Source organism: Lysinibacillus sp. NPDC048646, assembly GCF_050272295.1.
In the GTDB taxonomy this organism is placed as follows: domain Bacteria; phylum Bacillota; class Bacilli; order Bacillales_A; family Planococcaceae; genus Lysinibacillus.
In genome coordinates this window covers 1-195,791 of record NZ_JBNNLZ010000007.1, presented here as the reverse complement: position 1 = coordinate 195,791, position 195,791 = coordinate 1, and the positions used below count along the sequence as shown (strand labels likewise).

Genomic DNA, 195,791 nt, shown 5'->3' with positions numbered 1-195,791 from the left:
GAAGGCAAAATTAAAAGATCTGAGTCCGGTACAATACCGGACTCAGATCTTAGAAGCTGCTTAAATTATTTGTCTAACTTTTTTGGGTCAGATCAAACTCAATTTTTGTTTGTTTACAGTCTAAGGCATCCAATTATGGATGCCTTGTTGTTGTAATGGTGCTCAATAAAACTATTCGAATTTTAGTGAATCGCCATCAAATGTTTCATCTGCTACTTTGATAGAATCAGTTGGGCAACCTTCGAAAGCGTCTTGCATGTCTTCTAGTAGATCTTCTGGAACTTCAGTAGTTCCCATGTTATCATCTAAAATGACGAAGGCAATACCTTCATCATCGTAATCATAAATATCAGGTGCTGCAGCTCCGCATGCGCCACAAGCGATGCATGTATCTTTATCAACAATTGTGTATTTAGCCATTTCTTTCTCTCCTTTTACAATGTTCCTACAAAGCTTCATACTCATTTTAAAGATGTTTATCTTACATTTCAACATAATACTATTAAATTGGAGGAATTTGCTACAATGTTTCAACAAATTTTATTGCAAATTTTTCAGAAACTCAATAACGAACGAACAGTTTCAGCGGCTTATCATGTATTAAGAGGAAAACGTTCAGGCCAGACGATTCAAGACATTGGACTCTTTCAGCTACATAACTATTTTGGTTTACTCCCAAAGTTACCACGGGCTACATTTGATGAGGTCGTATCCACGTTTTTGCAATATAGTTGGTTAAATATGCAGGAAACCGGTCACTATTCCATGAAAAAGCTAGGTTTACAGCGTGCAGAGCAGACAGCCACTTTTTTGTTTGATGGTTGGCATTATCGAGGAAATGAGCATGCGTTTTTTGCTCGATTATCCCTGATTGTCCAAAGTTTATCGTATCATCGAGCTGAGATTCATTCATTTTCTCCGATTAGCAAAGATCCACAAGTACAAGCGTGGGTGCGTACATTCTTAGTCGATCATAAGTATCGGTCAGGGCATTTGCAGCAACAGCTATTCGAGGAATGTCAACAAGTATTGGCTGCACTGTCTTTATCTGATCGAAATAAACAGCTAGTCCTTTATCGATTGAGTGGTCATGGTTTACCTGGCTGGACGTGGCAGCAACTGGCAAATGATCGCAAGGAAACCGTTTTAGATAGTCAATTAGCATTTATAGAACTGCTACATACACTATTAAATGAAGTGCACAAGACCAATGAATATTTACTACTTGGTCAAATCGCAGATGGGTTACGCATTAAGGCGTTGCTGACCGATTCCACACAACAGACTGCTCATTTATATGAGCAAGGCTATTCAATGGATCAAATCGTCCAAATGCGCAATTTAAAACAAAGTACGATTGAGGATCATTTAGTTGAATTAGCAATGAATGAACCGAACTTTTCCATTGGCCCATTCGTCTCTTATGAAGAAGCGGAAAAAGTTTGGCAGGCATCCAAGCAATATCAAACAAAAAAATTAAAGGCATTGCACGAAGTGGTTGAAGGCATGAGCTACTTCCAACTCAGACTTGTCCTTGCGAAGGGAGAAGTATAAATGGAACTAGAACAAACATTAGCGAAATATTTTGGCTATACAACTTTTCGACCTGGTCAAAAGGAAGTGATTGAAGCAATACTTGCTGGGAAAGATGGGATTGCATTATTACCAACAGGGATGGGTAAATCACTTTGCTATCAATTACCCGGATATATTTTGCAGAAGCCTGTATTAATTGTGTCGCCTTTATTGTCATTAATGCAAGATCAAGTAGAGCAGTTAAAACGTATTGGAGAAAAAAGAGTGGTGGCCTTAAATTCATTTTTATCACTCGACGAAAAACGTTATGCACTACATTTTCTAGAGCAATATCGTTTTATTTTTACATCACCTGAAATGCTACTGCAACAACAGGTCCAGGAAAAATTATCAAAAATGGAGTTAAGTCTAATTGTAATCGATGAAGCGCACTGTATTTCTCAGTGGGGTTTTGATTTTCGGCCAGACTACTTACGGATTGGTGAATGGTTTTTACAAGAAAAACGTCCACCTGTGCTAGCATTGTCGGCGACTGCAACGCAAAAAGTTGTCAATGATATTCGTACAACATTATCGCTACATGAACCGTTTGAATTTATGTATAATGTGGATCGACCTTCTATATCTTTAGGGCGTGTCGTATTCGCAGATCGAATAGATAAGGCAAAATGGATCATGCAACATATAAAAGAAACTGCGGGACCAGGTATTTTATACATGTCTTCCCGAAAGCGTGTGGAGCAATATAGTGAAGCATTTGCGCAAGCGGGTATACGAGTGGCCGCTTATCATGCAGGCTATGGGGCAGAGGATCGTCAGTTTATTCAGCAGCAGTTTATTGACGGAGAGTTAGACTGGATTGTGGCTACCAATGCTTTTGGGATGGGGATTAATAAGTCAGATATTCGACAGGTGATTCATGAAACAATGCCAGCAAATGTCGCCAACTATATGCAAGAGATAGGGCGGGCAGGACGTGATGGTGAGCCTGCACTTGCGATTTTACTTTATTGTGATGGGGACGAAGAGCTTGCTAAATTTGTAGTAACAGGCGACTTACCTTCATCTGGTCATGTAGATCGCTACCAAGAGCTTCTTCTACAACATGTGCAGCCATCGCAAATGTTAAAGAATGGGGAACTGAGTGAGACAGCCTTTCGCGTTCTAGAGTACTGGTTACACAAGGAATCTGCAGAGCAAGTAAAGGCACGTCTAAATCAATTGGTACTAGAAAAATATCAAGCTGTTGATGAGATGCTAAAAATTACTCAGACAAAAGACTGTATTCGCACGCAACTAGTCGGGTATTTTGGGCAAAAATTGCAGGAAAAGCCCGAAAACTGTTGTGAAAATTGTGGAATCCATTATGATGAAATCAATAAAGTACGCTTAAAGCAAGAGAAAAAAGTAGAAATGATCCCATGGGAAAGTCGATTGAAACAGCTCTTAATAGGTTTTTAAACTATAATTGTCGGTCATTTACTTTTTTCGCAAAATTCGTCATAATAGAATGATAGAAAGCGTAGTAAGGTTGGGGGTACAAACGAATGAGTAAAGAAGACTATCGTGATAAAATCGAAGAACATCGTCAATCATTTGAAGAAGAACAACAAGAACAGCAAAATTTGTCAAGAGTTTCGAGAATGAACAAAAATGGAAGCACTAACAACAAGCCAAAAAATACGAAACGTAAAACGCCGTTAATGACCATTCTTTTAGTGATTTTTATACTAATCCCATTAACGATATTAATCTATTTGGTGAAATTCTATGAACCTGGTAAAACGATTGAAGAAGCCGAAAAGGACTCCATGGATGCTGTTGTTGAAATTGACAAGTCGGGCGATGAAGCAAAAGCTTCAGCGGCAACAGATTCAAATGATAAAGATGCTAAAGCAAATGAAGAAGCAAAAGAGCAAGCAAAAAAAGATGCTGAGAAGCTAGCAGAAAAACAGAAGGCTGCTGAAGAAGCGAAAAAAGCCGAAGCAAAAAAGGCTGAAGAGGCTAAACTAGCACAGCAACAGGCTGAGGCTGCAAGAAAAGCGGAAGAAGCGAAGAAGGCCGAGCAGGCACGTAAAGCTGAAGAAGCGAAGCAAGCTGCAGCAAAAGCAAGCACACATACTGTCAAAGAAAATGAAAATTTATATCGAATCGCATTGAATCACTACGGCAATGGTAGTGAAGCAACGCTAGCAAAAATCCGTGCAGCGAACGGTATGACTTCCAACACAGTAATGGTTGGCCAAGTTATTAAACTACCATAAGAAAAACAAGTGTCATTCATTGGCAATGATGTTTTTCTAGTATAAAATAATGGACAAACGTCAACACCAAGTAAGGCTAAGACGTTCGTCTGATTTAGTGAAAAGGCGATTCTTCTTAAAAATGAATCGTCTTTTTGCTTTCGTTAGGAGGAGTGAGGGAATGATTTATATCGGTGTATTTCTATTAGTAGTCATCGCCTTCCTACTCTATATGTGGAAGGTTGCATTTGAAAACAATGTCTTACATCATGAATTAGTACTGAAAGGTAAGCAAGAAAAAATTCGACTATTTTTCATATCTGATACGCATTTGCGAAAAATTAACCACCAAATGATCGAGCAGTTAGATGGCTCTTTTGATGCGGTCATAATCGGTGGAGATTTTGCAGATAGTCGTACACCCATTTCACGTATTCATGAGAACCTCGATTTATTGACACCGCTAGGACCTACCTTTTTTGTATGGGGGAATAATGACAGAGAAGTTGGCGAGGAGCGACTACGTAGTATTTTACAACAACATGGGGTTACCATTTTGGCTAATGATGCGCTATTACTTCCTCAGAAAAATCGTTTTTGGTTAAGTGCTATTGAAGATACATCCACAATGAAATATAGCTTTGATGCGGCTTTTGAAAAAGTTCCGGAGAAGGATTTAGTTGTTTTTATTTCACATAATCCTGGCGTCTTTGCTCGTGTACGTGCAAAATTTAGAGCAGATTTAATGATGGGTGGACATTTACATGGCGGACAAATTCGACTTGGCCCGTATGGTGTACATCCAAATGGCTCTTATCGCGAGCGTGAGGGTGTGATGACTCTTGTAAGCAACGGTTATGGTACAACATTATTGCCGTTACGTTTTGGCGCAAAACCACAATGTCATATAATTGACATTGAAATTTCAGGTAAATAAACAACCAAAAATATCTGAAAGGCGTATAATGGAAAGGATCGTCGATTTTATTTATTATTCGACAAATTTTTCTCACTAGAAGGAAGAATGCGATTGTAACTCTTTTCAGCGTGTGTTTAAACGCTTTGCTGAATGAAGATAGGCTTCCTGCGGATGTTACGCATTTTGCAGGGGAATTAAAGGGAATTAGTCTAATGACGTCGCTTCCAGACAACTTCGACTATTCGACCTGTATCGACAATAGCACCAAGACTTGTACCGAAGTGACCAACAGCAAGTCGGTCCTTGTGCATGTCTAAGCCCAGTTCAATACTCGGATATAACGATGCCGAGGCGTAATTGATAGTTTTAATACGGCAGATGTCTCGCAGGGGAAAAAAGTGCTCTGCACGCAATTGAAGCTTCAGCGATAAAAACGCTGGTGCGAATTTGATAGGAGTGTCAAACAATGCAACAAGTAGATGCAATTATTGTTGGAGGAGGCCCTTGTGGCTTAGCAGCAGCAATATCTTTGCAAAATATTGGTTTACAACCAATTGTGATTGAAAAAGGAAACATCGTAAATGCGATTTACAATTACCCAACGCACCAAACGTTTTTTAGTACGAGTGAACGTTTAGCGATTAGTGACGTGCCGTTCATCATTGAAGGACGGAAGCCAAAACGAAATCAAGCACTTGTGTATTATCGTGAAGTGGTGCGTTTGAAAAATATTCAAGTGAACCGTTTTGAAACAGTCGGCAGTGTTGTGAAAAATGGAGAGGTCTTTACAGTAACGACAGATAAAAATGTCTATGAGACGCCTTATGTTGTAATTGCAACAGGTTACTACGATCATCCGAACTTTTTGGATATACCGGGTGAGGAATTACCGATAGTGTTCCATTACTTTAAAGAAGGACATGAATTTTTCGATACCGATGTCCTTATTATAGGTGGTAAAAACTCAGCAGTAGATGCTGCGTTAGAGTTGAACAAGGCTGGAGCGCGTGTCACGGTCATTTATCGTGGTAGCGAGTATTCACCAAGCATTAAGCCTTGGGTACTACCAGAGTTCGAAGGTGTAGTACGGAACGGAGAAGTCACAATGCACTTCAATACAAATATCAAGGAAATCCGTGAGCATGAGGTTGTAGTAGAAATCGATGGTCGAGAAGAAATCTTAAAAAATGATTTTGTGTTCGCCATGACAGGGTATCACCCAGATCATTCTTTTATTAGTGCGATGGGTGTATCAATTGATGATGAGTCAGGTCGTCCGTTCTGTCAACCAGAAACTATGGAGACGAATGTAGAGGGATTGTTCATTGCTGGAGTCATTGCAGCAGGGAATAATGCCAATGAAATCTTTATAGAAAATGGTCGTTTCCATGGCGATTGTATTGCCAAGGCAATTGCTGAAAGAAAATAATAAAAGGAAGCTGTATAGGCATAAACTGCTTATGCAGCTTTCTTTGTAGATAGATGGATAAAATGAGAAATGTGTCAGATAGAACGATGCACGATGTTTCGAAAGGGGAAAAGTTTGATTGGACTATATTGGCTTTTAAGTTATGGAATGGGAAACTTTATGACAGCCTATTTCGTTGGAAAAGGATATGGAGTTAATTTACAGCAAGAAAGAAGTAAAAACTTAGGGGCTCGTAACGCTGGCAGTGTGATTGGAAAAGCAGCTTTTCTATGGACGTTACTTGGTGATTTATTAAAAGGTGTACTTATCGTGGTAGTAGGACGTTTATGGCATGTTGAAGAATGGGTAGTGGTTGTAGGAGCTGGCCTTGTGATCCTCGGGCATTTATATCCGGTTTGGTTGAGGTTTAATGGTGGGAAAGGCGTAGCTACCTTTATTGGTGTTGGTCTTGCATTATCACCAAATTTATTTTTGATGATGATTGTCGGTACCGCTATTGTGTTTGTTGCAACGAGAAGTCTGACACTTGGCATGGTAGGTGGCCTCATTTTATACGTAGGCGCAATTGTTTTGACAGGTCATTTACTTTTATACATACCGTTGATAATTGCAATAATCTGTATGCTCATAAAGCATATATCGAATATAAAAGAGTCTTTAGAACGAGGGAAGTGAGTATATGTATTGGTGTAAAGTAGCGCAAACCGATGCTGAATTTGACGCCATTGCGCAGTTGAATTATGAAACTTTTGTTGAGGAAATTCCCCAACATGAGCCGAATGCAATGAGAAGAAAGTTGGATCGTTTTCATCATCAAAATACGTATTTAGTTGTTTATAAAGGAATAGAGCTTGTCGGTATGCTGGCCTTCCGAGATCAACGTCCATTTTCTATTGATGAGAAAATAGGTGAGGTAGAGCAATATTTACCGCAAGAGATTTGTGCTAAGCTATGTGAAATTCGCTTGCTTGCTGTAAAGAAGAAATATCGTACAGGACGCGTCCTACTAAAATTAACTCAAGCCTTGAATGCCTTTGCCTATGAAAAAGGCTATTCAGCTGCGGTGATTTCCGGTACGACACGTGAGGAAAAGCTATATCAGCAAATGGGCTTTACACAATTTGCACCAGCAGTGGGTACAGAGGATGCCCTATTCTTACCAATGGTATTAACGAGGCAACAATTTGAAGAATCATTACAGCGGAAGCTCGCAAAGGAGAGTTATACATTTTATCCCGGACCAGTGAAACAGCAAGGAATGATTTTGTATTCCGAGCTATCCCATCGTTCACAGGCCTTTGAAGCGTTGTATAAGCGCATGACAAACCGACTTCTGCAATTATCAGGAGCTTCGCATGTTGCCACGCTTGTAGGTTCAGGTACATTGGCAAATGAAGTCATGCTCGGTCAATTAAAGGAACAACAGCTTGGGCGAGGACTTATTTTAACGAACGGTGAATTTGGAGAGCGCCTTCGACAGCAAGCACAGCGTTGGTCATTGGATTTTGATGTGATTGAATTGGACTGGGGAGAGGTGTTTGACAAGCAACACCTGGAGTCCTTTTTACAAACAAATGCCTATAAATGGTTACTCGCCGTGCATGGAGAAACATCCACCGGGACATGTAATGATTTAGAGGTGCTCATTCAGCTAACAATGCGTTACGGCGTAAAGCTATGCCTTGATTGCATTAGTTCCTTTGGCGCAATGCCGTTTTCATTAAAAGGATGCTATCTAGCAACAGCCGTGAGCGGTAAAGCGATTGGAGCCCTTAGTGGATTAGCCTTTGTTTTTTCGCAGGAACGAGCGAAACTTTCTTCGACTTTACCTGCCTATTTAGATTTGGCCAATTATCAACTAGGTACCGTCCCATTTACGTTGCCGGCAGTTCTTGTTGGGAATGTCGAATCGGCGCTACAACTCTATCCTGCCCGTTATGGGCAGCTACAGCAGCGTTTTGATGGATTGCTGCAGCTTCCGTTTATGCACAATCAGTTACCAACTACACACTATCCAATGATTGTGACTTTACGTTGCCCAGAGGCTCTTGCATCCTTAAGTACTGATTTGAAATTGAATGGCTTGTTTATTCATAGTGATAGTAACTATTTGTGTCAAAGAAATTTAATACAATTTTCGGTTATCCAGCCTGATTTTGAGGAAGCGATAGCACGATTGTATGAAATTTTGCGCTTTTATGAGCAAATAGTAGTTGCATAAGCCAACGTGCCCCTTGAATACACTGAATTTATGGATTCGACGAGAACACTCGTGACTTCAGTCGTGAGAGGTTCAAAGGAAAAAATCCTTGAGGTTCAGTGGAGTCCCTACTTTGTTTAGACCGATTAACAATTTTAACCTTGCCTTTTGGCCGTTGATGCCTGTTGCAAAAAGTGCACCTAAGTCTTCTAACATCTTACCGCCACCGATGTAGCCATATACACCTTCAGCTATACCATTAAAGCAACGTGAGACGAGCACGACCGGTATACCGCGTTCTAATAGACTTTCGATGCCTTTTACAACTGCAGGGGGAACATTACCTTGTCCGAGTCCTTCTAAAATGACACCATCATATTGACAGGCAAGCACGACATCGAGTAAATCAACTTCCATCCCTGCATATACTTTTAGCATGGCCACTCGTTTTGATAACGATTGTACGTCTACATAATGACGACGAATGGGGGCATGATGAAATAAAATGCGCGTTTTAGTAATGAGTCCAATGGGCCCATACTGCGGAGACTGGAAAGTATTTACTGAACTGGTGCTCGTTTTTGTTGTGTTTACTGCAAGGTGCACTTCGTCATTCATGACCACTAACACACCTTTATCACACGCTTCGTCATCCACAGCGACACGTACAGCTTCAACTAAATTGTAGATGCCATCTGCACCTATTTCGTTGGAGGAACGCATGGCGCCTGTTAATACGATAGGAATGTGTAAATTTGTTGTTAACTCTAAAAAGTAGGCCGTTTCTTCTAATGTATCTGTACCGTGGGTAATAACTACGCCATCGATTTGTGCAGCTGAAACTTTCTCAATAATTAGGTTACGTAAACTAAGCATTTCGTTTGGTGTAATATGTGGTGATGGGAGGTTGAAGGCCTCCATTTCTATAATGCTTGCAAGGGAATCGAGCTTATTACTTTCTTTCATAAGTGGATTTTCTTTGTTTGGCATGACGGCTCCTTCAGCACTCATTGCCATGGAAATTGTGCCACCCGTATGAATTAGTAAAATCGTTTTTCTCATAAAATAAAATCTCCTTTTTAAAATCTTTTTTGTCATTACATGGTATAATAATAAAAGTCTATTTTCATTCAGTAGATGTATTTTGTGGCGACAGCAAATGCCACCCCGAAGAAGCTGAATGAAGATCAAGCCTCTGACGAATGTTACGGGTTTTGAAAGGAATCGATTGTCGATGTTAGCCTAAATTCATCGCATCTAGGTGATCACTACTAAGTGACCTGCATCGGTAAAACTGCCACGTCCTTGTGGTATTACCGAAATGACCGCCATCATGTCGGCTATTATGCAGGCCTAAGCACAATCCAAAATCCGGACACAATGACGTTAAGGCGAAATTGATTGTTGAAAGGGGCCGGCATCATGATCATTCTCTTATCAGCTGCCATTGCTCCCGGTCTAGCGCTTTTTAGTTACTTTTATTTGCGCAATCAAATGGCAACGGAGCCAAGAAAAACTTTACTTCAAACGTTTTTATATGGTGCATTTTTAACGTTCCCGATTCTGTTCCTACAGTATGTGCTGACAGAGGAAGGGGTTTTTCGATATGTTTACTTACAAGATGTTCTTTTCTCCAGTGTCATTGAAGAGTTTTTTAAATGGTTCGTTCTATTAATAGCGATTTACAATCATGTGGAATTTGATGATCCTTATGATGGCATTTTATATGGTGCAAGTGTATCTCTTGGTTTTGCAACGATTGAGAATGTTTTATATTTACTATCGTTCGGCCTTGATACAGCATTTATGCGTGCATTATTACCTGTTTCGAGTCATGCACTATTCGGTGTAGTGATGGGTTACTACTATGGACGTGCCAAGTTCTTGAAGTTTGCAAAGACAAAAGAAATGATTGCTATGGCGTTATGTGCACCGGTCGTTTTACACATTTTATACAATACAATATTATCATTTAAAGGACACTGGGTATATTTAATGATACCGTTTATGCTTTTTTTATGGTGGTTTGGCCTACGTAAAGTAAAGCTTGCGCATTATCATCTTGTCCAACATCTTCATATGCATAAAAAAATATAAAAGCGTAGAAATTGAAATAGATTTCTGCGCTTTTATATTTTTTTTAGTATAAAATACGTCGATTGCTTCAAGCTATGAAAAAAGGAGTGATGATTGTGCGTTTATTAAGCATACTTTTTTGTTTGATGTTTGCGGTTAGTATCGTTTCAATTCCGCAAAATGATGCCATTGCGTTTAGCGACCAACAGATTACTCGTGGAGCATATGGTGATGATGTTATTGAATTACAAGCTAGGCTACAATACTTAGGATTTTACACAAGTAAAATTGATGGTAAATTCGGCTATAACACATACTGGGCTTTACGAAATTTCCAAGATAAATATGGAATACCAGTGGATGGCATAGCCGGTACAAAGACGAAAAAAGCTTTAGCAGGCCATTCAGATTATGATGAGAAATGGGTGAAGGCACAGCTAAAAGCAGGCAATCAATTTACCTATTATGGTGGGAAGCCGCTTGATCAGCAAGTGAAAAAAAATAATACCGGCGGAGGTGGCGGTGGTACAGCAAGCGGTAACAATAGCGGTAGTAGCAATAATAATGGTACCGATACGCAGATTCCTCCAAAATATACGGAACGTGAATTACAGCTTTTAGCGAATGCAGTATACGGAGAAGCCAGGGGAGAGCCTTATGAAGGACAAGTCGCGGTAGCTGCTGTTATTTTAAATCGACTCGAGAGTTCGGAATTCCCAAATACAATTTCAGGAATAATTTTCCAACCTTTAGCGTTTACAGCTGTTGCTGATGGACAGATTTGGCTTGAACCGAACCAACGTGCAAAAGAGGCAGTTATTGATGCTATGAATGGCTGGGATCCGTCGGAAAATGCGCTTTATTATTTTAATCCGAAAACAGCAACAAGTAAGTGGATTTGGTCACGACCTCAAATAAAACAAATTGGTGAGCATATTTTCTGTTCATAGATAGGAGGAAAACAGATGAGAACATTGCTCGTAATCTTAACTGCAGCAGTCATCGGTTTAGGAGCGTACAGCATTAATTTGCACGCTGATAAGGAAAGTCTACAACGTACCGTGCATGCGCAGTACACAGAAAAATTAACCGATGCCTCAGAAAAATTATCGTACTTACAAAGAGCTGTTTCGCAGTCACTCTTATTTCAAGACGAACAAGCCATTCATAGTGAGCTGGATTCCGTTTGGCGACTAAGTTCGGAAGTCCGATCATCCATATCGAATATTCCGATTGGACAAGAGCTTTCGAACGAGTGGCTGGGTTATTTGGGGAAACTTGGAGAAGAGGCCAAGAAAACGTCCAAAACAGGAGATTATGAGGCTTGGCGAGAAAAAATGCCGCAAGTCTCTACAAATTTACAAGCACTATCCGATGAATGGACGACTGCAACAGTCGATTATTATAAACAGGATGGCAATATGAATGTTTGGTTGCGGCAAGTAGATGACAAAAATCCGAATACTTCGTTTGATAATGTGAAAAGTACGTTAAAGGATTATGGTGAAAAAGATTTCCCGCTGACATTAAGTGAATCGGATTGGCAGAAAAAAATTGAGCTAAAAGCGTTACAAGATTCTGTCATTACAGAAAAAGAAGCGTTAGAAAAAGTAAAATATTTATTCCCATTGATTAAAGATGCTACGTTTACGGTAACAAAAAGTAGTGATACTGCTCCGTATCCGTTTTATCATATTCAATTCCATCAAGGTATACGTCTAGGGTACGTTGATTTAACAGAAAAAGGTGGACATTTACTGTCCTATTTAGTCGAGCGACCTGTTGATGAGGCAAAACTTTCTCAAGAAGAAATTATTAAAAAGGCAGAAGAACATTTAAAGAGACTTGGGATGAAAGATGTTGCCTTTGTCGAATCGAGAGAAAACCATTTAGCATGGCATGTGACATTTGCCCGTGTTAACCCAAGTGACAAAGCTTTAATTTATGCAGATGGCGTCCAATTAAAAGTCGCAAAAGACACTGGCGAATTACTCGGTGCCAATGCTATGGAATATATTCAAGAAGAAACGATTAAACCGCAAACTGCAAAACCGATTGATTGGAAAACTTTCTTCGATGAAGATGTACGAGTAGAAGAAGTGAAAAATATTTACACGGATAATGGTCAATTCCAACAACGTCTGTGCTATGAAGTGATTGCCGTTCGTAATGGGAAGACACAGGAAACATTCCGCATTGTGATTGATGCTGAAAATCATAATGTTTTAAAAGTGGAATATTTAACGTAAAGCCAAGAAAATGCTTCCAGTGCATATAGCAAAAATTTGCATCTCGTGCGATAATGAATGTATATTTTTTGTTCGGGGAGATGCTCATGGAAATAAAAATTGGTACACAATTACAACTTGAACCTACGTATACAGAGCAAGTAGAAAAATTTCGCTGTAAAGTTGTAGAACAAAAAGACAATATTATTTATATCGATTATCCAACAAATGTAGTGACAAAGAAAACTGCCTTTTTGATAGATGGTTCCGAATTTAGAGCAACCTTCCATACGGAGGACAAACATTCCTTTGCTTTTAATACAGAAGTGATTGGGCGAAAAGCTGGCAATATACCGATGATTATGTTGCACTGCCCGCAAGCAGAGGAGTTCATCAAAATTCAACGTCGTGAATATGTCCGTGTGGAAACGCCTGTAGATGTAGCGGTTCAATTTAAGGATTATAAATATCAATTCATAACAGAGGATATTAGCGCAGGTGGTTTAGCACTTATCTTAAAAGGTGAAGTGGCCTTCAAAGATGGTGATGAAATAAAGTTAACGATCGTTCTTCCATTTGCCAATGGGGATGTTAACTATGTAACAACAGACGCTTTAGTTATTCGTATTTTTGAAAAAGATGAGTTGAAGATTGCAACGATTCAGCTAACAGATACGGATGACGTCGATCAACAGCATATTGTACGTTTTTGCTTTGAACGACAGCTAGTAAATCGTCGTAAAGAAATGAATCCATTTGAAGTCTAAATTTTCATGAAAGCCCTCTTCTCAAAGAGGGCTTTTTTTGGTTATTATGATACAATATGGTGGATAGAAAGTAGGGAAGCACAGATGAAAAAAAATATTCAAATTGCGATTGATGGACCTGCAGGTGCTGGTAAAAGTACAATTGCAAAAATTGTTGCAGAATCACTAGGGTTCACTTATATCGATACAGGTGCAATGTATCGGGCAGTTACGTATAAAGCGATGCAACAAAACATACATTTAGATGATGAAGCAAAATTAGCAGAAATGTTAGCAGCTAGCACAATTGATTTAAAGCCTTCTCCGCAAGGACAACTTGTCTTTTTAGATGGGGAGAATGTGTCAGCTGAAATCCGTTCTAACGAAGTAACATCATCCGTTTCGCAGGTGGCTGCACATGCTAAGATTCGTGAACTCTTAGTGACACAGCAGCAAAAACTTGCAGCAAATGGTGGCGTTGTAATGGATGGACGCGATATTGCTACGCATGTGTTAAAGCATGCAGAACTAAAAATCTTTATGTCTGCAACTGTAGAAGAGCGAGCAAGACGCCGTTTTATTGACAATGAGAAACGGGGGATTGCGTCCTCCATCGAAAAGTTGCAAGAGGAAATCGCTTTGCGCGATAAAATGGACAGTGAGCGTGAAGCTTCACCACTGATTCAAGCTGAGGATGCTATATTTTTAGACACGACAGAGCTATCAATTGATGCTGCAGCGCAAGCCATTTTAAAATTAGTACATGAAAAAATGGCATAAAGCCTAAAATTTCAGACATTTTTTGAATTTAAAGGATTTATTTTTGTCTTTGTCATCAATATCGAATAAAATAGTAAGGGAAGATGCGAAGGAGGGTTACATATGTCTGAAGAAATGAACTATGCAGAACAAACGTTTAACGAAGGTGATATCGTCAAAGGTATTGCAGAGCAGGTTGATGAAAAAGCAGTAACTGTTTCAATTCCGGGTGCACCGTTTGACGGGATCGTACCAATTAGTGAATTATCGAGCTTACACATTGAAAGAGCGTCTGACGCTATCTCTGTTGGGGATGAGTTAGAGTTGATGATTACAAAAGTTGAAGATGAAAACTATGTATTATCAAAACGTAAAGTAGATGCCTTAAAAGCGTGGGACACACTTGAACAACAATTTGCTGCAGAAGAAGTATTTGAAGCTGAAGTTAAAGATATTGTAAAAGGTGGTCTTGTCGTAGATTTAGGAGTACGTGGCTTCGTTCCGGCATCCCTTGTAGAAGATTATTTTGTTGATGATTTTGAAGGCTATAAAGGTAAATCTTTAAGCTTTAAAATTGTTGAGCTAGATAAAGAAAAAAATCGTTTAATTTTATCTCACCGTGCGGTAGTAGAATCTGAAAAAGCTTCTCAAAAGAAACAAGTCATTAATCAAATTAAAGCTGGTGATGTATTAGACGGAAAAGTACAACGCATAGCATCCTTTGGTGCATTCATTGATCTTGGTGGTATCGATGGGCTTGTGCATATTTCACAAGTATCTCATGAGCATGTGAATGATGTGAGCGAGGTTTTATCGGAAGGACAAGGCGTACAGGTTAAAGTTCTTTCTGTAGACCTAGGGAATGAGCGTATTTCTTTATCCATTAAAGATACGATTCCTGGACCTTGGTCGAATATCGAAGAGCGTGCTGCAAAAGGCACAGTGCTTGATGGAAGAGTGAAACGCCTTACTTCATTTGGTGCATTCGTGGAAGTTTTACCAGGTGTAGAGGGCTTAGTGCATATTTCGCAAATTGCACATAAGCATATTAACACACCACATGAAGCATTAAAAGAAGGGCAAGAGGTACAGGTAAAGGTGCTTGATGTCAATGCAGACGAAGGTCGTCTTGCACTAAGCATCAAGGACTTACTAGAAAATCCAGATGCTGAAGAAGTAATCGACTATGAATTACCTGAAGAAAACACAGGGTTCTCTTTCGGTGATGTCATTGGCGATCAACTGAAAAACTTTAAATAAGTAGTAGCAGCGAGGATACGTTATGTATCCTCGTTTTTTTTGATAGAAAAGTTGGAGTGGCGGATAAAATCATAGAATTGACGGATAAGAATCAAAAATCAAAAATATTACAGTGAAAATTGCCTAACTAATGGATCGAACAGTAAAAAGTGATCCCTTTGATGGATATGATATGATATAATGGCATTTTTCGTGTATAATAGCGAAAGACAAGAAGTTGGAAGGATGAAGTACAGATGACGAAACCAGTAGTAGCCATCGTAGGTCGTCCGAACGTAGGTAAGTCGACGATTTTTAATCGTATCGTTGGAGAACGTGTATCGATTGTGGAAGATATTCCAGGCGTAACACGTGATCGTATTTATAGTTCGGCAGAGTGGTTAACACATGACTTTAATATTATTGATACAGGTGGTATTGAGATTGGAGACGAGCCGTTTTTAGAACAAATTCGTCAACAAGCAGAGATTGCCATTGAAGAAGCGGACGTTATTATTTTTATGACTAATGGTCGTGAAGGCGTAACGGCGGCAGATGAACAAGTTGCTAAAATTTTATACAAAACGAAAAAGCCAGTTGTATTAGCCGTAAATAAAATTGATAATCCAGACATGCGCGAAATGATTTATGACTTCTATGCACTTGGCTTTGGCGAGCCTTGGCCAATTTCAGGCTCTCACGGCTTGGGCTTAGGGGATTTATTAGATGAATGTGCGAAACACTTCCCACAAGAAGATGAAGAACAATATGGAGACGATGTCATTAAATTCTCTTTAATTGGCCGACCAAATGTTGGGAAATCTTCATTAGTAAATGCATTCATAGGTCAAGATCGCGTGATTGTAAGTGACATCGCTGGGACAACTCGAGATGCCATTGATACGCCTTACGAATATGACGAACAGGAATATGTCATTATTGATACAGCAGGAATGCGTAAAAAAGGTAAAGTGTATGAAACAACAGAAAAATATTCGGTGTTACGTGCATTGCGTGCAATTGAACGCTCTGATGTTGTCTTAGTTGTTCTGAATGCAGAAGAAGGCATTCAAGAACAAGACAAAAAAATCGCGGGCTATGCGCATGAAGCAGGTAAAGCTGTTATTATCGTTGTCAATAAATGGGATGCCGTTGAAAAAGACGACAAAACGATGAATGTCCATACAAAACTAATTCGTGAACATTTCTTATTCTTGGACTATGCGCCAATTATTTTCGTGTCAGCGAATACGAAACAACGTGTACACCAAATTTTACCGATTATCCAACGTGTAAGTGAAAATCACGCAATGCGTATACAATCATCTATCCTGAATGAGGTGATTGAGGATGCGGTGGCACGTAACCCAGCGCCAACTGATAAAGGCCGTCGTTTACGACTTTATTATACAACGCAAGTGGCGATTAAACCGCCAACATTCGTGGTCTTTGTGAACGAAACGGAACTAATGCATTTCTCTTATGAACGTTTCTTAGAAAACCGTATTCGTGAAACATTTGATTTTGAAGGAACGCCAATCCGTTTAATCACACGAGCGCGTGCTTAACGAATATTCATACACAAAGTACGCCAACCCTACATATGTAGGGTGGCGTCTTTTTACAAAGGGGGAATTTTTAATGGAACGAGTTTGTGTGTTAGGTGCAGGCTCATGGGGGTCAGCACTTGCGATGGTGCTAGCCGAAAATGGACATGATACGCTTGTATGGACGCATAGAGCCGATCAGGCAGAAGAAATTAATGAACAGCATACGAATAGAAGATATTTACCAGAAACGGAGCTGCCAACGAATCTGCATGCTACAAGTGATATTGCACAGGCGGTAGCGCATTCCAACACAATTATTGTTGCTGTGCCAACAAAGGCTATACGTGAAGTATGTGAAAAAATGATAGCAACCCTTGATAAAAAGGTGTTATTTGTTCATGTATCGAAAGGAATTGAGCCTGATTCATTAAAACGTATTTCTGAAATTTTAGCGGAGAGCTTACCAGCTGAGTTTGTGGAAGAAATTGTTGTGCTCTCTGGGCCAAGTCATGCTGAGGAAGTTGTTTTACATCACCCTACAACGATTACAGCTGCTTGTGCCAACATTGAGGCTGCTGAAAAGGTGCAGGATCTATTTATGAATCAATTTTTCCGCGTCTATACAAATGAAGATGTGATTGGCGTGGAGATGGGTGGCGCGTTGAAAAACGTGATAGCGTTAGCTGCTGGTATTACGGATGGCTTAAACTATGGTGACAATGCCAAGGCTGCGCTAATTACACGTGGGCTTGCTGAAATTACGCGATTAGGCGTGAAAATGGGGGGCAATCCATTTACATTCGCAGGACTTACGGGCATGGGTGATTTAATCGTGACATGTACAAGTGTGCATTCTCGGAATTGGCGCGCAGGAAATATGTTAGGTAAAGGCATGAAGCTACAAGAAGTATTAGATCAAATGGGCATGGTGGTTGAAGGTGTTCGTACAACGAAGGCAGCTCATCAATTGGCGGAAAAATATGATGTAGCTATGCCGATTTCTTCTGAGCTTTATGGCGTACTTTTTAATGATGTTGAGCCAAAAGTGGCAGTCGATGCCTTAATGATGCGTGTGAAAAAGCGTGAAATCGATGAATTGATGCAATGATTAGCACGTTATTGTAATTCTGGACGTAAATTTTCAAACTTGATGATTATCGTCTTAAAATGGACACAAATATGGTGTTGTCCAAAAAGTAAAAATAGTATGCTAGGAGTACTCATGGCATACTATTTTTTTGATATAAAGGTAAAAATCCGCTTAGACTCCCGCAGCTCGTACATTGCCCGTGAAAAGCGCAGCGGATTTTTACCATATCGGAAACGATGGGTATTGTTTGAAGGACTTGTGGGACAGGCCATTAATTCTTTACAAATAGCGTATTTATCTGCTTGATGACTACTTAACAACGATAAAAAGGTTGTCAAATTAATGATACTTATGGGACAGCTATTTCATTTTTACGAAAGCACATAGTATAATATACGTTGATTGTCTCGTGACATTGATGAAAGGTGGTTGTCTTGAATGGGTCCGTTAGCACATATGCCTGCACTCGATATAATGTGGGTATCATTTTATTGTATCGCCTTTATGATTATTTCAGTCGGTTTAATTTATTTAGGTCGAAATAAGATTTCAAATGGTTTTTTTCGTATAATCGTAAATTTAATCGCATACATACTGTTTGGACTTGGTACTTTTTTAATGGTACTTATTGTTGCCACATGGCCAGCTTAAAAACAAGGAGGAGTAAATGACATGAAAAAACTAAGTGCCTTTCTTTTGATGGCGGTAGCAGCAATACTACTTGTTGGCTGTGCTTTTCCAGAAGATCAAAAAGTAGCTAATAAAGTGCCGGATGTTGACCAACTCGCAGCTGTGCAACGTGCTGTTAATGAGTATCGTGAAGCAACTGGTGGCCTTGTTCCAATCAAAAACCGTGATATGGACACAGATATTTATATAAAATATCTAATCGATTTTGAAAAGCTTATTCCAAAATATATTGCACAAATTCCAGGGAATGCTTATGAAAAAGGTGGCAACTACCAATATATTATTTGGGATCCCGAGAATACGGCTGAAGTAAAATTAGTAGATTTAAACTCCGCGGAGCGCATGCGAGAGTTGAATATTCGCAAAATTGGCTTGAAATATATGCCGATAAAGGACTCAATTTCTGATAATGTGTATCACATAAACTTTGAAAAATTAGGCTATAAATCTGAAGTAACCGTGAAAAGTCCCTATTCAAATGCAGAATTACCAATTTTTATGACTGGTGATGGCGAAATGCATGTAGACTACTCAATTGATTTAAATCAATTATTAAAAGAAGACAAGCCTGATGTGAAACCAGGTGATGATATTCGTCAGTTACTTGTCGATAAATATCCGGTGGTACCTGCCTATTCTGTGCCATATACAGTAGATGAAAAGGGAGAACCAACGTTTATGATGGAAGCTTATAAAGCTGACAGACAAAAAGCGCTGGACGACACAGAAGCGACACAAGAGAAAGAAACTGAATCAAAGTAATTGACAGCTCCTTACACAAATTGTAGGGAGCTTTTTCATATTTATTTGCCTGCTCGCATATAGTGAAAAAGCGTAGATAAAGGAGGCAGAAACCTTGAGTGAAGCAGTATTTAAAGAAATTGCAGAGCGCACAAATGGCGATGTTTATATTGGTGTTGTCGGTCCAGTACGTGTAGGTAAATCAACATTTGTAAAAAAAGTAATGGAAGCGGTAGTGTTACCGAATATTGTGGATAATACAGAAAGAATGCGAGCACAGGACGAGCTGCCACAAAGCTCGCCAGGCCCAGTCATCATGACTGCTGAGCCGAAGTTTGTGCCTGCCCAAGCAACAAGGATTGCGGTCGGTGAAGATGAAATGTCATTCCAAATTCGTTTAGCAGACTGCGTCGGTTATGTCATTGATGGTACAAAGGGCTATGAGGATGAGAACGGTCCAAAGTTTGTGCATACACCTTGGCACACAGAACCAATTCCTTTCCAGGAAGCAGCGAAAATTGGTACAGATAAGGTCATACGTGATCATGCGAATATCGGTATTGTAGTGACAACAGACGGTACGGTAAATGGTATTGCGCGTCATGCCGCAGAAAAGGCGGAAGAGGAAATAGTAGCGCAGCTAAAGGATATTGGTAAGCCATTTGTCATCGTGTTAAACTGCCAAATGCCAGCACGGGAAGAAACCGTACAGCTACGTAACGAATTATTTGAACGCTATAATGTGCCAGTGATTGCGATATCAATCGATCAAATGCGTGCATCAGATATTCAGTATATTTTACAAGAGGCACTTTTCGAATTTCCGATACGTACAATTGAAGTAGAGAAACCAGATTGGTTAGACGTTTTAGATGCGACGCATCCATTAAATGTGGCTCTTATCGATTCGATGGAAGAAGTGCTGTCATCTGTGATGAAGATTCGAGATGTACAACAGGCTTCCGATGCTTTTAAAGCCATCGATTTTATTGATCAAAGTGAAGTGGTGCATGTGGATTCCGGAATAGGTACAGCCGTTATTCGAGTTTCCTTGCAAGGTGAACTGTATAAAGCAGTTTGCAATGAATGGCTAGATGAGCCGATTGAGACGAAGCGAGATTGGCTGCTATTTATTAAAGAAGCTGCGGAGGCAAAAGAAGCTCAAAAACGCTTTAAAGAAGCCATTAACGAAGCAGATAAGAGTGGTTATGGCGTCACATTGCCGATGATGCAGGAATTTGAGCCTACAGCACCAGAACTGATTAAACAAAATAATTTCTACGGTGTGCGTATGAGGGCAAAAGCACCATCTTATCATATTATTCGGGTTGATATGGAATCTGAATTTGCGCCGCTAATTGGCTCGGAGTTCCATAGTCAACAGTTACTTAAGGATTTAAATCATGCGTATTTACATGATCGTGATGCACTATGGCAAACACAGCTTTTTGGTACACCGCTGCATGAAGTGTTAAAAGAAGGAATTCGCTATAAAATGAATGCTGTGCCACATACAGCTAAAAAACGTATGCGTCAAACAATTGAACGTATGGTAAATGAAGGTGAAAGAGGCTTAGTGACATTTATTTTATAGTAAAAAAAAGGAAAATAAAGCGCAGAAAAATATCTTAGGGCTTTTCGTTTTTATGCGAAAAGTCCTTTTATTTTCGTATTTTGGGTGAAAAATTGCTTTTTTGGCTATAATCATAGATGAATACAGTTGCGTCGCGGTTTTCTATGTGTTACTCTTTTTACAGAATTGATTCATGACCCTTTGAGAGGAGGTGAATGGTGTGAATAAAACAGAATTAGTAAACTCTGTTGCTGAAGCTGCAGGTCTTTCTAAAAAAGACGCTTCTAAAGCAGTTGAAGCTGTATTTGATACAATTCAAGATGCTCTTGCAAAGGGTGACAAAGTACAATTAATCGGTTTTGGTAACTTTGAAGTACGTGAACGTGCGGCTCGTAAAGGTCGTAACCCACAAACAGGTAAAGAAATCGAAATCGCTGCTAGCAAGGTACCTGCTTTCAAACCAGGTAAAGCGCTTAAAGATGCTGTAAAATAATACACGTCTATCAGTTACATAGAGCAGTCTTCATGTAAACGAACATGAAGGCTGCTCTTTTTGATGAGTGGATGTATACATAGAGTGCTACACGTTGATTAAGATATGTTGATTTTGTTGTGAATCAGGTAAGTCATTTTGCGCTTACCTTTTGGATATGCTACGATGCAAAGAGAAATGTGTAATGTTTTGATATGCAGGAGGGTTTTTACGGATGTCGAATGTTGATTTATTGAAAATAGAAGAAGCAGTTAAGATGATTTTAGAAGCGGTTGGTGAGGATGTAAACCGTGAAGGGCTACTTGATACGCCAAAGCGTGTTGCAAAAATGTACGCAGAAATGTTTAGTGGCTTACATGAGGATGCAAAGGATTATTTTAAAACAGTTTTCCATGAGGATCATGAGGAATTAGTACTTGTAAAAGACATTCCGTTTTATTCTATGTGCGAACATCACCTGGTGCCGTTTTACGGAAAAGCACATGTAGCTTACATACCAAACGATGGCATTGTAGCGGGGCTTAGTAAGTTAGGTCGCGCAGTAGAGACGATTGCCCGTCGTCCGCAGCTACAGGAGCGTATTACGTCATCTGTGGCCGATACGATTATGGAAATGCTATCACCAAAGGGCGTTTATGTAGTCATTGAAGCAGAACATATGTGTATGACGATGCGAGGACTTAAAAAGCCAGGTTCGAAAACAGTGACTTCTGTGGCGCGTGGGATTTACCAAGAAGATGAAGTGAAACGAAGAGAAGTCTTGTCATTTATTCAAATGTCTTAAATTGCATGTCTAATTGTGTTATGATGTACTAAGAATTTGTCGGATTTAAGGAGTGTACAGACGATGGCACAAGATTATATAGTTATACAGGCAGAAGAAGATGGCGTGCATGTGATTGGCTTAACACGTGGGACGGATACAAAATTCCATCATTCTGAAAAATTAGATGCGGGTGAAGTAATGATTGCTCAATTTACAGAGCATACATCTGCTATGAAGATTCGCGGCAAAGCACAAATCCATACAGCACATGGTGTCATCCATAGTGAAGGGAAAAAGTAATGTAGCATTGTAAAGATACCTTTCATCCATGGAATCAAACGCACAATGGGCGTGTAATATTGCAGTCGTGCATGGATTTCAATGGCTGATTAGGTGGGACCCGCAGGCGGAGGTCACACATACGATACAACAAAAAGTGAAAACTAGTATGTGTTCTTTCATCCGGATATACGGGCAGTTGGATTTCCTACCATTTTTTCTCAGCATCTCTGTGGTGGGAGTCCTACTGCCCGTTAATGCTGGTAAGCAAAAACTTTTTATTCCGAATCGTTGCTTATGCTATAATGACTCAGTAAGCAAGCGTTATCTCATGAAAATGAATAACGTATTCGAAAGTGAAATGGAGTAAGGTCTATGAATGCAACATACATTCAAAATTCAATTGCACAGTTAAAAACAGAGATTTTCATGGATGTTCGTCATAGAACTTTGCAAAAATACACAGGGGTGCCTGTGCTCGATGAAAATCAATTGTTTTACTTGTTAGTTCCCTTTTTGAATGGTGAAGAGTGGCAACAAGAGCAAAGAGAAGCTGCAACTACTGTTGGAATTGTGTACGCAGCCCTAGCGGCTCACGATCATATAAAAGAATTAGATGCCACTTCAAAAGAACAGCAGTTAACCGTATTGGCTGGGGACTTTTATAGTGGTCGTTATTATGAGATTTTGGCGATGTCGGGAAATGTCGCATTGATACGAAATTTGTCACAAGGTATTGTGTCGCGTTGCGAGCATCAAATTAAAGTGTATGAGGCTGAAAAGCGTACGGTTGAGCAATGGTTTTCTTCAATAAGCAATATTGAATCAGGTTTAATCGCGCAGTTTTTTAAGCTCTACGCATTTAATGAATATGAACCGATTATAGAAAAGAGTTTATTAATTTTACGCTTGGAAAGAGAATGGCTTTCTTACCAACGTGGACAGGTATCCTTAATGAGTAAAGTGCTTGAACAAAGTGCGAAACAGGCAGGCGCGACCTACAACAGCGTTATGCAAGACAAGATTGTGCGCTTAAAAACAGAGTTGTTGCAGTTTTTAGACCAAGCATCATTTTTACATAGTGATGTGAAACAAGCTCTACAAGCGCGCGTAGAGGCATCCATCGCCTCTACTAACGGATAAGAGGGGTTTTAAAAATGGCTAAATCGAAAGAAGAGCACGTACACGAAGTATTTGAAAGCATTTCGGAAAGCTATGACAAAATGAATGGTGTTATCAGCTTCCAGATGCATGTAGGCTGGCGCAATGATACGATGAAGCGTATGGCCGTAAAACCTGGCTCGAAAGCTTTGGATGTTTGTTGTGGTACGGCAGATTGGACAATCGCCTTAGCAGAGGCAGTTGGAGAACAAGGTGAAGTAAAGGGTTTAGATTTCAGTAAAAACATGCTGAAAGTCGGAGAACAAAAAGTAATACCATATCCGCAAATTGAACTTATACAAGGGAATGCAATGGAATTACCGTTCCCGGACGACACATTTGATTATGTGACGATTGGTTTTGGGCTTCGTAATGTACCAGATTATTTACAAGTGTTAAAAGAAATGCATCGTGTCGTAAAACCAGGCGGAGTGGTTGTTTGTTTAGAGACATCGCAATCTGAAATCCCAGGTTATCGACAACTATTCCGATTTTATTTTAAATATATCATGCCGATATTCGGTAAGATGTTTGCGAAAAGTTATAAAGAATATTCTTGGTTACAGGAATCCGCAAATGATTTCCCAGGCATGAAGAAGTTAGCGGCAATGTTTGGACAGGCAGGTTTAGAAAAAGTAACGTACAAAGCATACAGTGGTGGTGCTGCGGCAATGCATATGGGCTTTAAAAAAGTACGTTAATGGGGGAAGGTTTTCACGCGTGGAAAAGATGAAGTTAAAACTACTCTATTCCGATTTGAAATCAGATATAGAAATCATCGAACAAGAATTAGAAACAGCGGTGAACTCGTCTTCACATTTGATTAATGATGCTTCTCTCCATTTATTACAAGCTGGTGGCAAACGGATACGACCAATTTTTGTGTTGCTTGGCGCGAAATTTGGCGATTATAATATCGAAAAGATGAAAGATGTGGCTGTGCCTCTAGAGCTCATTCACATGGCGTCACTAGTGCATGATGATGTGATTGATGATTCCGATATGCGAAGAGGACGTCCAACTGTCAAATCGCAATGGAATAACAGAGTAGCGATGTACACGGGCGATTTTATTTTTGCACGTGCACTTGAATATATTACGAAGCTCGAAGACCCACTTGTGCATCAAATTTTGGCACGTACGATGGTGGAAATTTGTAACGGTGAAGTCATTCAAATTGAAGATAAATTTAGATTGGATCAGGGCTTAAAAGATTATTTCAGACGTATTAAACGAAAAACGGCTTTGCTGATTTCTTCGAGTTGTGAGCTTGGTGCAGTGGCAGCAGGCGTTGATGCAAAAACGGTGAGCCATTTAAAACGCTTTGGCTATTTTGTTGGCATGAGCTTCCAAATTATTGATGATGTTTTAGATATCATGGCAACAGATAAAGAATTAGGGAAGCCTGCAGGTAGTGATTTATTGCAAGGTAACATTACATTGCCGATTTTATTGTTAAAAGATGATCCACAGATGCAACCTTATTTAGCGAAAGTGTTTGCAGGTACGTTAACGGAGCCTGAACGTCAAAAAATGTTGCATTATGTGCGTAAATCTGATGCAATTGCACAAGCTAATAAAATGAGCGATAAATATTTGAAAAAAGCATTGCAAGAAATAGATGCATTACCAAAACATCCTGTAAAGAAAAAGTTACGAGACATCGCTTTATTCATGGGTAAGCGTAAATTCTAGCTTTTTGTTGTACAAATGCTCATTTTTTGTTAATATTTATCGGTAGGTGTAAAACCTGTTAGACGAATTTAAGGAGTGTTTTAAACATGGCAATTGAACAAACTTTTTTAATGGTTAAGCCAGATGGCGTAAACCGTCAAGTAGTAGGTGACATCGTTGATCGTTTTGAACGTCGCGGTTTTGAAATGAAAGGCGCTAAATTAATGGTAATTCCACAAGAATTAGCAGAGAAACACTATGCTGAGCATTCTGAACGCCCATTCTTCGGTGAATTAGTAGAATTCATCACTTCTGGTCCAGTTTTCGCTATGGTATGGGAAGGCGAAAACGTTATCAAACTTGCTCGTACAATGATGGGAGCAACTAAACCAGAAGAATCTAACCCAGGTACAATCCGTGGTGACTATGCAACAACTGTATCTCACAACATTATCCACGGTTCTGACTCTCTTGCTTCTGCAGAGCGTGAAATTGGTTTATTCTTCGGTGAAGATTTAGCTTAATTTTATAACTAAAGTAGAGTAGCGAAAAAACTACGAATAGAACTAAATAAAAAAATCATCGATTTTTCGATGTAACTTTTACCTTCTAACAAAAAAATGTTAGGGGGTTTTTTGTTTGTCAAAATCATTCAATAAAGTTAATTCGAACATTGATTTACGACTTCTTTCAATAAAAACTGAGGAAGAACAAAATGAATCAAATCAAACAAATGACAATCTGTTTAATACTGGTTACTTTGAAATAGCTGATAAAAGAAATATTAAAATTGAACAACTCTAAAAATATTGAATCAACAGTGAAGATAAAACGACTTATAGCGGTATTCGTGATTTACAAGTCGGGAATCCGAATTAAAACGTTAGATGAATTAAGAATGAAAAATATCGACTTTGACAATAAGCTTTTAACTTTGTCAGGGGAAATAATGAAGTCGCATAGATCATTAATACTTTCTTTAGATGATGAGATGTGTACTTTGTTAAAAGAGTTAATTAATATCAATGACCAAATTAAAAAAGAATACAAAGAAAAGAATGATTATATTTTTCTTTCAAATATTGGAGTGCTAATTTCAAACACTGTCTCTCCCTTTAATTTGATAAGTAAAAATTTGTGGGGATATAGTAAGAGATGAAATTTTGCAAATGTGGATCCTCATTCAATTCGTAGATTATACGCCCAGAATTAGTGAAACGTGGATCAGATATAAATTTGGTATCTCACGCATTGGGTCATTCAGATTTATCAACAACCACAAGGTATTTAGAATTAGATGCTGATACAGTAGCAAAGAATTTACGTGATTTTTTATAACCAAATAAAAAGAACCACCATTAACAGTAGGATATGCATTTAAACGTATGTAGAAGGGCGTGTAACGAATGACAATTCGTTTTTGGGGAAAGGGGAGAGGAAATAAATGATTTACTCGAGATAGAGCATTTTGACAAGGCATACATTACTGATACTTTAAATGACGGATTGATGAAACTAAAATGCTTGTCTATGTCTATGTTTTTATTTTTTAGTTGTAGATTTAGGCAAGCAATTTGCACTTAACCGAAGTCCTTAACGCTATATTTAATTTGCAAATTAGTATAATTTTGAATGATATCTTTAAATTTTAATTACTTTTTATTGAATATATGGTACTATTCATCCGTATGTATACTATTGGTGGAGGGATTATTTTGTTGAAGAGAAGTTTATTACTTTTTTTAGTTATGACAGCTGCTTTACTAACTGCTTGCGGTGGAGGAAGAGATATTGCCAGTGTTGAAACTGCAATTTTTGGTCATTGGGTTTCAGAGTCAGATGATCCAGAATTTGAAGATACTCATTATTACATAAGCAAAGAAAAAGTTATTACGGTTGCAGGAGGTACGAAATCTATATCGGATTACAAAATATCTTCAACTAACGAAAAGGAAAAGTGGATCGAAATAATAGTAGATGGACAAGAAGATTCAGGTGGTATAATGAGAAGACTAGAATTTACGAATGATGACATGACCGAATTAGAAAATCCATTTAAGATGAGCGATGTCATTGTATCCTCAGATAGAGCAGATAGCGAAGAAAGACAAGAACTTTTTGATTTTGCTGAAAATTTATTAGGAGATACTGAATTTAAATCGACTTGGAAGTATGTAGATGACTTAACAGAACCGAAATAATATGATAACTAAAACAGATGAAGAGTAGAAGGAGTAATTCCAACTACTCTTTTTTGTCATTCTCATTTGTGAATAGCACTTATCTACAAGCTGTTAAAGCAAGTGGTGTACAACTAGGTAGACCAAAGTTAGATAATGATAAGGTTAAAACTGCATTGAAATTGTATGATAGCGGAGATTAAAGTGTAAAAGAGATTATGGCACAAGTTGGTATCTCACAAGGTAAACTGTACAAAGAAATCAATAAACGTAAAATACAGTCAGCACAATAAATAAAATTATCGAGTGTAGCATTCTATCGTCGCACTTGTTCCATCTAAAAATTAAACTAAAGGAGAATGAACATGCAGACATATCAAATTAATGTACCAGCGCACACTCAATCAATAACTGATCCAACACATTTTTATTTAGTAGTTGATCGTGAGCATGATTTAATTAATAATTAATCTATCAGCAGTCAATTGTAATTTTAGCTACACAATGAGTATTAGTTTATCGAGAGATGCTAAAAATTTTTAACTAATTAACATGTTTAATGCAGAGATGAAAGCACATATTGTACAGCAAATTGTTTCGATAGTTTTATAAGCAAATTAGGGTGTATGCAGATGATGCAGCACTCTTTTTTTATTTTTCTACAGAAGCGGAACGCGTTGATTTAATAGGATTTTAGAATCTACTATTAAAAGAATCATTTTATAGTGTGAATGGATACTAAACATACGTTTTAAGTATCATACAGTTTTTGTAGAATGACTTTAAAGGTATTAATGAATAGTTCCCTTCTATAAGTTAAAGTATTCGTATGAATTGTTGTGATTACTAGAGAGCTATGTATATATCATGTACCGCTTCAAGAAAATAAAGGGGCGGTAGTTTACATTAATTGATGATATGTTGCTTTAACAGATTACCGTACTTGTTCTAATCACACAGGATGAGTAATTTTGAATATTATAGAACTACATAGTATTTATTATTTTACCTCCTTTATTTTCCTTTTAAATGTGCTTGTAGTAATATAATGAGAAATAGAAAGGGGATTTTTGCTTGAAAAAATTATTACCGATCCTTGTGGTGATTTTGTTTGTTATAGCAGGAGGAACAACGTATTTAGCTTTTAGCGCTTATAAGGATTATAAAGAACCAATCCCGCATTCAAAAAATAATACAACTAATGTAGATGAAGCAATTAATGCATCGAACGTAAATGAAAATAACACAGTACAAAGTAGTTCAGAAAAAGTTATGAAAGAAGAGTTTATTGTTTTTAAAGCTGGAATAGAGCGATTCACACATGATTATGATTTATTATGGTCGGAATTTGAAGCCATCAGTGATCAAGTAGATTTATATCCAAATTTGTATTCACAAGAGTTAATTGATATTAGTTCGAAGTATCAATTGTTGTCAAGTAGCGTACTTAAAGAAACTGAGTACATGCAAATGTCTTCATCGTATTGGGAAAGCATTAGAGAAGAAGTTTTATATCCATTGCAAGAAGCGGCTCTTGCTAGAGGAAATGCGATGTATGCAGTAATGAGAACTTCAACTGGTGCAGAAGATGCTACACATATTGTAGTGGAGCAAATGCAAATTAGTAATGAAAAAATGGTAGACGCAATAGCTAATCTACAAGTGTTGGAAGATGAAATAGGATATGAATAACCTGAAATTATACTTACCAAAAATCAACTTTGACAACTTACTCTTTTGGTTAGGATGTTTTATATTGCCCTCCTTGATTATCTGTGGAAGGTAGGTGTTATATGAGTTGAATCATATAAGTGGATTTGAGTGAAAAGAAATCACATTACAAATTGTTTCACAGAGAGACAATGACTATTTAGACGTTTTTTTAAAACGATGTGTTATTAAAAGAACGTAAGAATAAAACTAAAGATGTTGAAAGTTGTGATTATGAAATGTTTAAATTTGAAATTTATTACGATTTAGGTGATGAAGTAGCCCTACACATTATTTAACAGGTAGGGCTTAATAAGATATATATTAATTTAAAAAATATAGGTTCATTCCTCTTCTCCGAAGATATTTAAACTATATTTTTCTGAAAGAGTTTTAATATTATCCCATGATTCATTTATTTCACTTAAAGAATTCTCATACTCTTCTTTAGCGTTTTGAATATAACCTTGACTTGTTGCATCGACTAAACTAGTTGTTGGGGTGTAATGAGAGAGTTTTTTTGTTTCAAAATCATCTATTGCATCTAAGACTTCTTTTTCTTCTGGTGAACTTGTTTTAGGATTGAAATCTATTTTTATATCTGAATAATTTGTTGCATCTTCATAAAATACTAGCTGTTGTGCAAGGGATTCTTTTATTTCATCGCTAGAATTTAGCCATGAATGTGATTGAGATTGATGTAAATTAATCAAACTAATAATATTTTTTTCTTCTATGTTTTTATATTCCCATTCTACTTTAATATATTCTCTTAAATCAGCGACAAATTGATCATCGAAACCTGTCTCGTTTTCTTTACTACAAGCAGATAAAAGTAAGATAGAGAGTAAACTTATTAATAGTAGTATTCCCGTTTTATTACATTTCATATGTATTCCTCCTGAAAATATATATTTCTTTATATCTTTATATGGTAACATAGTAATAAAATAGAAAAAAGCTTGTTGCTAATTCGCTTAAACAGAGAAAGGTGAATGTTAATGGGTGAGAAAATGAAACAGTTTGGGCTGTTTCTCAGATTCACTTGCTTCTGTAGAGCGTGAAATCGGCTTATTCTTCGGTGAAGATTTAGTTTAATTATAACGAAAACTATTAATAAAATTGGAAGCTGTCTAAAATTTGGGCAGCTTCTTTTTTGTGCTGTTAAATGGCTTGTCATACTTCATAAAGTGACATCAATTTTTGTTATTGTTAGAAAATTTAGTTTATTGTACAATAATTACTGGGATAAACTAAATTTTAGAAGGTGGGATATCATGAATTTAACAACACCATTAATGTTACATGCACATCGAACGCCACAAAAAGTTTGTTTAGTTTATCAAGAAAAAGAGTATACGTATCAGTCATTGAATGAGGAAGTCAATTGCTATGCAAATGGATTAATAGCACATGGAATTAAAAAGGGCGATAAAATCGCAGTCTTTATGAAAAACTCCGATGATTTTATCATTGCTGCCTATGCGGTTTGGAAAGTTGGTGCCGTTCTTGTCCCTATCAATTTTCGCTTAACTGCAACGGAGCTAAGTTATATTTTGGGCCAATCAGACAGTGTTTTAGTACTAGCAGATGCAGAGTTGGAGGATGTTTGTAAAGAAGCCTGTGCCTCGTTAGCTTTATCAATAACTATTGCTATTACACCAGAAACCTTTACGGAAGGTCTCCTATCATTCCGAGAATTGCGTACAAACAATATTGATGAACCAGGTGTTACTATTGCACCGCTTGATGATGCAGAGATTTTATATACATCCGGTACAACCGGCAAACCAAAAGGGGCGCTATTTGATCATAATACGATATTAAATGTGAATGTTGCCTACAATCAAATTGCAAGATTAGAAGAGGAAGATTGCTATCTTTTAGTTGCACCAATATTCCATTCTGCAGGAATGAATCTGATTTTCCTTACGACGATGTTAACTGGAGGAACGTTGGTTGTACAACGTGACTTCCATCCTGTGGAAGCTTTAAAGGCAATTGAAAAGCATAAAGTAACAGCGTTCTTTGGTGTCTCAGCTATGTATAATGCTATTTTACAAGTGCCAGAGAAGTCCTTTGATTTATCCTCTATTCGTTTTTGTGCTTATGGTGCTGCACCAATGTCACCGACACTTGTAGAACAATCGATGGCATATTTCGGTACAAATCAGTTTTATAATTATTGTGGTCTTACTGAAGCCGGTCCTGGAGGTATCTTTTTATCACCAGAGCAACATAAAACGAAACTTGGGGCAGGCGGAAAGTCGATGCCACTTACAAATGCACGTGTTGTAAATGAGCAGATGGTGGATGTTGTACCAGGGGAAATTGGTGAATTAACTCTTCGTGGTGCTACTTTAATGAAGGAATACTATAAAAAACCAGAGGATACCAAAAAAACCTTTGTGAATGGTTGGTTGTTAACAGGTGATTTAGCAACAATTGATGAAGAAGGCTTTATTACAGTGGTCGATCGTAAAAAAGATATGATTATTTCGGGAGGAGAAAACGTTTACTCTATCGAAGTAGAACAAGTAATCAATGGTCATCCCCAGGTGCTTGAAGCGGCGACAATCGGTGTGCCTGATGAACAATGGGGTGAGGTTGTAGCTGCAGTAATTGTAGCGAAACCAGGTGAAACAGTAAATGAGGGCGAACTTCAACAATATTGCCGTAAAAGCCTAGCTGGCTATAAAGTGCCACGGAAATTTTTCTATGTGGAGACACTTCCACGAAATGCATCGGGGAAAATATTGAAATATCATTTACGCGAAACGATACAGTAAAGGGGATTTTTTATGAGAGAAGTTGTGATTGTAGCAGCTGTTCGTACAGCGATCGGGAGAAGAAAAGGGGCATTAAAGGGTGTACGTGCAGATGATTTAGCAGCGGACATATTGCAGGAAGCTGTTCGTCGTGCAGGTCTTGATAAGGGGCAGGTGGAAGATGTTATTTTGGGCTGTGTCACGCAAACAGGTGAACAAGGAGCCAATATTGCACGAACGGCATTGCTGATGGCAGGCTTTCCCGAGACGGTACCAGGAGTAACCATTGACCGTCAATGTGGCTCGAGTCAACAGGCGGTGCATTTTGCAGCGCAAGCTATCTTAGCAGGGGATATGGATGTTGTTATTGCTGGCGGTGTAGAGAGTATGACTCGTGTGCCGATGTTTTCCAATATGGACGATGCCCATAAAGGAAATCGCTTACAAGAAAACCATATCATTATTCATCAAGGCCTATCAGCTGAAAAAATGGCAGAGAAATGGGGACTTACGAAGGAGACATTGAATGACTATTCATTCAACAGTCACAGACGAGCGCTAGCTGCGATTGAAGCAGGTCGTTTTGAGGAGGAAATAATGCCTGTTAAAGTGACCCAAGAGGACGGTACGGTAACAGTGTTTGAGGTCGATGAGGGGCCTCGGGTTGAAACAACGGTGGACATATTAAATGGGCTAAAAACGGTCTTCCAGGAGGATGGGGTAATAACAGCGGGTAATGCTAGCCAAATGAGCGATGGTGCATCCGCTGTGGTAGTCATGTCGTTAGAAAAAGCACAAGAGCTTGGTATTCGACCGCTTGCCAAAATTGTCACGCGAGTTGTGGTTGGTTCAGACCCTACACTTATGCTAACTGGACCAATTGAAGCTACTAGACGAGCACTTGAACGGGCAGGACTGACAATTGATGATATTGATACGTATGAGGTGAATGAAGCCTTCGCGCCTGTACCGCTTGCATGGCTCCATGAAATTGGGGCAAATCCAAAAAAGTTAAATCCTGATGGGGGAGCCATTGCACTTGGGCATCCACTAGGTGCAACCGGCACAAAGCTGTTAACAACGATGCTATATCGTATGGAACGGGAAAATCTGCGCTATGGCCTGTTAGCAATTTGTGAAGGTATGGGAATGGCAAATGCCACTATTATAGAAAAACTGTAAAGGAGTTGTGTTTGATGAAACTACATGAGGTAGTAGCTGTTGTTACGGGTGGCGCGTCAGGTTTAGGAGAAGCAGTAGTCCGAAAAATTGTGGAAGATGGCGGAAAGGCAATTATTTTTGATGTGAATGATGAGCGTGCAAATGCACTCGTCCAGGAGCTAGGTGGAAATGTTCAATATGCACGTGTTGATGTCTCAAAAGAGGTGGATGTTTCAGCAGGGCTTGAGCAGGCGATAGCAGCATTCGGCTTCATTAATGTTGCAGTTAACTGTGCAGGGATTGCCAATGCGAGTAAAGTACTCTCCAAGCGTGGTGTGCATGCACTCGATATGTTTGAAAAGGTCATTTCTGTCAATTTAATTGGGACGTTTAATGTTATTCGACTTGCCGCTGAAAAAATGGAGCATAATGAGCCCGATACTGATGGTCAACGAGGAGTCATTATTAATACTGCATCTGTAGCGGCTTTTGACGGGCAAATTGGACAGGCTGCTTATAGTGCTTCTAAAGGTGGTGTAGCGGCGATGACATTACCAATTGCGCGCGAGCTTGCGGATATTGGTGTACGTGTAATGACAATTGCACCAGGATTAATTGATACGCCGATGTTTGCAACATTACCAGAGCAAGCAAGAACAGCGCTTGGAGCGATGACACCATTTCCAAAACGCCTCGGTAAGCCATATGAATATGCATTACTTGTGGAAAGCATCATTCATAACTGTATGTTAAATGGTGAAGTCATTCGCTTAGACGGCGCTATTCGAATGCAGCCAAAATAAGGAAGGGCGCTGATGAGGTATCGTTTTGAAACGGAGGAACATGTACTTTTCCGTGCAACGGTGCGTAAATTTTTACAAAAGCATACAGAGCCCTACATTGATATAAGGAGAAGGATATTGTCACCAGGGGTCTATGGCGAGATATTGGCTTACAGAAAATGCAAGACAGGTGACTGCACAATGTATGCAGCTTCACGGTGGCTATGGCTATATGGAAGAGTATAAGATTGCTAGAAGATATCGAGATAGACTTGTTACATCGATTTACGCAGGTACAAATGAAATCATGAAAACGATTATTGCCAAAAATATCGGTTTGTAGCAGCAATCATCCTGGGACGTTTCAAAACTTATAAATGAAATGGAGCGATCATATGCATATGATGGACACACCTTTATTACTCACGAGTTTTTTGAACCGAGCAGAGCGTTATTTTCATGCAAAGAAGATCTATTCTCGTACAAGCCCTACAACGATCCACGAGTTTACCTACAAAGAATATGTAAAACGTACGCGTAAATTAGCAGATGCCCTCACGAAAATTGGGATGGCACGTGGCACGAAGGTTGGCACCTTTGCATGGAACCATCATCGTCATTTAGAGGCTTATTTTGCCGTACCATGTGCAGGAGCCGTGTTGCACATGATCAATATTCGAATGACACCTGAGCATATCGCCTATGTCATTAATCATGCAGAGGATGAAATTTTACTAATTGATGATAATTTAGTACCACTGCTTGCACCGATTGCTTCACAACTCACAACAGTAAAGCATTTTATTGTGATGGGGGATAATGTAGCGTTAGATAGTGTGCCATTACCGAACGCACTATCCTACGAGGAAATACTTGCCGAAGCAAGTGAAGATTATTCTTTTCCAGAGAATGTAGATGAAAATGCACCTGCTGGCATGTGCTATACAAGTGCAACAACGGGTATGCCAAAAGGTGTGGTCTATACACATCGAAGCATTGTGCTCCATAGTATGGCGGCTGGACTTTCTGATAGCATTGGTGTATGTGAAAATGATGTCGTGCTACCTGTTGTGCCAATGTTTCATGCTAATGCATGGGGCTTGCCATTCGCCAGTGTCCTATTCGGAGCGACGCAAGTATTACCGGGACCTATGTTTACACCGCAGCTTTTACTCGATTTATTTGCACAATATAAAGTGACATTAACAGCAGGAGTGCCGACAATTTGGCTAGGTGTGTTACAGGAGCAACGAAATAATCCACGTGATTTATCATCGTTGCGCTCGATTGTATGTGGTGGCTCTGCATCACCAATGGGACTGATTCGTGGCTTTGAGGAGGAGGGCGGTATTCCGTACTATACAGGCTATGGTATGACGGAGACATCCCCGCTCGTGAGCTTGTCTACTTATTTATCGCATATGCAAGACTATTCATCGGACGAAAAAATGCATGTTCGCGTCACACAGGGGATTACAATGCCACTTATTGAAACACGAGTTCTTAACGAAAATGGTGAGGTTCCTTGGGACGGCAAAACAATGGGCGAAATTACGATAAGAGGTCCATGGATTGCGGCGGAATATTATAAGGATGAGCGCACGAAAGAAGCCTTTAAGGACGGCTGGCTCTACACGGGTGATATCGCGGTTATAACACCAGACGGCTATATAAAAATTACCGATCGCACGAAAGATTTAATAAAGAGTGGCGGCGAATGGATTTCATCAGTTGAGCTTGAAAATGCATTGATGTCACATGAAAAGGTATTTGAAGCGGCGGTCATCGCCATTCCACATGAAAAATGGCTCGAACGACCATTAGCTTGTGTTGTGCCAAAGCCGGAGTTTAAAGATACGATTACAAAAGAGGAGCTAATTGATAGCTTACGCAATCAATTCCATAAAACGTGGATTCCTGATGATGTGGTCTTTTTAGATGAGGTACCGAAAACGTCAGTTGGAAAATTCATGAAGGTCAAGCTTCGTGAGGATTTAAAAGATTTTCGAGTAGAAGTTTAACTTCAGTCAGTAGAAGAATCTCACCAAGACAGTTGGTGAGAGGAAAAGTCCTTTTGTATTGGAAGTTGGACGAGTCGTTTTGCATCCATACGCTAACTTATCTGCATCTTGAGACACCTATGCACAATTCAAAACTCGTTGTGTGTGGTTGCGATGATGAAATCCAAAGGGGCTGTCCAAAAGTGAAAATAGTATGCTAGGAGTACTCCTAGTATGCTATTTTTTGATATAAAGGTAAAAATCCGCGTAGACTCCTGCGGGAAAGCAAGAGCACGAGACCCAGCAGGGAGCGTTAAGTGGAACGAAGTCTAAAGTCGTCACGTCCTGTGACAACGCCTTCGTGACCAACATCCTGTTTGCTGACGCTACGCTTTCGCACATAAAAACACTTGTTGCCCTGATGCGGCGCGAGCCTTGCCCGCGGAAAGCGTAGCGGATTTTTACCATATAGGAAGATAGCCATTATTGTTTGAAGGGCTTCTTAGACAGCCCCTTTTTAATAGTGAAACGAAAAATGAAACTATTTAATCATTTTGTCGTATAATTTAATTGTAGATGGGAGGAAGTGGATTTATGAGTATTGCAATTGTGGCAATTGTTGGCGGGGTGTTGGTCGCTTTAGCAGGGATATTTACCGATGCACGTACAAGAGGACAAAAAATTAAATTAAAGACAATTGAAAAAGAAGTAGAGCTAGAAAAGCTAAGACTGGAATCATATACACAAGAAACTGAAAAAATGAAACTAGAATTAGAACATTCAAAGGTGCTACTATTAGAGGCAAAACAAAATTTAACGAAGGAACCTTGATTCGGTGTGAAAGACACTATTTCGATAATGGCGATTTTCCGCTATAATGGTAGTACGATGCTAGAGGGGAAGATGACCGTATGTCTGATTATGAACAATTTGTAGAAGGTATTAAGCGCAAAACAGGTATTGATTTAGCGTTATACAAAGAAGCACAAATGAAAAGACGTTTAACTTCTCTCTATGAGAAAAAGGGTTACCGTAATTTCATTGATTTTCTGAAGGCACTAGAGCAAGACCGTGATTTAATGAATGAATTTTTAGATCGTATGACGATTAATGTGTCGGAATTTTATCGTAATGGTAAACGCTGGGAAATATTACAGAAAAAAATATTTCCAAAGTTACTGCAATCAAATAAACGATTGAAAATTTGGAGTGCGGCGTGTTCGACTGGAGAGGAACCTTATTCATTGGCAATGGTATTGTCTCAATTAGTCCCATTATCTCAAATACAAATAATTGCGACTGATTTAGACGAGAACGTCATTCAAAAGGCCAAGCTAGGGGTATACCCAGAGCGCTCTTTAGCAGAAGTGCCAAAAGATATTCAAGGAAAGTATTTTGAACAAGAAGGAAACTTCTATAGAGTCAAAGATGAAATTAAACGCTGCGTAACATTTAAAAAACATAATCTACTAAAAGATAATTACGATGCGAATTATGATTTAATCGTTTGTCGCAATGTGATGATTTACTTTACTGAAGAGGCGAAAGATCAAATTTACACGAATTTTAGTAAAGCCTTGCGTCAGGACGGTATCTTATTCGTTGGATCAACGGAGCAAATATTTAATCCATCACGTTATGAATTTGACGTAGAGGATACATTCTTCTATCGAAAAAATAGTAAATAATATGAAAAGCATTCGTACAATCGACAAGATGCACGTCATGTACATAAATTGCCAAGCATTAGACATAGATGATCGTACGCTTTTCGCTTGTCCTAAGCAAAGAGCGTACGATTTTTATTCATCACTACAAAACATTCTTTTTTTACGCAAATCGTTCAGAATATTCGCATTTAATAGGGTAGTATCATATATTTTAAAGGTGTGAATATTGCTGTACAATACAATTTCTGAACGTGATTACGCTGAGGCTAATTGATTGCTCAGACATTTGTAAAAGGACTGTTTTTTTAGAGAATATATGTTATAGTGAAAAATACATACTTTAGCGAGTTGAAGGGAGAAAGCGTTTATGCGTTATTTAACAGCAGGAGAATCACACGGACCCCAATTAACAACCATTATTGAGGGCTTACCGTCACTCTTACCAATTACAGCAGAAAAAATTAATCATGATTTAAAACGTCGCCAAGGAGGACATGGCCGCGGTCGCCGTATGCAAATCGAAACAGATACAGTGGAAATTGTAGGTGGCGTTCGTCATGGACAAACACTTGGTTCTCCTGTCGCACTTGTGGTTACAAATGATGACTGGAAACACTGGACGAAAATTATGGGTGCTGAACCGTTAGCAGAGGATGTAAATCCAGACGATGTTAAACGTCAAATTTCACGACCACGCCCAGGACATGCAGATTTAGTAGGAGGCATGAAATACGGACATCGTGATTTGCGAAATATTTTAGAGCGATCTTCAGCACGAGAAACAACTGTCCGTGTTGCAGTAGGAGCTGTTGCGAAAGCATTACTAAATGAACTAGGTATTTCAATCGTGTCACATGTAACAGAAATTGTTGGCATTAAGGCAGACACATCTTTAGTTGAAGGGAAATCGGCGGATGAAATCCGTGCCATTATTGAAGCAGATCCATGCTACTGTGTGGACCCTGTTGCGTCTGCAAAAATGGTAGAGGCTATCGATGAAGCGAAAAAAGCAGGCGATTCTATCGGCGGTGTTGTAGAAGTCATCGTAGAAGGCATGCCAGCAGGTATCGGTTCTTATGTGCATTACGACCGTAAGCTTGACGCAAAATTAGCAGCGGCGATGCTGTCTATTAATGCGTTTAAAGGTGTTGAGTTTGGGATTGGCTTCGAAATGGCCCGTCGTAAAGGTTCGGAAGTACATGACGAAATCATGTGGTCAGAAGAAGAAGGATATACTCGTGCTACGAATCGTCTAGGGGGCTTAGAGGGCGGTATGTCTACAGGAATGCCGATCGTCGTGCGTGGTGTCATGAAACCAATTCCTACATTATATAAACCACTACAAAGTGTAGATATCGAAACAAAAGAACCATTCAAAGCAAGTGTAGAACGTTCGGATAGCTGTGCCGTACCAGCAGCATCAGTTGTTGCGGAACATGTTATTGCCTGGGAAATAGCGAATGTGATTATGGACCAATTCCATGGCGATCAATTGCCACAACTAAAAGCTCAAATTGACGAGCATCGCCGTTACACAAAGGAGTTTTGATATATGCGTGTACCAGTAGCGACAAAATCGCATCAATATGATGTTGTACTAGGGCATAATTTTTTAGCCGAAGCGGTCAAATCGTTTGATGACAAGCTGCAAAAAGCGGATAAGCTCATTGTTTTTACTGATGCAAATGTGTGGGCAGCACAGGAGGCATATTTCAAGGCGAATTTCCCCTATGACTTTGAAGTTTTTGTGCTACCAGGTGGCGAGGCATGTAAAACTTTTGAACAATACAATGCAGCGCAAACTTTCTTATTGGAACAAAAATGTTCACGGAAATCATTCATTTTTGCTTTAGGTGGAGGAGCAGTTGGCGATTTGACAGGCTTTGTTGCTGCGACATATATGCGTGGTGTGCCATTTATTCAAATCCCAACGACAATTTTAGCCCATGACTCTGCAGTTGGAGGCAAAACGGCGATTAATCATCCGTTGGGCAAAAATATGATTGGTGCCTTTTATCAGCCAGAGGGCGTTATTTACGATACCGTCTTTACGGAAACTTTACCTGAACGTGAGGTACGATCAGGAACGGCAGAGGTCATTAAGCACGCGATGATTTCAAATGCAGCATGGCTACAAGAATTGATGACAGCAGATACAGTAATTCATTTCAACACAGACGAATTGGCAAAGCAGCTAAAGGCTGGTATAGAAGTGAAGGCGAAAATTGTGTCAGAAGATGAAACAGAGCAATCGGTACGCAAATACTTAAATTTAGGCCATACATATGGTCATGCCATTGAAGCTGCTGCGGGTTATGGGAAAGTAGCACATGGTGAAGCAGTGATGATTGGTCTTGTGTACTGCTTATTATTAAGTGAAAGATATGGAGAGTTAGATCGCGACTTCACAACTGCATTTTTACACTTTGCGGTGAAAAATGGTTATCCATTTGAAGCGGTGAACGACTATTCATTTGAACAATTAACAGAGTATTTACTAAAAGATAAAAAAGCGGAGTATGGTGTGTTACAATTTGTGCTACTGACAAAAATTGGGGAGCCGTTTGTGCAACCGATTGACTTAACGGAGTGCAAAGAAGTAGATGCCGAGTTCCGACAGCTATTAGCGGAGGTGCTTGTATGATTCGTGGACTAAGAGGTGCGATTACAATTGAATCGGACAAGCCGGAGCTTGTATGGGATGAGACAGCAAGATTAGTACGAGAAGTTGTAGCAGTAAATAATGTTGAGGTAGATGATATTGCCTCTATCGTCATTTCCACTACGCCTGATATTACATCAGCGTTCCCAGCACGTGCAGTGCGATTAATGGAAGGTTGGCAGTATGTTCCTGTAATGTGCATGCATGAAATGGATGTGCCGGGCGCGCTTCCATTATGTATCCGTGTATTAATACATGCTAATGTGGAAGTGGCGCAAAAAGATGTACAGCACTTGTATTTAAATGATGCAGTGAAATTAAGACCAGATTTAGCCCAAGCTAAATAATTAGAGGAGATGTTAGAGATGAAATGGAAACAGCAATTGGACGGTATGCAAGCGTATAAACCAGGTAAACCAATTGAAGAAGTACAGCGTGAATTCGGCTTACAAGAAGTCGTGAAATTAGCATCAAATGAAAATCCATTTGGTTGCTCACCAAAGGTAACAGCTTATTTACAGGATAATGCAGTAAATCATGCAATCTATCCAGATGGCTATGCACAGAACTTGCGTACAGCTGTAGCAAATTATCTAGGTGTCAAAGAAACACAGCTTCTTTTTGGAAACGGCTCTGATGATATTATTACGATTCTTACTCGTGCTCTGTTGTATCCAGGTGTGAACACAATCATGGCTGATCCATCCTTCTCGCAATACTGGCATAATGCTGACATTGAAGGTGCAGAAGTACGAAAAATACCTTGTATAGAGGGTGCACATGATTTAGATGCTATGGCAGCAGCAATCGATGATAAAACATCAATCGTTTGGGTTTGTAGTCCAAATAACCCTACAGGTGTGGTTATTGCAGACACTGATTTACGTGCCTTTTTAGCGAAAGTACCAAGTGACGTACTAGTTGTTTTAGATGAAGCGTATATCGAATATGTGACGCATCCAGATCACTTGGATACACTACCATTAATCGAAGAGTATCCAAATGTGCTATTAATGCGTACTTTTTCAAAGGCATACGGTCTTGCTTCCTTCCGAGTTGGCTACGCCATTGGGCAACCTGAAATAATTGCCAAGATTGACCCAGTGCGTGCGCCTTTTAACAATACAATTTTAAGCCAAGCGGTAGCGGCCATTGCGCTAAGTGATCAAGACTTTATTGAAGCTTGCTGTGAAGCAAATGAAAAAGGCAAAAAACAATACGTTGAATTTTGTGAAAAGCATAATTTAACCTACTACCCATCTGATACGAACTTTATTTTCTTTAATACGAAGGCTGATAGCGATGTTGTTTTCCAAGAGCTTATGAAACGTGGCTTTATTGTCCGTAGTGGTAATGCACTTGGTACACCAGGGTTTATCCGAGTAACAATTGGTACAGAGGCTCAGAACGAAGCATTACTAGGACATCTTGAAACGGTGTTAAAAGAGCAAGGAGTTTTTGCATGACACGCAAAGTGCTCGTTATTGGTCTAGGCTTAATCGGAGGCTCGATTGCCCTTGCTCTACAAAAAGCACCAGAAACCAAAATTCTAGGCTATGATATGGATGCCAAAACACGTGAGCATGCAAAGACATTAAACATCGTCCATGAGATTGTAACAGATCCTAAAGATGTTGCAGCCGACGTAGATGTCATCATTTTTGGGACACCCGTCAATGCCACGCTGGATTGGATGGAACAACTAAAATCATGGCCGTTAAAAAATAAAGTAATCGTAACAGACACAGGTAGTACAAAAAAAATGATTATGCAAAAAGCGGGAGAATTACGTGCCCAAGGTATTACATTTATCGGTGGACACCCAATGGCAGGTTCTCACAAAAGTGGTATATTAGCTGCGAAGGCGCATCTTTTCGAAAATGCCTATTATATGCTGACGCCACTTGCAGGTGAAGAAATTATTAACATGGCTCAGCTTGAAAGCCTATTAAAATTTACACATGCGAAAGTCGTGAGTGTATCGGCACGAGAGCATGATCATATGACAGCTGTTGTGAGTCATTTTCCACATGTTATCGCAGCATCTCTTGTGCATCAGCTAGGAGAGGAAAACGGAGAGTACCCAATGACACGTTCGCTCGCTGCAGGGGGGTTCCGTGATGTGACGCGTATTGCATCGTCTAATCCGATATTGTGGCGTGATATTACACTTCAAAATCGTGATGAGTTAATCGCACAGCTAGCAGGTTGGCAATCAGAGATGGATCGAGTTAAGGAGCTGCTATTGAACGGCAATTCAGATGATATACAAAACTATTTTGCTGTTGCCAAAGACTTACGAGATGAACTTCCAATTAGTGCGGGTGCCATGTTCACATCCTTTGATTTGTATGTCGACGTTCCTGACTATCCAGGGGTTATTTCTGAGGTGACAGGCTTACTAGCAGATGAAGCAATCAGTATTACGAATCTGCGTATCGTGGAATCTCGTGAGGATGTCTTCGGGATACTTGTCATTAGCTTGCAAAGTGAAAGTGACCGTGAACGTGCTGCGTCTTGTATTCAAAAACGTGCAAACTTTGAAACATATATTTCATAGGTAAAGTGCATGCTCACTCGTGAAATTGCGCCGCGTGCCTAGACAAAAGGGAAAGCGTCGAAGTATCGGCGCTTTCTATCTTCATATGGAGGGAGAAATAACTATGAGTGAAAAAGTATTACAGTATCATAAACCATCCTTAAAAGGGACATTAACAATACCTGGTGATAAGTCAGTGTCACACCGCTCAGTGATGTTTGGCTCGATTGCGACTGGCACAACGACCGTCAAGGGCTTTTTACTGGGTGAGGATTGTTTAAGTACAATTGATTGTTTCCGCAAGCTTGGCGTGAAAATCGATGTAGAAGGAACGAATGTGACGATTGACAGTGCTGGTATGGATGCATGGCAGGAGCCTACTGAAGTATTATATACAGGAAACTCTGGGACAACGACTCGCTTAATGCTTGGAATTCTAGCTGGCTCTAATGTACATACAGTGATGACAGGAGACGCATCGATTGGTAAGCGGCCTATGCGTCGTGTGATTGACCCCCTACGTCAAATGGGTGCGCACATTACTGGTCGTGCAGATGGACAATTTACGCCACTAGCGATTCAAGGTACGAAGTTACAAGCAATTGACTATAAAATGCCTGTTGCAAGTGCGCAAGTGAAATCAGCTATTTTATTAGCAGGTTTACGAGCAGAAGGGACAACTGTAGTTCGTGAAACGGAAGTATCGCGAGATCATACCGAGCGTATGTTACGTCAATTTGGCGCACAGGTTGATGTTGCAGATGGTGTCGTGTCGTTTAAGGGAGGGCAAACACTTACGGGTACTCATGTTTCTGTGCCAGGTGATATATCTTCAGCGGCCTTTTTCTTAGTGGCCGGTGCTATTTGTAGAGATAGTAGAATTGTCTTAGAGAATGTTGGCGTCAATCCAACACGTGACGGTATCGTTGAGGTTCTACAAAATATGGGAGCTTCCATGACGGTAGTGCAAAATGAAGACGGTCAAGCAGAGCCAACAGCAACGATTACGATTGAAACGTCTACGTTGAAGGGGACTACGATTGAGGGCGACATTATTCCACGATTGATCGATGAAATACCTGTACTGGCGTTATTAGCGACACAGGCACATGGAAAAACGATTATAAAGGATGCCGAGGAACTAAAAGTAAAAGAAACAGATCGTATTACAGCTGTCGTAGATGAACTGAAAAAATTAGGGGCTACTATTGAAGCGACAGAGGACGGCATGATTATCGAGGGGCCAACACCATTACACGGTGCAAGCCTAAAAACCTACGGCGACCACCGCATCGGCATGATGGGGGCTGTCGCAGCGTTAATGACCGATGGAGTCGTGACTTTAGATGATGCACAATGTATAGCGGTTTCTTACCCGGCGTTTTTCGAGCATGTTGAGGCTGTGAAGCTGAAGCTATAATCAATACAAAGCTCTCCAATACTTTTGGGGAGTTTTTTCTTGTTTCGGAAGAGAATGTTTTGTAGCATAAAGGTATTAAGGAAAGAATAGGTGAATGACTGTGAACAATGCGATGACTGAAATAATGCAAGCACTTGAGCAAGGGGATTTAGCTTTAATCGATCAGCTGCTTGAATCGTTTTTAACAAAGGAGCTACCAGAAGAAACTTACGCACTTGCGGAAGTATTTATGCAATATGGCTACATGAAAGAAGCAGACCGAGTACTGGAGCATTTACAATTTTTATTCCCAGAAGAAGCACAGTTAAAAATTGACCGTGCCAATGTCTTAATGGAGCTTGGTGATGAGGACGCAGCATTAGATTTACTCTTAGAAGTAGAAGATACGTCCCCAGAATACCCACAGGCATTATTAGTATTAGCGGATTACTATCAAATGCAGGGGTTGTTTGAAGTGGCTGAAAAGCGCATTAATGAAGCGCTAGCCATTTTACCTGATGAGCCACTTTTACAATTTGCTAAAGCAGAGCTATTGTTTGAAACAGGACGTTTTCTAGAGGCTGCACGACTTTACAAGGAATTACATGAGCTACAAGAGGAATTTGCGGGTGTAAGTCTGGTTGAACGACTTGCTGAGGTATATCGGGCAGGGGCTGCCTATGAAACAGCTTTAGACTATTATTTAGCTGCTCTTGAGGATGAAGTGAAGCCAGATATTTTATTTGGCGCTGCCTATTCAGCGTTCCAATCGCAAAAATATGAAATGGCCATTACGCAATTAGAGGAGTTAAAAGAATTAGATCCAGATTATTTCTCAGCCTATTTATTGCTTGCGGAAAGCTATGCCATGTCAGAGGACAATAAAAAAGCGTATGCAGCCATTAAAGAAGGTTTAAAGCGTGATGAGTACGATAAATCACTATTCTTATTTGCTGGTAAAATGGCATTGAAAAATGGTCTTCCAGATGAAGCAGAAAATTATTTGCGCGAGGCGATTGCATTAGATCCTGAATACATGGAGGCGGTGCTAGCGCTGATCTCTGTTTTGACACAGCAAGAACGGTATGAGTATGTTATTGAATTATTTGAAACGTTGCAACAAAATGATTTTGAATGGTCAACATTATACCCATTTGCAGCAGATGCATATGCGAATTTAGAATTGTACGACCGTGCATACGAATTTTATCGTTTGGCATATACTGATTTTAAGGAAGACGCAACATTTTTAGAAAAATATGTTTATTTCTTATTAGAAGAAGGCAAGCGTGTAGAAGCGAAAGAGGTACTTGGTCAATTAATAAGCGTTCAACCTGGTGAACCAGAGTGGCAAGAAAAGTTAGAAAGCTTAGAATTAGAGTAAAGGAGGGAGTGGGTATGACTGCTTCTGTATCAGTTGTCGATAAAAAAGCATTTGTTCGATGGTTTTTAAAAAATTATCAATTGAAACGTCGTGAGTGTGTATGGATTTTAAACTACTTATTGAGTAATGATGAGTTGTTAAAGCGAATACGATTTGTCGAAGAAGCGCACTATTGTCCTAGAGCAATGGTGATGTCTACAGTTGACTCAACTGGTGTGCCATTTCGATTTTACAAAGGCAATGTGATGACAGCGGATGCTGAGAAATCTTTCCATGATTTACGCTTACATGAACATGAAGATATGTATATACAATTGAATTTCCCAAATATACCACCGAGTGCACAATACTTAGCAGTTCTTGAAGAAAACCCTTATATGCCAGAAACACTGATTGTCAGTGAAAAAGATCGTTTACTGGCGGAAGAGCTGCTTTCGAACAGCTTACTCGTATTCCAAGAAGAAAAATTACTCGCACAGATTGATGAAGCCCTGGATCAAGGAGATGAAGAACGCTTTTATGAATTGTCAAATTTGTTACAGGTTTTAAAAGAAACAGATAATCTGCGCTAATCATTTGCTTCATAGGTAAAAATTGAATGTCCTTTATCCACTTCTATATGGTAACATGACTAGTGAATGATTGTTTTCACTTGTTATTGGTTATCCTATTTATGGAGTGGAGAAGGGCATTTTTATTTTTGATGTAGCAGAAGGCATTGATCTCAATAGAATGGTGACCTGAGAGCGGTAGTAGCTTTTTCACAGGGAGCGTGTAAACGTTAACTGAATGAAGATAATGTGACACTTCAATCAGTGTGGGTTTTCTTTATCTCTCACTGACCGTTCATACGTGATAAAGCCTCCGGCGAATTTCACGGATTTTATAGGAGTCAAAACGGAGCTAACCTTTAGCGTCGCATCCGTGCGATTACGGCTCATTGAACTCCAAATGCCACGTTCTGTGGCTTTAATGAAATGACCGACCATGTCGGCCCTCATGCAAGCCTAAGCGTAATTCAAAATTCGGACGCAATTATGTCGAGGCGTAAGTGATTTAGCAATATGAGGAGGGGTATTTGGATGTATTTTAATGCAAACGATGTGACATCGTTTATGGCACAGAAGGAATTTATCGACACCGCGATTATTCCACTCGTAGCCATCGATTTAACGACTGAAAAAATGAAACAGAGTGGTGCAGAAGTAGATTTTTTGTTATCACTCACTGCTTTTATCGAGCAGCAATTTAAAGGCCGCTTGCTTGTCATGCCACCATTTTCTTATAGTACTACGTTGAAAAACGAAGAAATGCCCGTGCATTTAGAGGCACAATTACATAATGCTGGTTTTAAGCATGTGTTCTTCATTACTTGTGACCATTTTTGGACAAATATTGGAGATGTAGTAAATATCATTTGGCTACCAGCCATTCCGCTAGAATCGATGGATAAAGGCGTGAAAAACTCCATTCTCGAAGATCAATTACGACAAGTAATTCCAGTATTTTCGACTAAATGGGCACAGATTTAACAATTTGTTTCAATAAATGTTCACATTCTCCGGCTTTCCACAGAATGCTATATTGACCAAGCTATGGACTTGATATATCATAGATATGTCCTAGTATTACTATTTGTAAAAGTATGTCCGTTGGACTGACCTTTAAAGTTAGAGGGGGGAAAAGGATGAGTAACAATCGAGTTTCACGTCGTCAATTTTTAAGCTATACACTTACTGGTGTAGGCGGATTTATGGCGGCAGGTATGCTGATGCCGATGGTTCGTTTTGCGTTAGACCCTGTGTTACAAAAACACGCTACTGGGGATTTCGTATTAACAGAACAAAAAATCGCTGACATCACTGAAGAGCCTATTAAAGTTGACTTCACATTTGAACAAGTTGACGCATGGTACAAATCTGATGTTACAAACGCTGCGTGGGTTTATAAAAGCGGTGACGAAATAATTGCTTTATCACCAGTTTGTAAGCATTTAGGTTGTACAGTAAACTGGGCGGGCGATACAGCACACCCAGATCAATTCTTCTGTCCTTGTCACGCAGGGCGTTACGAGAAAAACGGAGATAACATTGCAGGTACACCACCTCTAGGTCCGTTGGATGAATTTGAAGTACAAGAAAAAGATGGTTATTTAATGATTGGTCCATCAAGAGCAAATACTCTAGTTTAATTTGTAAGGGGGTACGAATTCAGTGCTAAACAAAATTTATGATTGGGTCGATGAACGATTAGATATCACACCGATTTGGCGTGATATTGCCGACCACGAAGTGCCAGAGCACGTTAACCCTGCACACCATTTCTCAGCATTCGTTTACTGCTTTGGTGGATTAACATTCTTCATCACAGTAATTCAAATTCTTTCTGGTATGTTCTTAACAATGTATTATGTACCAGATATCGAAAATGCTTGGAAATCAGTTTACTATCTACAAAACGAAGTAGCATTCGGTGAAATCGTACGCGGTATGCACCATTGGGGAGCTTCATTAGTTATCGTAATGATGTTCTTACATACACTTCGTGTGTTCTTCACAGGTTCATATAAGAAACCTCGTGAGTTAAACTGGATGGTTGGTGTAGGTATTTTTGGTGTAATGATTGGTCTTGGTTTCACAGGCTATCTATTACCATGGGATATGAAAGCATTATTCGCTACTAAAGTTGGTATCGAAATTGCTGCATCTGTACCGTTTATCGGTCAAATGATTAAAGTATTGTTAGCGGGTGACGCAACGATTATCGGCGCACAAACGTTAACACGATTCTTTGCGATTCATGTATTCTTCTTACCTGCAGTATTGTTTGGGTTACTTGCAGCACACTTTATCATGATTCGTCGTCAAGGAATTTCAGGACCGTTGTGATTTACACTTGACGGTTCGATGACTTTTTAAAGGAGGGGACACTATGCATCGCGGAAAAGGAATGAAATTTGTCGGCGATTCTCGTATTAAAGCGAATCACAGAATGCCGAACGTTCCAAAAGATTATTCCGAATACCCAGGTAAAACAGAAGCTTTCTGGCCAAACTTCTTGCTAAAAGAATGGATGGTTGGTGCTGTTTTCTTAATTGGTTATTTATTGTTAACTGTCGCTCACCCGTCTCCACTTGAGGGACAGGCTGACCCGACAAATACAGCTTATATTCCATTACCGGACTGGTACTTCTTATTCGTGTACCAATTATTAAAATACACTTATGCTTCTGGTCCGTACAATGTAATCGGAGCAATTGTAATGCCGGGTATTGCGTTCATGGCGCTTTTATTAATGCCGTTTTTAGATACGACTCCAGAACGTCGTCCATCTAAACGTCCATTACCAACAGCGTTCATGTTATTAACACTAGCTTCAATGTTCTATTTAACTTGGGAATCAGTTGTGAACCATGACTGGGAAGCTTCTAAAAAACAAGGTGAAATTAAAGAAGAAGTTGAAGTTGTAATTGATGAATCACTGCCAGGTTTTGCAATCTGGAATGGTGATACTGGTGAACAGGCTAAATCTTGTATTGCTTGTCATGCTGCTGACTTAAAAGGTGGTCCAGCTGCCCCAGCGTTAGCTGGTAACCAATTAACTGCTGAAGAAGTAGAAGATATCATGCATAATGGTCGTGGCGCAATGCCAGGTGGCCAATTTGCAGGTACTGATGAAGAAGCTAAACAATTAGCTGAATTTATCGCAAGCTTAAAACCTGTAGAATAACATTAGTTTGAAAGAGTCAGGAAACTGGCTCTTTTTTTCTAGCTTTTTAGCTGTTTTTAACTGTAAAAGTGACTTTAAGTGAAAATATTTTTCGAAAACCGAAGATTTTCAGGGGAAATTGTCAAAGAAAGTATTTACTTACAGCGACAAATAATTATTTTTAATGATACAAAGAGACATAATACAAGCAACTCTTTCATCCATACATAATAATAAGGAAAAAAGACATCTTAGTTAAAGACGACAGTAAAGGAGTTTTATTTATGCAAATTACACGTGCAAACATTTGGTATCTCCTTACGCATAAATCATTTTTACTATTATTACTCATCATTAATCTATTAGGTACGATTTATGGCTATTATTGGTATGGTTGGCAACTTGCTGTAACAGAGCCTATTTTTTATATTTTTGTACCGGATAGTCCGACTGCCAGCTTGTTTTTTTGCTTTGTACTAGCGGCATGGATTATAGGTAAAAGTTGGCCGCTCATGGAAGTATTAGCGCTCGTAACATTGGTGAAATACGGCTTATGGGCAGATGTCATGAACATTTGGACGTTGGTTGAAACAGGTTCTATCGAATGGCAGGGCTGGATGCTTGTCGGTTCGCATTTTGCGATGGCTGTGCAAGCCGTACTGTACATGGGCAAGTATGTATTTGCATATTGGCATATTGCTGTAGCAGCAGTGTGGACTTTGCATAATGATGTGATTGATTATGTCTTTGGGCAAATGCCGATGTATCGAGATTTAGCAAAATATACAAACTATATTGGATATTTTACATTTTGGTTATCGATAGCCTGTATTTTTCTTGCCATTTTTTCAATTAGGTGGCGCAAATATTTGCCGAATTAGGTAAATGTCTATAGAATTATAGTATCGAGTTAGAAAGGGGTAAGAAAATTGTCAATAGGTATGTATATTGTTTATTTTGCGATTATCATGATACTGCCACTTTACGCACAAATGAAAGTAAAGGGCACGTATAAAAAATTCGCAAAGGAACGTACAATGAAGGGACAAACGGGTGCTGAGGTAGCGCGTGCGATTTTAGATGCGAACGGCTTATATGATGTGCGAGTTGTTCCAACGCAAGGTGTGTTATCGGATCACTATAATCCGGCAACTAAAACAGTTGCATTATCAGAAAGTAACTTCAATGAAGCAAGTATTGCTGGTGCTGCGGTAGCTGCCCATGAGGTAGGGCATGCTATCCAACATAAAGAAGCATATTCAATGCTGACATTACGTAGTAAGCTTGTTCCAGTGGCGAATATTTCCTCAAATGCTTCTTGGATTTTCGTGATGATTGGTATTTTTGCAAGTAGCTCAGGTTGGTTACTTCTAGGTATTGTCTTATTAGTAGCTGGTGTAATATTCCAATTAGTGACGTTGCCAGTAGAGTTTGATGCATCCAAGCGGGCGCTTGTGCAAATGAATTCACTAGGAATCATTACAAATGAAGAAGAACGTCCAGCACGTAAAGTGTTAAGTGCCGCAGCATTAACATATGTTGCCGCAGCAGCAGTAGCTGTATTAGAATTATTACGTTTAATTTTAATCTTTACAGGTATGCGAAGCGACGACTAATAAAAAAAACTTGTTATAGTGGTTCATGCCACTATAGCGAGTTTTTTTCTTTCACAAATATGTGAATCTAGTAAAGCCACCATGATCAAATTCTAACGCCAATCAAACAAAAAATACCCGCAGACTGTCAAAGCGGGTAGTGGTGATTGTTATTATTGGATGGGTTGTTTTTGGTCATCGAGTGTGAAGCCTTCGCCAGCAACATCTCGCACTTCCGAAATAGAGACAAAAGCGTGAGGATCAATGTCGTGAATAATCGATTTCAAGCGTACTACTTCATTGCGCCCAACAACACAATATAACACTTCTTTTGGCTGCTTTGTAAAGTGACCGTGACCTTCTAAAATAGTGACGCCACGTTCCATACGAAGTGCAATTAAATCTGCTATAGCACTAGATTTTTCAGAAATAATTAATGCGCCGCGTGCTGTATATGCCCCGTCTTGAACAAAATCGATGACGCGTGCACCAACAAATACTGCCACCAGTGTATACATCATAGACCGTGCATCTAAAAATGTGAGCCATGATAGTAAAATCACGATCGCATCGAACATAAACATAGTTTTGCCCATACTCCAACCAAAATATTTATGAGCGAGTCGTGCTAAAATATCTACACCGCCAGTTGTACCGCCGAAGCGGAATACGATACCGAGACCAAGACCAACAAAGACCCCAGCAAAAAGGGCAACAAGGAATAAATCATCCTCTAAGTGAATTGTGTACTGGTATTTTTGAAAAATTTTCAGGAAAACAGATACAGAAATTGTACCGATGATGGTATAAATAAATGATTTTTTCCCGAGCAGACGCCAGCCAAGAACAAACATAGGAATATTCAACAGTAAATTAAGTACTGCGGGGTCCCAACCTAATGTAAAATAAAGCACAAGGGTAATCCCACTAAAACCACCTTCACCAAGCTGATTTTGCATATTAAAGTGTACAAAGCCAAAGCTAAAAATTGCAGCTCCGAGCATTATTGCGAAGATATTGCGTATTTTAATCTGTTTAAGCATAAAACCTCCTGGAGTTCAAAACAAATGAAGTAGTGGATTCTATTATCTGACATTTTATTGTTTTTGACAACAATGGTGTAAATTTTATACGATGGAGGTAGGAGTGTGATGATCGATGACAGAGCAAGTTACAATGCAAGCTTTGCAAAAACGTGTGGATGATTATATTGGACAATTTAAAGAAGGCTACTTCCCGCCATTTGAATTACTCGCACGTTTAACCGAGGAGCTTGGTGAATTGTCACGTGAAGTACAGGATGTTTATGGACAAAAGAAGAAAAAGAGCACAGAAGAAGTGAATAGCATTGAAGAGGAATTAGGCGACTTTTTCTTTGTTTTAGTATGCTTTGCCAATGCACAGGGCATTAAATTAGATGAAGCTCTACTACATGTCATACATAAATTTGAAACGAGAGATCAGGGTCGCTGGACAAGAAAGGATGAAGAATAATGTCGATTCGTGTAGCAATTGCAGGACCGAGAGGAAAAATGGGAGCTGAAGCTGTACATACAGTCATGAAACATGACAAAATGGAATTAGTAGCTGTACTAGATTATAAAGAAGTAGGCGCAACACTAGCAGATTTACCTATGTTCCCAGCAAGTTATACAGCACCAATATTTACAGATATGCATGAACTTGTAGAAGTAACTGCACCAGACGTATTAGTGGACTTAACGAACCCACATGCGGTATATAAGCATACAAAAGAGGCATTGAATTTAAGTGTACGTCCTGTTATCGGTACAACAGGCTTTACAGATGCGCAACTAGAGGAATTATCAGCACTTGCCAAGGAAAAGGAGTTAGGCTGTATTATTGCACCTAACTTTGCGATTGGTGCCATCCTGATGATGAAATTTGCCAAGGAAGCGGCAAAATACTTACCTGATGTAGAAATTATTGAAATGCACCACGATCAGAAACTAGATGCCCCGTCTGGTACTGGTGTGAAAACAGCACAAATGATTCAAGAGGTGCGAACACAAAAAGCGCAAGGTCATCCAGAGGAAAAGGAAACGATTGATGGCGCTAGAGGCGCTGGTTTTGATGGCATGCGCATTCACTCGGTTCGTTTACCTGGCTTAGTAGCACATCAACAAGTATTATTTGGTGGTGACGGGCAGCTACTAACAATTCGTCATGACTCATTAAATCGTAATTCCTTCATGTCAGGCGTCGCATTTTGTGTAGAAGAGGTCATGAAAATGGATCAGCTTGTTTATGGTTTGGAAAACATCATCTAAAGAACGGATGGAAAATTTATGAAAATCGCACTAATCGCACACGATCGTAAAAAAGATAATTTAGTACAGTTTGCTATTGCTTACAAAGATATTTTACTGGAGCACACGTTATACGCTACAGGTACAACAGGGCAACGTGTTATTGACGCCACAGGTTTAGAGGTCACACGTTTTCGCTCAGGCCCCCTTGGTGGGGACCAACAAATTGGCGCAATGATTGCCAATAATGATATGGACATGGTTATTTTCTTCCGTGATCCATTAACAGCACAACCACATGAGCCAGATGTTTCTGCACTTATTCGTCTTTGTGATGTTTACCAAGTGCCACTGGCAACAAATATGGGAACTGGGGAAATATTGCTAAAAGGCCTACAAGAAGGTTTTGTGGATTGGAGACTGATTCAAGAAAGACGAGACTAAAAGACGTGATTCAGAAAGGATGATAATCGAATGAGAAAGCTTAAAATCGGCATTACCTGTTATCCAACAGTTGGAGGCTCTGGTGTTATCGCAACAGAATTAGGAAAAATGCTAGCAGAAAGAGGACACGAAATTCATTTCATCACCTCGAGCGTACCATTTCGATTGAATAAAATTTATCCAACCGTCTTTTTCCATGAAGTAGAAGTCAATAATTATTCAGTTTTTCAGTATTCGCCATATGATATTGCATTAGCGAGTAAAATGGCGGACGTGATTAAAGATGAAGGGCTAGATGTGCTACATGTGCATTATGCAATACCACATGCAGTTTGTGCGGTGCTAGCGCGTGAAATGAGTGGGCAAAATATTGGCATCGTGACAACTTTGCACGGTACAGATATCTCGGTGCTTGGGCAGGATTCTACGCTTTCTCAGGCCATCAAATATGGTATTGATAAGTCAGATGTAGTAACAGCGGTATCAGAGGCACTAAAAGAGCAGACATACAATCTCATTGATACAGTGAAGCCAATTGAAACGATTTATAACTTCGTTGATGAGCGTGAATATCGTCCACTAGATTCAGGAAACTTAAAAGAACAATTTGGTATTCAAGCTGATGAAAAAGTTATCATTCATGTGTCTAACTTCCGTAAAATTAAAAATCTCCCGCATATTATGGATGCTTTTATGAAAATTCGCGCGAACATGAAGGCAAAGCTATTATTAGTAGGGGATGGGCCAGAGAAGCATCGCATTATGGATCAAGTGAAGGAAAGTCCATATGTCAAGGACGTCTTGTTTTTAGGAAAGCAAGAAAACTTAGCTGAATTGTATTCCATTAGTGATCTTAAACTATTACTCTCTCAGCAAGAGTCGTTTGGACTTGTGCTACTAGAAGCAATGGCTTGTGGTGTGCCATGTATCGGTTCAGCCGTAGGTGGAATTCCAGAAGTCATTGATCATGGTGTGGATGGTTATTTAGTGGAATTAGGCGATACGGATGCAGTCGCAGAATACGCTGTGAATTTATTGAATGATGAAGATAAATTGCAAAGTTTCCGTGAAGCTGCTATGCGTGCTGTTAATGAAAAGTTCCACTCATCCAAAATCGTAGAGCAATATGAGAAATTGTACGAGAAGGTTGCGGAAAAAAATCATGCAAAACAATAAAGAATGGCAAGCAGCCTTCTCAGTCATTGCGCAATTAGAGGAGGCTGGTTTTGAAGCAGTTGTCGTTGGGGGAGCAGTGCGAGATGCATTACTTGGTCGTCCTGTTCATGATGTTGATGTAGCGACAAATGCCTTGCCAGAAGAAGTGAAGACTGTTTTTAAACGAACAGTTGATATTGGTATTCAACATGGCACGGTGCTTGTAATCATGCCAGCTGCCCCCGTTGAAGTAACGACCTATCGAACAGATGGAGAATACACCGATCATCGTAGACCTGAAGCAGTGCACTTCGTACGTTCTCTGAAAGAGGATTTACAGCGCCGTGACTTTACGATGAATGCGATTGCTATGCGTCGTGATGGTTCTTTGGTCGATTATTATGGGGGGCAACCTGATATTGAGACTGGTATCATCCGGGCAGTAGGTGAAGCGCAGGTACGCTTTGCGGAGGATGCTTTACGAATGTTACGGGCTGTGCGTTTTTCTGCACAGCTTGGTTTTTCAATTGAAGAAACCACATTACGGGCAATGCAGCATAAAGCGGCTGATATTGCTTGGATAGCCAAAGAGCGACTAAAGGCAGAACTAGATAAACTTTGGGTTGGAAAAGATGTTTATAATGGCATAAAGAAGCTACAGGAAAGTGATTTGGATGTGTATTTAACTGGAGAATTCCATGCAGAAAATTGGCGTGGCTTTTGTGTGCAAAATAAATTATATGGTTGGGCGTATTTTGCCTTCATGCAAGGTCAAAATTGGCAAGATGTGTTGCGTTGCTATCGTTTATCGAATAAGGAAATGGCATTTGTAAAGTCTGTTTTAGCGGCCTTTAAAGCATTAAGAAGCGGTTGGACCAATATGGACTATTATACGTACATGGAAGAAGAGCTTGAAGCAGCTCTTTACTTTGCAAATTTTACGCAGCTTGACGTTCCTTGGCCACAATACAGTATTCAGGAGGCGCAGGCAAAGCTGCCTATTCGACAGCGACAAGAGATTGTGGTAAATGGCATGGATTTATTAAAATGGTCTGGACAAATGCGCGGGCCATGGGTAAGAGAGGCATTGCAGGCAATGCTGGAAGCAGTCGTCAGCGGGGAGCTTCAAAATGAGCGACAGCAGATAAAAGATTGGATTGAGCATAAATATATGCATAAAGGGTGAAAGACCCTAAAACTATTGATAGCAGGTGACCCAAAAAGATGCTTTAGTAAAGGCATTGAATGGGTCACTTGCTTTTTTATAGCGCTGAGCAATGACCAGTAAAGCTATAAAGTTTAATTTGCAGAGCAAAACATCTATGGGTAGTTTTTGTGCCCGAAAATGATTATCGAAGACGTTAGGTGGTCAATTGTCGCAATTTACAGTATGATAAATACTATTAAATCAAGATATTTAAAGCATTAAAAATAACGAATAGTACATTATATTAAAGGATTGATTTGAGCATGGGTGTGTCTATGAAAGATGAAATTTTAAAAAGATTATTAGCCGCGAATGGTGAGGCAGTTTCGGGGCAAGAGTTAGCGGATTCACTAGGTGTATCGCGTACAGCTATTTGGAAGCATATGCAGACATTACAGGAGGAAGGTTACCTTTTTGAAACGGTGAAGAAAAAGGGCTATGTGTTAACGGGTGTGCCAAATAGCCTTAGTCCTACACAAATCGAACTCTTTCTAAATACAAAGCGCTTTGGACGGGAGATTCACCATTTTGATGTGGTCGATTCTACGCAGACGATTGCCCATAAGCTTGCACAGGAAGGCGCGCCAGATGGCACCATTATTATCGGTGAAGAGCAAACAGCAGGGCGTGGTCGTATGGCAAGACAATGGGAATCTGCAAATGGTACGGGCATTTGGATGACCATCATTGTACGTCCTGATGTATCACCACAGCAGGCATCCTCCTTTACGCTAGTGGTAGCCGTTGCAGTCACAATGGCGATTAAAAAATTGTATAAAAATGTGGAGCCAGCTATTAAATGGCCAAATGATTTACTCATTAATGGTAAAAAATGTACCGGTATTTTAACGGAGATGCAAGCAGAAGCAGATCTTGTGCAAGCATTACTTGTGGGAATCGGTATCAATGCCAACCAAGTAGAAACGGATTTCTCACCAGACATTTCAGATATAGCAACATCCTTACGTTTGGAAGCGGGCGAAGAAATTAACCGCGCTGCACTTGTTGCGACGATTTTACAATACTTAGAGCAATTCACAGAACTATTTGTGAACGAAGGCTTTGCTAGCATTAAAAAGCTATGGGAAGAAATGTCATGCACCATTGGACAACGCATCGAAGTGACGACTATCCGTGAGTGCTTCGAGGGTATGGCAAGTGGCATTACAGATGAGGGTGTGTTACAACTCACACAGGACGATGGATCCGTTCGAACAATTTATTCTGGGGATATTAAAATTTTGTAACAGAAAAAGCTGCGGGGACAATTTACTCCTCGCAGCTTTTATCTTTATCCCCGGTAAAGTCGGGGGGTATCGGTGAAACTGCAGTTACAAGCGGCGATAAAATAGGTTTAACCGGCGATAAAGCAGTTACAACCGGCGATTAATCCCATTCAAGCGGCGATTTTTTATTGTAGTGATAATTCTAAGTCCCCATGTGATAGAGAGATACTTAGCTGGTGATCACCTTCATATAGCTGTGAAACCTTACTGCTTTTTGACTGATGATTGACCGTAATATCTCCAAAGCCTGTGTTTAATTCATAGCCTAGGTCACTTTTTTTGTTTTGTAAGTTTAGTGTTGTATCACCAAAGCTAGATATTATCGTTGTTTGGCCGTTTAAGGTACCGTCAATGTCAATATCACCATGCTCGCTTTCAGCAACGAAGCCGTTACTTGTAAATTGCTCTAGCGTCATATCACCAAAAGACTGGGTAATTTCTGTGTTCATGCCATCCAAATTTTTGAATTGAATATCTCCGTAATTCCCTATTAGGTTTAGCTGCTGATAGTGCAAGTCACGAAGCGTGGTATCTCCGAAATTACTGTCAAGAACTATTTCATTCAACTCTACATCCTTGGGTACATAAATTTTAATGGATGGTGTTTTATTAACACTAAACCCAAAGGATAGTCGATTTTTTTTCTTACTTTCCGTTTCAACAGTCAGCGTACCGTTTTTTACGCTATAGCTAACATCTGCATCCTCAACCGCATTGACCTCTAACGTATAACTATCGCCAGCAAGGATTTCGACATCTCCATAGTCATTGAAAACATCGATGCTGGTGAATGCTTCAAGTGTATAAGAATTATTGACAAGAGACTGTTTAGTTGGCACATGTAAGCCGGTGTCATCTTTAATAATAGACCATTTACCGCCTGAGACATAACCCACAACGGCTAGTAAAAGTCCTAAAGTAATCATGGATACAGCGATGAGTTTATGACGAGAAATCATTTACAAGCCCCCCTTGCGCTTTTTTGCGATTTTATGGAATAAGCCTGCCAATACCTCAACGCAGACAAGTCCAATTTTTTTGATGAAGCGAGTTATGATAGGGAAGAGCAGAACACCCGATCCTGTAACGATTAATCCCATACCGATAAAGAGTAACGCAGTGGGCCAATGATCGGTTAAAACGAAGAAACCGGAGATAAGCGCCATGAGGCCACCAAAAAAGATGCCTACTACCGTTGCTACGATAGCTATCACAAAACTGAAAACAACGGCGCCTAATGAAATAATAAGTGCTAAAGCAGTAGCAAGAATGGGTAATGAAAGTGGCGCTGATAATATTGCGAGAATAATGAGCCAAATCGTTGTCATATTCTTTTTAGTAGAAGCTGGTGTTGCATCAAAATCCTTTAATGCAAAATCAGCCATTATTTGAGAAGCAACGTGAGAAGGGGAGCCAAGTTGTTGAATGACTTGCTGTTCGTTGTGCTCTCCGGCTTCATCAAAATATTCCTCATAATAGGTAAGCGCAGCATCTAGCTCTTGCGTTGGAAGGCGACGTAATTTACCTCGTAGCTTTCTCAAATAGCTTGCTCTATCCATTTAATTCCCCTCCTAAAAGTACACAGTCTACCTTTTGTTTATACATTTGCCATTCCTGTAAAAGCTCCATTAATCGTATACGCCCTTCCTCGGTAATTTGATAATAGCGTCTATTTCTGCCTTGATAGGGCTGGTCGTATGTTTTTAAATAGTCCACTTTTTGCAAACGACGTAATACGGGATACAGTGTTGATTCTGATATATCCATCACAGATTGTACTTGCTGTGTTAATGAGTAACCATAAGCATCCTCTTTGTCTACAATTGCTAAGACACAGGCATCAAGTAAAGCTGAGCCAAGCTGAAATGTCATCTTTCCACCTCCCATTCACTTACCTATACAAGGTTCTATATTATATGTTGTATAGTATGTAGATAGTATATGACGTATAACATGGTTTGTCAATTTATGTGAAAAATATTTAGCTATTAATGTGACTAGGGAGGAAATAGTGAGCTTATCCTCACTATTTCTAAGCTGTGCCAAACTTTTACTAAATAACGATACAGATTCTTGTTCTTTTTATTGATGTACAGCAAAGCTAAAGCCCGCGAATTGAGCATTAATACGTGTCTTTTCACTTTTTTAAGCTCAGGAAATTATGGATGATTTATTGTTAATTACTTTATGTGATTTTCCATATTAGAAAAGGGTATGTGGAGTCGGTCACTAAAATTGGATTAATTAAAAATACAATTATTGACAAGTAAAAGTAAAATGCTATAATTTTATTGACAGACAGTCGGTCGGTAAGGAGGAGTAAACATGAGAAAAGAAGCGGAGGAACGCAGGAACGAAATACTTGACGCGGCGGATGAGCTTTTTGGTCAGAGAGGCTTTGACGGCACAAGTACAAAAGAAATTCTCGAAAAGGTCGGAATTGCGCGTGGCACGCTGTATTATCATTTTAAGTCGAAGGAGGATATTATGGACGCACTAATTGAGCGGTATAGTATCAATCTTTTAGAAACAGCACAGGAAATTGCCGCAGATAAAACTATCGCCATTAATGAGCGCATTATTGGTGTTGTAATGGCTCTAAATTTAAATGGTAGAAGCAGCAAAGAAATTATGGAGCACATTCACAAGCCACAGAACGCACTTATGCATCAGAAAATACAAAAGGTCATAATCAACGGCGTTCCCCCCATACTGACGGGAATAATCCACGAAGGCATTGAGCAAGGACTGTTCAGTACACCGTTCCCATATGAATGCATGGAAATGGTAGTGGTATATATGAATACTGTTTTTGATGATGATATGGTTGAAATGACGAACGAGGAGCAAGCTTCTCGCATGCAGGCGTTTGTTTTCAACGTAGAAAGGCTGCTTGGAGTCGAAAGTGGAAGTCTAATGTCTGTTGTTATGCAGATGTTTGGCAACGGAAATGGATAGCAATGTATCATGCGGGAAGATTTTCTTCTTTTGTAGTCGGAACAGCTTATTTCAGCGTTAGGAAGGGCGAAATTGATAATGTATATTCAGGTAAGAAACTTGAAAATAGGGGTGACTTATGTATAACAGAATAATCTGCAATGACATTTTAAAGAGCAAAGCAATTACACTGACAACCATGATATTTGTCGCTGCCTCTGCTATGCTTGTTTCGCTCGCGGCGATACTCGTCGTTAATCTCTCGGGCTCACTAGATACGCTTATGAAACAGGCGAAAACTCCGCATTTTATGCAGATGCATTCGGGTGAAATTGATAGTGCACGGCTTACATCTTTTTCGGAGCACAATAACAATGTCGATGATTTTCAGGTGATTGAATTTCTCAATATGGACGGTGCACAGATTATTTTTGGTGATCGCTCGCTTGCGAATAGTGTTCAAGATAACGGTTTCAGCATGCAGAGTGAGAAATTCGATTATCTTCTTGATCTGGACGGAAACATCATAAACGTATCTGACGGCGAGCTTTATGTTCCAATAAGCTATATGAGGGACAACACCACAAAGGTTGGTGATGAGGCAGTAATAAGTGGGAAGAAATTTACTGTTGCGGGATTTCTCCGCGATTCGCAGATGAATTCCTCGCTCTCCGCCTCAAAGAGATTTCTTGTCAGTGAAAATGATTACGCGCAAATAAGAAACCTTGGAAGCATGGAGTATCTGATTGAGTTCAGGTTAAAGGATCTGTCGGCTCTCGGCGCATTTGAAACTGCTTATGTCTCTGCTGGACTTGAAGTGAACGGTCCAACGGTAACATATGGTCTTTTCAAAACGATGAACGCACTTTCAGATGGGATGATGATTGCGGTTATACTTCTCGTAAGCGCACTTGTCGTTGCAATCGCATTTATGTGCATACGCTTTACGCTCCTTGCGAAAATCGAAGACGATTACCGTGAAATTGGCGTTATGAAGGCAATAGGGCTACGTGTTTCTGACATAAAAAAGATTTATCTTGCGAAATACGCAGCGATTGCTGTAGTAGGCAGTATTTTCGGTTTTGTACTTTCGATGTTGTTCAAAGGCATGCTTCTTGAAAATATACGGCTTTATATGGGTGAAAGTGAACACTCTTCTTTTGCCTTGCTTTTCGGAATACTTGGCATATTGCTTGTCTTCCTTGCAATTATTGCCTATGTAAGTGGCGTGCTGAAACGCTTTCGGAAAATATCCGTCGCGGAAGCCATACGCTTTGGCACTTCGCAGGAAAAAAACGTGGGTGCAAAGCGTTTTAGACTGAGCAGAAATAAGCTACTTCACACGAATATTTTTCTAGGTATAAAAGATGTCCTCACAAGGAAAAGTCTTTACGCTACAATGCTTACGGTGCTAGTGATTTCAACATTTATCATTATTGTTCCGCAGAACCTATACAACACGATTTCCTCAAAAAGTTTCATCCAATATATGGGTGTTGGAAACTATGATATGCGCATTGATATTCAACAGACCGACCATATCCCTGGAAAAGCCGCAGAAATAATAAAGACGTTGAACAATGACAGCACCATTTCAAAGTTTACCCTCCTCACAACAAAAACATTTAAAGTAAAAACGGAAGACGGATCGAAGGAAAACATAAAGATTGAACTCGGCGACCATTCGATTTTCCCAATAGAATATTCCGAGGGCAGAGTACCCTCCGCAGATAACGAAATGGCACTTTCGACTTTGAACGCCGATGAGCTGAACAAAAAGGTCGGCGATGTCATTACACTAGTGAGTAAGGGGAAAGAGAAAAATCTAACGATAAGCGGCATTTATTCCGACATTACCAACGGAGGTAAAACTGCAAAGGCTGTTTTCATCGATAATTCGGCAGACATTATGGGGAGCATTATCTGCGCAGAGCTTTCCGATAAAACGCTAATCGACGAAAAGGTTTCGGAATATACGGACAGATTCGATTTTGCAAAAGTTTCAGGCATTGATGAATTTGTTACACAGACATTCGGCTCGACAATAAGCTCCGTCGGAAAGGTCTCCAATGCCGCAATTGCCGTCGCGCTCATTATAACGGTACTGGTTACACTGTTGTTTATGAAAATGCTTATTGCAAAGGATAGATACTCCATTGCCGTAGTGAAAGCCTTAGGTTTTACGAATGCAGATGTTAGAGCGCAGTATGCTTCGCGTTCAGTATTTGTACTGATTGTCGGCATTATTTTCGGCACGGTTCTAGCAAACACTCTCGGAGAGATACTTGCGGGGGCGGTTATCTCCAAGTTTGGAGCGTCGACGTTTAAGTTTGCGGTCAATCCGTTTTCGGCGTATCTGTATAGTCCGCTATTGATGATATGCGCGGTACTTATCGCAACAATGATCGGTACAGCGAGCGCGGGACAAATAAAAATTTCCGAAAATATAAAGGAGTAGGTATATGGAGAAAATTATTATTGCTGACCAAATAGTAAAAACTTTCAGCGAGGGCGATGAGCAGCGCAATGTTCTAGACGGAATGTCCGTTGAAATAACCGAGAGCGAGTTCGTTGCAGTTATGGGACCCTCGGGCTCAGGAAAATCGACGCTGATGTTTGCACTAAGCGGAATGGATGGCGTTAATAGCGGAAAGGTCGTTTTTGACGGCATGGATTTATCGACGATCGGGGAGAATGAACTTTCAGATATACGAAGAACAAAAATGGGATTTGTTTTTCAGCAACCTACTATGTTGAAAAATTTGAATATCCTAGATAACATCATTCTTCCGTCAATGCGCGGTAATAGCAAAAACGCCGCAAAAGTTTCGAAGAAGGCAAGAGCGCTTATAAAAAGGGTAGGCATCGCAGAGCTTGAAAAACGCGATATTACACAGGTTTCGGGAGGTCAGCTTCAGCGTGCGGGGATATGCCGAGCGCTTATGAATAGCCCAAAAATTATCTTCGGCGACGAGCCAACAGGTTCGCTCAACTCAAAATCTGCGCAGGACATTATGGACATATTTTCCGAAATTAACGCGGATGGTACTGCGGTTATGCTGGTAACTCACGACGCAAAGGTTGCAGCGAGGACAGAACGTATACTGTTTATGCGCGATGGAAAAATCGTAAGCGAATTGAAGCTTCCGAAGTTTGACGGGACGGCTATGGATGACAGGGTCGAGAAAATTACTGTGAAAATGCTGGAAATAGGAATATGATGTGTTTTTTTCACAGTCACGATTTTTATTTATGCAAAATTCAGTTCTCAAATTCAGAATCCTTCTAGGTGCTTTCCTAAGAGATGGTGGGTCTACTACATGAAGATGTAAAGTTCCGACAATTCTCTGTGGGGTGGAGCATCTATGATGAACCCTTTATATCTCGCATTGATTGAACTGCCAATCATGATTATCGGAGGTGGTTTAGAAGAAATCGGCTGGCGTGGCTTTTTGCAGCCTACATTACAAAAACGATGGTCGTCATTCACAAGTACAATTATTGTGGGGGTTATTTGGGCAATATGGCATTTGCCTTTATGGTTTGTGGTTGGTTCCAATCAAATGAACATGAACTTCCTGTGGTTACCATTAAGTGCATTGGCATTATCTTTTTTACTGACGGTCATTTATTTATCCACTAAAAGTATTTTTCTCTGTATTATTTTCCATGCCTTCATTAATTCATTGTGGGATGTTTTTATTCCGAATACAAATGTTGCGTCTGGAGTATTTACACTGATATTTGCGCTGTTTATTTTTACTATCTTTGAACGCTATCGAAAGAGGAATAATAGAAAAGGGCATCATACACTTACCGTTTAATATTGTTTTATTAGGACATTTAAGCGGAAGAAGGGGATAATTGTTAGAAAATTATATTTGAAGATAACGAGGGTTATCTGTTATAGTATGTCCTGAAGGGCAGTATCCTTTTGTGAACGGCACCTTCAAACACGAAAGACAAATTTTACAACAAATATCTGCCTTGATCTTTTCATAGACAGGGACGGAAGAAAACGATGCGTTCATAGACAGTAATTACGTTTAGGCGTAATTGATTAAGTACGAGCACACTACCCTTCTGCCCATTTTTAGGAACAGAAGGGTTTTTCTGTTTTCTTCTCTTAAAAAGGAGGACTACATGATGAAAACAACATCAGATTTTTTGAAGATGAAAGCAGCAGGTGAAAAAATCGTTATGCTGACGGCGTATGATTATCCAGCTGCAACATTTGCGGAGCAAGCGGACGTCGATATGATTCTAGTAGGCGATTCTCTAGGAATGGTCGTGCTAGGCTATGATTCTACGATGCCAGTTACAGTGGCAGATATGGTACATCATGCAAAAGCTGTACGCCGTGGGGCAAAGGATACGTTTGTGGTCGTTGATATGCCGTTTGGTTCGTATCATGGAGATTGCAATGACGCCTTGAAAACCGCTGTGTCCATGATGCAGGAAACGGGTGCAGATGCACTGAAGGTTGAAGGGGCAGGCGATGTTCTAGCTGTTATTGCGAAACTGACGGCTGCTGGGATTCCAGTGGTAGCTCATTTAGGCTTGCTACCACAATCTGCTGGGGTACTTGGTGGCTATAAGGTGCAAGGGAAAACAGCTGAACAAGCAGCAAAACTCTTGGAGGATGCAAAAAAATGTGAAGCGGCTGGCGCCTGTGCGGTTGTATTAGAATGTATTCCGCATCAGGTGACAGAAATGGTCTCTGCGAGTCTAATTATCCCAACAATCGGGATTGGCGCTGGCGTGGAAGCGGATGGGCAAGTGTTAGTATTCCATGACATGCTAAGCTATGGCTCACATCATGTGCCGAAATTTGTGGAACGGTTTGCTGATATGGGCAGTGAGGCAAGTCGAGGAATTGCTGGTTATGTGGACGCAGTGAAAGCAGGGACATTCCCAGCACCTAAGCATTTCTTTACGATGAAAGAAGAGGCACTGGATCAGCTATATGGAGGCGTTAAGTAAATGAAAGTCGTCACTACTATCCCAGCGCTTACAGCAGAAATCCAAGCTGCCAAACAAGCACAAAAAACAATCGGTCTAGTGCCAACGATGGGCTATTTACATGAAGGTCACTTAACATTAGCAAAAACAGCACGGGCGGAAGATGATTTGGTAGTCATGAGTATTTTCGTGAATCCGACTCAGTTTGGGCCGAACGAAGACTTTGAAAGCTATCCACGTGATTTGCCACGTGACACTGCTTTGGCAGCGTCTGTAGGGGTGGACATTGTATTTGCACCAAGCGTAGAAGAAATGTACCCTCATGACGGCGGTATTCGCTTACATGCAGGCGAACAGGCGACCATTCTTTGTGGGGCTAGCCGACCTGGCCATTTCGACGGTGTTTTACAAGTCGTCGCAAAATTATTCCATTTGGTACAGCCGACTCGTGCATATTTCGGACAAAAGGATGCCCAGCAAGTCGCAATTATCGCCACAATGGTACGTGATTATAACTTTCCATTAGAGATGCGTGTCGTGCCGATTGTGCGCGAAGAGGATGGTCTAGCAAAATCATCTCGCAACGTCTATTTAAGCGAGCAAGATCGTCAAGAAGCTCCGGCGATTAACGAAGCATTACAATTGGCACGTGATAGCTTTTTAGCAAACAGAGATGCGGGTAGTGCCCTAGCAAAAGCAAACTATCACATTGCTGCACGTACGCATGGCAACATCGATTATATTGAATTATTAGCGTATCCCGATTTAATACCAGTGACAGCAGACACCGAACAGGTACTGTTAGCGGCTGCTGTGTACATCGGTAACACCCGTTTAATCGATAACTGTATTTTCAATATGAAAGAAGGATTATAATATGTTACGAATGATGATGAATAGCAAAATCCACCGTGCCACTGTGACGGAAGCGGATTTGAACTATGTAGGTTCCATTACAATCGATGAAGATATTTTAGATGCAGTTGGCATGCTAGCAAATGAAAAGGTGCATATCGTGAATAATAACAATGGTGCACGCTTTGAAACGTATATAATTGCAGGTGAACGTGGGTCTGGAGTGATTTGCGTCAATGGTGCGGCTGCACGACTTGTACAACGGGGCGACATCGTGATTATCATTTCTTATGTTTATGTAGATAATGCAGAGGCGAAGGACCATAAGCCAACCGTGGCTATTATGGGCGAAGGGAATACCATTAAAGAAATGATTGCCTATGAGCCTGAAGCTACGGTGTTGTAATTAAATTCTTTATAAAAATTGATAAATAAAAACGGCTTGTGATTATTGTAGTAATCAACAAGCCGTTTTTTATCTAAATTTCATGAGAAATTATATACTTGATGTTAGTTTGTTAAATCAATTCACTTTCTTTAAGTAAATCATAGATAATTGTTTCCTTCGTTTTGTGAATACCTAATTTACCTATTTGTTTTAAGAAAAATGGAGCATCTATATCTGTTAATTTTTTACCGTCCAGTAAGCGAGAGGTTGAAGCCAATAAAGTACGAATATCAAAAGCAGATGCAAATACTTCTGGAACGCCTCGATCAATATTTAATAATTGATAAACAGCTTCCATCGCTGTTCTTACTGAATATTCAGTTGTGAATACTGTATCTCTTGCTGTTTCACTAAAATTCCCAATGAAGGCTAAGTTAACAGATCCATTAGGGACAACTAAAGGACGATCTCCCAATGCTCTAGGCATGAAGTAAGATGTTATATAAGGCATATAACATGGAATTGTATTACATGAATTCTGCGCTAAATCTGGTATTTCATCTACAGGTACGCCCATATGGTACAACCACTCTTGTGCTATCTCGATACCATTACATTCAGTGATACTTTTTTTAATAAAATTACCTGGTTTATTAGATAGTAAACCATAAATCCAAACTACTAATTGATCTTTTGGTTGATCTTTAAAATGAGGTTGTCGGTTCAACGTATAGCTTAGCATCCAATTAGAATCTTTAGCAGATACAATACCACCGGTAACTACCTTCCCAGCATATGGATCTCTTTTGCTGATTTTTTCAATATAAGGAGCAACGCGAGCATCCAATGTAGTGAGTGTTGCTGAAACAAACCAACTTTCTTTCGGAAGATTATCACAGAATTTTTCTGGTCTACCAAATTCAGCATCTTGTGAAGCTATATTTTTCCAAAGAGACCAACTACCACCTAAATCAGAAGTTTTAGGGGCTGGTGTATTATTATCACCATAAGTTGTACTCTCTGTGATACTTCCATTTGTCACAAAAACCAGTTCATTTTCTGTGAGCTCTATATTTTTTTTCTCGCCATTGTGTCTCAACACCAAAGTCTGAGCTACCTTTTTGTCTCCAACTCTATCAATCAAAACATTCTCTACAACAGTATTGTACTGAAAATCAACATTATTTTTTTCTAAATAGCTAATCATAGGAAGTACTAAAGATTCATATTGGTTATACTTTGTAAATTTCAACGCAGATAAATCGGGTAATCCACCAATATGATGAATAAAACGCACAATGTAACGACGCATTTCCATTGCAGAATGCCATTTTTCAAAAGCAAACATCGTGGACCAATATAGCCAAAAATTCGATTCAAAGAATTCTTCAGAGAAAACATCCGTAATTTTTATATCCTCTAATTTCTCTTCAGGCGTAAAAAATAATTTAATCATTTCTTCAGATGATTTATCAGATAAAGTAAATTTTCCATCATCTTCAAGTCGTTGTCCTCTTTTTTCAATCAATCTACATTTAGAATAATTAGGATCTTCTTTATTTAACCAATAAAATTCATCTAAAACAGAAGCATTTTCTAATTCTAAAGATGGGATTGAACGAAATAAATCCCATAAGCATTCAAAATGATCTTCCATTTCTCGACCACCACGAATAATAAAACCCCTTGTCGGATTTAGAATACCATCAAGACTACCTCCTGAGATATCTAACTCTTCGAGAATATGAATATTCTCTCCTTTCATTTGGCCATCACGAATTAAAAAACATGCAGCTGAAAGTGAGGCTAGCCCCGAACCAATAAGATACGCTGATTTCTCATCAACACCCTCAGGTTTTTTAGGACGTGCGAAAGCTTCATAATTACCATTACTGTAATACATAATACCGCCTCCATAAATTATTATTCTAGTATAGTATAACATTAATTTATAGCAGAATGGTAAAATGAGAGAAAAATTAACAAATTATTCAATTTTAAAGTTTGTCTGTAGATATACATATCCTTTCATTTGACATAACAATTCATTGCATTTTTATAAATTATTTCAATATCTTTTTCATCAAAGGAATTATGTATTATGTGTAGCGATTAACCTGTGACAAGGCTTTTCTAAAAGGTTGAAGTATGCAAATTTTGAAGGCAGGCTTGCATAATTATTATCAATCCGCTTTATTCATATTTTCAATTTAACTATTTTTCTTTTGTTTACAAAATCTATTTTTATAAAAAAACTATAAAAGTTCTAGGTGAATTTAGTATTTTAGAATAATTTAAACATCATACACTCTCTCTTTGAAAATCGCTTGATGTAAGCCTTTTGGGCGAGTTGAAGCATATAAAAAACAACAAAATTAATATATTTTAAAAAATAATGTTGACAACCTTTTAGGGTGGTGTGTAGAATAGGGCAAGTGATTATGATAATCATTATCAATTAAGGTGTGAGCCTTCTTTTTTTTATTGATAATTGAGAATGAATCTCACTTTATTAAAATGTTGTTAGTTAGGATGGTTAACGAATGGAAGCAAGTGCAAGGAGCATGGAACAACAAGAAACGAATATGAAAAAGATTAAGAGCAGACCGCTTATTGCTTCTATTATTTTAATAGCAGGTACGATTTTACTAGCTTTAAGTATGGGAATGTCTATTTCATTTGGGGCAGCGAATATTAGCTTAAAGACTGTCTGGCAAGCTGTTTTTCAATTCGATGATTCACTTACACATCATAGTGTCATTTGGGAACTTCGTATTCCCAGAGCAATTGGAGGAGTAGTCGCTGGTGCGTTTCTAGCAGTATCCGGAGCAATTATGCAAGGTATGACACGAAATCCTCTTGCTTCACCATCTTTAATGGGGATTACAGATGGTGCGGTATTTGGAATTGCTATTACTTATGCTTTTTTCCCTAATTCCCCATACATAATGTTTGTTATTGCTTCATTTTTGGGTGCAGCATTTGGTGCAAGTATTGTATATGGTGTGGGTGCGTCCTCACCAGGGGGGCTAACACCCGTTAAGTTAGCGTTAGCGGGTGCAGCAATCAGTGCCTTACTTGGAGCCATCTCATCTAGTATTGCACTTTATTTCAATCTTGCTCAAGAAGTGAGCATGTGGAATGCAGGAGGCGTTTCAGGTGTGAAATGGGTAAGTATTGAGATGTTGCTACCTATTGGATTAGTTTGTCTAGTGATAGCAATTTTAGTGTCGAGATACATTACCATCTTAAGTTTCGGTGAAGAAATTGCAATTGGACTTGGACAAAATACGACCTTAATCAAATTTATTGGAACCGTACTTGTGCTTGTTTTAACAGGCTCAGCAGTATCTATGGCAGGTTCTGTCGGATTTGTTGGTCTTGTTATCCCACATATGACACGTTTTCTCGTTGGATCTGATTATAGATGGGTCATTCCATGTTCAGCGGTATTAGGTGGGTTGTTAATCGAATGTGCAGATATGTTATCTCGCGTTATCAACCCTCCATTTGAAACGCCCATTGGTGCAATTACAGCTTTAATTGGAGTTCCATTCTTCCTTTACTTAGCTCGTAAAGAGGGGAGAGGGAAAATATGAGGCAAGGTATCTTAACAAAAAAGAATATTTCAGTAATAGCCATTTTAGTTTGCTTAATTGTGTTTATATTCCTAATTAGCTTAAATACAGGAACGTTTAAAATACCGCCAATAGATGTCTTGAAATCGTTAATCGGATTAGGTTCCGAAGAGCAATCTGTCATTTTATTTGAGTTTCGTATGCCTCGAATGGTTATCGCTATTTTAGTTGGTTCAGCGCTAGCGATATCAGGGGCTATCATGCAAGGTTTATCTCGAAATCCACTTGCTGACCCTGGAATTATCGGTATTAATGCTGGTGCTGGATTGACGGTTGTTGTTTTCGTCTACTTCTTCTTCGGAAAAGTTGGGACCGGTACGCTACTATCAGTATTCATTCTTCCGCTCTTTGCTTTAGTTGGTGCTTTATTGGCAGCGGTTATTATTTATACATTAGCTTGGAAAAACGGTGTTTCATCAACTCGTTTAATTCTTGTCGGTATTGCTGTTGCAGCAGGGTTTGGTGCTGTCAGTTTAATTTTCTCTATGAAAATGACTTCTAATGATTTTCGTTTTGCAACCATTTGGTTAGCAGGGAGTTTATGGGGAACAGATTGGAAATTTGTATTAAGTGCACTTCCATGGATGCTCATATTTTTACCAATTGCATTTCGCAAAGCGCATGTATTGAATGTAATGAATTTAGGAGATGCAGCCGCGGTTGGCCTTGGTGTAAACGTGGAGAAGGAAAGACGTAAATTATTATTTATCGCCGTTTGCTTGGCTGGTGCATCGGTAGCTGTTGCTGGTGGAATTGGATTTATCGGTTTAATGGCACCCCATCTGGCAAGACGCCTTGTTGGGGGGAAACATCAAATTATGTTGCCAACAGCAGCATTAATCGGCACTCTTCTATTACTATTTGCAGATTTAATTTCAAGAAGTGTACTAACAACTTCAGAAATACCAGTCGGTTTCGTTATTTCTATTATTGGTGCACCATATTTTATTTATTTACTTATGAGAACAAAATAAAAGGAGTCTTTTTTGATGGTAACTTTAGCAGTTGATTCGGTATCCGTTGGCTATAATGAAGGACTAATTATAGATGGATTATCAGTGGAGATCCCCGAAGGAAAGATTACAACGATTATTGGACCAAATGGTTGTGGGAAATCTACCTTGTTAAAAGCAGCTTCTCGTATTTTAAAGGCAAAACGAGGGACTGTTTATCTGGATGGAAAAGCAATTGAGAAACAGTCAACAAAAGAAATTGCTAAGAAAATGGCAATTTTACCCCAGACTGCAGAATTGCCGACAGGTCTTACTGTCTTTGAGCTTGTTTCATATGGTCGTTTTCCACACCAAAATGGATTTGGCACGCTGAAAGAAGAAGATTATCGCTATATTCATTGGGCACTTGAAGTGACAGGGATGACAGAGTTTGCAAAGCGTCCAGCAGAAGCTTTATCAGGTGGTCAACGTCAACGAGTATGGATAGCGATGGCACTTGCTCAAGGAACGGACTTACTTGTGTTAGACGAGCCGACAACTTACTTAGATATGGCTCACCAGTTAGAAATATTAAAGCTATTGAAGAAGTTAAATCAGGAAGAAGGCCGTACAATCGTTATGGTCATTCATGATTTAAATCATGCCTCTCGTTTTTCTGATCATATGGTTGCTTTAAAAGCTGGTAAACTGATTCACCAAGGAACGCCGGACGAAGTAATGACAAGTCAGACACTTCGGAATGTGTTCGAAATCGAGGCACTAATTGTTTCATGTCCTGTAAACAGTAAGCCGATTTGTTTAACTTACGATTTAATGATGATGCATAATCAATCACAGAAAAAAGCATAAGGGGAGGAGCTTCCTCTCTTAAATAAATAGAGAGGGAGCATTCTAATGGGTGTTGAGCTTCTCATTTTAGCAAGAGATGTTGAACACCCATTAGAATGAAATGGGTCAATAAAATTTATCCGGGAGGAACAAAAATATGAAGAAATTTAAACTATCGTTACTAGCAATGGTATTAGTTGTTACATCTATACTATTTGCAGCTTGTTCTTCAGATAACAAAGAACAAGAAAAAGCAGACGCAAAAGCTGAAGAGCGTACTGTAGAGCATGCTAAAGGGGAAATTAAAATCCCTGCAAATCCAAAGAAAATTGCTGACCTAAGTGGTTCAACAGAAGAATTATTAATCTTTGGCATGAAACCAATCATTACTGCAAATACGTCTCAAGAAGAGATTGATCCACATATTGCAGATAAATTGAAAGATGTTAAACCTGTCGGCTCTGCTTGGGGTGACAATATTAACATCGAAGCAGTGGCTGCTGCAAAACCAGATTTAATTCTTATAAATAATCGTCAAGAAAAAATCTATGATCAATTATCTAAAATTGCACCTACTGTTATGTTAGAAACTCCATTAGATCAATGGCGTCCAAAGTTTGAGGAATTAGGTAAAATCTTCGATAAAGAAAAAGAAACAGAAGAATGGTTCAAAAAGTATGATGACAAAGCAAGCAAGTTACACGATAAAATCGTTGCTAAAACTGGTGATGCGAAATTCATGAAAATGGCTGCATATCCAAATGCATTCCGTGTATACGGTGACTATGGCTACGGTAGCGTAATATTTAAAGATTTAAAATTACCAGCAGTTCCAGGTACACCAATGGATGAACCATTAGTACAAGTACAAAAAGAAGCATTAATTGACTACAATCCAGATTACCTATTCGTATTTACAACAGGTGACGGTTCTGAACGTTTAAAAGAATTCCAAGAAGAAACAATTTGGAAAAACATGAACGCTGTTAAGAACAACCACGTATTTATCATTAACAATGATGCAGTAAATAAAGGATACTTCCCTCTTGGTAAAGAAATGATTTTAGATGAGATTGCTAATTTTGTTTTAGAGAAATAATAAAAGCAAGAATCACCTTCGTATTATCGAAGGTGATTTAGACTGTAGACAAATCCAAAAATGGATTTTGTTTGCAGTCTTTTTTCTTTTAAAGATAGAAGTATCTATATGAAGCCGTTGCTTTGCGCTGCGGCGGACGCTTTTCGCGGGCCTGGCTTCAGTCTCCTCGTCGCTCCACTCCTGCGGGGCCTTCAGCTCATGCGATTCCCGCAGAAAGCTTTGCTCTGTAGCGAAAGGCGAATGCCGTCAGCTACACTCGCCGCTTACGCTCCAATCAACGAGTGTCGTTTATCAATGATTGAGGTGATGGATATGACGAACAATAGTCATAATGAATGACATCAATTAGAAATGCCAATTACCAAATGGTGCCTGAAGACCATTTAGTTGTTCCTTTTGATATCGACAGGTTAAAAATTAAACTTGTTTATCTTAGGGGGATTTTTTTATTCTAGAAAACTGAATATAAGGTTGAGCACAAATTAATCTACAATGGTTTACTGTATAAAAGGATACTCCAAAAAATCTCCAGAAAATCTCCAGAAAATCTTCACAGTAACTACAGATAATGTCTATACAATATAGAGTGTAAGACAAAACACTTTAAAAGGAGATTAATAACTATGAAAAAGAAAAAGAAATTGGCTGCTACTACTTTAGGTGCTGTATTTGCGCTTTCAACTTTTGGGTCTGCATTTGCTGCTGAAGTCCCAACCCAAATTATTGGAAGTAGTGAATTTGTGGTAGAGCAAGTGAGTAAAACGGTTAACTTTGATGAGATTTCTAAAGAAGATGTACTATCCATTTTTAACCAAGCAGAAGCGGGTACACTAACGAAAGAGGAAGCCATAAAACAACTTGATGAAGCTTTTGGGACTAAGGAAGATAAAAAACTAGTCAGCAAACCAGTTAACTTTGAAGAGATCTCTAAAGAAGTGGTACAAGCCATTTTTAATCAAGCAGAAGCAGGTACACTAACGAAAGAGGAAGCCATAAAACAACTTAATGAAGCTCTTGGGATTAAGGAAGACAAAAATAAAGTGAGTGGTCCAGTAAGCAAACCAGCTAACTTTGATGAGATTTCTAAAGAAGATGTAATATCCATTTTTAACCAATCGGAAGCAGGTACACTAAAAAAAGAGGAAGCCATAAAACAGCTTAATGAAGCTCTTGGGATTAAGGAAGATAAAAAACCAGTAAGCAAACCAGCTAACTTTGATGAGATTTCTAAAGAAGAAATACTATCCATTTTTAACCAAGCAGAAGCGGGTACACTAAAAAAAGAGGAAGCCATAAAACAACTTAATGAAGCTCTTGGGATTAAAGAAGACAAAAATAAAGTGAGTGGTCCAGTAAGCAAACCAGCTAACTTTGATGAGATTTCTAAAGAAGATGTACTATCCATTTTTAACCAAGCAGAAGCAGGTACACTAACGAAAGAGAAAGCCATAAAACAACTTAATGAAGCTCTTGGGATTAAGGAAGACAAAAATAAAGTGAGTGGTCCAGTAAGCAAACCAGCTAATTTCGATTGAGATATATAAAGAAAACTAAAAATAACTTGATGAAGTTCAGAATCTGAAGTAAGAAAAACCAACCTTAAATAAAATACGGCAGTATTCACTCCCTTAGATAGACCTATTTATCTAAGGGAGTATTTTTTTAACTCGAAAAAATTATTAAAAAAATTTGAGTACCAACCGTCTCCATACGCTGAAATCATTAGATTGGAAGCAGTATTAAAACCCTTGTGTATCAAGGGTTTTTTTATTGGTAATTTATAAATTAACAAATGAATATTGCTTCCTAACAGGGAATGAAGTCGATGCATTTCGGATACACTTTTGTATCCATAGAAAAACACCTTACGCTGATTTCTTGGTATTCAATACCCGTTTGTTTTCAACGTAAGGTGTTATTATTTTATTTGTCTCATTTTAGGTCAATATAATGCCATATAGCGTGATGATTTTTATGCTAAGGTTTCATTATCTTTAAAGTAATTTTTCATTTTGTCTGCATCGAAACGGCCTTCCCATTTCGCCATTACTAATGACGCAAGTGAGTTACCAATTACGTTAACGACTGTACGTCCCATATCAAGAATACGATCGATACCTGCGATGAATGCTAAACCTTCTAATGGAATGCCAACAGTACCTAAAGTTGCTAAAAGTACAACGAAAGATACGCCTGGAACACCTGCAATCCCTTTAGATGTAACCATTAATACAAGCATTAACGTAATTTGTTCACCAATGCTTAGGTGAATGCCGTACATTTGAGCAATAAATAAGGCAGCAATCGCTTGATAAAGTGTTGAACCATCTAAGTTAAAGGAGTAGCCAGTAGGAATAACAAAGGATACGATATCCTTTGGAGCACCTAATTTCTCCATTTTTAACATAATTCGAGGTAAAACAGCCTCAGAACTTGCTGTTGAGAACGCTAAAATCAGCTCATCTTTTAATACTTTAATTAAGAAGAAGATGCTGACACCTGCGAATTTCGCCACAAGCGCAAGAACGACAAAGATGAAAAATAGCATTGTTCCATAAACCAGTATAGCAAGTTTGGCAAGTGGTACCAGGGAAGTGAATCCATATTTGGAAACGGTTACACCAATTAAACCAAACACCCCAATTGGAGCGAATTTCATCACAAGGTTTGTTACCCAGAACATAGCATCCGCTACACCTTGGAAGAATCCTAAAACTGGCTTTCCTCGTTCACCAACGGCAGCAACACCCAGACCGAAGATGACAGAGAAGAAGATAATAGCAAGCATATCGCCCTCAGCCATAGATTGGATAATATTAGTTGGTACAATACCTACAATAATATCGAAAGGTCCTTCATGTTGTACTTCCTCAGTTGTCGAAACGTATTTCGAAATATCCCCTTGAGAAAGTTCGTTCATATTTATACCAGCACCTGGTTGGAACAGATTTGCCGAAAGTAATCCGACAACAATTGCGACTGTTGTAATAACTTCAAAGTAAATAAGTGACTTCCCGCCTAATCGCCCAAGCTGTTTCATATCGCCTGTCCCAGCAACACCAACGATTAATGTAGAAATAATAATTGGAACAACAATCATCTTAATCAGATGTAGAAAGATATCCCCTAGTGGTTGTAGATATTTTTCAATATTGGGGTTTCCATAAAAAATACCACCAACAATAATACCTAAAATCAAACCGACTAAAATTTGAGTGGCTAAACTAATTTTAAATTTCTTCCTCAAAACCTCGTACCTCCTGATATTAAAATTTATAAGACATGTCTTACTTTAATAATATTACGGAGAACTTACGAAATCCGATAAAATCCGAGAAGAATTATTTCATTTTTTAGAAATATTTGAATATATCACCTTGATACATTTCTTAATAGTAACCCTTGCTTGACGATTTTCGTATAAACAACATCACCTAAATTAGAGATATCTATCATCGTATTAATATTGTACTGCGCAATATAATGTTGGCAATAATCAACTTAGGTCACTAAGAGGCGTCTTATATTTTTTAGCAAAAAAGCCGAAAAATATGTAAGCAGTGAATAAATTCTTACATATTTTCGGCTGATTAATATTATTGTGAATTAGATAATTGCCCGTGTGTTTATCGTTAGAATTTCAACTAAGTCATGCTTGGATGAAACTTTCCGGCAAGACGTTTCACAATAATGGGGTCGGTTCACCTACACTGTAAAGTTGCAAATGATGCATAGATCTGGTACAGGCAATGTAGAATACTCTGCGGTTTTTTCGTTAAGAGGAGGGCCCGAAATTGGACAGACCTAATGGGTTGCCGTCTTTTTTTGCAGGATTTCTTGAAATAGAGGAGTCCCAAAATGCCCAATTCTGTATTTATTCCTTAAGAAATGTTTCAATAAAATGACGTGCTGTAGCAGTCATATATTGATTTTTCATCCAAACAATAGCCGTCTGAGTAAGTAATGACTCTTCAGCAATTTCTTTATATGTAAAGTCATTATTCTCAAATAATTGTAACCAGTCTCTCTGGACAATTGCGGTACCAATACCCAAATTTGCCCAAAGTAAAATGGATCGAGTATCATCGATTTTGCCAATTATATTTGGTTCAAATCCAGCTTTTTGACAGGCCATTGTTATCATTTTCTCATATCTATTGTGTACGAGTAATGGTTGTTCCGATAAATCCGCTATTGCTATCTTCGAAGATTCATTTTCCTTCCAAAATGGTTCTCCAACAGTAACTGCAACCATTGGTTCCTCTGGAAGCAAAATAGAATCCAAATACTCTGAATTAATAGGGGTTCTGACAATACCGATATCTATTAATCCCTTGTTTAACATATCCAAAATTTCGGGTGTGTTACGGTGTATAATTTGAAAGCCAATATTAGGGTATATTTGATTGAATTTATATATTTGTTCAGGCAGTATTGCATCACCCGTAACTGCAAGAGTTCCAATTTTTAAAATACCACGCTTGCCTTCGTCGAAATCCTTTAATTCTTTAACTGTAGTTTCGAGTAAATTAATAATTTGTTTCGCTCTGTAGTGTAATCTTTTCCCTGATTCTGTAATTTTAAGATTTCTAGTATTTCTTTCGAATAACTGTATACCCAATTCTTCTTCTAATAATTTCAATTGTTTACTAAGAGGTGGTTGTGCCATATGCAATTTTTCTGCTGCCTTCGTAATGTTTCCTTCATCAGCAATTGCAAGGAAATATTTAAGTTGTTTGATATCCATAAAAAGCATCTCCGATTTAATTTATTCCTAAAAACTATTAATAATATACCATTTAGATATTTTTATTATATATAAGTGTTTAGTAAAATAAAACTATTCTTTATTTGGGAGAGAGTTTTATGGATATAGTAATTTCACTTTTAATAATATTTATTACATTAATTATTTGCATCCTTAAGAACATTTACATTTTTTATCCTCTTTTATTTGGTTTGAGTATTTTAATAGTACTAGCATTAAAACGAGGATATCAGATAAAAGAAATATTAACGATGTTATTAAAAGGTGCTTTAAAAACAAATCAAATTTATATTCTTTTGCTATTAATTGGCGCATCTACTGCTATTTGGATGAGTAGTGGAACGATTTCTGCTTTTATATTTTATGGTATAAAAATTATTAATCCAAATCTTTTCATTATCTCCGTTTTTTTTATTACTTTAGTGGTTTCATTCATTATAGGATCATCTTTTGGAACGGTAGGTACAATTGGCATTGTATTTATTACTTTGGCTAAAGCAAGTAATATAAATCTGGATTTAACTGCAGGTGCCATAATAACTGCTGCTTATATTGGAGAGAGAATTTCTCCATTATCATCTAGTGCTAATTTGATTGCGATTTTAACTGAAACCAATCTTTATAACAATTTAAAAAGAATGTCCTTATCAACAGTAGTTCCGTTTATGCTGACTGTTGGTATTTATGTAATACTATCAATAAAAAATCCACTTAGTATGAAGTCACTAAATATTAATACAGAACTTCAAAATTCCTTTAATCTAAATTTAATGGTTCTAATACCTGCAGTTATTATTTTGATATTCGTAATTTTTAAAATTGATGTGCGCATAGCCTTGTTAGTGAGTATTGTGATTGCTTGTGTAGAAAGTCTTTTGCTCCAATCTACAACATTTGGTGAAATAGTTCATTTTATCATTTTTGGATATGAAATGAATGCTAACAATAATATTTCAACTATTATACATGGTGGTGGGATACTACCAATGCTTAAAACAATTTTGATCGTGATAATCTCATCATGCTATGCAGGAATCTTTGAAGGGACAAAAATGCTTAAGGATTTCGAGACCATTTTAGAAATGACAAGTCAAAAGTTTGGAACATTTTTTTCTATGATTTTAGCAAGTATTGCTGGTTGTTTTATTGGCTGTAGTCAAACATTTGCCATAATAACCGCTCATCAACTTATGAGTAAAATCTATATAAAAAGAAATATAAAAAAATCTGATATTGCACGCGATATTGGAAATACTGCTTTAATTATTGCTCCTTTAGTACCCTGGAATATTGCGTCAACTTTTCCGGCACTAATCTTATCAGTTGGCGCAGGGTATATACCGTATGCCTTTTTTCTATATTTTGTACCTATATTTGGGTTAATTAAAGCCATCGACTTAAATTATAAAAAATATGTACTCGATACAAAAAGTTAAATTCAAAAGCAAAACGATAAATTGTAACTATGCGGGTAGTCGCTCTTTCTTAAGTAATGGGAATTATTCTAGTTATACAAGTTGTCAATAACGTAAGGATATTTAGTTTCTCAAATCTTCAGTTACGGGGTGCTTTAGTTTACCAAGAAATTTAAGGGAGCCTTGTTAAAAATAATCTTTAAGTAGCCAGAATTGCATAAAAATCGCTTAACCTTCCTGACTAAATGCTAAATCCGCTCAACGGAAGCAAATGAAAACGACAGAAGCATGACCTGATACATGATTTTATGATAAAATTCAACTATCAAAAGTGAACTGTGAGTTGAGATATGATGGAAAGTCAAAAGTATGCAATTGTAGATTTGGAGACAACGGGTCATTCGCCAGCAAATGGTGACCGGATGATTCAAATTGCTATTGTAATTATGAAGGATTGGGAAATTGAGCGTACGTATACGAAGTTTATTCATCCGGGTAAAACCATTCCGTCCTTTATTCAAGATTTAACGCAAATTACGGATGAGGATGTAAAGGAAGCCTTACCGTTTGAAGCGCATGCCGACTACATATATGAGCTAATTACCGGTTGTGTGTTTGTCGCGCATAATACGGATTTTGACTTATCCTTTTTACAAGCAGAGTTTAAACGAGCGGGTTTACCAAAATGGCAAGGCAAGAAAATGGATACGGTTGAGCTAGCAAAAATTTTGTTCCCAACGTCATTAAGCTTTAAGCTTGGCGATTTAGCAGCGGATTTAAATATTGAGCTAACCCATGCACATCGAGCGGATGATGATGCGCGTGCGACAGCCGAACTTTTCAAACAATGTTGGAAAGAGCTACTCGGGCTGCCTCAGCTGACACTCGAACAAATGCATAAACGATCGTTCCGTTTAAAATCAAATTTAGCCCAGCTATTCTTTGAGGCACTTCAAATTAAACGACAACACGTCACAACGCATGACAATATATCGTATTACCGCAATTTTGCTATTTGCGATGGACGAAAAACACATACAAATAAGCTGGAACTAACACCGTACCCACAAACAGCAACTGACAAAGAAAACCTTATGGCAAAGGCCATGCCGAATTACGAGCAACGACCAGCACAATTTGCGATGATGGACACTATTTGGCAAGCACTTCACGATAAAGAAGAATGTGTGCTTGAGGCATCAACAGGCATCGGCAAAACGGTCGCTTACTTACTACCTGCCATTTTATATGCCCGTACACACAATAAAAAAATTGCGATTAGTACGTACACAGCACACTTACAGGAACAGCTTGTGGAAGAGGAATTACCGAAAATCGAAAAAATCCTCGACACAAAGGTCAATATTGCTGTCCTCAAAGGCATGCAACATTATATCGATCTTACACGTTTTGAACAGTATATGGCCTATGCGGACGAATCCTATGACGATACTTTCACCATTTTACAGCTTCTCGTATGGCTTACTAAAACGGAAACAGGTGTGTTAAGCGAGCTTAATGTCTCAGGTGGAGGACAGTTATTCTTAGAAAAGATTCGTAAAATGCCAGATGAAAAACCGTCAAAGGGCTTCGATTTCTATGAACAAGCGTTAAAAAATAGCGAAACAGCTGATTGTATAGTGACCAATCATTCCATGGTACTCAGCGATTTAGTACGTCAAACACCTATTTTCACACAAATTGATGGCTGGATAGTTGATGAGGCCCATCAATTTATTCAATCTGCTATGCAACAAGATGAAACAGTTTTATCTTATACGCAATGGAAATACGTTTTTGGACAAATTGGCACAATGGAGGACACAGCACTCTTTCAGCAATTTAGTCAAGCGGCTAAGAAGAAACAACGTGTGCCCATGCAAAGCTTACAGCAACTCGATAAACAATTTATACGCCTCCAACGTGTCTTTGATGAAACCATTCAGCGTGCCGTACAGAGAATGCAGCAACAATTAAAAGGCAAGCAAGTAGGCAGAAAATGCACCTTATTTTTAGAGGATGTATCATTGGCAAAAGAGCCACTATTGCACGTTAGCAAGCTACTTCAGCAGTGGTTAGACCTAGCAACTGAAGCTGGTCAAGCCTTTGAGAACGACATCGAACAGCTCGACAAAAACGAGGTTTTTATATTATCAGAATGGCATTATTGGATTCGCGAAATGAAGCTGAAAGTCGTCGAATGGGAAGAAATTTTCCTTTCACCACAGCAAGATAATTCAGTATGGCTTGAGTTCGATTTACGTAGTGTACCAGGCAGTCTATGCGTCTATAAAAAGCCAATTAATGTGACACCCATTATTGGAAAAGTACTTGCACCACTTCGTCGACAAGCAAGTATCGTGTGGACCTCAGGTACGTTAACTGTGCCAGGCAATGAACGTTTTGTTACACGTCAACTAGGCATTCCCGATAGTGTGCAAGTAGTACAGCTACAGGCACCACCAGCGTATTATGCGGGTGCGAAGGCCTATATTGTCACAGATATGCCTGATATTCAACATGTTACACAAGATGAATATATTGAAGCGGTTGCGCATGCCATCACACGCACCGTCCGCATGACGGAAGGGCGCTGTTTCGTGCTATTTACAGCGCAGGACATGCTACGAAAAACCGTTGAACTCATCCAAGATAGCGAATTGCTCGACGACTATATGCTTTTTGCTCAAGGCGTTACGGGCGGTAGCCGCATGCGCATCCTAAAATCATTCCAAAAATTTAGTCATGCCGTGCTATTTGGAACAAACAGTTTTTGGGAAGGTGTAGACGTACCAGGCGACGCACTAGCATCGGTTATTGTCGTGCGCCTACCATTCTCATCACCAGAAGAGCCGGTGTTTAAAGCGCGTGCTAAACACCTTGCCGATCAAGGACGTAACTCGTTTAATGAACTATCACTGCCAGAAGCTATTATGCGCTTTAAGCAAGGATTTGGTCGCTTGATTCGTTCATCTCAAGATAAAGGTGCCTTTATTGTCTTGGATCGCCGCATCAGCACAAAATCATATGGTAAGGAATTTATTAATGCTTTGCCACCAATTGATGTTAAAAAATTACAGTTACCAGAGTTACTAAAGGAATTAAGTAATTGGCAAAAATAAATGAAATTCCCCTGGGTTGAAATTTGACACCTAGGGGAATTTTTGATGTAACTTTTTGATGTAACTTTTTGATGGCTGATGAGCGTAATCATTCGATGCAATCCTAGAGTTGAATGATTTCATAAATCTGGGGAGAATAGTTTGACTAAGTGATAAGATGGTTAATTTTTTTAGCAGAAATTCCTAATTTTAAAATCGAAATATCTACTAGCTATTGTCGTTTTTTATTTATAATTTCCTTCAAGTCTAATGCATGATTTTGTGTACAATACTTTGCTTATAGAGATTCGCGCCTTCATCTGCGTATATTTTCTGGCCATTTTACAATACTATGTCTAGTTATTTTAACAAATTGGCAGGAAGGGAAGAGCGTAATTGGCTAAGCACTCAGATATAAGCTGGAAACAGGATCATCCAAGTACTTTGTTTAGCAACTCTGTTCAAAAGGCAGAGCGTTTGCTGAAGCATGCAAAGTCACACCCGGAGGAGATTGCAATTGAACATACTTTCAATCAAATAGAGCGTGCTGAAAATGCACGCTTGAATGCAGAACAGTATGGTGAGCATTTGGATACAGTCGAACAAAATAAAGAATACTTAGAGCGGATTAAGCAGCAATTACACGAAGTGCAAGAAGAAGTGAAAAAGCAGTAAGACAAGATAAATAAAATGCAAAAACGGCTTGAGCCCTGGACTCAAGCCGTTTTAATTTATTTACAATATAAATTAACACCAAACGATTACTTCATATGGTGTGGTTTGTGCAGGAATACTTCTTGTAGTAGGACCATAGATGACAATTAAGTTTCGATTGGCAGGATTTTTTGAAAAGGGCTGCCCATTTTTAAGGAAGATAGGGGTATAGGGAGACAGATTTAATTGTAATTGGCCGTCACTACTCACCAATTGGTTATTAAAAAAGTCTACTTTTACATTTTGATTGTTGCTTTCTTTTACAACGACAAGCGCACGATATTGCGGAGGGTATATCATAGGTACAGGTGCATCTCCATCATAATAGCCAGTAATCCAATCACCGAGCGTTACAATTTCTTGGTTTACAAAGTATGTTGAAGGTGAGACCACAAAATTGACGATGCCACCAGTACCATCTTCTACGCCCATGAGTTTATAACAACCTTCCCCCTCTCCATTTTGCCCAATCGCAAAATCATTTAACTGTGTAACAATCCCACGCAAAGATTTGAAATTTACCATAGCCATTCCTTTCGTTATAAAATTTCAATTCATCATTGTAAAGGGAAAAAATGATTTGTAATCACCAGACAAACAGTATCATTTTAATTTATGTAACATGCCTAATAGGGGTGACAGAGAATGTATGGATTCTAAATTTTTTGATGAAAAGAATTCATATATATATTTTACATCAATCAATATATACTTAATTAGTACGATAACGTTATTTTTTTCAGAGGAGGGGAACCCATGAAGTGGATTTCTAAAAATAAGAAACCCCTTATATTATTCCTCATTATTATTATTTGCATAGCTGGTCTACTCGATATCAAATATGAAGGATTATTCTTCCGTATATTGCCTAGATCTATTCAAACCTATTTAGCTGATATTTTTAATTAACAGCGTACTAAAAGTATGTGATATTTTTTAGGCAATTTTTATGTTGAAAGAGCGAATAAATGATATGACTGACTGACCTAGAAATAGGAAAAAATAAAAACACCTTTCGTTGAAAACAGGTATTGTACCTTATGAAACCAACGTGAAGGTGTTTTTTTATGGATAGTTGGGAGGATTTTACTAACGTTGAGGGAGGAATTGAATATTATTAATTGCGTCACATTATTCATGTTTTTCGGATTTCTTATCGATTATAATAGAAAAAACACTAACCGTGTCGAATGTTCATGACTAATTATTCTTAGGTTAATGTTGAGGTTTTATGAGTTAACAAGGGGGAGCGGCACATGTTTTTTAAAAAAGGGCAGGATACAACAAATAGCAATCTTATCAAATTAAGCGAGTTACAATACCAATTAGCAAAACAGGGTCAGTTTGATTACCAATATAAACTAACGACAGAGAATGAAGAGTTGCAACAGTTCATACATAACTTGAATGAAGTGAGTAGACTACGACAGGCGTATGAGGGTCAATTACAACAAAGAATGAGCCATGTAGTTAACAGTAATCATATAGGCTTTTGGGAGCTACAATTACCGACTGGACGCTTAGAGGATCGTCAGAACGTGTTTGTTGTGTCAGCAGAACTAAAGGAGCTTCTTGGATTCGACGACCATGCTTTTAACGGTGGCTTTCATGATTTCAAGCAACGTATAGCTGTGGCATACCAAACAGATTTTAACGACCTATTAGTAGATTGTCTAAAGAAGCAAACACAGTTCAGTTTTGAACACTTGATGCGCTTTCAGGATGGTCTGGAACGCTGGGTTCGTACTACTGGCACCGTTACACGTCCTTCTTCTGATGAAGAGCTCCACATTGTGGGGACAGTTATGAATATTCACGAGGAAAAAGTAAGTGCAGAAAAAATAAAGGGCTATGTAACACGCTATGATTTAATCAATGAAGCACTTGTTGAAGCACCATGGGATATGATTGTAGATCAAGGTGACCCCTTGAATCCTCAGAATTCTTTTTGGTGGAGTCCACAATTTCGTAGAACATTAGGCTTTAAAGATGAAAAAGATTTTCCTAATATTATGAGTTCATGGAGTGATCGCCTGCATCCAGAAGACCATGAGTTAGCGTTTGGCGCGTTCAGTGCACACTTATTGGATTTTTCGGGTCGTACGCCGTTTGATGTGGATTATCGCCTACAACTAAAATCAGGTGAATATCGTTGGTTCCATGCGAGCGGTACAACGCTTCGTGACAGTAAGGGGGCACCTTTACGTGTGGCAGGGACAATTCGTGATATTACACATGAAAAAATGAAAGAACAAGATGTGCAGGAAACGATGGCACGTATGGAAGAGTTAACAGCATCCATCAATGAAATGGTTGTTGGGATCAATTCCATTACGATACAAGCACAGGAGCTTGCACATACACAGGAAAAAACAACAGTTGCTGCAAACGATGCAAAAGGGTTAGCAGATGAAACACAGATCATTTCGAATTTTATTCGTGCAATTGCCGATCAAACAAATCTACTTGGATTAAATGCGGCAATAGAAGCGGCACGCGCTGGGGAACAAGGAAAAGGATTTGGCGTAGTAGCTGAAGAGGTCCGTAAATTAGCGGTAAATTCAGCTGAGGCAACAGGGAATATTGAATCAAGCTTAATGCAAATCAAAGTTTCCATTGATACAATTATCGATTATATGGATAAAATTAGTGAGCTTGCACAAACGCAGGCTGCTTTGACGGAACAACTGAATGCCTCAGCTGACGAAATTGGTACGATGTCACAGGATTTAGTGAGATTTTCTAAACAACAGTAGAAAAAATTTTTCAATCATATACTTATGTGAATTATCCTTCAGATTGAGAAGAACGGTTAATAATAAGCTCCTCATAAGATAAACAGGTTAAAAATAAAAATCTGTTTATCTAAGGGAGGGCACTGAAAAAGTCCAAAAATGAATTTTAGCCATGGTGGAAACGATTAATCGTTGCTACCATGGCTTTTGCTTGATGCCGTAGATTTCCGTTTCGGTGGCCGCTTTCTTGGGGACGAACCTTGAGCCTCCTCGTCGCTAACGCTCCTGCGGGATCTCAAGCTGTTCGTTAGTCCCTCAAGGAGTCGCCGTCTACACGACAAAAGAAGCGTTGAGACAGTACCTACTGTCGGTTGACGCTTCTTTTTTGCTTACAAAATTGCAGTCATATGTGCTATGGCTAAGGTGATGAAAATTCAACACATCATGATTCTTTTTTAAAGTTTCTCAGACCATAACAGCAAGATTGAGGAGGCAATACATACGGAATCCCTGTTAATATGAGGGCTACAAACAGTAGGGAGGCAGTATCATGACAACCATACAACAATTTAATGAGCTACATGCATCACAAGAACTTTTATTTATCGGCAATGCCTGGGATTTACTATCTGCGTTAACGCTTGAAAACGCGGGCTTCAAGGCAATTGGTACAACGAGCTGGGGAATTGCCAACTCGCTTGGCTACGCTGATGGAGAGTTAATAGAATTTAATAGGCATTTAGCGATTATAAAAACGATTGCCGAAAATTTAAATATTCCAGTGTCCGCAGATATTGAGGCTGGGTATGGCAGTGACACAAAAACGATTGTTGAAAACGTGTTAAGGACAGCAGATGTTGGTGTTGCTGGTATCAATATTGAGGATTCACTCAAAAAACGAAAGGGACTTAGAACAATAAATGAGCATTGTAATCTTTTGACACAATTGAGAACGGCGTTAGATCATCATGGCTATAAAGATTTCTATATTAACGCTAGAACGGATACATATTTTCATGAGGAACAGCCTTTTCTTGAGACCCTAAATAGAGCGAAGGCCTATGTGGAGAGTGGAGCTAGCGGTATATTTGTTCCAGGGCTGACCGATCATCAGGAAATAAGAGAACTTACGTTGACCGTTGATGTACCCATAAATCTAATGTCTTTACCTGGATTAACGAATTGTACTATCCTTAAAGAATTAGGGGTTAAACGTTTTAGCTTTGGCAATGCATTATCAGATAAAATTATTGCTTATTTGACCAAGCATGCGAGACAATTAATGGACGCCCAGGATACTTCATGCTTATATGAGGAATAGCTGGACCCAAGGAGGGAATTTAAGTGAAGTCTACCATCAATCTTACTTTTGATGAAATGTGGGATAAAATCATGGCTTGTGATCACACATATGACGGTCAATTTTATACAGCTGTGAAAACTACTAAAATCTATTGTCGGCCCTCATGTAAATCGAGAAAACCGAAAAAAGTCAACGTGGATTTTTACGATGATATCTACAAGGTTGAACTGGCTGGTTTTCGCGCTTGCAAAAGATGTCAACCTGAGGTAGAGCACTCTCCGCATACCCAACTTATCAAAAATGTAACAACTTTATTATTAAAAGAGTATAAACAAAAGTTAACACTACAGGATATTGCCAACAATGTCGGGATTAGCCCCTATCATCTGGAACGCATCTTTAAACAAGAGACTGCTGAAACACCACGTCGTTATTTGGAAAAAATAAGAATTGACAAGGCCACACATCTTCTCAAAAGCACGGATCGGACAATGCTAGCAATTTGTTATGATGTTGGATTTCACAGTCCCTCCAATTTTTATAAAGTATTTCGACGTATAAATACGTGTTCCCCAACGGAATATCGCAATATGCATAGCTAAGGAGTGATGGATATGAAGTGGTTTGATGGCGAATCATATATAGAGATTGACACGCCTTTAGCATTTAATTTTGCACAATGCCTTGTATTTTTAGGCAGGTCGGAACAAGAGAATCTGCATCGCATAACTGACGGGTATTTATATAAATTGTTAAAGTTCGATGAAGAATTCGTTTTATGTAAAATTGGTTGTAAGCCAAATTCGATGCACATTGATTTTCCACTAACATCCCCCTCTAAAGACACGCGCGAGAATATTGCCGTCTATTTATGGGAATGGTTTGATTTAGAGCGGGGCTTGAGTTCTTTTTATAAGATGGCTCATAAGGATACTATTCTGCAGCCTCTCGCGCAAAAATATGACGGATTACGGATGATTGGCATGCCAGATTTATTCGAAGCACTTGTCTGGGCAATAATAGGACAACAAATAAACTTAACATTCGCATATACATTAAAAAAGAGATTCGTTGAACATTTTGGGGGTGCGAAACGTTTCCCTATAAATGCGTATGCATGAAATGGGAGGACTGTTATAACAGTCACAACTGATTAACCAAAATTCGGAATGAAAGCCGTCATGTTGAGCTGAAACGAATTATCTGATACTCCTACATGCATGGACTGGTAATAGATAGGACGTGTATGAAGCTAGGTAAAGTCGGCTAAAGAGTACCTAAGTTGCTAAGAAAGGATAGGGTTCTTGATAGGTCGGGATGCTACAAAATATCTATGGTGAGAATGCCCGTCAGGGCTGACAAACTTGCGAATGTACGGGTCTAAAAATGTATTATCTCTGAAAAGGATAAACTGCACAAGCAGCGTTCATTATCGAAAAGTACGAATCCTCGATAGGAAATTCGAGATACTTAACAATGAGAGTATAAATGAACAGGCTCATAGTAAGCACCTAAAGATATATGCACAGCCAGGTTATTCGGAACGTTGTAAGCAAGGAACATCCATTCAAAACGACTATTATCGGGATGGTGGATATAAGGTGGATACCAAAATTTCTTTATCCTTGTGAAAGTAGGGGAACAGTACCAATGAAGCGAGTAACGACCGTGGAGGGATAGCCCCAAGTCTTGCTCTTTGAAAACTAAATCAACTAAATGAAACTCACAGGGTCGAGTAAGATGATGGGACTTTTCAGATGAAAGGGGCAACAGACCATCGGTGAGTACAACACTACGACATACAGAATATTATGATATGCAAAGTATATTTGATGACCTTTACGAAAGAAGTAAAAATACCGCAACAAAAGGTGCAAATTTATACGAACTTATCATATCCAAAAATAATATTCTACTAGCTTATCGGAATATTAAGGTTAACACGGGTTCAAAAACTGCTGGTACAGATGGTATCACCATAGAGCAATATAAAATAAAAGATGTTCAAACCTTTGTTGATGAAATAAGAACAACCTTAAAGAATTATAAACCTCAAACAGTCAGAAGAGTGGAGATACCGAAACCAAATGGGAAAACCAGACCATTAGGAATTCCGACCATGAGAGATAGATTAATACAACAAATGTTTAAACAAATACTAGAACCCATCTGCGAAGCTAAATTCTATAACCATTCCTATGGTTTCAGACCAAATAGGTCAACTCATCATGCAATAGCAAGATGTCAATATCTTGTTAATCTTACACATAATCATCACGTAGTAGATATAGATATACAAGGTTTCTTTGATAACGTAAGCCACTCGAAACTGATAAAACAAATGTACAGTATAGGAATTTGTGACAAGAGGGTACTAAGGGTAGTGTCAAAAATGCTTAAAGCACCTGTGAAAGGTATAGGAATACCAACCAAAGGAACTCCGCAAGGAGGGATTCTATCACCTCTCCTATCTAATATTGTACTAAACGATTTGGATTGGTGGATTAGTAACCAATGGGAGAATATGAAAACCGAGTTCAATTATAAAAAGAAGCAAATCAAAGTTTCAAGAATAAAGAAAACAACAGCCTTAAAGGAAATGTATATTGTGAGATACGCAGATGACTTTAAGATATTTACAAACTCCCATAAGAATGCCACCAAAATTTATCATGCCGTTAAAGGTTACCTTAAGAATCGCTTAAATCTTGACATATCTAACGAAAAATCAAAAATTACTAATTTAAGAAAAAGGGCATCCGATTTCCTCGGATTCTCCCTCAAGGTAGTAAGAAAACGAAAGAAATATGTGGGTAACACGCATGTCATGGATGATAAAGTGAAAACAATTCTGCAAAAAGCTAGAAAGTTAATTCATGAAATTCAAAAAAGTCCAACAGCTAAAACGGCTATGAATTATAACGTATATATTCTCGGAATAAAAAACTACTACAAGATAGCAACGCATGTGAACATTGACTTTTCAAAAATAGCCTATCGGCTCTCTCGAACCTTATACAATCGACTCAAATCTATTGGAAAATACGGAATACCTATAAAACCCTCAGAAACATATAAAAGATTTAACAAAAACAATTTCAGGACATTTGAAATAGGGGGTACCCACCTTTTTCCTTTAGCAGATATAAAAACTGTGAACAGTAGAAATTTTAGCCAAGATTTATGCAACTATACGAAAGAAGGAAGATTAAAGCTACATAAACAGCTAAAGAACTATATAGCTATTGAAATAAACAGACTGTTAAAAACAATCTTCTATAACGATAACCTTGAGTACGCTGATAATCGAATTTCAAGATACTCCATGCAGTCAGGGAAATGTGCGATAACAGGAGAATTCTTAGTAGCAGAAGAAGTCCATTGTCATCACAGGATCCCTCGCCTCATGGGAGGTACAGATGAATTCAAGAATCTCGTAATAGTGCATAGAAATGTTCATAAATTAATCCATGCTACAGAAACAGAAACGATTGAACGATATAAGAGCCTTCTCCAATTGGATGGTAAACAATTGAAGAAATTAAACCAATTTCGTAAGAAATGTAATTTAGTTGCTTTAGTCTAAAAGAGTAAGATGGAACGCCTAATGCGGTGAAAGCTGCACGTTGGGTGTGGAGCAGGGGAAAAGATGGAGATAACTTCAAAGTCTTACCTATTGCTATAAAGTTTAATTTTTGAAGGAGAGACGTATTGGCTGTTTCCTACATATGAAAAAATAGCTGCCATTTCGGTCGAGACATTGAGGCAATTACAATTTACCGCTAGGAAGTCTGAATACATCATTGGTATCGCAAAGCTGATGGCAAGTGGTGAATTAACAAAAGAAAGATTGCTACAAAAAGAAGATTATTTGCACACTAAAAAATCTTTAATGGCGATAAGAGGTATTGGTGCATGGACGGCGGATTATGTCATGATGAAATCCTTGCATTGCCCAAGTGCTTTTCCGATTGCGGATGTTGGCCTACATAACGCATTAAAAATTCAATTAGGCCTGGAACGTAAACCATCAATAGAAGAAATAACACAAATCGCAACACATTGGAAGGGCTGGCAGGCATATGCAACTTTTTATCTTTGGAGGTCCTTATATGACTAAAATGTACAAATTAGATTACGAATCCCCAATTGGAATAGTAGAAATAGTTGGTTCAGCTGAAGGTATTCACGCCATTATGTTTTCTGAACAAGATAAAATTGTGCATGTTAAGCAAGCTGATACACCCAAGGTTTTAGTGGATTGTCAGGAACAACTTCATGAATATTTTCAGGGTGAGCGCTATACATTTAATTTTCCTTATATTTTTGAAGGAACCGACTTTCAAAAAGCGGTTTGGCATGCTTTAACCAATATAGCATACGCTGAAACAGGATCTTATAAACAGATTGCAATGTCCATCGGAAATGACAAGGCAGTTAGAGCAGTAGGAAGTGCCAACGGTAAAAATAAATTAAGTATCGTCATTCCTTGTCATCGAATTATCGGTTCAAATGGAACATTAACCGGTTATGAAGGTGGTTTGTGGAGAAAGGAATGGCTGCTTCAACATGAAAAATCTAACTTTAGCCATGAACAGGATAGCTGACCAATATTATTGAGGCATTCAATCTATGACAAGTAACATGAAAGCGAATATAAATAGGAATTCGATATATCTATATAAGCATAAGCGTCAAATCATGCACAAAGAAGGAATAATTGTGTATGATTTGGCGCTTACTTTTTATTATCAGCATGAAGATGAATTCTTCAGGCTTATTTCCTTTCTCTGTCATCATGTTCAGTTCATTTTTTATCACAAGCAAGACTGTATAAAAAAATGGTTACTGCAAAAAATACGAATGCGTCATAACAGGTGTTCTTTTGTAACGCGTGTGAAAAATATAGCTCTTAATCAGCTGTAAGGATTACAAGCGTTGAACATAACTCACTATAAATGGCGAGTTCTATTTTTGGCTTCAATGCTTGTACAGGTATCTCAGCGTTGCTTGAAGACAAGCTACGTATCCAAAAGATGAAGGAGGTGTTACACGATGGGCGTATTATATAGGATTGCCTTAGTTTTAGTAATTATAGGTGCGATAAACTGGGGACTCATAGGATTTTTCAGATTTGATTTAGTCGCTTATTTATTTGGTGGGCAAACGGCGGTACTGTCGAGATGGATTTATGCTCTTGTTGGGCTAGCCGGATTGATATCTATACCAATTCTTATGAAACGGTTAGATGATGATGAGGATGAGGTTATTTCAGAAAGTCATACTCGTAATTACAGTAATTCGAATTACAGCATGGAAGCTGGTGAAGAAGCAGACTTCATGGATGTGCCAAAAACGGAGATAAGAAAGGGCGCTTCTAAGAAGAAATAATTGTTTTAACCTTGAGCTGGATGGCAGTACCCTGATGGTATTTTCAAGGTTCGTCAGTTTTATTTTTTTAAAAGCCGTCTCAAATGATTGATGAGACGGCTTTTTAAATGCTTGTTAGCGTATTATGCGGTTAGTCATTATTACTTGGAAAAGCAAATGTAGTGGATGATGTGCTATCTTCTTCAAACCATTTCTCGGAGATTGTTTTGGCTTTGGTGAAGAAGCGGACTTGGTCAGGACCAAACATATGTCCTTCGCCAAATTTTGAACGCTTCCAGCCGCCAAAGTTATGATAACCGACCGGAATAGGAATAGGCACGTTTACACCGACCATACCAACTTCGATTTCGGTTGTAAATTTACGCGCGACAGCACCGTTATTGGTGAAGATTGTGACACCGTTACCTAGTTCGTGTTCATTGATTAATTGAATGGCTTCTTCTAATGTTTCGACACGCACCACATTACGAGCCGGACCAAATACCTCTTGTTCATAAATTTCCATACCTGGTTTAACGTTATCTAGTAGAGTAGGACCTAAATAGAAACCGTTTGAGTTTTGCGCGATGTCTGGATTTCGGCCATCGCAAACTAATGTAGCACCTTCTTCTAGGCTACGGTCGATATACCGGATAATGGCGTCCTTGGATTGTTGTGTGATAACTGGTCCAAAGTCAACTTCTTTATCTGTAGAGGGTCCGACTTTTAATTTTGCGATTTTATTGGCCAATATTTTCACAAGATGATTAGCTGTTTCTTCGCCAACTGGTATAATCGTTGAAATGGCCATACAGCGTTGAGAAGCTGCCCCGTAAGCTGCGCCTAAAAATGCGTTTGCAGCTTGTTCTAAATCAGCGTCGGGCATGACAATCATATTGTTTTTACCGCCACCTAATGCTGTGACACGTTTTCCATGCTTTGAACCTGTGGCGTAGATATAGTCAGCAACTGGTGTTGAGCCTACAAATGAAATAGCCTCAATTGTAGGGTTTGTTAATAGCTCGTTGACGGTGTCTTTATCGCCATTAATAACTGTCCAAACACCATCTGGTAAACCAGCTTCTTTCCAAAGCTCCGATAAAAATAGAGCTGAGCAAGGAACGCGTTCAGAAGGTTTTAGGATAACCGAATTTCCTACAGCAACCGCCATACTTGTAATAGCAAGTGGCACCATAACAGGAAAGTTGAATGGCGAAATCGCTGCTACAACGCCAAGTGGTACTTTTGCAGAGTATGCATTGATATTGCCACCAACGTTTACCGAATATTCGCCTTTTAATAGATGTGGGGCATTGATGGCCAAGTCTACTGATTCTATACCTCTTGTGATTTCGCCCTTCGCATCTTCTATGGTTTTGCCACTTTCTGTACATATCAGTTCAATCAATTCATCTATTCGTTCGGTTAGTAGTTGACGAAATTTCAAGACAATGTCAGCTCTTTTACCAACCGACAGCGCACGCCAAGCTGGAAATGCTTTTTTTGCCGTTTCGATGGCCAGCTGTACCTCTTGCTTTGTGGCAATGGGTACACGGGCAATGACCGATCCTGAACAAGGATTAAACACATCCGAGAATTGACCACTTTTGCCTGGAACAACCTCACCATTAATAAAATGACCTAACTCTTTTACTTCTGTATTGGTTACCATAAATATATTTCCTCCTTATTTTCCTATTTCCAAGCACGTTATGACTGTTGTTGAAGCGTATTTAAGGCATTTGTGATTCTTTCTACAATGAAATCTTTCTCATCCAAGGTGATGATTAGCGGTGGGGATAGTGTCAAAATATTATTAAAACCTGCAACGGTAACGCCATTTTTTCCAATGATTAATCCTTGGTCTTTACATAAGCTAATGACTTTGTTGACCTCAGCTACGTCGAGTGGTGCTTTCGTGTTTTTGTCGCTTACAAGTTCTACGCCAATAAGTAAGCCTTTTCCACGAATATCACCGACATTTGGGTGATTCTTTAATTGCTCTTGTAATTCAGCAAGTAGGATAGCACCAAATTCCTCAGAGCGAGCAAATAAATTTTCCCGCTCCATAATTTCGATATTTTTCAACGCGACTGCACATGCTGCTGGCGAACCCCCAAATGTGTTAACGTGGCGGAAGAAATCGTATTCTTTGCTACCCGCAAATGCTTCATAAATTTCACGTCGCACGGCTGTGGCAGATAGTGGCATATAGGCACTCGTCAAACCTTTTGCCATTGTGACAATATCGGGCTGAATGCCGTAGTGTTGGAAACCAAATGCTTTGCCTGTACGGCCAAAACCACAAATTACTTCGTCAACGATTAGAAGAGCCCCGTGTTTTTCACACACAGCTTTAACCCCTTGTAAGTAGTGATCGTGTGGCATAATCACACCGCCGCCGGTAATAATTGGCTCCATAATCACCGCAGCAATCGTATCCGACATTTCCCATGTCATTGCTTGATCGATTGCTTGTACGGATGGTAAAGCGGCAGGGTCTTTAATATGATCTTCATTGGCACGATAGGCATCTGGCGGTGTGACATGAATGAAACCAGGTGCTAATGGCTCGTATCTGTATTTGCGCTGGGCTTGTCCCGTGGCGGCTAATGCGCCCATGGTGCTACCATGATAGGCGCGATAACGAGAGATGAATTTTGTGCGATTCACGGCTCCTTGTTGTTGATGATATTGACGGGCAATTTTAAACGCAGCTTCATTCGCTTCAGAACCACTATTAGAGAAAAATACGACATAATCATCACCTAATAGCTCGCTAATTTTTTCGCTTAATTGAATAGCAGGGATGTGACCAACTGATAATGGTGTATAAGTATTTTCAAGTAATTGCTCGTAAGCGACTTTGGCGATTTCCTCGCGTCCATAGCCAACATTGACGCACCATAATCCAGCCATAGCGTCTAGGTATCGCTTGCCCGTTGTGTCCGTAATCCAAGCTCCTTTTGATTGTTGTACGATCATGGTTGCATTGGGATTATAAGGCTTCATCGAGTGCCAAACATACTGTTCATCTTTTACTTGCCAATTTTGACTTGTTAAATTCGTCACTGCCGATCATCTCTCCTTTTAACATAAGCAGTATTTATGCAAGCAATCTATTGCAACTCTTCAATACTAGATTGTCCTGTGTAGTACTGCTTTACTTTTGATATAGATAGAGGTATCTCAAACATCTTTCTTAGACAACTCCATTGCTACTTTATATGAATACAGGAGGAGGTTTAGAAGAGGGATCTATTGACCGAAGATTCTGATATATTAAATTGTGCAAATGCACATATCGACAAGTTTCAATTATTGATGTGCCAAGACATCTTCAATTAAAAAGGCTATATATAGATTTGTTTTTGTAAATGGGTTACTTAAATCCATATCTAACAGCATTTCAATTTTTTTGATTTTATAAAGAACCGTGTTGCGATGAATAAATTGTCGTTCACTAATTTTACTTGTGCTGCCATTTTCCTCGAGAAAAATGCGTAGAAACGGTACGTAATCTGTATTGTGAAGATCGTCATATTGGTAGAGTTGTCCGAGTATATCTTGGCTAAATGATTTGATTAACTTCTGATTTTGAACAGCCATAATAATTTTGTAGGCGCCAATTTCTTTATATTTGTACAGGAATCGATTGTTATGAAGCTGTGCTAATTGAATAACCGTTAGTGATTCTTCATAGCTTTTACGAACATTTTCAAGTTCTTTATGATAGTTTCCTTTGCCGATGATAATATCTAAATCACCATTTTTCTTTGAAATCTTGTCGTAAATTTCTTCAACTATTTTTGAGAAGGGGAGATTGGGTGTATTGATTTGTGTTCGGTCTATTAAAAAAATGAGGTGATTTTTATACTTCAGTTTCAAGAAGCGCTTATATCTATGTTGAAATGCGAACTGTATCATGACCTCGTAACGGTCAATGTTGGTTTGTCCACCAATGGTTGAGCAAGTAATAATAGCTAGCTCTCTACCTTGTGGAAATCCGAGTTGGAGTAAATTTTCTTTCATAGCATTTGTGTGCTGTTTGTAGTGAAAAAGTAAGTTATAAAGGATTTTTTCTTCAACAGAATGCTCTTGCTGATGAGTGGCGATAAATTGAAAGGTTGTTTTTAAAAGATCGGCTACACGACAATTCCAGGGCATTTGAAAAAGTGGGAAATCATGCTCGTTAGCAAAAGTAATAACTGCTTCAGGAATGTCTGGAATGTATGGACCAGCGTTAACAATAAAACCTGCTACTTTTTTTGAGTAGGCTAGTTTGACAAGCTGTTCCAAGGAATCGTCCTGTTGGGCTAGGTTAATGCCTGTCGTTACGACTAATTCATTAGGTCGGCAAAACATGATTAAATCAATGCTCTCTACTACGTTAATACCTGTAACTCTACGATATAAACCGCTAAAACCAGCTACTAATGTAAGCATAGGGAATTGAACTCCCTCCACAATTTTGCGAATTGTTCCCATAAAACCCCCCCTTAATATGAACATAACTTACCATATATAATGTGCAGATGCACATATTTTTTTAGGTTTATATCTATATCTCACAGTTTTTTTCTATCTTAGAATTTATATAAATGAACCTTCAATTACTAATGTGAAAGAGAGGACATGCATATGTATAAATGTAATAGTAGACGATTGCAAGGGTCAATTGAACAATTTAGTCAATTTGGAGCAACGCCAAATGGGGGCGTTACGCGTTTGTCTCTTTCGAATGAGGATCTTTTAGCAAGGGACTATTTTTGCAAGTGCTGTGAAGAATTAGGTATGGACATTAAGGTAGACGATATGGCGAATATCTATGCAATTCTACCGGGGAAAAAAGATGTTCCGCCAATTGTCATGGGATCACATTTAGATTCGGTTGAAAAGGGCGGGAAATTTGATGGTGTCTTAGGTGTTTTAACTGCATTAGAAGCCATTAGAACGTTAAAGGAAAATGAAATTGAACTAGATGTACCATTAATGATTGTCAATTTTACGAATGAAGAAGGTGCTCGTTTCGATCCAGCGATGATGAGTTCTGGTGTGATTGCTTCCAAATTTGAAAAGGACAAAATGTTACAGTCTGTCGATAAAAATGGCATTACGTTTAAAGAGGCGCTTCAAGAAAGTGGTTATGAGAGGGAAAAAGATAACCGTTTAAAAGAAGCACTTGCTTATATTGAACTTCATATTGAGCAAGGGCCGGTACTAGAGGCAAAACAGTTCGAGATTGGTGTTGTAGAAGGCGTTTTAGGTATGGTTTGTTATGAGATTACGATTACTGGAGAATCAAATCATGCTGGGACAACACCTATGTCTATGCGTAAAGATCCTATGATTGTAGCGTCCAAAATGATGATGGTTTTACATGAACAGCTTGGAAAAATCGATGAAACACTTGTCTACACATTTGGTCGAGTGAATGTATCTCCTAATATTCATACCGTTATACCGAATAAAGTAACGTTTACGATTGATTCACGTCATCAGCGTCCAGAGGTGATGCTAAAAGTAGAAGAAGTACTAACCGCTCTACCCGCACAAGAAACAGGTTGCCGCATTCAGTCAGTCAAACTATGGGGGCGAGATACCGTGTTTTTTGATGCACAAATCTGCAATGAATTGGAAAAATCGTGCCAGGGCTTCGGTTATAGTTTTCATCGAATGTTTAGTGGGGCGGGGCATGATGCACAGTATATCGCCGGCATCATTCCTTCAGCAATGATTTTCGTACCGAGTATAAATGGTAAAAGTCATTGTGAAGAAGAAGAAACGACATTTGAAGATTGCGCAAAGGGTGCAGATGTACTACTGGAAACGGTTTTAACACTACAGACAAAGTTCAGCATGGGAGAGACATACACCTTAAATTAGTTTTAATCCATATTCCATCAAGAGCTTTTAGCAAGGTTTGAAGTTCTAGCGGCGGAACATGCCATTCAATCGCCGTAGATAGAAGCTCTATCAGCGCAATTCCGACTACTATCAGGTATCGATTCATATTGAAGTTTCACTTTATATAAGTTGATTGGAGTGGAGGCTGGGCGACTCCTTGGGGATCAGCGTCACAGATGAGACCCTGGAGCGAGCCCATTAGAGGAACGAAGGCTAAAAGTATCACAACCTGTAGCTGACGCTTCGCTTTCGCTACATAAAACATCTGTTGCCCCAAGTGGCTCATCGGACGCCCCAAGGAAAGCGCCAAACGGAAATCAACCACAAGTTTCGGTGATGAGCCTTTTATGTTCTTATTTGGAAAAATTTGTATTTGTTTAGATCTATAAATTTAATGAAACGAAGGGTGTGGGGGAGTATGAAAAAAATTATTAAAGGTGGACTAGTTGCAACAGCTTCAGATGTGTATGAGGCAGATATTTTCATAGAAAACGGAAAAATTGTGCAAATTGGCAAGGCGTTATCAGTTGCAGGAGCAGAGATAATTGATGCTACTGGCAAGTATGTCATGCCAGGTGGAATTGACCCGCATACGCATTTAGATATGCCATTTAACAACACCGTGACGGATGATGATTGGCAGTCTGGTACGATTGCAGCGGCATTCGGTGGCACGACAACCATTTTGGACTTTTGTTTAACTGCTGGTGAAAAGAAACTTGCTACAGCTGTAGAAAAGTGGCATGAAAAAGCAAAGGGGAAATCGGCAATTGACTACGGTTTCCATTTAATGATTGGTGATTTAACACCCGAGACAGAAGCAGAGTTACCGTTATTACTAGCGCAAGAAGGCATTACGTCTGTAAAGGTATTCATGGCTTATGCCAAAGAATTTCAAGCGACAGATCGGACGTTATTTAAAGCATTTAAAATCGCAAAAGATGTAGGTGCTGTCGTGATGGTGCACTGTGAAAATGGCTCCGTTATCGATGAACTTGTTGAAGAAGCGAAACAAGCAGGTCATACAGAGCCAATCTATCATGCACTTACGCGTCCAGCAGAATTAGAAGGCGAAGCGACGAAACGAGCAATTGAATTAGCTCATATCGCAGGTGCAAAGCTTTACGTTGTGCATGTAACTTGCAAAGAGGCAGTAGACGAAATTATTGTAGCACGTGAAAAAGGTTATGACGTGTATGGAGAAACATGTCCGCCTTATTTAACACTGGATCAGTCTGCGTTAGCACAGCCAGGTTTTGAGGGTGCAAAATATGTTTGGTCACCACCACTTCGTCCAAAATATCATCAAGAACATTTATGGAACGCGCTAAAAGCGAAACAACTACAAACAATTGGTTCAGACCAGTGTTCATTTAGTTTCAATGGGAAGAAACAATTAGGCTTAAATGATTTCTCTAAAATTCCAAATGGTGGGCCGTTTATCGAAGATCGTTTCAGCATCTTATATTCAGAAGGCGTGGCAAAAGGGAAAATTTCTATCCATGAATTTGTCGATATGGTTTCGACGAGTGCTGCAAAAATTTTCGGCTTATTTCCACAAAAAGGCACAATCGCAATCGATTCTGACGCCGATATTGTTATTTTCGATCCGGAAGTAAAGCGCGAAATTTCAGCCAAGACGCATCATATGAATGTAGACTACAGCCCATATGAAGGCTGGGAAGTTACAGGTGAGCCAATCAGTGTACTTGTACGCGGGGAGTACGTCATTAAGGATAAAGAATTCGTAGGGGTATTAGGTAGTGGCCAATACTTAAAACGTGGATTACAACCGGCTACTGCAGAAACGATAAAAATGTAACTTCTTTCAGCAAATATCCGGCGGATGGCACGGAATCGGCAAGGAGTGAATTTAGGATGTTAGCCTAAGTTCGTCGCATCCATGCGACAGCGGCTAACTGATCTGCATCGTGCAGGCCTAAGCACAAAGCCGAATCCGAACGCAATTATGCCGAGGCATAATTGATCTTTTTTTCGTGGATGATCGATTGTTTCTGTCTGGAGAGTAAAAACAATCGGGCTAGGAAAAGTGAACACATGAGGGGGATGTGGGAATGGTTTCAATGACTGCGCAACTTGATCGAAATTTTGTTGAATTGACAAGCAGGATGACAAAAAATGAAGCAATAGAAGAGGCGAATCGCTGCTTATATTGTTACGATGCACCATGTATTACAGCTTGCCCAACTAGCATTCAAATCCCAAATTTCATTAAGAAAATTGCTTCAGGTAATATGAAAGGTTCGGCTACAACGATACTAGAGGCAAATCCGATTGGTGCAAGCTGTGCAAGAGTTTGTCCGACCGAAGAGTTGTGTGAAGGGGCATGTGTGTTAAATTCCTCGACAAAACCGATAAAAATAGGCCATTTACAGCGCTATGCAACGGATTGGGCGATGGCATCAAATGTCGAGCTATTTAAAAAAGGACAAAGCAATGGACAAAAGGTAGCGATCATTGGTGCAGGTCCAGCCGGTTTATCTGCTGCGCGCGAGCTTAGTCGTTTTGGTTATCGTGTTACCGTATATGAAGCTGAGTCAAAAGCAGGTGGCTTAGGGAACTATGGCATCGTGTCATTCCGTTTACCGAACGAGGTGGTGGATTGGGAAGTTGAGCAAATTGTAAAACTTGGCGTAGACATTAAAACAAATACAACAGTAGGCATCGATATCTCGGTAGATGAAATTTTACAACAACATGACAGTGTCATTTTGGCTGTTGGTATGGGTGCCGTGCCGAATGTTGGGATTGAAGGGGAAAATCTAGCGGGCGTTCATGATGCAATCGAATTTGTTAAGCAAACAAAGATTGGCCCACTTTCAACAAATTTAATTGGAAAGCGAGTAGCGGTCATCGGCGCTGGAAATACAGCAATCGATGGGGCGACATGTGCTGTTCGTTTAGGTGCTGACAATGTAAAAATTCTTTATAGAAGAACACAAAAAGAAATGACGGCTTACCAATTCGAATTTGAATTTGCCAAACAGGATGGTGTGGAGTTCAAGTGGCTGACAGCTCCGAAAAAAATTATTGGTAATCAGGCTGGTGAAGTAGTAGCGATTGAGTGCATCAAAATGAAATTGGGTGAGGCTGGGGCTGATGGTCGTCAAAGACCAGAAGAAATTAAAGGCTCCAATTTTATGATAGAAGTGGATGCCGTCATTAAAGCGATTGGTCAGACACGCTTTGTGTCATTGATTGAAGCATTTGATTTAAAGCATACGAACGGTGTTGTCGATATTGATGAAGCGACAATGCAAACATCGAATAACAAGGTGTTTGCATGTGGAGATGTCGTATTCGGAAATGGACAAGGTGAGGCGATGGTTGTCACAGCTGTTCAGCAAGGTAAGGACGCAGCATATAGGATACATGAGCGTTTACGAAAACCTAGCGAGATTGCCTAACTGCATTCGGCGGAGTATTACATCGCGATAAGTGATGAGAGAAATATCGTTTAAGGTATTCCACAGCGGATGGTAAATGTCTGCTGAATGTGGGTAACCTCCAGCGGATGGCATAGATTTTGGAAGGCGTCGATTGAGCTTACACAATTCACAATCTGGACGCCGAATTCGCTGGAGCGATTTTAAGAGGGGGGAAGCGACATGGCAGATTTGCGCATTGACTTAGCGGGGATAAAATCACCAAATCCATTTTGGCTGGCTTCAGCACCACCAACGAATTCAGGCTATCAAGTGCAGCGTGCATTTGAAGCTGGATGGGGCGGAGCTGTGTGGAAAACATTAGGTGAACCGATTTTGAATGTTTCTTCACGTTTTGCAGCAGTTAGCTATAACGGACAAAGAGTAGCAGGTTTTAATAATATTGAACTGATTACAGATCGGCCGTTAGAGGTAAATTTAAAAGAAATTTACGAAACGAAAAAAAGGTTTCCTAATCATGCAATTATTGCTTCTTTGATGGTAGAACCGAAGCAAGAAAAGTGGCATGAAATCGTAAAACGAGTAGAAGATGTGGGGGTCGATGGTCTTGAACTTAACTTTGGTTGTCCACATGGGATGGCAGAACGAGGAATGGGTTCTGCCTCTGGTCAAGTCCCTGAATTGGTTGAAAAACAAACGTTTTGGGTGAAAGAAGTTGCACGTACACCAGTCATTGTAAAGCTAACGCCGAATATCACTGATATTACGGTAACGGCGGAAGCGGCAACTAGAGGTGGGGCCGATGCTATCAGTATGATTAATACGATTAATAGCTTAGCCGGCGTTGATTTAGATACGTGGAATACAATCCCTCATGTTGCGGGTAAGGGGGCACATGGTGGTTATTGCGGTCCTGCTGTTAAACCCATTGCGCTCAACATGGTTGCAGAATGTGCACGTAATCCATTCATCAATGTACCTATATCGGGTATCGGGGGTATTTCCAATTGGCAAGATGCTGTGGAATTTATGTTGATGGGTGCAACTGGGGTTCAAGTTTGTACAGCGGCAATGCACCATGGATTTAGTATAGTAGAGGACATGATAGATGGCCTTAATAATTATCTAGATGATAAGGGAATTGCATCAGCAATGGATCTAGTTGGTCGGTCGGTACTTCGTTATTCTGACTGGGGCAATTTAGACTTAAATTATAAAATTGTTGCTGAAATTAATAATGATGTCTGCATTAATTGTAATAAGTGTCATATCGCTTGTGAAGATACATCGCATCAATGTATCGATCTGTATGCAGAGAGTGGTCGTCCGATGCTTAAGGTTCGTGAAGAAGATTGTGTTGGCTGTAATTTATGCTCAATTGTTTGCCCAGTAGATGGAGCGATTACAATGGTTGAAAGAAAATCAGCTATTGCGCCAATGACTTGGAATGAACGCCAATCGCTTATCGGTAGTCTATCTCGATAATTACGAATTGTAGGATGATTTACTGAATTGCCACCTTCATTCTGTAGATGAAATGACATCAGCTCAACGAAGGAAAAACCTCAAGTAGTTGTCACGGAAATTGATAAAAAAGGAGAGAAATGTATGGAGAATGACGGGAATTATTTGAAATCCCCAGATTTACTTCCAGTGACACATCAACAAAGAAATATTGGCGCATTTGGTTTTGCGGTTATTTGGGTAGGAATGGCGATTGTCTTAGCTGCATTTGCGATTGGCGGATCGGCTATTATGAGTCTACCAATGCCAATGGTTATTTTAGCGACATTAATAGGCTCGTGTTTAATCGGCGTATTTATGACGTTAATTGGTGATATCGGCATTGAGCATGGCTTATCATTTCCGGTATATATGCGCGCGCCCTTCGGTACATTTGGTACGCATATCCCCTCACTAGTTCGTGGTGTGACGGCGGCGTGTTGGTTTGGTATCAACACCTATTTTGGTGCAATGGCGATTAATGGGATTTTGAATTTGATGTTTGGCTATAACAATTGGTTTATATGCTTTCTCGTTTTTGCGGCGTTACAGTTATTCAATACATCGCTTGGCATTAAATCCATCGAGCGATTTGCAGATTTAGCAGCACCTATTATTATTTTAATTTCGTGCTGGATGTATATTACGCTGGCAGATAATGCAACTGCCCAAGGAAAAGATGTCTGGACTTGGGTGGAAGCACCAGCAACGGGTATGGCTGCCTTTACAGCATTTATGGTGGTGATTATGGCGAACATGGGATTCTGGGCAACGTTGGCAGCTGACATGCCATCGCTATCCCGTTTCTTTAAAGCACCAAAAAATGAACGTAACTGGTTTAAACGTAATAAAACACAGTTAGTTGGTTCACTGATCGTCATGCCTATTACCAATACTTTTATGATTGTAATTGGAGCAGTCTGTTATATGGCCGTATCATCTGCTGATCCAATAAACGCATTGCAACAAAGTGCAAGTGGCATTGTATTAGGTGTCTTATTGCTAATGATTGTATTAGCACAATGGTCTACGAATACTTCAGCCAATGTCATTCCTGCGGCGACCATTTTCTCGAACATTGGTGGTCCAAAAGTGCCGTTTTGGGTTGGTGTTGTGATAGCTGGGATAATTGGGACTCTAGCACAGCCATGGAGTTTATTTGACGTGTTAGTAAATGCATTATTAATTATTGGTGGTATCTTAACAGCAATTGTTGGTATTTTATTTGCCGATTATTATTTAATTCGTAAACGTCGCGTAAATGTCAAAGAACTTTACGAGTTAGACGGTCAATTTAAGTATTTTAAAGGCTTTAACTTTGCAGGTTTAATCGCTTGGATTATCGGTGGGACCATAGCAAATATGTTTCCGACCTATTCATCATTAATTGGTTTCTTCGTTGGAGCACTTCTTTACTATGTGTTAGCGAAATATTGGTGGTTCAAAAAGTACCCACAAGCTGAACTAGAAGATCCTAGTGATGCCAAGTATTTAGGGATTACAGCTGGTCATAATTTGGATGAGATTTTCGGTCAAGAACCAGTCTCTATACCACCGGTTATACCAGATGCGGGGGACCCTGTAGATTCAGTTGATCCAGTACTCGAAATAAAAGGAGCAGAATAAACTGGCTATAGGTGGGTTTCCATTAAAGCGAAATCCGGTCCGTTAAAGTTGAACAAAGTGAGGTGATTGCATGTCAGATTACTTACAAAGTACAGAGGAAATAAAAAAAGTGGACCATTATTTGGACAGTGGTTATAAAATTCAGTATGTCTATGAAAACTTAAGTGGTATGTTTGTTGAATTTGGACGTCAGGACGAAGTTGTTCTTCTACAGATTCTCACAGCTGATGCACGTAAGTATTTCGCAGCAAAACTTCAAGAACAAACGTTATTGCAATGAGGCACAAATTTTATCCCGCATTAACGGTCAGTAAGACGATTAACTGACCGTAAAAGCCCGATTGGTTCGGGGCAACAGGATGTTTTATGTGCGAAAGCGAAGCGGCAGCGACAGGATGTTGGTCACACAAGCTTTTTCACAGGATGTGAAGGTTTTAGCTTGTGTTCCTCTATTTATTGTGGGGGAGAAGAAAACCCCTGCTGATTGAAGTTTCACTTAATATGTAGTGGGTATCACTCTATTCCATCACTCTCTTGAGATAATGGAATAGAGTTTTTATTTTGTTTAACAGCTATAATGGGCTATTAGAATATAAATACAGTTTTATTGAGCCTATATACACCTAATTGGGATTTGATACCGACAAAAGGTAAGAAATCCCCCCTCAGGAAGAGTTAATAAACCAACTTATAGCAGTAGCTACAAGAACGGCATTAGCTGCAAAATCTGCACGAAGAACTGCTGATGAAAGCACAGCCATTAATATGCAAATTGAAAAATTACTTGCACAATATAATTCACCGGTTTCTCCAGATTGAAAAACACTTCACCAACAGGCTATGAATGCAATAAAAAAACATGAATATGAAAATAGGATGATATCCTTGGGAGACCTATCATTATGGTCTAACACCAGCAGAATCGATGAAAGAGAATGAATTTTATTAAATGTATTGGTCATTTGTGGATGAAGCTATGATTAACGATTCGCCTTCCAAATTTCAAATGTTCTTGGATAAAAAAATGTCCTATAAAAATAGTGTAAAGGTTGAACATACGGTGGAGGGGCTAGGAAATCTGACTTTCACCTTTTGCACCATCTAGACCAACTACTGATTTTTTAATCAAACTTTATTAAAAAGCTACAGTTGGAAGAATTAGAGAGTTGTCGACTATCTAGGTTTTATCCAGTAAATGAAAGTTGAGTCCTTTTTAGAAGACGTAGGTTTGAGTATTCTAAGCTTTTGGGAAATATCATTAATGACATTGATTTATGAAAAAATTTTTTTCGCCTTTTCATTTAATCATGCCATTACTTGTCATGTTTTATGGTTAGTATAGTTTTTGTACCTTAATCAATAAGGGAAGTTTATAAGATAAAAGGAGAGATTAAAGTATGTCACGTGAGGTAGTTCTGTACATTGCTGCGAGCTTAGATGGATTTATTGCTAAGGAAGATAATGACTTACAATGGTTAACTGACACAGAAGGTGAGGGTGACAATGGATATGAAGAAATGTATCAATCTATTGATACAACGATAATGGGAAAAAAGACTTATGATTATGTAATGGAAAACTCAGAATCATTTCCGTATCCTGAAAAAAAATGCTACGTCTTCACCACTTCTGAAAAAGGTTCAAATGAATATGTAGAATTTGTCCATGAAGATGTAGTGGAGTTTACAAAAAAATTAAAAGAACAAGAAGGCTCTAAAATATGGATGGTCGGTGGAGCAGGTATACTGGATGCTTTTATAAAGGGAAATTTAATTGACGAGTATATAATTACTGTTACACCTCATATATTGGGCTCTGGTATTCCGTTGTTTAAAGAAAAAAATCCACAGATAGATTTAAATTTAATGGATACAAGACGGTATGGTCAGTTTGTACATCTACATTATAAGGTGAATCAGGACAAGAAATAGTATAGGGTATGTTCAATTTAAAATCTGATTAAATTTGGACAACTTCACCAATAAGTGAAGTTGTCCTTTTACATATACATTAATGACAAAAACTAGTATAGGACTGCTTGTAGACTTATTTGGAGTCATTCGGTTAGTTGAGCATTCTTTTTCTATGGTATGACTTATAAAGAGCGGTGATTTACTTGTTGTAAGAAGCGTTTTCAACATTGGAGAGGAGAAGGAGGGGTAAAGCTAAGTGTTTTAGTTGTAGAGTTAAAGACTGCTCTGATAGTTCTCAAAGCAGTCCTTGAAAAAAGAGATCAATTCACTTGTTTTTCTTTTTGGTTTTTTCTGAGAAACAGTGACACTACTACGGCAATGATAGAAATTACAAAGCCTAACATGAACGTGTCGCTATAGCCTGCAACAGATGCTGTTAATTGTTGGGTTACATCCTTTTGATCAGCAGACTGCGCCAAATGACTACGGGAGCGTGCAGACATGGTAGCGATAAACAAGGATGTGCATTTTCCCTACCATCTATCATTAATGGTCACATTTTTTTATCATTATATCACAATTAAAGACCTTGACGATTGGTTAGTATTGAGTACAATTTATTTGACCAGTCGGTTAGTTTGAGTATCTTGTTTTACAAATGTGCTGTTGTTGGTGGAGGACCGGCAGGGTATGCTATAGTGGACATTATAAAGAAAGGGGATTAGGATGTTAAACAGTGAAAATATTTATTTAAGAGCATTTATCTTATTAGATGCAGAGAAATTATTACAATTGCAAATTGAAAATAAAGATTTCTTTAAGCAATATTCAATGAATCGTCCTACTAATTTTTATTCTTTAGAACATCAAAAGAATTTAATAAAAAAATGGGAAGATAACTCAAAACAAGATACCGAGTTCAAATTTGGGATTTTTCAAAAAGAGAATGATGAATTAATAGGAACCATTCAATTATTTCAGATCAATCGTGGATCACTTCAAAATGCGATTATTGGCTATTTCTTAGATAAAAAACAAAATGGTAAAGGTTACGCTACTGAGGCTACTAAGCTCATTGTAGACTATGCTTTTAATACACTTACTTTACATAGAATTGAGGCCGGTGTTATGCCACATAACATCGGTTCAATTCGAGTTTTAGAAAAAGCTGGTTTTCATAAAGAAGGTATGGCTAAAAAAAGTGTAAAAATAAACGATTGTTGGGAAGACCATCAGATATTAGCCATCATAAATCCAAATGATTAATTTCATTACCTGAGTCAATTTCATAATTTTGAGACCTTACGAAAATAGAGCACCTCCCCAAATCCTGTATAATGAGAGTTACTACACAGACATTAACAGATTGGAGAAATGCTCTATGTCTATTATACGACAAGAAAGCCTGTTTGATATGCAAATTTTATATGATTTGGAACCTACCCATCGTTTTAACTCTATTTTATCTGATATTGATATCCACCCAATTCTTGATGTTGTCATGAAAAAGTCCCATTTAGGCTCCACAAACGCTTAATTATCCATCAATGATTTATTCATTAATCATTCGGATCACTGAACATATTTTATTTATCAGTTATGATGCTAAACATGAGACGCTAGAGTATACACGTCCTCATGAATGTAACGATTGTCCATTGGCTCACGATAGCTTATGTCAAAAGGTATATAAAATGAAAATAACAAAAGATCTTAGACGATATACGGCTCCAGCAAGAGGCTCGAAAAAATGGAACCAACTCTATAAGGCGCGAAGTGCCGTTGAACGTGTAAATGCCTATCTAAAAGGCTATTTTCTATTGAATCAGATTTACCATTGTACCGGGAAGAAAGCTAAAGTTCATTTCGATTTAGTACACATTGCATACAATGCATCCAGACTAGCGATGGATAGACTTAGATATACTAATCTTCAAGAATCTACAGCATCATAAGGTATTTCATTCGTTTTTTTAAGAAATCATTCAATATTCTGCACGTCTATGATTTTTTAAAAATACGTATTATGAAATTGATTTACCTATATAAGATAATGATTAGAAATAAGTATTAAAGCAAAGAGAATGAACCGCACCCCAATTGTTGGACACAATCTAGCCGAGGGCAAATTTTATTAGAATATTGTATTCATCTTCCTATAAATATCTATTGTGTTTTTACTTATTATTAATCTTCATCCGTCCACGTTAACCTCATTTTTGTAGAATTTTTAAGTATTCATTCGCTCCCAAGTGATTTACCAATCCTTTTAGAACTACAGATCGTCATCTCTATGGTGATGTTTTTTGAAAAATTTATTTATGAAGACGCAATTGTTGAAATCAATAGTAAAATCGAATAGTGTCTAATATATAAAGGAATAAATTAAAAGGAGGAATAGTCATGAATAAAAAGCAAAAGATTACAATTGTTGGTGCAGGGATTGTTGGAGCGTCTATAGCCTATAATCTATCAAAGGAAAATCAGAATGTCACTTTAGTTGAGAGTCATTCAAAAGCAGGATGTGGGGTAACAGAAAAATCTTTTGCTTGGATTAATCCTTCAGGGCGTGTTCCAGGTAACTTCCAACATTTGTATGATGGGTCATTAGCAGAATATCATGTATTGGAACAAGAGATACCAGAGTTGAAGGTAGATTGGAACGGTGCCCTTACATGGGGAAATCTCACAAGCATCAATAAATCTCATGTGAAAAAAATAACTCAGCAGCAAGTATCGGAGTTAGAACCTCATTTGAAAGAATATCCTGAGGAAGCTCTATATGCCTTTAAAGAAGGTGCGGTAGACCCTAATGTTATAACGAATCTTTTGGTAAATAAAGCGGAAGTAAACGGGGTAAATATATTATTCGATACAAAAGTGACACAAATAAAAAAAGAGGGCACCAAAGTTGTAGGCATACATACTTCAAAAGGTTATATAGAATCAGATGTAATTGTATTGGCAACTGGTACAGCGTTACCTGAGCTGTGTAAACCTCTTGGTTTTAATGTTCCTATTGAGTCTTCACCTTCTATTATTATTCGTATGAAATCTCCAAAAAAGCTTATTCACACATTAATTTCTAATTCAAGATTTGAAGCAAGACAACTATCCGATAATACACTAATTGCGGCTGAAGATTATTTGGATGACTATGGAGAAAATGGACCAGAGGAGGTTGGAAAAAAAGCTTTTGAAACCCTTCGCAATGATTTGAAAGAAGGGGAACATCTAGAATTAGATAGTATTAAAGTAGGGATGAGGCCAATGCCTAAAGACGGCTACCCTATTGTTGGTTTTCACGATCAAATAAAAGGACTTTATTTAGCAGTTATGCATTCGGCCATCACGTTATCTCCGGTCATAAGTCGATTGGTTGCGAAGGAAATTGTGAATCATGTACAGTTGGAAGAATTAGATAGTTGTCGGCTATCTCGATTTATCCAATAAATGAATGTTGCTGATTTATAATTTTTGATAGTGTTTGAAGAGGTTTTCTACTTTATCCTGGATTATTTGTTTTAATGATTCAGGCTTCACTGATATAACATAGTGACCATATCTCATAAAATAGTTAGCAATAAATTCCTCTTCTCCATGATTATAAAATCCTGTAACGACTGTTTTATTACTAATTGTTATTTTCATAGAGGGATAATGTTCTTTATAAAATAGATCTTTTGCTTGTGCTAAAATCTCTACTTCAAAGTCAATTCTCTTCTCGGATTGATAAATTTCTAACGAACGACTAATTAATTCATCTAGAGAAAGGTGAGAATTGATTTCCTGTTCTTCCATAAAGGCTATTTTATCACATCTGAAAACCTTGTATTTATCCGTATTTAACTCTATCCCTGTAGCATACCATTGACCAAACCTAGCAGAAATTTTGAAAAATTGAACATAGTAACTTTTTTTCTCATTATTTTTCAAGTATTGAATCTTACAGCTACTTTCATGAAGAATGCTCTTTAGAATTTTATCTAAAAAATGACTAACATTATTATGTTGATTTACTTCAAATTGCAGGACTTTTTTCATTTTATGAATGTGCTGTATTTGATTTTTAGACAGACAGTTTTCAAACTTTTCATTTAGTTTATGAACACTTAAATGAAATGGGGTTGATTGATATGATTCTAACGTCAGCATGGCAAAGTACAGCGCATACACTTCATCAATCGTAAAAATAATAGGGGATAATAGTCTATTTTTTAAGATACCGTAACGTCCATGTCTGCCATGCTCCGAAAAAATAGGCATACCTAATTGTTCTAATGAACTAATATCACGCAGTGCTGTACTTTTGGAAATATTGTATTTAGTCATTAGGTCATTTAAATTAAAGTACTCTCGACTGTTTAAGTATCGTATCATGTCATTTAATCTTTCTGATTTCTTCATACAAATCTCCTTATTAATTTCGCCTTGGCGTAATTTCGTCCGAATTTTGAATTGTGCCCGCACAATTCATTCCTTTCAAAATCCGTGACATCCTCCTGAGTGCCTCTATTTCAGCAGGTGTTTTATGTGCGAAAGCGTAGCGGCAGCAACAGGCGTTTGGACACCCACTGAAAAGGAACCAGATCGGCATTCATTTTATCACCTTCAGAGATGGGAGTCTTTTGCTGAATGAAGATAAAGGTGTCATGTTTTGATACCTTTACATCTTAGAATAAGGTCAAGGTAATATCAATTGATAAGATATCTACCTAAAATTATTTTTAAAAAGGGAGATTGATACTATGAGTACAACATTAGAAGTAGCTATTTTCTTATCCATGAACGGAAAAGCAAAAGAAGCGGTCGATTTTTACAAAAAGCATTTTAACGCAGAGCAATTGTTAGTCGTTACCTATGAAGACATGGCAAAACATGACAGCTCGCTGCAGCTTACTGAAGAGAATAAAAATTATATTGCTCATTCCGTCTTAGCAATCGGAAAAACAAAGGTAATGCTGGCAGAAGATACAATGGATGTCACAGAAAAATATGTAGCTGGGAACAACACTTCATTGTGTATTCAAAGTGCAGACTTAGAAGAAATCGAGCATTTTTACAAGAGCTTGACGACAGATGAGAGCGTGAGAATCATTGTTCCGTTATCTAGTAACGTTTTTAGCAAAGCATACGGTATTGTTGAAGACCCGTTTGGTATTCAAATACAATTAATGTTTGATGATAGATTACATTAATAAATCGCGCATGGTTCGTATTTACGGAATGTAAATACGAACCATGCTCTTTAAGCGTGAGCGCACCGTTGTCGTATCTAAGTACGTGCAAAAAAAGCTGGATATGGAGTACTCTATACCCAGCTTTTTTTAGAGACGTCCTGCAGCACGCTTATTCGTAATTGCTAACGCAATGCCATAAGCAACATCCTCCACGTATTGGTATGGGTAGGCGCCGATGCCTACAATAAAAAATCGAAAGCACCAAGCGTTTGCTTTAGCTGAGTTATTCCTTTCTTCTTCAATAAATTATCAATATATTTTTCACATTTAAGCTACTTTTATCTTGAAAATAGGAAAAAAATTTATGTGTTTTGACATCAAGGTCAAATGTTTGTGCAAATGAAAGTGAAATTAGGTGAATAACAAATTTTTAAATCAAATGAACTATTAAAGGATTTATGTAATAAAAGGATTATTCTTAATTTTTTTAATATTTCGAAATAATATTTTGAATAATCTTATACTAAAGGAAATGTTGCTTATTCAATGTTTTTCCTAAAAATACAATTGTGTTTTTGTGAAGAATTTATTATTATTAGTAAAGTAATTTAAATGTGGAACAACAAGAAGGAAAGAGGCGTAATTCAAGTGGCAAATAAAGAATTAAAAAGAGGTTTAGAGGCGCGTCATATACAAATGATTGCTCTCGGTGGTACGATTGGTGTAGGTCTATTTATGGGCTCTGCAAGTGCCATTCAGTGGACAGGACCGTCTGTGCTACTTGCTTATGCTATATCAGGGATTTTTATATTTCTCATTATGCGTGCAATGGGTGAGATGCTCTATATGGAACCAAGCACAGGCTCATTTGCAACATTTGGTTATAAGTATATTCATCCATTAGCGGGCTATTTAACAGCGTGGAGTAACTGGTTTCAGTGGATTATCGTTGGGATGTCAGAAATCATAGCAGTAGGAACTTACATGCAGTATTGGTATCCAGATTTACCAGCGTGGATTCCTGGTTTAATCGCGATGGTGATTCTAGGTGTTGCGAACTTTATCTCAGTTAAATCGTTTGGTGAATTTGAATTCTGGTTTGCGATGATTAAAATTGTCACGATAATTCTCATGATTATCGCAGGTTTTGGACTGATCTTCTTTGGTATTGGTAATGGTGGCATCGCGATAGGGTTATCGAATCTTTGGGAACATGGCGGCTTCTTCACGGGTGGCTGGACTGGCTTCTTCTTTGCGCTATCATTAGTTGTAGCAGCCTACCAAGGAGTTGAACTAATCGGGATAACAGCGGGAGAAGCAAAAAATCCGCAAAAAACAATTACGAATGCGATTCAAAGTGTTATTTGGCGTATTTTAATATTCTATATTGGTGCGATTTTTGTCATTATAACTGTTTACCCATGGGATGAGTTGGGTACAATCGGTAGCCCGTTTGTAGCAACCTTTGCAAAGGTTGGGATTACTGCGGCAGCAGGGATTATTAACTTTGTTGTCATCACGGCGGCAATGTCTGGCTGTAATAGCGGAATTTATAGCGCAGGACGTATGCTGTATACCCTTGCGATGAATGGCCAAGCACCAAAATTCTTTGCAAAGCTTTCTAGTAACGGCGTGCCGTTATTTGGGACAGCTGGTGTACTTGTTGGATTAGTCATTGGCGTTGTCCTTAGTTATATTGCGCCTGAAAATTTATTTGTCTATGTATACAGTGCAAGTGTGCTTCCTGGGATGGTGCCATGGTTTATTATTTTGATTAGTCAAATTCGCTTTAGAAAAGTAAAAGATGGACAATTGGCAAAACACCCATTTAAAATGCCATTTGCGCCAGTTACTAACTATGTAACAATTGCTTTTTTAGTGATGGTACTTATTGGTATGTGGTTTAATGACGATACACGTGTGTCATTAATCGTAGGGATTGTGTTCCTTGTCCTTGTGACAATTAGCTACTATGTTTTCGGTATCGGCAAACGTCGTCCAGTTGAAATGGATGATCACAACTAAAAACGGTATTTACAAAGATGTGTCTCATGCTTATATGAGATGCATCTTTTTTTGCATTGCTGTAGTATTTCAAATCTATTTTGCTGTTTTTCAAAAATGTTCGTTACATAATCAACCAAGAACAGTAGGTCTGCGTTCGATAAGATAATGGACGCAGGCCTATTTATTTTTCTTTAAATAACTGTTAGTTACAGCATCGTTAACCAATACATATGGAGGGCGAATATGCCTAAGTAAATGATTAATAACCATTCCAAACAGAAAGAAAAGAGTTTTTGGAACCGTTCACCGCTCTTGCGATAAACTAAATAGGAAAGAGCGGAAATGAAATACGACAGCATCATTTTCACCACTAAAAACATGGTTGGGCTAGTCACCCATAAGAAATCCATAATAGGGTTTAATTCTTCAATTATATGTAGCATTAGCCCGTAATGCGTAGCGAAACCATCAAAAATATTCAACATGGCGATGAGTAGGCTAAGGACCATAATATTGGGTTTTCGTATCATCATCACCCCTGTTCGATGTAAGTGTTATCTAGGATAGCCATTATTGGAGGGATTCAAAAATAAATGAATGTTTTTTAATTACGCAGATGTTTACGAATAATAAAGTCGTTTTAAAAACAACATAGTTGTTTGAAAATTGGGGCGATATGAAGATTTTATATCGTCATGTATAATGAATGTATAGAATATTCGGCTATCGAATGTTTCAGAAACCGGCAGTATGGAGGAAGAAAAATGAAGATATTAGCACTACCAATTGAATTTGAATTTAATGGACAAAAAAATACCATTTATCCTAGCTTAATTATATTGAATAATGAACTAACCTTGGTCGATACAGGGTATACAAATTTTTTAACTTTAATTGAAAATGAAATTTCAAAAAATGGATATGAAATGAAGAATTTAAAGAATATAATCATTACTCATTATGATGATGATCATATAGGTTCCTTATATGATTTCAAAGAAAAGTATCCTTGGATTAACATTATAGCTAGTGAAATTGAATCAAAATACATTAGTGGTGAAATGAAGTCAGAGAGATTGGTTCAAGCCGAAGAAATGCTAGAAAATATGCCAAATGAAGAAATCGAATTTGGTAAATGGTTTATACAGCAATTAAAGAATTTGAAGCATGTTTCAATTGATGAAAAGGTACATGATGGCGATATGATTCTAGATAACAAATGTAAAGTAGTAGCAACACCAGGGCATACTTCAGGGCATATTTCATTATATTTTCCAAGTTTAAAAAGTGTAATTACAGGTGATGCAGCTGTTCATGAGCATCATGAATTGGTCATTGCTAATCCACACTTTTGTTTAAATGTTGAAAAAGCAGAACAGTCTTTGAGAAAGATTAAAGATCTTAAAGCTGAAACTTACTATTGTTATCATGGTGGGAAATTTACTTTATAATGGAGGGCTAAAGTTAATAGTTGGCTTATGTATAGATGAAAAGGCAATTATCACATTTGGAATGCGTGATAAATTGCCTTTTTGATGTGCGATGAATGAGTTTTCAAACTTCTGAGTGTTAGTGTTACTTTTGGCTTCCTATGCTTTTTCGCATAATAAAGCTTAGATGTCTGCCTGCTTGTTTGTCTTGACGATAGGAAAAGCCATCCGTGCTAATATACGTACAAGTTGGATCAATTTTAATGTTATCCGACGGAATACCAGCAACTTCACATTGCTTTTTCACCGTTTGCTGATTATTAATATGATATTTATAGGTTTCTGCGTTGTAATACATAAATTCTTCGGCGTAGCCTAGGTTCTTAAATTTTTCGTAGACATCTACATCAACCTCAAATTTTTGCTGGCTGAGTGCCATACCAATTTGTACGTGAAAATCTTGGGGACGACATTGCTCATGTTGTATTAAATGCAGAAAGAGTAGTAATGTCACTTCCTTGACCGTCCCTTGCCAACCAGAATGAATCACTCCGACAAGGCCATTAACCTCATTATAAAAAATCACAGGTACACAATCGGCCGTAAAACTGCATAATAACAAATCTGGTTCAAATGTATAAAGAGCGTCGGTATTGGCTATGGCCGTATCTTTTTGTACAGCTCCCCGCCCTATATCAGCAGATGTTACCCGATGAAAATTAGCGCTATGCGTTTGCTGGGTACAGATAAAATCATTCACGTCACATTGCAGCGTAGCCGCTAATTTCTTCCGATTCTGTAGCACATCATCCGCACTAATGCAGACATGTAGTGCCATATTGTTATGTTCAAGTTCCCTAGTATCTTTTAAGGTAGTTCCTGCTATGAATTTGTCATTGTTGGTATAAATTTTTGTTTTCATATCATCACCTCATCTTACTATATATGATTGAATTGCCAATGTATAGCTTATGCTATGTATCATTTTTTGGGGCGATTTGCATACCACGCAAAGAAAAAACGCGGGTATCATTATTAGTGCTTTAACTTTAACATCGAACTCCTTTTACCAGACATATTTGATAAATTTCTGGTCATATAGTATCGGAGAAGACCTTGTTTTTTCCGTTATTCATGTAAAAAAGGAGTGTGTTTATGGATCAGGATAGTTTTCTATTGATTTGCCAATTAGGCATGGGGATTTTTTGGATTATTACATACATACTCATTATAAAGCGTGGATTTCAAGATAAGAAATACGGCATGCCGATGGTGGCCATTTGTGCGAATATTTCTTGGGAATTCATCTTCACCTTTATTTATCCGCAAAATGACTTGCAAAAAATCATTACGTTGCTTTGGTTTTTACTCGATATTGTTATTTTGCTACAGTATTTAAGATATGGTCGTCAGGAATATAAAAAATTCATATCCACAAAACTTTTTTATGCATCTTTCCTCGTAACGTTGGGGGTAAGTTTTCTCATTATCCTAACAATGACCCAGGAACTGAATGATATTGAAGGGAAATATACTGCGTTTTCTCAAAATCTGATGATGTCAGGGCTGTTTATTTCTTTATTGTTATGGAGAGGCAACGCGGGCGGTCAATCGATGTCTATTGCGGTTTGTAAAATGATTGGTACTTTGTTTGCTTCTGTCGCGTTCTATATGTATTTTAGAACGCCGTTGATAACAATTGTTTCAATCGCCACATTCGTATATGATTGGCTGTACATTGTATGGCTCTACAGGCTTTATAGCAGAAAGATAAATTATAGAAGAAAGTAAGTAATTCTATAGAGGGATGGCATTGCGCTATAAGCGTTGTATGCCATCTTATTTTTTTGTAGGTATTTTGGCTCGTTAAAATCACAAAGGATTGTACATCTAAATAAGTGGAAATCAAGTATGTCTTATGGAAATCTAAGTATACTATTTGCATAAGCTCAAAATTTTATGATTAAAATAGTTTTATTACGTAACATTCGTAGACTGTCTACGTCTAATCTCATTGTAAAACTCAAATAGAAGGAGCGAATCAAATGAAAAAAACAATGATGTTACTGTTAACAATCGTGTTAGCGATGGTGATTTCAGCTTGTGCTGGCGATAAGTCTTCTACAATAGAAGTAAAACAGTCTGCGAAAGAAATGGCAGATCAAATGGTGGAAAAAGTAGAGCAACCAGCTCAAATGGAATTATCAGCAGAGGAATTGCAGAACCTTTACAATATTGATCCCGAGAAGCTTGAGGATTATTCTGTTCGTGTGCCAATGATGAACGTAAAAACAAATGAAATTGCCATTTTAAAAGTGAAGGATGCAAATGATGTCGCGGAGGTTGAAGCGGCAGCAAAACAACGTGCAGAAAATGTAATAAAGCAATTTGAGCAATATCTTCCTGAACAATACGAAAATGCCAAAAATTATAAACTGATAACAAAAGGAAATTATGTATTATTGGTTATTTCTGATAGCGCAGATGAGCTAATTAAAGTTTACGATAGCTTTTTCGAACAAAAATAGTCAACCATGGTATTTAGTAGCCTTCTTTTCCTATTCGCATTTTTGCCGGCAGTGCTAACACTTTATTATTGTTCGCCTAGAAGTATTCGAAATCTCATTTTATTTATCATGAGCCTTATTTTTTATGCCTGGGGCGAACCTGTTTATATCGTCATTATGCTCCTATCTACACTGACGGATTATTGTTTTGGTTTGCTACTCGATAAACCTACTATGAATTCGGTAAAAAGAAAGAGCATTGTTGTTTGTTCGATAATCGTGAATCTCATGCTGTTATCATATTTTAAATATGCTGATTTTCTAATTCATAATGTCAATGCGTTCCTCGGTACAACTATCCCTCTAACCGAACTTCCTTTGCCCATTGGCATATCCTTTTACACGTTCCAATCGATGTCTTATATCATCGACGTTTATAGAGGGACGGCTAAAGCACAGCGAAATTGGATTGACTTTGGAACATATGTGGCGCTGTTTCCACAATTAGTGGCAGGACCGATCGTGAAATATAACACAATTGCACAGCAGCTACAACAGCGTTCGGTAAATATCGAGATGTTTGCCGCAGGGATTCGAAGATTTACGATGGGCTTGGCAAAAAAAGTGCTACTAGCAAACAATATCGGCTTGCTGTGGGACACAATATCAAGTACTAATCCAGCATCGATGCCTGTGTTGACGGCATGGCTTGGCATTATTGCGTTTGCTTTCCAAATTTACTTTGATTTTAGTGGTTACTCTGATATGGCCATTGGGCTCGGTTTGATGTTTGGCTTTCGTTTTAACGAGAATTTTAACAAACCGTACATTGCACAGAGCATGACTGATTTTTGGAGAAGGTGGCATATCTCACTCGGCAGTTGGTTTCGAGAATACGTCTATATTCCCCTTGGTGGTAATCGCCGAGGGTTAGCCATTCAAATGCGTAATATCCTAATCGTGTGGTTGCTTACGGGATTATGGCATGGCGCAAATTGGAATTTTATAGGGTGGGGATTGTATTTCGGTATCATTCTCATTTTTGAAAAATGGTGGGGATTAACATACCTCTTGCGCTGTCCACGCTGGGTCAGACACCTGTATGCGATCATTCTCATTCTAATTGGGTGGGTGCTGTTCGCATTTGACCAGCCTTCTTTAATTGTTGGCTATTTAGCTGCTATGTGGGGATTTAATGGACAAGCGCTTTGGAATAATGAGACCGTGTACTTTTTTTATACAAATGCGGTGCTACTGTTAGTTTTAATTGTCGCCTCACTACCATTAAAGGTCGGGTTAAGCACCAAGGATATGTCGATACTTCATGTTATTTGGTATGGCTTTCTGTATGCCCTTTCTGTCGCCTATTTGGTAGATGCTACGTTTAATCCATTTTTATATTTTCGTTTTTAGGGAGGGGAAAAACTATATGAAGCAAAAAGCAGAGCGATTATTCGTATATGGATTTGTCGGTACAATGTTGCTAATCGCTCTACTGCTTGTCCTGTTGCCTCATCAACGTTTTTCTGACCTAGAAAATAGATATTTACAAGCTGTTCCACATTTAACCTGGGAAAGTTTACGATCAAAGAAATATGCCGAAGAAGCGGAGCGTTTTATAACGGATCATTTTCCATTTCGGGACAAATGGTTATGGGTAAAGTCAACTTCGGAAAAGGTTCGTTTGCAGCAGGAGAATAACGGCATTTATAAAGGGAAAGATGGCTATTTATTTGAAAAGTTTTTAGAGCCAGATTATACAAAGGTTCAGCAATATGTGGAATCGGTCAACCTATTTGCTACTAACTATTCTGACGTAAATATAACGTTTATGCTTGCACCAACATCAATTGGTTTGTATCCTGAGCGCTTACCATGGAAAGCGCCAGTGTACTCCGAGAAGCAGGTCAATCAATTTATCAGCGATCATATGCACAAAGAGATACCATTTATGAATGGTTTTGATTTTTTAGAACCGCATACGTCTGAAGCCATTTACTATCGGACTGATCATCATTGGTCGACATATGGAGCCTATTTAGCCTATGTTGCATATGCGGCGCGCAAAGGGTGGCGTGCGCTTCCTGAGAACGAGTTTGTAATTGAAACAGCCAGCGATTCTTTTCTGGGGAGCTACCATACAAGAAGTCAGTTTACTGGTGTAAAGCCGGATACGATTCAAGTTTACATACCTCGTAGAGACGTAACGACAGAGATGTATATCGCCGATTCTGATCAAAAAATGACAACTATGTATGATAAAAGTTTTCTTACGAAGAAGGATCAGTACTCTTATTTCTTAGGAGGCGTTCATGCGCTGATGAAGCTTACAACAGAGCTTGCTCCACAGCAAATTGAACAAGATAAGCTGTTAGTCATTAAAGACTCTTATGCGCATAATGTCATCCCATTCCTCACAAACCATGTTTCCGAAATTCATGTCATCGATCTTCGTTATTATAACGGCAGTATTGCAAAGTATATGACTGAACATGGCATAGAAGATGTACTATTATTATTTAACACAGCTACCTTAGTTGAAGATTCGTCTCTTTTGAAACTAAATAAGTAGCGGTTAGATAGGTATATTGGAGATGACTCTTCTTTGAATGATGACATAAAATTAAGAATATGCAAAATCACTCTTTCACTAATCGAGCGTGATTTTTTCTATTTATTGGGATATTTGTAGCTTGAAAAATAGCATTTTGCTAAAAAAACTTATAGTAATTTATTCCTGTTACAAATATATTGCGAAATTATTACTAAACTCATAGCCTTGAATCGCGCTAAGAAAGGTATCTTGAAGACAACCGCAGGCCTTGTCATACAATTGTAAAAATCCTTCCAAATATTTAGTGATGAATTATGCTCTGAAACTATTTACCATGAATATAGAGCAAACAGGAAGGAATGATTCGATGTTTAAAAAAGTAAAAAAAGTGGCAATGGCCTCAGTATTATCAGTATCTTTACTAGTACCAATAAGCGCAATGGCAGCAGATTCATATACAGTAGTAGCAGGCGATTCTCTTTGGAAAATTGCCGTAAAATCACAAACGGGTGTGCAGGAGTTAATTGAGGCGAACCCACAACTGGCGAACCCAAATCAAATTACACCAGGACAAAAAATTAATATTCCTACGAAAGAACAAGCAACTGTAGAACAAGAAGTTGTTAAACTTGTCAATGCTGAACGAGCAAAAGCAGGTCTTCCAGCGTTAAAAGAAGATTGGGAGCTTTCAAGAGTAGCCAAATATAAATCTCAAGATATGCATGACAAAAAATATTTCAGTCATACAAGCCCAACATACGGCTCACCATTTGCAATGATGAAGAGCTATGGCATTACGTATAAATCAGCCGGAGAAAATATCGCAATGGGTCAACGCTCAGCAGCAGAAGTTGTGAAGGCATGGATGAATAGCGAAGGACATCGAGCGAATATTATGAGTAAAAACTTTACACATATTGGTGTAGGCTATGTAACAGAAGGCAATTACTGGACACAAATGTTTGTACAAAAATAATAAAAAATGGGCTGTTCCCACGTCAGTATGTACTGATAGGGAACAGCCTTTTTTATGTTTGAAATAAGCTATCAGTGCTAACGGCGGTTCTATCAGCGCAAATGGAGCATCTATCAGTGCTAACGACGGTTCTATCAGCACAACCCAAGCATCTATCAGCTTTGTCCTCTATTTCCGTGCCATTTATTGTTTTTTAAGAAGAATCGCTTTAGTCCTCGAATTGACACCAAGTTTACTATAAATCGTTGATAAGTAAACACGAATGGTTCCTTCCGATAAGTTAAGCTTTTCAGCGATTTCACGATTTGTTACGCCGCCCGCTAATAAATCAAACACCTCTTGTTCACGTGGTGTCAGTAAATCATCCAATTCACTGTTTCTAGCGTCCTCTATTTGAAGATGTTGCAAATAATGAAGCGAAATAGGCTCCCATTTAGACGTGTGATTATCTTGTAACAGTTTAAAATAGCTATTTAAAAGGGGGTGAATTTCTTTTTCGTCTAAAAAAGTACGAATATAGTAATAGGGTGCTCCTTGTGCCAATGCTTCATGTAAAATATCTAATGCCGAATCTGTCTTACCAAGTTTTAGATGACAAATGGCCTCAAGAACAGTTGCTTCAATTATAGTGGCAATTTGTGTATCCTGTTGTGCCTTTGTTTTCACTTGGATAACAACAGTTAAGGCGTCTTCATTTTGTTCTTTCAATAGTAATAAGCGCGCGTAGACAAGCATCCAAAATGGCTGTTTTGTTTTCGTTGCTTGTAACTCAATTTCGGCATTCATGGGATCACCTGCTAAAACATAACAATAGGCCTGCATGATTCGAAGGGTCATCAACCAATGTTTTTCCTTGACCATATCCTTAACTTGCGTAAGCATGGCCTGTGCAGAAATGAATTGCTTTTCGGCTATATAAATTTTCGCCTTTAATAAATACATAGGGATAAATAAGCCAGGGTCATTGAGCTGATGTCCATATTCGATAGCGATTTCAAGGTCTTTTTTTGCGTAGTCCATTAAGTTTCGCTCATATAAAGATTCCGCCGAAGCTCCATAGCTAAACGCTGTAACATTTGTTGTTTGATAAGTTGTCTCACGAAAAAGGTCTGCAATCGCCTTACCATCCTCCATTGTTGGTATTTTTCCCTTTGAGCCAGTACTTGTCCGTAATAGTTTATATTCAAAAATATTATATTGCATCGGTACTTGATCCCAACGAGAGGATACAGCTTCTTTGGCAAGTTGTTTTTGAATAATATCTTTGGCTATTTGTAAATCCCCACCTGTAGTGATGATGGCATAAGCCTTTACCGTTTCATAAATATAGGCCATTGCCTTATTTTCTTCCTGATCCATCCATTGCTCGTTGTGTTGACGTATTTCAAGTTCCTCCATAAACGACGAAGCTTCTGTTATTTCCAATGTAGAAAGAGCCGTAATTAACCCCATGACAAGCATTTCGCAGGGAACCGTATAGTGATGATTTCGTAACTGATGTAGCCAACGCATAAAGGTAGCGGTTTGACCAGACAAATAAAGCTCCACTAAATGTTCTGTTATCCATAAATCAGCTTGTTCGAAAAGATGATGATGAAGTGCGAGTTCAATGGCAGAGATGAAATCCCCATGATCATGCAAGAGCGTAGCCGTTTCCTGTGCAAATGCCGTTACCTGTTGGACTGAAAACCTTCTTTTAAATTCGCTTTGTAAAGCTTCCACGAACAAATGGTGGTAGCGAAAAACAGGTTTTGTTGACTGTAACCGCACGATGAAAAGCCCTTTCTCCTCTAAGTCTTCAAGCAATTCAAGGCTATCTGTTCGCTGTGTAAGGCTATTACAGACAGCTGGATCGAGCACATTTAACACCGATGTCCGTATGAGAAAATCTTGTGTTTTTGGTGAGAGCGTCGCGATAATTTCCTGTAATAAAAATTCAGATACGAGTGGCTGTGCTAGCCCATGCCATTGTTGTTCAGACGCTGACTCAGTAACTAGACTCGTCAATAATAAGCCCGCTACCCAGCCCTCGGTTTTTTCTAAAATGAATTGTAGGGTTTCTTGATGGGGTAAGGTTAAATTTTTCATGGCATAAAATTGCCCTGCTTCCTGATAGGTAAAACGTAAGTGTTCAATAGTAACTTCATAGACCCATTGCTTAACGCGCCACTTTGCGATTGGTAATGGCAAGGCTGTGCGTGTTGTTAGATAGACGTGGACATGCTCTGGAAGTTGCTCGATAAATTGTATCATCATTTGGTGAATCACATAATTTTCAATTAAATGATAGTCGTCTATGACGATATGTAAGGTTTCTTCCATTGTATTGACTTCATGTAAAAAGGCGTCAATTAGGAATTCAAAAGTAGTCGCCTCTTGTGATTGCAAGAGTGGTTCCAACACTTTGTCTATATCCGATTGACTGGCTTTTGCCACTGCATGTAGAACGTATGTCCAATAACGAATAGGATCATTATCAGCAGGATCTATTGATACCCAGGCAATATTTTGTTCGGTACGTTTTAGCCATTGACTTAAAAGTGTTGTTTTGCCATAACCTGCAGGTGCACGTATAATCATTACTTTTTTTATAGTGTTATCTTGAAAAACATCGTACAATCTAGGTCTTTCCACAGCTTCTGCCAAGCAATGAGGGATTTTTATTTTAGAAGATAATAGAATATTGGGCAAAATTATTTCTCTCCTTAGTTCAAAAGATAGATAGCATTATTTTACGGTAATGATGGATAAAAAGCCTGTTAACTATCATTTTATACCAAATTTTAAGCATTTTACTAGTGTTAATAGTCAAACTATTAACATTTGTCAGTATTGTATTTCCATTTTTTGTTTTACGGTAATAGAGAGGTACTTATAAAACGTGAGTATCAACATATAAAAGAAGGGGGTTTCCTTTAAAAAGCAATTGCACTTATTCATCATCGTTGTCGTATTTTTACAACAAAGTCCATCTACTAATTAATGCGGTAGGTAATGCAAGAGAGATTTCATGACGTCACCCACTGCATAAGGTACAGGTTTCATCACCTTATGTTCTTTCAAAAATATAGAATGTGGTGATTTCCAGTACGATTGGTGGACAACAAGCTAAAAAATATTGAAAAAAACACGGGAGGTTCGAAATTTATGCACACTACAATTGATATCGATCTTAAGTTAAAACAGGGGTTCCGGTCATTATTCCCGGATTATGCAACAAAGCTCGAGAAAGCTACTTCTCAAGAGGAAATCAATAAGCTTCAGGCTATTTTTATAGAGGAAAGAAAGCAAGCGCTGGCGGACGCGCTAGGCAAGGATATCTCTGAGTTACAGGCAAGTGACCAAACTGCAGCAATTCCTTTGAAAAAGGAGACGTATGATATTCTCGTCAATGCGACTGGTGATGATATCAAAAGACAACTGCATGTCATTATTGATGGTCTTGAACGATTAAAAGGGATGGAAAAAGACGATGCAGGACTTGTGACTGCACAAATCCTACTTTCAGGCGTATTAGGAATCGGCTCCTTAGCAATTTCGGAAGTTGTGATAAAATTGGCAGCTGGTGCTGCCGAAGCAGTCGCAGCCCTAGCTGGTGTTACTACTGCGACAGTTGGTGTAGTTGTCGCGATCGCGGCTCTTGTTATCGTAGCGATCATTATTCCGATCATTTATTTTATGACAAAACCAGCAAATGCTATTGTCTTGTTAATTAATGAATTGGACAAGCCCCTTGTATTTGTAGACGATCATAATATTCACGGCAAACCAATGCTAATGACAACGCCTATTCCTGAAGGTGTCGAAATTCCTGGGGCTGCTAAATACCCTATAGCTGGATTAATTGCGGCTGAGAAGCGAGATAAGGCTTTAATAGGGACTCAATATGGCTTTACAATGCAATATGGTAGCACAAGCACTAAATTCTCATTCGGTGTAGAATGTCCGTTAACATCTCTTTCTACCGATAATAATTGTTATTGTGCCATAGATGAAAGTGCTAAAACAGTTGCGGAAAGGACTTCCAATAACAATAAGCAATTCTGGGAGGTTGAAAAAGACGGCCTTAAATTGAGTATTCGCTGCAATTCAGGAAGTGGCTCAATCGCTTATTACGTAGCACGAGCATATAAAGCTTAAACAGAAGAAAAATCCCTAACTCTCTCACTATAATTTGGTGGTTAGTTAGGGATTTTTATATAGACTTCTTTCAGCAAATATTTTTTGTACCGAAAGCGTAGCGACAAGTACAGAAGTCTCCCACCTTTATAGGTGGTGCGATTTCTTATTAAAAAATCTTTTTTTAATGTTAATAATCAAACCCTTAACATTCGTCAGTAGCGCACAGTTGTTTGTTATTTTACAGTGTATAAGAGATATTTTTCAAGGAGGAATAGTAAATGAAGAAAAATAAACGGGTAGGATTGGTGGTTCTTATTTTTTTATTTTCCGTAATAGTACCTGATTTTGCACCACTTGCTGCAGGAAGTACAGTAACAAAGTCATATACAGCAACGATGGATACCATGGAATTACAAGGCCATATTCAGTATGACGGCATTCATGATCATGATGGGGATGGTTTTCTTAGTATTGGCAGGAGTAACGACGAATTCGGGAATGTTCGGCAGAGGGCTGGCGTAACGTTTGATTTAGGCGTGCCAGAAGGGAGTGTTGTATCAGCAGAGTTGGTCTTGACTGTTGCTACTGTTATCAGAGAGCCTAACCATACTTTGTATATGGAAGCTAGGGGATCTGCGGCGAATGATTTGAATTATGTAACCTTCCCTTCGTTAGATACAAATAGTCCTTATGCAGATAAGTTCACTGCGAAAAGCACTACGGAAGTGCCGATGGGAACTTATCTTCAGGATCAATCGATTACACTTAATGTGAAGAGTGCTGTCGATGCCTTTACGGATGGTTCTGATCGCAAAATAACCTTTACACTCAATGGGAATGAGGCCGATGCAGATAGCGGCTGGCTCTCTATTCATTCCTTAGAAACTTATGGGAATGCTGCATACCGCCCGAAGCTGATTGTTACTTATGAGACTGGACCTGTAAATACTCCTCCTACGGGTTCCTTCACGATTATGGAAGGAGCGATGACAGGCAACAGCACAGTCAATCTATCCGTAACAGGATCAGATCCTGATGTAGGTGATAGTGTTACCCATATGAGATTTGCCAATAGCGCTGCCAATTTATCGGCGGCATCTTGGCTACCTTTCAGTAATACAGCAACATTCAGTCTAAGTGGAGGAGATGGATCGAAGACCATCTATATGCAGTTAAGGGATTCCAACAATGGGATATCAGCCAATTCTTCTCAGACTATTCTATTGGATCAGACAGCACCAACAGGATCACTGATCATTAATGATGGTGCCACATGGACGAAATCAGACACGGTCACTTTGAAAGGAACCTATACGGATGGAAGCGGCTCAGGAGTTGAGCAGGCACGTCTCTCCAATATCAACGGCAGTTGGCAGACTAGTTGGTTCAGTATCGCTGACTTGAACGGGAAGTCATGGAACCTTCCAGCTGGACAGGGAGCTAAAACCGTATATGTACAATATAAAGATAAAGTAGGCAATACGAGTAGCTCAATCATCAGCAATATGATTACAGTAGATACGATAGCTCCTGTTATTTCGAATGTAGTGAATAACAAAGTATATAACAGCACAGTTACGCCTCTATTTAACGAAGGCAGCGGATTGCTCAATGGGAATCCCTCTTCCAGTAGTACAACTATCACGCAGGATGGAACATATACACTGATCGTTACCGATCCAGCAGGCAATAGTGCAACGGTGACATTCACGATTGATACGTCAGCGCCTATTGTGACTGGTGTAATGAACGGTGGAATATACAACACGAACAAAGCGATTACCTTTAACGAAGGAACAGCAACCTTAAACGGAGCAGCTTTTGTTAGTGGTTCACAGGTTTCACTAGATGGTGTGTATACCCTAGTCGTAACGGATGCGGCAGGGAATGTAACAACGGTGAGTTTCCAAATCGATAAGGTAGCACCTACAGTGACAGGGATTACGAACAATGGAAATTACAAAGAGGCTGTTAATGTTACCTTTAATGAAGGAACGGCGACATTGAATGGAGCGGCCTTTGCCAGCGGTACGGAAATTGACCAGGATGGAAGCTATATACTGGTTGTAACGGATGCGGCAGGCAATGTCACGACGGTAAATTTCACGATTGATACGGCACCACCGATCGTAACAGGTGTAACAAATGGAGGTAATTACAAAGCAAAGGTAACGCCTAGCTTTAATGAAGGAACGGCGACATTGAATGGAGCGGCTTTTGCCAGCGGTACAGAGATCGACCAGGATGGAAGCTATACACTGGTTGTAACAGATGCGGCAGGCAATGTCACGACGGTAAATTTTACGATTGATACGGCAGCACCGATCGTAACAGGCGTAACAAATGGAGGTATTTACAAAGACGAGATAACAATCGTATTTAATAAGGGAACGGCGACGTTAAATGGAGTAGCCTACACGAGTGGAACGAAGGTGGACAAGGAAGGAACGTACACGTTGGTTGTAACGGATACTTCGGGCAATGTCACTACTGTAAGCTTCACAATTGACAAGACAGCACCAACTGTCACAGGCGTAACAAATGGCGGTGCTTACAAAGACAAGGTAACAATCGTATTTAATAAGGGAACGGCGACGTTAAATGGAGTAGCCTTTACGAGAGGAACGAAGGTGGATAAGGAAGGGACGTACACGTTGCTTGTCACAAATATAGCAGGCCGTGTCACAACGATAAATTTTAAGATTGATAGAACAGCACCCACAGGAACAGTTGTTATTAATAGAGGTTCTGCTACGACAAATAGTCATTCTGTAACACTTAGTCTAACTTCATCAGATGGTTCGAGAAGTGGAGTCACTGAAATGCGTTTTTCTACAGATGAACTAAACTGGTCAGCGTGGGAAAAAGTAGCGCCTACAAAAGAATGGACTTTGACTGGGAATGCTGGGCAGAAGAAGCTCTACGTACAGTATCGTGATGCTGCAGGGAATCTAAGTATTTCAAACATGGCATCAATTGAGTACAAGACTAGTAGCAGTTCAGATAATGGTGGTGGCTATATTCCGACACCGGAGCCAAGTCCAAGCCCAACTCCGAGCCCAACACCAAATCCGACACCAGTAGAGCCAACAAAACCAGTCCCAACACCTGAAGAGCCAGAGCAACCAGAAGAAATAACACCAAGCTATCGATTCACAGATAGTTCAAACAACTGGGCAAAGGACATGATTGAGGACATCGCAGCTCGTGGGATTATCACAGGTTATCCTGACGGCACATTCCGACCAAATGAACCTATCAAACGCGAACATGTGGCAGTGATGTTTGCCCGTGCTTTTGAGTTAACACCCAAACGCGAGGCCACACAGTTTAGTGATGTCCCAACAAATCATCCATACTATGAGGCCATTACAAGATTACAGCAAGCAGGCGTTGTAGACGGTTCTAACGGCAAATTCAATCCCAACGAATCACTAACACGTGCACAACTGGCGAAAATACTTGTCCTCGCATTTGGCATCACACCAGGTGGGACAAGCACTTTTCAAGACGTTCCGAAAACGCATTGGAGCTATGATTATATTGCCGCGCTCGCACATGTCGGCATTGCACTTGGTGACAACGGTAATTTCAGACCAGATGAACCAGTGACACGCGCGCAATTCGTGGCATTTATGTACCGAGCACTGAATCTTTAAAAACAACACGCTACAAAAGTGGGAATATAAACTTTTGTAGCGTGTTTTACTTTGTAAATAAGTTAGTAGCCATAAATAAAAATGAAGGAAAATAAACACACTACTATCAATACATGAATAAGATGTCTCTGTAGAAGTACCGTAGAGGTAGGTGTTTGAGCGTGAAGAGAAAATGGTTGGCTACAATTTGTGTTGTCTGTGCTATTGGACTGGCGGGTTGTCAGGGGAAACCGGCAAAAGAAAAAGAATTAGAGAATCAAGTAAATGAATTAACACAACAAATCGAGGAATTACAAAAGCCAGTGTCTGTCGATCAAAAAGACACACAAGAAATAGTGCCTACGGTCGTAAATATTGTCGATCCGAATACAATGGATATCATACAAACCTTATCGCCGAAAGACTTAGGCTATGAAGAAGATGTTGCAACGTATAAAAAGAAAATTGAACAATTAGCGAAAGAGCTTGCAAGAGGGACTAAAACAGAAGCGGGTTATGATAAGCGAATGGTACTCGATCGAATTGATGAAAATGGTCAAATTATTAAAGGAAACCCACAGGTGCTTTTGAAAGAAAATGAATTGGTGGAAAAAGTGATGGCGGCATCAGCAACCGGTGGAGATGTGGAAATGCCGTTATATGTATCAGAAAGTGGTTATTATTTTGAGGATATTCCTTATTTAGAAGATGTTGTTGTCGCCTCCTATACAACGTACTTCAATACTTCAGACGTAGGGAGAAACAAAAACATTGAGCTTTCAGCACAGGCTATTAATAATGTCATCGTCGGCAGTGGGGATCATTTCTCTTTTAATACGGTAGTAGGTCCGAGAGACGAGGCAAATGGCTATCAACCTGCACCTGAAATCATCAATAAAAAAGTAGTGATGGGCATTGGAGGAGGGATTTGCCAAACATCCTCGACGCTTTTTAATGCGGTAGATCAAATGCCAATAAAATTTGTAGAGCGACATCATCATTCATTAGATATAGGGTATGTACCAAAAGGAAGAGATGCCACTGTGTCATATGGTGGATTAGACTTCAGATTTCAAAATACAAGCGATGTTCCATTTTTAATAAAGGCGGTCTATGGTAAAGACTTTCTGACAGTGGAAGTAAGGACATCGGAGAGATATGAAGAGATTTTGAAAAAGACACCATAAAAAAAGATTCCAACAGTAGAGGATGAAGATTACCTACGGCTGGAATCTGCTTATTAAATGATTTCCAAAATTTCGGCTGGGGCGTACACTTTGTAGTCGGGTTTTTCGGCTCGAACCACTTCAATAGCATCATATCCCCAGCTAACCCAAATAATTGGGATGCCAACCTTCTTACAGGCAACAATGTCTCGTTGCTCGTCGCCAACATATATCACTTCTGAAGGCTTTAAATGCTGATCTTTTAAGTATTTATGAATAATTTTATCTTTGCCAAAAATACGACTAGAGCAAATCACATTTGTGACAGTGTCTATTTTGTTCAATTTTAAAAATTCTAAAATATTTTCTTTATCGTTAGAAGAGATGATGGTGATTGTGTAACCCTTCTTTTTGAGCTCTTTTAATAAGTCCTTCATGCCGTCAATAAGGTGGACATCCTTTATGGATTGGCGGTATAACCGATAAAATTGAGGGATAAAGATGGGCATTTTATACATGGGAAAGTTAAATAATTTACTACGCTCCATGATGGACAATTTTTTCAGAGATTCTAATTCTTCGAGCTTTATCTTTTTATAATGATATTTATCAGCTAAATTATTCCACGCAGACATAAAAACCTTCGTAGAATCGGCTAACGTGCCATCAAAATCAAAAATAATATGTTTCATTAGTAGTTGTACTCCTTTAGGATTCAGTCGTATCGTCGTCATATCTTAGTATGTTACTCATTGGGGGGAAATGTAGTCATGCTTTTGTCTTGAGTCCATTGTTTTCTTTTTTTGATAGCTTTACTCACTTATTATGCTTGATAATTGTTTACGAGAAAAGCATTTACATGTATCTATATAGTAAATTAGAAAATTGCCTCAACTTCGAGAGTAGTTATTATTCTCTTTGCTATGTATAATAAGAGTCTGTGTTAAGAACTCATAATGAGTAAAATATCAAACAATTATTTTCATCTAGTAAAATGGTAGTTGCTTTTTGCTCCATTAATAGTAGTACACTTGTTGATTGGAGCGAGCTTGCGAGTGAAGCGGCTCATCAGACGCACCCGGAAAGTGCTCAGCCGGCACGGAAATCACGCCCATTGTATGATGATGAATTCTTTTTTATAGATTGAGTATTTTTATGATGTAATTTTACTCATAATGAGTTAGGAACTAGATATTTGCAAATTGAAAATAAAAGAGGCTTCGTAATGAGTAAAAATGGATTTAAGGATTATACATTAAGTAATGACATAATAATGGCGCTGGATCGCCTAGAATATACACAACCAACAGAAGTTCAAAGCAAGGTTATTCCGTTCGCATTAGAAAAAATGGATCTTGTTGTAAAATCGCAAACAGGTAGTGGGAAAACGGCATCGTATGGCATACCGATTTGTGAAGCCATTGATTGGCTAGAAAACAAACCACAAGCGTTAGTGTTAACACCGACGAGGGAACTTGCTGTTCAAGTAAAAGAGGATTTTACGAATATCGGGAGATTTAAACGCATTAAGGCAACAGCAGTTTATGGAAAACAGCCGATAGCTATTCAAAAAACAGAACTAAAGCAAAAAACACATGTGGTTGTTGGTACGCCAGGGCGTATGCTAGATCATATTGAAAGAGGAACACTGGTCTTAGACAAAATTCGTTATCTTGTCATTGATGAGGCGGACGAAATGCTAAACATGGGCTTCATCGAACAAGTCGAATCCATCATTAAACAAGTACCTCAAAATCGTGTGACGATGTTATTTTCAGCTACGTTACCTGAAAAGGTTAAAGACTTAGCGCTTAAGTATATGAAAACACCGACTGATGTAGAGATAAAGGCTACAGGATTAACTACCGATAAAATCGACCATTCACTTTACGTAGTGGAAGAAGAACAAAAACTATCTGTGCTGCGTAATGTAACGATTGTTGAAAATCCAGATAGCTGCATCATTTTTTGCCGCACAAAGGATAGAGTCGATACGTTATGTGAACAGTTAATCAATTTCGGCTATAGCTGTGATAAAATTCATGGTAGTATGGTACAGGATGCAAGACTTGAAGTAATGAATGATTTTAAAAGAGGCGATTTCCGCTATTTGGTTGCCACAGATGTAGCTGCTCGCGGTATTGATATTGATAATATCACGCATGTCATCAACTATGATTTGCCGTTAGAGAAAGAAAGTTACGTCCATCGTACTGGAAGAACGGGACGAGCAGGGCTACAAGGGAAAGCAATTACACTTGTAACACCATTTGAAGATCGTTTTTTAAGTGAAATTGAAGACTATATTGGTTTTAAAATTCCTAACAAAGAAGCGCCAACTGAAGAAGAGGCTTCGAAAAAGAAAGTAGCTTTTGAAGCGAAAATGGATCTTGAACCAGCATTGAAAAAGGCGAAAAGTGAAAAGCTGAACGAGCAAATCATGAAGTTATATTTTAATGGTGGGAAGAAAAAGAAGCTAAGAGCAGTAGATTTCGTCGGGACGATTGCCAAAATTGATGGTGTATCAGCAGAAGATATCGGCATCATTACTATTACAGATACGTTTACTTATGTAGAAATACTAAATAATAAAGGTCCGATTGTCTTAAAAAACATGAAGAAAACGACGATCAAAGGTAAGCTATTGAAAGTATATGAAGCCAATAAGTAAGAAAACAACAGCCAGTTCTCGGTATTTCACCGGGGACTGGCTGTTTGCTTTTCTTTAAACTGAAGAATCTTATAGCCAATAAATAAATTTTTCGCATTTATCCAATATTCTTCATGATAATTTCTAGGCATGATGGACATGTTAAAGGTCATATATTATAGGAGTTTTTAAGGCTACATGAAAAAAAGATTTTTAGTAGATAATATTGTTGATTAGTGTTATCGTTAATGCAAGCTAAATAAAAAATCCTTCGGGGTCGGGTGAAAATCCCAATCGGCGGTGATGAAGTAATTCAAAGTCCGTGAGCGAAAGCTGATTTGGTGCAAATCCAAAACCGACAGTTATAGTCTGGATGGGAGAAGGGTAAAAAGTGATATCTTTTTAAATTCGTCTGAGTTTAAAAGGTCTATTTGTGTACGCTTTTTACGAACCTACTTCCCATCGGCTGCGTTGGGGAGTTTTTTATTTGGCTAAAATTGAATAATGTGAAATGTTCTTCGGGGTCGGGTGAAAATCCCAATCGGCGGTGATGAAGCAATTCAAAGTCCGTGAGCGAAAGCTGATTTGGTGCAAATCCAAAACCGACAGTTATAGTCTGGATGGGAGAAGAACAATGAGATGGCAACCTATTGAAAATTGTGATATCGATTAGGTTTATTTGATGACGTCTTATAGTGTGAAATCTCCCAACCCCTTACATGTAAGGGGTTTTTTGTTTTTTCTTAGCTGGATCAAATGGCCATCTAGAGGCAAAAGTTTGCTCGTTTTGCAGTTGAGGAGGGACGGATAGCATCCTAAAAGTAGATGGATAGAACGTTCAAAGTGTTGGATAGCACATCCAAAGTGTTGGATAGAACGTTCAAAGTGTTGGATAGCACATCCAAAGTGTTGGATAGAACGTTCAAAGTGGTGGATAGCACGTCCAAAGTGACGGATAGCATCAACAAACGATAGAAAGAGGGTGACAAAATGTTTACAGGGATTATAGAAGATGTTGGCGCCATTAAAACCTTGCATAACAATAGGCAAAGTATGAGAATAACCGTTATTTCTACCAAGATGGTCAGTGATGTGAAGCTCGGTGATAGTATCGCGGTCAATGGTGTTTGTTTAACGGTGACGCATTTTAATGAGCAGGAGCTGACGATGGACGTGATGCCTGAAACGGTGAAAGCTACCAATTTACAGCAACTCGCAGTTGGCGATGCGGTGAATTTAGAGCGAGCCATGCCTGCAGATGGACGCTTTGGCGGTCATTTTGTGTCTGGGCATGTTGATGGTGTGGGGAAAATTTTACGCAAGCGACCGATGGCAAATGCCGTATATATTGATATTGAGCTCTCAGAGGAATTGACGAGCTATTGTATGCCAAAAGGTTCAATTACAATCGACGGTACCAGTTTAACAATCTTTCATGTCGAAAATAACAGTGTCACTGTATCACTCATTCCTCATACGTACAAGGAAACGATTTTAGGTGTGAAAAATGTAGGTACATCCGTCAATATTGAAACCGATTTGGTTGGCAAATACATTCTTCATCAGCTACAGCGTGGTCAAGCAACATCCGCTATAACGCGAGACTATTTAACAAAACATGGATTTTAGGAGGAGATCAATTGTTACATTCAATTGAAGAGGCTTTAGAGGATTTAAAACAAGGCAAAATGATTGTCGTGGTGGATGATGAGGATCGTGAAAATGAAGGTGACCTACTGGCACTTGCGGAGTTTAGTACACCTGAAACCATTAACTTTATGGCGACATACGGTAGAGGGCTTATTTGTACGCCAGTTTCACAGCAACTTGCACAAAAATTAGCATTGCACCCAATGGTGGTAAACAATACCGACAATCATCAAACAGCATTCACCGTTAGTATTGACTACAAGCATACAACAACTGGTATTAGTGCTTATGAACGGGCAATGACGATTCAAAAAATGCTAGAACCACAAACGCAAGCTGTTGATTTTCGTAGACCGGGGCATGTATTCCCCCTTATTGCGAAAGAAAATGGCGTCTTAGAACGCAGAGGACATACAGAGGCTACGATTGACTTAGCGAGACTATGCAACAGTATTCCAGCAGGTATTATCTGCGAAATCATGGGGGATAGTGGCGAAATGCTACGTTTTCATGATTTAGTGCAATATGCAGCACAACATAATTTGAAAATGATTTCGATTGAGGCATTAGCCGCCTTTCGACGTAAGCAAACAAGTGTTGAAAACAAAATAACAGTATAGAAGAGGAGCATTCATGATGGGCAAAACTTTTGAAGCACAGTTAATCGGATCAGACTTAAAAATCGCTGTAGTAGTAGGGCGATTCAATGAATTTATTACAAGTAAATTATTAGACGGTGCATTAGATGGGTTAAAACGTCACGGCGTAAGCGAGGATTTGATAGATGTTGCTTGGGTGCCTGGTGTATTTGAAGTACCATTTATCGCCAAACAACTAGCAGAAACGAAGAATTATGACGCAATCATTGGATTAGGGACAGTCATCCGTGGCTCTACAACCCATTATGACTATGTATGCAACGAATCTGCAAAAGGCATTGCAAGCGTGTCACTTTCTACAAATGTTCCTGTTATTTTCGGTATTGTGACGACTGAAAACATCGAGCAAGCAATCGAACGAGCCGGTACTAAATCAGGTAACAAGGGTTACGATGCAGCAATGTCTGCGATTGAAATGGCGAATTTGAAAAAAATGATTGGCTGAACCCAATTGTAAATAACTATAGAAGTATGTCCTATACGTCGGAGATTTCCATCGATGAATGTTTCGCTTTTTTTGAATATTATTAAATATCATGGGAAAAATATCTTTAAGTGTATGAATGCTTGTGCTGTTCATAAATACACTAACTTCTGGCTAAGTAGGAGATGACGAACATCAATGGAACAAGTAATAACTGTAAAAACTTTGAAAGAATTGTTTCAACGTTCTGCGGATGTACTGTTTGAACAATATAACTTTAATGAACATAAAGTACATTTTATTACGTGTGACGCGATGATCGATCAGCAGCTACTCAATAGTGTCATTGTTCAAAGAGTCCAGTCTCTATTCGAAGATATATCAGCGGAATTGCTAGAAGACAACATAAAAAATGATTTACACATTCCCGATCTTCAAAAAGTAAAGACGAAAGAGGATGCCATTACACTTGTGTATAGGGGACATGTTTTACTCTATTTTGAAAAAGAAAACTTTCTTTTCTCAAGTAATATTGCAAAAAAACCAAATCGAAAACCGGAAGAAACAAGACTTGAATTAATTGTTAGAGGGCCGAGAGATGATTTTATTGAAGATGTTTTTATTAATATTGCCTTAATACGGAAACGAATACCTACAAATTCATTGAATGTGGAGACGTTGGAAATCGGCAAGCGTTCCAAAACAACAGTAGCTGTTCTCTATTTTGAGGATGTCGTAAATAAAAATATGCTGACAACCATAAAAAAGCAACTAAACCAAGTTGATATAGACATAGTGTTTAGTGGGGATTTGCTGATGGAGCGACTTGACAAAAATGATAAAGTCCTTCCGAGGCATGACTATACGGGCCGTCCTGATTTTGCCGTGCAAGCTTTGACCAGAGGACGGATTATCATTCTTGTTGATGGCGTATCGTATGCCGTTATTACGCCTGCAAATATGTTATTACTTTTTAAATCAGGTGAAGATAATGATTATCCAAATATTGCAAGCGCTTTGGAACGATTGCTACGAATAGTAGGCATTTTAATCAGTATACTGTTGCCAGGTTTTTGGCTTGCGCTCTCAACGTTTCATCAAGAACAATTACCTGTGTTACTGTTAGCCACAATTGTTCAATCGAGAAACGGACTGCCCCTTCCAACCGTATTAGAGATACTGATGATGTTATTTATGTTTGAATTATTTCGTGAGGCAAACCTTCGACTTCCGTCTGTTATTAGTGGAACAATGAGTGTTGTGGGCGGTTTAATAATTGGTGAAGCGGCGATTAAAGCTGGAGTAACGAGCCCTGCCATGATTGTGGTTATTGCGATATCAAGTATTGCTGCCTTTACACTTGTCAACCAATCCTTTGTAACGGCGATGAGTATTTTTCGATTGATTTTTGTTCTAGCCTCTGCTTTTTTTGGTTTATTTGGTTTTTTTATGGCGTTGTTCTTCCTCATTCTTTATGCGGCAAATATGCGTGTCTTGGGTGTACCATACTTGAATATTGCAGCAAACCTAAATTGGGCGGATATCAAAAAATCTTTAATACGTGTATCCCCAAAAGGATATAGTAAACGTCCTGAATTTTTAAACCCACAGGATAAGACACGGACACCAAGCAAGAGTTAAACCATTTTTTATTATTTTAGACCAGGTGCGAGTGCCTGGTCTTTCACATTGCGTTTGCAATCCTTTACAGCTAAACTTTGTTCTTTAAAGAGATGGTTGGCCAAATTTAACTTACAATTGCGATAGTAAAAAAATTTGAAATGGACAACCTACATAATGAGGAATATAGGAGAGGTAAGGAAAGGCCTTTTCTGTATTTTTCATGACCTATTTCATGAAAGAGGTGGAGAGCTATGCCAAATGTAGAAGTGAACTGTACCGTTTCAAATTGTCTTTTTCATGCTAAAGGAAATATTTGTGGGGCTGAAGCAATTGAAATCGATATGGATTACAAGTTAGACAGTAAGCATAACACAGAGTTTGCTTCGGATTTTGATTTACAGTTCAAATCTGAAGAAGCAAATCAATCCTCGGACACGTGCTGTAAAACATTTCGAACGAATGGAAAATAGCTATAGTTATTTTAGGTCAGTATATTTTCTAATCATGTAAATCCGCGTCACTTTCCACGGACAAGGCACGAGCCACATTGGTCGCTAACGCTTCCAGTTAGGTCTCGTGCTTTTTCTGTGGCTGAAACTCTACACTTACAATATATGGAAGGGAGGCTAGTTTTTCCGAGAACGATAATGGGTAGAATTTATCAAGAAATCTAATATATTGTGGTTTATTGAGAATAATTGAACTTTATGTAGTGGGAGAATGGTATGATGGTTTTGATACTATTCTCTTTTTTGGTATGAATTTCTGTGTCTTGAGCATGAAATATTATCTATTTGAGTACAAATTGATTTTGTCACTAGATTAAAGTAGGATATATAGGTATGTCTTTATAAATATGATTAATTAATCAATCAAGTTAATTCGGAATTTATTATAGTATAATATTATTGTATAGAAAATATTTATAGATTTTATTTTAATCGTAAATAAAAGCTCAATTTTTAGAAATAGTTAGCTAAATCAATAGATGAGGAAGTACCTGTTTGCATGAAAAAACGTAAAATCAAACTAATTATAGTGTTATCGACAGTCTTATTATTATTATTTACAAGTTTAAATGTCTTTACCTCTTATGTGAAATTGAAAAAGACAGTTGAAGAGTCCATCGCAAATCAAAGTCTTGAAGCAGCAGCCTCTATTGCATCGTCAATTGATATAGATGAGTATAAGCAATTTCTGAATGATCCTGTAAAGAACGAACATTATTGGAAATTAAGAAGTAAATTAAATGATGCAAGAGAACAGCTAGGCGCTTTATTTGTTTATACATTGGAAATTGATAACCCAGAAGTATCAACGGCAATGGTAGTTGGATTACCCGAGGAGCAAACAAATGGTTTTGACATAGGCGAGGTTTGCACAGTACCAGAAAAACAAGTCAGACAAGCTTATGAAGGTCATACATATGTAACAGGTGTCATTAAGGATTCCGATTACGGTTCGTATCTTTCAGTTGGCGCACCAGTAAAGGATGGGACTGGACAGATTATCGCCTACCTAGGTATCGATATTAGTGCGAATACGCTGAATGGTATCAAAGGTAAAATTTTAGAAGACAATCTTTTTAACTTTATCTTTAATGGTGTATTTATTTTAGTGGTAATCGCTTCCTTTTATTTTTTACAGAGATGGTATCAAAAAGAAGTGACAAAGGAAGTAGAGGTAACAGAGGATACTTACCAAACGGAGATTAAAACTTTAATCACCTCTGTGTCCTCTTTGAGACATGATTTCACCAATCATATTCAAGTGCTACATGGTTTTCTTCAATTAGGGAAACCCGATCAGGCACAACAATACCTATCCTCTCTATCTAAAGAAGTTCAAGCTATAAAGACACTAAAGTTAAATATAGATCACCCAGGTCTTTCTATATTATTGCAGACGAAAAAGCTAGCCGCTCAAAACCATAATATTTATATGGATTTTACGGTTTCTCAGGATGCATTCAATAAAATAAAAACGACAGATTTAATTAAAATATTATCGAATTTAATTGATAATGCGATTGATGCATCATCAGAATTACCAGAAGGCCAACGTAACATTACGATTTGTTGTATGGCAGATGATTCCCAGTATGAATTTAAGATTACAAATACAGGACCGACTATCATCGAGCGTGAACAAATATTTAAACAAGGGTATTCAACTAAAAAACCAGAGCAAGGAAAAATAAGAGGTCAAGGTTTGTTTATTGTGAAAGAAATCGTGAAAAAATATAATGGGAACATCTCAATCGAACCGACAAAAGAACTTGAGACGACAGCCATTGTAAAAATTCCTTTAAAGTAAATCTAAAACAAGGGGCTGCCCAAAAAGTAAAAATAGTATGCTAGGAGAGTACTTTCCTGGCATGCTATTTTTTTGACATTAAGAAAAAAATATCCGTAGAGTCCTGCGGGAAAGCGAAGCGAATTTTCTATATAGGAAACGATTGTGATTGTTTGAATGACTTTTGTGACAGCCCCTTTCGTTGCATGCAAGAAAGTAAATTTATCTTTGCCAAAAAATCATTGTATAGGCATTAAAGTTCATACAGTATTAGTAGTCTGAATGGTAATATTGAGGAGGGGAAGTTGTACTTGGAAAAGTCATTGCTGGATTTACTGAGAGAGGGCGGATTCATTTTATATGCTAGGCATGGAGAAGCAACGGTGGGGACCGATCAGCCGTATTTTAATTTTCAATACTGTTATACGCAAAGAAATTTGTCTGAGCTTGGTCGCAGAGAAGCTATTTATTATGGACAAATGCTGCGCTATTTACAAATTCCAATCAGCCCGCCAATTGTCGCAAGCCCTTTTTGTAGAACAATCGAAACGGCGCAGTTAGCATTTCCCAATGTCAATGTTCAAATCGAGCCTTTTTGGTATGACATCTTTAAGTTAGGTGGCAATCTCTCAACCTCTGAACAACATAAGATTTTAATTGATCTGCGGTCAGTATTGGAAATAAAACCACCTCAAGGAACGAACAAAATGATTATTGCCCATAGCTTTCCAACAGGAGTAGGACTGGGCAAAATCTCAAACTTAGGAACTGTGATTGTCAAGCCTAGAGGTCAAGGAAACGGCTATGAGATTGTGAAACAATTGTCATTAGCTGAATTAGCCGATCTAGGGAGCAGCGAGTTAAAATAAATCATTCATAGAATAGAGGGATACTCATGGAAATGAAAACTGTATCACAATGTACATTGGAAGAAGTTTTAATAGCTTGGAATAAAGGCTTTGAAGGATATTTTGTGCGAATTGAGATGAGCGAAGAGATGTTTTTAAACCGACTCGTAAGGGAGGAGCTATCTCCAGAGTTATCCATTGTTGCCTTTGATGGAAATACGCCAGTTGGCATTGTCATGAATGGGGTTAGACATTTAAATGGAAGAAAGACGTCATGGAATGGTGGAACAGGTGTCTCACCGGACTATCGAGGGAAGGGCATTTCACGCGCTTTAATGGACGAAACATTGGCAATCTATGCAAGAGAAAACGTTGAAATTGCTACGCTTGAAGCAATAAATGAAAATAGTAAAGCTATTGCCCTCTACGAAAAGTATGGCTATGAAATAACGAATCACTTGCTGTTTCTAAGTGGCGCGTTTGAAGCACATGTTCAGGAGCCAATACAGATGCAGGTAGAAACGATTCGCCCAGAGCAGCTTTCAAACTTTTCTTTCTATAAAGAAGATGTGCCTTGGCAATGTAGTTGGCATAGTAACAAGCAGGGAGAAGCAAGCGTATTTTATAATCAAGAAAATGAAGCAATCGGTTATATGTTATATAGAAGTGTTTGGAACAATGAGGGACAATTAGAAAGTTTACGATGCTTCCAGCTAGAATTGCTTGAAAAAGGCACTGTAGAAGATATTCCTCATTTCCTGGCAAGTTTAACCAACGAAAAAGTAAGCATCACCGCTGTTAATTTCTTAGCCAGCAATCCCGTAACGAACTATTTACTAGAAAACGGCTTGGAAGTGACAACTGAGCAAGTGCAAATGAAGAAGAAGATGGATTGATTGTTTGTGTTGTAGTTCATGCCTAAAAGGAGAGCAAATCATATTTTTTTACAATCGATGGACTCAGAATGTCCAAATGATTTATAAACCCTAGAGAAATATCACATGCATTGTCAATCTGTGGAGAAGATAATGGCGTATTATCCCTCATATACCATTAAAGTAAATAATGTAATGTAAGGGACAGTACAACGATTATTTCTTGGGAAGTGACCTTATTGAAAGCTGTATCAAGACCGAGCAATGAATCAAGGAAGTCTTTTATTTGAAAGAGGTGAAATTTCACCTCTTTTTTTAATATTTGATAATATAAAATATTCTAATAATTTTGGTTGTTATATGGTAAAATTTATAGGGTGCGAATAAAAGTTTTAAAAAATGGGGGTGTTTATGTGAATAACAGGGCTTTGGTGGACATGGTTCGTCTTGTAGCAGAAGTCGAAAAACCATGAAAAATGGATGGAAGACTTGAAAACGATATTAAACAATGAAGGGTGGTTTATGCAAGTAACTTAGTTAAGTGTTTGTAAAAGATTCGTGTGTTGTCCTTTATACATAATTTAATATGCGCTGAACCATATTACAAGTAACAACAAATATTAGCTCGAAGGCAACTTGCGAAATGTTGCGAAATACAGGAATGTGCTAGGTCCTGTAGAAGGAATTCTCGCTTGTCCCCTACTTCTGACTAGCTTACAACTATCGTATAGATAGTAGATATTTTAATCTATAATTAAATGTGATATACTGCAATAAGGTTATAATTGATACAGAAAAGTTGTGTTCCTAAGTCGCATCTTGTCTTATTGTGACTGCCAAACAGGAGCGCCTACATCCTTTCTGCAAATCTTAATATATAAGGAAGATAAAAATGAGTAGCAAACAAATTAAATCAGACGTCATCTTAATTGGTGCCGGAATTATGAGTGCGACTTTGGGAACAATGCTCAAAGAATTAGCACCAGACTGGAATATTACAGTGTTTGAGAAACTTGCAAACGCCGGAGAAGAAAGCTCTAACGAATGGAATAATGCGGGAACAGGGCATGCAGCATTGTGCGAGCTTAACTACACATCTGAAAAACCAGACGGCTCTATCGATATTAGCAAGGCCATCAATGTGAATGAACAGTTCCAGGTTTCTATGCAGTTTTGGTCATATCTTGTCAATCGCAAGCTCATCCAAAATCCAGAAGACTTCATCATGCCCTTACCACATATGAGTATGGTGAGAGGCGAAAAAAATGTCGAGTATTTGAAAAAACGTTTTGAAACGATGTCGAATAATCCATTGTTTAAAGGGATGGAATTTTCCGATAACCCAGAAAAACTAATGGAATGGATTCCGCTTATTATGCAAGATCGCCCAGCGGATGAAGCGATTGCGGCAACAAAAATTGACACAGGTACAGATGTCAATTTTGGAGCTTTAACGCGTATGTTATTTGACCACTTAAAAACGCAAGATGTCGATATCAACTACAATCATAGTGTTGAAAGCATTAAGCGTACGAAAGACGGCTCATGGGAATTAAAAGTGCATGATATCGATGGCTGTAGAATGGAATATCATACGGCAAAATTCGTCTTCCTCGGAGCTGGTGGCGGAAGCTTAGAGTTATTACAAAAATCAGGTATTCCTGAAGGCAAACATATTGGTGGATTCCCGATTAGTGGATTATTCATGGTATGTAACAATCAGGATATTGTTGAGCAGCATCATGCCAAAGTATACGGCAAAGCTGCGGTTGGTGCGCCACCAATGTCTGTGCCGCATTTAGACACAAGATTTATCGATAATAAAAAATCATTACTATTTGGACCGTTCGCTGGCTTCTCACCGAAGTTCTTAAAAACAGGTTCCAATATGGATTTATTTGCATCTGTCAAACCGCATAATATTACTACGTTATTGGCGGCAGGCGTGAAAGAAATGGGCTTAACAAAATATCTGATCCAACAATTGATGTTATCAAAAGATCAACGTATGGAAGAGTTACGTGACTTTATCCCGAACGCGAAGAGCGATGATTGGGATATTGTCGTTGCTGGCCAACGTGTACAAGTCATCAAAGATACGGAAGCTGGTGGCAAAGGAACGCTGCAATTTGGTACGGAGGTTGTCAGTGCTGCTGATGGCTCTATCGCTGCCTTACTCGGTGCGTCTCCAGGTGCATCTACTGCCGTTCCAGTTATGATTGAAGTCATTAATAAATGCTTCCCTCAGCAGGTAAAAGAGTGGGAACCAAAATTAAAAGAAATGATTCCTTCTTATGGCATAGCATTAGTAGAAAACCCAGCGCTTCTTGAAGAAGTTCATAGTTCTACAGCGCAAGTGCTAGGTTTAAGCAAAAACTAATCATATTAATAAAATATAGAACCTTTCATCCATTTTTGGATGGAAGGTTCTTTTTTACATTCATGGTAGAGGGGCTACGATGAACCGTATCAAAAAAGATGGCGGAAAGTGGCATTGCAGGTTGGTAGTTCGGTTTGTACATTAGCGAAGGATGCCTCCACCAAAGCGATCCCAAGGGCTACCTGAGCGATAGCAGTCCCCACCCGAGCGATATCGTGGGCTACCTGAGCGAAGGATACCCTCACCCGAGCGTTCCAAAGGGCTACCTGAGCGATGGATGCCCTCACCCGAGCGTTCCAAAGGGCTACCTGAGCGAAGGATGTCCCCACCCAAGCACTCCAATAGGCTACCTGAGCGATAACTGCCCTCACCCGAGCGATCCCATGGGCTACCTGACAGGGATTTTTGGGAGTTTAACACACTGCAGTTGTAAACGCGGTAAATATCAAGTATACTTTTTTCGGTGTAGAAATCTTGCAATGACTGAGAAAAAGGATGAGTTAAGATGACGTTTGAAGAGGTATTACCACGTTTAAAAGCGGGCGAGAAAGTAATTCGTGATGGTTGGGGCGGCGCCGAATTGTATGTGAAGCTTGTTGGGCAAAGCGAACATGATGGCGAGAATTTAAATCCGTATTTTTTAATAAATGTACGTGGTGAGGGCTACACAATGTTCACACCAACTGTCTGCGATTTGTTAGCAGAAGATTGGATAATGGTAGATTAATCGTAAAGAGAAGCCATCTCAAATAACTACTGAGATGGCTTCTTTCTGTTCCCACAAGCGTCGTCGTTCACCTCAAATTGGAGGAGAAGAACGCATCCACTAGGGGGCGATCAATTAATTGTGGGGGAAGAAGAAAACCTCCACTGATTGAAGTTTCACTTTATAGAGAAGGAGAGATGTTATGAAGTTTGAAGAGTATGTGGGCAAGACGGTATTTGTAACGGGTGCTGCTTCAGGTATTGGTCAGGCTCAAGCCATTGCATTTTTAGAAAATGGGGCCAATGTATTTGGTTTTGATTTAGAGGAGCAGGGATTATTCAATCTACATCAACGATATCCTAAACATTTTGCTTACAGCTTAGGCAGTGTATGCAATAAGAACGATGTAGAGCAAGCATATGAACAAGCAGTTTCAATATATAAACATGTGGATATTTTATTAAATACTGCAGGTGTATTAGATGGCTTTGCAAAAACGCTCGATACAGATGAGGCGTTATGGGATAAAATCATGAATACCAATGTCAAGGGTACTTATTTTGTGACGAATACGATATTACCTCATATGGTAAAACGTAAATCAGGTGTCATCGTCAATATGGCGTCTATTGCAGGGCTTGTTGCTGGCGGTGGTGGTGCGGCGTATACAGCATCCAAACATGCGATTGTTGGTTATACGAAGCAGGTAGATTTAGATTATTGTCGTGATGGAATTCGTGCCAATGCCATCGCACCTGGAGCCATTCAAACACCAATGAACAAGGCAGACTTTGAGGGGAGTGGCGACATGGCAAAATGGGTAGCGAATGAAACACCGGCAGGTCGCTGGGCCCAACCAAGCGAGGTGGCGAATTTAACGCTTTATTTGGCGAGTCAGGCAGCTGATTATATGCATGGTGCCGTTATTCCGATTGATGGCGGGTGGCTTACAAAATAACATTGTTCAATCGTAAATTCTTTTGCTATAATACGCAAGTAAGCAAAATTTGGCTTGCACTACGACACTTCAGATAGGGCGATTGGCTCTCTTCCTTTGGTCGTAGTTATGACTAAAATAGCGCATTGGCTATTTTACAAAGGAGAATAAAATTGAATACATCTATTTTAAAAGACTCATCTCGTACGTCTGTAAGTGAGCTTACAAAGACGGCACTTGTCGCGGCCCTGTATGTGGCTGTAACTGTTTTATTGGCAGTCTTTAGTTTTGGGGCTGTACAACTACGTTTGTCGGAGATGTTCAACTATCTAGCGTTGTACAACAAACGTTATGTATTAGCAGTGACAATAGGCGTAATACTGGCGAATTTTATGTCACCCACTTGGATATTAGATGTACCTATTGGTGGGATTGCGACATTCCTTGTGTTAATCCTGTGCCGGAAAGTAACAAAAAATATCACAAATGACATCTTGAAAATGGTTGTGACTGCATTGATTTTTGCGTTCTCGATGTTTACCGTAGCAGGTCAATTAACAATCCTCTATGATCTTCCGTTTTGGGCAACTTGGTTTACCGTTGGGATTGGGGAGTTATTGTCAATGACGGTTGGTGGTGTAACGATTTATTTATTAAATAAAAAAATCGATTTATCAAAATAATACAAAGCACATTCACATCAGTGAGTGTGCTTTTTCTGTATGTGTAATCCAATGCTGATGGTTCACCATCACGCGGGGAGGTGGTTGCACGTTACGCTTCGCTGTTGCGCGAAGAAGCTGGGACATAACTTTAAAGAAAGAGGAGCAAAGGCGTTATTAAATTTTTGCTATCTAAAAATGAAGAAAAATTTAGACGTTCTTCCTTTTGGAATAAATAAAATTCAGAAGAGAGTACTAGTTGATGGTAGCGAAGGCGGCGACTCCTGGGGGATTAGCGTGACGCCTGAGACTACAGGCTTAGGCCACGCCCCCGGAAAGCGTCCGCCGTAGCGGACATCAACGCTTACAGCAAAAAAGTGTTAGATCGACATCAGTCAATCTAACACTTTTTCTCTTTTGTTATTCAACCGTAACGGAAAGCTCCTTCACTAGGAGAGAGGAGGAGCCGTAGCCTTGTGGAAGGAAGTAAAGCTCTGAGCTGGTTTCCTCAATATCTTTCATAAGATCAAAGAAGTTACCAGCGATTGTCATTTGTTTGACAGATGAGATGATTTTGCCGTCTTTAATATGGAACCCCGTTGCTGCAACAGAAAAATCGCCGGAAATAGTATTTGTACCCGAATGAAGTCCGGATAAGTAAGTGATAAGGATTCCTTCTGAAATGGCAGCAATTAAGTCAGCTTGTGTTTTCTTGCCGGGTGGAACATATAAATTTTGAGGTGCGATTGTCAGTGTGCCTTTGTAAGAATTTTTATGCGCATGACCGCTTGTGGCGCAGCCTTCAATTTTTGCGGTTTTTCGGTTATGAAGCAGTGTTTGTAACGTGCCATTTAAAATAATCGCTTGTTGTTTCGTTGCAACACCTTCTCCGTCAAAATTTGAGCCAGTCAAAGCTTTAGGATGAAAGGGGGCATTTAACAATGTAAATGCATCGGAGGCCACTTTCTGTCCAACTTTTCCTTTTAATAGGGACTGATTCTTTTGAGCATTTTCAGCCGAGAATATAGGCATAAAGGTTGCAAGTAATGCAGCTGTTGCGTCATAGCGTAAAATAATTGGATATTTGCCAGAGGGGATAGATTTCTCACCTAGATTAGCAAGTGCTTCTTCAGCGGCTTCTTTGGCAATTTCTTCGACATCAAGCGCATAAAAATCACGTGTCATTTTCAAATAGCCAGCAGTTTTCAATTCTTCACCATCTTTGACAACTGTTGAAATGAAGATCACCAAGCCATTCTCTTTTTGTGATAATGATAGATCCTTACTATTTACCAAGGAACGTTCAGTTGAAAACTCTTTCAATAAGCAATAATCAAGTGTCACGATTCGTGGGTCATACATACGTATTTTCTTTTCAATAGAGCGTAGTAGTGCTATCTTTTCGGGAATTTCAATATTCGCCAGTTCTTCACTATAAAACTGATGGCCTGCGTATTCGCTACTGCCTTCGAAAATATCGATTCCTTCATCTTCGTCAAGTATGTCTGCATTGGCTTTGGCGCTGTCGATTAAGAATGGAATCGAATCATCGTCTAGTTTTTCGGTATAGGCATAGCCCATTTTTCCATTATAAAGCCCTCGAAGACTAAGACCACCATCTTCAGATGTCTCGTAGCTATCAATTTGACCTTCATAAAGCTTGCATTCAAAGGATGTCTTACGTTCGAAATAAACTTCCACTTCTTTAAAATCAGCATCTACCGCTTGTTGTAGCAGTTTTTCTTGGAATTCAGCGATTGTCATAAATTATTCCCCCTTTGTTCCACCAACTGTAATTTTACTAACGCGAATCATCGGTTGGCCGACATTCACTGGAAGACTGCCACTGACTGATCCGCACATGCCTGCACCATGCGCTAGATTATTCCCGACACGATCAACTAGCTGTAATGTTTTTGCCCCGTTTCCAATAAGTGTTGCACCGCGTACAGGGCGATCAATTTTACCGTCTTGCACGGTATAGGCTTCCATCACTGCGAAGTTATAATCACCAGTCGCCGGATTTACTTGTCCGCCACCCATATATTTTGCATAAATACCGTATTCGGTTGAGGCAATAATATCTTCTGGTGTAGAGGTGCCTGGTGCGATATAGGTGTTGGTCATACGTGATGTTGGACTGAAACGATAGGATTGGCGACGTGAAGAGCCAGTCGGTTCAGTATTCATGCGCCGGGCATTGAATTTATCAATCAAATAACCTTTTAATATACCATTTTCAATTAAGATGTTTTTGCGCGTTTTTTCCCCTTCATCATCCATATTGAGAGAACCCCATTCATTAGGGAGGGTGCCATCATCAATATATGTAACAATATCGGGTGCCACTTTTTCGCCAATGCGATTTGCGAATACGGAATTATTTTTTGCGACAGCTGTCGCTTCAAGTCCATGACCACAAGCTTCGTGAAAAATAACACCACCAAATTCATTATCAATGATGACAGGGAATTTACCGCTTGGACATTCATCCGCATGAAGCATTGTAATGGCAATACGTGACGCTTCGCCTGCATAGTGATGAAGGTCTAGGTTTTCCATAAATTCAAAGCCGGCATGTGCCCCTGGACCGTAGAATCCTGTTTGCACTTCGTTCCCTTCGGCGGCAGTTGCTTGAATTGAGAGTCTACTATAGATCCGCGTATCCTCCACAAATTTACCTTCCGAGTTAGCAATGAGGATATGTTGTTGTTCATCCAAATAGCGAATGCCAACCTGACTGATACGTTCATCATAACTTCGCGCAATTTCATTTGCCTGTCGCATGACGTCTGCTTTTCTTGCATGTTCGACAGTGTTTGGTGTTTTTAAGATTTTGTGAATAGGGGTTATATGCTCTGGATGGAGCGGAAGAATGGTGCCAGCAGTGCCCCCCTTGATGGCAAGTGCGGCTCGCCTTGCTGCTATTAACAAGCCTTCTTCTGAGATATCGTTTGTGTATGTGTAAATAGATTGGAGTCCACTAAAAATACGTATGCCAATGCCAAAATCTCGTCCAGATATACTTTGTTCCATCTTGCCGCCTCGTAAAGTTAGTGAATTCACGTATTTATCTTCAATGAATAATTCTGAAAAATCTCCCCCTGAAGTAAGGGCTGCTTGCAGTACATTTTCAATAACCGATTGTTTAATCATCTATCTTCCTCCTTTTCTCAATTGTAGCGTACTTACTATATTTATTTACAGAATAATAGAAAGATTCCATATTTTGATGATTTACAGAAAGTAAGTTAGAAAAATATTTTTGAAGAGGAGAGAGGGTATAAATCATCGGTTACATACATATGAAATTCGGAAATCTCCAATATGTACAAGCTATGCAGAGAAATAGTGGATGAAAGTGGCGGATTTCTTGGGTGAAAACTTTTTTGTGTTTTTTTGATTAGAAATATTGCAAAAACTAATCATATTAGTTAAAGTATTAATAAGATTAGTTTTTGGAAGGGAATTGATGAAAAATGAAGATAACAAGGATTGGTACAGTTTTTCAATTGTCATTTATGCCAAGATTATTTCCTGTTAATTGTTATTTTGTAGAAGAAGAAAACGGGCTTACGCTGATTGATGCAGCGCTGCCATATAGCGCAAAAAGTATCATGGATGCGGCCGAGGATATAGGAAAACCGATTACAAGAATCATTATTACGCACGCACATAATGATCATATCGGCGCGCTAGACACGCTAAAAGAATTATTACCTGAAAGTCAGGTGTACATATCTTCTAGAGATGCGCTGTTATTAGAAGGAAATTCGATGTTGCTACCGAATGAAAAAAACGTACCCATTCGTGGAGGTCTTCCCAAAAGTATTACAACAAAACCAGATGTATTACTTGAAGAAGGTGATCGTGTTGGTTCATTAGAAGTGATTGCAACACCAGGTCATACCCCAGGTTCTATCAGTCTTTTTGACACACGCAATAGAAGTTTAATTGCTGGCGATGCACTAATAACTAGGGGAAAGCTAGTAGTATCTGGCATGATGAATCCATTGTTCCCGTTTCCAGCGCTAGCAACATGGGATAAATGCACAGCTCTTGAAAGTGCCAAAAAATTAAGTGATTATAAGCCAAACTTACTCGCTGTTGGTCATGGGAAGATGTTAGAGCAACCCCAGAAACTTTTGGATAGGGCCATCGCACAAGCAGAAATCAAATTTTTACAATCAAAATAGGAAGTGAGAATAACATGTCACGACGAATAAAATTAGATGTATCGATTATTTTACAAAAGGCAACTGAGTTAGTGGATGAATATGGGCTAGATCAACTTTCAATCGGGTTATTAGCAGAAAAATTGGAAGTGCGACCGCCATCCTTATATAACCATCTAGATGGCTTAAATGGTTTAAAGCAAAAGCTAGCCATTCAAGGTGTAAAAAAGCTAAATGAAACGATGCTTCAATCTGCTGTAGGGCGCTCAGGGGATGATGCTATTCGTGCCATTAGTCAAGCATATATTCAATTTGTAAGAATGCATCCGGGACTTTATGATGCGAGCACGCGCTTTCCAGATGCGAATGATCAAGAGTTACAGCAAGCACAGGAGGCTGTTGTGCAACTGGTAGTTCAAGTGCTAAATGCTTATCATTTGCAAGAAGAAATGGCGATTCATATGGTGAGGGGATTGCGAAGTATTTTACATGGCTTCACTTCGATTGAACAGATGGGCGGATTCGGGATGCCACTAGATATCAATCAAAGCTTTTCAATCCTCATAAATACCTTTATTGAGGGCATACATGCAGTAGCTTCCAATGAAGATGGATTTATACAGGTGGATAATTAACCTTTCTGTCCACTTGTTGTAGGAATCATGATTATTAAAAATAGCCTCTTATAATCTAGTTTTTAAAGACATGACATAATTCTCCTCGTCTTTAGCCAAACTGATGGAAATGACTTGAGGAAGGTGATGACATCCAGAACGACTATCATGCAGGTGATATTGTCTATATTTTTTAACCCGCATTAACGGTCAGTAAAAACGTCCACCTCAAGTGGAAAGAACGAGGTGGTCGATCAACTGACCGTAAAAGCCCGATTGGTTCGGGGCAACAGGATGTTTAATGTGCGAAAGCGAAGCGGCAGCGACAGGATGTTTAATGTGCGAAAGCGAAGCGGCAGCGACAGGATGTTTAATGTGCGAAAGCGAAGCGGCAGCGACAGATGTTTTTTGTGCGAAAGCGAAGCGTCAGCAACAGATGTTTTTTGTGCGAAAGCGAAGCGTCAGCAACAGATGTTTTTTGTGCGAAAGCGAAGCGTCAGCAACAGGATGTTGGTCACACAAGCTTTTTCACAGAATGTGAAGGTTTTAGCTTGTGTTCCTCTATTTATTGTGGGGGATGAAGAAAACCCCCACTGATTGAAGTTTCGCTTTACGGAATCACCTATTCAAGAAATAGCGAATATACAGGAAGCGGCTGTGGTGAAGAATCCAGATAATCCAATGAATTAGCGCTCTTTTTATTTGAAACGTACTATCCTTTAACGACTGACCTTGTGGTATTTGCAAGTGAAGTAGATGCGGAACAGGCGTATCATCAGTATTTTCATTGATGGAGGGTGCACATGAAAAAGCCATTTACACAATGTTTTTTACAAAGAGTACACTTTAGATTGTATGAGCTCATTACAATTATTTTCACAGTAAAAACAGTATGTAAATTATTAATTTCAGAAAATTCACTTTATATACATACTTTATTGTAATTAAGAATATAACGTTAGGATTTTTGTAATATAATAAATTTAAATTCATGAAATAACTGTTAGTTCTGAAAATACTATCATTTTTTATGAATTTGAAAAGGTACATATTTTGAAAATTTTTGGAGGTGTAACTCAATGAAAAAGTATTTTTTGTTAATGGCAACTTTTTTGACAATCGGTATTTTGTCAGCGTGTTCGTCTGATGATGCGGACAACACAAAATCAAGTGACAAAGAAACGAAAATAACTGTGTCTGCTGATGAGGAGGCTATTGCTTCTGCAAAAGCTGTGTTCCAACAAATAGGGGAAGTTCCGGTTCCGGAAGATAACCCGATTACGGATGAAAAAGTTGAGTTAGGGAAACGTTTATTCTTTGATTCTAGATTATCTGGGAACAATGTTCAAAGTTGTAGTTCATGTCATCAACCTCAAGCAGGCTATGGGGATAATTTAGCTACATTTATTGGGTTTGAAGGTTTCAAAGGTCATAGAAATAGTCCTACAATTATAAATTCGGCGTATTATTCTGAAAACTTCTGGGATGGACGTGCTAGTAGTTTAGAAGAACAAGCGCAAGGACCTATTACTGCAGAAGGTGAAATGAACCAAGATCTTGATGGATTAGTAGAAGAATTAAAAGCAGTTCCTGAATATGTAACTGATTTCCAAACAGTTTTTGATGAAGACATTACTGTTAATAATATTATGAAAGCAATTGCTACATTTGAAAGAAAAATTGTCATTAATGATACTGCTTTTGACAAATACTTAGCCGGTGATGACACTGCAATTTCTGATGTAGCGAAAGAAGGAATGGTACTTTACAATGGTAAAGCAAGTTGTATTGTGTGTCATACGACGTCTACATTGTCTGATGGAAAATACTATAACTTAGGTATTGAAGGCGATGAAGGTCGTTATGCAGTAACTAATAATGATGCTGATAAGGGTGCATTTAGAACGGCTTCTTTACGTGGGGTTACTCATACAGGCCCTTACATGCATGATGGTAGTTTAGCTACATTAAAAGATGTTGTTGAGTTCTATAACGAAGGCGGAGGAGCAGATGCTAATAAAAGTAATCTAATCCAACCACTTGCTTTAACTGATGAAGAAATTAATCAATTAGTTGCTTTCTTAGAAACTTTAGGTGGAGAAGTGCCACTAGTAGAAGCTCCTAAAGCGTACTAAAATAATATGTAAATAAAATTTAGGAACTATTGCAAAATACCGAAAGGTCAAAAGCATTGGTTCCTTTTTTAATGAACGAAAAAAGAGGACTAAAAAATCTCAGAATAGTAGTTATGAATAAAGAAAAATAACTATTACAATGGAAGAGGATTATCTGAAGGAGACTCGAAAGTAATGTTGAAGCAGGCGATGCTTATTGTTGCTGCCATGAATTTGAAGAAAATTACTATTTGGTCATGGTTAGAAATACACACTGTGTTAGCAGTGCTGCTCATAAGAGTTACTGACTTTAAACTTACACGTCATCTGAATGTAAATCACAGAAAAAATCACAAGGTTTCGGGATTCACCAGCATTCCTGAAACCTTGTGTCTTCAATCTAAAGGCTCCGTGTTTAACGGAGCCTTATTCCGATCTTTATTAACCTGCATATGAATGCAGACCTGCAAGTAAAAAGTTAACGAATACTAGGTTGAAAATAATAAGTCCAAATCCAACAATAACTAACCATGCGGACTTTTCACCTTGCCAATTTCGTGATAAACGTAAGTGTAAAAAAGAAGAATAAAATAACCAAGAAACTAATGCCCAAACTTCTTTAGGATCCCAACTCCAAAAACTACCCCAGGCAATTTGTGCCCATATCATACCAAAAATTAAAGCACCTAGTGTAAAAATCGGATAGCCAATTAGTACAGAACGATAGCATATTTCATCTAGCAAATCGGCTCTAATATTCTTAGTAAACGGTTGTAAAATAGCAGCGAATCGCTTTCTCGTAATCAATCGAACTAATATATATAAAATTGCGCCAAAAATAAATGACCAAATGAATGTATTTATTTTATTTGAATCAACAACATCACCGATAAACGAAGGCGTTTCAATAAATGAATCGGAGCCTGTTTCAGATACTAATACGCCGTCGGTTGGACCTAAAATAATTGGCATACGATATTCGATATATTTTTCTCCATTATCAATTTGGAAAACTGCTGCGTATCTACCTGCAGTAGTAAATGAAAGTGTAGCAATAATAAACCCTGCTGTAACAAATAATGTAAAAAGAACAGCTTCTAACCAAAAAGTCTTTTTAGATTTAATATTCTGGTCTACTACTTTTACTAAGTAAATGATAGCAATAACGAAACTAACAGCTAAAATTCCTTGCCCTAACGCAGACAACATGACGTGAATTTGTAAAAAGTTACTTTTTAATGAGGGTGCAAGGGGAGTAATGTCTCTTGAAAACATACTTGCAAAACCTATCATTAATACAACTAACGGTAATGTAAACATTCCTATTACACTTAAACGATAAATGAAAAATAGTATAATAAACGCGATAATAAACATTAATCCAAAAAAGGTTGTAAATTCATACATATTACTGACGGGTGCATAGCCACCTACTATCCAACGGAGTATAAAGGAAGTAATTTGCGAAATACATCCAATGATTGTTATCACAAATCCAATATTAGCAACCTTTGCAGAGTTCTTTATAGCTACAGCTTTTTTCTGGCGTATAGAAGCTCCAAAAAATAATGTAGCAACTAAGTATAAAGCAAAGGCTATCGTTAATAAATATCCACTTGCTTCTTGCATTATTTAATCCTCCATCTTTAATTATTTCTTTTTATTATCTACTAATTGATCTTCTGGAATAGTTAAGGGTAATTCTTCCAAAACTTTTTCCAACTCTCTCCTTAATCCAAAATAATTTTTGTTTGTATGAGAGGCAATGAAAACTTCATCCTCTTTCACAGTTATCCACACGCGGCGATGATACCAAAATGAACCGATCATTACACCAATTATAAAAATTGTTCCTCCAACAAATAAAACTGGTAACATTAAGTCTTTCTTTACAAGCAAATATGTAATATAGTCATAGCCTTCTTGTACATAATTCAAAGCATAATTATTTTGTGAATTATTCGGCTCAAGTAAACCTAACATCGTAAAGTAAATCGTTTCTCCATCAGGAGATTCTGGTGTAATCATTTTAAATAGAATAAAAGGGTTATTTGGATTAGCTGATAGACTTGTTGGCTGTTCATCTTCGTCTAAAGAAAAATCGGGGAGATATTCTTCAATAACTACTACATATCCATCACCTAAATCATATGTCCTTTCTGGATTCATTAAATCTACTGTAATTGTACCAATTGGTTTTCCATTAGCATTCTCTTTCTTCTGTAATGCAAATGTAATTTCACTAAATTGAGCATCATAACCCATTTGGTAAATTGCATAACCATCGAATTTTAAAGGTTTATTCATCATCACATCGTATTCTGTAATTTCTTCCAATTCAGGCGTAGCACCAGCAATAGTCTCACTAACAGATTTATATAAAACACCATGTGTTGTATAACTTTTAATAATTGAACCATTATTTTTTTCTAAAGCACTTGCAAATGCTTTATTGTCTTCTTCATCATACATTTCTACAATAAACTCTTTATTTTTGAAATAATATGCGCCATCTGTTCCTGGGATAACAACTGTATCTCCCTCTCTAACAGCTAAAGACTCCTCAATATGTATTCCTGGCACCAAACGTAACATACAACCCGCAATGAAGATGATTAACCCAATGTGATTAATATAGGGGCCCCAACGGGAAAAAAGCCCTTTTTCAGCTAAAAGACTTTGATTTTCGATTCGTACATTATAGTGATGCTTCTTCAATCGTTGCTCTAATTCAGTCATATTCACTTTTGAACTAGCAATCTTAGTTGATGAAAAAAAACGTTGACGTTTCATAAATCCATTTGAACGTTCAACACGTTGTTTCTTCAACGCACGATAAAGGGGTACAAAACGGTCTAAACTGCAGATAATTAAAGAGGCGGCTACTAAAAAAACGAGCGTAATATACCACCAAGTTCCATATAATTTATGAAATCCCAACATATAAAAAATAGCACCAAAAACCCCGTATTCCTCTTCAAAAAATTGCTCTACGGTTGTCCCAAAAGGGATTACCGTATTTTTTTCTTGTGGCAATAATGAGCCGATAGCAGATGCAACTAACGTAATGAATAGAAGACAAATTGCAAATTTAACAGAAGAAAATATAGTCCAAACTTTATCTATGAAGGATTTTTTATGTATTTCTGAACGTCTTGCAACTCCCTCATAACGCATATCGACTAATTTGTTATCAGTTTTTTCGTTATGTCCTAATGATCTACCACAAGCTTCACATAAATTGGTTCCATGTGGATTCACATGACCACAGACGCATTTTACTCTATTCATAAAAATATATTCTCTTGTAATTAGATAGACGGTGGTTGAACATTAGTATAATAGTATTTTTGAATAATAAATTTTCGTATCAATTTAAGGAAATCTAAACGAAAAAGTTCATCATGCTTGATCCTTAAATCGTAAAATATATTGCCGTCCAATATTAACAAGAGAACAAACCCTCCCTTCTATGTATCAAGATGTTGGTTTAATTTTATCCATACTTGCTCGAATAGACGCTTCTGATAATGTTCCGGATATAATATCAACGATCATGCCATCTTTATCAATTAGAAATGTAGTAGGTAACGGAATAAAATCATATAAATTTGTTACGGTACCTCCACGATCATATAGAATAGGAAAATCCAATCCATACTGATCTATAAAGTTATTAACTCGTAACTCGGCTTCACCAATATTTATGGCTAAAATTTCTACACCGTCTGCTTGATATTCCTTAAATACGTTGTTCATATAAGGCATTTCTTTTTTACAAGGTCCACAATACGTTCCCCAAAAGTTTAAAAAAACCCCTTTGCCTTTATAATTCGATAGTTGAAATTCCACACCATTCATATCTTTTAAAATAAAATTCGGTGCTTCATCACCAATCGAAATGATATCCTTCTTCTCTTTGAAAAAACTCATACACAGAGTATAGATTAATGCAGCAATGATTAATGCCAAGACGACGGTTCTCATCGCCAATCTTCTTTTTTTTGTTTCCATGCACTCCCTCCTAATATTGGCGCTTTCAGTATATCATTTAATTTAAATATAATATTTTATAAAATTGAAAATTATATGATAATTATTTCAATTTGCTTTTTTCTGTTTTTTATTCTATCTGAAAATTACTGAAGCAGTCAGATTTGTTCGTATGTTTTCAACCGTATTCAATTGAAAAAGCCCGATGTATCAATGTAGAAATCAAAAATTTTCGCAGTGTAATGGATGGTGAGCGAACACTGTGAGTTCATGTTTATCGAAGTCAAGATTGTGGAAATGTTAACAAAGTATGGCGGAAGTTAGTAGAAATTATTACTATTTATATAATGAAATAGTTTTTTATTTATTATGTAGTACGTGAATATTATAATGATTTTGAAATGTCGATAAATTTATATTCGAAAGAGAACCAAAATAATAATGTTTTTTTTGGAAACTAATTTCTTATGAGGAGGAAGTCGTAATGTTAAGAAAAAGTTTATTTGCAAGTTTGTTAATACTTTTACTTGGAATAGTTGGTTGTAGTGGAGACGAAAGTAGTGAAGAGAATGGTGCTATAGAAAATGAAACAACAGCGGTAAATGATAAAGCGCAAGAATTTTATAACAAAAAATGTGCTAATTGTCATGGTCAAAACTTAGAAGGTATTGTAGGACCAACATTAATAACTGCTGGATCTATGTATGATGAAGAGGAATTGTTGGATATTATTGTAAATGGTATTGATAAAACAACAATGCCTGGAGGATTATTAGAAGGTGAAGAAGCAGAAGTAGTAGCTCAATGGTTAGCACAGCAAAAATAAATTTTAGAGCAATTTGATGGTAGGGGAAATGAAAACTACTGTTTACAGTTAGGAGAATAGCGGTAAATGGTAAATTATTATTTTACATAGTAATAGCAAAAGTTTAACGAAAGATATTTTTAAAAAATACCTGATAATTTCTACATAATGGCATCAACATATTCAGTAACACCAATTAGAATATTTTACTTGAGAGCACATACTTGGATGTGCTTTTTTGTCGTCTAGCGCCACATGTGCTGTATAATCCGATTGTCGATGGTAAGCCTAAATGGATAGGATTAAAAAAGAGGAGATGTCACCATGTACTCATTTCAACCAAACTGTTGGTCAGAACACGAGGAGCTAGAGGTTGTCTTGCTTTGTGCACCTTCTCAATTGGATGTGCCTGATTTAAAAACGGCAGAGAATGTGCAATGGAGCGCTTCTGTTCATCAGGTAAGAGCAATGGAGAATTTTTTGGAATTTAAAGATGTCTTAGAAAATGCAGGGGTCAAAGTCATTGATTATTCGAAAGAGCTACCAGCACAGGAACAACTACTTAGTGATCAACTTTTGAATCGCTATTTTGTGCGTGATCTTGCCTGTGTCTTTGGCAATATGATTGTACCGGGAGAAGCGGGCATTTCGATGAGACGCCCCGAGTATGTACATGCCCATACACTATTGGAAAAATGGTTTCCTAAAAGTTATAACCACAACAAAGTCCCTAGAAAAGCATTAGAGTTTGGTGATGTCCTGATTCTCAATAAAGACGCTGTGCTTATTAATATTGGGGTACGAACAACAATTGAAGGTGTGGAGAGTATAAAGGAAAAAATCTTTGAGGCAGGCTTTTGTGAAATCGGTATTATTGACTTACCTCGGAGTTCGGATACCCTTCATTTGGATATGAATTGTAATGTAGCGAATGAGGATCTCGTGATGGCGAAGAGCTTTATGCGTTATTTTCCTGTACATGTGTTCACTGCTCAAACGGCACGTTTTGATATGACGGATCAGTTTTTAAAACGCCACGGGTTTGAGGTCTATTGGCTCGACAAATATGAGTCGATTCCTGATTTTAACTTTCTAAACCTGAATCCAGGGACGTTAATAATTAGTAAGAAGGCTACGAAACAACCATTTAAAAATCATCCAAAATTACAAAAGAAGAACATCATCGAAATTGAAGTGACAGAGCTCGAAAAAGGCGGCGGCGGTATTCGTTGTATGACACTGCCGTTATTGCGGAGAAGGTAAATCATCTTACAGGCATCGGAGTGATTCGAATGACATCGAAAACAACTAAAGGTCGTATGTCATGGTGGCAACTTTCCCTTCTCGGTGTGGGCTGTACATTAGGGACAGGATTTTTCCTTGGGACGAGTATGGCTATTGAGAAAAGTGGTCCAGCTGTGTTAATCCCCTTTTTAGTAGCGGCAATTGGCACCTACCTTGTCTATGATGCCCTTGTAAAGATGTCTGTTGACAATCCGGATAAGGGCTCATTCCGTACCTATGCTAAACAAGCATTTGGCAAGTGGGCTGGATTTAGCAATGGATGGGTCTATTTAATGTCTGAAATGCTGATAATGGGCAGTCAACTGATGGCACTAGGGATTTTTACGCGGTTTTGGTTTCCTGCATGGCCATTATGGATTGCGACATCCATTTTCGCCGTCCTTGGTTTGATTGTCATTCTTACTGGTATGAAGGGCTTTGAAAATTTTCAAAATATCTTCGGTGTGCTGAAAACCGCTGCCATTGTTATGTTCATTGTTTTAGCCGTCATGCTCGTGATGAAAGGGTTTAACAGTGAACCAAGACAACTAGATGCTTTCATGGAAAACTATCAGAGCTTTTTTTCAGAAGGTGTGAATGGCATATGGCTTGGATTATTGTATGCATTTTATGCTTTTGGCGGCATCGAAGTGATGGGTCTATTAGTTATTGATTTAAAAGATCCAAAACAAGCACCTAAAGCTGGAAAAGTAATGATTGTCGCACTAACTACGATTTATGTCATCGCCATTGGCTTTGCGCTTACGCTTGTTCCTTGGGGAGATTTTCATGTAGATGAAAGTCCCTTTATTACGGCACTTGAAAATTTTGATATCCCCTTTGTAACGGATATCATTAATGGCATTCTAATTATAGCAGGCTTCTCCACAATGGTTGCTTCCTTGTATGCTGTGCTGACAATTTTAACAACGCTTGCAGAAGATCGAGATGCACCGGCTTGTCTAGCTAAAAAAGGCAAGTTAAAAGTACCGTTTCCAGCATTTCTCTTTGTAGCAGGTGGTTTAATTATCATCATTGTCATCGGGTTTTTAATACCGGAAAAGATCTTTGAATATTTGATAACAGCTGCGGGCCTGATGCTGATCTATAATTGGCTCTTTATTTTAGTGACGTATGCCAAGCTTATGAAATTATCGACAGCACAACACATAAAAAATAGCATAGGTATGGTATTGATAGCGATAACCGTATCGGGGACGTTAGGCGAAAAAACAAGCAGACTCGGATTTTATGTGAGCCTGCTTTTCATAGTCATAATCGGAATTGCGACACTACTGATGATGAAAAAACGGCGAAACCATCAGCGTACTTGATGACAGCTCTTACTCCTGCGGTGGAAACTTGAGATCCAGTTGCATCTTGAAAAATGGACATGAGGCTGGACTACGGTCATCATCACTGATAAAATACTGTTTCCATTCATGATTGTGAGCTTGCCCGTACCATTTTAAATCAGGATGACCTGGAATGGCATCATAGGCATCGATGCGCTTGCGTATTAATTTTTTTAATTTGCGTCCAAAGACAGTGGAGTCGTTCATGTCCGCAAACACCCAGCGTGGCTGGAATGCCATGAACAGCGTGGGGAAGTAACGACTTTTGCGCAATAGATGAGCTGGCGTAGCACAAAATACAAAATAAGGCTCACCGTTAAAGCAAAATTCCCATTGATGATTGGAAGGATCTGGCGGTATATCTGCTGGCCAATCCTTGTCATCAAATGTGGTTAATTTGTTTAAAACAGACCAAAACAATTGCCGATAATCCTCCACCTCAAACCCCTTAAGTAACTCTTCAGGTGTTTCAAAAAAAATAGCCAGTGAGGTATATCTCCCAGAGGTTCGTGCGCATAGATCGTACGCTCTTAAGCAATCTGCTAATTCTTTTGCGGTATGAACCTCTCGTGGATCACCAACAAAACCATAGCGCAGCTCATTCGATAAAAAGCCCTTTCTTGCTGGGATACAAGGGAACCTGTTTGCGTCATCGGCAATCATGGCAGAGAAGGCGTTATAAGCGGTTTGCTGCCAGAGGGGAAGGGTTTCTGAATGTTTGTCTAACCAATGCTTTTCTAAAACTGCACCCACTTGAGTCTCCTCCTTCTATACATCCTTAGACTATTAATGAAGAACGAATTGGGTGACGATTTACACGTAATTATTTGAAAATAACTACATATGCTTGATCTTTGAAATCTTGGGCAAAACACTACGTTATACAGTGCTTGTTTAACGAACAATTCGGTGATGTTAAAATAAAACTAAGATGGAAGTAAATGATTATTTTTGTTTTACTTATCGTACCATGAACAGTGTTGAAGAAGGAATAATAGAAGTATAAGAATTTAGGATTAATTTCTGGTTGACAAAGTAAATGGTGGGATTTCCTGTGAGGTGAAAATAAATTGGATCTATCCATTGTTAATGTAACAGATCGTATGTTAAGAATCATGAAAAACGCAGAAAATGAAGCGGAAGATAGGAGCAATCTATATGAGTATTAGAAATTCAGTAAAAGCAATAATCATTAGTGGAGACAAGATATTATTAACAAAAAATCAGGATAGTGAGGGGTTTTTCTATCTTTTTCCTGGCGGTGGACAAGAACACGGCGAAACCATTCATAGGGCTTTATCAAGAGAGTGTTTGGAAGAAATAGGTCAGGAAGTAGCAATCGGTGAGCTACTTCATATTCGGGAGTATATAGGAAAAAACCACGAGCATGCTTCCTTTGATTTTAATGTACATCAAGTTGAATATTATTTTGTGTGCAACCTAATTGATGACAGCAACAATACTAAAATACCAACAAATCCCGATAGCTATCAGGTTGGGATAGAATGGTTACCAGTTAATGATTTACTGGAATATCGGATTTATCCTAAAGAACTAAGAAAACATATCCTACAGCATGTTAAGCACCAGAAATCACCCATTTATTTAGGCGATATCAATTAAAATCTTGTTTGGTCATCGTGGCAAATCACCTAAAAGTATAGTTATGTTGAAGTTTCGTATGGTGTTATGTTCATATTTAGAGGATTGGAACAGGAAGAGCGAGACAGTCCAGACCCTTGTCTGCACACAGTTGAAGGAAGTGGCCCGTCCCTGCTTACTCCATCACAAAAGGTATTCGGAATGATCCCATTCTGAAGTCCTTGTCTATTTTTGACGATTGAATACCTTGCTTTGTAGCACATGTAATGCATTATTTATTTCTACTAAATCTTCCTCCGAACTATTTTGGATAAGCTGTTGAAAACGTGCTTCAACACAGGCAAAAGCCTCATTCATCATATTTTCTCCATCATTCGTAAGGCAAATATAGTGTTTTCTGCGGTCCTCGGTATCGCTCATTTTTTCAATTAAATTTTTTTCTTGTAGTTTCTTGAGCTCACGGCTTGTATTAGGTAATGACATATGCTGGCAATCACTAATTTCAGTAGGCGTGACAGGCTGGCTCACTTTTATATATTCGAGAATTTTATATTGAACGGGCGTAACGGTGTCGATGTTAACGTTTTGTGTTAAATCATGTGTTACTTCATGAACGGCTGTTGTAAATGTGACAAATTGATTGAATAATGATTTCTTGTCCATAATTTCACCTCTTAGTGACAACATAACAAATAACTTATCCTAAAACAATTATCATTTGACAACTAAAAAAATGGAGGTTATTATTTAGTTATCGAATGATAAGTAATGGAGGATGTTATGAAAACATTAATTATTTACACGTATCCCAATCATAAAAGTTTGAACTTCGCCTTTTTACAGGAGGTCATCAAAGGTTGTAACGAAAATCCGTACATAAGTGAATTACAAGTCTTGGATTTATATGCAGAAGAATTTGATCCAATCTTAGAATTTAATGAATACAAGCGACGCCGTGATATGTATCTCGATCCTAAGCTAGAAAAATATAGAGAACAACTTACATGGGCCGATAAAATTGTCTTTGTGTATCCGATATGGTGGGGCAGACCTCCAGCGATGCTTCTGGGCTATATTGATCAATTATTTGCGGCAAATTTTGCTTACAGAGATAAGAAGGGGCTACTACCAGAGGGGTTGCTAAAAGGAAAATCAGTCGTATGCGTATCCACTATGAAGGGGCCTGCAAAATATCCACTTTTATGGTTGAATAACGCGCATAAAATCTTGATGCGAAAGGCTTTATTTAATTTTGTAGGGATTAAGAAAGTGAAGTTTTTTGAATTTGGCAGTATGGAGAGTAAAAAGGGGGGACAACAGAAAAAATTAGAAAAAATCTATCAGTATTTTAGCAAAGTAGCTTACTAGCAAGTGATAAAAAACGAGGCTGGGACATAACTTTAAATTTTAAGAAAGAGGAGCAAAGGCGTTATTAAATTTTTGCTATCTAAAAATGAAGAAAAATTTAGACGTTCTTCCTTTTGGAATAAATAAAATTCAGAAGAGAGTACTAGTTGATGGTAGCGAAGGCTACGCCCCCGGAAAGCGTCCGCCGCAGCGGACATCAACGCTTACAGCGAAAAAGTGTTAGATCGACAGCAGTCAATCTAACACTTTTTCTCTTTTGTACCAGCCTCGTTTTTAGTGTTCTCTTGTTATCTCCAAGGGCATTGTAATAGTAAATGTTGTATGTTCAGCAAGCTTACTTTGAACCGTGATGCTACCGTGATGTATATCCAGTATTTTTTTTACAATGGATAATCCGAGACCGCTGCCGCCATTTTTAGCAACCCGAGATTGATCTGCTTTATAAAAACGTTCAAAAACATGCTTTTGTTGTTCTTCCGTTAACCCAATGCCATTATCAGCAATGACAACAGTCACCATACCCTGTTGTGAAGTCATCGAAATGCGAATCTGGCCGCCATGCGGTGTGAATTTAATGCTGTTGCTCAATAAATTCATCCATACCTGATTCATTAAGTCCTCATCCGCCTTGATTGAAAGGTTCTTCAATTGAATATCCATGTCAATGTTTTTCTCTAACCAATTGGGTTCTAGCGATAATACAACATTACGTAATTGCTTATCGAGTCGATAATGCTTCGGTTCGAACGGATGGTGTTGAGATTCTAAGGAAGTGAGCTTTAGTAAATTATCACTAATTTTTGATAACCGATGACTTTCCATTTCGATGATTTCTAAATAGTGATGTCGTTTTTCCTCAGATAAGTTCATGTTTTTCAAAGCCTTGGCAAAGCCATTAATAGAGGTGAGGGGCGATTGAATTTCATGAGAAACATTCGAGATAAATTCTTGACGCATTCGTTCTAATTCACCCAACTCAACCGCCATTTGATTGATACCATTAATGAGCTGTCCGAAATGATCGTTATCCTCATCTGATTTTATATCTAATTTTACAGTAAAATCTCCTTTGGCGATTCGCCCTATAGCATCGACAATCGTGTCCCAATAATTCCGTTGTTGTTTTAAGCCAAGTAAAAAAATGACGGCGGCAGAGCAGGCAAAGAGCACAAATACACCGATGACAGTATTTAATTGCTGCCAAAATCCATGGGGGTGTCGATCTAACCAACTATAAATCCATGCGGTTACATGAAAAGCAATAAACGCAAATAATAGATTGGCCAAAAGAAAGACTGTCAGTACCATGATCAGCTTGACTACAAATTTCCAATTTTTCATGATTGCAGTTCCAGTCGATATCCTAGACCACGAATCGTCCGTATGGCGAATCCACTTGTTTCTTCAGGGAACCGCTCGCGGAGTCTTTTGATATGGACATCCACTGTGCGTTCATCCCCTTCATAGTCAAATCCCCAAATCTCTTCGATTAACTGTTCGCGAGTAAATGTCTTCCCAGCGTAACTTACTAACGTAAATAACAGATCGAATTCCTTTAAGCGTAGCGTAATATTTTCGCCACCATACACGAGCTCATACGTATTGCGATTCATCCAAACGTTGCCGATTTCCACAGTTTGCGATAAGGAAATACGATAGCGCTTTAAAATAGATTTTACACGGACGATTAACTCGGCTGGCTCAAATGGCTTAACGAGATAATCATCTGTGCCAAGGTTAAATCCTTTTACCTTCTGGGCGGTTTCTCCCTTTGCCGTCAGCATCAGGATGGGTAAATCGTTATTATATTGTCGTATTTCCTTGCATAATGCCCAACCATCCATATTCGGCATCATAATATCCATGATGACCATATCCACTTTTTCGGTGTCAAGCTTTGACAGTGCATCCACACCGTCCACAGCTTCTACAACATCTAAGCCTTCATTGTGTAAAAATACTTTTACTAGTTCTCTAATATGATCATCATCATCCACAACTAATAGTTTTGTCATGAGCACAAATCCCTTCGCCTTTACTCTTTAATACGTAATTGTTGTTTGGCAAACTCTCTGTACATGTCGTGTGTTTCAAATAATGTTTCATGCGTGCCACTACCCGTAATATGTCCTTTCTCCACAAATAGTATTTGATCGGCATCCACAACGGTAGAAAGGCGGTGGGCAATGACAACAGTCGTTCTGCCATTCATTAAATTATCCAATGCTTTTTGAACATAAATCTCCGACTTACTATCAAGACTTGAGGTTGCTTCATCTAACATTAAAATTTGTGGATCACGCAATAATGCGCGCGCGATAGCAATCCGTTGTCGTTGTCCACCGGATAGTTTAATGCCACGTTCGCCGACTTCTGTGTCGAATTTATCGGGTAGTTCATCAATAAATTGATGTGCATAGGCCATTTTTGTTACTTTCTGAAGTTCCTCATCTGGCACTTCTCTGCCGATACCATAGCAAATATTATCGCGAATGGTTCCGGATATCAGCGCACTTTCCTGCGCAACGTAGCCAATTAGGCTTCTCCAAGAATGGAGGGAGAATGTTTCAATCGGTGTATCTCCGAGTGTAATGATGCCTTTAGTAGGGCGATAGTATCGTTCTAGTAAAGAGAATGTCGTCGTTTTTCCTCCGCCACTTGGTCCAACAATAGCTGTCACTTTACCTGGTTCAATGGAGAAATTGATAGCAGATAATATGGCTTCCTCACCATATGCAAAGTCTACATTTTTTACATGAATCGGGTCCTTTACGGTATCTAATTGTTGTCCTACATAAATATCTTCTTCTTCGTGTTCAAGTAAGGCGCTGATGCGTTCTGTGGCACCCATCGCTTTTTGCAATTGTGTGAAGAACATCGTTAATTGCGTCATTGGCATAATGATTTGAATTAAATATAAAATAAATGCCACCATGTCGCCAGCTGTGAGCTCACCAGAAGAGACACGCACACCACCATAGCCGATTATTGCAACGAGTACAGACATCAACACAAAGGAAATTAACGGTGAAATGAGTGCGTGAATCTTTGCTTCTTTTAAGCCAAAGTTAAAGAGATTAGTAATCCCTTTTTTGCCACGTTGGTATTCAATGGTTTCTGCATTAGAAGCCTTCACTAAACGTGTTTCCGGCAATACTTGATTTAATACTGCTGTAAATTTTGCTGTTTCGTCTTGCATCCCTTTTGAAATCACAAACATGCGCTTTCCTAACAACATCAAAATAATCATCGCAACAGGAACAGCAATGAGCATGACTAATGTCATTTTCCAATCCAAGAATAATAGAATAATAACTGAACCAATGATGGAAATAACGCCTGTTAAACAGTTCGCAAGATGTTCAGTAATGAGCTCCTTTACCACTGCTGTGTCATTCGTTACGCGACTCAACGTCTCACCTGTATCATTATTATCATAATAAGGGATTGGTAGGTGCAGAAGTTTTCTCCATAATTGATCTCTCAATTTTGCGACAACCTGATGACCAACACGGTTTAAATAATAGATAGAAAGCCCACTTGCTATGGCTTGTGCGATAAATGCGACACCTAATAAAAGTATTTGCCAATAATCAAGGGATTCTAATGAAAAACCATCCACCAATTTTTTCGTGAATAACGGCACGATAAAGCCAACGCCGGTCGTCGCTAAACTCATACATAAGGCAATAATTAAAAGCAGTTTAGGGGGTTCTGCTTGTTTTATAAGTCGTATAAAACGTCGCCAATCGGTCGATTTAGCTTCCTTTTTTGTTGCGTTCATTGTTCAAAATCCTCCTCAGTTTTGTAAAGAAATGTTTAGTACTGCTATGTCCATTACTATAACACTTGTTTATGAACTGAATATGAAATGAAAAGATTAGAGATGCAGTCCTAGGAATGGAACTCAATAGCTGTTTTATCTTTTTGGGAGGTTAAAGACATGACATTCCTTTAAAAAATAAACGTGGGAGCAATAGTTATTTCTTACAATTGGATAAACTAACTTCTCCATTTATTTTGCCAATTTAATAGACCGATAGTCGATCTAACGAGGAAGTATCTTTATGATGGAACCAGATGTTCATCGCGAAGGTTTTGTTAAAGATTTTCATGGTATCGTCATTGGTCTTCGGTGATGTTACATAGTTGGATTGTTAGATTTGTCTTGACCTTCAAGTTACTTGAAGGTTTAAGATTATATGCAAGGAGTGTGAGGGGTTGAATAAGTTGATGACGATTCAGGAGTTTTCTGATAGAACGGGTATTCCTAAAAGTACATTACGCTTTTATGAGTCCAAAAATTTACTATTACCAATAGAAAGAAGTTCGAATGGGTACCGCATTTATGCAGATCATCAAGTGGCCATTGTGAAACTGATATCCACTTTGCGTATAGCCGATGTACCGATCACTAAAATTCAAAATTATTTGCAGGAGCATGACGAGTCGGTTCGTCAAAATATGATGAGCGAGTGGGTTCGGACGATAAGGAATAAACGGGACCTTTTAGATGTCAGCTTACGCTATTTAGAGAGTGATTCCCTTCGAGATGCCATTTATTTAATCGATAAAAATGATGAAAAAATTATTTGGTTCGTCGAGCAATCCACTACAGGTAAATTTGGCGAGCACTTTGTGAAAAGAGCCAGCGAATTAAAGCAATGCAATATTCGGATTAAAAGTTATTATTTAAATTATTTATCAGGACGTGATGTGATAAAAGCACAAATTGGTTTCGGTGTACCAGATGACATGCAAACAAATAGTTTATCAGATGTTGATTTTATCGAGCATATGCCTTCTTGTATATGTCTCGCATTGCCATTTAAAGAGCATCCCACAAAATTAAAGGATGGTTATCAAAAATTACTACAATATGCCCTTCAACATAAATGGGTACCAACTCGATCAATTCTAGAATGGTATCGTGGGGAAGACTTTACACAATTGGATTTGTTATTGCCAGTTATACAAGTTGAGACAAGTTGACAAATGAATCTTAGGATTCACAAAGAACATGACGATGAAAAAAAGCGATGGATAGAAACCAAATTGCTATAGAGGTGGGTACGTTTCAGATGAATAAGTTAATGGGGATTGTTTCACTAATAATGGTCGGTATATTAGCGGTGGTAGTTGCACGTTGTCCTATTTCAACCAATATGCCAATTAGTTTGCAGGAATTCAAATTTAATTATTGTGAACAAATGGATGTTTCAAGGGATATCGAAAAAATAAGAGCTATCATTCCTAATGGGAACATTACGCTTATTGGTACGGAAGATAATCAATTCAAGGTTGAAGGTGAAGTTTATATCAAAGCAAAAAATGAAAAAGAAGCACAGGAAATTTTTAAGGATTATGGAGCTATAAATTCGCATCTAGCGTACATACAATTTGAAGCAAAGAAAGCCTTGAATGAATCAGGTCAGCATCAAACAAAATCCGATTTAACAATTACGTTGCCTCAAGAAATGGTACTGGAATTGGAAATTAATAAGGGGAATGTCAAAGCAAATCATATGTGATGCCCATCATGACACACTGACGTTTCTGAATTAAAGCTGAAAAAGGGGGATTTCTTTAGTCAATTAAATGACTGCATTACTTATGCTGTAGCCGCTTCGTATTGCATCAAGCAAATCGTAAAATCACCAAGGGTTCGGTGTGAATCGAAAACAATGAAAAAATCAAAAAAACGAGAAAATTAGTTGATTGGCGTGCAGACGGCGACTCCTTGGGGACTAGCGAACAGCTTGAGACCCCGCAGAAACATTAGCGACGAGGATGCTCCAGTTTCGCCCCCAGGAAAGCGTCCGCCGAAACGGCAATCAACGGCATCGAAGAAAAAGCCATGGAGAAACGACTAATCGTTTCCACCATGGCTAAAATTCATTTTATGGACTTTTTCAGTGCCCTCAGCTAAATAGAGGTGATTTTTATGTGGTTGTTGTGATAAAAGGGTGGTTTATTATTATTATTAACGCCGTCTTCTACGCCTTCTATTGGGCCTATTCGGACGAGGACGGAACCTGTTGGACGGGAACATTGGGTTGGGAAGATGACGAACGTGTTCATCTTCTTGCGCATACGTGTCTTGGATGTCGTCTTCATGAAGGAAATCAGCTGCCTGCATAGCAGAATAATCCTCCTCATCAGAAGTAACGTGCTGTGTTCGCTTGTTTGACGATGTAATATTCTGAGCGTTATTTAATAGTGGGGTAGTTTGCTGGGTGTTGTTTGTGATGGTAGTCGTGCCTTGGTGTTGTTCCGGAGCATGTTGTGTATCAGCATGGGGCTGTTGAACAGGATGAACATCTTTCATGACAAGTATCGGGCGCATCATATCATGATCCTCGTGCTCAAGGAAATGACAATGCCACATGTAATGTCCGATATGATCTTTCCAGTGCATAATAATTTTTGTGACTTTGCCGGCGTCAGCCTTTACGGTATCTTTCCAACCTTGCTCATAGTCATGAGGCTCTTCAGATGGCCCTGTAAATTCAAGTTTACCCTCGTTTTGATAGAGTTCAACATTAAATGGCCGTCGTTCAAGAATTTTAAACTGAATTAAATGGATATGGATGGGATGGATAAAGGGCGTGGTATTCATAAAATTCCAAACTTCTATACTGTCCCGTGCTGGCTTTTCAGTAGCAGGATCGTGGTACATTCGATCATTTAATAGTAACATCGGTCTGCCGAATTCATCTGTTGAAGCGCTAAGTGGCAGGTTACGCTCGATATGCGCATGATGAGGATGCAAATCCATCGATACAGCGAGCCTCTCGGGAATATCACTTGTATCCTCGCATTGCAGTGGGAGATTCACTTTAAATTTCATAATCAAGTTTGTATGCTCGTCAAAAAAATCTGTATCGGTATTCATTAACGTCATTTCCTGACCAGCACAATCTGTAAAGTCAATGACGACATCTGTTCTTTCAGCCGGTAATAACGCGACGGATTGAATATCACGAGGGGCAGTTAAAAAGCCACCATCCGTACCGAGTTGAATCATCGGCTGGTCGTTTGACAGACTGATGACATAGCCTCTTCTATTGGACCCATTGAGTAAACGGAATCTGTATTTTCGAGGCTCGACATTTAAATAAGGCCAGACCTTGCCATTGACAACAATTGTATTACCGACAAACCCGGGTGTAATCGAAGGGTGTACGGGAACAGGGAATGTTGGCGCGTCGGGATAGAAGAGCGAGCCATCTTGATTAAAGGATTTATCTTGAATCAATAGCGGGAATTCATAATCCCCACTTGGTAAGTTTGAGCGTTCTTCTATAGTATCTCGAAGCAAGTAGAAACCGGCAAGCCCTGCGTAAACATTTAATCGGGTTAAAGCCATCGCGTGGTCATGATACCACATCGTCGTGCCGGGTTGATGATTGGTATATTCATGGATTTCTTTATTGAATTTCGGCCCTGTGTGTGTAAAATCTTTCGTGTACCATGCTTCTGGATGTCCATCGCTTTCCCAATCAACATTTGCTCCGTGTAGATGGGTAACGGTTCTTACCTCCTGGGAATCATTAGCGGCGTGAAGGGTGAAGTCGACCGGTAAAAAGTGTTTATTCGGTAGTTGATTTTTATATTTGACATATATAGTTTTGTCTTTAGCGGCTTCGATAGTTGGACCTGGATAGAGCCCATTATATCCCCAAATCGTTGACAGTGGAAAACGCTTATGGAAACGATGCTCCGCTTCCATCATCTTTAATTCATAATACTCTCTTCTCGGTTGACCACTACAGTATTTCGGTTTTGCCGTAACTGGCTTCGGTAGTTCATCTACAAATTTGGGAATAGAAGCTGGGTCAGAAGGATTCACTTTCTTGTACAAAACAACACGTCCCTTCAGTTTTTACATCGATAAATACACAACCTATTACATCATATGGGTGAAAATAATAAGAAACTAGGACAAAAATGGAAGTATTTGTGCTACGATATAAAAAAATATAAAAGTGCAAAAATTCTTAAAATGGAAGTCGGGACTTTTTTACCTTCTGAACCAAATTCAACATGCATGGCAAAAAGCCGCGTGGGAGGAAGTTCGTACCGCACCTCGCATCGTCACGGTGCCTGTTTGTTAGGAAGAACCCTATGCGCCCGATTTAGCTCGGCTAGCGCAGTATAGCGGATTATTACCAGAAGCAGTGCTCCAACGACATTGTGAGTCGAAATATACAGTCTATGCGATGGGTTTCTTACCGGATTTTCCATATTTAGGCGGGTTCAAACTTGAATTGTTTACACCGCATGGCTTTTACACGCGGGCATAAGATTTTAAATAATGAACGGCAAGGGGCTTCGTTGGAGATTTTTTAGGGTGGCGTCATGTTTAAAGCAGTATCAACGCATGAATATGTGCTAACAGGAGCGGATATGCAGGCACAGGTCAATGGGAGGGATATTCAAATAGGGCAGCTAAAACTGAAGTTTATGCGAAGGCTATTGCGCGTGCGGTGAGGGACGTAGATGATCGTCTTCTTTTATGTGGACTGTCGGGTAGTTATTTGACTCAATTTGGTGAGGAAGCGGGCTTGCAGATGGCACATGAAGCATTTATTGACCGCGTGTATTGTGCAAGCGGTTCTTTAACGCCACGAAGGGAACAATAGGCGCTAATCCATTCAGAAAAACAAGCATTAGCGTAGGCACTTTTAATGATTACGGAGCAAAAGGTGCTAGCTATAACGGGCGAGGAAGTGTCTTTAACAGCAGATACGCTCTGTTTACATGGTGATAACGAGGGGGCTATAAAATTTGTGCACCTTATCCACAACAAGCTAACCGAGAAAGCACTCGAAATTAGAGCTTTCACTAAATCATAAAATGGAAAAGTCAGAACGGTAATTTATGGGATGTTTTAGAAAAGTAGGACGAGGGTATGGACTTGGCTTATAATTGATATGGCGTTTATTTGCTATGTTGAGGTGACTTAGATAGTAAGTAAATTCCGGGCATAGAGAAGTGGTGATTAGTTGGAATTAACATTAGATGAATTAAATAAAACAATCTTGGTGATGCGCACGAAAGGGCTTTTGACAGAAGCCTTAGTTCTTGCAAAACAAGGATTATTGGTCGCATTAGAGAATGGTAAATATGGGCATGGATTGGATTTATACTATCAAAAAATATTAATTCATCACGCTTTTGGCGACACATTAAGCATGGTGAATCTAATTCATGAGTACGAAGCATATTGTCAAAAGTATGGTACAGCAAAAGACATCATGCATTTTTACCTCGTGATGTCCTTAATATATGATCTGGTTGGTGTTAAAGAGAAGACGGTGGACATGACCAAAAAATCAATAGAGTATGCGACAGAGCTTAAGGATTTAGTAATGCTTGTACGCTGTCATAGTAATCTATGCTATCTTGAAGTTGAAAATGGAAGTTATGCGGAGGCTATGCAAGCAGGGCTATTAGCGAGAGCATACAATAAAGAACTAGGTAAAACACAGCCTGAGTTGGCGAAATTACAGGAAATTCGCATCAATAATAACATGGCGGACGTTTATATTCTGCAAGGGGCTTTTGATACGGGCCAAACGTTGTTAGATCGTACGTTGCGTTCAGAGCTTGTTCAGAACCATAAACGAGAAAAGGTAGCTGCTTTGTTTGGTTATGGCTTTTTATATGAAAAACAGCAAAAACTTGAAGAAGCAGTGGCCTATTATAAGCAGGCGATAGACCTTGCAAAATCTTACGGTGATAAACCCATTTTAAAGAAAGTGATGCGCATGCTCTTAAATGTACTTTATGAATTGGATCGACGTGAAGAAATTTTTGAAGTGCAACGTGATTATATCGAGCTAACGGAAAAAATGAGTGCCGATAATTTGCTACAACAGGTGATGTATATAGAATTTAATCAACAAAAGGAAAAGCTTGAGAAAAAGGCGCTGTATGATCCCCTTACAGGTGTACTGAACCGCAACTTTTTAGATACAGAAGTAACGGAATGGATGCGGAGAGCGCAAAATGACCAACTTTTTGTAGGGGTTATCGTGCTCGATATAGACTATTTTAAAATGTATAATGATCGGTATGGGCATTTAATTGGCGATAGGGTTTTACAGCTACTTGCCACAGGCTTAAGAGATTTTTTACGGAAGCAGGACGCCGAAATAATTCGCTATGGTGGCGATGAATTCATCATCTGCATTTACAACAAGGATAGGGCGTACATAAACAGACTTGTAATGGAATTGCATGCTTACATGTTGACTTTAGCGCTTGAACATGAAAACGAAAGTTATCCAATCAAGGTGAGTATGGGTGCCTGTATCAATGATCAAAAAAATTATGACTTTAAATATCTATTTGAGCAAGCCGATCGTAGCTTATATAAAGCCAAAAATAACGGTCGTACGAACTATGTGATTCGTGAGCTCTAATTGCATGAAGTTAACGTTTGAGTCATTCCTGTTAAATTCCTATTTGCACAGGTGAATAGGAATTTTTCGTGTGAAAGGGCTGTCTTTTTTCGTGAAAAAGCAAAAAATGAAAGTCGTTGCTCGAATCATTTGAAAACGTTGGTTTATCAACGTACAATATATGAAATTAGGAAACACGACAGTGTGAATTTGGTGTATAATGTTGTGGTATGAGGAAAGAAAGCAGGTTGACAAAAATGGTAAGCAAAATGAAAGTAAATGCAGTTATAGACACGCAAAAACATCATGCACTCTTAGTGAGGAATATACTAGGTGTGGGACATAAGGTGAATAGATGAAAAACTGGCTGATTTTCATTTCTGTCTTTATGGTTTCCTTGTCACTTGTCATAAGTATTTTAGTATTCTGGAAAGCCGAGGCTCCGTTCCGTTCAATTGAAGAGCAGGCTGAACAGTTGGCACTCGATGCCAAGGCCCTCGCAGTTGTATCGGAGTCCTACACATATAATGGCAAAAATTCGTATGTCACTGTGTTCGGGGTAGACGAATATGGTGAAAAAAAGGCTATCTTTGTTCCGACGAATCTAGAAGAGGATTCCATTCAGGAAGTGTTTTTGAAAGATGGTATTACGGAAAAGCAAGCATTATCGGTTTTTAAAGATGAAGGCAATGTACAAAAGGTTCTACATATGAAATTAGGCTATGAGGAGCCAGGGGTTGTTTGGGAAATTACGTACCTCAACAATCACGATAAGCTCAACTATGTCTATATTTTGTTTGAGGACGGCGACTGGGTGAAGCACATTAAGAACTTATAAGAGGAGTAGATTCCGTATGAAAAAATTATTAGCAAACCGAGTAAATACTTTAACACCATCTTCAACTTTAGCGATTACTGCAAAAGCTAAAGAATTAAAAGAACAAGGCATCGACGTCATTGGCTTAGGTGCTGGTGAGCCAGATTTCAACACGCCTCGCAATATTTTAGATGCTGCCATTGATTCAATGGAAAAGGGCTTCACAAAATATACACCAGCTGGCGGTTTGCCAGTGCTTAAAAAAGCAATCATCGACAAACTACAACGCGACAACAGCCTTACATACAAAGCGAATGAGATCATCGTAGGCGTTGGTGCAAAACATATTCTGTACACGTTATTCCAAGTTATTTTAAACGAAGGCGATGAAGTGATTATCCCAATCCCCTATTGGGTTTCTTACCCGGAGCAAGTAAAATTAGCAGGCGGTGTACCAGTTTATGTTGAAGGTACTCGTGAACAAGGCTATAAAATTACGGCAGCTCAATTACGCGCGGCTGTTACAGATAAAACAAAAGCGGTCATCATTAACTCACCAAGTAATCCATCTGGTATGATTTATTCTCGCGAAGAGCTGGTGGAATTAGCTGCTGTTGCAGAAGAAAAAGATATTTTAATCGTGTCAGATGAAATTTATGAGAAGCTTGTATACAATGGTATAGAGCATTTTTCAATTGCAGAAGTTTCTGATGCAGTGAAAGCACGTACAATCGTAGTAAATGGTGTAGCAAAATCTCACTCTATGACAGGCTGGCGTATCGGGTATGCAGCAGGTGATGCAGACATTATTAAACCAATGACTGACCTTGCTTCACACTCTACTTCTAACGCAACGACAACTGCACAATATGCAACAGTGGAAGCTTATAACGGACCTCAGGACACTGTCGAAGAAATGCGTCAAGCATTCGAATCACGTCTTGAGAAAATCTATCCACAGCTAAGTGCAATTCCGGGCTTCAACGTATTAAAACCACAAGGAGCATTCTACTTATTACCAGACGTAGCAGAAGCTATGGCCCATACTGGTTATGATTCAGTAGATGCATTCGCTGCGGATATTTTAACAGAAGCAAACGTAGCGGTAATTCCTGGCTCTGGTTTTGGTGCACCAACTACAATGCGATTATCTTATGCTACATCTTTAGAATTATTAGAAGAGGCAGTCCGTCGAATTGATGCATTTGTAAAATCAAAATGGCAAGACTAATCCTTCTAACCAACTTTGGAGGATATCTATGAAAAAAATTATGATTCAAGATATGCCACAGCATATCGGCGAAACAGTCAAGCTAGGTGCTTGGTTAGCTAACAAACGTTCAAGTGGGAAAATTGCCTTCTTACAATTACGCGATGGCTCAGGCTTTGTGCAAGGGGTAGTTGTCAAGGAAGAAGTAGGCGAAGAAATTTTTGCCATTGCAAAAGGTTTGACACAAGAAACGTCGATGTATATTATTGGCGAGGTTAAAGCCGATGAGCGTTCAAGCTTTGGCTGTGAGCTTGCTGTAACGGGCATTGAAGTTTTACATGTGGCAACAGATTTCCCAATCACGCCAAAGGAGCACGGTCCTGAGTTTCTAATGGATAACCGTCACTTATGGTTACGTTCTCGTAAGCAACATGCAGTGATGAAAGTCCGTAACGAAATCATTCGTGCAACATACGAGTTTTTCAACAACAATGGCTTCACAAAAATGGACCCACCTATTTTGACAGGTTCAGCTCCTGAAGGTACTTCTGAGCTCTTTGCTACAAAGTATTTCGATGAAGATGCATACCTATCTCAATCAGGTCAGCTTTATATGGAAGCGGCTGCGATGGCGTTAGGAAAAGTATTCTCATTCGGTCCAACGTTCCGTGCCGAAAAGTCTAAAACGCGTCGTCACTTAATCGAGTTTTGGATGATCGAACCGGAAATGGCGTTTGTGGAATTTGAAGAAAACTTAGAAGTACAAGAACAATATGTTGAACATATTGTGCAATCAGTACTGGCAAACTGCAAATTAGAATTAGAGCGACTAGGCCGTGATACATCGACACTTGAAAATATCAAAGCGCCATTCCCTCGTATTTCTTATGACGATGCCATTAAACTATTACATGAACAAGGTTTTGACGATATTGAATGGGGCGATGACTTTGGTGCGCCGCATGAAACAGCCATTGCCAATTCTTTTGACAAACCTGTATTCATCACATGCTACCCAGTAGGCATCAAACCGTTCTATATGCAACCACATCCAGATCGTGATGACGTCGTATTATGTGCAGATTTAATCGCACCTGAAGGCTACGGCGAAATCATCGGTGGTTCAGAGCGTATCCATGACTACGAGTTACTAAAATCTCGTCTTGCAGAACACAATTTATCATTAGATGCTTATGCATGGTACTTAGAGCTTCGTAAACAAGGTTCAGTACCGCACTCAGGCTTTGGTCTAGGGTTAGAACGAACTGTGGCATGGATTTCAGGCACTGAGCATATCCGTGAAACAATTCCATTCCCACGTTTACTAAACCGTTTATACCCATAATCGGTTAGTAACAAACAAAAAAACAATTTAAAAGTCGCGTAGTGAAATTTCTACGCGGCTTTTCTACTTATAATAGAAAGAAGGAGTCATCTATATGAGCACAAATAATAATCGACTCCGTACGTGGACTGAGCAGAGAACGATTCAAATACCTCAGCTTTTTTTTCAGTTTTATAAGGAGTTAAACATAGAGGATGAAGAGGCCCTGATTGTCGTGCATTTACTTGCCTTTCATATCGAGGGCAATGAATTTCCTACACCTAATGATTTGATGAGCCGCCTAACAATGCCGAGTGATGCCATTTCATCACGCCTCCAGCGGTTGATGCAAAAGGGCTTCCTCGAAATAACACGTGATGTGGATGCAAGTGGCAAAATATACGAAAAATATTCTGTGTACCCGCTATGGGAGCGCATCATGCAAATCATTGAAATGCAGGAACAAAAAAAATCAGCAACGACCCTTCGACAAGAAGAAGGCGAGTTATTCCGTTTGTTTGAAGAGGAAATGGGGCGTCTTTTATCTCCTTTAGAGCTTGAAAAAATCGGTTCATGGCTAGATGAAGATAAACACAGTCCAGCACTTATTAAAGAGGCGCTCAAGGAGGCTGTGTTTGCTGGCAAAATGAGCATTCGCTATATTGACCGTATTCTACTGGAGTGGAAAAAGAAAAATATTACCACACCTCAGGCTGCACAAAAGCAAGGGGAACAATTCCGTGAAAAGCAAAGTTTTAACAGACCACCAGCCCGTACAACACAGCAAGAAACTCAGTCGACAAACAAAGTAGCTTTTTATAATTGGTTAGAAGAAAGAGAATAGGGGGATTCCAGGCATGTTAACGAAAAAACAATGGGAGCATTGTCTAGCAGAAATGGACAGAATGTTTCCCGATGCACATTGTGAGCTTGTTCATGACAATCCATTTGAACTAACAATTGCAACATTATTATCGGCACAATGTACGGACGTACTCGTCAATAAAGTAACGAAAACATTGTTTCAAAAATATAAAAAACCAGAGGATTATTTAGCCGTTCCCTTAGAGGAGCTACAACAGGATATTCGCTCCATCGGCTTGTATCGCAATAAGGCGAAGAATATTCAAGCGCTATGCGAACGCTTGCTTGTTGAATATGGGGGAGAAATCCCGGCAAGCCGAGAAGCATTAGTGACGTTACCTGGAGTAGGTCGTAAAACAGCCAATGTTGTGTTATCTGTTGCCTTTGATGTACCTGCACTAGCTGTGGACACGCATGTAGAGCGTGTTTCTAAGCGCTTAGGATTATGCCGCTGGAAGGATTCCGTGTTAGAGGTTGAGGAAACAATCATGAAAAAAACGCCTATGGATAAATGGTCTAAAACCCACCATCAGCTTATTTTCTTTGGTCGTTATCATTGTAAAGCACAAAATCCGGGCTGCCATACATGTCCGTTATTGGGCGATTGCCGTGAAGGACAAAAACGTTTGAAAAAAGGGCTGGTGAAGGAAGCATGAACGTAGAGGCAATCGCAAAGGACAAAGTCGATGCATGGTTTGCTGAGTGGACGGCACTAGAAGGCCAAATACATCTAGCGCATGATGCCCGCAACGGCGCAGCAAAGGGCTTGATGGAGCAGGGGATTGCACTGTTTGAGCGTTTACCGCAAGAGGCTGGTGAGGAAGTGATGCCGATTAATGGCATGGAGCGCTTAGTCTTTATCCAAGCAAAACCAGGTCAATACGCATGTTATCGGCAATTAGATGAATTATTTAAAGAAACAAAAAAACGTACAGCACGCTTACGACTACAGGCAGCAAAGGGCTAGGGGTAGACGGATAGAAGTTGCGAAGTCGTGGATAGAACTCTCGAAGTGATGGATAGAAGTCTCGAAGTGACGGATAGAACCCGTAAAGTGATGGATAGAACTCGCAAAGTGACGGTTAGAACCAAACAACCGCATAGAACATGGGAAAGCAGAGAAGCGTTAATGAACTGCCCTGTAAATGTTAGACACCAATCTAACTTTACGGGGTTTTTTTATGGCAAAAGTAAGTGTTGAACAACGTATTCAAGCGCTTCAACGATACTTAAATGGTGATGAATCCATGATTGAAATCGCAAAAGATATCGGTGTCACAAATCGGGTTGTCAGTGAATAAGTTCGCCGTTATCAAAAAAATGGTATAGAGACTTTTTTAAAGTCCTATACAAAATATTCTACTGAATATAGGTTTCGTTGTTCTTTTTGTTTCCTTTTTCATGGATGGATGCCCCTCTTTTTCTTAGAAACAAGGGCATCATAACCACCATTCTCAACCTTTATTTTCCAATTCCGAATCATGCCGGGAGACGAAATGTTAAATAGTGCAGCTGCGTTAATCGAAGATGTACCTGTTTCGTCCGCCGTAGCGGAAATCGACGGGTTCATATAGATACTTCTATATTAAAAGAAAAAAGACTGTAGACAAACTCAATTTTTTGAGTTTGATCTACAGTCTGAAGCAGAGAAGCGTTAATGCTTCTCTGCATTTTTAATTTATTCAGTGCTTGCGTCTTCACCATCAGGCGTTGTAGGTTCGGTTGGCGGAGTAGGTGGTTGACCACCGTTATTGTCATTGTTGCCGTTGTTACCATTATTTCCGTTATCGTTATTGCCGTTATTACCGTTGTTGCCATTGCCGTTGTTTCCATTTCCATTGTTGCCGTTACCATTTTCATTGCCGCTATTGTCACCTTGATCTGGTGGCGTAGGGTTCTCGATGTCTGGTTCATCTGGATTATCTGTTTCTAAATCCTCATCAGGTATACTTGTCACTTGGAAGGATGTTGTACCCGGCTCACTGCGCGTACCATCAAAAATAGCTACTACAGAAATGACGTAATTGCCGTCCTCTAATGTGTTGCCGACTGTTAAGCCTTTACTATCAGTAGTACCAAGCTTGAAAGTTTCTCCACCTTCTAGTGTGGCAGATACTTCAAATGTCGTCGGCAGTGGTTCGTTTGTTTCTGGATCTAATAAGGCATCATGTTCCCAGCCGATGCTGATGGATTGACCACCTAAATCTAAACTTGCACTAACACTGTAAGGTGTTGACAGTTCAGGTGCCTCATATTCATTCGAAACCTCTGTAGGTTCTGTACCTCGAACGAATAATTCTGTTTGACGTCGATCGCTCGGTGTAAAGTCACTCGCTAATCTGAGTGGGTTTGAGCCGACTTCAATTGTAGCTTCTACAACTGAACTTGGTTTTTTGAAACGTGATGTTTCAACGTTCGCCGAAATCTCATTCATAATTTGTTTAAATAAATGTTGTGGTAAACGACGTTCATCCCAAGTTGTAATTGGATCAAAATGTTTTTCATAACCACTCCATACTGCGATTGAATAGTTTGTTGTGTAACCAGCAAACCATGATTCTGGAACACTCGTACTTGGCAAATTATGCTTGTCAAAATCAGCTTTTGAGTAGTTTGTTGTACCTGTTTTACCTGCAATATCTAATCCGGAAACATTGGCAGCCGTACCTGGAGCATCAGGTTTGTTGCCGACAACATCACGTAGCATATCTGTCACCATATAAGCTGTATAGTCACTCATGGCAACATTCGGTTTTTGTGTATAGTCCTTCGATGTTTTGCCATCACGGTAAACAATTTTTGTAATCGCATGAGGGGTAGTGTAAACACCATTATTCCCGAATGCTGCATAAGAGGCTGCCATTTGGATAGGAGACATCGCAATATCCCCACCCCCGATCGCATCAGATTCAAAAACATTTTCAGCATCAATACCTAAGCGACCAATAAATTCTTGTGCTTTATCAGTACCAACTTCTTTTAACGTTTTTACTGCTGGCACGTTACGAGAAGTATATAAAGCTTTACGTGCTGTCATTGCCCCCAAATATTTATCATCCCAGTTCGTGATGGTTTGTTTGGAACCTGTATAATTCATGCGTTCATCGACAAGCGTTTGACCTGTTGACCATTTTAAATATTCGATTGCAGGACCGTAATCAAGGAGTGGCTTCATTGTAGAGCCTGGTTGATGTTTTAAGTCTTCTGCATAGTTGAAGCCACGTTCAGCGCCGTAATTACGTCCGCCACCAACTGCTTGAATCTGACCAGATTTTGTATCAACAACAGCTATACCCGTTTCAATGTTTTCTGTAGGGAAGTTAGCGTCATCATTCATAATGTTTTCTACAATTTTCTGAGCATTCGGGTCAAGTGTTGTATAAACTTTAATGCCCTCTGCCATTGCTGTGCCATCATCGTTTTTCTCAAGTTCATTAATGACGATATCTAAGAAGGCATCATATTTAGAGCCTGCAAATGATTGACGGGTTGCATCATCAGCTAGACCGGCTGTCACTTCCACTGCTTTGGCTTCGTCCATCTCTGCCTTGGAAATTTTACCGTGTTGTAACATTAAACCTAAAACAATATTACGACGCTTCTCAGCAAGATCTGGATTTTTCAATGGATTGTAGGCATTTGGTCGTTGCACCATACCAGCAAGTAATGCTTCTTCATCCAGTGTTAATTCACTTAACTCTTTACCATAGAAATATTGGGATGCTGTTCCAAAGCCGTAGATACGGCCAGACATCAGCATTTTGTTAAAGTACATTTCAAAAATTTCTTCTTTTGAATATTTACGCTCAAGCTGAAAGGCAAGCCAAGCTTCTTGCGCCTTACGTTTTAATTTTTTCTCGTTTTGTAAAAATGAGTTTTTGACAACTTGCTGTGTTAATGTAGATGCACCTTGTGCGCCAAAGCCATCACGGAAGTTGGCAAGAATGGCCCCACCGAGACGATAAAAATCCATCCCATGATGTTGGAAAAAGCGTACATCTTCTGTCGCAAGAATGGCATTGACCATATCCTCAGGAATATCTTCGTATTTTATATATTTCCGGTTTTCTGCACCGATTGTCGCAAAAATTTCACCATTTTTATCGTAAAATTCGGAAGAAACCGGGTCCTTCAATAATTCTTCATTTAGTTCAGGTGCGGTGCTGGCGTAATAAGCAAATAATCCGGCGCCACCTACTAATCCTACTACCCCAATAGCTACCAAGGTTAGGAAAATGCGCTTGAACCATGTTTTGACCGATGATGTTGATTTTGGTGCTTTCTCTTTATTTTTTTGAGCGCGAGTTTTTTGATGCTCACCGCGTGTTTGACGACGTTCAGTCATTCTATTATCTCCTCACTTTCAAAGCCATGACTTTTTGCAACGATGAACTGCTGGAGAACGGGTAAATAATCGATACGCGGATAATAACTTGTTGGAATTTCATAGGCTTCTTTTTCGATTGTCGAAAAGGGTATCGATTTACGTTCACCACTGGTCATCGCTTGCCAGGCCTTTTGTAAAACTTCGTATGGCAATATAAAGTAACGTTCAAAAGCTGAAAAACGAATGATTATAAATGCCACACCATGTTGTTCCGTCACTTGCTGCATATGTGTCATTTGATGTGTGTGTATATTTTTTAATGGGAAACTTGTTTTTGAGGCAGTTTCCTTTGCATCAAAATCAATATAATGCCCATTCCAAACACCGTTATAGTCTGTTGTAGAGGGCGTTCGAAAATAAGCTTCTTTAATAACTGCAGCGCTTCGTGATGGGTACTCTACTTTGACGATTTGTACGGGAACAGGTTTCTTATGAATGATGGCAAGCCGCCTTTCTAAATAATAGTCGTTTGCTTCATTAATTTCATCTTCTAGCGTTTTCCCTCGATTACTAAAAGAGAAATCCTTCGTTTTTCCCTGTTTCTCTGTTTTCGTGACAGAGGGAGCAGGGGTATACAATTTCCCATTTGGATAACGAATTGTCATTTAGAATCACCCTCTATAATACTGCTATTATACACAATAGTTTACCATGATTCAGTAGAAGTTCTCCACTTCCGTCAGACCTGTGGTGGATGCCGTTTTTACATGCCAATTAGTGGTAGGTCAGCCATCCATTCTATTAAAAAGGGCTGCGCTTTAGAACGATAAATCCTGTGGTGAATTGTCGGTGTAGTGGATTCCACTATGTTAGTAAAATCGCCGTTAGAAGTCGAAAATGCGCTTGTAGAGCAGCTAATTTTCGCTATAACATCCGTCAACATCTCCGATAAATCTCCAGTTTCATCACTAGAGGAATAGGTCAGTGTCCCTTGAAATTGGTACTATTTTGAAGCAAAGTTGTTCATTGTCATTGAGCGTTAAAAATATTTATCGAAATACTTCTTCTTTCAGCTAACTTACGCTTATTTTGTCACGCATGAAGGTAATTTTATACATGCGAGGAATACATAAGTAAAGTAAAAGGAGGCGTTGTATTGAATAAGATAAAACAATTAGTTGCGCAGCTGGATCTAGTCAATCAATTACTTTTAACGAGAGTGTCATTGGAAGACAATGCACATAGTCTGCAATTTTTTATGCAGCTCAAATCTGTAAGCCAGAAAGTAAGCTTAGCAGAAAAGAACTGGCAAGTAAAGAATGCTTGTTCGCCTATTAGTAGTGAAAAATGATAGACTTTGGTACACTATCCTCATAAGATGAAAATAAATGAGGTGCGAAATTGTTATTGATACAGCAAACTTCCATATTAATAGATGAATGTGACAAATGTGTTTCACGCTTTTGGCAAATGCGTGAGGAGGATCGTGCGCCAGATTTTTTTGCAGAGGTGAAGCCACATGCAGATGAAATCCATCAATTATTGAAGGATTGGCAACAGCAGGCAAATGATTGGATTCAAAAAAATCGGCCGAAATATATGCATACACAACAAATTTCTTCAGCGGTAGAATCGATGGGGCAATTTGTTGTGCAATCCTTTTATAAAGAAACCAGTAAAAAACGTTTTTTAGATGCCACCCATTCGGCTTCCTACACGCTAAAAAATTTTTATGGCTTAGTGAAGGAGGAGCAGACAGATGCTATCGAAAAAACGGACCATTCGTGAGCTCTTGCACGAATGGCGCTACGATGAGGAATTAAAAGAACGTATCCTACATTGGCAAACGTTGGAGGGGCGCGATGCAAAGCTTGCTCCTTTCCCGGGAAATTTGCATCCGTCACTCGTCAAAGCGTTACATGCTCGTGGTATTCAGCAATTGTATACCCATCAGCGTGAAGCGTTTGACTTGGCGACGAGTGGGCAATCATTTACCGCTGTTACACCAACAGCCTCAGGTAAATCCTATTGCTATCATTTGCCTGTGTTACAAAAAATTCTAGAGGACCGAAATGCTCGTGCTATCTATCTGTTTCCGACCAAAGCTTTAGCACAGGATCAGAAAAATGATTTAAATGAACTGATAGAACTGAGCGGTGAAGACATTTTAAGCTACACCTATGATGGCGATACAGCGCCCGGTATTCGCCAAAAGGTGCGTAAGGCAGGTCATATCGTGATGACGAATCCGGATATGCTACATTCAGGCATTTTGCCGCATCATACAAAATGGGTTTCCCTCTTTGAAAATTTGCAGTATATCGTCATTGATGAGTTGCATACATATAAAGGTGTATTTGGTTCACATGTTGCGCATGTTATTCGAAGACTCAAACGTATCTGCGAATTTTATGGCAGCAAGCCTGTTTTCATTTGTACGTCTGCGACCATTAAAAATCCACAAGAGCTAGCAGAAACTTTAACGAATGACACACATACTTTAATCGCCGATTCTGGTGCACCAGTTGGCAAGAAAACATTCCTGTTTTACAATCCGCCTATTGTTCATAAAACATTTGGTGTGCGGCGCAGTGCAGTATTAGAAGTAAGTGATTTGGCAAAAAGGCTCTATACAGCAGGGATTCAAACCATCATTTTTGCAAAAAGCCGAGTGCGTGTAGAAATGATTGTTACCTATTTAAAGGAACTGACACGTGATAAGTTACTGGATGAATCTGTGCGTGGCTATCGAGGGGGCTATTTACCTTCAGAGCGACGTGTCATTGAACGTGGGCTTCGTGACGGGACGATTCAAACTGTGGTCAGTACAAATGCGTTAGAACTAGGGGTTGATATTGGTCAATTACAGGCCTGTATTATGACGGGTTACCCGGGAAATATTGCGAGCGCATGGCAACAAGCAGGACGTGCAGGGCGTCGTCAGGACGAGGCGCTCATTATTTATGTGGCGCAATCTACAGCGCTTGACCAATATGTCGTGAATCATCCGTTATTTTTACTTGGTAGTGCACCTGAGGAGGCGCGAATTTATCCTGAAAATATGTTGATTTTGATGGACCATTTAAAATGTGCGGCCTTTGAACTGCCATTTACCACAGAGGATACGTATGGCGAATATGATATACAAGAATTGCTAGAGTACTTAGCGGAAGAAGGCGTAGTCTTTAAAACAAGTGACAAGTGGCATTGGATGAGTGATCGTTTCCCAGCACATGACATTAGTCTTCGCTCAGCCTCGCAGGAAAATGTCGTCATCATTGATATGACGGTGCCTGCTCAGACGAAAGTTATTGGGGAAATGGACCGTCATAGCGCAATGACATTGCTCCATGAAGAAGCGATCTATTTGCATCAAGGGATTCAATTTCAAGTCGAGAAGCTTGATTGGGAAGAAAAGAAAGCATTTGTGCGTGAGGTCGATGCTGATTACTATACAGATGCAAATTTAGCGGTGGAGATGAAGGTGTTAGAGGAGGATCGAAGCCGAACTTATGGAGGCGGTACCATTTGCTTCGGTGATGTAGGCTTGGTAGCACAAGCAACGATTTTTAAAAAAATTCGTTTTGGCACACACGACAATATTGGCTCAGGTCCCATTCATTTACCACCCGATGAAATGCATACAAGCTCATCGTGGTTATCGTTTACAGCGCCAGAAAAATGGTCAGAGGAAGAGTTAACGGACGCCATGACAGGAGCTGCCTATGCGATGAATGCGTTTATCCCCTTATTCATCCAATGTGATAGCAGTGATGTAGCAGTCGTGCCACAAGTAAAGGCAACTCATAACGAGCTACCGACGTTTTTTGTCTATGATAAGTATCCAGGTGGTATCGGTTTAAGTGAAAAGGTCTATGACTTGTGGGAAGAGCTGCTGGTAAAGACACAGCACCATGTGGCTAGTTGTGCCTGTGAATCGGGCTGTCCATCCTGTATCGGAGCGCAAGATTCTTTCGGTAATTTAAAACAAAAAGTAGTAAAGCTTCTTCAAATTTAATAGGAGACACGAAAGAGGGATTGAGAGGAGTAGTCTAAGGCTAATCCTTCAAGCCCTCTTCTTTGATTGGATTTTGAAACGCGATGTCTTACTTGCAAGAATATAGTAGATTTTCAACAAAATATGATAGACAAACCGAAATTTTCAGTTTGTCTATAATTTGAGTTTATATAAAATTATTGCTGCCTTTTACTCCAAAGCTTTGGAAACAAAATTAAACATATAAGAGTTCATCTTAGGTCCACCATTCATAGGGTTCCCATTAATAACGAATGAACCTCTATGAACACCTACAATTTGATTGTCAGTGTTTATCAATGCTGAACCTGATTGTCCTGGTGCAGTATCAATTGTATAAAAAGCTACAGATGCATCCTCTTTAGTAATATATCCGCTCATACCGAATTGAGAAATTTCACCATTTGCCTGCATTAAATCTCCCGGATAACCATAAATATCGATATTTTGATTAAGAAGATTATTTACCTGTCTGATGCCAAGAGTACCTGCAACATCTCCCGCCTGTTTATTGTCTTTTGATACGTCTAAAACAAGAACAGCGAAGTCTTCGGAACTCGAACCAGTAGTAGCCCAATTAGCAGCTACAGCATAATCATTGACATTATAAGAACCAAACAATCCAACACTATTACTTACGCCAGGGTAAACCTTTGCACTAATTATACTTTCTTTTGTTTTTGGATCTATTACACAATGTCCATTTGTTAGAACCTTATTTTTGCCAATTAAAGTACCAGTACAAGAACCACCTGTCCCATCAGGCCACTTTATTTCAATATACGTAATTGCACTATATGGAAATTCTTTCGTATTCTCTACTTTTATTCTACTATCCTCATCGATGACAATACGTGATGATATTATTGGGCCATTAGAGTCATTAATAATTACTGGTGGCGGTGTAATATCGATATAGGCATGATTTTCTATGATGGAATCAATCTGAACGGGTGAAATTTCTCCTGTACCTTGAACACTTGGTATTTCATTGTTAAATTGTAAATTACTATTATTGTATTCTTCGTACTTAATTACCTCACCTTTTGAGTTTATCATGTCATAAGGATGAGACACTTGACTTGGATCAAAAGAAAAATTCCCTAAAGATCCTTCAGCAAAAACATGCATAGGAACTAATAAGAAGATAAGCATAAAGAAAAACTTAAAGGTAATTTTTTTCATTTTATTCCTCCTTTAGATGTACTACTTACAGTCTAATGGAAATGAAAGGAAAAATAAACAAAAAAATTGAAAATTCCCAATTTAATTATTAATTTAATAATTTAGAATATTTTTACTGATTTGAACTCTGAAATTTCAGTGTACCAAATTCTCACCCATTATTAATACTTTTCATGAGGTGTGGGGTGACAGAAGAAATGCATACAAGCTCATCGTGGTTATCGTTTACAGCGCCAGAAAAATGGTCAGAGGAAGAGTTAACGGACGCCATGACAGGAGCTGCCTATGCAATGAATGCGTTTATCCCCTTATTCATCCAATGTGATAGCAGTGATGTAGCGGTCGTGCCACAAGTAAATTCCCCAAATCTTCGCTGAAAGAGTAACCGATTAAAGCAATGCAGCGCAACCAATTTTTGAACATGATGTATGTATCAAAAACAGGTGTCGTAACAAAAAGACGTATCAAAATTATTAACATTGTTGGTGATTCGTGCCGACTTGTACAATGTGAATACCCTTCCAACAATTAAATAATTGGAAGGGTATTGGTTTTAGAAAGTTGAAATGAAATGACGGTATTACCTATACACGTCCAGTTAAGTCAAAGAGAAATTTCTAAAGGTTTTTTTTTATATCTTACCTTCTGCAATCCAGGGCATAAAGCCGTCTAAAAATCTTTCTGTAGCTGGCATGAAATAAGCCCCAAAATGATAATCCGGATCTAATGTAGTAATAATTAAAGTCCCCTTCGTGCTGATTTTATCAACATACATAACAGCGCCACCATCTTCGGTTGTGATTAGTTTATCAACGCCATTTGGTGGCCAGAATACACCGTGCTGATGCCAAGTTGCATCGTTTAATGTCAAATAATTAAACAAATCATAGTGAGGAGCAGCTAATACTAAACCACTTTTCGCTCCTTCTTCAAGCCACCACCAGAAATTCGTTTCGCGCTCCTCCCATTTTTGGTTCGGAAGCCATTCCCAAGGTTGTGGACCAAATGCAATCACAATTCCACCGTTATCAGCGAAGGTACGAACTTTGTCTGCAGCACGAAGCAATAATTTATCATTTAGCTGAGAAGGGAAAAAAAGTACGTCAAATTCATCTAATGCTGTTTGTTCGAATTCTGGGAAATAGATGAGTTGGGTTATATATTTATTGAATTTAGGTTCATTAAATGTACGGTTATGTGGGGCATTGCCACTGATAATCACTGCTATTTTTCTCATACGTTTTTACTCCCTTGGTGTAAAGCTTGAATTTCTAGATGAATCCATTGTAATAATTGTTCACTGATGCGGTCAGTTGTTTTGTTTTGTTTGTAATACCATATTAGGTCTTTACCTGCATGTACTAAAATGGTGCCTTTTGTAGTTTTGCGGTCAATATATGTGACAGGTTCATTGTTTGGCAATGTGACTAGTACTTCAGCATCTGCTGGTATTGGATGATGACCACGTGCAAAGAAGCCAGAAACGCCTTTGTTGTATGTCATATCGTCAGGGTTAACTCCTGCAAATATCCCTTGATCCTTTACGATAGTAAGCGCGTAGTCAGTATAGTGATTAATAGTTTTCGGGATGAAATGACTAGCGCCAGGTAACCAATCAATATAAAGATGTCCACAGAAAATAATTACTTTTTGATCATTTAAAAACTGCTTGATCAATCCTTTATGTTTAGCTAGAAAGCGTTGGTCAACGAATTCTGGAATAATCAGTGCTTGAATAGAAGATAAATCTGTTTTAGCTAAATCATATTGATCAAACATTGTCATACTGTCATTGATAAACGGGTTAGTTCTACGTTCAAGTCCAAACGCATTGCCTGGATCTAATATTAAAATCTCTTTATTAGTAGTCATATTAATCCTCCAAAAAGCTTGTGAATGGTGAGTCTGTCCATAATTGATTTTATCTTATCATTAATGATAATCATTATCAAATAGATTTTAGATAAAAAACCATTCAAGAGGAAACAACAAAAGATTACTAATGTTGTATGTTGAAAAATGTCGAAAAGTGTTGACTACGAGGATGAGTATCCTGTAAAGTATAAAATGAAATTGATAATCATTATCAATTATATAAATGAGACACAATTTTAGGAGAGTTGAACAAATGAATTGGAAATACCCATTATCAGCAATAGCTATTTCCGCGTTATTAGTAGGTTGTAACCAGTCGGATAATGCTAATAAATCGCCATCTAAAGAAACAGCAGAAACGAAAGAAGAAACAATTATAAAGGATGAATTAAATCGGGAAGTAAAAATTCCAATAAATCCTGATCGTGTTGTAGTGGGAGGTATCCTTCCTTATTTCTCAACTTGGTATGTTGCAACTAATTCTACAAAAGAAATCGTTGGTATGCATCCAAATTCATATAATGCAGCTTCTCATTCAATCTTAAAAGATATTTCACCAGATATACTAAAAGCGGATACATCTTTTATTAAAAATGGTGAATTGAATATTGAGGAATTAATGAAGGTTGATCCGGAAGTCTATTTTGAAATCGCATCGGACGAAAAATCAATAAATAAACTAGAGGAAGCAGGGGTTCCGACAGTTGCACTACAGGCAACAGCTGATTCTGATGATCCATTAGAAATATTAAATCGATGGTTAACATTAACTGGTGAAATAACAGGAACAACAGATAGACCTGAACAAATTATTGAAGAGGGTAAAAAGAATCAACAAGAAATTAATGATAAGCTTGCAAATGTTAAAAAAGAAGATAAGCCACAAGTGATGATTCTTCAATACCATAGTGAAAAAGAAATTTCAGTAGCTGGATCTAATATGCATGGAAATCGATGGATTAAGGCAACGGGTGGTATAGATGTTGCAGAAGCGGAAATTCAAGGTATTAAAGCAGTCAATATGGAACAATTGTATAAATGGGATCCAGATATTATCTACATTACAAACTTTACTGAAACACAGCCAAAGGACTTGTTCAATAACACGATTAAAGGACAAGACTGGAGTCAGTTAACAGCAGTTAAAAATAAGCAAGTGTATAAAGTGCCACTAGGTATTTATCGTTGGTATCCACCAAATGGAGATGCACCTCTTATGTTAAAATGGATGGCACAGCATAATCATCCAGAAATATTCGATTATAATATGACAGAAGAAATTCAAAAATACTACTCTAAATTCTATAACTATGATGTAACAGAAGACCAAGTAAAAGACATATTAAATCCATCTTCGGAAGCTGCAAAATATTAAGAGAACAACTAGTGAAGGTGAATTGAAATGAAAAAAATAATTGGAAATGGGTGCTATAATGGCTATTACCAATACTGTTTACTTTCTTGTTACTATAGGCGCTCAAGATTCTTTCATTAATCTAAAACAAAAAGTAGTAAAGCTTCTTCAAATTTAATAGGAGATACCAAAGAGGGATTGAGAGGAGTAGTCTAAGGCTAATCCTTCAAGCCCTCTTCTTTGATTAGATTTTGAAGCATTTTACGACGAGTACATGGATGATAAATCAGGAAAAAAAGTAATAGACGAACTTTTTCAAGCTTGGGTTTGGAATAAAATAGATATTTCTTATAGTATAGTTATAGATAGGGACTAACGGGAGCTTTGTTAAATAAGCCATAGTAGACCACTTTGTGCGTTATGGGTGATTTACTATTTATCATTTATTGGAGAGAATTTAAACCCATATTTGTTCAGAACGATGTAGTAATCTAACAATGTCAGGGTTAGCAAACGAACACGCATAACAGCAAAGCCAAGGTAATCAATTAATTTTGAGTCTGGTCATTTTGGTTTCTTTGCTTTGTTTAAAGAATGTTGTTGATTTTCATTTTAAACTAACAGAGTATTGTAGTAAAATAAGGACCCTCAATATTAGAGGACCACACCATTTTGTGGAATAACTCTCCAATGTGATAGCAGTGATGTAGCAGTCGTGCCACAAGTAAAGGCAACCCATAACGAGCTACCGACGTTTTTTATGATAAGTTTCCAGGCGGTATCAGTTTAAGTGAAAATCAACCTTTAAAAAGATTAAATCAAAAATAATCTCGGCACTCTCAAACGAAGGTGCTTTTTATTATGCAAAAAAGGCAGTGTTGTAATGGGAAAATTGATTGCGGCAGTTGGTGGGAGAATTGGTACGTGGGTGTCGTATTCGATTGATGGCCTAGGCATAGCCGTAACTGTAGTGATTGGTTTTATGGTATCGATTATCTAACCGGAATGACATAGGGCTTCATTATACAGGAAATTATTAGAAGTGAATAATTAGTCATTCTGTATCCCGCTAAATGGCAATATTTTTAAAGAAGAAAAGGAAACAATAAAATATAAATAAAAACTCTAAAATATTCAACTAACTGTCACACTGTTAAACTAACTTTACGGAACTAAATATCAAAAACTGATGTTTTTTTATGATACAACAACTTCGTATGACTTATTGACGATTAATGATAACTTTATCTAGGAGTGGAATAAATGAAAAATATAACAATATTAATAGCTGATGATGATGTTGAAATTGCTGATTTGGTTGCTATACATTTAGAAAAAGAAGGGTATCGTGTCATTAAGGTATCGGATGGGCAAGAAACCATTGATGTGATCCAGACTCAACCAATTGATTTACTGATTTTGGATATTATGATGCCGAAATTGGATGGATATGAAGTTACACGTCGCATTCGCGAAAAACATAATATGCCCATTATTTTTTTGAGCGCTAAAACGTCTGATTTTGATAAAGTGCAGGGACTCGTGATTGGCGCAGACGATTATATGACGAAACCATTTATACCCATTGAATTGGTAGCTCGGGTAAATGCACAGCTGCGACGCTATATGAAGTTGAATCAACCTAAAATCAAACAGAACTCAAACTTGGAATTTGGAGGATTAGCGATTTCTCCTGAACAACGTACAGTTACGCTATATGGTAAGAATATTGAGTTAACACCGAAAGAGTTTGAAATTTTATATTTATTAGCCAGTAACCCAAATAAAGTTTATAGTGCAGAAGATATTTTTCAGAAGGTATGGGGCGATGCATACTATGAAGGTGGGAATACCGTTATGGTTCATATCCGTACCTTGCGGAAAAAACTTGAAGAGGATAAACGGAAAAACAAATTGATAAAAACTGTATGGGGGGTAGGTTATAAATTCAATGAGTAAAATACTACGAGGCTTTCGTTCAAAAATGATAATATTGTTGGGTTTAAGCATGTTGTTGTCTAGCGCCATAACATACCTACTCTTTAAAGGACTCCAATTGTATTATTATACAAATGTTAAGCATGGAGATACACTAGCTTATTTTCGCAAAATAATACAAAACATCGGCGACATTAACATTTTTTTACTGTTATTTATCACGCTTTCGATATTATTTTTCTTTTTACTTACAAAACCCTATTCTGCCTATTTCAATGAGATTTCAAAAGGAATTCATTATCTCGCTCAGGGTGACTTTAAACATCGAGTTCAAATATTGTCAAATGATGAATTTAGTGATATTGCACAAGGCATTAATCTGGCAAGTGAAAAATTGGAACAAGCTGTAGAAAGGGGTGACTTTTCGGAAAGTAGTAAAGAGCAGTTAGTAGTAAATTTGGCTCATGATTTGCGCACACCTCTTACCTCTGTTTTAGGTTATATAGATTTAATCCTTAAGGATGATAGCTTGACTGAAAATCAGATCAGGCATTATTTAACGATTGCCTTTACCAAATCTCAACGCTTAGAAAGGTTAATTGATGAATTATTCGAAATAACTAGGATGAATTATGGCATGTTACCAAATGAAAAGAAACAAATCGACTTAAGTGAGCTACTAATTCAATTGAAAGAAGAGTTGTATCCTGTCTTCGAGAAAAACGATTTGATCGCAAGAATGAATATTACTTCCCCTTTATCTATTATGGGTGATGGTGAATTGTTGGCACGTGTGTTTGAAAATCTTCTGATTAATGCAAATCGCTATGGGTATGAGGGGCAGTATCTAGATCTCAACGGTTTTATTGATTCTGAGGAAGTAGTTATTCAAGTTATCAATTATGGGGATGCCATTCCTCCAGATGAACTGCCTCATATTTTTGATATGCTTTATACTGGTGACAAAGCACGAACGCATCAAGAAAATAGTACAGGTCTCGGTTTATTCATTGCGAAAAATATTGTAGAGCAACACAGTGGGACAATAACTGCCGAAAGTGATTTAATACGCACGATATTTGAAGTCCGATTACCAATGGAGGATTCCTAAGAAGATTAATAATAAAATCCAAGTAAAAATTTAAGAAAAATTTTATATTTACCCCACTTTTTATTTTAAAAGTTTATCCTATCCTATTAACAAGTTACATCAAGGAGGAGACTAAAAATGAAAAAGTGGGGATTTTTATTAATTTTTGCATTATTTCTAGTATTTATTTTTAATATATTGCCGATATCCCAAGATAAAGTAGAAGTTCAAATATATGAACAAAATGATAATACAGCTACTGAAAATACCCAAAAGATTGAGCTTACAGAAGAACATATCTATCAAGGAAATCTACTCTTGGTCAACAATGAACATCCTGTTCATCAAAAGAGTATAAAATCGGATGTCATAAATTTATATATGCACAAAGAATTGACGAAGGGGTATGGGTTACTTGATAACGAAATTAAATTGTCAGAAGAAATAGCTGAAAAATTTTCTGAAATGATAGCTGATGCTGAAAAAGATGGTGTTCTTCACTTTTTAATTAGTAGTGGTTTTCGAGACCTAGATGAGCAAAGCAGACTTTACGAAGAAATGGGTTCTAATTATGCTTTGCCAACAGGTCATAGCGAACACAATTTGGGGTTATCGCTTGATGTGGGGTCTACTCAAAAGAAGATGGAAGAAGCGCCTGAAGGAAAGTGGGTAGAAAAAAATTCTTGGGAATACGGCTTTATATTACGCTATCCCTTGGATAAAACGGATGTTACAGGAATTCAATATGAACCTTGGCATATTCGCTATGTCGGCTTGCCTCACAGTGTCATTATGCAGGAAATGAATTTAGCTTTGGAAGAATATTTGGATTATTTAAAAGAAGAAAAGAGCATTTCTGTTAGTGTTGATAGGAAAAAATATACAATTTCATATTATCCCATTTCTCAAAACGAGACAATTGAAGTTAAAGTACCAGCGAATAAACAGTATGAAATATCTGGTGATAATATAGATGGAGTGATTGTGACCACATTTTCTTGAATTAGGTTCTAAAATGATAAAGTCATAGGTTTAAATGAAAGTTAGGAGACGTATTCTATATGCTTACACTTACAGTTTTGTATACTTATTTTTGTACTATTATTTTTTGTTTTGTGTTTCAAATTGGATTTTTATTAAAGGCTGGAAAAAATTTATCTATTAAGCATTTTATATGGGTGTATGTTTTTCTTTTCTACCTTGCGCTAGTGTATATGGTGACGGGGATAGGGAATATATGGGGAATAGGAAGATATGAAACATTAATTCGTATAAGTGAAATCAACTTACTTCCATTTTCTTCAGAAGGTATTACTACGTATATTTTGAACATTATTCTGTTTATGCCGTTAGGATTTTTATTGCCAACTATTTGGCCGCAGTTTAGAACAATTAAAAATACTGCATGTACTGGGTTCTTTTTTTCATTGGCTATTGAGCTAAGTCAATTGCTAAATCATAGGATTACAGATATTGATGATTTACTTATGAACACCCTAGGGGCGGTTATTGGGTATTTATTATACAGAGTTTTATTTAAAATGATATGTACAAGAGGTGAAAAAAAGCTTGATAGTAAATCTTCTCTAGTAATACAATACGAGGGTATTTTTTATTTAGTTTGCTCATTTATAGGGAGGATATTACTTTATTATCCAATTTTATTTCGAAAAATTATCTAAATGTACATTATGATTGTCTGTATATAATGAAGAACATTGTTTAAATCATTTCAACCAATATTGAAGAGGAGAATGCAATGAACAAAATAAAAAGGTTACTGAAACGTAAAACGACTTGGATAATTCTTATCCTATTCGTGTTTGTTTATGTAAATAACAGTTCTTTTTTTGCTAAGAGGGACGAGGGGACTCCTCTTCTTCTTGCTCACCGAGGACTTTCGCAAACATTTTTGCGCTTCATGGATGGCTAACGGGGCAGTTTAGTTGTGCGAAATGTTTCTAGTTTAAATTGAGAATGGTCACATTACTCAGGTAAAGGCTAGACAGTTCCTTTCGGAACTGAAGGG

At 38.6% G+C, this 195,791-nt stretch carries 176 protein-coding genes, 7 pseudogenes and 2 riboswitches; of the genes and pseudogenes, 145 read left to right on the top strand and 38 right to left on the bottom strand.

The features are described 5' to 3' along the window. Positions 1 to 171: 171 nt before the first annotated feature. Entirely contained in the window at positions 172 to 420 is a 249-nt protein-coding gene (locus ACQKII_RS10785) for a ferredoxin (protein WP_053584054.1), read from the bottom strand. A gap of 105 nt (positions 421 to 525) precedes the next feature. Between ACQKII_RS10785 and ACQKII_RS10780 the strand changes: the two genes are divergently transcribed. The 7 genes from ACQKII_RS10780 (at position 526) to ACQKII_RS10750 (ending at position 8,348) form a co-directional block, all read left to right on the top strand. After that, positions 526 to 1,554 (top strand): helix-turn-helix domain-containing protein, encoded by a 1,029-nt coding sequence (locus tag ACQKII_RS10780; protein WP_427459058.1) that lies wholly within the window; start codon positions 526 to 528, stop codon positions 1,552 to 1,554. Next, positions 1,555 to 2,997, top strand: a complete 1,443-nt coding sequence (locus tag ACQKII_RS10775; RefSeq protein ID WP_427459056.1) for a RecQ family ATP-dependent DNA helicase — start codon at positions 1,555 to 1,557, stop codon at positions 2,995 to 2,997. 86 nt (positions 2,998 to 3,083) lie between these two features. Continuing rightward, positions 3,084 to 3,800, top strand: a complete 717-nt coding sequence (locus tag ACQKII_RS10770; RefSeq protein WP_427459054.1) for a LysM peptidoglycan-binding domain-containing protein — start codon at positions 3,084 to 3,086, stop codon at positions 3,798 to 3,800. 160 nt (positions 3,801 to 3,960) lie between these two features. Continuing rightward, positions 3,961 to 4,716: a metallophosphoesterase gene (locus tag ACQKII_RS10765; RefSeq protein ID WP_427459052.1), complete on the top strand. Its 756-nt coding sequence runs from the start codon at positions 3,961 to 3,963 to the stop codon at positions 4,714 to 4,716. Between the two features lie 448 nt (positions 4,717 to 5,164). After that, complete coding sequence (locus tag ACQKII_RS10760) at positions 5,165 to 6,127, top strand: YpdA family putative bacillithiol disulfide reductase (protein ID WP_427459051.1); 963 nt, start codon at positions 5,165 to 5,167, stop codon at positions 6,125 to 6,127. A gap of 114 nt (positions 6,128 to 6,241) precedes the next feature. Next, entirely contained in the window at positions 6,242 to 6,802 is a 561-nt protein-coding gene (locus tag ACQKII_RS10755; RefSeq protein WP_427459049.1) for a glycerol-3-phosphate acyltransferase, read from the top strand. Positions 6,803 to 6,806: 4 nt separating this feature from the next. After that, entirely contained in the window at positions 6,807 to 8,348 is a 1,542-nt protein-coding gene (locus ACQKII_RS10750) for an aminotransferase class V-fold PLP-dependent enzyme (protein ID WP_427459047.1), read from the top strand. A 72-nt stretch (positions 8,349 to 8,420) separates the two neighbouring features. Here ACQKII_RS10750 and ACQKII_RS10745 read toward each other — a convergent pair whose 3' ends face one another. Continuing rightward, entirely contained in the window at positions 8,421 to 9,389 is a 969-nt protein-coding gene (locus ACQKII_RS10745) for an asparaginase (RefSeq protein WP_427459045.1), read from the bottom strand. A gap of 360 nt (positions 9,390 to 9,749) precedes the next feature. Between ACQKII_RS10745 and prsW the strand changes: the two genes are divergently transcribed. The 23 genes from prsW to ACQKII_RS10630 all read left to right on the top strand — a co-directional run bounded on the left by prsW (position 9,750) and on the right by ACQKII_RS10630 (position 29,264). Further along, on the top strand, positions 9,750 to 10,424 hold the full coding sequence (prsW, locus tag ACQKII_RS10740) for a glutamic-type intramembrane protease PrsW (protein WP_427459043.1): 675 nt from the start codon (positions 9,750 to 9,752) through the stop codon (positions 10,422 to 10,424). Positions 10,425 to 10,519: 95 nt separating this feature from the next. Beyond that, the gene (gene sleB / locus ACQKII_RS10735) at positions 10,520 to 11,353 is read left to right on the top strand and encodes a spore cortex-lytic enzyme (RefSeq protein WP_427459041.1); all 834 of its coding nucleotides are present in this window, start codon (positions 10,520 to 10,522) and stop codon (positions 11,351 to 11,353) included. 15 nt (positions 11,354 to 11,368) lie between these two features. Then, entirely contained in the window at positions 11,369 to 12,652 is a 1,284-nt protein-coding gene (locus tag ACQKII_RS10730; RefSeq protein ID WP_427459039.1) for a PepSY1/2 domain-containing protein, read from the top strand. A gap of 86 nt (positions 12,653 to 12,738) precedes the next feature. Beyond that, complete coding sequence (locus ACQKII_RS10725; protein ID WP_427459037.1) at positions 12,739 to 13,398, top strand: flagellar brake protein; 660 nt, start codon at positions 12,739 to 12,741, stop codon at positions 13,396 to 13,398. An 84-nt stretch (positions 13,399 to 13,482) separates the two neighbouring features. Beyond that, positions 13,483 to 14,157 carry a (d)CMP kinase gene (gene cmk, locus ACQKII_RS10720; RefSeq protein WP_427459035.1) on the top strand — a complete coding sequence of 225 codons (675 nt, stop codon included), beginning with the start codon at positions 13,483 to 13,485 and terminating at the stop codon, positions 14,155 to 14,157. A gap of 102 nt (positions 14,158 to 14,259) precedes the next feature. After that, positions 14,260 to 15,396 carry a 30S ribosomal protein S1 gene (gene rpsA, locus ACQKII_RS10715; protein WP_427459033.1) on the top strand — a complete coding sequence of 379 codons (1,137 nt, stop codon included), beginning with the start codon at positions 14,260 to 14,262 and terminating at the stop codon, positions 15,394 to 15,396. A gap of 236 nt (positions 15,397 to 15,632) precedes the next feature. Continuing rightward, positions 15,633 to 16,943, top strand: a complete 1,311-nt coding sequence (gene der / locus ACQKII_RS10710; RefSeq protein ID WP_427459031.1) for a ribosome biogenesis GTPase Der — start codon at positions 15,633 to 15,635, stop codon at positions 16,941 to 16,943. A gap of 73 nt (positions 16,944 to 17,016) precedes the next feature. Then, complete coding sequence (locus ACQKII_RS10705; protein WP_427459029.1) at positions 17,017 to 18,033, top strand: NAD(P)H-dependent glycerol-3-phosphate dehydrogenase; 1,017 nt, start codon at positions 17,017 to 17,019, stop codon at positions 18,031 to 18,033. 114 nt (positions 18,034 to 18,147) lie between these two features. Further along, positions 18,148 to 18,321 (top strand): hypothetical protein, encoded by a 174-nt coding sequence (locus ACQKII_RS10700; RefSeq protein WP_427459027.1) that lies wholly within the window; start codon positions 18,148 to 18,150, stop codon positions 18,319 to 18,321. 132 nt (positions 18,322 to 18,453) lie between these two features. Further along, positions 18,454 to 18,666: a DUF2768 domain-containing protein gene (locus tag ACQKII_RS10695; RefSeq protein ID WP_427459025.1), complete on the top strand. Its 213-nt coding sequence runs from the start codon at positions 18,454 to 18,456 to the stop codon at positions 18,664 to 18,666. A gap of 21 nt (positions 18,667 to 18,687) precedes the next feature. After that, positions 18,688 to 19,467 (top strand): hypothetical protein, encoded by a 780-nt coding sequence (locus tag ACQKII_RS10690; protein WP_427459023.1) that lies wholly within the window; start codon positions 18,688 to 18,690, stop codon positions 19,465 to 19,467. A 94-nt stretch (positions 19,468 to 19,561) separates the two neighbouring features. Then, positions 19,562 to 21,040: a stage IV sporulation protein A gene (gene spoIVA, locus ACQKII_RS10685; protein WP_427459021.1), complete on the top strand. Its 1,479-nt coding sequence runs from the start codon at positions 19,562 to 19,564 to the stop codon at positions 21,038 to 21,040. A gap of 199 nt (positions 21,041 to 21,239) precedes the next feature. Further along, complete coding sequence (locus ACQKII_RS10680; RefSeq protein ID WP_004232618.1) at positions 21,240 to 21,512, top strand: HU family DNA-binding protein; 273 nt, start codon at positions 21,240 to 21,242, stop codon at positions 21,510 to 21,512. Positions 21,513 to 21,726: 214 nt separating this feature from the next. Next, complete coding sequence (gene folE / locus ACQKII_RS10675) at positions 21,727 to 22,296, top strand: GTP cyclohydrolase I FolE (protein WP_054768029.1); 570 nt, start codon at positions 21,727 to 21,729, stop codon at positions 22,294 to 22,296. A 63-nt stretch (positions 22,297 to 22,359) separates the two neighbouring features. Then, positions 22,360 to 22,578, top strand: coding sequence for a trp RNA-binding attenuation protein MtrB (gene mtrB, locus ACQKII_RS10670; RefSeq protein ID WP_143997996.1), 219 nt, complete (start codon positions 22,360 to 22,362; stop codon positions 22,576 to 22,578). 354 nt (positions 22,579 to 22,932) lie between these two features. Further along, positions 22,933 to 23,700 carry a heptaprenyl diphosphate synthase component 1 gene (locus tag ACQKII_RS10665; RefSeq protein WP_427459019.1) on the top strand — a complete coding sequence of 256 codons (768 nt, stop codon included), beginning with the start codon at positions 22,933 to 22,935 and terminating at the stop codon, positions 23,698 to 23,700. Positions 23,701 to 23,714: 14 nt separating this feature from the next. Beyond that, positions 23,715 to 24,419, top strand: a complete 705-nt coding sequence (locus ACQKII_RS10660; RefSeq protein ID WP_427459017.1) for a demethylmenaquinone methyltransferase — start codon at positions 23,715 to 23,717, stop codon at positions 24,417 to 24,419. Positions 24,420 to 24,438: 19 nt separating this feature from the next. After that, positions 24,439 to 25,413 (top strand): heptaprenyl diphosphate synthase component II, encoded by a 975-nt coding sequence (gene hepT, locus ACQKII_RS10655; RefSeq protein WP_427459015.1) that lies wholly within the window; start codon positions 24,439 to 24,441, stop codon positions 25,411 to 25,413. 86 nt (positions 25,414 to 25,499) lie between these two features. Next, positions 25,500 to 25,916 (top strand): nucleoside-diphosphate kinase, encoded by a 417-nt coding sequence (ndk, locus tag ACQKII_RS10650; RefSeq protein ID WP_427459013.1) that lies wholly within the window; start codon positions 25,500 to 25,502, stop codon positions 25,914 to 25,916. Between the two features lie 115 nt (positions 25,917 to 26,031). Then, the gene (locus ACQKII_RS10645) at positions 26,032 to 26,196 is read left to right on the top strand and encodes a hypothetical protein (protein WP_427459011.1); all 165 of its coding nucleotides are present in this window, start codon (positions 26,032 to 26,034) and stop codon (positions 26,194 to 26,196) included. A gap of 16 nt (positions 26,197 to 26,212) precedes the next feature. Continuing rightward, positions 26,213 to 26,551, top strand: a complete 339-nt coding sequence (locus tag ACQKII_RS10640; protein WP_427459066.1) for a tyrosine-type recombinase/integrase — start codon at positions 26,213 to 26,215, stop codon at positions 26,549 to 26,551. Positions 26,552 to 27,107: 556 nt separating this feature from the next. Next, positions 27,108 to 27,593 (top strand): hypothetical protein, encoded by a 486-nt coding sequence (locus ACQKII_RS10635; protein ID WP_427459008.1) that lies wholly within the window; start codon positions 27,108 to 27,110, stop codon positions 27,591 to 27,593. A 1,053-nt stretch (positions 27,594 to 28,646) separates the two neighbouring features. Beyond that, positions 28,647 to 29,264 carry a hypothetical protein gene (locus tag ACQKII_RS10630; protein ID WP_427459006.1) on the top strand — a complete coding sequence of 206 codons (618 nt, stop codon included), beginning with the start codon at positions 28,647 to 28,649 and terminating at the stop codon, positions 29,262 to 29,264. Positions 29,265 to 29,626: 362 nt separating this feature from the next. Here ACQKII_RS10630 and ACQKII_RS10625 read toward each other — a convergent pair whose 3' ends face one another. Then, positions 29,627 to 30,172, bottom strand: a complete 546-nt coding sequence (locus ACQKII_RS10625; RefSeq protein ID WP_427459005.1) for a hypothetical protein — start codon at positions 30,170 to 30,172, stop codon at positions 29,627 to 29,629. Positions 30,173 to 30,559: 387 nt separating this feature from the next. On the opposite strand from ACQKII_RS10625, the gene ACQKII_RS10620 reads away from it, so the two are divergent. The 21 genes and pseudogenes from ACQKII_RS10620 to ACQKII_RS10520 all read left to right on the top strand — a co-directional run bounded on the left by ACQKII_RS10620 (position 30,560) and on the right by ACQKII_RS10520 (position 50,971). Then, positions 30,560 to 32,071, top strand: a complete 1,512-nt coding sequence (locus ACQKII_RS10620) for a class I adenylate-forming enzyme family protein (protein WP_427459003.1) — start codon at positions 30,560 to 30,562, stop codon at positions 32,069 to 32,071. Between the two features lie 12 nt (positions 32,072 to 32,083). Next, positions 32,084 to 33,232, top strand: coding sequence for a thiolase family protein (locus tag ACQKII_RS10615; RefSeq protein WP_427459001.1), 1,149 nt, complete (start codon positions 32,084 to 32,086; stop codon positions 33,230 to 33,232). Between the two features lie 14 nt (positions 33,233 to 33,246). Then, a complete protein-coding gene (locus ACQKII_RS10610; protein WP_427458999.1) occupies positions 33,247 to 34,014 on the top strand; it encodes a 3-hydroxyacyl-CoA dehydrogenase in 768 nt (255 codons plus the stop codon). A gap of 127 nt (positions 34,015 to 34,141) precedes the next feature. Further along, a pseudogene (locus ACQKII_RS10605) lies at positions 34,142 to 34,336 on the top strand (acyl-CoA dehydrogenase family protein); the annotation flags it as partial. A 52-nt stretch (positions 34,337 to 34,388) separates the two neighbouring features. After that, positions 34,389 to 36,014, top strand: coding sequence for a long-chain fatty acid--CoA ligase (locus ACQKII_RS10600; protein ID WP_427458997.1), 1,626 nt, complete (start codon positions 34,389 to 34,391; stop codon positions 36,012 to 36,014). Positions 36,015 to 36,587: 573 nt separating this feature from the next. After that, a complete protein-coding gene (locus ACQKII_RS10595; RefSeq protein ID WP_143998004.1) occupies positions 36,588 to 36,824 on the top strand; it encodes a hypothetical protein in 237 nt (78 codons plus the stop codon). Between the two features lie 80 nt (positions 36,825 to 36,904). Continuing rightward, positions 36,905 to 37,681 (top strand): CheR family methyltransferase, encoded by a 777-nt coding sequence (locus ACQKII_RS10590; RefSeq protein WP_427458995.1) that lies wholly within the window; start codon positions 36,905 to 36,907, stop codon positions 37,679 to 37,681. Positions 37,682 to 38,030: 349 nt separating this feature from the next. Next, a complete protein-coding gene (gene aroC / locus ACQKII_RS10585) occupies positions 38,031 to 39,212 on the top strand; it encodes a chorismate synthase (protein ID WP_427458993.1) in 1,182 nt (393 codons plus the stop codon). A gap of 3 nt (positions 39,213 to 39,215) precedes the next feature. Further along, positions 39,216 to 40,307 (top strand): 3-dehydroquinate synthase, encoded by a 1,092-nt coding sequence (gene aroB / locus ACQKII_RS10580; RefSeq protein WP_427458991.1) that lies wholly within the window; start codon positions 39,216 to 39,218, stop codon positions 40,305 to 40,307. Beyond that, positions 40,304 to 40,672: a chorismate mutase gene (aroH, locus tag ACQKII_RS10575; protein WP_427458989.1), complete on the top strand. Its 369-nt coding sequence runs from the start codon at positions 40,304 to 40,306 to the stop codon at positions 40,670 to 40,672. Before aroB ends, aroH begins: the two co-directional genes overlap by 4 nt. 18 nt (positions 40,673 to 40,690) lie before the next feature. Then, on the top strand, positions 40,691 to 41,791 hold the full coding sequence (gene hisC / locus ACQKII_RS10570; protein ID WP_427458987.1) for a histidinol-phosphate transaminase: 1,101 nt from the start codon (positions 40,691 to 40,693) through the stop codon (positions 41,789 to 41,791). Then, entirely contained in the window at positions 41,788 to 42,885 is a 1,098-nt protein-coding gene (locus ACQKII_RS10565) for a prephenate dehydrogenase (protein ID WP_427458985.1), read from the top strand. Before hisC ends, ACQKII_RS10565 begins: the two co-directional genes overlap by 4 nt. Positions 42,886 to 42,988: 103 nt before the next feature. Further along, positions 42,989 to 44,284 (top strand): 3-phosphoshikimate 1-carboxyvinyltransferase, encoded by a 1,296-nt coding sequence (gene aroA, locus ACQKII_RS10560; protein WP_427458982.1) that lies wholly within the window; start codon positions 42,989 to 42,991, stop codon positions 44,282 to 44,284. A gap of 94 nt (positions 44,285 to 44,378) precedes the next feature. Next, positions 44,379 to 45,647: a tetratricopeptide repeat protein gene (locus ACQKII_RS10555; protein WP_427458980.1), complete on the top strand. Its 1,269-nt coding sequence runs from the start codon at positions 44,379 to 44,381 to the stop codon at positions 45,645 to 45,647. A 14-nt stretch (positions 45,648 to 45,661) separates the two neighbouring features. Continuing rightward, on the top strand, positions 45,662 to 46,219 hold the full coding sequence (locus ACQKII_RS10550; protein WP_427458978.1) for a ReoY family proteolytic degradation factor: 558 nt from the start codon (positions 45,662 to 45,664) through the stop codon (positions 46,217 to 46,219). 510 nt (positions 46,220 to 46,729) lie between these two features. Beyond that, positions 46,730 to 47,179, top strand: a complete 450-nt coding sequence (locus tag ACQKII_RS10545; protein ID WP_143998014.1) for a DUF2487 family protein — start codon at positions 46,730 to 46,732, stop codon at positions 47,177 to 47,179. 155 nt (positions 47,180 to 47,334) lie between these two features. Continuing rightward, positions 47,335 to 47,838 (top strand): ubiquinol-cytochrome c reductase iron-sulfur subunit, encoded by a 504-nt coding sequence (locus tag ACQKII_RS10540; RefSeq protein ID WP_427458976.1) that lies wholly within the window; start codon positions 47,335 to 47,337, stop codon positions 47,836 to 47,838. A gap of 22 nt (positions 47,839 to 47,860) precedes the next feature. After that, entirely contained in the window at positions 47,861 to 48,535 is a 675-nt protein-coding gene (gene qcrB / locus ACQKII_RS10535) for a menaquinol-cytochrome c reductase cytochrome b subunit (protein WP_010858822.1), read from the top strand. A 43-nt stretch (positions 48,536 to 48,578) separates the two neighbouring features. Continuing rightward, positions 48,579 to 49,376: a c-type cytochrome gene (locus tag ACQKII_RS10530; protein WP_427458974.1), complete on the top strand. Its 798-nt coding sequence runs from the start codon at positions 48,579 to 48,581 to the stop codon at positions 49,374 to 49,376. 263 nt (positions 49,377 to 49,639) lie between these two features. Next, on the top strand, positions 49,640 to 50,236 hold the full coding sequence (locus ACQKII_RS10525) for a DUF1405 domain-containing protein (RefSeq protein ID WP_427458972.1): 597 nt from the start codon (positions 49,640 to 49,642) through the stop codon (positions 50,234 to 50,236). A 60-nt stretch (positions 50,237 to 50,296) separates the two neighbouring features. Continuing rightward, complete coding sequence (locus ACQKII_RS10520) at positions 50,297 to 50,971, top strand: zinc metallopeptidase (protein WP_427459064.1); 675 nt, start codon at positions 50,297 to 50,299, stop codon at positions 50,969 to 50,971. A 152-nt stretch (positions 50,972 to 51,123) separates the two neighbouring features. Here the strand turns inward: ACQKII_RS10520 and ACQKII_RS10515 are convergent, their stop codons facing one another. Next, complete coding sequence (locus ACQKII_RS10515; RefSeq protein ID WP_427458970.1) at positions 51,124 to 51,993, bottom strand: YitT family protein; 870 nt, start codon at positions 51,991 to 51,993, stop codon at positions 51,124 to 51,126. Positions 51,994 to 52,108: 115 nt separating this feature from the next. Here ACQKII_RS10515 and ACQKII_RS10510 point away from each other — a divergent pair, with 115 nt between their 5' ends. The 6 genes from ACQKII_RS10510 to ACQKII_RS10485 all read left to right on the top strand — a co-directional run bounded on the left by ACQKII_RS10510 (position 52,109) and on the right by ACQKII_RS10485 (position 57,273). Further along, positions 52,109 to 52,444 carry a nucleotide pyrophosphohydrolase gene (locus tag ACQKII_RS10510; protein WP_427458968.1) on the top strand — a complete coding sequence of 112 codons (336 nt, stop codon included), beginning with the start codon at positions 52,109 to 52,111 and terminating at the stop codon, positions 52,442 to 52,444. Continuing rightward, complete coding sequence (dapB, locus tag ACQKII_RS10505) at positions 52,444 to 53,241, top strand: 4-hydroxy-tetrahydrodipicolinate reductase (RefSeq protein WP_427458966.1); 798 nt, start codon at positions 52,444 to 52,446, stop codon at positions 53,239 to 53,241. The genes ACQKII_RS10510 and dapB overlap by 1 nt, the downstream gene beginning before the upstream one ends. A gap of 18 nt (positions 53,242 to 53,259) precedes the next feature. After that, a complete protein-coding gene (gene mgsA / locus ACQKII_RS10500; RefSeq protein ID WP_010858830.1) occupies positions 53,260 to 53,664 on the top strand; it encodes a methylglyoxal synthase in 405 nt (134 codons plus the stop codon). Between the two features lie 30 nt (positions 53,665 to 53,694). Continuing rightward, entirely contained in the window at positions 53,695 to 54,840 is a 1,146-nt protein-coding gene (bshA, locus tag ACQKII_RS10495; protein WP_427458964.1) for an N-acetyl-alpha-D-glucosaminyl L-malate synthase BshA, read from the top strand. Beyond that, positions 54,827 to 56,005, top strand: coding sequence for a CCA tRNA nucleotidyltransferase (locus ACQKII_RS10490; RefSeq protein ID WP_427458962.1), 1,179 nt, complete (start codon positions 54,827 to 54,829; stop codon positions 56,003 to 56,005). Before bshA ends, ACQKII_RS10490 begins: the two co-directional genes overlap by 14 nt. Positions 56,006 to 56,289: 284 nt before the next feature. Continuing rightward, a complete protein-coding gene (locus tag ACQKII_RS10485; protein ID WP_427458960.1) occupies positions 56,290 to 57,273 on the top strand; it encodes a biotin--[acetyl-CoA-carboxylase] ligase in 984 nt (327 codons plus the stop codon). 164 nt (positions 57,274 to 57,437) lie between these two features. On the opposite strand, the gene ACQKII_RS10480 is transcribed toward ACQKII_RS10485, so the two are convergent. From ACQKII_RS10480 to ACQKII_RS10470, 3 genes are read right to left on the bottom strand one after another with little or no spacing between them, the layout of a single operon-like run. Further along, a complete protein-coding gene (locus tag ACQKII_RS10480) occupies positions 57,438 to 58,271 on the bottom strand; it encodes a DUF4097 family beta strand repeat-containing protein (protein ID WP_427458958.1) in 834 nt (277 codons plus the stop codon). Beyond that, positions 58,272 to 58,871 (bottom strand): DUF1700 domain-containing protein, encoded by a 600-nt coding sequence (locus tag ACQKII_RS10475; RefSeq protein ID WP_427458956.1) that lies wholly within the window; start codon positions 58,869 to 58,871, stop codon positions 58,272 to 58,274. Further along, positions 58,864 to 59,184 carry a PadR family transcriptional regulator gene (locus ACQKII_RS10470; protein WP_143998032.1) on the bottom strand — a complete coding sequence of 107 codons (321 nt, stop codon included), beginning with the start codon at positions 59,182 to 59,184 and terminating at the stop codon, positions 58,864 to 58,866. The genes ACQKII_RS10475 and ACQKII_RS10470 overlap by 8 nt, the downstream gene beginning before the upstream one ends. A gap of 453 nt (positions 59,185 to 59,637) precedes the next feature. Here ACQKII_RS10470 and ACQKII_RS10465 point away from each other — a divergent pair, with 453 nt between their 5' ends. The 7 genes from ACQKII_RS10465 (at position 59,638) to panD (ending at position 66,472) form a co-directional block, all read left to right on the top strand. Next, a complete protein-coding gene (locus ACQKII_RS10465; protein WP_427458954.1) occupies positions 59,638 to 60,270 on the top strand; it encodes a TetR/AcrR family transcriptional regulator in 633 nt (210 codons plus the stop codon). 118 nt (positions 60,271 to 60,388) lie between these two features. Further along, on the top strand, positions 60,389 to 62,707 hold the full coding sequence (locus tag ACQKII_RS10460) for an ABC transporter permease (RefSeq protein WP_427458952.1): 2,319 nt from the start codon (positions 60,389 to 60,391) through the stop codon (positions 62,705 to 62,707). 4 nt (positions 62,708 to 62,711) lie between these two features. Next, positions 62,712 to 63,470 (top strand): ABC transporter ATP-binding protein, encoded by a 759-nt coding sequence (locus ACQKII_RS10455; protein ID WP_427458950.1) that lies wholly within the window; start codon positions 62,712 to 62,714, stop codon positions 63,468 to 63,470. Positions 63,471 to 63,614: 144 nt separating this feature from the next. Then, the gene (locus ACQKII_RS10450) at positions 63,615 to 64,073 is read left to right on the top strand and encodes a CPBP family intramembrane glutamic endopeptidase (protein ID WP_427458948.1); all 459 of its coding nucleotides are present in this window, start codon (positions 63,615 to 63,617) and stop codon (positions 64,071 to 64,073) included. A gap of 322 nt (positions 64,074 to 64,395) precedes the next feature. Beyond that, positions 64,396 to 65,232, top strand: a complete 837-nt coding sequence (gene panB, locus ACQKII_RS10445) for a 3-methyl-2-oxobutanoate hydroxymethyltransferase (RefSeq protein ID WP_427459062.1) — start codon at positions 64,396 to 64,398, stop codon at positions 65,230 to 65,232. Further along, positions 65,233 to 66,087, top strand: coding sequence for a pantoate--beta-alanine ligase (gene panC / locus ACQKII_RS10440; RefSeq protein WP_427458946.1), 855 nt, complete (start codon positions 65,233 to 65,235; stop codon positions 66,085 to 66,087). 1 nt (position 66,088) lies between these two features. Continuing rightward, complete coding sequence (gene panD, locus ACQKII_RS10435) at positions 66,089 to 66,472, top strand: aspartate 1-decarboxylase (protein ID WP_143998039.1); 384 nt, start codon at positions 66,089 to 66,091, stop codon at positions 66,470 to 66,472. Between the two features lie 112 nt (positions 66,473 to 66,584). On the opposite strand, the gene ACQKII_RS10430 is transcribed toward panD, so the two are convergent. Beyond that, entirely contained in the window at positions 66,585 to 68,357 is a 1,773-nt protein-coding gene (locus ACQKII_RS10430) for an oleate hydratase (protein ID WP_427458944.1), read from the bottom strand. Between the two features lie 640 nt (positions 68,358 to 68,997). Here ACQKII_RS10430 and ACQKII_RS10425 point away from each other — a divergent pair. The 5 genes from ACQKII_RS10425 to ACQKII_RS10405 all read left to right on the top strand — a co-directional run bounded on the left by ACQKII_RS10425 (position 68,998) and on the right by ACQKII_RS10405 (position 74,507). Continuing rightward, complete coding sequence (locus tag ACQKII_RS10425; protein WP_427458942.1) at positions 68,998 to 70,053, top strand: FecCD family ABC transporter permease; 1,056 nt, start codon at positions 68,998 to 69,000, stop codon at positions 70,051 to 70,053. Beyond that, positions 70,050 to 71,066, top strand: coding sequence for a FecCD family ABC transporter permease (locus ACQKII_RS10420; protein ID WP_427458940.1), 1,017 nt, complete (start codon positions 70,050 to 70,052; stop codon positions 71,064 to 71,066). The genes ACQKII_RS10425 and ACQKII_RS10420 overlap by 4 nt, the downstream gene beginning before the upstream one ends. A gap of 15 nt (positions 71,067 to 71,081) precedes the next feature. Beyond that, a complete protein-coding gene (locus tag ACQKII_RS10415; protein WP_427458938.1) occupies positions 71,082 to 71,894 on the top strand; it encodes an ABC transporter ATP-binding protein in 813 nt (270 codons plus the stop codon). Positions 71,895 to 72,030: 136 nt separating this feature from the next. Beyond that, positions 72,031 to 72,972 (top strand): ABC transporter substrate-binding protein, encoded by a 942-nt coding sequence (locus ACQKII_RS10410; RefSeq protein ID WP_427458936.1) that lies wholly within the window; start codon positions 72,031 to 72,033, stop codon positions 72,970 to 72,972. Positions 72,973 to 73,595: 623 nt separating this feature from the next. Next, positions 73,596 to 74,507 (top strand): hypothetical protein, encoded by a 912-nt coding sequence (locus tag ACQKII_RS10405; protein WP_427458934.1) that lies wholly within the window; start codon positions 73,596 to 73,598, stop codon positions 74,505 to 74,507. 437 nt (positions 74,508 to 74,944) lie between these two features. Here the strand turns inward: ACQKII_RS10405 and ACQKII_RS10400 are convergent, their stop codons facing one another. Both ACQKII_RS10400 and ACQKII_RS10395 read right to left on the bottom strand, forming a co-directional pair. Continuing rightward, complete coding sequence (locus tag ACQKII_RS10400) at positions 74,945 to 76,219, bottom strand: cation:dicarboxylate symporter family transporter (protein ID WP_427458932.1); 1,275 nt, start codon at positions 76,217 to 76,219, stop codon at positions 74,945 to 74,947. Positions 76,220 to 76,846: 627 nt separating this feature from the next. Beyond that, positions 76,847 to 77,719 carry a LysR family transcriptional regulator gene (locus tag ACQKII_RS10395; protein WP_427458930.1) on the bottom strand — a complete coding sequence of 291 codons (873 nt, stop codon included), beginning with the start codon at positions 77,717 to 77,719 and terminating at the stop codon, positions 76,847 to 76,849. 119 nt (positions 77,720 to 77,838) lie between these two features. Here ACQKII_RS10395 and ACQKII_RS10390 point away from each other — a divergent pair, with 119 nt between their 5' ends. The 3 genes from ACQKII_RS10390 (at position 77,839) to ACQKII_RS10380 (ending at position 82,931) form a co-directional block, all read left to right on the top strand. Beyond that, positions 77,839 to 79,176 (top strand): Na+/H+ antiporter NhaC family protein, encoded by a 1,338-nt coding sequence (locus ACQKII_RS10390; protein WP_427458928.1) that lies wholly within the window; start codon positions 77,839 to 77,841, stop codon positions 79,174 to 79,176. Positions 79,177 to 79,505: 329 nt separating this feature from the next. Continuing rightward, positions 79,506 to 82,277, top strand: a complete 2,772-nt coding sequence (gene dinG, locus ACQKII_RS10385; RefSeq protein WP_427458926.1) for an ATP-dependent DNA helicase DinG — start codon at positions 79,506 to 79,508, stop codon at positions 82,275 to 82,277. A 375-nt stretch (positions 82,278 to 82,652) separates the two neighbouring features. After that, positions 82,653 to 82,931: a hypothetical protein gene (locus ACQKII_RS10380; protein ID WP_427458924.1), complete on the top strand. Its 279-nt coding sequence runs from the start codon at positions 82,653 to 82,655 to the stop codon at positions 82,929 to 82,931. 72 nt (positions 82,932 to 83,003) lie between these two features. On the opposite strand, the gene ACQKII_RS10375 is transcribed toward ACQKII_RS10380, so the two are convergent. Continuing rightward, the gene (locus ACQKII_RS10375; protein ID WP_427458922.1) at positions 83,004 to 83,495 is read right to left on the bottom strand and encodes a hypothetical protein; all 492 of its coding nucleotides are present in this window, start codon (positions 83,493 to 83,495) and stop codon (positions 83,004 to 83,006) included. 731 nt (positions 83,496 to 84,226) lie between these two features. Between ACQKII_RS10375 and ACQKII_RS10370 the strand changes: the two genes are divergently transcribed. The 8 genes and pseudogenes from ACQKII_RS10370 (at position 84,227) to ACQKII_RS10335 (ending at position 92,399) form a co-directional block, all read left to right on the top strand. Then, complete coding sequence (locus ACQKII_RS10370; RefSeq protein WP_427458920.1) at positions 84,227 to 85,726, top strand: methyl-accepting chemotaxis protein; 1,500 nt, start codon at positions 84,227 to 84,229, stop codon at positions 85,724 to 85,726. Positions 85,727 to 86,255: 529 nt separating this feature from the next. Continuing rightward, positions 86,256 to 87,026 carry an isocitrate lyase/PEP mutase family protein gene (locus ACQKII_RS10365; RefSeq protein WP_427458918.1) on the top strand — a complete coding sequence of 257 codons (771 nt, stop codon included), beginning with the start codon at positions 86,256 to 86,258 and terminating at the stop codon, positions 87,024 to 87,026. 23 nt (positions 87,027 to 87,049) lie between these two features. After that, complete coding sequence (locus tag ACQKII_RS10360) at positions 87,050 to 87,610, top strand: bifunctional transcriptional activator/DNA repair enzyme AdaA (RefSeq protein WP_427458916.1); 561 nt, start codon at positions 87,050 to 87,052, stop codon at positions 87,608 to 87,610. A 12-nt stretch (positions 87,611 to 87,622) separates the two neighbouring features. Beyond that, positions 87,623 to 88,129, top strand: a complete 507-nt coding sequence (locus ACQKII_RS10355) for a DNA glycosylase (RefSeq protein WP_427458914.1) — start codon at positions 87,623 to 87,625, stop codon at positions 88,127 to 88,129. A gap of 659 nt (positions 88,130 to 88,788) precedes the next feature. Beyond that, a complete protein-coding gene (gene ltrA / locus ACQKII_RS10350) occupies positions 88,789 to 90,594 on the top strand; it encodes a group II intron reverse transcriptase/maturase (RefSeq protein WP_427458912.1) in 1,806 nt (601 codons plus the stop codon). Positions 90,595 to 90,696: 102 nt separating this feature from the next. Next, positions 90,697 to 91,128 (top strand): annotated as a pseudogene (locus ACQKII_RS10345) (DNA-3-methyladenine glycosylase family protein); the annotation flags it as partial. Next, on the top strand, positions 91,121 to 91,615 hold the full coding sequence (locus ACQKII_RS10340) for a methylated-DNA--[protein]-cysteine S-methyltransferase (RefSeq protein ID WP_427458910.1): 495 nt from the start codon (positions 91,121 to 91,123) through the stop codon (positions 91,613 to 91,615). The pseudogene ACQKII_RS10345 and the gene ACQKII_RS10340, both read left to right, overlap by 8 nt. Before the next feature lie 448 nt (positions 91,616 to 92,063). Next, positions 92,064 to 92,399, top strand: coding sequence for a DUF378 domain-containing protein (locus ACQKII_RS10335; protein ID WP_427458908.1), 336 nt, complete (start codon positions 92,064 to 92,066; stop codon positions 92,397 to 92,399). 130 nt (positions 92,400 to 92,529) lie between these two features. Here the strand turns inward: ACQKII_RS10335 and ACQKII_RS10330 are convergent, their stop codons facing one another. From ACQKII_RS10330 to ACQKII_RS10320, 3 genes are all read right to left on the bottom strand, one after another. After that, the gene (locus ACQKII_RS10330; RefSeq protein ID WP_427458907.1) at positions 92,530 to 94,050 is read right to left on the bottom strand and encodes a CoA-acylating methylmalonate-semialdehyde dehydrogenase; all 1,521 of its coding nucleotides are present in this window, start codon (positions 94,048 to 94,050) and stop codon (positions 92,530 to 92,532) included. 38 nt (positions 94,051 to 94,088) lie between these two features. Beyond that, positions 94,089 to 95,450: an aspartate aminotransferase family protein gene (locus ACQKII_RS10325; protein ID WP_427458906.1), complete on the bottom strand. Its 1,362-nt coding sequence runs from the start codon at positions 95,448 to 95,450 to the stop codon at positions 94,089 to 94,091. 246 nt (positions 95,451 to 95,696) lie between these two features. Beyond that, positions 95,697 to 96,866: a PucR family transcriptional regulator gene (locus tag ACQKII_RS10320; protein WP_427458904.1), complete on the bottom strand. Its 1,170-nt coding sequence runs from the start codon at positions 96,864 to 96,866 to the stop codon at positions 95,697 to 95,699. A 153-nt stretch (positions 96,867 to 97,019) separates the two neighbouring features. Between ACQKII_RS10320 and ACQKII_RS10315 the strand changes: the two genes are divergently transcribed. The 7 genes from ACQKII_RS10315 to ACQKII_RS10285 all read left to right on the top strand — a co-directional run bounded on the left by ACQKII_RS10315 (position 97,020) and on the right by ACQKII_RS10285 (position 106,752). Beyond that, positions 97,020 to 98,264 (top strand): Zn-dependent hydrolase, encoded by a 1,245-nt coding sequence (locus tag ACQKII_RS10315; protein ID WP_427458903.1) that lies wholly within the window; start codon positions 97,020 to 97,022, stop codon positions 98,262 to 98,264. 439 nt (positions 98,265 to 98,703) lie between these two features. Further along, on the top strand, positions 98,704 to 100,107 hold the full coding sequence (gene hydA, locus ACQKII_RS10310; RefSeq protein ID WP_427458901.1) for a dihydropyrimidinase: 1,404 nt from the start codon (positions 98,704 to 98,706) through the stop codon (positions 100,105 to 100,107). Positions 100,108 to 100,360: 253 nt separating this feature from the next. Further along, positions 100,361 to 101,713, top strand: a complete 1,353-nt coding sequence (locus tag ACQKII_RS10305) for an NAD(P)-dependent oxidoreductase (protein ID WP_427458899.1) — start codon at positions 100,361 to 100,363, stop codon at positions 101,711 to 101,713. A gap of 201 nt (positions 101,714 to 101,914) precedes the next feature. After that, positions 101,915 to 103,177, top strand: coding sequence for an NAD-dependent dihydropyrimidine dehydrogenase subunit PreA (gene preA, locus ACQKII_RS10300; RefSeq protein WP_427458898.1), 1,263 nt, complete (start codon positions 101,915 to 101,917; stop codon positions 103,175 to 103,177). Between the two features lie 123 nt (positions 103,178 to 103,300). Next, on the top strand, positions 103,301 to 104,821 hold the full coding sequence (locus ACQKII_RS10295; protein WP_427458896.1) for an NCS1 family transporter: 1,521 nt from the start codon (positions 103,301 to 103,303) through the stop codon (positions 104,819 to 104,821). A 70-nt stretch (positions 104,822 to 104,891) separates the two neighbouring features. After that, positions 104,892 to 105,101 carry a hypothetical protein gene (locus ACQKII_RS10290; RefSeq protein ID WP_427458894.1) on the top strand — a complete coding sequence of 70 codons (210 nt, stop codon included), beginning with the start codon at positions 104,892 to 104,894 and terminating at the stop codon, positions 105,099 to 105,101. Between the two features lie 1,117 nt (positions 105,102 to 106,218). Next, entirely contained in the window at positions 106,219 to 106,752 is a 534-nt protein-coding gene (locus ACQKII_RS10285) for a dihydrofolate reductase family protein (RefSeq protein ID WP_427458892.1), read from the top strand. Positions 106,753 to 107,054: 302 nt separating this feature from the next. On the opposite strand, the gene ACQKII_RS10280 is transcribed toward ACQKII_RS10285, so the two are convergent. Continuing rightward, the gene (locus tag ACQKII_RS10280; protein WP_427458890.1) at positions 107,055 to 107,252 is read right to left on the bottom strand and encodes a hypothetical protein; all 198 of its coding nucleotides are present in this window, start codon (positions 107,250 to 107,252) and stop codon (positions 107,055 to 107,057) included. A 208-nt stretch (positions 107,253 to 107,460) separates the two neighbouring features. Here ACQKII_RS10280 and ACQKII_RS10275 point away from each other — a divergent pair, with 208 nt between their 5' ends. The 4 genes and pseudogenes from ACQKII_RS10275 to ACQKII_RS10260 all read left to right on the top strand — a co-directional run bounded on the left by ACQKII_RS10275 (position 107,461) and on the right by ACQKII_RS10260 (position 110,187). Then, the gene (locus tag ACQKII_RS10275) at positions 107,461 to 108,000 is read left to right on the top strand and encodes a GNAT family N-acetyltransferase (RefSeq protein ID WP_427458888.1); all 540 of its coding nucleotides are present in this window, start codon (positions 107,461 to 107,463) and stop codon (positions 107,998 to 108,000) included. Positions 108,001 to 108,115: 115 nt separating this feature from the next. Then, positions 108,116 to 108,271, top strand: a complete 156-nt coding sequence (locus ACQKII_RS10270) for a hypothetical protein (RefSeq protein WP_427458886.1) — start codon at positions 108,116 to 108,118, stop codon at positions 108,269 to 108,271. A gap of 58 nt (positions 108,272 to 108,329) precedes the next feature. Continuing rightward, positions 108,330 to 108,689, top strand: a pseudogene (locus ACQKII_RS10265) (transposase); the annotation flags it as partial. Between the two features lie 448 nt (positions 108,690 to 109,137). Continuing rightward, positions 109,138 to 110,187: an NAD(P)/FAD-dependent oxidoreductase gene (locus ACQKII_RS10260; protein WP_427458884.1), complete on the top strand. Its 1,050-nt coding sequence runs from the start codon at positions 109,138 to 109,140 to the stop codon at positions 110,185 to 110,187. 15 nt (positions 110,188 to 110,202) lie between these two features. Here the strand turns inward: ACQKII_RS10260 and ACQKII_RS10255 are convergent, their stop codons facing one another. Beyond that, complete coding sequence (locus ACQKII_RS10255) at positions 110,203 to 111,141, bottom strand: helix-turn-helix transcriptional regulator (RefSeq protein ID WP_427458882.1); 939 nt, start codon at positions 111,139 to 111,141, stop codon at positions 110,203 to 110,205. Positions 111,142 to 111,482: 341 nt separating this feature from the next. Between ACQKII_RS10255 and ACQKII_RS10250 the strand changes: the two genes are divergently transcribed. Further along, entirely contained in the window at positions 111,483 to 111,932 is a 450-nt protein-coding gene (locus tag ACQKII_RS10250) for a VOC family protein (RefSeq protein ID WP_427458880.1), read from the top strand. Positions 111,933 to 112,562: 630 nt separating this feature from the next. Then, positions 112,563 to 113,939, top strand: a complete 1,377-nt coding sequence (locus ACQKII_RS10245) for an amino acid permease (RefSeq protein ID WP_427458878.1) — start codon at positions 112,563 to 112,565, stop codon at positions 113,937 to 113,939. Between the two features lie 188 nt (positions 113,940 to 114,127). Here ACQKII_RS10245 and ACQKII_RS10240 read toward each other — a convergent pair whose 3' ends face one another. Then, entirely contained in the window at positions 114,128 to 114,454 is a 327-nt protein-coding gene (locus ACQKII_RS10240; RefSeq protein WP_427458876.1) for a DUF5658 family protein, read from the bottom strand. Positions 114,455 to 114,685: 231 nt separating this feature from the next. Between ACQKII_RS10240 and ACQKII_RS10235 the strand changes: the two genes are divergently transcribed. Next, positions 114,686 to 115,372 carry an MBL fold metallo-hydrolase gene (locus tag ACQKII_RS10235; RefSeq protein ID WP_427458874.1) on the top strand — a complete coding sequence of 229 codons (687 nt, stop codon included), beginning with the start codon at positions 114,686 to 114,688 and terminating at the stop codon, positions 115,370 to 115,372. Positions 115,373 to 115,496: 124 nt separating this feature from the next. On the opposite strand, the gene pgeF is transcribed toward ACQKII_RS10235, so the two are convergent. Continuing rightward, the gene (gene pgeF, locus ACQKII_RS10230; protein WP_427458872.1) at positions 115,497 to 116,273 is read right to left on the bottom strand and encodes a peptidoglycan editing factor PgeF; all 777 of its coding nucleotides are present in this window, start codon (positions 116,271 to 116,273) and stop codon (positions 115,497 to 115,499) included. A 233-nt stretch (positions 116,274 to 116,506) separates the two neighbouring features. On the opposite strand from pgeF, the gene ACQKII_RS10225 reads away from it, so the two are divergent. The 5 genes from ACQKII_RS10225 (at position 116,507) to safA (ending at position 121,388) form a co-directional block, all read left to right on the top strand. Further along, a complete protein-coding gene (locus ACQKII_RS10225; RefSeq protein WP_427458870.1) occupies positions 116,507 to 117,142 on the top strand; it encodes a hypothetical protein in 636 nt (211 codons plus the stop codon). A 254-nt stretch (positions 117,143 to 117,396) separates the two neighbouring features. After that, positions 117,397 to 117,879 (top strand): DUF4358 domain-containing protein, encoded by a 483-nt coding sequence (locus ACQKII_RS10220; RefSeq protein ID WP_427458868.1) that lies wholly within the window; start codon positions 117,397 to 117,399, stop codon positions 117,877 to 117,879. 6 nt (positions 117,880 to 117,885) lie between these two features. Further along, complete coding sequence (locus ACQKII_RS10215; RefSeq protein ID WP_427458866.1) at positions 117,886 to 119,271, top strand: MBOAT family O-acyltransferase; 1,386 nt, start codon at positions 117,886 to 117,888, stop codon at positions 119,269 to 119,271. A 16-nt stretch (positions 119,272 to 119,287) separates the two neighbouring features. Continuing rightward, positions 119,288 to 120,430: a DHHW family protein gene (locus tag ACQKII_RS10210; protein ID WP_427458865.1), complete on the top strand. Its 1,143-nt coding sequence runs from the start codon at positions 119,288 to 119,290 to the stop codon at positions 120,428 to 120,430. A gap of 349 nt (positions 120,431 to 120,779) precedes the next feature. Then, on the top strand, positions 120,780 to 121,388 hold the full coding sequence (safA, locus tag ACQKII_RS10205) for a SafA/ExsA family spore coat assembly protein (RefSeq protein WP_427458863.1): 609 nt from the start codon (positions 120,780 to 120,782) through the stop codon (positions 121,386 to 121,388). A gap of 183 nt (positions 121,389 to 121,571) precedes the next feature. On the opposite strand, the gene ACQKII_RS10200 is transcribed toward safA, so the two are convergent. Continuing rightward, positions 121,572 to 124,079, bottom strand: coding sequence for a LuxR C-terminal-related transcriptional regulator (locus tag ACQKII_RS10200; RefSeq protein WP_427458861.1), 2,508 nt, complete (start codon positions 124,077 to 124,079; stop codon positions 121,572 to 121,574). Positions 124,080 to 124,535: 456 nt separating this feature from the next. On the opposite strand from ACQKII_RS10200, the gene ACQKII_RS10195 reads away from it, so the two are divergent. The 3 genes from ACQKII_RS10195 (at position 124,536) to ACQKII_RS10185 (ending at position 130,335) form a co-directional block, all read left to right on the top strand. Further along, positions 124,536 to 125,528: a hypothetical protein gene (locus ACQKII_RS10195; RefSeq protein WP_427458859.1), complete on the top strand. Its 993-nt coding sequence runs from the start codon at positions 124,536 to 124,538 to the stop codon at positions 125,526 to 125,528. 260 nt (positions 125,529 to 125,788) lie between these two features. After that, positions 125,789 to 129,169, top strand: coding sequence for an S-layer homology domain-containing protein (locus ACQKII_RS10190; protein ID WP_427458857.1), 3,381 nt, complete (start codon positions 125,789 to 125,791; stop codon positions 129,167 to 129,169). 161 nt (positions 129,170 to 129,330) lie between these two features. Next, complete coding sequence (locus tag ACQKII_RS10185; protein WP_427458855.1) at positions 129,331 to 130,335, top strand: VanW family protein; 1,005 nt, start codon at positions 129,331 to 129,333, stop codon at positions 130,333 to 130,335. A gap of 53 nt (positions 130,336 to 130,388) precedes the next feature. Here the strand turns inward: ACQKII_RS10185 and ACQKII_RS10180 are convergent, their stop codons facing one another. Continuing rightward, positions 130,389 to 131,006, bottom strand: coding sequence for an HAD-IA family hydrolase (locus ACQKII_RS10180; protein WP_427458853.1), 618 nt, complete (start codon positions 131,004 to 131,006; stop codon positions 130,389 to 130,391). Positions 131,007 to 131,539: 533 nt separating this feature from the next. Between ACQKII_RS10180 and ACQKII_RS10175 the strand changes: the two genes are divergently transcribed. The 10 genes from ACQKII_RS10175 (at position 131,540) to ACQKII_RS10130 (ending at position 143,718) form a co-directional block, all read left to right on the top strand. Beyond that, positions 131,540 to 132,985 carry a DEAD/DEAH box helicase gene (locus ACQKII_RS10175; protein ID WP_427458851.1) on the top strand — a complete coding sequence of 482 codons (1,446 nt, stop codon included), beginning with the start codon at positions 131,540 to 131,542 and terminating at the stop codon, positions 132,983 to 132,985. A 242-nt stretch (positions 132,986 to 133,227) separates the two neighbouring features. After that, a riboswitch (FMN riboswitch) is annotated at positions 133,228 to 133,353 on the top strand. Between the two features lie 121 nt (positions 133,354 to 133,474). After that, positions 133,475 to 133,600, top strand: a riboswitch (FMN riboswitch). Between the two features lie 354 nt (positions 133,601 to 133,954). Further along, positions 133,955 to 134,593 carry a riboflavin synthase gene (gene ribE / locus ACQKII_RS10170; protein WP_427458849.1) on the top strand — a complete coding sequence of 213 codons (639 nt, stop codon included), beginning with the start codon at positions 133,955 to 133,957 and terminating at the stop codon, positions 134,591 to 134,593. Between the two features lie 11 nt (positions 134,594 to 134,604). After that, positions 134,605 to 135,234: a 3,4-dihydroxy-2-butanone-4-phosphate synthase gene (gene ribB, locus ACQKII_RS10165; RefSeq protein WP_427458847.1), complete on the top strand. Its 630-nt coding sequence runs from the start codon at positions 134,605 to 134,607 to the stop codon at positions 135,232 to 135,234. A 16-nt stretch (positions 135,235 to 135,250) separates the two neighbouring features. Continuing rightward, positions 135,251 to 135,718: a 6,7-dimethyl-8-ribityllumazine synthase gene (gene ribH / locus ACQKII_RS10160; protein ID WP_427459060.1), complete on the top strand. Its 468-nt coding sequence runs from the start codon at positions 135,251 to 135,253 to the stop codon at positions 135,716 to 135,718. A gap of 177 nt (positions 135,719 to 135,895) precedes the next feature. Continuing rightward, a complete protein-coding gene (locus tag ACQKII_RS10155) occupies positions 135,896 to 137,338 on the top strand; it encodes a spore germination protein (RefSeq protein WP_427458845.1) in 1,443 nt (480 codons plus the stop codon). Positions 137,339 to 137,571: 233 nt separating this feature from the next. Further along, positions 137,572 to 137,790 (top strand): DUF1540 domain-containing protein, encoded by a 219-nt coding sequence (locus ACQKII_RS10150; protein WP_427458843.1) that lies wholly within the window; start codon positions 137,572 to 137,574, stop codon positions 137,788 to 137,790. A 538-nt stretch (positions 137,791 to 138,328) separates the two neighbouring features. Beyond that, the gene (locus ACQKII_RS10145; protein ID WP_427458841.1) at positions 138,329 to 139,636 is read left to right on the top strand and encodes a sensor histidine kinase; all 1,308 of its coding nucleotides are present in this window, start codon (positions 138,329 to 138,331) and stop codon (positions 139,634 to 139,636) included. Positions 139,637 to 139,926: 290 nt separating this feature from the next. After that, positions 139,927 to 140,484: a histidine phosphatase family protein gene (locus tag ACQKII_RS10140; RefSeq protein WP_427458839.1), complete on the top strand. Its 558-nt coding sequence runs from the start codon at positions 139,927 to 139,929 to the stop codon at positions 140,482 to 140,484. Between the two features lie 26 nt (positions 140,485 to 140,510). Then, complete coding sequence (locus tag ACQKII_RS10135) at positions 140,511 to 141,359, top strand: GNAT family N-acetyltransferase (RefSeq protein ID WP_427458837.1); 849 nt, start codon at positions 140,511 to 140,513, stop codon at positions 141,357 to 141,359. Positions 141,360 to 142,230: 871 nt separating this feature from the next. Further along, positions 142,231 to 143,718, top strand: coding sequence for a malate:quinone oxidoreductase (locus tag ACQKII_RS10130; RefSeq protein ID WP_427458835.1), 1,488 nt, complete (start codon positions 142,231 to 142,233; stop codon positions 143,716 to 143,718). A 141-nt stretch (positions 143,719 to 143,859) separates the two neighbouring features. Here ACQKII_RS10130 and ACQKII_RS10125 read toward each other — a convergent pair whose 3' ends face one another. Beyond that, the gene (locus tag ACQKII_RS10125) at positions 143,860 to 144,138 is read right to left on the bottom strand and encodes a hypothetical protein (RefSeq protein WP_427458833.1); all 279 of its coding nucleotides are present in this window, start codon (positions 144,136 to 144,138) and stop codon (positions 143,860 to 143,862) included. Between the two features lie 85 nt (positions 144,139 to 144,223). Here ACQKII_RS10125 and ACQKII_RS10120 point away from each other — a divergent pair, with 85 nt between their 5' ends. From ACQKII_RS10120 to ACQKII_RS10110, 3 genes are all read left to right on the top strand, one after another. Continuing rightward, positions 144,224 to 144,445, top strand: coding sequence for a DUF2829 domain-containing protein (locus tag ACQKII_RS10120; RefSeq protein ID WP_427458831.1), 222 nt, complete (start codon positions 144,224 to 144,226; stop codon positions 144,443 to 144,445). Positions 144,446 to 144,626: 181 nt separating this feature from the next. Next, a complete protein-coding gene (locus ACQKII_RS10115; protein ID WP_427458829.1) occupies positions 144,627 to 145,382 on the top strand; it encodes a 3-oxoacyl-ACP reductase in 756 nt (251 codons plus the stop codon). Positions 145,383 to 145,534: 152 nt separating this feature from the next. Beyond that, positions 145,535 to 146,044, top strand: a complete 510-nt coding sequence (locus ACQKII_RS10110; RefSeq protein WP_143998102.1) for a QueT transporter family protein — start codon at positions 145,535 to 145,537, stop codon at positions 146,042 to 146,044. 399 nt (positions 146,045 to 146,443) lie between these two features. On the opposite strand, the gene ACQKII_RS10105 is transcribed toward ACQKII_RS10110, so the two are convergent. Together ACQKII_RS10105 and ACQKII_RS10100 are read right to left on the bottom strand one after the other, a co-directional pair. Then, positions 146,444 to 147,787: a TldD/PmbA family protein gene (locus ACQKII_RS10105; protein ID WP_427458827.1), complete on the bottom strand. Its 1,344-nt coding sequence runs from the start codon at positions 147,785 to 147,787 to the stop codon at positions 146,444 to 146,446. Between the two features lie 3 nt (positions 147,788 to 147,790). Beyond that, positions 147,791 to 149,179, bottom strand: coding sequence for a TldD/PmbA family protein (locus ACQKII_RS10100; protein WP_427458825.1), 1,389 nt, complete (start codon positions 149,177 to 149,179; stop codon positions 147,791 to 147,793). Positions 149,180 to 149,502: 323 nt separating this feature from the next. Between ACQKII_RS10100 and ACQKII_RS10095 the strand changes: the two genes are divergently transcribed. The 4 genes and pseudogenes from ACQKII_RS10095 to ACQKII_RS10080 all read left to right on the top strand — a co-directional run bounded on the left by ACQKII_RS10095 (position 149,503) and on the right by ACQKII_RS10080 (position 152,947). Further along, on the top strand, positions 149,503 to 150,219 hold the full coding sequence (locus ACQKII_RS10095; RefSeq protein WP_427458823.1) for an MBL fold metallo-hydrolase: 717 nt from the start codon (positions 149,503 to 149,505) through the stop codon (positions 150,217 to 150,219). Between the two features lie 14 nt (positions 150,220 to 150,233). Beyond that, on the top strand, positions 150,234 to 150,833 hold the full coding sequence (locus tag ACQKII_RS10090; RefSeq protein WP_427458821.1) for a WHG domain-containing protein: 600 nt from the start codon (positions 150,234 to 150,236) through the stop codon (positions 150,831 to 150,833). A gap of 576 nt (positions 150,834 to 151,409) precedes the next feature. Beyond that, positions 151,410 to 151,603, top strand: a pseudogene (locus ACQKII_RS10085) (transcriptional regulator SplA domain-containing protein). 288 nt (positions 151,604 to 151,891) lie between these two features. Then, positions 151,892 to 152,947, top strand: coding sequence for a cytochrome c peroxidase (locus tag ACQKII_RS10080; RefSeq protein ID WP_427458819.1), 1,056 nt, complete (start codon positions 151,892 to 151,894; stop codon positions 152,945 to 152,947). A 420-nt stretch (positions 152,948 to 153,367) separates the two neighbouring features. Here the strand turns inward: ACQKII_RS10080 and ccsB are convergent, their stop codons facing one another. The 3 genes from ccsB to resA form a co-directional block, all read right to left on the bottom strand. Then, entirely contained in the window at positions 153,368 to 154,555 is a 1,188-nt protein-coding gene (gene ccsB / locus ACQKII_RS10075; protein WP_427458817.1) for a c-type cytochrome biogenesis protein CcsB, read from the bottom strand. 21 nt (positions 154,556 to 154,576) lie between these two features. Next, positions 154,577 to 156,217 (bottom strand): cytochrome c biogenesis protein ResB, encoded by a 1,641-nt coding sequence (resB, locus tag ACQKII_RS10070; protein WP_427458815.1) that lies wholly within the window; start codon positions 156,215 to 156,217, stop codon positions 154,577 to 154,579. 186 nt (positions 156,218 to 156,403) lie between these two features. Further along, the gene (resA, locus tag ACQKII_RS10065) at positions 156,404 to 156,940 is read right to left on the bottom strand and encodes a thiol-disulfide oxidoreductase ResA (RefSeq protein WP_427458813.1); all 537 of its coding nucleotides are present in this window, start codon (positions 156,938 to 156,940) and stop codon (positions 156,404 to 156,406) included. 463 nt (positions 156,941 to 157,403) lie between these two features. Here resA and ACQKII_RS10060 point away from each other — a divergent pair, with 463 nt between their 5' ends. The 3 genes from ACQKII_RS10060 to ACQKII_RS10050 all read left to right on the top strand — a co-directional run bounded on the left by ACQKII_RS10060 (position 157,404) and on the right by ACQKII_RS10050 (position 160,342). Then, positions 157,404 to 157,745, top strand: a complete 342-nt coding sequence (locus tag ACQKII_RS10060; RefSeq protein ID WP_427458811.1) for a c-type cytochrome — start codon at positions 157,404 to 157,406, stop codon at positions 157,743 to 157,745. A 303-nt stretch (positions 157,746 to 158,048) separates the two neighbouring features. Beyond that, positions 158,049 to 158,987: an arginine deiminase family protein gene (locus ACQKII_RS10055; RefSeq protein ID WP_427458809.1), complete on the top strand. Its 939-nt coding sequence runs from the start codon at positions 158,049 to 158,051 to the stop codon at positions 158,985 to 158,987. Between the two features lie 29 nt (positions 158,988 to 159,016). After that, a complete protein-coding gene (locus ACQKII_RS10050) occupies positions 159,017 to 160,342 on the top strand; it encodes an amino acid permease (protein WP_427458807.1) in 1,326 nt (441 codons plus the stop codon). A gap of 9 nt (positions 160,343 to 160,351) precedes the next feature. Here ACQKII_RS10050 and ACQKII_RS10045 read toward each other — a convergent pair whose 3' ends face one another. Continuing rightward, entirely contained in the window at positions 160,352 to 161,116 is a 765-nt protein-coding gene (locus ACQKII_RS10045) for a YqcI/YcgG family protein (RefSeq protein WP_427458805.1), read from the bottom strand. Between the two features lie 405 nt (positions 161,117 to 161,521). Between ACQKII_RS10045 and ACQKII_RS10040 the strand changes: the two genes are divergently transcribed. Further along, positions 161,522 to 161,986 (top strand): NUDIX domain-containing protein, encoded by a 465-nt coding sequence (locus ACQKII_RS10040; RefSeq protein ID WP_427458803.1) that lies wholly within the window; start codon positions 161,522 to 161,524, stop codon positions 161,984 to 161,986. 204 nt (positions 161,987 to 162,190) lie between these two features. Here ACQKII_RS10040 and ACQKII_RS10035 read toward each other — a convergent pair whose 3' ends face one another. Further along, positions 162,191 to 162,628 carry a MarR family winged helix-turn-helix transcriptional regulator gene (locus ACQKII_RS10035; RefSeq protein WP_427458801.1) on the bottom strand — a complete coding sequence of 146 codons (438 nt, stop codon included), beginning with the start codon at positions 162,626 to 162,628 and terminating at the stop codon, positions 162,191 to 162,193. 117 nt (positions 162,629 to 162,745) lie between these two features. Between ACQKII_RS10035 and ACQKII_RS10030 the strand changes: the two genes are divergently transcribed. Continuing rightward, complete coding sequence (locus ACQKII_RS10030) at positions 162,746 to 163,333, top strand: NAD(P)H-dependent oxidoreductase (RefSeq protein ID WP_427458799.1); 588 nt, start codon at positions 162,746 to 162,748, stop codon at positions 163,331 to 163,333. Positions 163,334 to 163,606: 273 nt separating this feature from the next. On the opposite strand, the gene ACQKII_RS10025 is transcribed toward ACQKII_RS10030, so the two are convergent. Genes ACQKII_RS10025 through ACQKII_RS10015 form a run of 3 tightly spaced genes read right to left on the bottom strand, consistent with a single transcriptional unit; the run spans position 163,607 to position 167,117 of the window. After that, the gene (locus ACQKII_RS10025; RefSeq protein WP_427458797.1) at positions 163,607 to 164,674 is read right to left on the bottom strand and encodes a sensor histidine kinase; all 1,068 of its coding nucleotides are present in this window, start codon (positions 164,672 to 164,674) and stop codon (positions 163,607 to 163,609) included. Continuing rightward, a complete protein-coding gene (locus ACQKII_RS10020; RefSeq protein ID WP_427458795.1) occupies positions 164,671 to 165,348 on the bottom strand; it encodes a response regulator transcription factor in 678 nt (225 codons plus the stop codon). The genes ACQKII_RS10025 and ACQKII_RS10020 overlap by 4 nt, the downstream gene beginning before the upstream one ends. 20 nt (positions 165,349 to 165,368) lie before the next feature. After that, positions 165,369 to 167,117: an ABC transporter ATP-binding protein gene (locus ACQKII_RS10015; protein WP_427458793.1), complete on the bottom strand. Its 1,749-nt coding sequence runs from the start codon at positions 167,115 to 167,117 to the stop codon at positions 165,369 to 165,371. 437 nt (positions 167,118 to 167,554) lie between these two features. Between ACQKII_RS10015 and ACQKII_RS10010 the strand changes: the two genes are divergently transcribed. Together ACQKII_RS10010 and ACQKII_RS10005 are read left to right on the top strand one after the other, a co-directional pair. Continuing rightward, positions 167,555 to 168,325, top strand: a complete 771-nt coding sequence (locus ACQKII_RS10010; protein ID WP_427458791.1) for a MerR family transcriptional regulator — start codon at positions 167,555 to 167,557, stop codon at positions 168,323 to 168,325. An 89-nt stretch (positions 168,326 to 168,414) separates the two neighbouring features. Further along, positions 168,415 to 168,864 (top strand): hypothetical protein, encoded by a 450-nt coding sequence (locus tag ACQKII_RS10005; RefSeq protein ID WP_427458789.1) that lies wholly within the window; start codon positions 168,415 to 168,417, stop codon positions 168,862 to 168,864. A 452-nt stretch (positions 168,865 to 169,316) separates the two neighbouring features. Here ACQKII_RS10005 and ACQKII_RS10000 read toward each other — a convergent pair whose 3' ends face one another. After that, positions 169,317 to 171,197, bottom strand: a complete 1,881-nt coding sequence (locus tag ACQKII_RS10000; RefSeq protein ID WP_427458787.1) for a multicopper oxidase family protein — start codon at positions 171,195 to 171,197, stop codon at positions 169,317 to 169,319. Positions 171,198 to 171,468: 271 nt separating this feature from the next. On the opposite strand from ACQKII_RS10000, the pseudogene ACQKII_RS09995 reads away from it, so the two are divergent. The 9 genes and pseudogenes from ACQKII_RS09995 to ACQKII_RS09955 form a co-directional block, all read left to right on the top strand. Further along, positions 171,469 to 171,639, top strand: a pseudogene (locus tag ACQKII_RS09995) (carboxyltransferase domain-containing protein); the annotation flags it as partial. 81 nt (positions 171,640 to 171,720) lie between these two features. Further along, positions 171,721 to 172,191 (top strand): annotated as a pseudogene (locus ACQKII_RS09990) (LamB/YcsF family protein). Positions 172,192 to 172,341: 150 nt separating this feature from the next. Beyond that, a complete protein-coding gene (locus ACQKII_RS09985) occupies positions 172,342 to 173,763 on the top strand; it encodes a diguanylate cyclase (RefSeq protein WP_427458785.1) in 1,422 nt (473 codons plus the stop codon). Between the two features lie 334 nt (positions 173,764 to 174,097). Continuing rightward, positions 174,098 to 174,580, top strand: a complete 483-nt coding sequence (locus ACQKII_RS09980; protein WP_427458783.1) for a DUF5590 domain-containing protein — start codon at positions 174,098 to 174,100, stop codon at positions 174,578 to 174,580. Positions 174,581 to 174,596: 16 nt separating this feature from the next. Then, entirely contained in the window at positions 174,597 to 175,790 is a 1,194-nt protein-coding gene (locus ACQKII_RS09975; RefSeq protein ID WP_427458781.1) for a pyridoxal phosphate-dependent aminotransferase, read from the top strand. A 28-nt stretch (positions 175,791 to 175,818) separates the two neighbouring features. Continuing rightward, complete coding sequence (gene asnS, locus ACQKII_RS09970; RefSeq protein ID WP_427458779.1) at positions 175,819 to 177,114, top strand: asparagine--tRNA ligase; 1,296 nt, start codon at positions 175,819 to 175,821, stop codon at positions 177,112 to 177,114. A gap of 94 nt (positions 177,115 to 177,208) precedes the next feature. Beyond that, positions 177,209 to 177,937, top strand: coding sequence for a DnaD domain-containing protein (locus ACQKII_RS09965; RefSeq protein WP_427458777.1), 729 nt, complete (start codon positions 177,209 to 177,211; stop codon positions 177,935 to 177,937). Positions 177,938 to 177,950: 13 nt separating this feature from the next. Next, the gene (gene nth, locus ACQKII_RS09960) at positions 177,951 to 178,613 is read left to right on the top strand and encodes an endonuclease III (RefSeq protein WP_010858919.1); all 663 of its coding nucleotides are present in this window, start codon (positions 177,951 to 177,953) and stop codon (positions 178,611 to 178,613) included. Further along, positions 178,610 to 178,924 (top strand): YpoC family protein, encoded by a 315-nt coding sequence (locus tag ACQKII_RS09955; RefSeq protein ID WP_427458775.1) that lies wholly within the window; start codon positions 178,610 to 178,612, stop codon positions 178,922 to 178,924. The genes nth and ACQKII_RS09955 overlap by 4 nt, the downstream gene beginning before the upstream one ends. Before the next feature lie 432 nt (positions 178,925 to 179,356). Here ACQKII_RS09955 and ACQKII_RS09950 read toward each other — a convergent pair whose 3' ends face one another. From ACQKII_RS09950 to recU, 3 genes are all read right to left on the bottom strand, one after another. Then, positions 179,357 to 179,527 carry a hypothetical protein gene (locus ACQKII_RS09950; protein WP_427458773.1) on the bottom strand — a complete coding sequence of 57 codons (171 nt, stop codon included), beginning with the start codon at positions 179,525 to 179,527 and terminating at the stop codon, positions 179,357 to 179,359. A gap of 108 nt (positions 179,528 to 179,635) precedes the next feature. Further along, the gene (locus ACQKII_RS09945) at positions 179,636 to 182,302 is read right to left on the bottom strand and encodes a transglycosylase domain-containing protein (RefSeq protein WP_427458771.1); all 2,667 of its coding nucleotides are present in this window, start codon (positions 182,300 to 182,302) and stop codon (positions 179,636 to 179,638) included. Next, positions 182,299 to 182,949, bottom strand: a complete 651-nt coding sequence (gene recU, locus ACQKII_RS09940) for a Holliday junction resolvase RecU (protein WP_427458769.1) — start codon at positions 182,947 to 182,949, stop codon at positions 182,299 to 182,301. The genes ACQKII_RS09945 and recU overlap by 4 nt, the downstream gene beginning before the upstream one ends. Before the next feature lie 491 nt (positions 182,950 to 183,440). Here recU and ACQKII_RS09935 point away from each other — a divergent pair, with 491 nt between their 5' ends. Genes ACQKII_RS09935 through ACQKII_RS09925 form a run of 3 tightly spaced genes read left to right on the top strand, consistent with a single transcriptional unit; the run spans position 183,441 to position 186,302 of the window. Continuing rightward, positions 183,441 to 183,635, top strand: a complete 195-nt coding sequence (locus tag ACQKII_RS09935) for an endonuclease (protein WP_107924237.1) — start codon at positions 183,441 to 183,443, stop codon at positions 183,633 to 183,635. Positions 183,636 to 183,685: 50 nt separating this feature from the next. Continuing rightward, entirely contained in the window at positions 183,686 to 184,072 is a 387-nt protein-coding gene (locus ACQKII_RS09930) for a YppE family protein (RefSeq protein WP_427458767.1), read from the top strand. Then, positions 184,044 to 186,302 (top strand): DEAD/DEAH box helicase, encoded by a 2,259-nt coding sequence (locus ACQKII_RS09925; RefSeq protein ID WP_427458765.1) that lies wholly within the window; start codon positions 184,044 to 184,046, stop codon positions 186,300 to 186,302. The genes ACQKII_RS09930 and ACQKII_RS09925 overlap by 29 nt, the downstream gene beginning before the upstream one ends. Before the next feature lie 189 nt (positions 186,303 to 186,491). Here the strand turns inward: ACQKII_RS09925 and ACQKII_RS09920 are convergent, their stop codons facing one another. Beyond that, positions 186,492 to 187,505 (bottom strand): trypsin-like serine peptidase, encoded by a 1,014-nt coding sequence (locus tag ACQKII_RS09920; protein WP_427458763.1) that lies wholly within the window; start codon positions 187,503 to 187,505, stop codon positions 186,492 to 186,494. Between the two features lie 185 nt (positions 187,506 to 187,690). Here ACQKII_RS09920 and ACQKII_RS09915 point away from each other — a divergent pair, with 185 nt between their 5' ends. Further along, a complete protein-coding gene (locus ACQKII_RS09915; protein WP_427459068.1) occupies positions 187,691 to 187,882 on the top strand; it encodes a hypothetical protein in 192 nt (63 codons plus the stop codon). 254 nt (positions 187,883 to 188,136) lie between these two features. On the opposite strand, the gene ACQKII_RS09910 is transcribed toward ACQKII_RS09915, so the two are convergent. After that, the gene (locus tag ACQKII_RS09910; protein ID WP_427458761.1) at positions 188,137 to 188,742 is read right to left on the bottom strand and encodes a hypothetical protein; all 606 of its coding nucleotides are present in this window, start codon (positions 188,740 to 188,742) and stop codon (positions 188,137 to 188,139) included. After that, complete coding sequence (locus ACQKII_RS09905; protein WP_427458759.1) at positions 188,739 to 189,377, bottom strand: phosphate starvation-inducible protein PhoH; 639 nt, start codon at positions 189,375 to 189,377, stop codon at positions 188,739 to 188,741. Before ACQKII_RS09905 ends, ACQKII_RS09910 begins: the two co-directional genes overlap by 4 nt. Positions 189,378 to 189,633: 256 nt before the next feature. Between ACQKII_RS09905 and ACQKII_RS09900 the strand changes: the two genes are divergently transcribed. The 6 genes and pseudogenes from ACQKII_RS09900 to ACQKII_RS09875 all read left to right on the top strand — a co-directional run. Then, complete coding sequence (locus ACQKII_RS09900) at positions 189,634 to 190,755, top strand: ABC transporter substrate-binding protein (protein ID WP_427458757.1); 1,122 nt, start codon at positions 189,634 to 189,636, stop codon at positions 190,753 to 190,755. A gap of 1,242 nt (positions 190,756 to 191,997) precedes the next feature. Continuing rightward, a complete protein-coding gene (gene vanR, locus ACQKII_RS09895) occupies positions 191,998 to 192,693 on the top strand; it encodes a vancomycin resistance response regulator transcription factor, VanR-F/VanR-M family (RefSeq protein ID WP_427458755.1) in 696 nt (231 codons plus the stop codon). Further along, complete coding sequence (locus ACQKII_RS09890) at positions 192,686 to 193,783, top strand: ATP-binding protein (RefSeq protein ID WP_427458753.1); 1,098 nt, start codon at positions 192,686 to 192,688, stop codon at positions 193,781 to 193,783. Before vanR ends, ACQKII_RS09890 begins: the two co-directional genes overlap by 8 nt. A 117-nt stretch (positions 193,784 to 193,900) precedes the next feature. Then, on the top strand, positions 193,901 to 194,764 hold the full coding sequence (vanY, locus tag ACQKII_RS09885) for a VanY-A/VanY-F/VanY-M family D-Ala-D-Ala carboxypeptidase (RefSeq protein WP_427458751.1): 864 nt from the start codon (positions 193,901 to 193,903) through the stop codon (positions 194,762 to 194,764). Positions 194,765 to 194,823: 59 nt separating this feature from the next. Beyond that, the gene (gene vanZ-F / locus ACQKII_RS09880; protein WP_427458749.1) at positions 194,824 to 195,444 is read left to right on the top strand and encodes a glycopeptide resistance protein VanZ-F; all 621 of its coding nucleotides are present in this window, start codon (positions 194,824 to 194,826) and stop codon (positions 195,442 to 195,444) included. 77 nt (positions 195,445 to 195,521) lie between these two features. Next, positions 195,522 to 195,674, top strand: a pseudogene (locus tag ACQKII_RS09875) (glycerophosphodiester phosphodiesterase family protein); the annotation flags it as partial. Between the last annotated feature and the right edge of the window lie 117 nt (positions 195,675 to 195,791).

Coding starts and splice junctions, on each gene's coding strand:
- ACQKII_RS10785 (WP_053584054.1), bottom strand. CDS start 420: ATGGCTAAATACACAATTGTTGATAAAGATACATGCATCGCTTGTGGC.
- ACQKII_RS10780 (WP_427459058.1), top strand. CDS start 526: ATGTTTCAACAAATTTTATTGCAAATTTTTCAGAAACTCAATAACGAA.
- ACQKII_RS10775 (WP_427459056.1), top strand. CDS start 1,555: ATGGAACTAGAACAAACATTAGCGAAATATTTTGGCTATACAACTTTT.
- ACQKII_RS10770 (WP_427459054.1), top strand. CDS start 3,084: ATGAGTAAAGAAGACTATCGTGATAAAATCGAAGAACATCGTCAATCA.
- ACQKII_RS10765 (WP_427459052.1), top strand. CDS start 3,961: ATGATTTATATCGGTGTATTTCTATTAGTAGTCATCGCCTTCCTACTC.
- ACQKII_RS10760 (WP_427459051.1), top strand. CDS start 5,165: ATGCAACAAGTAGATGCAATTATTGTTGGAGGAGGCCCTTGTGGCTTA.
- ACQKII_RS10750 (WP_427459047.1), top strand. CDS start 6,807: ATGTATTGGTGTAAAGTAGCGCAAACCGATGCTGAATTTGACGCCATT.
- ACQKII_RS10745 (WP_427459045.1), bottom strand. CDS start 9,389: ATGAGAAAAACGATTTTACTAATTCATACGGGTGGCACAATTTCCATG.
- prsW (WP_427459043.1), top strand. CDS start 9,750: ATGATCATTCTCTTATCAGCTGCCATTGCTCCCGGTCTAGCGCTTTTT.
- ACQKII_RS10730 (WP_427459039.1), top strand. CDS start 11,369: ATGAGAACATTGCTCGTAATCTTAACTGCAGCAGTCATCGGTTTAGGA.
- ACQKII_RS10725 (WP_427459037.1), top strand. CDS start 12,739: ATGGAAATAAAAATTGGTACACAATTACAACTTGAACCTACGTATACA.
- cmk (WP_427459035.1), top strand. CDS start 13,483: ATGAAAAAAAATATTCAAATTGCGATTGATGGACCTGCAGGTGCTGGT.
- rpsA (WP_427459033.1), top strand. CDS start 14,260: ATGTCTGAAGAAATGAACTATGCAGAACAAACGTTTAACGAAGGTGAT.
- der (WP_427459031.1), top strand. CDS start 15,633: ATGACGAAACCAGTAGTAGCCATCGTAGGTCGTCCGAACGTAGGTAAG.
- ACQKII_RS10705 (WP_427459029.1), top strand. CDS start 17,017: ATGGAACGAGTTTGTGTGTTAGGTGCAGGCTCATGGGGGTCAGCACTT.
- ACQKII_RS10700 (WP_427459027.1), top strand. CDS start 18,148: ATGGCATACTATTTTTTTGATATAAAGGTAAAAATCCGCTTAGACTCC.
- ACQKII_RS10695 (WP_427459025.1), top strand. CDS start 18,454: ATGGGTCCGTTAGCACATATGCCTGCACTCGATATAATGTGGGTATCA.
- ACQKII_RS10690 (WP_427459023.1), top strand. CDS start 18,688: ATGAAAAAACTAAGTGCCTTTCTTTTGATGGCGGTAGCAGCAATACTA.
- folE (WP_054768029.1), top strand. CDS start 21,727: ATGTCGAATGTTGATTTATTGAAAATAGAAGAAGCAGTTAAGATGATT.
- mtrB (WP_143997996.1), top strand. CDS start 22,360: ATGGCACAAGATTATATAGTTATACAGGCAGAAGAAGATGGCGTGCAT.
- ACQKII_RS10665 (WP_427459019.1), top strand. CDS start 22,933: ATGAATGCAACATACATTCAAAATTCAATTGCACAGTTAAAAACAGAG.
- ACQKII_RS10660 (WP_427459017.1), top strand. CDS start 23,715: ATGGCTAAATCGAAAGAAGAGCACGTACACGAAGTATTTGAAAGCATT.
- ndk (WP_427459013.1), top strand. CDS start 25,500: ATGGCAATTGAACAAACTTTTTTAATGGTTAAGCCAGATGGCGTAAAC.
- ACQKII_RS10625 (WP_427459005.1), bottom strand. CDS start 30,172: ATGAAATGTAATAAAACGGGAATACTACTATTAATAAGTTTACTCTCT.
- ACQKII_RS10620 (WP_427459003.1), top strand. CDS start 30,560: ATGAATTTAACAACACCATTAATGTTACATGCACATCGAACGCCACAA.
- ACQKII_RS10615 (WP_427459001.1), top strand. CDS start 32,084: ATGAGAGAAGTTGTGATTGTAGCAGCTGTTCGTACAGCGATCGGGAGA.
- ACQKII_RS10610 (WP_427458999.1), top strand. CDS start 33,247: ATGAAACTACATGAGGTAGTAGCTGTTGTTACGGGTGGCGCGTCAGGT.
- ACQKII_RS10600 (WP_427458997.1), top strand. CDS start 34,389: ATGCATATGATGGACACACCTTTATTACTCACGAGTTTTTTGAACCGA.
- ACQKII_RS10595 (WP_143998004.1), top strand. CDS start 36,588: ATGAGTATTGCAATTGTGGCAATTGTTGGCGGGGTGTTGGTCGCTTTA.
- ACQKII_RS10590 (WP_427458995.1), top strand. CDS start 36,905: ATGTCTGATTATGAACAATTTGTAGAAGGTATTAAGCGCAAAACAGGT.
- aroC (WP_427458993.1), top strand. CDS start 38,031: ATGCGTTATTTAACAGCAGGAGAATCACACGGACCCCAATTAACAACC.
- aroB (WP_427458991.1), top strand. CDS start 39,216: ATGCGTGTACCAGTAGCGACAAAATCGCATCAATATGATGTTGTACTA.
- aroH (WP_427458989.1), top strand. CDS start 40,304: ATGATTCGTGGACTAAGAGGTGCGATTACAATTGAATCGGACAAGCCG.
- hisC (WP_427458987.1), top strand. CDS start 40,691: ATGAAATGGAAACAGCAATTGGACGGTATGCAAGCGTATAAACCAGGT.
- ACQKII_RS10565 (WP_427458985.1), top strand. CDS start 41,788: ATGACACGCAAAGTGCTCGTTATTGGTCTAGGCTTAATCGGAGGCTCG.
- aroA (WP_427458982.1), top strand. CDS start 42,989: ATGAGTGAAAAAGTATTACAGTATCATAAACCATCCTTAAAAGGGACA.
- ACQKII_RS10555 (WP_427458980.1), top strand. CDS start 44,379: ATGACTGTGAACAATGCGATGACTGAAATAATGCAAGCACTTGAGCAA.
- ACQKII_RS10550 (WP_427458978.1), top strand. CDS start 45,662: ATGACTGCTTCTGTATCAGTTGTCGATAAAAAAGCATTTGTTCGATGG.
- ACQKII_RS10545 (WP_143998014.1), top strand. CDS start 46,730: ATGTATTTTAATGCAAACGATGTGACATCGTTTATGGCACAGAAGGAA.
- ACQKII_RS10540 (WP_427458976.1), top strand. CDS start 47,335: ATGAGTAACAATCGAGTTTCACGTCGTCAATTTTTAAGCTATACACTT.
- ACQKII_RS10530 (WP_427458974.1), top strand. CDS start 48,579: ATGCATCGCGGAAAAGGAATGAAATTTGTCGGCGATTCTCGTATTAAA.
- ACQKII_RS10525 (WP_427458972.1), top strand. CDS start 49,640: ATGCAAATTACACGTGCAAACATTTGGTATCTCCTTACGCATAAATCA.
- ACQKII_RS10520 (WP_427459064.1), top strand. CDS start 50,297: ATGTATATTGTTTATTTTGCGATTATCATGATACTGCCACTTTACGCA.
- ACQKII_RS10515 (WP_427458970.1), bottom strand. CDS start 51,993: ATGCTTAAACAGATTAAAATACGCAATATCTTCGCAATAATGCTCGGA.
- ACQKII_RS10510 (WP_427458968.1), top strand. CDS start 52,109: ATGACAGAGCAAGTTACAATGCAAGCTTTGCAAAAACGTGTGGATGAT.
- dapB (WP_427458966.1), top strand. CDS start 52,444: ATGTCGATTCGTGTAGCAATTGCAGGACCGAGAGGAAAAATGGGAGCT.
- mgsA (WP_010858830.1), top strand. CDS start 53,260: ATGAAAATCGCACTAATCGCACACGATCGTAAAAAAGATAATTTAGTA.
- bshA (WP_427458964.1), top strand. CDS start 53,695: ATGAGAAAGCTTAAAATCGGCATTACCTGTTATCCAACAGTTGGAGGC.
- ACQKII_RS10490 (WP_427458962.1), top strand. CDS start 54,827: ATGCAAAACAATAAAGAATGGCAAGCAGCCTTCTCAGTCATTGCGCAA.
- ACQKII_RS10485 (WP_427458960.1), top strand. CDS start 56,290: ATGGGTGTGTCTATGAAAGATGAAATTTTAAAAAGATTATTAGCCGCG.
- ACQKII_RS10480 (WP_427458958.1), bottom strand. CDS start 58,271: ATGATTTCTCGTCATAAACTCATCGCTGTATCCATGATTACTTTAGGA.
- ACQKII_RS10475 (WP_427458956.1), bottom strand. CDS start 58,871: ATGGATAGAGCAAGCTATTTGAGAAAGCTACGAGGTAAATTACGTCGC.
- ACQKII_RS10470 (WP_143998032.1), bottom strand. CDS start 59,184: ATGACATTTCAGCTTGGCTCAGCTTTACTTGATGCCTGTGTCTTAGCA.
- ACQKII_RS10465 (WP_427458954.1), top strand. CDS start 59,638: ATGAGAAAAGAAGCGGAGGAACGCAGGAACGAAATACTTGACGCGGCG.
- ACQKII_RS10460 (WP_427458952.1), top strand. CDS start 60,389: ATGTATAACAGAATAATCTGCAATGACATTTTAAAGAGCAAAGCAATT.
- ACQKII_RS10455 (WP_427458950.1), top strand. CDS start 62,712: ATGGAGAAAATTATTATTGCTGACCAAATAGTAAAAACTTTCAGCGAG.
- ACQKII_RS10450 (WP_427458948.1), top strand. CDS start 63,615: ATGATGAACCCTTTATATCTCGCATTGATTGAACTGCCAATCATGATT.
- panB (WP_427459062.1), top strand. CDS start 64,396: ATGAAAACAACATCAGATTTTTTGAAGATGAAAGCAGCAGGTGAAAAA.
- panC (WP_427458946.1), top strand. CDS start 65,233: ATGAAAGTCGTCACTACTATCCCAGCGCTTACAGCAGAAATCCAAGCT.
- panD (WP_143998039.1), top strand. CDS start 66,089: ATGTTACGAATGATGATGAATAGCAAAATCCACCGTGCCACTGTGACG.
- ACQKII_RS10430 (WP_427458944.1), bottom strand. CDS start 68,357: ATGTATTACAGTAATGGTAATTATGAAGCTTTCGCACGTCCTAAAAAA.
- ACQKII_RS10425 (WP_427458942.1), top strand. CDS start 68,998: ATGGAAGCAAGTGCAAGGAGCATGGAACAACAAGAAACGAATATGAAA.
- ACQKII_RS10420 (WP_427458940.1), top strand. CDS start 70,050: ATGAGGCAAGGTATCTTAACAAAAAAGAATATTTCAGTAATAGCCATT.
- ACQKII_RS10415 (WP_427458938.1), top strand. CDS start 71,082: ATGGTAACTTTAGCAGTTGATTCGGTATCCGTTGGCTATAATGAAGGA.
- ACQKII_RS10410 (WP_427458936.1), top strand. CDS start 72,031: ATGAAGAAATTTAAACTATCGTTACTAGCAATGGTATTAGTTGTTACA.
- ACQKII_RS10405 (WP_427458934.1), top strand. CDS start 73,596: ATGAAAAAGAAAAAGAAATTGGCTGCTACTACTTTAGGTGCTGTATTT.
- ACQKII_RS10395 (WP_427458930.1), bottom strand. CDS start 77,719: ATGGATATCAAACAACTTAAATATTTCCTTGCAATTGCTGATGAAGGA.
- ACQKII_RS10390 (WP_427458928.1), top strand. CDS start 77,839: ATGGATATAGTAATTTCACTTTTAATAATATTTATTACATTAATTATT.
- dinG (WP_427458926.1), top strand. CDS start 79,506: ATGATGGAAAGTCAAAAGTATGCAATTGTAGATTTGGAGACAACGGGT.
- ACQKII_RS10375 (WP_427458922.1), bottom strand. CDS start 83,495: ATGGTAAATTTCAAATCTTTGCGTGGGATTGTTACACAGTTAAATGAT.
- ACQKII_RS10370 (WP_427458920.1), top strand. CDS start 84,227: ATGTTTTTTAAAAAAGGGCAGGATACAACAAATAGCAATCTTATCAAA.
- ACQKII_RS10365 (WP_427458918.1), top strand. CDS start 86,256: ATGACAACCATACAACAATTTAATGAGCTACATGCATCACAAGAACTT.
- ACQKII_RS10355 (WP_427458914.1), top strand. CDS start 87,623: ATGAAGTGGTTTGATGGCGAATCATATATAGAGATTGACACGCCTTTA.
- ACQKII_RS10340 (WP_427458910.1), top strand. CDS start 91,121: ATGACTAAAATGTACAAATTAGATTACGAATCCCCAATTGGAATAGTA.
- ACQKII_RS10335 (WP_427458908.1), top strand. CDS start 92,064: ATGGGCGTATTATATAGGATTGCCTTAGTTTTAGTAATTATAGGTGCG.
- ACQKII_RS10330 (WP_427458907.1), bottom strand. CDS start 94,050: ATGGTAACCAATACAGAAGTAAAAGAGTTAGGTCATTTTATTAATGGT.
- ACQKII_RS10320 (WP_427458904.1), bottom strand. CDS start 96,866: ATGGGAACAATTCGCAAAATTGTGGAGGGAGTTCAATTCCCTATGCTT.
- ACQKII_RS10315 (WP_427458903.1), top strand. CDS start 97,020: ATGTATAAATGTAATAGTAGACGATTGCAAGGGTCAATTGAACAATTT.
- hydA (WP_427458901.1), top strand. CDS start 98,704: ATGAAAAAAATTATTAAAGGTGGACTAGTTGCAACAGCTTCAGATGTG.
- ACQKII_RS10305 (WP_427458899.1), top strand. CDS start 100,361: ATGGTTTCAATGACTGCGCAACTTGATCGAAATTTTGTTGAATTGACA.
- preA (WP_427458898.1), top strand. CDS start 101,915: ATGGCAGATTTGCGCATTGACTTAGCGGGGATAAAATCACCAAATCCA.
- ACQKII_RS10295 (WP_427458896.1), top strand. CDS start 103,301: ATGGAGAATGACGGGAATTATTTGAAATCCCCAGATTTACTTCCAGTG.
- ACQKII_RS10290 (WP_427458894.1), top strand. CDS start 104,892: ATGTCAGATTACTTACAAAGTACAGAGGAAATAAAAAAAGTGGACCAT.
- ACQKII_RS10285 (WP_427458892.1), top strand. CDS start 106,219: ATGTCACGTGAGGTAGTTCTGTACATTGCTGCGAGCTTAGATGGATTT.
- ACQKII_RS10275 (WP_427458888.1), top strand. CDS start 107,461: ATGTTAAACAGTGAAAATATTTATTTAAGAGCATTTATCTTATTAGAT.
- ACQKII_RS10270 (WP_427458886.1), top strand. CDS start 108,116: ATGTCTATTATACGACAAGAAAGCCTGTTTGATATGCAAATTTTATAT.
- ACQKII_RS10260 (WP_427458884.1), top strand. CDS start 109,138: ATGAATAAAAAGCAAAAGATTACAATTGTTGGTGCAGGGATTGTTGGA.
- ACQKII_RS10255 (WP_427458882.1), bottom strand. CDS start 111,141: ATGAAGAAATCAGAAAGATTAAATGACATGATACGATACTTAAACAGT.
- ACQKII_RS10250 (WP_427458880.1), top strand. CDS start 111,483: ATGAGTACAACATTAGAAGTAGCTATTTTCTTATCCATGAACGGAAAA.
- ACQKII_RS10240 (WP_427458876.1), bottom strand. CDS start 114,454: ATGATGATACGAAAACCCAATATTATGGTCCTTAGCCTACTCATCGCC.
- ACQKII_RS10235 (WP_427458874.1), top strand. CDS start 114,686: ATGAAGATATTAGCACTACCAATTGAATTTGAATTTAATGGACAAAAA.
- pgeF (WP_427458872.1), bottom strand. CDS start 116,273: ATGAAAACAAAAATTTATACCAACAATGACAAATTCATAGCAGGAACT.
- ACQKII_RS10225 (WP_427458870.1), top strand. CDS start 116,507: ATGGATCAGGATAGTTTTCTATTGATTTGCCAATTAGGCATGGGGATT.
- ACQKII_RS10220 (WP_427458868.1), top strand. CDS start 117,397: ATGAAAAAAACAATGATGTTACTGTTAACAATCGTGTTAGCGATGGTG.
- ACQKII_RS10215 (WP_427458866.1), top strand. CDS start 117,886: ATGGTATTTAGTAGCCTTCTTTTCCTATTCGCATTTTTGCCGGCAGTG.
- ACQKII_RS10210 (WP_427458865.1), top strand. CDS start 119,288: ATGAAGCAAAAAGCAGAGCGATTATTCGTATATGGATTTGTCGGTACA.
- safA (WP_427458863.1), top strand. CDS start 120,780: ATGTTTAAAAAAGTAAAAAAAGTGGCAATGGCCTCAGTATTATCAGTA.
- ACQKII_RS10195 (WP_427458859.1), top strand. CDS start 124,536: ATGCACACTACAATTGATATCGATCTTAAGTTAAAACAGGGGTTCCGG.
- ACQKII_RS10190 (WP_427458857.1), top strand. CDS start 125,789: ATGAAGAAAAATAAACGGGTAGGATTGGTGGTTCTTATTTTTTTATTT.
- ACQKII_RS10180 (WP_427458853.1), bottom strand. CDS start 131,006: ATGAAACATATTATTTTTGATTTTGATGGCACGTTAGCCGATTCTACG.
- ACQKII_RS10175 (WP_427458851.1), top strand. CDS start 131,540: ATGAGTAAAAATGGATTTAAGGATTATACATTAAGTAATGACATAATA.
- ribE (WP_427458849.1), top strand. CDS start 133,955: ATGTTTACAGGGATTATAGAAGATGTTGGCGCCATTAAAACCTTGCAT.
- ribH (WP_427459060.1), top strand. CDS start 135,251: ATGGGCAAAACTTTTGAAGCACAGTTAATCGGATCAGACTTAAAAATC.
- ACQKII_RS10155 (WP_427458845.1), top strand. CDS start 135,896: ATGGAACAAGTAATAACTGTAAAAACTTTGAAAGAATTGTTTCAACGT.
- ACQKII_RS10150 (WP_427458843.1), top strand. CDS start 137,572: ATGCCAAATGTAGAAGTGAACTGTACCGTTTCAAATTGTCTTTTTCAT.
- ACQKII_RS10145 (WP_427458841.1), top strand. CDS start 138,329: ATGAAAAAACGTAAAATCAAACTAATTATAGTGTTATCGACAGTCTTA.
- ACQKII_RS10135 (WP_427458837.1), top strand. CDS start 140,511: ATGGAAATGAAAACTGTATCACAATGTACATTGGAAGAAGTTTTAATA.
- ACQKII_RS10130 (WP_427458835.1), top strand. CDS start 142,231: ATGAGTAGCAAACAAATTAAATCAGACGTCATCTTAATTGGTGCCGGA.
- ACQKII_RS10120 (WP_427458831.1), top strand. CDS start 144,224: ATGACGTTTGAAGAGGTATTACCACGTTTAAAAGCGGGCGAGAAAGTA.
- ACQKII_RS10115 (WP_427458829.1), top strand. CDS start 144,627: ATGAAGTTTGAAGAGTATGTGGGCAAGACGGTATTTGTAACGGGTGCT.
- ACQKII_RS10105 (WP_427458827.1), bottom strand. CDS start 147,787: ATGACAATCGCTGAATTCCAAGAAAAACTGCTACAACAAGCGGTAGAT.
- ACQKII_RS10100 (WP_427458825.1), bottom strand. CDS start 149,179: ATGATTAAACAATCGGTTATTGAAAATGTACTGCAAGCAGCCCTTACT.
- ACQKII_RS10095 (WP_427458823.1), top strand. CDS start 149,503: ATGAAGATAACAAGGATTGGTACAGTTTTTCAATTGTCATTTATGCCA.
- ACQKII_RS10090 (WP_427458821.1), top strand. CDS start 150,234: ATGTCACGACGAATAAAATTAGATGTATCGATTATTTTACAAAAGGCA.
- ACQKII_RS10080 (WP_427458819.1), top strand. CDS start 151,892: ATGAAAAAGTATTTTTTGTTAATGGCAACTTTTTTGACAATCGGTATT.
- ccsB (WP_427458817.1), bottom strand. CDS start 154,555: ATGCAAGAAGCAAGTGGATATTTATTAACGATAGCCTTTGCTTTATAC.
- resB (WP_427458815.1), bottom strand. CDS start 156,217: ATGAATAGAGTAAAATGCGTCTGTGGTCATGTGAATCCACATGGAACC.
- resA (WP_427458813.1), bottom strand. CDS start 156,940: ATGGAAACAAAAAAAAGAAGATTGGCGATGAGAACCGTCGTCTTGGCA.
- ACQKII_RS10060 (WP_427458811.1), top strand. CDS start 157,404: ATGTTAAGAAAAAGTTTATTTGCAAGTTTGTTAATACTTTTACTTGGA.
- ACQKII_RS10055 (WP_427458809.1), top strand. CDS start 158,049: ATGTACTCATTTCAACCAAACTGTTGGTCAGAACACGAGGAGCTAGAG.
- ACQKII_RS10050 (WP_427458807.1), top strand. CDS start 159,017: ATGACATCGAAAACAACTAAAGGTCGTATGTCATGGTGGCAACTTTCC.
- ACQKII_RS10040 (WP_427458803.1), top strand. CDS start 161,522: ATGAGTATTAGAAATTCAGTAAAAGCAATAATCATTAGTGGAGACAAG.
- ACQKII_RS10035 (WP_427458801.1), bottom strand. CDS start 162,628: ATGGACAAGAAATCATTATTCAATCAATTTGTCACATTTACAACAGCC.
- ACQKII_RS10030 (WP_427458799.1), top strand. CDS start 162,746: ATGAAAACATTAATTATTTACACGTATCCCAATCATAAAAGTTTGAAC.
- ACQKII_RS10025 (WP_427458797.1), bottom strand. CDS start 164,674: ATGAAAAATTGGAAATTTGTAGTCAAGCTGATCATGGTACTGACAGTC.
- ACQKII_RS10020 (WP_427458795.1), bottom strand. CDS start 165,348: ATGACAAAACTATTAGTTGTGGATGATGATGATCATATTAGAGAACTA.
- ACQKII_RS10015 (WP_427458793.1), bottom strand. CDS start 167,117: ATGAACGCAACAAAAAAGGAAGCTAAATCGACCGATTGGCGACGTTTT.
- ACQKII_RS10005 (WP_427458789.1), top strand. CDS start 168,415: ATGAATAAGTTAATGGGGATTGTTTCACTAATAATGGTCGGTATATTA.
- ACQKII_RS09980 (WP_427458783.1), top strand. CDS start 174,098: ATGAAAAACTGGCTGATTTTCATTTCTGTCTTTATGGTTTCCTTGTCA.
- ACQKII_RS09975 (WP_427458781.1), top strand. CDS start 174,597: ATGAAAAAATTATTAGCAAACCGAGTAAATACTTTAACACCATCTTCA.
- asnS (WP_427458779.1), top strand. CDS start 175,819: ATGAAAAAAATTATGATTCAAGATATGCCACAGCATATCGGCGAAACA.
- ACQKII_RS09965 (WP_427458777.1), top strand. CDS start 177,209: ATGAGCACAAATAATAATCGACTCCGTACGTGGACTGAGCAGAGAACG.
- nth (WP_010858919.1), top strand. CDS start 177,951: ATGTTAACGAAAAAACAATGGGAGCATTGTCTAGCAGAAATGGACAGA.
- ACQKII_RS09955 (WP_427458775.1), top strand. CDS start 178,610: ATGAACGTAGAGGCAATCGCAAAGGACAAAGTCGATGCATGGTTTGCT.
- ACQKII_RS09950 (WP_427458773.1), bottom strand. CDS start 179,527: ATGAACCCGTCGATTTCCGCTACGGCGGACGAAACAGGTACATCTTCG.
- ACQKII_RS09945 (WP_427458771.1), bottom strand. CDS start 182,302: ATGACTGAACGTCGTCAAACACGCGGTGAGCATCAAAAAACTCGCGCT.
- recU (WP_427458769.1), bottom strand. CDS start 182,949: ATGACAATTCGTTATCCAAATGGGAAATTGTATACCCCTGCTCCCTCT.
- ACQKII_RS09925 (WP_427458765.1), top strand. CDS start 184,044: ATGCTATCGAAAAAACGGACCATTCGTGAGCTCTTGCACGAATGGCGC.
- ACQKII_RS09920 (WP_427458763.1), bottom strand. CDS start 187,505: ATGAAAAAAATTACCTTTAAGTTTTTCTTTATGCTTATCTTCTTATTA.
- ACQKII_RS09910 (WP_427458761.1), bottom strand. CDS start 188,742: ATGAGAAAAATAGCAGTGATTATCAGTGGCAATGCCCCACATAACCGT.
- ACQKII_RS09905 (WP_427458759.1), bottom strand. CDS start 189,377: ATGACTACTAATAAAGAGATTTTAATATTAGATCCAGGCAATGCGTTT.
- ACQKII_RS09900 (WP_427458757.1), top strand. CDS start 189,634: ATGAATTGGAAATACCCATTATCAGCAATAGCTATTTCCGCGTTATTA.
- vanR (WP_427458755.1), top strand. CDS start 191,998: ATGAAAAATATAACAATATTAATAGCTGATGATGATGTTGAAATTGCT.
- ACQKII_RS09890 (WP_427458753.1), top strand. CDS start 192,686: ATGAGTAAAATACTACGAGGCTTTCGTTCAAAAATGATAATATTGTTG.
- vanY (WP_427458751.1), top strand. CDS start 193,901: ATGAAAAAGTGGGGATTTTTATTAATTTTTGCATTATTTCTAGTATTT.
- vanZ-F (WP_427458749.1), top strand. CDS start 194,824: ATGCTTACACTTACAGTTTTGTATACTTATTTTTGTACTATTATTTTT.